The sequence below is a fragment of the Rhodococcus coprophilus NBRC 100603 genome, assembly GCF_001895045.1.
GTDB classification, from domain to species: domain Bacteria; phylum Actinomycetota; class Actinomycetes; order Mycobacteriales; family Mycobacteriaceae; genus Rhodococcus; species Rhodococcus coprophilus.
On sequence record NZ_BDAM01000012.1, the window covers coordinates 1 to 165,010 of the forward strand.

A 165,010-nucleotide genomic window follows, 5' to 3' on the forward strand; every position below is an offset into this window, starting at 1 on the left:
AGAGTTTCTTCCCGGATCAGGGCACCCAGTACTTCGCAGCCAGGCCCTGCACGACCTCGTCGTCGTCCCCTGCCAGGTCGAGCAGTGCGAGATCGCTCTGGACATCCGTCAGCCGGGGATCGTCGCCTTCGGCATCGTCTACCGGCCGGCCACCGTCCTCCGCCCGCTGGCGCATGATCTTCTCGCGAACCCGGTCCTTCAGAGAGTCAGCCATATACCGAGCATGAGGGCGCAGGTGGTGGTTGTCGAGCGCCGCGCCGGGCGTCACCGGTCGTCGCGGTCCCGGAATACACGGATCGCCATGGGGACGACGACGACGAGGGCGCCGATGATCAGGATCAGGGAGAAGATTTCCATCAACATGACTCCATGGTCCCTGTTCGTCCCGCCCGGCGCGAGGATGGAGCGCCTCCGGAACCAGAAGAGCCCCTCACCGGGGAGGTGAGGGGCTCTTCGTGGAGCTGCCTGTCGGAATCGAACCGACGACCTTTTCATTACGAGTGAAATGCTCTACCGACTGAGCTAAGGCAGCATGCCGTTCGGCGTCCGAAGTCTAGCGGACTACCCCCACCGAGATGCAAACCGGCACCTCAGTTACCGGAATGCGGCACTCAAGCGCGCCGCCATCGCGGCCAACGCGAACTTCGGCTTGACGTTTTGCGCGAGCGCGTCGCGGCACTCGAGGATCGCTTCGATGCAGTCGAGCAGAGACTCCGGCCGGGCCCGGGACGCCAGGTCGGCAGCTCGCTCGGTCATGTCGGGGTGGTTGGGCGTCGCAGAGGAACCGAAGGCGTGGGCCAGGGCGTCGCGATACAGACCCGCGAGGTCGATGAGTGCGCGATCCATGATGTCGCGCTCGGTCCGGGTCTTGCGGGATTTCTGCGTGCGCTCGAGTTCTTTGAGAGCACCGGCCGAACCCCGGAGCGCACCTGCCGCTCCCTTTCCTGTGCCACCCGCACCGAGGGCCGTCCTGAGCTCATCGGTTTCACGCTCGTCGCGTTCGACACTGATCTCTTTGGCTTCGGCCTCGGCGCTGCGGCCGAGTTCTTCGGCTGCCGAGTACGTCGTCGCAGCCCGGAGAACGGCCCCTGCCAGATCGAGCGCCCGGTTGCGGTTCTCCCGAGCGATCGCGTCGGTAGCGAGACGCCGTGCTCTGCCCACGTGACCCGCACTCACCGAGGCGGCCCACTGCGCGGTCTTCTCGTCGATGCCGTCGCGCAACTGCAGGACCTCCGCGATCGACGCGGCACTCGGAGTAACGAGACCGACGTGCCGGCACCGGGACCGAAGAGTCACCGAAATGTCCTCGGGATCGGTCGACGGGGCGCACAACAGGAAGACGGTGCGGTGGGGCGGTTCCTCGACCACCTTCAAGAGCGCGTTGGCAGCGCCCTCCGTCAGACGGTCTGCGTCTTCGATGACCACCACCTGCCACCGGCCGGTGCTCGGACGCCGCGACGCGATCCGCACGATTTCGCGCATCTCCTTGACGCTGATGCTCAGGCCCTCGGGGATCACCCGTCGTACGTCGCCGTGTGTGCCCGCCATCGTGGTGGTGCATGCGTGGCAGCGCCCGCATCCCGGTGTCTGTTCGTCGGTGCATTGAAGTGCGGCCGCGAAGCACAGCGCCGCGATCGACCTTCCCGATCCGGGGGGCCCGGTGAACAGCCACGAATGCGTCATCGCCGAACCGGTGTCCCCGTTGCGCGCGGCCACAGCGGCGGCGACGAGATCCGTCTCGACATCGCGCTGACCGACGAGACGATCGAAGACACCGGGCATACCGACCAGCGTAACGACCGGGACCGACCTGTTCTGTCCGGCTGTCCGAAATGTTCAAGACCTGCCTGTCCGGCGCGTCCTACGGTCGGCTCATGACCATTCACTTCTCTGCCGTCGGACTTGTTGTCGAGGACTTGGGGCGCTCGTTCGAGTGTTACCGCCGACTCGGCCTCGATCTGCCCACCGAAGCGCCCGACGTGCCGCACTTCGAGGTGACGACTGCCGGCGGTGTGCGTCTCATGTGGGACACGATCGAGTCCGTCAGCTCGTTCGATCCGGATTTCACGCCTGGGCAGGGAGGTCCGAGCCTCGCCTTCGACTGTGGTTCCCCGAGCGAGGTCGACGAGACGTACGCGTCGCTCGTAGCCGTCGGATGCGCCCCGGAGATGAAGCCGTGGGACGCGGTGTGGGGACAGCGCTACGCGTGCGTGCTCGACCCGGACGGCCACAGCATCGACCTGTTCGCCGCGCTTCCCGGCTGATTACGGACCGGACGACCGGCGGACGAGGTCGCCGAGCGTCGACCCCGACAGGGCGCGAACCTCTCGCGCGAGGTGTGACTGGTCGCTGTAACCGCACTCGGCCGCGATGGTCGCAGGGTCTTCGCCCGCGCGAGCGCGTGCGATCGCTCGCTGAAACCGCAGGACTCGCGACAGCGTCTTCGGCCCGTAGCCGAACGCCTGGTGCGCGCGCCGACGGAGAGTGCGTTCACTCCATCCGATCACCGACGCGGCCTCGGGGACCGTCATGCCCGATCCGAGTGCGCCCGCGAGCCCGGACAGAGGGCTTCGACGGGCGTCGTCCAGATCGCGCCGGACAGCATCGACGAGACCGGACCCCGGATCGCCTTCGACGGCCGCAACGATGTCGCGGACCCGGCGAGGCGCCCAGATCTGGTCGAGGGAGACGCGCTGGTCACGCAGTTCGGATGCGTCGACGCGCAAGAAGACGGGTCCGAGGCCCGGTGCGAACCGAACGGCGGTCAGTTTCCGCCGCGTTGCGAGATCCGAAAACTGGGCACGCGTGTCTGGGCCGGCGACGAGGAAACCGTCTTCGTGCCAGATCAGATCCATGCACCCGTCGGGCAGAACCGTGTTACCGCCCGATCCGGAGGGAGCGCGAGTCGCCTCCCACGCGACGACCCCGGGGATCCCGGACACCCACTCGCGGTACACACCGCAAGGGTAGGTGTCCGGGCCGGATCAGTCTGCTGTCTTCTTCGCCGCGGCCTTCTTCGCCGGCGCCTTCTTCGCCGCTGCTTTCTTGGCAGCGGTCTTCTTGGCCGGTGCCTTCTTCGCCGCTGCCTTCTTGGTGGCCTTCTTCACGGGACCCCGCGCACGCCGGTCGGCGAGCAACTCGGAAGCCCGCTCGTCGGTGATCGTCGGGACCTCGTCGCCCTTGCGCAGGCTCGCGTTGGTCTCACCGTCGGTGACATACGGACCGAACCGCCCGTCCTTGATCACCATGGGCTTTTCGCTCACCGGGTCCACACCCAGCTCGCGCAGAGGCGGAGTGGCGGCCGCCTGCCGCCCCCGTCGCTTCGGCTCGGCATAGATCTTCAGCGCTTCGTCGAGCGTGACAGTGAACATCTGTTCTTCGTCGGCGAGCGAACGCGAGTCGGTGCCCTTCTTGAGGTACGGCCCGTAGCGACCGTTCTGCGCCGTGATCTCCTCACCGGACTCGGGATCGACACCCACGACGCGGGGAAGAGACAGCAACCGCAGCGCGTCCTCCAACGTCACCGTCGACAGATCCATCGTCTTGAGCAGCGACGCAGTCCGTGGCTTGGGGCCGGTTGCCTTCTTGGCCGCCTTCTTCGCGGGTGCCTTCTTCGCAGCCTTCTGGGCGACAGCCTTCTTCGTCGCGGTCTTCGTGCCACCGCCGGTGCCTTCGACCTCGTCGACGGGGATCGGCGTCACGTCGGGTTCGGGTTCCGGCTCGGCAGTCGGTTCGGGGGTCGATTCGGGCAGCAACTCGGTGACATACGGACCGAACCGGCCCTCGCGCGCGACGATCTCGTGGCCGCTCGCAGGATCGACACCGAGAACCCGACCCTCCTGAGGCGTCGAGAACAGTTTCTCCGCGTATTCGAGAGTCAGCTCGTCCGGTGGCAGGTCGTCGGGCAGGTTCGCGCGCTGGGAGATCGGGTCGCCGTCCGGGTCGTCCGGGTTGACCACCATTCGCTCGAGGTACGGGCCGAACCGTCCGACCCGCACGTGGATCTCGCGACCTTCCGCGTCGTCGAACAGACGGATCGAGTTGATCTCGCGGGCGTCGATGTCCTCGAGGTTCTCGCTGACGAGCTTCTTCAAGCCACCCTGACGTGCGACGGATTCCTCGCCGCCGTACTCCCCGCCGAAGTAGAACCGCGTCAGCCAGTCGGTCCGGTGTTCGTGGCCGGAGGCGATCTCGTCGAGGTCGTCCTCCATGCCGGCGGTGAAGTCGTAGTTCACGAGCTGGGAGAAGTGCGATTCGAGCAAGCCGATGACGGCGAACGCGACCCAGGACGGGACGAGCGCGCTACCGCGCTTGTAGACATATCCGCGATCGAGGATCGTCTTGATGATCGAGGCGTAGGTCGACGGCCGGCCGATGCCGAGTTCTTCGAGCGTCTTGATCAGGCTCGCTTCGGTGTACCGGGCCGGCGGGTTCGTGGAGTGGCCGTCGGGATCGAGCTTCGTCGCGGTGACCGCGGCACCTTCGCTGAGGTTCGGGAGGCGCGACTCGGCGTCGTCGGACTGTCCACCGGCCTCTTCGTCGACACTTTCGACGTAGGCCTTCAGGAAGCCGGCGAACGTGATCGTGCGGCCCGAGGACGAGAAGGTGCACTCCTCGCCGGTGCCGGCAGCGCCGGTGATCCGGAGGGTGAGCGTGGTTCCGCGCACGTCGGCCATCTGCGACGCGACAGTGCGCTGCCAGATCAACTCGTAGAGGCGGAACTCGTCCGCATCGAGACGCGAGTGCAGTTCGCCCGGAGTTGCGAACACGTCACCCGCCGGACGGATCGCCTCGTGCGCTTCCTGCGCGTTCTTGACCTTACGGGTGTACTGACGAGGGGTCGGATGCACGAACTCTGCGCCGTACAGCTGAGTCGCCTGGGCACGGGCCGCCGCGATCGCCGATTCGGACAGAGTCGTGGAATCCGTACGCATGTACGTGATGTAGCCGTTCTCGTACAGCCGCTGCGCGATGCGCATGGTGCGTTCCGACGAGAACCGCAGCTTGCGCCCGGCTTCCTGCTGCAGCGTCGACGTCATGAACGGCGCGTACGGCTTGCGGGTGTACGGCTTGCTCTCGGCCGAGGAAACGGTCAGCGCGGTGCCGGCCAACCCCTCCGAGAGGCGGCGCGCATGGGTCTCGTCGAGAACCACGACGCTGTCGGACTTGAGTTTGCCGTCAGCCCCGAAGTCACGTCCCGATGCGACCCGCGAGCCGTCGATTCCGACGAGGCGCGCGCCGAACGAGCGAGGGCTCGCCGCTTCGCCGCCGTCCATGGTCGCTGCGATGTCCCAGTATTCGGCCGACCGGAAGGCCATCCGTTCGCGTTCGCGCTGCACGATGATTCGAGTCGCGACGGACTGCACACGCCCGGCGGACAGCCGCGGCATGACCTTCTTCCACAGCACCGGACTCACTTCGTAGCCGTACAACCGGTCGAGGATGCGCCGGGTCTCCTGCGCGTCGACCAGATCGGTGTCCAGCTCGCGGGTGTTCTCGGCGGCCGCACGGATCGCGGATTCGGTGATCTCATGGAACACCATGCGGCGAACGGGGACCTTGGGCTTGAGCGTCTCCAGGAGGTGCCAGGCGATCGCCTCGCCCTCACGGTCGGGGTCGGTTGCGAGGTAGAGCTCGTCGGCGTCCTTGAGGAGGCTTTTCAGTTCGGAGACCTTGGACTTCTTCTCCGGGCTGACGACGTACAACGGCTCGAAGTCGTGATCGACGTTCACACCGAGACGCGCCCACGACTCACCCTTGTATTTCGCGGGGACGTCTGCGGCGCCGCGGGGCAGATCCCTGATGTGGCCGACCGACGCCTCCACGACATAGTCGCGTCCCAGGTAGGGCGCGATTTTCTTCGCCTTGGTCGGGGATTCGACGATGACCAGCCGACGCGTACCCGAGGAGCCGTCCGAATTGCTCTTGTCTGCTGCCACCGTGCCGCCTGTGCCTTCCCTCTACCGACATGTCGCGCTTCTCGAAGACATGTATACCGACCACGTCCCCCCGACGTAGCCACACACAGGGTCGCACATCCTCGGGGAACAGCTCATCGCGTGTGGTGTTCCATCGGCCCCGGATACGGCCAGACCTCCCGCGCCCGGGGGTCGTCGGGTGGCGCCCCGATGTTCTCGACAAGCCTGGTCAGGCGCCTGCGCCCGGACACCCGCAAGCCGGGCGACGGCCCTCGCGTGCCGATCAGAGTCGGTGCAATTCCTGCCCGCAGGAAAGCCTCGGCGAGAGGCGCGTGGGTGTCGGGCGTCTGCGGATCGAGGCCGAGGACGTACCGCTCGCCGTCCAGTTCCTTGCGCCCGGAGGCGAGGAACCAGGCCCGCTGCGCTCGCGAGCTGGGCACCCACTCGTAGGGCACCGTCTTCGTGATGCCGTGCATCCACTGCGAGGCCAACGGCATCGTCTCGGCGACGAACTGTGTGGACACCGTCGTACGTCCGTCGTCGGTGTCGGCGAACTCCGGATCCAGACCGGCTTCGGTCATCAGATGTGCGATGGCGTCGGCACGCCACAGGTCCTCGACCGTCACGGAGACGCGAGCCCGAAGGTCCCGGACCACGACCGTGCCGTGTGCGGCGAGCAGTCCGCTCAGGTCGGCGACCGCGGGCGGCCCGAGTTCCGCGCCGAAGAACGACAGCTGGCTCATTCACTCTCCCTCCGGTCGGTCGATACCCGGAAAATGCATCGTCCCCCATCACCGGTGGTGACGGGGGACGATTCAGGTGAGGAATCGAGCCTCACCTTGTGCTCAAAGGAGCAATCTCTCAGACGGCGCGCACGCCGGTGGCCTGCGGGCCCTTGGTGCCCTGACCGACCTCGAACTCCACGCGCTGGTTCTCCTCGAGGGTGCGGAAACCGGCACCCTGGATCTCGGAGTAGTGAACGAATACGTCGGCAGAACCGTCCTCCGGAGCGATGAAGCCGAAGCCCTTCTCCGCGTTGAACCACTTCACAGTGCCCTGTGCCATGCTTTTCCTTCTCTTTCTAACACCGGATTCGACAGACCGCCGGAAACGCGACCCGCCCGGCCCCGGTTCCGACCGCTGTACTTCCGAGTCCCCCGTTGGAAGAGCAAAGCACCGCGCTCGCAACCATCGATCCTGCGAGCGTTCACTTTCTCAAGCCTACGAACACAGAAGCTGCGACCGGGTGTCAGTCAACCATGCCCAGGGCGGTCGCAACAGTACTAATGGGCACAAACGTGCCAGAAAATTCGGACCGGCCCGACCGTCGGTACCATTACCGACCGGTAGTGGTTTCTGCCCTTCTGTTCGATCCCGCAACCCCCGGAGCGCTCCGTGCCCAGCTCACCCCCGTTCGATCCGGGTGACGGCACTGCTGCCACCTACGGACGCGAGCTTCTCGAGCGGCTTCTGGCGGGCACCCCGGCCGGGGAATCCCCGCTCACCCACGTCGCGTCGCTGCCCGCGCGGCACGCGCAGCACGTCGACTGGCCTCAGTGGGCCGCCGAACCCGTGGTCCGGGCTCTGCGCGAGCACGGCGTACCGCAACTCTGGAGCCATCAGGCCGAAGCAGCCGATCTCGCTGCGAACGGGGAGCACGTGGTCGTCGCCACCGGAACGGCATCCGGCAAGTCGGTTGCATACCAGCTTCCGGTACTCACCGCCCTCGCGACCGACCCGCAGGCCACCGCCCTGTATCTGGCACCGACCAAGGCCCTCGGTGCCGATCAGCTTCGATCGGTCACCGAACTGACCATGATGGACCCTGCACTGTCGACCGTGGCCGCGTGCGCGTACGACGGCGACACCAGCACGGAAATGCGACAGTGGGCGCGCCGGCATTCACGGTGGATCTTCACCAACCCCGACATGCTGCACATGTCGCTGCTGCCCGCCCATGCACGCTGGGCGCGGATGTTTCGGCGGCTGCGTTACGTCGTCGTCGACGAATGCCACGCATACCGGGGCGTATTCGGTTCGCACGTCGCGCTGATCCTGCGGCGGCTTCGACGGCTGGCTCGCCATTACGGCGCCGACCCAGTGTTCGTCCTGGCGTCGGCGACCACCGCGGAACCCGCCGCGGCGGCGTCCCGGCTGATCGGCGCACCCTGCCGCGCAATCACCGAGGACGGATCTCCCCACGGCCCCCGAACCGTGGCGATGTGGGAACCCCCGCTGCTCCGCGACGTCACCGGCGAACACGGGGCACCCGTGCGCCGCGCGGCCGGAACCGAGGCCGCCCGGTTGCTCGCCGACCTCGTCGTCGAGGGCGCGCGAACGTTGACGTTCGTCCGGTCGAGACACGGCGCAGAACTGACGGCCATGGGAGCGCGACGGCTGCTCGCCGGGGCAGCGCCCGACCTCGTCGACCGTGTCGCCGCGTACCGTGCCGGGTACCTCGCGGAAGATCGCCGAGACCTCGAGGCGGCGATCTCGGACGGTCGCCTACTCGGGGTCGCGAGTACCAATGCCCTCGAACTCGGAGTGGATATCGCCGGCCTGGATGCCGTCGTCGTAGCCGGGTTCCCCGGCACGGTCGCGTCGTTCTGGCAGCAGGGTGGCCGTGCGGGCCGGCGCGGACAGGGATCGCTCGTCGTGCTGGTCGCCCGGGACGATCCCCTCGACACGTATCTGGTGCACCACCCGCAGGCGTTGCTGGGCAAACCGATCGAGTCGACCGTCACCGACCCGACGAACCCGTACGTCCTGGGGCCGGAATTGCTCTGCGCCGCATCGGAAATGCCGCTGAGCGACACCGAGGTCGAGGAGTACGGAGCCTGGGACGTTCTCACCCGGCTCGCCGAGGAAGGTTCGATCCGGAGACGCCCGCACGGCTGGTTCGTCACACCCGGTACGCACCCGCATGCAGACATCGACATTCGCGGCGGAATCGGTCTTCAGGTCGCGATCGTGGAGGCGGATACCGGGCGGATGCTCGGCACCGTCGAAGGAAGCCGGGCACCCGCGACGATTCATCCTGGCGCGGTACATCTGCACCGCGGCGAATCGTTCGTCGTCGACGAACTGCACCTCGACGACGGGATCGCGCTCGTCCATGCGGAAGATCCGGAATGGTCGACCAGTGCCCGCGAAGTCACGGAGATCTGCTGCATCTCGATCGACGAACGGCGGGACCACGGCCCCGTCACGGTCGCGGCAGTGCATGTCGAGGTGACGCATCAGGTGGTTGCCTATCTGCGGCGTCTACCTTCCGGCGAGGTGCTCGATCAGATCCCGCTGGACATGCCCGAGCAGACCCTCGCCACCCGCGCTGTGATGTACGCCGTCGATCCCGGATTGCTCTCCCGGATCGGCCTCACGGCCGACCGTATCCCGGGGGCGCTGCACGCTGCCGAACATGCGGCGATCGGCCTGCTCCCCCTGGTGGCGACGTGTGATCGCGGGGACATCGGCGGGGTCTCGACGGACCTCCACCCCGACACGGGACTTCCCACCGTCTTCGTCTACGACGGCCAGCCGGGCGGTGCCGGATTCGCAGAGCGTGGCTACCACCGGATCTCACAATGGCTCGGGGCAACCCGGGACGCCGTCGCAGCCTGCGAGTGCGTCTCGGGTTGCCCCTCCTGCGTGTATTCGCCCAAGTGCGGCAACGGAAACGATCCGCTCGACAAGGCGGGCGCGGTTCTCGTCCTCAGCGCCGTGCTGGACGCGATCGGCACCGGGGACTGAGAACCGCCTACTTCATCAGGACACCGGCGCGTGCTCGGCGGCTGCCCGTTCGGCGGCCAGCAGCGCGGCGCGCTCCTCGCGTCGCTTCGCCTGCTCGGCCGGGTCCGGAACGGGGACCGCTGCCAGCAACCGCTTGGTGTACGGATCCTCCGGGGACCGCAGGATGCGATCGGTCCGATCGAACTCGACGAGCTTGCCGGCCCGCATCACGGCGATACGACGTGCAAGCACCTCCACGACGGCGAGGTCGTGGCTGATGAACAAGCACGCGAATCCGTATTCGCGCTGCAACTCCTGGAACAACTCGAGCACCTTGGCCTGCACCGAGACGTCGAGCGCCGACGTCGGTTCGTCCGCAACCAGCAACGTCGGTTCGAGAGCCAGCGCCCGGGCGATTCCCACGCGCTGACGCTGCCCGCCGGAGAGCTGATGCGGGTAACGGTTGCGCATGTCCCGCGGCAGCTGAACCTGATCGAGCAGTTCCTCGACCTTCTTGTCGCGCTGGGTGCGGTCCATTTCGGTGTGCAGCAGCATCGGCTCGCCGATGGACTGTCCGATGGGCCAGCGCGGGTTCAGCGACGAACCCGGGTCCTGGAACACGATGCCGACCTTGCGGCGGACCGGACGCAGATCGCGCGTCGACATCTTCGTGATGTCGGTGCCCGCAACGGACAGTGAGCCGGAGTGCAGCTTGAGCAATCCCACTACGGCCTTGCCGATCGTCGACTTGCCTGAACCGGATTCTCCGACGAGTCCGACGACCTCACCGGGTTCGATGTTGAGGCTGACGCCGTCGACCGCCCGGAAGCCGCTGTTGCGACGCGCCCCGGGGTACTCGATCACGCCGTCGACGATTTCGAGTGCGTACCGCACGTCCGGAGTGTCCTCGGTTCCGGCCTCGCCGACTCGCGAGCCGAGGTGAGGCACCGATGCGAGCAGTTCCCGGGTGTAGGCGTGCTCCGGCTGGTTGAAGATCTGGTCGGCCGTGCCCTGCTCGACGATGACACCGTCTCGCATGACGATCATGCGGTCGGCCATGTCCGCGACGACACCCATGTCGTGTGTGATGAGGACGATCGCCGCGTCCACCCGCTCGCGCAGATCCCGCATCAGCTGCAGAATCTCCGCCTGCACGGTGACGTCGAGCGCGGTGGTGGGCTCGTCGGCGATGAGCACCGCCGGCTCGGACGCCAATGCCTGCGCGATCATCGCCCGCTGGCGCTGACCGCCGGAAAGCTGGTGTGGGTAGTACTTGACCCGCTTCTCCGGTTCGGGCATATCCACGAGACGGAGCAGCTCGATCACGCGCTCCTTGGCCTGCGCCTTGGACATGTCCGAGTGCGAGCGAATGGCCTCGCTGATCTGCCACCCGATCGTGTAGACGGGATTCAGGGCCGTCATGGGCTCCTGGAAGATGACGGCAATGTCTTTGCCGCGCACCGAGTTCAGTTCGCGTTCCGACAGACCGACGAGTTCGCGGCCGTCGAGAGTGATGCTGCCGCGGACTCGGCTGTTGTCGGCGAGCAGACCCGGTACGGCCATGGCCGTCGTCGATTTACCCGATCCGGATTCGCCGACGATCGCCAGGATCTCGCCCCGCGCCACCTCGAACGAGACGTCACGTACGGCCGTTCTCCAGGCCTTGTCCACCTCGAAATCGATGGTCAGACCGGAGACTCCGAGGATTGCGCGGTCGGTCGTGGTCTCGTCGATCGTGTCGACACTCATTGCGTCAGCTCCGTTTCGGGTCGAGCGCATCTCGCAGCGCATCACCCATGAGAATGAAGGCCAGCACGGTCACCGACAGGAACGCGGCCGGGAACAGCACCAGGTGCGGCGACGTCGAGATGTAGTTCTGGCCCAGGTTGATCTGCAGGCCCCACGACATGGCGGGCATCTGCAGGCCGATGCCGAGGTACGACAGTGCTGATTCCGCGGCAATGAACGTACCGACGGCGATGGTGGCGTAGACCAGAACAGGGGTCAGCGCGTTCGGCAGAATGTGCCGGACCAGGATGCGGAAGGTGGAGGCTCCCAGCACCTGGGCGGCCTGAACGTACTCGCTCTCCTTGATGGCGATGACCGACGAACGCACCAGCCGCATCGCCGTCATCCAGCCGAAGGTGATCAGCGCCAGAGACACGGTCCAGATGGTCCGCTCGGACGTCACCGTCAGCAGCACCAGCGCGCCGAGCAAGAGCGGGATGCCGAAGAAGATATCGGTGAAGCGCGCCAGCACGCTGTCGAGAGCGCCACCGAAATAGCCTGCGAGCGCACCGATCAGCACACCGACGATCAGCACACCGATCACGGAGAGGAGGCCGATGCTCAGGGAGACACGGGCACCGTAGATCACGTTGGCGTAGTAGTCGCAGCCCTGCAGATCCGTTCCGAACCAGTGCTGCGCACTCGGTTGCAGGCGGCTGTCGGACAGGTCGCACGCCCGAGGATCGATACCGCGGGCGAACAGCTGCGGCACCAACGCCATCATCACCAGAAGGGCGGTGATGATGGCGCCGAACCAGAAGAACACACTGCGGCGCAACTTCTTCCACGCGTTGCCCCACAGGCTCGCCTGGCCCACCAGTTGGACGGCTTCGCCCGTCATGACATTGCCCGGCTCACCCTCCTCCACGGCATGTGTACGGGCGGCCTCGGCATTTTTGGAATCCATACCACTACTCGTATCTGATCCGGGGGTCGAGGAATGCGTACAGCACGTCCACGACGAGGTTGAAGAAGATGTAGAAGAAGACCATCAGCGTGACGATGCCGACGACCACCGCACCTTCCTGGTTCTGTACAGCGTCGAAGATTGCGCGGCCCAGTCCTGGAATGTTGAACACCGACTCGGTGATGATCGCGCCGCCCAACAGTGCGCCGATATCGGCGCCGATGAAGGTGACGACGGGAATCAAGCTGTTACGCAGCGCATGCCGGACCACGATGCGGCGATACCCGACGCCCTTGGCCCGCGCGGTGCGGATGTAGTCGGCAGCCATCGACTCGGACACGGCGGTGCGCGTCAGTCGGGCGACGTATGCCATCGACAGCGACGCGAGCACCAGGCCCGGGAGCAGGAAGCTGTACCAGCCGTTGTTGATACCGGCGATCGGGAACAGACCCAGCTTGTATCCGAAGACATACTGCGAGACGAAGCCGAGGACGAACACGGGGATCGACACCAGCAGTGTCGAGGAGACGAGCACCAGGTTGTCGAAGAAGGAGTTGCGACGCAGGGCTGCGAGCACGCCTGCCGTGATGCCGATGAGGACTTCGAACGCGACGGCCACCGCTGTCAGCTGCATGGTCACCGGCATCCGTTGCGCGATGGTGTCCAGCACCGGCCTTCCGGAGAAGTCGGAACCGAAGTCGCCCTGCAGGAGTCCGCCGACGTACTTGATGTACTGGACGAAGAACGGATCGTCGAGGTTGTACTGGGCGCGAAGTTGCGCAATGACGGCGGGGGCAAGCGGGCGATCGCCCGCGAGCGCGCGGATGGGGTCGCCCGGAAGGGCGTACACCATCGCGAAAATCAGAAAAGAGGCGCCGATCAGGACCGGGATGGTCAGCAGCAATCGGCGCGTGATGAAGCGACCCACTGGGTTCTCCTATACGGAACAGAACGTCCAACACAGTGGTGGGGTGCCTCGCTTGTGCGAAACACCCCACCACTCGTCACTCAGTTGACCGTGACGTCTTCGACCACGATGTCACCGAACGCATCGATATTCACGTTGGTCACGCGGTCGCTGTACACGGCCTGGTTGAGACCGTAGAACAGCGGCGCGGAAGGCATGTCGCGGAACAGGATGTCCTCGGCCTTCTGGTACTCCACCGTGGCAGCCTCGAGCGAGTCTGCGTTGTTACCGGCCGAGAGGGCCGCGTCGAACTCGGGGTTGCTGTAGAACGTGTTGTTCGAGCCCGCGGGCGGCAACGCACTCGTGCTGTAGATCGGCGCGAGGAAGTTGTACAGCGACGGGTAGTCCATGATCCACGCGAAGCGGAACGGGCCGGTCATGCCCTTCGCGTCCTGCAACGGCAGGTACTGCGCGAACTGCAGATCGCCGCGCAGCATGTACTCGATACCGAGGTTGGTGCGGATCTGGTTACCGACCGCGGTCATCCACGGGTCGTGCCCGGCTCCGGCGTTGAACCACAGATCGATCGGCTGGCTGCGATCGAAACCGGCCTCGTCGAGAAGCTTGTTGGCCTGCTCGACGTTCAGCTCGCACTTGGCGCCACAGGCGTCTGCGCGGTATCCCTCGACGACGGGGGATCCGAAGGACTTGGCCGGTGTACGAGTGTCGGTGAAGATGGCCTTGGTGATGGCCCCACGATCGATGGCCATGGAGAAGGCTTCACGGACGCGGGGATCCGAGAAACGCGGATCGTATGTGGGGAAGCTGAGCGAGGTGATGTCGGGGCGAGGACGCTCGACATAACGATCACCGAACTGATCGCGGGCGGTGGCGAACGCGTCCGGCGGCAGGTCCAGCATCACGTCGAGGCCGCCGGCCTGGACGTCGGTGTAGCCGGTGGCCAGTTCGGTGTAGACCTTGAACTGCACGCCGTCCGACTTAGCGGCATTCTCACCGGCGTAGTCCTCGTACTTGGTGACGGTGAAGCCCTGACCGTCGACGAAGTCCTCGTCGGCCTTGAACGGCCCGTTGCCGATCGGACGCCGGCCGAAGCCCTCGGGATCGGAGAAGAAGGCTTCGGGCAGGGGCATGAACGCCGAGTACCCGAGGGTGATCGGGTAGATCGCGAACGGCTCCTTGAGCTGGACCGAGATGGTGGTGTCGTCCACTGCCTCGAGGCCGGACATGGTGGTCGCGGCCGGCTCGCCGCCCTCGGCGGCCTGCAGGTCGTCGTAGCCGTTGACGTTCTCGAAGAAGTACGACGCGCCGTATGCGTTGGTGCTCAGCGCGGTGTAGTTCCACGCATCGACGTAGGACTTGGCGGTGACGGGGGTCCCGTCGTGGAAGGTCCAGCCCGACTTCAGCTTGATGGTCCAGTTGACCTGGTCCTCGGACTCGACCGACTCTGCGACACCGGTGTACTCGACGTCGTTGGTGTCGTCGTTGTAGTTCACCAAGGGCGTGAACAATGCCTTGAGGACCTGGTTGCCCTCGCTCTCGGTGGTGTTGCCCGGAACCAGCGGGTTCTCGGGCTGACCGATGTACAGGCTGTACGTGCCCTCACTATTACCGGCAGCGGTATCGCTGCCACAGGCCGCGAGCATGCCGACGGCTACGAAGCCCACCGACACGACCGCGATCGCGCGCTTGATCCTCAAAATCAACCCTTCCTCAGCCCCATCGAGACAGCGTCGCTGTCTACGAAGTCCGCGATGATCCACGGTGTCGGTGTGAGCCACACGATGACGTGAGGCCCGGAACGTCGGTTGACTCTAGACACATGCCTAGCGAGGGCAACGGTCTCCCCCGGCGTACGGAAAGCCTCGAGGCCCGCTGAAATGCTGCGGTAACGCACCACCGGCGTGTCTCCTCGGGAGGACGGGCAGGCCGAGACGGCGTGCGCGACAACGGCCGACGCCATCGCAGCAGTACATCGCATTTGCGCGGTTTGAAACCTCCCGATCGACGTCTGTGGCCGAACTATCGGATTAAGTGTGATGCCCATCACATGTGATGGGCATCACACTGTTCTCACTGGGCCTGTCGAAGGCTGTTTCTCACCCTCCGGACGCCGCAGCCGGACCTGCTCGTGCGACGGCTGTCGCCACTTCACCGCCGAAAAGCGACGACACCCTAGCCGTCACCTCGAACTCCGCATACCAGCCGTCGATCTCGCACCGCCGCACCTGTACGCGCATGCGCGACACGATCGGTTCGGCCACTTCGCAGGCCGCCACGACGCCTCGATCGAGAGCCGAGGCCACCGCCAGCGCCGACAGATCAGCCGCTGCCTGCGCCCGGTGACGTGCGACAACGACCGATCCGACGTGCAGCAACGTCGCGGTGATCGCGATCAGGGCAGCCATCACGGCGCAGCCGATCACGCTGGCACTCCCGCGGTCGTCGGCAGAAAAGCGTTGCGAGGTCATGGCATCCCCGCTGGTTCCCGCACCGACACCGCTTCTGCCGTCAATGTCAGCAGCGGAAGCAGCGGGCTCTCGGCCGTCACGACAGCAACGATCAGATCGCCGTCCTCCCGCAATGCAACACGCGCGTCGGGGGGTGCGACGCGGACGGCCACCTCGACCGCCCGCGCGTGGTCACCTCGCGCCGCGAGCCGCGCCGCCTCACGCGCTGCATCGTGACACCGAACCTGGTACGCGATGCTCAGCACCGCGCCGAGGCACAAGACCAGCACGGTGACGAGGCTGGCGATCGCAAGCGCTGCCTCCACGGTGACGCCCCCGGCGTCCCCCGGCGGAGGCGCCGGAACCACCTCGCGGCTGTCGCAGTTCGGGTTCCCGCGCCTCACACGGCTGTGTTGCCTCACACGGCTGTGTTGCCTCACACGGCTGTGTTGAGCGCGCGTTCGACGATGCCGGTCAACGCCGACACGATCGAGTCGCCGGTGACGACGGTGTACAGGACGGCACCGAAGGCAGCTGCCGCAATAGTGCCTATCGCGTATTCCGCGGTGGACATGCCGTCGTCCTGGACTACGAGATCCGACAACCGGCTCCGAATTCCCCGAACATCGATGGTGCGCATAGCTCCCCCTTCCTGCAGCGCGGACGATCCGCGCCGACGTTTCACAGCAGCCCTCCCCCGAGCACGTCCCGGGCCAGGCCGATCACCACCGGCACGATGCCGAGGCATACGAAGGCAGGCAGAAAGCACAACCCCAGCGGGCCGGCCACGAGTACGCCTGCCCGCTCGATGTCGGCGGCGACGCGGTCCTCCGCTTCGGCCCGGTACCGGACAGCCAGTTCTGCCACCGTGTCCGACAGCGGAGCACCCGATTTGGCGGATCGCCGGGCTGCTCGTGCGAAGTCGTCGAGCAACTCGTCGTCACCGGCGCCGTCCCACGCGTCGGCCGGGTCGGCGCCGAGGGCGAGCCTGTCGGCACCCCGGCGTAACGCCGCCGCGAACCCGGGCGGCGCCGACTCCGCCACGGCCCTGGCTGCCGTCGCGGCCGGCATACCGGCGCGGAGACACGCAGCGAACAGGTCGAATGCGGCGGGTACAGCGTTCGGGTCGGCATGTCCGGACGGAAGTGGCGAAAGAGACGCAGTTTTCGTACTTCTCAGACGCGCGTTGCCTGCCGGCACGGGAAGAACGAGCAGAGCCGCGGCGGCAAACGCCGCGGCAAGAGAGGCCGTCATGCGCTCACCCGTTCGGCGATACGGTCGGTCCACAACAGTCCCGCGCACGCCAGCACTGTGCCGCCGACCAGGAGCATTCCACCGAGACCCCCGGAGAGCAGGATCGCGACAGGCGCTGCCCCCATCAACTGGCCGAGACCGACGCCGAGCAGCGGGAGCCCTGCGAGGACGGTGGCGGTGGCACGAGCACCTGCCAGACCCGCGTCCGTGCGCGCGCGGATCCGCATCCGGGCCGAAAGATCTGTGCGAGCCGCAGCCAGAAGTTCGGCGAGAGCGAGACCGTGACGGTCCGAAACCGTCCATGCGTCTGCAAGCCGTGCAAGATTCCCGGCGAGACCGTAGCCCGTGGCCGACGACCGCAAGCCGTCCGCCGCCGAACCTCCCAGTCGCGAGCGAGCCGCCGCGACCCGGAAAACATCCGACGCGGGGCCGGTGGTCTCGCGCGCTGCGGTATCGCAGGCATCGGCCGGATGCGCGCCGACACGCAGGTCGGCGATCACCGCCTCGAGGCCGGACAACAGCATCCGCCGATGGGCGTCGAGTTGCGCGGCACGGCGTCCGCGTCGCATCCGCACCAGTGTCGTCGCGGCCACGACGGCTGCTGCCAGCGCCGGCGTGACGCCCGTGAACAGACTCAGTGCGACGCCGACCGCAGCGACGAGCACCCCCTGATGCCGAAGCGCGGCGAGCCGGTGCCGCTGCCGGGTCCGGATACGCTGCGCCGCAGATGAACCCGGAAGGGCAAGCAGCGCAGCCGCGAGGCAGAGTATCGCGGCGATCACGGGACATCCCTCCGACGGAGGGCGCGGTCGAGCGCAGCCATTCCCGCCAGCGCTCCGCCGTCGTGGGTCCACACAGGCGACACGACCACTCCGGACACGGGATCACGTTCGACGATGCCGATCTCGACGAGCCGCCTCGCGCCTCCGGGGCTGCGATGCACGTGGAGAACCACCTGGACCGCAGCCACGAGCTGGCTGTGCAGCGCCGCCCGGTCGAGGCCACCGAGCGCCGCGAGGGCTTCGAGACGGGCGGGTACCTCGTCCGGAGAATTGGCGTGCACGGTGCCGGCACCGCCGTCGTGCCCGGTGTTCAAAGCCGTCAGGAGGTCGACGACCTCCGCTCCGCGCACTTCCCCGACGACGATTCGGTCGGGTCGCATGCGCAACGCCTGCCGGACGAGGTCGCGGACGGTGACCTCCCCGACGCCTTCCACATTGGGTGCGCGTGCGACCAGCCGGACGACGTGTGGGTGTGCGGGTACGAGTTCGGCAGCATCCTCGACGCAGACGATCCGCTCCCGGGAATCCACGGCTCCGAGCAGGGCCGCGAGCAACGTCGTCTTGCCGGCGCCGGTACCTCCGACCACGAGGAACGCGAGTCGTGCGCGAATGATGCGCAGCAGCAGCCGGTAGGCGTCCTCGTGGACGGCACCCCGCTCCCGCAGCGCGTCGAGGCCCTGCGTGGCGGGTCGCAGCACGCGAAGCGAGAGACACGTCCCGCCCTGAGCGACGGGCGAGAGCACCGCGTGCAGCCGGACCCCGAATTCTCCGTGCCCGGGCAACCTGCCGTCCACCCACATCTGCGCGTCGTCGAGTCGTCGGCCGGCGAAGAGCGCGAGACGTTGTGCGAGCCGGCGCACCGCCGTTTCGTCGGGGAACGTCACTTCCGTAAGTTGCAGTCCGGACCCGCGATCCACCCACACCTTGTCGGGTGCGGTGACCAGCACATCGGTGACCTCGGGGTCGCCGAGCAGCGCTTCGAGTGGACCGGCTCCGGTGAGTTCGGTCTGGAGGTGCCGGAGTGCACCGAGCAGATCCGAGTCGCCGAGCACGCCCCCGGCTTCGGCGCGCAACGCCGCGGCGACTCGGGCGGGTGTGAGATCCCCCGGCTCGTTCGCCAGACGATCTCGGACGCGGTCGAGCAGGTCGGGGGCGAGGCCGGCCGTCACGCGATCCACCGCGGCCTCGGGCGAGCCGCACCGACGGGGGCGAGTACGTCCGTTGCGGCGCCGAGGAGCGGTGACCGCGTCCGCAGCCGCAGGCCACCACGTTCGAGCGCTTCGGCCAGCCCGGGTTCGGGCCGCATGGACGCCAGCACCGGTAGCCCCGTCACCTCCGCGACGTCCGCCGGCGTGAGTCCACCGGGGGCCGGTCCCCGGACCACGAGGCCTGCGGCAACCCCACGTTCGACGAGCCGATCGGCGATCCGCGCAGACGACAACGCCGCCCCGACCCGGGCCGGCACGACCACCACGGTGAGTTCGGCGAGCGACACCAGTGCGTCCGCCACCGGCCCGAAGGCACGCCCCACGTCGGCGATCACCGTGGTCCCGGAGCGTTGTACCGCGTCGACGACGGCCATCGCCGCGCCGGCGTCGAGTTGCGCGCGGGTTTCCCGGTCGGCGGACAGAACCCCGATGCCCTGTGTCCAGGTGGGTACCGCGTCGCGCAGGGCACGCGCCGAGATCCGCCCTCCCTCCACGGTGAGCCCGGACCACCGCACACCGGGACGTTCCTCGAGCCCGGTCAGCACGTCCAGACCGCAGCCGTAGGGATCGGCGTCGACGAGCAGCACATCTCGCCCGGCGTCCTGCCGCCCGGCCGACCACGCCAGAGCAGCAGCGAACGTCGACGCTCCCGCCCCACCGCAACCTCCGACGACAGCGAGCACGGTGCCACCGGATTCCTCGGGTTCGGCGGTCGCGCCGATGACGGCGAGCAACTCCACTTCACCGTCGGGCAATCCCAGGACGTGTTCGGCACCCACGACCGCGGCGGCCTGCCATTCCCGAAGATCGGCGGTACCGGGACAGACGAGCACGACACCGGACCGCCGCGGAAGCTCGGCCGCACACGCGAGCGCCGCGGCGTGGTCGACCACCACGACGGCGGCATCGGCCCAGGCACGCCGGGCAGGAGGCGCCGCAGCTTCGCAGAGTTCCCGGTCGGCGGCGGCGGCGACACGGCGCAGCGCGGCGATCAGGGTGGGGTCGTCGGTAAGACCGAGGACGTTCGTCATGTGCCCAGCGTGTGGGCTGCCGGGCGCTCAGCGGCAGCCGTCGGAGTGAACAGGCCGAATCTGGGGACAGTCTCGATCACTGTGGACAACTGTGGATCGGGTGGTCCGATGTGCGGTCGGTGGTCACCTGCCGTCGCCCACGAAGAGGGCCAGAAAAGGGACGACCCTCGCCAGGGGGGAGGAGGCGAGGGTCGTCTGTGTTCAGCCCCGGGGGGTCGGGCTGAACACAACCCGGACGGATCCGGGCATTCGTGATAGTACACCGAACGTGCACGCTGTCTGCAACTTGATGCACCGCGCGTGGCGAGGACAACTCGCATCTCCACTACCTGCCCACCGGCACCTATTGTGGTGCTCGTGACTGACGCGTCCGGGAACTCGAGCACCGGCCTCTCGACAGTGGATTCGCCCGGAGGCGGTCGCATCGCCGCCTTCTTCGACCTCGACAAGACCGTGATCGCGAAATCGAGCGTCCTCGCTTTCACGCGACCCTTCTTCAACGAGGGACTCCTCAGCCGCCGCGCGGTGCTCGAGAGCAGCTACGCACAACTGTTGTACGTACTGTCCGCGGCGGACCAGGACCGCATCGAGCGAATGCGCGAGCACATCGCGCACATGTGCGAGGGGTGGGACGTCGAACAGATCAAATCGATCGTCGACGAGACCCTGCAGGAAGTGGTCACTCCTCTGGTCTACGCGGAGGCCAAGGACCTGATCGCCGACCACCGGGCGCGTGGACACGACGTGATCATCGTGTCGGCCTCGGGCGAGGAGGTTGTCACCCCCATCGCGGAGGCACTCGGTGCCTCCCACAGCGTGGGCAGCCGTATGCGGATCGTCGACGGGCGGTACGCCGGCGAACTCGAGTTCTACTGTTTCGGCGAGGCCAAGGCCGTCGCGCTCCGGGAACTCTCGGATCGCTACGGGTACGACCTGGCACAGAGCTACGCGTACTCCGATTCCGCGACCGATCTGCCGATGCTCCTGGCCGTGGGCAACCCCCGGGTCGTCAATCCCGGTCGGGCGTTGCGTCGAGTCGCGACCGAAAACAATTGGCCGATACTGCGATTCAGCCTTCCGGTTCCACTGAAGAGGCGTATCCCCACCTCGTCGCGCGCTCTCTGGGCGGCGGGCTTGATCGCCGGTTCGATTGCTCTGATCCTCGGCGTGTCGAGCAGACTCGCGCGTCGCTCGCATGCCGCGCTGCGCCGCTGAAGCCCGCCCGGAGACCGCCGGCGCGCAACCGCCCGGCGAACTCGGTGCCATCCGAATACCGCACTGCAGCAACGCGATTTCGAGGACGGCTACCGAGGAGTGACGGTGGGGAAAAGTGGCGCGAATGGGTCTTGCCTCCCCCAGCGCAGGGGGGTACAAAGGAGTTACGGAACACCGGAAGGCCAAGAGCGGATCAGAAGAGAAGGTTCGGTCTCCCGCCCGGAGTTCCCAGCACGGACACCGAGTACCCACGCGGAGCCGATGCCACTATAAGGGCAGAAGCGTTGTGGGCCTGCGAGTTGCGACTCTTCGAGGGTTAGGATCCCGCACCCGTTGCGGGGCCGGCCGGAGATAATCGTTTCATCGCCGAGGCCGTTGAGACACAACCCATTTGAGCACGCATGGTAACACGGTAATTCCGTGTCAGCGGGTGGTACGCCGATTCGATATCGACGCGTCACCCGCTTTTTCTGTCGCTACCTTCTCTGCCTTTGCCGCGTTCGCACCGGACCGGTCAGCCCGCGAACGCCTCGGCGATCGAGGTGGCCTCGCGCGCACCCGCCTCGAGCGAGCCACAGCAGAAGATCACCCACCCGCCGACACCCGCCTCGGTCCCGGCGGCGAAACCCTCGATGCCGCTGCGGTACGCATCGATCCGGCGCATCCAGTGAACCTCCGGCACACCCAGGTTCCGCGTATCGAGGCCCGTGGCCACACACACCAGACGCGAGGCTGCCCGCGCGACCACACCGTCCGCGACACCGAACGGTTTCAACGCCTGCAGCTCCCCGTGCACGACCGCGGCGAGAACCGGCGCGGGCGCGTTCGAACCACCCGTCACGAGTTGCGCGAGACCATCGAGCCGCTCTCCGACCCCGCTCCCGGTACGCGGACGCCCGAGCTGGGTCGCGTCGTCCACGAGGTCGGCGGCCGCCAGCAGATGCAACCGGGCGAGCGCCTGGAGCGGCGCCCGGCGCCACGTCGACACCATGTTGCCGAGTGCATCGCCGTCGAGCGTCTGCGCGACGCGCAACGCACCGGCGAGGATCGGATCGCCCGTTTCACCCGGCGCGGGGAGCTCCATCGACCCGCCGTCGATCGCGGCCGAAGCTCTGGCCGCGCGCACCGAAGCTTCGGCAGCAGTGTTTGCCCAGCCCCGGCGGTTGGTGCGATGGCGATGAACCTCCGCGAGCGCGTCGCGCGCACGGTCGGCAGCGTCGCGCACGCCGGGAAGGTCGAGGAGGGGTGCAAGCGGGTCGGTCACAGTGTCCGACGGTACCGCCGGCACCCCCGGCGACCACCGGTGGGACGGAGACGGCCCGCACGGGCGCACCACTCGTCCGGGCCGGATACCACCCGTCGCGCGGAACCGACCGATGGGCGAATGTGGCCCGGCCGGATGTGGTCGCAACGGTGCGATGCGCGTCACAGATGATTACGCTCTCAGGAACCCCACGACCGACGACCCGAAAGGTGCCCCGCATCATGACGAGCGCAGCTCCGGACCACGAACAGCAGGCCTTCCCCCCGAACGCCGAGTTCACCGCCACCGCCCACGCCGGTCCGGAGTTGCAGGCCGCTGCCGACGCCGATCGGCTCGGCTTCTGGGCTGCCCAGGCGGAACGACTCGACTGGGCCACGCCGTGGACCGAGGTGCTGGACTGGTCGGAGGCTCCCTTCGCGAAGTGGTTCGTCGGCGGCGAGCTCAACGTCGCCTACAACTGCGTCGACCGGCATGTGCTCGCCGGCAACGGGGACCGGGTCGCCATCCACTTCGAAGGTGAACCCGGCGACACCCGGTCGCTGACCTACAACGATCTGCTCGCCGAGGTCTCCCGCGCGGCGAACACCTTCACCGAACTCGGCCTGGTCGCCGGTGACCGCGTGGCGATCTACATGCCGATGATCCCCGAGGCGATCGTCACGATGCTCGCCTGTGCCCGCCTCGGCCTGACGCACTCGGTGGTCTTCGCGGGTTTCTCCGCCACGGCGCTCCGCTCACGAATCGACGACGCCGAGGCGAAACTGCTCGTCACGGTCGACGGTCAGTGGCGGCGAGGGGCAGCGGCACCGCTGAAGGCCTCGGCCGACGAGGCGACCTCCGGTGCCGCGTCGATCGAGCACGTACTCGTCGTGCAGCGCACCGGAATCGACGTGGAGTGGACCGAGGGCCGGGATCTGTGGTGGCACGACACCGTCGAGCAGGCGTCGCCCGAGCACGAGGCGCAGCCCTTCGACGCCGAGCACCCGCTGTTCATCCTGTACACCTCGGGCACCACCGGTAAGCCGAAGGGCATCATCCATACCTCCGGTGGTTACCTCACGCAGGCGTCGTACACGCACCACAACGTGTTCGACCACAAGGCGGGCGAGGACGTGTACTGGTGCACCGCCGACATCGGCTGGGTCACCGGACACACCTACATCGTGTACGGGCCGCTGTCGAACGGCGTGACGCAGGTCGTCTACGAAGGCACTCCGAACTCCCCGACGCAGCACCGGCACTTCGAGATCATCGAGAAGTACGGCGTGAGCATCTACTACACCGCCCCGACGCTGATCCGCACGTTCATGAAGTGGGGGCGTGAGATCCCGGACGCGCACGACCTCTCGTCGATCCGCCTGCTCGGCAGCGTCGGCGAACCGATCAACCCCGAGGCGTGGCGCTGGTACCGCGATGTCATCGGCGCGGGCAAGGCACCGATCGTGGACACGTGGTGGCAGACCGAGACGGGCGCGATCATGATTTCCCCGTTGCCGGGCATCACCGCCACCAAGCCGGGTTCGGCAATGGCGCCGCTGCCCGGTATCTCGGCGAAGATCGTGGACGACGAGGCCCGCCCGCTCGGCCCCGGCGGAAACGGTTACCTGGTTCTCGACCAGCCGTGGCCGGCGATGTTGCGCGGCATCTGGGGCGATCCGCAGCGCTACCGCGAAACATACTGGTCGCGCTACGAGGACCAGGGGTGGTACTTCGCCGGCGACGGTGCGCGCTACGACGAGGACGGGGACCTGTGGGTGCTCGGCCGTGTCGACGACGTCATGAACGTCTCCGGCCACCGCATCTCGACCTCGGAAGTGGAGTCGGCGCTGGTCAGTCACCACACGGTTGCCGAGGCCGCTGTCGTCGGCGCGGCGGACGAGACCACCGGCCAGGGGATCGTCGCCTTCGTCATCCTGCGTGAGAACGTCGAGAACACCGGGGACGCGCTGATCAAGGATCTCCGCGAGCACGTGGCGGTGGAAATCTCCCCGATCGCGAAGCCGCGCCAGATCACGGTCGTACCGGAACTGCCGAAGACCCGCTCCGGAAAGATCATGCGGCGGTTGCTGCGCGATGTCGCCGAAGGGCGCGAACTCGGCGATACCTCGACCCTCGTCGATCCCGCGGTGTTCGACGCGATCCGGGGCAAGTAAGAACCCCCGGACGCTGCGGCCCCTCTTCGGATATCGGTATCCGAAGAGGGGCCGCCCTCGTCCGCGGGAGGTGCGGGTTCCCTTTCGGGATCGCGACCCGCCCGAGCGGTTGATGTGGGCAGATCCGTTCGCGTCGGCGATGCTCGGCGCAATCGGCTTCACCGTGAGCCTGCTCATCGCGGAGCTTTCGCTCTGCGGCATCGACGGCGGCGGTGCGGCCGAGATCGCCGAGGCTGCCGCCCTGGTTACATCGTTGATCGCATCGATACTCGGTTCGGCGCTACTGTTACGGCGTGGGCGAGCCCACCGCAAGCGGAACGAACCAACCAAAGGGGTCGACTAGTGAGCGTGACGAACGGGAACCGTCCCGGGGACGGTGTGCCGACGAGTATCTCGGGCATTCCGCTGACGAAGGTGGACGCTCCGACGCCGCGTGACGCCAGCGTCGGCGATCTTGTGCGTGACGTAGCCACTCAGGCGTCGACACTTTTCCGTGCCGAGGTGCAGCTCGCGAAGGCCGAGGTCACCGGTGAAGTCAAGAAGGGACTGCAGGGCAGTCTCTTCTTCATTCTGGCGCTCGCTGTCCTCACCTTCAGCTCGTTCTTCTTTTTCTTCTTCCTCGCCGAACTGCTCGACGTGTGGGTTCCGCGCTGGCTCGCCTTCCTGATCGTGTTCCTGATCATGGTGGTGGTGACCGTGATCCTCGGGTTGATCGGTTATGCGCGTGTGCGCAAGCTCCGGGCACCGAGCAAGACGATCGACTCCCTCAAGCAGACGAAGTCGATCCTGCCGACGCACCAGGACGACCCCGCCTCGGTGGGTCGCCATCACGCGGCGCGCTGACGCGCCCAGCGATATAGAGGTGTCTTCACCGGACCCGTCCACGGCCCGTTATCCCGGGCCGTGGACGCATCGCGACATTCACGCGAACGGAATCCGCTTCCATGCCGTCGAAACCGGCCCGCACGATCAGGACACGCCGCTCGTGCTGTTCGTGCACGGTTTCGCGGACCTGTGGTGGTCGTGGCGTCACCAGCTGACCGCGTTCGCGGAGGCCGGGTACCGAGCCGTCGCTGTGGACCTGCGCGGCTACGGCGATTCGGACAAACCCCCGCGGGGATACGACGGCTGGACTCTGTCGAACGACATCGCCGGACTCGTCCGCGCGCTCGGGCACAACGACGCGATCCTCGTCGGACACGCGGACGGCGGTCTCGTGTGCTGGGCGACGGCGGTTCTGCATCCTCAGCTCGTACGTGCGATTGCAGTCGTCGACTCGCCCCACCCGATCTCTCTGCGCGACGGGGCGTTGCGCGACGGCGCGCAGCGTAAAGCTCTGCTGCCGACGTTCCTCGCCTATCAGGTGCCGTGGCGTCCCGAACGCAAGCTGGTGCGCGACAACAGTCGCGAGATCGAACGGCTCGCCCGCCTCCGTTCCGGACCGGAATGGCGCGACACGCCGGAGTTCGCCGACGTCGTCGACCGTCTGCGGGCCGCGATCCGGATTCCGGGCGTCGCCCATTGCACCCTGGAATACCAGCGGTGGGCGTTCCGCAGTCAGTGGCGGCCCGACGGGCGCCGGTTCATGAAGGCCATGGACGTTCCGTTGTCGCTTCCGGTCCTCCAGGTGCACGGCGTACTGGACCCGTACGTACTGGCGTCGACGCTGCGCCGGTGCGCGCGTCATGCCCCCGGACGGCGCCTGAAGTTCATCGACGGCGCAGGCCACTACGCGCATCAGGAGAAGCCCGAAGCGGTGACGGCCGAGTTGCTCGGCTTCGTGCGGGGTGTCTGACCGGCCTCGGCTGTTCGTCTGACGCCGGCGGCCGGTCCGTCGGCGTCAGACGATGCAGGCGCCGGTTTCGACGGGCGCGAACACCGACCCGGCCATCTGGAGCTGTCGGCTGATCTCATCGGCCGTGAGCACGAATCCGGTGTCCGAATCGTCGATGGCCGCGCCGAACACCATGCCCAGGACGAGACCTTGAGCATCGACGAGCGGTCCACCCGAATTGCCCTGCCTGATCAGGCCACGAACCGTGTAGACCTCGCGTTCGACCGTTCCGCTGCGATAGATGTCGGGTCCTTGCAGATTCAGCGTTTCGCGGACCCGGGCGGCGCTTGCCGTGTAGGGCCCGCCTCCCGGATACCCGAGGACGATGGCATTCTCGCCCGACTCGGCGGGCACGGGTGCGAAGGTCAGCGGTGCGGCCGTGAGCCCCGGCACCGAGAGGATCGCGACGTCGACCGCAGGATCGAACAGCACAACCGACGCATCGAGCACGCCTTGTTCGGTGTCGACGGTCACCGCGGCGGTTCCCGCAACGACGTGCGCGTTGGTCATGACCCGTTCCGGAGCAATGACGAAGCCGGACCCTTCGAGTGCCTTCTGGCAACTCGGCGCGAGCCCGTTGATGCGCAGGACGCTCGGACGGAGGTCCGCGGCGACAGGACTGTCGAGGAGCGAGGCGTCCGGAATCGCGACTTCGGCGATCGGGGTCCTGCCGAACGGTCCGATCACTTCGGGCAGTCCCGACGTGTCGAGCAGAGCCGAGAATTCGTTGGGGATCGCGCGCATCCAGTCGGGGGCGAACTCGTCGACCGTGCCGAGGACGTGAGATCCCCGTACTGCGGCAGACACTGCGGGCTGGGTCGTGGCCGTCAGCGGAATGGCGAGCAGCCAGGCGGCCACGAGCACGGCGACCGACTGCAGACCCGCGCCGACGACGCTGTCGACGGCCCGGACGCCGGGGCTGTGGATGCTGCTGCGGGCCGCCCGGCCGAGAACCATCCCAGCCACTTCGCCGATCACGACGAGCACCACGATCAGTGCGATGCCGGCGAGTATTCGCGTGCGGCCCTCTTCGACATGGACGAGGACGTGCGGCGCGATGAGGATGCCGGCAACGGCACCGAGCAGCACACCCAAGAAGGCGAGAGCCGACGCGACCGCGCCCTGTCTCAGTCCCGACGACGCCGCGATGACGACGATCAGCACGATGATCAGGTCGAGCCAACCGGATCCGGTCACGGTTCGACCACCTCGGCCTCCATTTCGGCGAGCACGACATCGAGGTCACGAATGTCGTGGTGATCCCATTCGATTTCCCATCCGGAGACGGCGAACAGTCCTGCGAGCACTCCTGCGGTGAAGCCCCAGACAAGCATCCCCTCGACCCGGAAGGCCGGGCCACGATATCCGAGTGCGTGTCGTACCTGGAAGCGGTTGCGCGGGTCGAGCAGGTCGTGGAGCGACACGCGCACCACGCGGGTGGTCTCGGCGGGATCGACCACACCGACGGGGCTGGGCCGTTCCCAGTACGCGATCACCGGAGTCACGTCGAAGCCCGACGGCGGGATGAACAGTTCGGGGAACACCGCGAGCGGGCGCACGCCGGTGGGGTCCAGGCCGGTTTCCTCCTGGGCTTCGCGCAGGGCGGTGTGCTCCGGTCCCTCGTCGCCGGGATCGGCGGCACCGCCGGGGAACGCGACCTGTCCGCTGTGCTGACGCAGCGTCGCCGCGCGCTGGGTGAGCAACACGTCGGCGTCGGCGGGAAGCCCGCCGCGGGCGAGCGGATCCGGCGTCGCCGAACCGCCGAAGAGCACCAGGACGGACGCCTGGCGGACGGGGATGCCGGCCGGCGCACGCCGATCGAGGATCGGGTTGTCGTCGTGCGGATCCTTCGGCTCGAGGGTGGCGACCTTCCGCAGCCAGTACGGCGTCATACGGCCACCCCCAGATATTCGTCGACCACCGCGGCGACCTCGTCGGCCGAGCGGAAAGGCTGCGGAAGCACCTTGGCCACCGATCCGTCGGCGCGCAGCAGGATCGTCACGGGCAGGACCGCGGGAGCGGAGGTCGCGGCCGGGACACGTCCGGAACCGTCCTGCACTCCGGGCAGACGCACGTCGTACTCGATCAGTTTGTCGAGCGCATTCGCCTCGTTGGGGTCAGCGTGGACGGTCACCACGTTCACCGCAGACCCGGCACGCTCCGCGAACTCTTCGAGGACGGGCAGTTCCTCGGCGCACGGACCGCACCACCACGCCCACAGGTTCACCACGGCCGGCTTGCCCGCGAGAGCGGAAGCCAGGTCCACCGTGGAGCCGTCGCCCACGCACTCGAACGTCAACCCGGCGAGCGGCCCCGCCGCGGGTGTTCCGGTTGCGGCGGGACAGGAATCCAGTGCGGCGGCTTCCCGCAGTGGCGCGAGAGCCTCGGGAGTGTCCTGAGCGCGGCGGTCGACGGGTGCGGCGGAGGACGCGGGACCGGTCGCCGAAGGAGCCTGCGCCTCGTCGTTGTCGCGCGGCCAGATAGCGACGATCAGCGCGATGACCACGACCAATGCTGCCAGGCTCCACCGGCCTGCGGACGAAGGATGCACCTGGGTCACCGACCGGCGAGCTCGAGCAGATGCTCGGTCTCCGGTCCCTTCACCAGCGCAGCGGCGGTCGGCGGGTCGGTGGGTCCGATCCCGAAGGAGGGGCAGTCCTTGGCGAGTACACACACCCCGCATGCGGGTTTGCGGGCATGGCAGACACGGCGGCCGTGGAAGATCACCCGGTGCGACAGCAAGGTCCATTCCTTGCGCTCGATGAGCGCTCCCACCGCGTGCTCGATCTTGACGGGATCGGTTTCCGTGGTCCACTTCCACCGGCCGACGAGCCGCGCGAAGTGGGTATCGACGGTGATTCCGGGCACATCGAACGCGTTTCCGAGAATGACGTTCGCGGTCTTGCGGCCGATGCCGGGGAGGCTGACGAGATCTGCCATTCGCTTCGGGACCTCGCCGTCGAAACGCTCGAGGAGCGCCTGGCCCAGACCGATGAGCGCGTTCGCCTTGTTGCGGAAGAAACCGGTCGTGCGGATGAACTCTTCGAGTTCCGTGCGGTCCGCTTCGGCATACGCGCGGGCATCGGGATACCGGGCGAAGAGAGCGGGAGTGACCTGGTTGACGCGCACATCCGTGCACTGCGCCGACAAGATCGTCGCGACGGCGAGCTCGAGCGGCGTCGTGAAATCGAGTTCGCAGTAGACGTGCGGGAATGCCTCCGCGAGCCGCCGGTTCATCCGTCGCGCGCGGCGAACCAGGGCGAGCCGGGATTCGGGGCGGGGAGTGGCACCCGACACTCGACGGGGAGCCTGATCGGAGCTCTCGGACGGGGTCGCATGCACCTGGACCACTGTACGGAAACCTCTCTGCATCGATCCGACCCCGTGTCTCATCTGAGACCTAACCCGTGTTTACTTCCCCCTATGCAAGCTCTCGCTGTGGTGCTTTTCCCAGTGCTGCTGACGCTGTTCGCACTCGCCATGGAGCGTGTCGAGTCCCGCCTGAGTCGGCTCTCCGTCCGTGAGGACGAGGTCGAGGAGTTCCTCGACCAAGCCGACCACGGCGACGTCGCGACGCTCGCGCGCGAAGGTTTCCCGGGGGCGCTCGCCCGGTTCCACCGTCGTCGTCGCCGCGGATCGAGCGAGCCGGACGGCAGCACCTCCCAGCACGGCCTGGGGACGCGCCACGCGAGCTGACTCGTAAAGCCGCCGTTAGCCTGCGAGAAGGTTTTCCGCACCCGAAACACCCGATCCGTGGTGTCGATCACTCATGCCTGACCTCGGCACAGTAGAATGGGGAGTTGTACGCCTGACAGGTGACTCCGTCGGATGCCCGCGGACGTGCAGATGAAGTAGCAAGACGACGTTTTTTCATTTCCCAAAAGGAGCGCACGTGGACGAGGTCCTGGCCAGAGCAGGCATCTTCCAAGGAGTCGAGCCCTCTGCGGTTGCGGCGCTGGTCAAAGAGCTTCAGCCGGTCGATTTCCCCCGTGGCCATGTCATCTTCAACGAAGGTGAACCCGGCGACCGCCTGTACATCATCGTTTCCGGCAAGGTGAAGCTCGGTCGCCGCTCGCCGGACGGTCGCGAGAACTTGCTCACCATCATGGGCCCGTCCGACATGTTCGGCGAGCTGTCCATCTTCGACCCGGGTCCCCGTGCGTCCACCGCGACGACCGTGACCGAGGTGCGTGCCGTCAGCATGGACCGCGAGGCACTCAAGGCGTGGATCGACCAGCGCCCCGAGATCGCCGAGCAGCTGCTGCGCGTGCTCGCCCGTCGCCTGCGCCGCACCAACAACAGCCTCGCCGATCTCATCTTCACCGACGTGCCCGGTCGCGTCGCCAAGGCTCTGCTGCAGCTCGCACAGCGTTTCGGCACGCAGGAAGCGGGCGCACTGCGCGTCACGCACGACCTGACGCAGGAAGAGATCGCTCAGCTCGTCGGTGCATCGCGCGAGACCGTCAACAAGGCGCTCGCCGACTTCGCACACCGCGGCTGGCTGCGCCTCGAGGGCAAGAGCGTTTTGATCTCCGACTCGGAGCGTCTGGCGCGTCGCGCTCGCTGACACCGGCAACTTCGACGGGCGGGCCCGGGACGCGACACGCGTCCCGGGCCCGCCCGCTTTCGTTCGAGTAGCCCCTCAGGCGAAGCTCCGCAGGTACTCGAGTTGCACGTTCACCGACTTCTCCGCCGCGCCCCACAACGACCGATCCACATCCGCGTACACGTGCTCGACGACTCGTCGGGCGGTCGCGTCCTCACCGAGAGCGCGCACAGCGGCACGGACCTGTTCGAGCCGCTGCTCGCGGTGCGCGAGGTAGTCGCGCGCGATCGTCTCGAGGTCCGCCAACTCCGGTCCGTGCCCAGGCAGCACCGTGTATCCCTGCCCCAAGCCGATCAGTGTGCGCAGTGAACTCAGGTAGTCGCCCAGGTCGCCGTCGGTGTCGTCGAGAACCGTGGTGCCGCGGCCGAGAATCGTGTCGGCGGTGAGAACACTGCGGTCGTCCTCGACGACGAAGGACAGAGAATCCGCGGTGTGCCCGGGAGTCGCCAGGACACGAATGCGGAGTCCGGCGGCTTCGACGACGTCTCCGTCGGACAGTTCGCTCCCGCCGCCGTACCGGTGGTCGGGCGACGATGCGTGCACGGGGCACTGCGCGAGTTCCGCGAACCGGCCCGCGCCCTCGGTGTGGTCGAAGTGCCGGTGGCTGATGAGCGTCGCGGCGACAGGGACCTGCGCGACTCGCGCGAGATGTGCCTCGTCGAGCGGCCCCGGATCCACCACCACACATTCGTCGGCACCGGGAGCACGGAGAATCCAGGTGTTGGTGCCCTCCAAGGACATCACCGAAGGGTTCTCCGCGAGCATCACGGCAGCGTTCTCGGTGACCTGCCGCAGCCGGCCGTACGCGGGGTGGACCAGCGCCATGTTCTTGCCTCTCCTGACAGGGAAGTCGTGGTCCACACCACTGTACGAGGGCCCGCAGAAACTGTTCGGCGGCATCCGGAAACACCTCGGGGCCGCGGAACGATCTCCGTTCCACGGCCCCGCAGGTCAGATCGCCTCGGCTCAGATCACCTCGACGATCAGCTCCACCTCGACCGGAGCGCCGAGCGGCAACTCGGCGACACCGACGGCGGATCGGGCGTGCGCACCGACGGCACCGAACACCTCGCCGAGCAGTTCGGATGCGCCGTTGACGACACCCGGCTGGCCGGTGAATCCCTCGGCCGACGCCACGAATCCGACCACCTTGACGATGCTGGCGATGTTGTCCAGCCCGACGAGACCGTCGATCGCCGCGAGCGCGTTGAGGGCGGCGGTACGCGCCGCCTCCTTGGCCTCCTCGGGGGATACCGCAGCACCGACCTTGCCGGTGTGGGTCAGCGTGCCGTCGACGAGCGGAAGCTGGCCCGAGGTGTAGACGACGTCGCCGAGACGGACGGCGGGCACATACGCCGCGACCGGCTTGGCGACCGGCGGCAAGGTGATCCCGAGATCGGTGAGGCGGGAGGTCCAGTCACGCACCACGGTCAGCCCTTCGGACGCTTCAGGTAAGCCACGTGCTGTTCGCCGGTGGGCCCCTGGAGGACCGTGACGAGTTCCCAGCCGTCGGCACCCCAGGTATCGAGAATCTGCTTGGTCGCGTGTGTGAGCAGGGGCACGGTCGCGTACTCCCACGTAGTCGTTTCACTCATGTCATGACCCTATCCGCCGCCCGAACCGGCTGACGACTTATAGGCTCGTGGTCGTGGCAACACCGACATCTCATACCGGCGAATGGCCGGCCGGCGCCGCACAGGCGCGACTGCATTTCGTGTCCGGCAAGGGAGGAACCGGCAAATCGACGGTGGCCGGAGCGCTCGCGCTCGCGCTCGCCGCCGGGGGCCGCAAGGTCCTCCTGATCGAGACGGAGGGCCGGCAGGGAATCGCGCAGTTGTTCGACGTTGCGCCGTTGCCGCCGGTGGAGACGAAGATCGCCTCTGCCGAGGGCGGCGGCGTCGTCGCGGCGCTCGCCATCGATATCGAAGCTGCGTTCCTCGAGTACCTCGACATGTTCTACAACCTCGGGTTCGCGGGACGTGCCATGCGGCGGATCGGTGCCGTCGAGTTCGCCACGACCCTCGCCCCCGGTCTTCGCGATGTGATCCTCACCGGCAAGATCAAGGAAACAGTGGTGCGGACCGACGCGTCGGGGCGCCGCGTGTACGACGCGGTCGTGGTCGACGCGCCGCCCACGGGACGGATCGGGAGTTTTCTCGACGTCACCAAGGCCATGGCCGATCTCGCGAAGTCGGGCCCGATCCGGTCCCAGAGCGAGGGCGTGGTGCGGCTGCTGCATTCGGACGAGACGGTCGTGCACCTGGTGACTCTGCTCGAGGCGCTGCCCGTTCAGGAAACCGCGGATGCGGTGGAGGAACTGCAGGCGGCGGACCTGCGTCTGGGCACGGTGATCGTCAATCGCACCGCGCCCGAGCATCTTCCCGAAGATCTGGTCGATGAATTCGCCGGCGGGCGGGTACCCGGAGAGGAGATCCGCGCCGCGCTCGGCCGGATCGGGGTGAAGCTGTCCGACGAGGATTTCGCCGGCCTGCTCACCGAAGCCATCGAGCATGCCGCGACCCTGCAGGCACAGCAGGTCAGCGCCGCTCAACTCGACGACGTGAAGGTGGCACGCATGTCCTTACCCTCCATGGCCGACGGCATCGATCTCGGCGGGCTGTACGAACTCGCCCAGGCACTGACCGAGCAGGGGGTCCGATGACCGGCAAGGCCCGCGTCGCCACGCCGCTCGACGTCGGTGAGATCCTGACCGACCCGTCGGCCCGCGTGATCGTGTGTTGCGGCTCCGGAGGCGTGGGCAAGACCACCACCGCGGCCGCACTGGCGCTGCGAGCAGCCGAAAAGGGGCGCAGCGTCGTGGTCCTCACCATCGACCCGGCGCGACGGCTCGCGCAGGCCCTCGGGGTGCAGAGCCTCGACAACTCCCCGCAGAAGGTGGAGCTCCCGCCCGGATCGACGGGCGAACTGCACGCGATGATGCTCAACATGCGTCGCACCTTCGACGACATGGTTCTCGAACACTCGACGCCGGACAAGGCGCAGCAGATCCTGGACAATCCCTTCTACCAGACCGTGGCGTCGTCGTTCTCCGGGACGCAGGAATACATGGCGATGGAGAAGCTCGGGCAACTCGCGCAGAGCGACGAATGGGATCTGATCGTCGTCGACACGCCGCCGTCCCGGAACGCCCTCGATTTCCTCGACGCTCCGCAACGGCTCGGCGCGTTCCTCGACGGCCGGATGATCCGGATATTCACGGCGCCGGGACGAGGGATCGGACGTCTCGTCACCGGCGCGATGGGTATGGCCCTGAAGGCGGTGTCGACCATCGTGGGAAGCCAGATGCTGTCGGACGCGTCCGCGTTCGTCCAGTCGCTGGATTCGATGTTCGGCGGGTTCCGTGAGCGGGCCAACCGGACGTATCAGCTGCTCCAGCAGCCCGGAACCCACTTCATGGTGGTTGCGTCCCCCGAACCGGACGCACTGCGGGAGGCCTCCTACTTCGTCGAACGGCTGGGAGAAGACCGGATGCCGCTCGCGGGCCTGGTGCTCAACCGCACCCATCCGACGTTGTCGAAGATGCCGGCCGATCATGCGTTGACGGCCGCCGATACTCTCGCCGAGCGAGGCGGCGACAATGCGGAGGCCACCGAAGCCGTCCTGCGGATCCACGCGCACCGGGCCGTGACGGCGAAACGGGAGCTACGTCTGCTCCGGAGTTTCACCGCCGCGAATCCCCGCGTGCCCGTCGTGGGTGTCCCCTCGTTGCCGTTCGAGGTGTCGGACCTCGAGGCGCTGAGAGCCGTGGCCGACCAGCTCACCCGCGAGGCCTGACCACGGCGGGTGGTGCCGGCCGCGCTGTGCTCGGCGGTGTCAGACCGCGTTCTGGTGCTGCCGCTGTGCTGCGAAGAAATCGGCCCAGGATTCGACCTCGGGGTGCTGCTTGAGAAGAGCGCGGCGCTGACGCTCGGTCATGCCTCCCCAGACACCGAACTCGACCCGATTGTCGAGGGCGTCGGCGCCGCACTGAAGCATCACGGGGCAATGTCGGCAGATGACTGCGGCTTTGCGCTGGGCGGCGCCACGCACGAACAGTTCATCGGGATCGACCTCGCGGCATCGAGCCCGGGATACCCAGGCGATGCGTGCTTCTGCTTGGTCGACGTCTAACCGGGCCGTCGGGCTGGTCATGTGCATTCAGTTGCCCCTCTACTCTCCGAACTCCGCTACGCGGTGTTCGATTTGCGCAGGGGTCACGCTGGCGCGCGTCCCCTATAACGCAATCTCCCCTGTCAAGGTGTTACCTGCATCACACTGATGTCTCAATCTAGGTAACCTGGTGCCCGCGCGCAAGGCGAGGAGAACCTTTTCTGGTACGAACGTGCATAGCTGCACGTCGCGCGGCATGCCGACGCCCTCAATACGACCGCAGAGGGCGCCTGCACGTACTGTGTACTTCGTGTCGATCCGAAGTACGGTGGCGAAGCTTGTCGGTTGTACCGCCCTCGGCGGCGTTCTCGTGGCAGGGATGCTGTTCCCGGCCGCAGGCGGATTCGGGTACGTCTCGAACCGCGCCGCCGACACCGTGGACAACAGTTCCGCCGAACTCGTAGAGGGCGTCGTCCCGGCCGTGACGACCATGGTGGACAACGCGGGCAACCCGATCGCATGGCTGTACGAGCAACGCAGATTCGAAGTGCCGAGCGACCAGATCTCCAACGAGATGAAGCTCGCCATCGTCTCCATCGAGGACAAGCGATTCCCCGAACACAAGGGCGTCGACTGGCAAGGCACGATGCGGGCGTTCCTCACGAACACCACCAGCGGCCAGGTCGAGCAGGGCGCATCGACGATCGACCAGCAGTACGTGAAGAACTACATGCTGCACGTGGTGGCGAAGACCGACGCCGAACGGCGGGCCGCGATCGAAACCACGCCGGCCCGCAAGATCCGCGAGATCCGGATGGCGCTGACGCTCGACGAGAAGCTCACCAAGGACGAGATCCTCACCCGGTACCTCAACCTGGTGCCGTTCGGAAACGGGTCGTTCGGAATCCAGGACGCCGCGCAGACATACTTCGGCATCGACGCGAAGGACCTGAACATCCCGCAGTCCGCGATGCTCGCCGGCATGGTGCAGTCGAGTTCCGCGTTGAACCCGTACACGAACGAAGAGGGCGTCCTCGAGCGCCGCAACATCGTCCTCGACACCATGATCGACAACATCCCCGAGCGGGCCGCGGAGATCCGCGAGGCCAAACAGCTGCCCCTCGGTGTCCTCCCCGACCCGAACACGCTGCCCCGCGGCTGCATCGCCGCAGGTGACCGCGGGTTCTTCTGTGAATACGCACTGCAGTACCTCGAGAATGCCGGAATCTCCCGGGAGCAGATCGACAAGGGCGGGTACGTCATCCGCACCACCCTCGACCCCGAGGTCCAGTCGTCGGTGAAAGCGTCGCTCGACAAGTTCACCAGCCCGACGGTCGACGACGTCGCCTCCGTCATGAATGTGATCGAACCCGGCCAGGACGCGCACAAGGTCCTCGCGATGGGCTCGAGCCGTACCTACGGACTCAACAGCGACAACAAGGAAACCGTCCAGCCGCAGCCGTACTCGCTCACCGGTCACGGTGCCGGGTCGATTTTCAAGGTCTTCACCGTCGCCGCCGCGATGGAGCGGGGCCTCGGCACGTCCGCCGTGCTCGACGTCCCCAACCGGTACAACGCTCGCGGGCTCGGCGACGGTGGTGCACGCGGTTGCCCGCCGAACTACTACTGCGTCGAGAACGCCGCCCCCTACCCGGCAAGCCTGTCGGTGAGCGACGCGCTCGCCCAGTCGCCGAACACCGCGTTCGTGAAGCTGATCGAGGCCACCGGTGTCGAATCCGTCGTCGACATCTCCGTGCGACTGGGCCTGCGCTCGTACCTGCAGCCCCGCACGTCCGGATTCGGCGACCAGTCGATGTCGGACATGCAGAAGGATCAGCATCTCGGCTCGTACACACTCGGCCCGACCTGGGTCAATCCGCTCGAACTGTCGAACGTCGCAGCGACTCTCGCGTCGCACGGCAAGTGGTGCCCCCCGTCGCCCATCGAGGGTGTGTTCGACCGCGAGGGCAAGCCTGTTCCGATCACCCAGGAGGCCTGTGAGCAGGTCGTCGAGCCCGGTCTGGCGGATACGCTGGCCAATGCCCTGAGCAAGGACACCTCGGGCGGTGGCACCGCGGCGGGTGCCGCAGGTTCCGTCGGCTGGAACCTGCCCGTGTCGGCCAAGACCGGTACCACCGAGTCGCACATGTCGTCCGCATTCCTCGGCTTCACCAACCGGTACGCGGGCGTGGTCTACACCTACGGCGACTCCCCCACTCCCGGACAGATCTGCTCCGGTCCCGTCCGGCCCTGCTACGACGGCAACCTCTTCGGCGGCACCGAGCCGGCGCGAACCTGGTTCTCCGCGATGCTGCCGGTGGCAACACGATTCGGCTCGGTAGAACTTCCGCCGGAAGACCCGCGTTACGTACGCGGTGCCGGCAATGCCCAGGTGCCCGACGTGGCGGGGCTTCCTCGTGAGCGCGCCATGCAGCAGCTTCAGGACGCCGGATTCTCGGTGACGGAGGCGACGGTGAAAGCCGAGCAGCGCGCCGGCACCGTGGCGAGCAGTTCCCCGTCGGGTTCGGCCGTCCCGGGCAGCACGGTGACGATCTTCGTCAGTGACGGCTCGGTGCGCGCAGCGCCGTCGGCCAGTGCAACCCCTGCCCGGCCGGACGGCCGCGAGGTGCCCGACACGACGAGCCGCTCCACTCCGGCTCCGATCCCGGGCCGCGAACCGGAGCAGTCCGAGTCGTCGAACCCCGACGAGGATTCGTCGGTGACGACCACTCCGAGTCGGCCCGACAACTGACCGGTACATCTGACACAACAGGGCGCGACCTCCTCGAGGTCGCGCCCTGTTGTCGTAGCTGGGAGTCGGCGAAAGCTAGAGCCGTGAACGGACCGCCGCCGAGATCCGCTTCCCGTCCGCTTTCCCCGCGGCGATCGCCGTCGCAACCTTCATGACCTGCCCCATGTTCTTCGGGCCGGGCCGCTGACCGATCTCCTCTGCCACCCGGCCGATCGCGGTATCGACGGCATCGACGAGTTCGGCGTCGGTCAGCGGCGTCGGGAGGTACTCGTCGATGATCCGTCCCTCGGCGTGTTCCTTGGCGGCGAGTTCACCGCGGCCGTTCTCCGTGTAGACCTCGGCCGCTTCGCCGCGCTTCTTCGATTCGCGCGCCAGGACCTTGAGGATCTCGTCGTCGGAGAGTTCTCGGGCCTGCTTACCCGCCACCTCTTCGTTCTGGATTGCGGACAACATCATCCTCAGTGTTGCTGTGCGCAGTTTGTCCTTGTCCTTCATCGCCGCGGTGAGGTCTGCACGCAGCGTGGATTTGAGCGAGGGAGTGGTGTCGGTCATGGGGGAAACGCTACGCGGAGACCATGAACACCGTGCGCGGACGAGCCGCGGCGGTACGCTGAATATGTGCCTGACGTTTCTGCTCTTCGCCGCGTCGCAGTCGGTGCCGCCGGAGCTTCTGCTCTCGGCCTCGGCTACGCAACTCTGATCGAACGCAATGCCTTCACCTTGCGGGAAGTGACTGTCCCGGTGCTTGCGCCGGGGGCATCGACGCTCCGCGTTCTCCAGATCAGTGACTTTCACATGATGCCCAATCAACGGCTCAAGCAGAACTGGCTGCGCGAACTCGATTCGCTCGATCCCGATCTGGTGGTCGACACCGGCGACAACCTGTCCCACCCGCGGTCGGTACCGGCCGTGGTTCAGGCGCTCGGTGGCCTGCTCGCCCGGCCCGGCCTGTTCGTCTTCGGGAGCAACGACTACTTCGGCCCGGTTCCGAAGAACCCGTTCGCGTACTTCGACAAGGACCACGACCGCGTGTACGGCCCGCCGCTGCCCTGGGGCGATCTGCGTGCCGCTTTCACCGAACGTGGCTGGCACGACATGACCCACGTGCGTCGCGATATCGAGGTGGGCGGCGTCCGCATCGCCGTGGCCGGCGTCGACGATCCGCACCTCGAGCGCGACCGGTACGAGACGATCGCCGGTCCGGCAGATCCGACCGCCGATCTCCGTCTCGGGTTGACGCACTCCCCCGAACCGCGCGTCCTCGATCGCTTCGCTGCCGACAATTACGACCTGGTGCTCGCCGGCCACACCCACGGCGGACAACTCTGCCTTCCGTTCGTCGGCGCATTGGTCACCAACTGCGGGATCGACCGGTCGCGGGTGAAGGGCCCGTCGCGGTGGGGCTCGCACATGCAGTTGCACGTCTCCGCCGGACTCGGCACGTCGCCGTTCGTCCCCGCACGGTTCTTCTGCCGTCCCGAAGCGACGTTGCTGACGCTGGTACCGGCCCCGCGCGAGACGAATCACCGGACGCTCGATGCCGCTGCCGAAAGCGCCCGATCTCCCCGCTGACCAGCGGATTTAATCTTCGCCCGAGTCGTGATGTAAGCTAACCGAGGTTCATCACGGGGTGTGGCGCAGCTTGGTAGCGCGCTTCGTTCGGGACGAAGAGGTCGTGGGTTCGAATCCCGCCACCCCGACAGAGAGATCGATTTCGATCGATCTTGCAAGATGTGTTGGTTGAGACACAAGCAGTGAAACCCCGGTTCGCAGAAATGCGAGCCGGGGTTTCCTCGTTGAGAGGGCCAAGAAGAGGAGAAGCTCCACCACCGAATGAGGTGTGCTGGGATTCACCGCGTCGGGACTCACACTGGGTCACACCGCCGGGTCCGGTCGAAAGATGAGCAGGTTCGGTCGATCCAGTCTGTCTCACCGGTTCGATCGGCGGAGGGCCCAGATCCGCTCGAGTTCTTCGTGACGTTTCAGTCGTCCGAGTGCCAGGCGCCACCCATGCTGTGGTGGATTATGGGGTCGTACTCGCGGTGGTGGTTGTCGCTTCATTCTCGATCGCTGTTTCGACGGCGAATTCGTCGTGGCCGCCAACCCCGAGACGATCTCACTCTCGTACTGGGCGTAGGCCTACCGCCTACCGGACCGCCGGTACGTGCGCGCCTTCTCGCACACGGGGTGCTGAGGTCAGGGCAGCAGACGATCGAGGAAGTCGTTGCTGAAAACGCGATGGGGGTCGTGGCGGTCGAAGGCCGACAGCGCCGCGTCCCAGCCCTCGTCGGACGACAATCCCTCGCGGTACATCGCTGGAATGGTGCCGCCGAGGAAACCGCCGTCGCGGTACCCGCCCTCGCTGTCGAATGCCCACCCCTTCGACCACTCGGATCGGAAGGTCGCGTAGTCGCCCGAGTATCGGTCGGCCATCCACTGTTCCATTTCGCGGAAGAAGGCGGACAGTCCTGCGGTGCCCGGAATCGATACGACGTTCATCCAGATCGCGGTGTCCCAGTCCGGGCGGTCGGGACGGGGACGTACAGGTGAAAGATTGGGCGGTCCGGCCGAATCGGCGAGGACCTCGGTTTGATCGTCGATGCGGCACAGCCGGACCTCGAACGGCATATTGACCGGGTACTGCCCCAGTGACGCGTAATGGGTCATCCGCTCGTGCAGCCACGTCGTGAATTCGTGGATCACCCGGGCTATGTTCTCGCGCCGGGTCACCACCACGCCTCCGCCGGCGACGACGCGCAACGTGGTGGCCCGAAGGTAGAACATCAGGTCCTTCGACCACCCCCACAGATCGTCGGTGTCGGTTGCCGCGAGTCCTGCTGCGACCGCGCCGAACTGGGAGGCACCGAACAAGGGAGTGACGGCCTGGTTGCCGCTCGCCACCTGAGCGAGCGCGTCGGTCACCGGTTCGGGGATGGAGTCGGAGAAGACGTAGGGATAGGGCCCGAACACCTCACGCGACTCCGCCGGTTTCTCCGGACTGACCGACCAGACCTTGAGCCAGGGCGTTTCCGTGAACGGAAACCAGATCGCTTCGACGCGTCCGTGTTGCTCGACGTAACTCTCGAACGTGCGTCCCGGCGCACCCGGCGGGGCGAACAGTTCGCGCCACGGCACGTCGGTGGAACTCTGGCAGCGCACGCGGTAGTTGGCTCCGGCCTGCAACGTCACCGACGTGACGAAGGTCCGTCCGAGATGCGCGAGCAGAGGCCTGATCTCGGGTTCCGAGCGGCGGAACGAGCGCAGTTCGTAGGCATCCGCGGCGTCGTTCCACACGACGGCGGTGAGGGCGAGAACAAGGTTGGACAGCGACCCGAACGACTGCCCGGGAACGACCGTCTCGCCGGCGGCGGGGTAGGTCGAACCGTGCGCACCGATCGACAAGGCTCCGGCGATGGAGATGTCGCCGATGGCCGGGGAATTCGCCCAGCCCAGGCCCTCGTTCTGGAGTGCGCCCAGAACGGCTTCGATGCTCGCGCCGGCGTCGGCGGTGACAGTCGCCGGACTGCCGGAGGGATCGACGGAGACGGCGTTCAGCTGGGACATGGTGTCGACGAGGACGACCTTCTCGACGTTCTGCCCCGCTTCAAGGGTGAGGGGGCTCCAACTGTGCATCGAGCCGCGCGGGCGGATGCGGTAACCGTGCGCGTGGGCCCAGTTGGCAAGCCGCACGACGTCCTCTGCGTTTCGGGCGGTGGCGGTCCACACGGCGTCGAATCGGATCGTCTTCGCCCAGTTGACGAATTGCTGCTGCGCGAGGGGGATGTCGGCCGGGAATCCCGGTGGTGCCGCGATGGTCGCCGCCGGATCGCCGAGCGGTACGGCGCCGGCAACGCTCCACCCTGTTCCCATCACGAGTGCTGCCCCGGCGGCGGCACCGAGAAGACCGCGACGACTGAGGGTGGGGCCTGAGGCGCGAATGCTCACGGTGGCGAGCTCCGTTCTGTCGGGACGAGCCGGTACCAGGTCCCTAAAAATAGAACAAGTTCTCTTTTTAGGCCATAGCCCGAACCATCGACACCGACCGGCGGAACCGGCTGTGCTCGAACCGCACCGACGCGCCCGCTTCGGAGCACGCGGCGGGAGTCCCTACGTCAGGAAGGCAAGACCGGAAGCCTCCAGAGTCTCGATGATGTACTCGGGCGCGCCGTCGATCGACCAGACGCCGAACGCCACGGTCGCGACAGTGAGTGCCGGACCGAGGATCGTGACCTCGAAAGGGCCGCCCGCCCTGATCGCGACCAGCTTGGGAAGCTTGATCTCCCACCAGCGGGAACCTCGCCACGGAACGAAGGGCGCGAAGAACGGGATCCCTTCCTTCGTGATGGCGTCACCGACGCAGTGCGTCACGCATCCGAGTGCCACCGCCACACCGAGTCCCGTCGATCCGACCTCCCCCGGGAACCACCGCCACGTGAGGATCGACAACACCGCGGCGACAGCCGTGACGGCGAACCACCCGTTCTTCTTTGCCCAGCTCCCGAACAATCCGCGCAGCGCCAGGCCGAGGGTGACGAAGAGGACGGCGATGATCGCCTCGCGGTCGAAGCGCGCGACGAGCAAGGACACCCCTGTACCGAGCAGCGCGGCGAACAGAGCGGTGTGGGTCATCGTGCGGTGTCCGCCGCGGCGTTTGCGGTCCTTGCGACCCTTGGTGATCGAGTAGTAGCCCAGCGACACCTTGTCGATCCCTCGCGCCGCGACCTGACTGACCGGGCCGAACGAACGCGACACGGTCGATTGCGCGGTGTCGAGGTCGGGCAACAGTGCTGCACCGGAACAGACGGCCGCGAATGCGAAGGCTTCGGCCGTCGAGGTCGGCCCGCCCCATTCGCGGGGAAGCACATCGGCGACGATGAGGCCGACGAGCGCCCCTGACACTGCATGGGTAGGGCCCATCACCATCTCGGACAACACCTTTCGACGCACGGAAAACGAGTCCGGCCCCGGTGGACGAGCCACCGGGGCCGGACTATCAACCTAGCAATCACATCCGACCCATCCGTCACACGGATGTTCGAAAGCGCCGAAAGGAAGACGCGGAGGGCTTACGCTCCCGCGAGCACGCCCGCCTCGACCTTCTTGCCGAGTTCTGCGTCGACGTTGCGCCAGTACTCGAAGATGCGCTCGTAGAGCGCCGACGAGGTCCCGCCCAGCACGTGGCCGATGATGTTGTTCGCGAGCCTGTCGCGTGCGGCATCGTCGAGCACCTCGCGGACGAGGATGCCGGCCTGGACGAAGTCACCGTCTTCCCGATGCTCGACGTATCCGGCGCGCACTGCTTCGGTTCCGAACGTCCACAGCCCGTCGTCGCCGGCGCGCTCGGGGTCTGCGTGCGGGCCTCCGAAGCTGTTCGGCGCGTAGACCGGCGTGCTCGGGTCGTTGAACCGGTACGCCATGTTGCCGTCCTGGGAGTACGAGTCGACCGTGTTCTTGGGTGCGTTGACCGGCAATTGTGCGTGGTTGGCACCGATGCGGTAGCGATGGGCGTCGGCGTACGAGAACACGCGGCCGAGCAGCATCTTGTCGGGCGACAACCCGATGCCCGGAACGACGTTCGAGGGTGCGAATGCCGCCTGTTCGATCTCGGCAAAGAAGTTGCGCGGGTTGCGATTCAGCGTCCAGGTGCCGACCTTGACGAGCGGGTAGTCCTTCTGCGACCACACCTTCGTGACGTCGAACGGGTTGAACCGGTAGGTCTCCGCCTCGGCGACCGGCATGATCTGCACGTGCAGCGTCCAGCTGGGGAACTCGCCCCGCTCGATCGCGTCGTACAGATCGGCGCGGTGGTAGTCGGGGTCGGTTCCGGCGAGGGTGTCGGCCTCGGCCTGCGTGAGGAACTCGATGCCCTGGTCGGTCTTGAAGTGGTACTTCACCCAGAACCGCTCGCCCGCAGCGTTGATCCACTGGTACGTGTGGGAGCCGAAGCCGTCCATGTTCCGCCACGAGCGCGGGATTCCGCGGTCACCCATGAGCCAGGTCACCTGGTGTGCCGATTCCGGTCGCAGCGTCCAGAAATCCCACTGCATGGTGTGGTCGCGCAGACCGGAGCCCCGCAGCCGCTTCTGGGAGTGGATGAAGTCCGGGAACTTGATCGGATCCTTGATGAAGAAGACGGGGGTGTTGTTGCCGACGAGGTCGTAGTTGCCCTCGTCGGTGTAGAACTTGATCGCGAAGCCGCGCGGGTCCCGCCAGGTGTCGGGGCTGCCCTGCTCGCCCGCCACGGTCGAAAAACGCACCAGCGACTCGGTTCTCGCGCCCGGCTGGAAGAGGGATGCCTTGGTGTATGCGGACACGTCCTCCGTGACCACCAGTTCGCCGAATGCACCGCCGCCCTTGGCGTGCACGACACGCTCCGGCACTCGCTCGCGGTTGAAGTGCGCGAGCTTTTCGATCAGGTAGTGGTCGTGCAGGAGAATCGGGCCTTGGGTTCCCGCAGTGAGCGATTCGTCGTCGCTCGCGACGGGGATACCGACGTCGTTGGTGGTGAATCGGGTGTTCGACATTTCAGTGACCTCCGAATTCGCGTCCCCGGATTTCCGGTACGCGTGATCGACACGGCGCCCGTGAGCGAATCCGTGCGGGTGTTGGCGGTTTCTACGGATGAGTGAGAAGTGTGGGGCGGGTCAACGGCAGTTCGGGCACAGTCCCCAGAAGGTGACCTCTGCTTCGTCGACGACGAATCCGTGATCGTCGGACGGAGTCAGGCACGGCGCCGCACCGACGACACAATCGATATCGACCACGGATCCGCAGCGTCTGCAGACGAGGTGGTGATGGTTGTCCCCGATGCGCGTCTCGTACCGTGCCGCCGATCCGGCAGGCTCGATCCGCCGGAGCAGTCCAGCGCCCACGCATGCCTTGAGCACGTCGTAGACAGCCTGGGTGGAGACGGATCCGAGCGTGTCGCGCACCTGGGCAGCGATGTGGTCGGCATCCGAATGAGGATGCTCGGCAACTGTTCCCAGCACGGCAACTCGGGGAGCCGTCACCCTCAAGCCCACGGAACGTAACTGTTCCGCGGGATCGAAGTGGTGCCCGTCCATTCGTTGCATGAGGTCCAGTATGCCCCTTTTCTGGAATTAGTCAAGAAAAGGGGCATACCGGCTTACTTCGCAGGTCCTGTGCTCATCCGTCCGGAGGTGATGACGATGCCGTGGTGCGTACCCGGGCGCAGCCACCGGCTCAGCGTCGGACCCTCGGCCTCGACCCCGACGCGGGCATACCGGAACTTCCCGCGCAGCCGGGCCGTCGCACGTGAGAGCGAGCCGTCGTCGCCGGGCTGGGCGAAGGTGAGACCACCGATGATCGGCAGCTGCGGACCACGCGGGCGGGCCGACGTGGCGACCTTCCATCCCCCGCCGACGGCCGAGAAATCACCGGTGACGTCCCCGGAGAACGACGCCAGCACCTTCGGCAGCCTCCAGTGCGCGCGTCCCCCGTGTACCGAGGGTTCCGAGTCGACCGCGATGAACGGCACCGCCATGGCGGGAATCAGTCCCCGTCGCAGCACCGGGCTCGCCAGGATCTCGCGATACGGTCCCACCGGGGAGTCGAGGTAGTCGACCATCATCGCGAGCGTGATCGGAAGGGTCGGCCCGTCCGGTCCGTATTCGGCCGCGGCGGGGGTGCTGCGGTGCCACCACAGCGTTGCGCGTACCTGCGCCGGCCAGGGCGGCGGGGGCGACACCGGCCATTCGGTACGTTCGTCGGCGCTCTCAGGCACTCTCCACAGCATCGGCTGCATCCTCTCGTCGGACCGGGTGAATCGGAAGGCGGAGCGCAGCGGGAGCTTCGGCGGGAACTGCCGGCGCGACCGGCGGCACCGGCGCCACCGGTCGGTACCCAGCCCCCAGCGGCGGGCGCGAATCGGCCTCGCCCTTGTTGGGCCAGAGCGCCATCGCGCGTTCCGCCTGCGCGGTGATCGTCAGCGACGGGTTCACACCGAGGTTTGCGCTGACGGCAGAGCCGTCGACGACGTGCAGACCTTCGTGTCCGTACACGCGCAGATAGGGATCGACCACACCGCGCTCGGCGGAGTCACCGATGGCACACCCACCGAGGAAGTGCGCGGTCATCGGGATGTTGACGAGATCGACGATCGAACCGCCCGGGTCGCCACCGATCTTCTTCGCGATCCGGCGGATCGCCTCGTGCCCGACCGGGATCCACTCGGGAGGCGGGGTACCCGGTCCTTGCTTGCTGGTCAGCCCGCGACCGAACGGTGTGCGCCTGGTCCTCAACTCGAGCGAGTTGTCCTCGGTCTGCATCACCAGGGCGATCACGGTGCGCTCGGACCAGTTCCGCACGGACAGGCTCCGCAGGAACGCACCCGGGTTCCGGGCCGCGACACCGAAGAACTTCAGCAGGCGAGGAAGTCGGCCACCACCGTCGACGAGCAGCGCCTGAATCATCCCGATGAGATTGCTGCCCTTGCCGTATCGCACCGGCTCGATGTGCGTGTGGTCGTCGGGATGGAAGGACGACGTGATCGCCACGCCCCCGGTGTAGTCCACGTCACGGCTCCGGGCAGTCGCCGCGAGCACGGCTTCCGAGTTGGTGCGCACGACCGTTCCGAGCGTGTCCGACAGGTTGGGAAGATCGCCGGTCTCACGACTCGCGAGGAGCAGGCGCGCGGTGCCGTAGGTTCCGGCGGCGACGACGACGTCGTCAGCGGTGAACACGGTCCGCCGCTTACGGAAGCCGTCGGTGCTGCGGGTGTGGACCTCGTACCCGCCGCCGCTCCTGGGGACCACGCGCGTCACCGTGGTGAGCGCGTGGATCGTCGCTCCGGCCTTCTCGGCGAGGTACAGATAATTCTTGACGAGGGTGTTCTTGGCTCCCACACGGCAGCCGGTCATGCAGCTTCCGCATTCGGTGCATCCGGTCCGGTCCGGTCCGGCCCCACCGAAGTACGGGTCGGGCACGGTCTTGCCGGGCTCGTCGAAGAACACGCCCACCGGCGTCGTCACGAAGGTTTCGCCTGCGCCCATCTCCTCGGCGACCTCGCGCATCACCTTGTCCGCGGGAGAGGTCGTCGGATTCGGGCGCACGCCCAGCATCCGCGCCGCCTGGTCGTAATACGGCGACAGTTCGGCTTCCCAGTCGTCGATGTGTCCCCACTGCGCGTCCGTGAAGAACGGTGTGGGCGGTTTGTACAGCGTGTTCGCATAGTTGAGCGATCCACCACCGACACCGGCACCGGCCATCACCAGCACGTCGGGCAGCAGATGCATCCGCTGCACACCGTAGAGCCCCAGGGCGGGAGCCCACACGTACTTGCGCAGGCGCCAGCTGGTCTTCGGCAGATCGTCGTCCGAGAATCGGCGTCCAGCCTCGAGAACACCTACCTTGTAGCCTTTTTCGGTCAGCCGCAACGCTGCGACGCTGCCGCCGAAGCCCGAACCGATGACGAGGACGTCGTAGTGGGTCATGCAGAGACTCCTGCCGCGGCGGTGCGCTGCGTGTAGTTCTCGGGGTCGAATTGCTTTGTGCGAGCGCGGTACTGCCACGTAAACGTCGGCCACATCACGGAGTTGCGACCCTTCTCGTCGATGTACCAGCTGCTGCAACCGCCTGCGTTCCAGACCGTGCCCTCGAGAATCGGATCGAGCGCGTCGGTGTAACGACGCTGTGCTTCGCCGGTGACCTCGACGGCGGTGATGCCCCGGGTCCGCATGGTGCGCAGCGCGTCGACGATGTAGGCGGCCTGGGATTCGAGCATGTACACGATCGAGCTGTGACCGAGGTTGGTGTTCGGCCCGTAGATGAGGAACAGGTTGGGGAAGCCGTGCACGGAGATGCCCAGGTGGGCTGCGGGGCTTCCGTCCCACGCCTCGGCGAGGGTGCGACCGTCCGCCCCTCGGATGTGGTGTGCCACGGGAGGTTCGGTGGGGGTGAAACCGGTGCCGAAGATGATGGTGTCCACCGGGTACTCGTTGCCGTCCTTGTCCACGACGCCGTTTTCCGTCACCGCCGTCAGTCCGGACGACACGACGGTCACATCGGGCCGGGTGATGGTGGGGAACCAGTCGTTGGACAGCAGGATCCGCTTGCATGTGATGGCGAAATCGGGGGTGAGCCGCTCGCGCAGTTTCGGATCCGGCACCTGCTTGCGCAGCACCTGCCGGGCGCGGCGCTCGAACAACGGCAGGAGGTATTTGCGGGCGAACGGCTTCGTCATGCCCACCACGTAGATTTCCTTCTGCCCGTACACGGCGCCCCGCATGAGCTTCTGGACGAAGGGGAAGCGCCGGTACAGCGAACGGACCGAGCGGGCGATCGCGGGGTCGTGCTTGGGCATGACCCACGACGCAGTGCGCTGGAACAGCGTCAGATGGGCGACGCGGTCGACGATGGCGGGGACGAACTGAATGGCGGACGCCCCGGTGCCGATCACTGCGACGCGCTCACCGGAGAGTTCGTGGTCGTGGTCCCACTCTGCGGAGTGGAACGTCTTGCCCCGGAACAACTCGAGTCCGGGCACCTTCGGGTAGGTGGGCGTCGAGAGGGCACCGGTTGCGGCGATGAGCACGTCGGCGGTGAGGTCACCGCGGGAGGTCGACACCGACCAGACCGCACGGCCCTCGTCCCATTGTGCTTCGCGCAGTTCGCATCCGAACATCGTGCGCTCGGTGATGCCCTCGTCGCGTGCGACGCGGCGCAGGTAGGCGTAGATCTCTTCCTGGGTGCCGTGGGCACGCGACCAATCAGGTTCGGGTGCGAAGGAGAACGAGTACAGGGCACTCGGGACGTCGCACGCCGCACCGGGGTAATTGTTGACCCGCCAGGTACCGCCGACGTCGTCTCCGCGTTCGATGACGATCACGTCGGAGGCCGGGTCCTGGCGCAGCAGGGAAGCGGCCATTCCGATTCCGCCGAAACCGGCGCCCACGACAAGCGTGTGCACATGGTCGGGGAGCATCGCAAGACTCATTTCGACACCAAGGCCTTCCAGACCGGGAGCAAGCGCTCCCGGAACTCTCGATCGGATTCGGGGGTGCGCATCAGGGCGGATACGGCGAAACCTCGTGCCAGCTCTATGCCCAGATCGATGATGTCGGGACTCACCCGGTCGCCCATGATTTCGAGGCAACCCGTCCGCAGGGCGTCGGACACCTTGCGTTCGAGCTGGATCATCGCCGCGTGGAGCGCCGGGTCGGTTCGTGCCGCTACCCACAGTTCGAGTGCGGCGTCGAACAACGGCCCGGTGAATGCGTCGAACAGTGCCTCGAAGCCGTACTCCGGGTCGGGCTGGGACTCGAGGATCTCCATGAGCCGCTTGTCCACCAGGTGCTCGACGGCCGCGACGACCAGCGACTCCTTGGTGGGAAAGTGGTGCAACTGAGCACCGCGCGAGACGCCGGCGCGCTTCGCGATGCCCTGCGTGCTGATACCCGAGTACCCCTGCTCGACGAGCGAGTCCACCGCTGCGTCGAGAAGCTTGGCCCGGGTGGCCGCGGTGCGCTGCGCCTGCGTTCGTGTGGCGCCGGGCACAGTGTTCTGGATCACGCTACGGATGGTAACGGCAATTCAACAAACAGTCCAGACTGTTTGTAACTAATTCCTGAAGGGGGTTTCGGTCACCCTGCCGATCGATCTCCTACGAATCCGAATTCGCGGAAGTCGAAACTCATCTGCCGGAGCGTCTCATCGGCACGTGGTCGATACCCGCTTCGAGGAAGTTCGGCCCCGTACGCTCGAAACCGAATCTGCCGTACCAGTCTTCGAGATACGCCTGGGCGTGGATTTCGATCGGCTGGGGGAAATCGTCGAGCGCGGTCTCGATCAACCGGGCAGCGATCCCCCGGCCCCGGGCCCGTTTCGCGGTCGCGACCCGTCCGATGTGGACCACCGGCCCGTCGGCGAGAACGCGCAGCGTCGCCACCACGTCGCCGTCTTCCTCGGCCCAGTAGTGCATCGTGGTCGGTTCGAGATCGAGACCGTCGAGTTCGGGTTCGCAGACGATTCCCTGCTCGTACACGAACACCTCGGTACGCAACCGGACGATGCGGTAGAGCGTGGCCGGCGCGAGGCGGTCGAGAGTTGCGGAACGAATGGACGTCACCCCCGCCATCCTAGGGTGAAGGTCCGTCGGCACCTTCCACAGAAACAAACGAGTGGACCACCCCGAAGGATGATCCACTCGCTCGAGTACGGATTAGTGCAGGAGGTCAGACGAGCAACTCCGCAATCTGAATGGTGTTGAGGGCAGCACCCTTACGCAGATTGTCACCCGACACGAACAACGCGAGCCCGCGGCCCTCCGGCGCGCCCGGATCCTGGCGGATCCGCCCCACCAGGGAAACATCGTCACCCGCTGCCGCGAGCGGCGTCGGAACATCGACGAGCTTGACGCCGGGAGCGTCGGCAAGGATCTCCCGCGCGCGCTCGACCGACAGGGGTCGCTCGAACTCCGCGTTGATCGCCAGGGAATGGCCGGTCACGACCGGCACGCGCACGCACGTTCCGGACACGAGCAGATCCGGAAGGCCCAGAATCTTGCGCGACTCGTTGCGCAGCTTCTGGTCTTCATCGGTTTCACCGGAACCGTCGTCGACGAGCGAACCGGCGAGCGGCAGCACGTTGAACGCGATCGGTGCGACGTACTTGTCGGGTGCCGGGAAATCGACCGCGCTGCCGTCGTGCACCAGCTTCTCCGCGTCGTCGATGACTGCGCGGGCCTGGCCGAGCAGTTCCTCGACACCGGCGATACCGCTGCCGGAGACCGCCTGGTAGCTCGAGACGATCAGACGCTGGAGACCCGCCTCGTCGTGCAGTGCCTTGAGCACCGGCATCGCGGCCATGGTCGTGCAGTTCGGGTTCGCGATGATGCCCTTCGGCGGGTTCTTCGCCTGCTCCGGATTGACCTCGCTGACCACGAGCGGAACCTCGGGGTCCTTGCGCCATGCCGAGGAGTTGTCCACGACGGTCGCGCCTGCCGCGGCGAAGCGGGGAGCCTGCTCGCGGGACAGCGTCGCACCGGCCGAGAACAACGCGATGTCGATACCCGCGAGGTCCTCGTCGGAAGTCGCCGCGGCGTCCTCGACGACGATCTCCTCGCCGCGGAACGGGAGCTTCTTGCCGGCCGAGCGAGCCGAGGCGAAGAACCGGACCTTGTCGGCCGGGAAGTTCCGCTCCTCGAGGAGCGTGCGCATGACGATGCCGACCTGACCGGTCGCACCCACAACAGCAATGGTCTTCCCCGTCGCTGCGCTCGCCTGAGTCGTCGTCATGATTACCGTCCCGTCCCTGCGTGTACGACTGCTTCCTCGTCGCCACCGAGATCGAAGGCCGCGTGCAGAGCACGCACCGCCTCGTCGAGTTGGGTGTCGTTGACGAGGACCGAGATGCGGATCTCGGAGGTCGAGATGAGGTCGATGTTGATTCCGGCGTCGGCGAGTGCCTCGCAGAACTTGGCGGTGACGCCGGGATGGCTCCTCATGCCTGCGCCGACGAGGGAGACCTTGCCGATGTGGTCGTCGAAGAGGACCTGCGTGAAGCCGATCTCTTCCTGCCGCTTGGTGAGCAGTTCGACTGCGCGCGGAGCGTCGGAGGTGGGCAGGGTGAAGGTGATGTCGGTCTTGCCGGTCTCGACCTTCGAGATGTTCTGCAGCACCATGTCGATGTTGATGTCGGCGTCGGCGACCGCACGGAACACCTTGGCGGCATAGCCGGGGGTATCCGGCAGACCGACCACGGTGATCTTCGCTTCGCCGCGATCGTGCGCGACGCCGGTGATCAGTGCCTCTTCCACAGGGATGTCCTCCATCGATCCGGACACGATGGTGCCGGGCTTGGTGGTGTACGACGAACGAACGTGCACAGGCACGTTGTAGCGGCGGGCGTATTCGACGCACCGCAGCATCAGGACTTTGGCGCCACTCGCGGCGAGCTCGAGCATCTCCTCGAAGGACACCTTCTCGAGCCGCTGCGCGTCCTTCACGATTCGTGGGTCCGCGGTGAACACGCCGTCGACGTCGGTGTAGATCTCGCACACGTCCGCTTCCAGTGCGGCGGCGAGAGCGACGGCGGTGGTGTCGGAGCCGCCACGACCGAGGGTTGTGATGTCCTTGCTGTCCTGGCTCACGCCCTGGAATCCGGCGACCAGCACGATGCTGCCCTCGTCGAGGGCGGCGCGGACACGGCCGGGCGTGACGTCGATGATCTTCGCGTTTCCGTGGCTGCCCGTGGTGATCACGCCGGCCTGTGAGCCGGTGAAGGAACGGGCCTCGGCACCGAGGGAGTGAATGGCCATCGCGACCAAGGAGTTCGAGATTCGCTCACCCGAGGTCAGGAGCATGTCCATCTCCCGCGCCGGGGGCACCGGGCATACCTGCTGGGCGAGGTCGAGCAGTTCGTCGGTGGTGTCACCCATCGCCGACACGACGACTACGACGTCGTTGCCCGCCTTCTTGGTCTCGACGATCCTTTCAGCGACGCGCCGGATCCTCTCGGCCGTCGCGACCGAGGATCCTCCGTACTTCTGGACGACGAGTGCCACGCTGTCGAACCTCCGGGTTGGGAACAAGTCCAGTGGCCAAGCTTACCGATGGCTATATCGGGGGCGGTCGGGCCCATCGGGAAAGTGTCGTGCGCAACATCACGCTGCTCACTGCCCGCGTCACATACCCTCTCGGGCGATCGACAGCGCAACCTCGTCCAGCCGCCGCCGCAGATACCGGGCCGTTGCCTCGTTGCCCGTCGCTTCCAGTGCTGCAAGCCCGGCCTCCCATTCGTCCCGGAACCCGACGGCCACCGCACGGTTGACCGCCACGACCGGAGATCCCGACAACTCCAGCAGGCGGTCGTAAGCACCGACGATCGTGGCCCAGTCATCGCTCTCCTCTCGTCTCGGAAAGAGGCGGGAGGCCCCTTTGTAAAGACGACGAACAATCGGAGCCTTTTCGAACAATGCGGGGGCCAGCAGTGCAATGTAGCGAGGTGGCGTTACACTGCTTGGCATGCAGCGCGCGCTTCTCCTCGGCCGCCGCGGCGGGATCTGACCAGACCGGCTTCCCGTCGCGGGGTTTCTACGCGCCGGTCGATATCCTGATCTGGACCCACCGGTCCCACCTCTTTGGAGATACGTCATGTCACCCGCCGACGCTTTCACCTCCGGTTCGCGCACCATCACGCCGCCGAGCAAGCCCGCGCCCGCCGATCAGCCCGCGTGGAACACCCAGAAGAACTCGTCGATGCCCACGTACCGGTACCGGCCGTTCGCCGAGGAAGTCGAGCCGGTCTCGCTGCCCGACCGCACCTGGCCCGACAAGATCATCGACCGCGCTCCCGGCTGGTGTGCCGTGGACCTGCGTGACGGCAACCAGGCGCTCATCGATCCGATGAGCCCGGCCCGCAAGCGCCGCATGTTCGACCTGCTGGTGCGCATGGGGTACAAGGAGATCGAGGTCGGCTTCCCGTCCGCGAGCCAGACCGACTTCGACTTCGTCCGGGAAATCATCGAGGACAACGCGATTCCCGACGACGTCACGATTCAGGTGCTGACGCAGTCGCGTCCGGAACTGATCCGCCGCACGTTCGAGGCATGCGTCGGCGCACAGAACGTGATCGTGCACTTCTACAACTCGACGTCGATCCTGCAGCGCCGCGTGGTGTTCCGCGCCGACAAGGACGCCGTCAAGAAGATCGCGACCGACGCCGCCGAACTGGTGATCGAGACCGCGAAGGACTACCCCGATACCAACTGGCGGTGGGAGTACTCCCCCGAGTCCTACACCGGCACCGAACTGTCCTACGCCAAGGAAGTGTGCGACGCCGTCGTCGAAACTCTGGGAGCCACCCCCGAGCGCCCGGTGATCATCAACCTGCCGGCGACCGTCGAGATGGCCACGCCCAACGTGTACGCCGATTCGATCGAGTGGATGCACCGCAACCTGGCGAAGCGCGACTCGATCATCCTGTCGCTGCACCCCCACAACGACCGCGGGACCGGTGTCGCGGCCGCCGAGCTGGGTTTCCAGGCCGGTGCCGACCGTATCGAGGGTTGCCTGTTCGGGAACGGCGAACGCACCGGCAATGTATGCCTGGTGACCCTGGGCCTGAACATGTTCAGCCGCGGCGTCGACCCGCAGATCGACTTCTCGAACATCGACGAGATCCGCCGCACCGTCGAGTACTGCAACCAGCTGCCCGTTCCCGAGCGGCACCCCTACGGCGGCGACCTGGTCTACACGGCGTTCTCCGGTAGCCACCAGGACGCGATCAACAAGGGCATGGACGTCATGAAGGCCGACGCCGATGCGGCCGGTTCCGACGTCGACGACATCACGTGGGCCGTCCCGTACCTGCCGATCGACCCGAAGGACGTCGGCCGCAGCTACGAGGCCGTGATCCGCGTGAACTCGCAGTCCGGCAAGGGCGGCATCGCGTACATCATGAAGCACGACCACGGACTGAACCTGCCGCGTCGCCTGCAGATCGAGTTCTCCCAGTCCGTGCAGGCCGTCACCGACGGAGAGGGCGGCGAGGTCAGCCCCAAGGAGATGTGGGACATCTTCCACGAGGAGTACCTGGCTCCCGTCACCCCGCTCGAGCGGATCCGCCAGAAGGTCACCGCCGCCGAGACCGACGACGGCGAGGACACCGTCACCGCGGTTCTCAAGGTGAACGGCGTCGAGAAGGAGATCACGGGTACCGGTAACGGCCCGCTGGCCGCCTTCGTCGACGGCCTCGAGTCCCTGGGCTACCGCGTCGCCGTACGCGGATACTCCGAGCATGCGATGTCGGCGGGCGACGACGCGAACGCCGCGGCCTACGTCGAGGCGGACGTGACCCGTCCCGACGGCACCACCACGCTCGTCTGGGGTGTGGGAATCGCTTCGTCCATCACCGTTGCGTCGCTGCGCGCAGTCGTCTCGGCGGTGAACCGGGCAAGCTGATCTTTCTGCCGATTCGGCACAAGTCCCACTCTGCGCGGCGGTACTCTCGGAAAGTTCCCGGGGTACCGCCGCGCAGTTCTCGGTACGCATCCCCGGACCACTGAACTCAACCTTCGGGTAAGGGGATCGTCGTGGATTTCTGGGACATCATCTGGTTCATCGTCGTCAGTTTCGCCTTCATCGCCTACCTCATCATGCTGTGGATGATCATCAGCGATCTGTTCCGCAATCGTGAGCAGTCCGGTTGGGTGAAAGCGATCTGGATTGTCTTCCTGTTCGTTTTCCCGCTGCTCACCGGGCTGGTGTACCTGGTGATCCACGGTCGCGGGATGGCCGAGCGGTCCGCGCGAGAGGCCGCGCAGATCAAGTCCGCTCAGGACAACTACATTCGTGAGGTCGCAGGCAAATCCCCGGCCGAGCACATCGCGGATGCCAAGGCACTGCTCGACGCCGGCACCATCACCGAGGACGAGTTCCAGGTGCTCAAGTCGCAAGCCTTGAGCGGCGTGACGGAGGCCACCCGTACTTCCTGACACAGTTGGCAAGCCGCCGTCGGCGGCTCCTGTACGGCTGTGGAACACTCGCCGACGTGGGAACTAGTACTGGAATCACCGCGCGCGGCCGGCTCGCCCTACGCGCCGCCAAAGCCGCCGCCTGGGCGTCCCAGAAGGCCGGACGCGGTAAGGGCTCGATGATCGGTGGGCTCATCGCCCTGAAGATCGAGCCGACGCTGATGAAGCAGGTCGGTCACGGGCGCCGCACAGTGCTCGTCACCGGCACCAACGGCAAGTCGACGACGACGCGGATGACGGCAGCCGCTCTGGAGACGATCGACAAGACCGTCACGCAGGCGGACGGTGCGAACATGGATGCGGGCATCGTTGCCGCGCTCGCGTCCGACCTCCACGCGCCGCTCGCCGCGATCGAGGTCGACGAACTCCATACCCCGCACGTGGCCGACGCCCTGGAACCCGAAGCGATCGTGCTGCTCAATCTCAGCCGCGATCAACTCGACCGCGTCGGCGAGATCAACATGATCGAACGCAAGTTGCGGGCGGGCCTTCAGCGGCACCCCGACGCCGTGATCGTCGCGAACTGTGACGACGTGCTCGTCACGTCGGCCGCGTACGACAACCCCAATGTCGTGTGGGTCGCCGCCGGCGCGGGCTGGGCGAACGATTCGGTGAGTTGCCCGCGCACCGGGGAACCCATCGCACGCGAAGGCGTCCACTGGTACAGCACAGGATCCGATTTCGCTCGGCCGCAACCGGATTGGTGGGTCGACGACGACAACCTGTACGGCCCCGACGGCCTTGTGCTGCCGCTGAAGCTGACACTGCCCGGCAAGGCCAACCGCGGCAACGCCGCCCAGGCGGTCGCGGCCGCGGTCGCGTTGGGCGCCGACCCTGCCGAAGCGGTCGCCGCAGCGGCAGTCGTCGACGAGGTCGCGGGCCGTTACAAGACCGTCCAGGTGGGCCCGCATTCGGTGCACATGCTCCTGGCCAAGAATCCGGCGGGCTGGCAGGAAGCGCTGTCGATGATCGATCCGACCGTCGACGGGCTCGTCATCGCCGTCAACGGTCAGGTGCCCGACGGCGAAGACCTTTCCTGGCTGTGGGATGTGCGGTTCGAGCACTTCGAAGGAATTCAGGTGGTCGCGGCAGGTGAGCGCGGCACAGACCTCGCGGTGCGCCTCACCTACGCGGGCGTCGACCACACGCTCGTCCCGGACCCGCTGAAAGCGATCGCATCCTGCCCGCCCGGCCGGGTGGAGGTACTGGCCAACTACACCGCGTTCCGGGATCTCAACACCGAAATCTCCAGGAGGACGGCCAATGTCTGACTCGACCGTTCGGATCGGGCTCGTACTGCCCGACGTCATGGGCACCTACGGCGACGGTGGAAACGCTCTCGTGCTCCGCCAGCGTCTCCGGATGCGCGGCCACGACGCCGAGGTCATCGAGATCGGGTTGAGCGACCCGGTGCCCGAATCGCTCGACATCTACACTCTCGGCGGAGCAGAAGACGCGGCGCAACGTCTCGCCACGCGGCACCTCCAGCGCTACCCCGGTCTGCAGCAGGCCGCGGGGCGCGGGGCTCCCGTCCTCGCGATCTGCGCAGCCATCCAGGTTCTCGGCCACTGGTACGAAACCTCATCGGGTGAGCGTGTCGACGGCGTCGGACTCCTCGACGTGACGACCGCACCGCAAGAGACCCGTTCGATCGGGGAGATCGTCACCCAGCCTGTCGCCTACGGGCTCACACAGACCTTGACCGGTTTCGAAAATCACCGGGGTGGAACGACTCTCGGCCCGGACGCCACCGGGCTCGGCCGCGTCTCACGTGGCGTGGGCAACGGCGTCGGCGACGGACTCGAGGGCGCTGTCCAGGGTTCGGTGATCGGTACCTATCTGCACGGGCCGGTGCTGGCTCGCAATCCCGAGCTCGCCGACCGCCTTCTCGCCCGGGCACTGGGCGTGGACTCCCTCCCACCGCTGGACCTTCCGGAGGTCGAACTCCTCAGGCGAGAACGCCTGCGCGCCTGACGTTCCCGAGCACGCGTCAGCTGTTGGCTGTCGCGTGCTCGACGACGAGGCGTGCCAGCTCGTCGGGCACCTCGTCGGGGATCCAGTGGCTGACACCGGCGAGCGTTTCCGACCGGTACGGACCCGAGACGTAGTGCGGGGTGGCGTCCACCCCGGCCGGCCCGACGGCGATGTCGCGGTCGCTCCACACCATCAGGGTGGGCACGGTGACGGGGTCGAGCGTCGCCTTAGGGTCGGTCCACAGCATTGCCCGGTACCAATTCACCCCTCCCCGTACGGCCGACCGGTCGGCGAGCCGCGCGGCGTCGCGCGCCGCGGCGGCACGAGGTTGCCCCGACCCGCGGAGAACGGAGTTCGCGATCCGCTCGTTGCTCAGCAGGAACTCGGGGATCCACGGGAACTGGAACAACAGCATGTACCAGGACCTGAGCAGTTGTGTGCTGGTGACGAAGGCGCGAAGGAACGCGGCGGGGTGGGGCACAGACACCGCTGTGAGCGACTGGACCAGGTCGGGCCGGCGGGCAGCCACGGACCACGCGATGACCGAACCCCAGTCGTGGCCGACGAGGTGCACGCGAGAACCGGCGCCGACCGCCTCGATGAGGGCGACGGCGTCCTCGGTGATCTGAGGAATCCTGTAGTCGCGGCGTCGCCGTGGCCGTGCCCGGGGTGAACAGCCGCGCTGGTCCGGAGCGATCGTGCGGTATCCGGCGTCGTGAAGTATCGGCGCGACGCCCTCCCAGGAACGGGAATCCTGCGGAAAACCGTGGAGCAAGACGACGATCTCGCCGCCGATCGGCCCCTCGTCCCGGACGTCGAACGTCAGCCCGTCGCGGTCGACGGTCGTGATGCGTTCCCCCACCTGATCCCCCCTCGACGCACCGCCCCCACACAGGGGTTCGGCCCGGTGTCGCTTTCGCGCTGCCGGGCCGGATCTCTGCTTCACGAGCGCTTCTCTGTCGTCCGCGGACGTCATCGGCTCGATTCGCACCTTCTATGTTACCTACGTCACACGCGGGGATGCAAGCGCTCGGGGTGCTGCGCGAGGATCGCAGTCCCCATCCATCGACGCAGATACCGGCGCAGTTCGTCGTCGCTGCGGGGCGGGTCCCCCGGCGATACGAAGAACGACTGCATCGTCCGCAGCACGTACTCGACCAATTCACCCAGCGACTCGTCGTCGTAGCCGTAGTGCTCCCAGTCGACGTCGAACCGCCGGATCATGGTCATGCCGAAGGCACGGGCTTCGCCCGAGGCCATCACTTCCGGATGCGGGTCCGAATACGTACTCGAGAGCAGGATGCCCAGATGCGGGGTGCGGCGGACTTCCGCCAGCGTGAACACCACCCCTTCGACCATCGCCTCAGCGGGATCGCTGATGCCGGCGACCTGGTCGGCGAGCCGATCGAGAAATCCCTCGACCGACGCGATCGCGGCCGCGCGCATCAAGGCGTCGGCACTGGTGAAGTACCGGTACACCGTCTGACGGATGACTCCGAGCGACTGCGCGACGTCGGCGATGCTGATTTCCGCCCCGGACTGCGCGATCAGCTCGACCGCTGCCGCGACTATCCGCCGCGAGGCCTCCTCGTCGTCGACGGGAGGACGCCCGCCCCACCCACGTCTCCGCGCCACAATCTGCTTCCTCGGGTACCACGACCTGCAACAAGAATCCGACGGTAACACGGCGCACGTTCACCCACCGGGCCTGCCGCAGGTCACGGGGCCTTCCGCATCCGCGCCGGGATTCCTATCATACAAATGAGCGCACTGATGTATGGTCACGCCGAACCGAGGCCTCGTCACCTGGGGCCCCACCCGTCCGGTCTCCCCGACCGGCATGAGACGAGGTAGCGCCACGATGACGAACCTGCAGGTCCGGAAGATGCGCTTCGCATTCGCGGACTACGACGTGCCGTTCCTGTGGAACGAGGAGAACCCGGCCTTCTCGAGCATGGCCAACGCAGTGTCGTTCCTCGCGATCGGCTTCGAGAAGATGATCGTGAACATGGTCCAGGAGGTCGTGGACCGGATCGCCGACCCGAAGGTGGTCGAGGAAGCCAACGCCTTCATGTACCAGGAAGGCCAGCACTCCACCGCCCATCGACAGCACGTCAAGGGCCTGATCAGGAGCTACCCGGGTCTACAGGAAACGCTCGACGAGGTCGTCGCGGCGTTCGACCGCCTCACGGCGGAGAAATCTCTCGAGTACCGCCTGGCCTACACCGCGGATCTGGAAGCAACCTTCACCCCGGTGTTCAAGCTGATGCTCGACAACGACGAACATCTCTTCCGCCCCGGCGACGACCGTGTCGCGTCGCTGTTCATCTGGCACTTCGTCGAAGAGGTCGAGCACCGCAGTTCCGCGCTCATCATCTTCGACGCGGTGGTCGGCAGCGACCTCTACCGGATGCGCAGGGCCCCATCGGTTTTCAAGCACGTACTCGACGTCATCGCAATCGCCTGCGACGGCTTCAACAAGCATGTGCCGATCGAGGACCGGAAGATCGACGCCATGTCGATGTTCGCGTCGTACCGCCGGAAGCAGATCCTGCGCAAACGCCTGCCGTTCCTCGACGCCGAGGACCACGGGCCGATGCCGCGGGCCTTCGACGTTCTGCCGCTGCGTGAACAGCTGGTCGCGCTGGCCGGCGTCGTGCGCAGCCAGTTGCCCAAGCACAACCCCGATCACGAGAAGCTTCCCGCGCTCGCCGACGTGTGGTTCGAACGGTTCGACGCCGGCTACGACGTCTCGCACTGGTACACCGCCGAGACCGCATCCACGCGGGAGGCGGACTGATGTCGGATCTCTGCTCCCCCACGTTCGAGGATCTCGCGACGCGGCTGGGGTTCTCGTGCGCCGAAGCCGGTGGGCTCTTCGAGTTGCGCAGCCCCTTCGCACTCGAGAACTGGACCCTTCCCGTGCTCGAACTGACGATCGTGGTCGGAGCCGTTCTGGCACTGATCTACGCGATCGTCCGGCTCCGCCGCACAGGTGATCCCACCAACCTCGTCTTGTGGCTCGGAACGCTCGCGTTCCTCTTCATCATCGAACCGCTGCTGTACTTCCCCGACGCCTTCGGCGTCGAGGAATACGTGGACACGATGTTCGCGCACAACGTGTTCACGGTCGAATTCATGTGGGGACGCCTACCCCTGTACATCATCGCGATCTATCCGCTCATGGCGACGATCGCGTTCGAGATCGTCCGGATGCTCGGAGTGTTCCGGCAGTACGGCACCCTGATCGGAGCGGCGTGCGTCGGCTTCGTCCATCACGCCTTCTACGAGATCTTCGATCATCTCGGTCCGCAACTGCGGTGGTGGGAGTGGTCGCTCGACAATCCGGTCAACCAGCCGTTCTTCGACTCGGTGCCGCTGCCGAGCGTCGTCGTCTTCGCCGCCCTGTGGCCGATGTCGCTGGCGTTCTGCGTCCAGTTCTTCGTCGGTCGCCACGCGGATGCCGGCCGCAGGTTCGGTGGTCTCGAACTGGTCTGGCGGACCGTGGTCGTCGGACTCCTCGCCGCTTTGGGAACGGTGATCCTCCCGGCGCCCGCGACCGTCATCGGGATGGGCAGCACGACGGTCCGCGCGACCGTCTACGCCGCCGAACTCATCCTCGTCTCTGCCGTCGCGATCTACGTCCTCGCACGGCAGTGGCGACGGTTGCGCACCAGCCGGGCACCCGGATCCCCGGAGACACCCGCATACTCCAACGACTTCGTCAGGTATTTCAGCATCGCGTATCTGGCCGTGATGGCGGTGCTGTGGGCGAGTGCGCTGCCCGACTACTTCGCGGCCACCGACGGCGTGACCGGCAACGGCGATCCGGTCGGCAACCTCTGGTACACGGTGGCGTGCTTCGTGGTCGCGATACTCGTTGTGGCAGCGACCTTCACGATCCCGCGGAACTACTCGCCGAGCACCGACGACGCCCGGACGAGGACACTGTCCGGCGCATAGTTGGCCCAACCCGTACCGGGCCAGTTGAACCACCCCGACGACGCGAGCGTGCCACCGTCGGGGTGGAGCGTCGTTCCGGTGATGAAGGACGACAGGCCCGACGCGAGGAACACGACGCAGTTCGACACGTCGTGGACGTGGCCCACCCGTCCCATCGGAATGGCGATACCTGCACTGCGCGGATCGGCGAGCGCGTGCTCGCCCACGGCAAGTTGTTCGAGGTTGGGCGTCGGAACGAAGTCCGGGGCCACGTTGTTCACACGGATGCCGTCGGGCGCCACCTCGACGGCAAGAGTGCGGGCGAATTGCTCGACGGCAGCCTTCGCCGCCGAATACACGGCGAATCCGGGTGCGGCACGGTGTGCTTCGATGGTCGTGAGGTTGACGATGCTGCCCCCGCGGCCCCCGTTCTGCATGCGGGGCACGGCGAGCGAGCACGCGTGCAGCACATGCGAGAGGTTGGTGCGCAGAAGTGCGTCCCAGCCCTTGGGCTTGGTGTCGACGAACGGCGATCGGAACGTTCCCCCGACGATGTTCACCAGGATGTCGAGTCTCCCCCATCGCTCGTCGACGGCACCGAACAGAGCCTCGAGCGTCTCCGGGTCCCGGGCGTCACCGTGCCGGACGAGGGCGTCGACGCCGCTCTCGCGCAGCGACGCATCGAGTGCGTCGACTGCCTTGCGGTCGATGTCGAGGACTGCGGGTCGCACGCCGTTGGTGGCGAGGTCGCGGACGATCGCCTCGCCGAGGCCACCGGCACCTCCGGTGATCACGGCGACGGTGCCGGTGAGACCTGCGCGTTCGGCGAACCAGCCTCCGGTCGCGCTGTTCCCCTCGGCGGTGTTCTGCGTGGCGGCATTCTCCGTGGTAGTGGCGTTCTGAACGTCGGTCGAGTTATGCACGGAGGCAGTCTCTTTCACGATAGGTAGGTGGCACCGAAGGATTCGAGGAAGTCGACGGTGGCCGACAAACCCTCGATGGGGCACGACACCGTGACGAAGTCGACTCCCGCCTTCTCCAGATCGGCGAAGACTTCGCGGTGCCGGTCGGGATGTACGCCCGTGGCACCGATCTCGCCGCTGTAGGAGTAGACGACATCGATGTGGTCGGTGCGGCCCGCCGCGAGTGCGGCCTCGCGCACGTCGGCGATCTGGCCGGCAAGTTGATCGACGGGTCCGAGTTCCTGCGTCCGGGCGGTCGTACTGAGTTGGGCACCACCCGACATCGGCATCCATCCCTGTGCTCGCTGGGCGACGCGGCGGCGCGTGAGCGCGGAGTTGCCGCCGATCCAGATCGGGATCGGATTCTGGACCGGGCGTGGCCGGGCAATGATGTTGTGCGCGCTGAAGTGACGGCCTTCGTAACTGAACGGCTCGCCGCTCCAATGCAGCGGCAACACGTCGAGCGCCTCGTCGAACAACGCGTTGCGCTCGGCGAAGTCGACACCTAGAGCGTGGAATTCGCTCTTCTGGTAGCCCGTGCCGATCCCGAGCACAAAGCGTCCCCCGGAAATCTTGTCGAGCGACGCCGCGGCCTTGGCGAGCAGGAGCGGATTCCGGTACGGCGCCACCGCGAGGTAGGTGAGCAGGCGCAGCCGCTCCGTCGCACCGGCCACGTACCCGAGGGCGACGAACGGGTCGAGCGTCTGATGTCCACCGGCGGAGAGCCAGCGCGCACCGGGAGCGGGGTGCTCGCTGAACGAGAAGGCGTCGAATCCGGCGCGCTCGGCTGACACCGCGACCTCGCGGACGGGACCGGGGTCGAGCACGTCGCCGTCAGGACCGTTGATCTCGGGGTAGTAGAAGATGAACCGCATCGTCACCGTGCGCCTTTCCGGCGATCTCTCTGCCGTTGCCTGCCGAAGCCTCGAACAAGATTCTTCGCTATGAGAACTTTCCTACCATCAAAAGATAGTCATATTCCCAGGGGATGCAACGGAGCGCGGAAAGGCCCGGCTATGCGGCGTCGGCGCCGTCGAGGAGCCACCGATCGTCCACGCGCTTCAATGTGATGAGAAAGCGGGTGGCATCGGTGCGGCCATCGGGCACCACCGCATTCGTGACGTCCTGATCGAGGAAGACGAGCACTGTCGCGATCTCACCGTCGAGGCGCTCGAGTCCGGCGTGATCGGCGCGCGCGACCGACGTTCCCTGACCGTTCTCGACCAATCCGCGCAAGTCGCCCGCCACACCTTCGTATTTGGCTGCGAATTCCGCGGTGGAATTCGAGGTGACCGCGGCGAGGGAGTCGTCGAAGGTGCGGTAATCGTAAGTCCCCAGCATGACCGCATACTCGCGCCCCTTCGTCACGGCGTCGTCGCGCAACGCGGCCGTTTCCTCCGCCTGCCACCACCGGAACCCGAAGAACCCCGCGGTGGCGAGCAACAACACAATCGACAGGATCGCCACCCATCGCGTCGCGCCACCGGGCCGTCCCTGCCGGCTCGGCGACGCCGTAGTGGTGTCGCCGCCTGGGTCGCCGTCGGTCGCGGACGCGCCTTCCGAGGTTCCGGTAGCTCGTGTCATCTCAGTTGCCCAATCCTTCCAGCAGTTTCTGCCAGTAGTTCAGCGCTTCCACCCCGGTCGGAATGAGCAGCGGGTCGTCGGCGAGGTCGGGTCCGGTCACCCCACCCGGTGTGGTCTGGTTCTGCAGGCCGAGGTCGTTCGGCCTCGGCGCCACCCGGGCGCCACGTTGGGCCAGGCCGTCGCCGGGAGGGCAGTAGAGCGAGAGGTTCGGCTGCCGGGGACCGTAGTCCGGGATCGTGCGGCGGGGGGTGTCGTAGTAACAGACCGGTCCCTGCGTGGCCACCAACGAGAAGTTGCCGCGGTCGCCCACGACCACGCGGTCGAGATCCTTCATCGCGGCCGGCATCGAGACGAGGCCCGCCGCCAGCGCCGGGGTCCGGGGCGCGAGCACCTCTCCGACCGTCACCAGATTGGTGAGCAGAACTCCGAAGTTGTCCTCGGTGGCCGCGAACAGTCCCTCGGTGCGGGCCAGTGCCTCCGGTGAACGGTCGAGCAGATACACGAGCGAATCCTTGCTGCCCACCAGCTGATCGGACACATCTCGCACCTCCGCGACCGTGCCGGGGAACGATTCGGAGTTGCGGGCCAGAGCATCGACGAGATCGAGGCCCTCGTCGAGGAGCGTCGCTAGAGCAGGCGCCCGTTCCTCGACCATCCGCGACAACGTGCCGGCGTTCTCGAGCAACGCCTGCAGATCGGGTCCCGTCCCTTCCAGGGCAGTCCCCCAAGTGTCCCCGAGCGTGACGAGCGAGTCCGCATCCAGACTCTCGACGAGCGACGTCACCCGGAGCAGCATCTGATCGAGCCGGAGGCTCTGGTCCTCGACAGGAACGTCGATCTCGTCGCCGGCCTCGAGGTACGGGCCGTCGGCCGTGTCGGGTTCGATGTCGAGCGTGAGGATGCCGATCGCCGTGGCGGTGACCACCCTCGCTGTACTTCCCACCGGAATCCGGGTTCCCGGGTCGAGGGAGAGCACCGCGTCGGACCCGCGTCCGCCCGGCGCGACCTCGATGGAATCGATTTCTCCCACCGCGACTCCCCGATACGTCACGGACGTGCCGGGACCGATCCCGCGGGCGTCGGTGAGGTGTGCGTGGAGGTCAATGGCGCCGCCGAGACTTTGTGGCCCCAGCACGTACCGGACCCCGAAGATCGTCGCCAGGAGGCCGACGATCACGAACAAAGTCACCTGTACTTTCACCGGGCGGGTCACCGGACGCCACCTCGGAGCAGGTCCGGCAATCCGGATGCGATGTCGGCCTGAGGCATCGGCACCGCCGGTCCCCCGTCGAGCGGTACACCGCCGGTCACCAGCAGATCGATGGCAGCCGGGATGTCGAACGCGCCGTCGAAGATCAGGTAGTCGCCCGGCGTCGCACGGCGGAAACCGTCCATGAACTGGTTCATGTTGACGAGCGCCGCCTCCACCGTGTTGTTGAAATCCTTGATGCCGGAGGTTATGTCGGCCAGATCGTCCACCGCGCCTCCGATCGTGCCGGAATCGCGCATCACCACGTCCACCGACTCGGACACTGCGGCCGTACCGGACACGAGGGTGGTCAGGTCCTGCTGCTGCTCGGCGAGCAGCGTCACCATGCGCGAGCTGTCACCGATGCTGCGGTCGAGCAGTTCCTGTTGCTGCGCAAGCCGTCCCGACACCGACTCCACCGCGACGAGCGTGCGCTCGAAGTGGGCGCTGTTCTCGTCGGCCAACGCCGTCGTCGCCTCCAGACGCGTGAGCATGTCGCGGATCTTTTCGCCCCGGCCCCCGAAGGCGGAATTGAGCTCGGCGGTGATGGTGCGCAGTTGATCGAGTCCGCTGCCGTTGACCACCTGCCCGAGCATGGCGAAGGTGGTCTCGATGTCCGGTCCCACCTCCGTCCGCTCGATCGTGTCCCCGTCCGAAAGCACCTCCGGCGAAGCCTCCTCGGGCATGTCGATCTGCACGAACGGACTGCCCAGCGCGGACGGCAGCCGCACGGAAGCGCCCACGTTCGCCGGGAGATCCACCGACGTCGACATACTGAGATCGAGATATGCCCGCACACCGTCGGTCCGCAGGGTGTGGACACGGCCCACAACTGCCTGCCCGGCCCGGACTTCCGCTCCCGGATCGAGCCGGTCGGCGCTCTCGAACACAGCAGTGACCGTGTAGGTGTCGCCCGATCCGGTCCGGCCGAGCGGTAGTTCGTGCAGGCTCAGGCCACACCCGGTGGAGAGCACCGCGACCGACGCCAGCACCCCGACCGCGCGAGCGGCCCGCGTCATCGTGTCCCTGCCTCGTTCAGTGCCCGGTCCAGGGCTTCGGGAACGAGGTCTTCGTAGGGGTCGGACAGGTCGAACGGCACGGTGATGGGGTTGGTGAATCCCGCACCGGTACACAGGGGCAGCGGTTCCTGCGCGCAGAGTTCCTGTGCACGCGGGAACTGCCCGATCTGTGTGGAGATGTTGAGCCGGATCCTCGCCCGGCCGTCGGGGCCGATGGCGTTGTCGATGTTCTGCATCGCCAGCGGCAGGACGTCGAAGATCTCGGCGAACCCGACTTCGTGCGCGGCGAACGTCTCGGTGAGTGTTCTCGCGTTCGCCATGATCTGCTCGATGTCGCCGCCGCGGTCGGCGAGCAGAGTGTCGAGTCTGTCGAGAACGACGGTGAGCTGATCGATCGGCGTGCCGACATCGAGATTCTGACGCTGCAACTCTTCGCCCAGCTCACCCATTCCGTCGACGAGTGCGGCGAGGTCGCCTTCCCGAGAGTTGACGGCGCCGATCGCGACCGCGAGGTCGTCCACGACTCCGCCGATGTCCTCGGACTTGGCACCGACGACCGACGTCGCCTGACTCAATGCGGTGATCGCTCGGTTCATGTCGTCACCCATCCCGGCGGTCGCGTCGGCCGCGACATCGAGGGTGCGGCCGAGTTCACCGCCTTCGGGTCCTAGCGCCCCCGCGAGCATGTCGACGCTTTCCAGCAGTTCGTCCCAGTTGATCGGCGCATGGCTGCGCTCGACCGGAATGACGTCACCGTCCTGCAGTGTCGGGCCGTCCCGATACGCCGGTCCGAGTTCGATGAACCGGTCGCTGATCACCGCGGGATTCATGACGAAGGCCGATACGTCGGCGGGAAGCGTCACATCGCTCGGAACCGTCATCGTGACCTCGACGACGCGTCCCGCCGGCCGCACGTCCTCGACGGTGCCGAGAGGTAGTCCGAGCACAGCCACCTTGCTGCCGGGATAAATCCCGTTCACCGACGCGAACTGCGCGACCACGGTTCGGGTGCGGTCGGGCCCCACGACGTACCAGGCACCGGCCGCGCACAGAGCCAGGACGACCACGACCGCGATGCCGCGTATCAGCCACGTCCTTGCCGTCCCGTTCAATTGCACCCCTCCATGACTCCTATGGAGCACAACGCGTTGTCGGGCACCGGACCGGCGGGGGCGTGCACGTCGACCCAGTTACCGTTGCCGGAGGCATCGGTCGCGGCGCGCAGACCCGCCGGCAGTTTCGTGAGAATCTCGTCGATGTTCGCGGCGTTGGCGGCAAGTGTCGCGGTGACCGATTCGAGGTTCACGAGGAGAGCGTCGAGTTCACCCGAATTGTCGGCGAGGAACTCCGCGGTGGTCTCGGTGAGTTCGCGCAGATCTTCGATGAGACGGACCAGCGCCTCCTTACGCGCAGCGAGGATGCCCACGACCGCTGTCGCATTCCGGACCAGGACGGAAACGTCCTCGCTCTGTGCGGCGACCACCGAGGTCAGAGACTTCGCCGAACGGAGCAACGACGTGATGCGAGAGTCGTTGCGTATCAGCATCTGCGACGTCGCCTCGACACCCGCCAGCGCGTCGGAGATGTACTGCGAGTCGGACGGCATGGTGTCGGTCAGGGTTTGCATCATCGATTCGAGCGCTTCGATGTCGAGCCCTTCGCTGACGTTCTGGGCGTCGGTGGTCAATTCGTCGAGGCTGTAGGGCACCGCAGTGCGGGACAACGGGATCCGATCGTCGGCGAGCTCGCCCGCACCTGCCGGTGCCACCGAGAGATACCGTTTGCCGAGGATCGTCTTGAGCTTGATCTCGGCGGTGCTGCGGTCGCCCAGAGCCTGCGCCCGGTCGATACGGAAATCGACGAGGATGCGGTCGCCCGCCATCTCCATTCCCTCGACCCGACCGGCGGGGACACCGGCGACATACACCGGATCGTTTGGGGCGAGCCCTGCGGCATTCGCGAATTCTGCCGTGTAGGAGTGTGTTCTGAAGAGGTAGGTCAGTTGCGGCAATGCCAGCGCGCCGATCATCACGACGGCCACCACCGCGATACCGATCACGCCGAGCAGGATGGGGTTCGCATTCCGGTCGTGGCGCCCCGAGAAGATCGCCGCAATCACGTCGCGTGTCTCACGGGCCGCCTTCATCGGCACACCTCCGAGTAGCGGGTGCCGAGAAGATTCGTTTCGAAGTCTCCGGACAGGACGGTGAAATTGCACATGTAGAGGTTGAGCCAGCCGCCGTAGTCGCCGATCCGGTTGATGCTGTCCGCAAGTCCGGGAAGCTCAGCCATCGCCCGGTCGAAGTTCTCGGTTTGCGGGATCCACGCGTCGGTCATCACACGCAGGTCCGTCACCGCGGTATCGAGCGGTGTGACGGCGCCGGACATGAGTGCGGCAGTCGCGCGCACCGCGGAGCTTCCGCGGTCGACCAGCGCCGCGAGTCGGGTGGAATCGCCCGCGAGTGCCTGACTTACCGCCGCCATACCCGAGATCAGGGACGCCACCTCGTCGTTGCGCCGGTCCACGACGGTGACGAGTTGTTCGAGGTTGCCGATCACCTCGTTGAACACCTGCTCCTGTTCGACCACGTCCGCACTGACCGACGCGATGTGCAGAAGCAACGACTCGAGGGTTCCGCCCTGCCCCTGGAAGGCCTCCACGACCGAGACCGCGAGTGTATTGATCTGTGCGGGATCGATCGCTTCGAACAGTGGTTTGAAGCCGTTCACCAGGGCAGTGAGATCGACGGGTGGCGCGGTGCGTTCGAGGGGAATCGTCGCACCTTCCTCGAGGAACCTGCCCGTCGTGTCGGCCGGCAGGTGCAAGGCCACGTACCGGACTCCGATCATGTCTCCGTAGTTGACCTTCGCGGTCACATCCGAGGTGAGCTGCTGATCGGATTCGACGTAGAATCGAACCAGCGCGCGGGAGCTTCCGTCCTCCTGCGGCGCGAAATCGACCTCTGCCACCTTGCCCACGCGCACTCCGGCGAGGGTGACATCGCTTCCGGGAGTGAGTCCCTCGACATCGGTGAATTCGGCGGAGTACCCACGGGTGGAGCCCACTACAGGCTGGTCGAGGGTGTTACCGACGACGACTGCGGCAACGATCCCGACGATGCAGAACGCGCCCAGGCGCAGCGCCGGTCCGGTCGTGGCGCTCACGGGATGCTCACCGCCGCTCCGCGAACCAACGGTGCCAGCAACAGCGACACCGCTGCAGACGGATCGACGTCGGTGGCCGCCGCGTCGGGTGCGATGCCCGCCGCGATCTGCTCGAGATAACCCAACGGCGCACGCTCTGCCGACGCGGACCTGATCGACGACCGGTTCGCCGCCGAGGCCGGGACCGGATCACCGCAGTTCGCGCCGTCCATCCCCGGGTATCTCGGGCAGTCCTCCGCCGTATACGGCATCGGGTCGGAGAAGTCAGGAACCGCGGTGATGTCGAACCGGCCGGAAGAGAACACCCGAGCACCGGCACCACCGAAGATGGACAGGTAGCGGAGGGTCTCGTCGAGTCCGGTGGTGTTTCCCGCGAACGTGCTCACCACCGGCGCTCCGTTCCGCACCACCGCGATCATGTTGTCCGTGTTCGTGGAGAAGAATGCCGCACCCTCCTGCGCGAGGGACGCACCTCCGGACAGCAAGCGCCGGATACCGTCCTCGCGCTCGAGCACGATCTGCGACAGTTCGGAGGCGTTGGCCATGATCGTGACGACATCGTCGGTGGCCGCCGAGAGTGCTTCGTTCACGGTCGCGACCTGAGGTGCCGCGGCAATACTCGCGTCGACGAGCGGGCCGAGTTCGGTCGCGAGCGTGGACATGCGGTCGATCGTCTCCCCGAGTCCTGCGCCCCTGCCCTGCAGCGCCTGGCTCATCGCGTCGAGGGCAACCGAAAGCTGCTCCGGGCGAAGCTGTTCCATCAGTGCGGCAGTGCGGTAGTAGAGGTTGGCCAACTGCACGGACTCCGATGACGTGTCGACGCTCAGCTCGGCTCCCTCGGCGAGCCGTGGGCCCCGCTCGGGGTCCTCCGGTGGCACCAGTTCGAGGAAGACGTCGCCGAAGAGCGTGCGGGGCACGACCCGGACCCGCACCGACGCCGGGATCTCGGAGATCTGCGATTCGTCGATCTGCATGGTCAGGCGGGAACTGGTGACTCCGGCGTCGAGCCCGACGAGGCTTCCCACGTGCACACCCTGGTACTGGACACCTGCGGAACCGAAGATCAGTCCGGCTTCGGCGGGGAGGGTGGCGGTGACCCGCGGGTCGCGCGACAGCGAACCGGCACCGGACGCGACGAGCAACGCCCCGCTCGCGACGAGGATCACCGTCGAGACCAGACCGATCAGTGCGAGGACCGGCCGGCTGAGGCCGGCCATCTTGTTCGGCCGGCGCGGGGAGATCGGCGCCGGAAGGGGTCGCGGGACGAGGCGCGGGGACGTCACGAGATCCCCACTCCCGGAATGGTGGGAACGAGTCCCCACAGCGCGAAGGTGAGCACGACGTCGGTGACTCCGATGGCCAGGATGCTCGTGCGCAACGCACGTCCGGCAGCACGACCCACCCCTTCAGGTCCGCCGGAGGCATAGAAACCGTAGGCGCAGTGGACGATCGCGACGATCATCGCGAAAACGACCGCCTTGATCAGCGAGTACCACAGGTCGGACGGCGAAAGTGCGAGGTGGAAGTAGTAATCGTACGTTCCGGCGGAGTTGCCCTGGAAGTTGACGACCACCAGACGGGTGGCGACGAACGATCCGAGCAATCCCACCATGTAGATCGGGATCACGCAGACCGCTGCGGCGACCAGACGCGTGCTGGCGAGAAACGGAATCGATCTCACGGCCATCGCGTCGAGCGCATCGATCTCGTCGGAGATGCGCATGGCGCCGAGTTGCGCCGTGAACCCCGTTCCGACCTTGGCGGCGAGCGCGATGGAGGCCACGACCGGGGCCAGTTCCCGCGTGTTGGCGATCGCAGAAAGCATGCCCGACAGGGATGTCATGCCGATCAGTTCGAGTCCGCGCTGGGTTTCGACGCCCACCATCATCGCGGCCACCGCGGACATCGCGAACACGATGCCGATGGTGCCGCCGCCGGCGAGCAGCGACGCGTATCCGAAGCTGACATCGCCGATGTGGAAGAGCACGTGCCGGGAGTACCGGCGCAGTGCAGTGGGGATTCCTGCGACCGCCTTGCCGGCGAACACTACCTGCTGCCCCATCGACGCGAAGCCGTCGACCGCCGCGGCGACCGGACGATGCGCCGCCGAGCGCGCACGGGTGAACGTGGTGTACGAGATCATCAGTAGGTGCCCACCGCGGGAACGAGCACGGTGTACATCTGGGACAGAACGGTATTGACGACGAACACCATGACGAAGGCGAGCACCACACCTTCGTTGACAGCGTCGGCGACGCCACTCGGACCGCCCTTGGCATGAAGACCTTTGAAGGACGCGATCAACGCGGACGTGATGCCGAAGCACGCGGACTTGAACATGGCTGTCGCGAAGTCGGACAACCGGCCGTACTCACCGAGAGTACGGAGGAACGCTCCCCCGGACCCGTCGTTGAGATAGATCTCGTAGAGGTAGCACGCCGTGACTCCCACGAGTGTCACGAGCGAGCAGAGCATGAGGGAGACGAGCACCGACGCGAGCAGCCGGGGCACCACCAGCCGTTCGATCACGTTGAGGCCCATGACCTCCATGGCCTCGATCTCTTCCCGGATCGTGCGGGATCCGAGATCCGCGCAGATCGCAGACCCACCGACGCCGGCGAGCATGAGCGCGCAGACCAGCGCGGCCGCCTGCCCCACCACGACGAACGAGACGATCGCGCCGGAATAGGCTCCCGCGCCGAGCTGGCCGGCCAGCGACCCGACCGATACCGCGATAAGCACGCCGACCGGGAGCATCAGCAGAAGTGCCGGTCCGCTGCACACCTTTGCGATGAACAGCGACTGGGTGACGGTCTCGGACACCGAGAGACGACGGCGAATCAGGACGCGGACCGTGGCGACGAGAGTCTCGAGGGAGAAACCGACGAGTGCACCGACCTGGATCGCAAGATCGTGAGCCGGCCCCTTCGGCTTGGGCAACTCGAAAGTCATGTCCCCCCTCTCGTTCACTGGTCCACGGCCCGGTCCCGATTCTTCTCGTCCGGCCGGGGCAGTGGATCAGCCCTGAGCCACCGCGGACACCCCGCCGCGCAGTTCACCCTTGACGACCTTGCCGCTGGCGTTGCGAGGTAACGCCTCGACGATCACCACTTCCTTCGGATGCTTGTAGCGGGCGAGGTGCTCGTCGAGATAGGGCTGGAGTTCCTCGATGGTGAGATCGTCGGTGCCGGCCGCGAGCGCGACCACCGCTACCGGAACTTCGCCCCACTTGTTGTCCGGGCGGCCGATAACGGCGGCCTCGAGGATCTTCGGATGTCCGAAGAGGACGTTCTCGACCTCGGCGCAGTAGATGTTCTCGCCACCCGAAATGATCATGTCCTTCTTACGATCGACGACGTAGACGAATCCTTCGTCGTCGACGCGCACGAGGTCGCCGGAATGGAACCATCCGCCGTAGAAGGCATCCGCCGTCGAGGTGGGGTTGTTCCAGTATTCACGCATCATGGTCGGGCCGCGGTACACGATCTCACCGACCTGACCGGGCTCGACGTCGTTCATCGCGTCATCGACGACACGTGCCTGGATGGTGGGGATGACCCGGCCGACGGATCCGAGTTTGCGGATCGCGTCCTGGCCGTCGAGAACGCACGTGATCGGGGACATCTCGGTCTGGCCGAACACGGCGACGTTGAACGCATCCGGGAACGCTTCGGCCATCGCTCGCAGGATGGTGTCCGAGCTCGGCGCGGCACCCCATGAAATGTTGCGTAGCTTCAGCTTTCGCGGGTTCGCCTGCTGAGCCGCACACACCGCCTGCCACTGTACGGGGACGAGGAAGAGGCTGGTGACCTGCTCCGATTCGAGGACGTCGAGAAGCACCTCGGGATCGAACGCACCCACGGGGTGGATCACCGTCGCGGTGCCGAGCATCAGGCTCGGCGCGATCGAACCCAGTGCCGCGATGTGGAACATCGGTGAGGCGCAGAAGCCGATGCCGGATTCGTCGAACAACCGGAAGGCCCGGATGCACGTGAGCGACTGGGCTTCCATGTTCGAATGCGTGAGCACCGCACCCTTGGGCCGGCCGGTGGTGCCGGACGTGTACATGATGAGCGCAGGCGTGTCGTTGGGGATCTCCACCGGAGTGCGGGCCGCGCCCTCTTCGGACACGAGATCTGCGTAAGCCACCGAATCCCCGGACGGTTCGGCGTCGAGCGTGACGAACAGTTCGATGCCTTCGGACTGATCACGGGCAGCGGCGGCAAGCGGAACGAGAGGGCCTTCGGCGACGATTGCCTTCGCGCCGGAATCGGCGACGAGGAATGCCACCTCGGGCACGGTGAGGCGGAAGTTCACGGGAACGGCAATGGCGCCCAGCGCATTGGCGGCCAGGACCGTCTCGAGGTATTCGGGGCGGTTGAGCATCAACACGATGACCCGGTCACCGAACCCGATGCCTCGTCGCGACAGCGCATTTGCGAGCTTCTCGACACGCTCGTCCAACTGGGACCAGGTGATCGATTCGCCGAGGAACCGCAGGGCAGTGCGGTCGGGAATCATCAGGGCGTGCCGGGAAACCTGGTTGTTCCAGTTGTTGTTTCGGAAGCGCGCCGACTCGGCGACGGTCGATCGGGGGCTCGTGGATCCGGGAGTGGCTTCGGGGGGCACCATCGATGGTCCTCTCGTGACGGGGCAGGAAGGCGGACCCGGCGCAGCCGAGTCTTTCGATGTGTGAGGCACGTTACAGGCCGCAGGATCTTTAGACCAGGGCTTTGTTAACGAAGATTCTCAACCGATGAATGCGCCGCAGACGGAATATCCACACCGCTACGACGTCACGAGCGAAGCCGAAAGACCGTTGTGAACTGGAGGTTCAACAGAGATGAGCGCAGAGTGCGACAAACCGACGCCCACGACTCCCTCCCTGGAAGTGCACGAGTCGTCAGGATCCGCGTCGGCTACGCGAAGCGAGCGGGGCGCTTCTCGAGCATGGCCATCGCACCCTCGGCGAAGTCGGCGGAGGCGAGCAGTTCGACCTGACCTTCCTTCTCCCGCGCGAGCGCTTCGTCGAGCACCGGAAGGGTCGCGGCGTTGAGTGCCTGTTTCGTCAGAGCCTGAGCGCGTCGGGGACCGCGCGCCGTGTGTGCCGCCACCCCGTCGACGTGCGCCGCGAGCTGGTCGTCCGGCAGCGTACGTGCCACCAGACCGAATCGTTCGGCGTCCGCTCCTCCGATACGTTCACCGAGAAGTGCCATTTCGGCCGCGCGGGCGCGCCCGACGGCTGCCGGCACGAGCAGGCTTGCGCCACCGTCCGGCATCAGTCCGATGTTCACGAAGGAGAGCAGGAAGTATGCGCTCTCCGCGGCGTATGTGAGGTCGGCGGCGAGCGCGATCGACACGCCGACACCGGCCGCTGGGCCGTTCACCGCCGCGATGACAGGAACGGGAACCTCGGTGACGGCCCGGATCAAGCCGGCCGCAGCATCCATCACCACGGTGGGATGCTGCGGATTCGCCGCTCCGGCAGCCAGATCCGCTCCGGTACAGAACGCCTTGCCCTCACCGGTGATGACGATCGTGCGCACCCGCTCGTCGGTTCCGGCGGCCGTGACGGCCTCGCTCAGCGCATTCATCGTCGGCAGGTCGATCGCATTCAGGCGCTTGGGACGGGCGAACGTGAGGCGGAGGATTCCGTCTGCGAGTTCGGATCGGAGTCCTTCGACGGTGGTCGCGGCGGTCATGCACCGACCTCCGACCGAGCGCCCACGAGCCCTTGGAGCCTGGAGGTGATGATGTCCTCGGCCTCGCCGACCATGCGCGTGACGAGATCCGACACTGTCGGAATGTCGTCGATCAGACCCTGGCTCTGACCCGCGGTCCAGATTCCGGCGTCGAGATCTCCGTCCTCGAACACCTTCCGGCCGCGCGCGCCCGAGACGAGATGCTGGATGTCCCCGAACTCCGCTCCGCGCGACTCGATCTCCACGACTTCGCGGCTCACTTCGTTCGACGCCACGCGAGCGGTGTTGCGCAGCGTGCGGAAGATGAGCTTGGTATCGAGTTCGGTGCTCCGGACGATCTGTTCCTTGACCTCCTGAGCAACCGGCGACTCCACTGTGCACATGAAACGGGTGCCCATGTTGACTCCCTCGGCGCCGAGCGCGAGGGCGGCCACGAGGCCCCGCGCGTCGGCGATGCCACCCGAAGCGATGACCGGGATCGTGAGTTGACGCGTCGCCGCCGGGATCAGGATCAGGCCCGGTACATCGTCTTCACCTGGGTGCCCGGCGCATTCGAAGCCGTCGATGCTCACCGCATCCACGCCGATCCGTTCCGCCTTGGCGGCGTGACGGACGCTGGTGCACTTGTGGATCACCTTGATGCCCGCGTCCTTGAAGAAGGGAAGGTGATCCGCAGGGTTGAAACCGGCCGTCTCCACGATCTCGATCCCCGAGTCGACGATCGCCTGCCGGTATTCGGCGTACGGCGGTGGATCGATCGAAGGAAGAATGGTGAGATTGACACCGAACGGCTTGTCCGTCAGCTCCCGCGTCCGCTCGATCTCGCGCACGAGATCTTCCGGGGTGGGTTGCGTCAGGGCCGTGATGAACCCGAGCGCGCCGGCGTTCGCGACGGCCGCAACGAGTTCGGCGCGGCCCACCCACATCATCCCGCCTTGGACGATCGGATGTTCCACGCCGAACATTTCGGTGAATCGAGTTCTCACGGGTCCCCCTCGGATCCTGGATATGCCTGTGCGCGGCACGATTCTCTACGACAATTCGATGAAGCGCATGGAGAATTGGTGTTAACTTTGGGGTCTTACTCGGGGTTTGTCAATACGTTCTGTACTGCGCTTTTCCGTCGATGCCGACAAACCCGCGCGTTCCGTTGCCGGGGGTGTGGCTGTTACCTTTGAGGTCGACCACCATGTTCGGCCGCGGTCGTGGGCCGCGCTGTACAACCACGAGGAGGCCCGGTGCCCGAACACGCGCAGATCGAGGCACGCACGCGCGCGCAGGCGGGCACCGCTACACCTGCACCACGCCGTCGACCCAAGAACCGCAAGGCGCAGATCGCCACCGTCGCCGCCGAGGCGTTCAGCGAACGCGGCTATCACGGAGTGAGCATCGACGAGATCGCATCCGCTGTGGGCATCTCCGGTCCGGCGCTGTACCGGCACTTCCCGAACAAGTACGCGCTGTTTCGCCATGCCGTCGCCACACTCGCCGAGGCACTCGAAGGCGCGGTCGGCGAACTCGACGCCGGCGACGAGTCCGATCCCGCCGACGTACTCGACCGGCAGGTCACCGCGCTCATCCGCACCACGATCGACAATCGGCGGACCGGGGGCCTGTATCGCTGGGAGCGCCGCTACCTCACCAGCGACGACCGCGGTGAGATCCGCTCGCGAATGGTGGCGATCAACGGGCGGCTCGCCCACACGGTGTCGCGGTTGCGCCCCGATCTCACCCACACCGATTGCGTGTTGCTGAGCACCGCGATGCTCAGCGTCGTCGGCTCGATCACCACCCACCGCGCCCCGTTGTCCACCCGTCGGTTGCAGCAGTTGCTGCTCGACGCATGCCGGGCGATCGTCGCCGTCCCGCTCGCACCCGACGTCCCGGAGCCCGGCGCGGCATCCACACCCCAGGGACTCACCGTCGCGAACAAGCGCGAGGTGCTGCTCCACGAGGCGGTGCTGCTCTTCGATGCCCGCGGGTACCACGAGGTGAGTATCGAGGAGATCGGTGCGACAGCCGGCATCAACGCATCCGGCGTCTATCGGCACTTCCCGAGCAAAGCCGAACTGCTGGCGGCCGCCTTCCGCCGCGCCGCGGATCGCGTGGCGGTGGCCGTGGGCTCGGCCCTCACCGAGTCGTCGACCCCCGCCGAGGCCCTAGAGACGCTGAGCGAGTTCTACGTCCGGCTCTCGTTCGAACACAGTGCACTGATGTCGGTCTACTTCGCCGAAATAGGCAACCTACCTGCACATCATCGCAGCGACCTGCGGAACATCCAGCGTCTCAACATCGAGGACTGGGCGCGGCTCATCGGCGAACTGCGCAGCGACCTCTCCCCCGTGGAGTGCCGTTTCCTCGTGCACGCGGCCCTCAACGTCGTGCTCGACACCGGTACCGTGATGCGTTTTCGATCCACCGCGTCCAATCGGCGTCGCGTCCAGCAGTTGATGCTCGCGATACTGCTCGGCGGAGGCCGCAGCGCAGAGCCTCGCGGATGAGCCGCACTGCGACCGCAGCGGTGCTCCGGGAGTACGGTGGGCCGCTGCAACTCGAGACCGTCACGGTCCCCGACCTGCGCCCCGACGAGATTCTCGTCCGGATCCACGGTGTGGGAATCTGTCACACCGACCTGACGGCGGCCGCCGGTGGTGTCCCCGTGCCGGTGCCGGTGGTCCTCGGACACGAAGGCGCAGGGATCGTCACCGAGATCGGTTCCGCGGTCTCGCATCTCGCGGTCGGAGACGCGGTTGTGCTGGGCTTCGATTCGTGCCGGCAGTGTCGCAACTGCACGCGGGGCCGGCCTTCTTACTGCACCCGGTTCGCGCCTCTCAATTACGGTGGCACCCGGACCGACGGCACCACCGTCCTCCAGGACTCCGAAGGCGCTTGGCTGCACGGGAATTGGTTCGGACAGTCGTCGTTCTCGTCGCTGGTGGTGGCCACCGAACGCAACGCTGTGCGGCTACCGCCCGACGTATCGATCACCCTCGCCGGGCCCCTGGGATGCGGGCTCGCCACCGGAGCGGGAACCGTCCTCCGGGTTCTTCGTCCCGAATCCGATTCGTCGATCGTCGTGTTCGGCCTCGGCGCCGTCGGGATGGCCGCGATCATGGCCGCTCGCATCGCCGGATGCGCCACCGTCATCGGGATCGACCCCAACGAGCGCCGCCACGACCTCGCGCGCGAACTGGGGGCCACCGAGGTGATCTCGCCCGCCGGGTACGACGACCTCGGCCGTCATCTCCGTCGGCTCACCGGCGGCGGAGCCGACTGTGCGGTCGAATCGGTCGGGTCCGAAGCGGTTGTTCGGCAGGCATTGTCGTCGTTGGGCAGCCCCGGAGTGTGCGCGACACTGGGTTTGCGGGCGGGCCGCAATCCGATCACGGTCGACCAGACACATCTGCTCAACGGGCGCACACTGACCGGGGTGATCGAGGGCGACGTCGACCCGCATCGCTTCCTTCCCGAACTCGCGGATCTGTGGCGCGACGGTCGTTTCCCGGTCGAGAAGCTGGTACGTACTTTCGACTTCACGAAACTCGACGACGCTCTCGGTGCCGTGCGCTCGGGCGAGGTCGTCAAGGCAGTTCTGACCTTCGACAACTAAGGAGAAGACATGGACGTGGTTCGGCAAGTCGCGGACCTGCGCGCCCGCACCGAGCTGATCGATCCGCGTGAACTCGACGCGTTGTGGCCGCATCTCACACCGGCCAAGGTCGGCGATCTGGTCGGATATCGGTGGAAGGGCTTCAGTTTCGACACCGGGCATCGCACCCACGGACTCCTCGCCGCGTCGGGATGGTACGGCAAATCGTTCGTCTCCGAGAGCGAGGTGCAGCCCCTGGTTTGCCGGGGTGAAGACGGAGAGTTGTTCTCCGACAAAGCGACCGGCCGTGGAGAAGCAAGCCTGTGGGAGATCGTGTTCCGCGGCGAGGTCACTGCCACGATGGTGTACGACGGCATGCCTGTCTTCGACCACTTCAAGAAGGTCGACGACGACACGCTGATCGGGGTGATGAACGGGAAGGGCAAGCTCGTGTTCGACGGCGGCGAACACTACTGGTTCGGCCTCGAACGGGACGTGGCGCTCTGACCGCACCCCGCGACTGGAGAAACGACGTGGCCCGAACCCGGTTCGGCCACGTCGTTTGCTTCTACGTCAGATGAGGTGTCCTTGCGCGGCCATCCGGCGCCGCATGTCGTGCAGGTAGTACGTCGCCGACAACTGCCGGATCGGCCTCGGAACGCGGCGATAGACCGGCGGGAAGACCTTCCAGAAGAGGTCGAATCGCCGCTGGTCGCGCCGGGTCCACGGAAGCCCGAACTCCTCGCGCAATCGCGGCGGGAGAAGCCCGATCGTCATGAACCGCTGCAAGGGCATCACCGCACGGACAGCGAAGGGGGCGTTCCCACCGGAAAGGAGGTTGCGGGTGAAGGCCCGGATCTTGGCGTCCACTTCGACCGAGTCGACCATCTCGTCCCAGTACGCCTCGAACTCGGCTCGGGTGGTCGGCCACATGTCTTCCTTGACCTGGAGAGCTGTTCCGTAGACCGAAGATTGGCGATACAAGTGCTCGAGGTCGGGCTCGCTCAGTTCGCCGAAGACGCGGGAGTACATCTCCGCACCGTTGCGGTAGAGCGTCGCCGCAACCCAGAGTTGGAGTTCGGGGTCGAACGCGTTGTACGTCTCCGAATGCACCGGGACATGGGCTTTGTTGACCATGCGCACCATCTGCCGCTTCTCCTCGGGCGTCCCGAGGGTGACCGCGTAGACGTACGTCATCGTGGTCCGCAACCGGTCGAGCGGCCGTTCCAGCGTGGTGCTGTGGTCGGCGACCCCGTGGCCGACGCCGCGCAGAGCGAGTTGCAGGAGAACGGTGGCCCCCGCGCCGAGAAGCAGCATGGATTCACCGACGAAATCGGCGAGGTCGACGGAACCGGGCCGGACGTGACGGGGTTCTGCGGCGACGCGAGGCAAGCGCTCTTCGGTGCGGGTCACCAGAGGTCTCCTGTACGGGTCTACGGGCGCAGCGCGATCACCCGAATTGTGCACACTCGTATTCAGATAGGCAAGGGCCTGTCCTGCGAGACCGCACCTTCCGACACCACCCGCCGTCGGTGCTCGACCAATCTCGCTGCGGCATCGTCGAACTGAACCAGGGTTTGCGTGATCGCCTCGTTGTGGTCGCGAACCCGCATCGCCTCGATGAGCTTGGTGTGCGCCGCGACCGCCTTCGTGCCCCACCCGGCGTCGCGCGCATACAGGCGATACGGAATGGAACGTGCGGCGTTGTTGAGGAACCAGGCAAGCTTGGGACTGTCGGCGATACGGTTCACCTCGCGATGGAAATCGAACTCCGCGTCGGCGATGCGCTCGACATCCGGCGCGACCCCGCTGGGAAGGACGACGAGCTGACGCAACCGCTCGTTGAACTCGGCGAGCCGGACGAGATCCTCGGCAGTCACCCGGTCCACCGCGCGCAAGGCCAGTTCCACGGCGATCTGGCCCTGCAACCAGAAGATGTCGTCGATGTCGGACCGGTTCAACGGCGAGACCCGGTACCCGCGATTCGGCGCAGACTCGACCATCCCTTCACCCCGCAAGGTGAGCAGCGCTTCGCGGACAGGAGTGACACTGACTCCGAGTTCCGCCGCCGTCTCGTCGAGCCGGATGAAGTCGCCCGGCCGGAGCGCACCCGACATGATCGAGCTGCGCAGGTGGCCCGCGACCTCGTCGGACAGTTGCGGTCGTCGTCGCATCGACAACCCTGCACGGGGCAGAATCCCGCTCCGTTCGCTGGCCTTGTCGGGGCTGGGTGTAGGTGCCGACATATCGTCTCCTGGAGTAGTCCGGACAACTGCACACAGGGGTTGTCCAATCACCGCGACAGCGCCTAATGTGATGTCCACTACAGCTATCACATCAAATATATTTGATGTGGTCCACAGGAAGCAGCGACCATGACTCAGAATCTCAGCACCTCGGAGACGTCGGACGCGGCTACCGCGAAGACGGTTCCGACTCCGGAAAACTCCGACACCTTCGCCAGCCTCGACCCGCGCAACGGCGAGGTGATCGCCGAGTATCCGATCGCCGACGCTGCCGAGGTCGCCGACGCCGTCGACCGGGCACGCATCGCCGCACGCTGGTGGGAGGCACAGGGATTCCGAGGTCGCCGTGAGTGGCTGCTCGAATTCAAGAAGGCGATCGCCTCCGACGCCACGTCCCTCGCCTCCGTCGTCTCGAAGGAGACCGGCAAGCCGTACGGCGACGCATTCCTCGAAGTGATGCTCGCGGTCGAACACCTCGACTGGGCAGCGAAAAACGCGAAGAAGGTGCTCCGTCCGCGCAAGGTCCCGTCGGGTATCGCAAGCTTCAATCAGGCTGCCACGCTCGAGTACAAGCCGCTCGGTGTCGTCGGTGCCATCGGTCCGTGGAACTACCCTGTCTACACACCGATGGGCTCCATCGCCTACTCGCTGGCGGCCGGCAACGCAGTCGTCTTCAAGCCGAGCGAACTGACTCCGGGAGTCGGAAAGTGGCTCGAGGACAAGTGGAATTCGATCGCCCCCACCCAACCGGTCTTCCAGGTGATCACCGGGCTCGGTGAAACCGGTTCGGCGCTGGTCCGTTCGGGCGTCGACAAGGTCGCGTTCACCGGGTCCGGCCCCACCGCGCGCAAGGTCATGGCCGCGTGCGCCGAGACCCTGACTCCGCTCGTCGCCGAGTGCGGTGGCAAGGACGCGATGATCGTCGCGGCCGACGCCGACATCGACAAGGCAGTGGAATTCGCGGCATTCGGCGCGTTCGGCAACGCCGGACAGACCTGCGCGGGTGTCGAGCGGATCTACGTCGAAGAGCCCGTGTACCGGGAGTTCCTCGACAAGTTGACCGAGACGGTCTCGCGCGCAAAGCCCGGTGGCGACTCCGATTCGACATACGGCCCGATGACTCTGCCCCGCCAGGTGGACGTCGTGCGCGGCCACATCGAGGACGCCCTCGCGAAGGGCGGCAAAGCCGTACTCGGCGGCCTCGATTCGATCCAGGGCCTGGTCATCGAACCCGTCATCCTCACCGACGTTCCCGAAACCTCCACGGCCGTGTGCGAAGAGACCTTCGGGCCCACCGTCGTGGTCAACAAGGTCCGCGACCTCGACGAGGCCGTCGACCGCGCCAACGGCACCGAATACGGTCTCGGCGCGTCGATCTTCATCGGCAACAAGTCCAAGGGACGCGAACTCGCCGAGCGCCTGCGCAACGGCATGGTCTCGGTCAACTCCGTCCTCGGCTTCGCCGCGATCGCGTCGCTGCCGTTCGGTGGTGTCGGCGAGTCCGGCTTCGGGCGCATCCACGGTGCCGACGGCCTCCGCGAGTTCAGCCGGCCCAAGTCCGTCACGGTGGAGCGGTTCAGCTCGCCGCTCAAGTTGATGAGCCTGGAGCGGCCGGCACGTGATCTCCGGATCTCCGAACTCATGCTCAAGTACATGCACGGAAGGTGATCCGATGACGACCACACCCCCGCGCACCCGGAGCCGCAAAGCGGCCGTCACGGCGAGCCCCGAAGCACGGATCGAGAAGGCGACCGCCTTCCCGCCGCCGAATCCCGATCCTCGACCACAGCGGGGACGGATGGGCTGGGTCAAGGTCATCGAGAAGCTCGACCCGGTGACGCAGCACCAGGACATCCTCCGGATCAGCGCCGGCTACGAATTCCCCTGGGATTACCAGCGAGCCCTCGAGTTCGCACTCTTCCGTACGTACTGTGTGCCCACAGTGTCCGAACTTCTGGCCCGCACAGGTGAATTCGAGAAGCGGCCACAGAAGCGGTACGACGACACGGCGCTTCTGATGGCCGAACTCGTCGAGCACGGATACGACGCCGAACGTGGACGCGAGTCGCTGCGCAACATCAACCGCATGCACGGCAAGTACTCGATCGACAACGACGACATGCTGTACGTGCTGTCCACGTTCGTCTACGACCCACTCGACTGGATCGACAGGTACGGGTGGCGGCGGCTGCACCCGAACGAACGCCTCGCGTCGTTCCACTTCTACCGGCAAGTCGGTATCCGCATGGGTATCAAGGACATTCCGGAGACCTTCCAGGAGTACTACCGCTTCAAGGAAGAGTACGAACGCACCAAGTTCGCCTACAGCGACGACAACCATGCGATCGGCACCTACACGCTCCGGCTGTTCCAGTCGTGGTATCCGAAACCGCTTCGTGGTGGGGTCGCGAAGGTCGTCTACTCGCTGATCGACGATCGGATGGCCACGGCGTTCGGATTCCCCAAGGGTTCCCCGCGGATGCGCGCGACTGTCGAGGGCGCGCTGCGCGCACGGTCCGCCCTCGTCCGTCGGCTTCCCAAGCGGCGGACATCGCTGTCGGCAACCAACCCGTCGAACCGGACCTACCCGGGTTACCCGCTCGGCTACCGTCCGCGCGACCTCGGTGTGGAGAACTGAACAACCCTGACCTGCACGAACCCTGCTCGTACGAACCCTGTAGCGCGAACGCCCCGTCCGTCGAAGTTCACACCGTCGCCGGGCGGGGTCGTCGTGCATGTCGTGACGGCAGGGCGAACGCGGAAGCGAACACGACGACGGCACACCCCGCGCAGACCAGATAAGCGATGACGAATCCGGCGGTGCTCACGCCGCCCGCGAACGCGTGCGCTGCAAGGACCGCGGCGACGACCGCGCTGCACACCGTGCTGCCCACCGTGCGCAGCAGCACGTTGACCCCGTTCGCTGCCGCGTTCTGTTCCAACGGTACTGCTCCGAGGATCAGGACCGGCAGCGTGCAGTACACGAGCGACGTGCCGATCGCCGCGACGAAGATCGCGCCCACCACCAGCCACAGCGGCTTGTCCGGCACGGCGTGGATGCCGTAGCCGGCAAGCAGGAACAGCGCACCGACCATGATCGTCACCTTGGGACCGAACCGCTCGGTGATCCGCGACGCCACGATGGCGAAGATCATCATGGCGACGCTCGCCGCGAGCTGGCAGGCGGCGGCCTGGAGGATGGTCAGTCCGTAGCCCGCACCCTCGCCCCGAGGTGCCTGCAGCAGTTGAGTGGTGATGAGGGTGTTTCCGTAGAACGCGAATCCGACGAGAAGTGCGGACAGGTGCGGCGTGAGAACCGACCGGCGAGCGGCGACGCGAAGGTCGACGAGCGGATTGCGGTTGCGCAGTTGCTGCACGCCCCAGATCCCGAACAGGATCACTGCGGACACGGACATCGACAGCACTGCCGGACTCGTCCAGCCCCACGAGCTTCCCTGGGTGATGGGCACCAGCAGGCAGATCAGCGCCGCAGACAACCCGGCGGCCCCGACCACGTCGAAACGTCCGCCAGATCGGCTGTCGGATTCCGGGATGACGAACCACGCCGCAACGGCGACACCTGCCCCGATCGCCGCGGTCACCCAGAACAGCAGGTGCCAGTCGGCGAACTGGACTATCGCGGCGGCGAAGGGGATTCCGACCGCGGTACCGATGCCGAGAGTCGAACTGAGAATCGCGACCGAACGGTCGACGCGTTCCCGGGGCAGGACCTCGCGCAGGATGGCCATGCCGATGGGCAGTACCGCCGCCCCGGCTCCCTGGAGACCGCGCGCGAAGATGAGAAGGCCGATGTTCGAGGTCGAGGCGCAGATCAACGATCCGACCGTCATCAGCCCGAAAGCGACCAGCAACATCCGCTTCTTGCCGATCATGTCGGCGAGACGGCCGAAGATGGGAGTCATCACCGCTCCGACCAGCAACGTCGCCGTCACCAGCCACGACACTGCGGTCGGTCCGGCCCCGGTGAACCCCGGCATGCTGGGCAGCAGCGGCACCATCACGGTCTGCATGATCGCCTGAAAGACCGCTCCGACCGCGAGCACCGCGAAGACGAAGCGGCGCAGATCCGGACGGCGCGCAGCGGGAGCGTCTCGCCGGGTGCGTACCGAGGGACGGAGCCGGCGCGGAACGGACAGACGCAGAGGGACCGAAACCGTCAAGTAGCCTCCTCGGCGCGGGTAAATGGGCGTTCACCAGATTAGGTGAACACCCATTTACCTCACAACACGAGTGAGGGGAGTCACTCCCGGGTGCCGTCGAGCAGGTTCTGCACCAGCGGCGCGTAGAGAGCCACGACCTCCTCCAGCGTGCCCGTGGCGTGTTCCCGGATCATCCGCCGGCGCATGATCGCGAGGCCCATCACCGCCGACATCGCGAGTTCGGCGCGCAACCTCGCGTCGGCTCCGGAAAGCCTGGCGGCAAGGGCATCGATCATCTGCGTCGAATAGTTCTCGCGCAGCAATCGGTTGCTCTCCTCGCTCGCCCCGCTCATGAACAGGATGCTCATGGACAACGGCTTGTACGGCTCGAGCGGCCGGGCGAACATCGCCACCATCCGCTCCCCGAGCGTCTCCAAAGGACCGTCGAACAACACCTGCGCGCCGGCCTGGAAATCGACCAGCGCCTCGTACAACTGCTCCTTCGAGCCGAAGTACTTGATGATGAGCGGCGCACTGATTCCCGCATCCACCGCGATGTCCTTGAGCGTGATGTCGCGGTACGGCCTGGTCGCGAATGCCTTGCCCGCGGCATCGAGGATCAGCTTCCGCGTCTCCTCCGAACTCCGGCGGCGCCTCTCGGGCTCCTCCGGCGAGATCTCATCCGCGGCGCCGCCGGTCACATCACTCGCCGGCCCGAGAGCGCACGCCCGAGGGTGAGTTCGTCCGCGAACTCGAGGTCGCCGCCCATCGGCAGACCGGACGCAAGCCGCGTCACCGTCAGTCCGGGGAAGTCGCGCAACATCCGCACCAGATACGTCGCCGTGGCCTCCCCCTCGGTGTTCGGGTCGGTCGCGATGATCACCTCGGAGACGTCGACGCCGTCCTCCTGGTTGCCGATCCGGGTGAGCAGTTCCCGGATGTGCAACTGGTCCGGCCCGACGCCGTTGAGCGGATCGAGCGCACCGCCGAGTACGTGGTAGCGGCCACGGAACTCACGGGTGCGCTCGATCGCCTGCACGTCCTTAGGTTCCTCGACCACACAGATCTGCGTGCGGTCGCGGCGGAGGTCGGCACAGATCCTGCAGCGTTCCCGATCCGATACGGTGCCGCACACCTCACAGAACTGCACCCCGTCGCGCACCTTCTGCAGCGCCGCCTGAAGACGGTCTATCTCCGGAGGCTCCACCGACAACAGGTGGAACGCGATGCGTTGCGCGCTTTTCGGGCCGACGCCGGGAAGCTTGCCCAGCTCGTCGATGAGGTCCTGTACCGGTCCTTCGTACAACGTGAGCCTCTAGAAACCCGGGAGGCCGGGAATGCCACCGCCCAGACCACCGGCGAGCGGGCCGAGCTTCTCGGCGGCGCTTTCCTGAGCCTTCGCGGATGCGTCGGCGATCGCGCCGACCACCAGGTCCTGGAGGGTTTCGATGTCCTCGGGATCGACGACCTTCGGATCGATGTGCACGGCGACGACCTCGCCCGTGCCCTTCACCGTTGCGGTCACCAGGCCCCCACCGGCCTGACCGGTGACCTCTTCCTGGGACATTTCGCTCTGCGCGGCCATCAGCTGCTGCTGCATCTGCTGGGCCTGAGCGAGGAGTTGCTGCATGTCGGGCATTCCACCGGGTTGCACGGACACGTCCTTTCTGCACGTTTGTCTGCCAAGGGTAGTCGTCCACCGCGACGGGTGAGACGACGGCGAGCTCAGTCCAGTTCGTTCTTCAGGTTCTGCAGCACCTGCTGCTGGATCTTGCGCAGTCCGATCGGCGCGAAGACCTTCTCGAAGAATCCGCCGATGCCTCCCGCCCCGTTCCAGCCCGTGAGGACGACGACCGTCGAGCCCGTGCCGTGCGGCACCACGCTCCAAGTGGTCACGAGCGACGAGTTCGCGTCCGTTTCGGTGACGGTGCTGCCCGACACGGAAACGGTGGCCTGCACGTCGCGCTGACGCTTCTCGGTGGCCTCGAGGATCCAGTGCACCACGGTGCCGTCGCCTCGCCCGCCCGAGATGACCCGGTAGTCGCGGTAATGATCCGAGAGAATGCGCGGGCGAACCGTCTCGTAATCGGCGAGTGCCTCGAGCACCTTGTCGGGTGCCGCCTCCAGCTGTATCGAACTGCTCGCGCTGACCTGGGCCATGTCGATTCCTCCGTAATTCGTCGGGTGATGCTTCGTGGAGATGTTCCTCGTCCATCGTGCCTTCGAGTACCGGGACGAGCACGCGCCACGGGTCTATTGTGGGTGTGCCATCATGCGCCGCCGCAGGGGAGTCGATGCTCATGCCGGGATCGTCACGTGTCACGAGCCCGTACGGGCTGCCGGTTCACCGCGAAGGTGTCGACCGATTGTTGCGCTCGTATCGCAACATCCCTGCGCGGGCGCCGGTTCGGCTGGCGAAGAAGACCTCGAATCTCTTCCGCGCCCGCGCAAAAGTGGATGCGCCCGGGTTGGACGTGTCGGGCCTCGGCGGTGTCATTTCCGTCGACCCGCATTCCCGCACCGCAGACGTCGCAGGAATGTGCACCTACGAAGATCTCGTCGACGCCACACTGCCGTTCGGCCTGGCTCCCCTTGTGGTTCCGCAATTGAAGACCATCACGCTTGGTGGTGCAGTCACCGGTCTCGGAATCGAGTCGACGTCCTTCCGAAACGGTCTCCCACACGAGTCGGTGCTCGAGATGGACATCCTGACCGGCGGCGGTGAGATCGTCACGGCCCGGCCCGACGGGGAAAACTCCGATCTCTTCCGCGGATTCCCCAACTCGTACGGATCGCTCGGGTACGCGACCCGCCTGAGGATCGAACTCGAACCGGTGAAACCGTTCGTGGCGCTACGTCATCTGCGGTTCGATTCGCTGGGCGAGATGCAGGCCGCGCTCGACCGGATCACCTCCGACCGGGTCTACGCCGGTGTCGCGGTGGACTACGTCGACGGCGTCGTCTTCTCGGCCGGCGAGAGCTATCTGACGCTCGGCGCGCAGACGGACGAACCCGGCCCGGTCTCGGACTACACCGGACGCGAGATCTACTACCGGTCCATCCAGCACGCATCGGTCAACCACCCGAAGACCGACAGGCTCACCATCCGCGATTATTTGTGGCGGTGGGACACCGACTGGTTCTGGTGTTCGAGGGCGTTCGGTGCGCAGGACCCCAGAATCCGGCGGTTCTGGCCGAAACGACTGCTGCGCAGCAGTTTCTACTGGAAGCTCATCGCACTCGACCACAAGTACGCGGTCGCCGATCGCATCGAAGCCCGCAAGGGCAACCCTCCTCGTGAGCGCGTCGTTCAGGACATCGAGGTACCCGTCGAACGCACCGAGGAATTCGTCCGATGGTTCCTCGAGGAAATACCCATCGAGCCGATCTGGCTGTGCCCGTTGCGATTGCGGGATCGAGACAGCTCCGGCGGCGCGCCCTTCGACGCGCAACGTCCGTGGCCGCTGTATCCGCTCGAACCGAAACGCACGTACGTCAACGTCGGATTCTGGTCGTCCGTCGCCGCCGATCCCGACGGAATCGAAGGTGCCGCCAACCGGCTCATCGAAGACAAGGTCGCCGAACTCGACGGCCACAAATCCCTGTACTCCGACTCGTACTACAGCCGCGACGAGTTCGAGAAGTTGTATTACAGCGGTGGGGACTACACCGCTCTCAAAGAGAAGTACGATCCGCGGTCCCGTCTGCTGGACCTTTTCTCGAAGGCGGTGCAAAGAAAATGACCACGTTCAAGTCCGAACCGTCTACCGGCGTGCGCCCGGCCGATGACAAACTCCCGCTCGCGAAGATCGTCGAAACCGTCACCGGCGGTGATATGCCGGTGCGTTTCACTGCGTACGACAATTCGGCCGCGGGTCCGAAGGATTCCCCCTACGCACTGCACCTGACATCGCCGAAGGGCGCGACGTACATCGCCACCGCGCCGGGCGATCTCGGGATGGCGCGGGCATACATTTCCGGTGAGCTCGAGATCGAGGGCGCCCATCCGGGCAACCCCTATGCCGTGCTCGCCGCCCTCGGGGACCTGCATTTCGAGAGGCCGCCCGCCCGGGTTCTCGCCCAGATCGCCCGGTCGCTCGGCACCGAACTGCTCCGTCCGATCGCGCCGCCGCCGCAGGAACATCTCCCCCGCTGGCGACGGATCGCGGAAGGTTTCCGGCATTCGAAGAACCGCGACGCCGAGGTCATCCATCACCACTACGACGTCTCCAACGCGTTCTACGAGCACGTGCTCGGCCCGTCGATGACCTACACGTGCGCTCTCTTCGACTCGGAGGGCCAGAGTCTCGAAGACGCACAGGAGAACAAGTACCGTCTCATCTTCGAAAAGCTGCGCCTGCAACCCGGTGACCGTCTTCTCGACATCGGTTGCGGCTGGGGAGGAATGGTCCGGTTCGCCGCGCGACGCGGGGTCAAGGCACTCGGCGTGACCCTGTCGCGCGAGCAGGCCGAATGGGCGCAGCACGCCATCGAGAAGGAAGGGCTCGCCGATCTCGCCGAGGTGCGGCACTCCGACTATCGCGACGTCACCGAAACCGGGTTCGACGCGATCTCGTCGATCGGACTCACCGAGCACATCGGCGTCGGGAACTACCCGGCATACTTCCAGTTGCTGCACGACAAACTGCGGGTCGGGGGCCTGCTCCTCAACCACTGCATCACCCGTCCGCACAACCGTGGCCGTATGAAGGCCGGCGGATTCATCGACCGGTACGTGTTCCCCGACGGGGAACTCACCGGCTCCGGACGCATCATCACCGAAGCGCAGAACGTCGGCTTCGAAGTGGTGCACGAGGAGAACCTGCGCCAGCACTACGCGTACACCCTTGCCGGATGGTGCGAGAACCTCGAAAAGAACTGGGACGCGTGCGTCGCGGAGGTCGGCGAAGGTACCGCGCGGCTGTGGGGTCTGTACATGGCCGGCTCCCGGCTCGGATTCGAACGCAACATCGTGCAACTGCACCACGTCCTCGGCGTGAAGCTCGGTCCGGACCAGCGCCCACAGGTGCCGCTGCGTCCGTGGTGGGTCGCATGAGCGATGCCGCAGGGCAGCGACCACGCCCTGGCCGGACAGGCTGACGCTGTAGCTGGACAAACGGAAGGGCCCCGGAGCGATCCGGGGCCCTTCCTGTCTATCGGATGTGCGCGCGAACGTCAGGCGCGAAGCGACGCCGGCGGCGTGAAGCGCTCACCGTACTTGGCGGCGAGTTCCTCCGCACGCTTCACGAACCCTTCCTTGCCGCCCGGGTAGCCCGTGATGTACTGCGAGACACCACCGGTCCACGCCGGGAAGCCGATACCGAGGATCGAACCGATGTTGGCGTCGGCGGTGGTCTCGAGGACACCCTCGTCGAAGCACTTCTGGGTTTCGATCGCCTCGGCGAACAGCATCCGGTCGATCAGATCCTGGAGCGGAACGTCGAGAGTCGCGACGGTCTTGAACTGATCACGCACACCTTGCCAGATGCCGAGACGCTTGCCGTTCTCGTCGTACTCGTAGAAGCCGGCCTTCTCCAGGCGACCCGGACGACCCTGCTCGACCATCCAGTCGATGACGTCGAGCGCGGGGTGGCGGGTCGCACCCATCTTCGTGTCGCCCTGCTTGGCCGCCTCCGCGGTCTCCTTGGCGATCTTCTGCATGAGCTTCATGTTCAGCTCGTCGGTCAGCTGCAGCGGCGGAGCCGGGTAGCCCGCCTGCGAACCGGCCTGCTCGATGGTCGCCGGCTCGATGCCCTCACCGAGCATCGCGATGGCTTCGTTGACGAACGTGCCGATGACGCGCGAGGTGAAGAACCCGCGGCTGTCGTTGACGACGATCGGCGTCTTGCGAATCGCAAGCGTGTAGTCGAACACGCGGGCCAGTGCCTCGTCCGACGTCTTCTCACCCTTGATGATCTCGACGAGCGGCATCTTGTCGACGGGCGAGAAGAAGTGGATTCCGATGAAGTCCTCGGGACGCTTCACGCCGGTGGCGAGACCGGTGATCGGCAGCGTCGAGGTGTTGGAGCCGAGCAGCGCGTCGGGCTCGACGATGTCCTCGATCTCCTGGAACACCTTGTGCTTGAGGTCGGTGCTCTCGAAGACGGCCTCGATGACGAAGTCGACACCCTTGAAGTCGGCCGCATCGGCGGTCGGATGGATGCGATCGAGCAGTGCCTTCGACTTCTCCTCGGTGGTCTTGCCACGCGAGAGTGCCTTGGCCTCGATCTTCTCCGAGTAGTTCTTGCCGCGCTCGGCCGCTTCGATGCTGACGTCCTTGAGGACGACCTCGAAGCCGGCGCGCGCCGAGACGTACGCGATGCCCGCGCCCATCATGCCGGCGCCGAGCACACCGATCTTCTTGATCTCACGCTTGGCGACGTCCTTCGGCCGCGACGCGCCGGAGTTGATCGCCTGCATGTCGAAGAAGAACGCCTGGATCATGTTCTTCGCGACCTGGCCCGTCGCCAGTTCCGTGAAGTAACGCGACTCGATGGTCGACGCGTTGTCGAAGTCGACCTGCGACCCCTCGACCGCGGCGGACATGATCGCCCGCGGAGCGGGCATCGGCGCACCCTTGATCTGCTTGCGCAGGTTCGCGGGGAAGGCCGGAAGGTTCGCGGCGAACGCGGGACTGGAGGGGGTGCCGCCCGGGATCTTGTATCCCTTGACATCCCACGGCTGTACGCCGCCCTCGGGGTTGGCCTTGATCCATGCCTTGGCGGCGGGTACGAGTTCCTCGACGCTGCCCACGACGTCGTGGACGAGACCGATCTCCTTGGCCTTCACGGCGTTGTACTTGTTGCCCTGCAACAGAACCGCGAGAAGCGCGGTCTGGATGCCGAGCAGTCGCACGGTGCGGGTGATTCCGCCGCCACCGGGCAGCAGGCCGAGGCTGGCCTCGGGCAGTCCGATCTGAATGCCCTTGACGTCAGCGGCGATCCGGTGATGCGTCGCGAGAGCGATCTCGAGGCCTCCGCCGAGAGCCGCACCGTTGATGGCGGCGACCACGGGCTTGCCGAGGGTCTCGAGGCGTCGGAGGTCGGACTTGATGTCCTGTACCTCGTCGAACGCGGCCTGCGCGTCGTCCGGCCCGATAGCGATGATGTTGCGGAGGTCGCCACCGGCGAAGAACGTCTTCTTCGCGGACGTGATCACCACACCGGTGATCGAGTCCTTCTCCTCGACCAGGCGGTCGACCGTGGCCTTCATGGAGGACTTGTAGAGCGCGTTCATGGTGTTCGCGCCCTGGTTGGGGTCGTCCAGGGTGAGCACAACGATGCCGTCGGCGTCCTGATCCCAAGAAATCATGTTGTCGGTCACTGTGTTTCGAATCCTTCCGGGTATCAGACGCGCTCGATGATGGTGGCCACGCCCATACCGCCACCGATGCACAAGGTGACGAGGGCGCGCTTGGCTCCGCGGCGCTCGAGCTCGTCGATCATGGTGCCGGTGATCATGGCGCCGGTGGCGCCGAGCGGGTGACCCATCGCGATGGCGCCGCCGTTGACGTTGAGCTTCTCGTCCGGGATCTTCAGATCCTTCTGGAACTTCAGGACGACGGACGCGAACGCCTCGTTGATCTCGAAGAGGTCGATGTCGTCGACGGTCAGACCCGCAGCGGCGAGCACCTTCTGGGCGGCCGGCGTCGGGCCGGTGAGCATGATGGTGGAGTCGGCACCCGAGGTCGCCGTCGCGACCACGCGGGCACGCGGGGTGAGACCGAGATCCTGGCCGGCCTGCTCGGAGCCGACGAGCACGAGAGCCGCACCGTCGACGATGCCGGAGCTGTTGCCGCCGTGGTGAACGTGGTTGATCTTCTCCACGAAGTGGTACTTCTGCAGCGCGACGGCGTCGAAGCCGCCCATCTCGCCGACCGACGCGAACGACGGCTGGAGCTTCGCCAGACCCTCGAGGGTCGTGTCGGGACGCATGTGCTCGTCCTGATCGAGGATCGTCAGACCGTTCTGATCCTTGACGGGCACGACCGACTTGGAGAAGTAGCCACCCGACCACGCCGCCGCGGCGAGCTGCTGCGAACGCAGCGCGTAGGCGTCGACGTCTTCACGCGAGAAGCCTTCGATGGTCGCGATCAGGTCGGCGGAGATGCCCTGGGGCACCAGGTAGCTGTCGTAGTTCGTGGCGGGATCGAGCATCCACGCGCCGCCGTCGGAACCCATGGGTACGCGCGACATCGACTCGACACCACCGGCGAGAACCAGCTCGTCCCAGCCGGAACGGACCTTCTGCGCAGCCATGTTGACGGCCTCGAGGCCGGACGCGCAGAAACGGTTGATCTGGACGCCACCGGTGGTGACGGGCAGGTTGGCGACGGTGACAGCGGTACGGGCGATATCGGCACCCTGGTCGCCGACCGGGCCCACGACACCGAGGATGAGATCCGAGATGCGGTTCTCGTCGAGGTCGGGGAAACGGACACGCAGTTCGTCGATCAGGCCGGTCACCAGCGAAATCGGCTTGACGGAGTGCAGGGACCCCGTCTTCTTGCCTCGGCCGCGTGGTGTTCGGATGGCTTCATAGATGAATGCCTCGGTGGTCACAGTGCGCAGGTTCCTTCCCGTGCTTGCGGAGTAACAGCACCCACGGCCCGCCAAAGGGCCGCCGTGCCCAACTTCCCACCACCGTATGAGCTGCAGGCCACAGCGGTAAGGACCGAAGCGATCGGGGTCCGTGACCGAACCGAGCGACTTCCGTCAGAACACGAGCACCGCGAAGACGGTCGACAGCACCAGGCCGGCCATCACCGGCAGGAAGCACTTCCGTGCCAGGTCGAGTACGGGCACCCGCGCAAATCCCGCCACCGCGATGAGCGACGACCAAGCGATGATCACTCCACCGCCCGACCAGATGTTGCCCATCTGCCCAATTGCTGCCAGCGTCGCGGGATCGACGTCGACCGCGGGACCGAGCGCACCGGACAGCGCTCCGGTAAGGGGAAGACCGCTGAATCCGGATCCGTCCAATCCTGCGATGAGACCGATGAGCAATATCCCGAACGATGTGACGAACGCGTTCTGCGGTAGGTGCGCCTGTACTGCGGTGACGAGGTCGAACAGGATCGCGGGCCCCGCTGCATCGGACGAGAGGCCGAGGATCGGCGCGGCGAAGTCGGGATTCCCGATGAAGAAGAACCCGGCGATGGGTAGCACGCATCCCATGGCTTTGAAGGCGAACACGAGACCGTCGACCAGGTGGTCGGAGGTGGTTTCGAGGAAGCCACCCTTGTCGCTCGATGCTGCGGCCGCGAACAGAACGAGCGACGCGATCCCGCCGACGATCGCCGCGGCCTCGCCACCTTTCAGCGGCGGCACGACATCGGTGAATTTGCCCAGCATCAGGTAGACGATGAACGCGAGATAGGCCAGCGGGACAAGCATGGCGAATGCTTTCGCGGTACCGCGCCGTTCATTCTCCGACTGTGGGACCTCGAATGTGCTTGCGTCGTCCCGATGGGGCGCCAGCACGGCCGTCGCTGTGCCCGCGGCTACGCCGAGGGCAGGCGGTTGCCCCAACTCTTGGGGCCGAACCGGACCCGTCGAAGCGCTTCCACTCGGGCCACTCGGATCGGGCGCCGAGGTGGGCTCACCGACGCCGCTGTCAGCTTCGGCCTCCCACTCGGTCAGTAGATCGGGGGACGGCGTCCGCCACGTCCGCTTCTGCGAGAAGTAGGTGATGAGAAGCGCGGTACCTCCGACGATCAGCGACAACACGAGAGCTTTGTCGGCCACCGCATCGGGGTCCACACCGGCAGCAGACGCCGAGATGCCCGGAGCGACCTTGATGATGTAGTCGGACGACAGCGCCATGCCCTGACCGCAGATAGCGATGACCATGCCCACGGAGAGCGGCGACAGCCCAGCGCGAATGGCGACAGGAATCAGCACCGCGCCGACGAGCGGAACAGCAGGGGTCGGCCAGAAGAACAGTGAGATCACGTATGTCACGGCGGCGAGCACGAGGAAACTGCTCGTTCCTGCCCTCATGACACGACGGAACGGCGCCACCATCAGCCGGTCGGCACCGAGTTGCCGCAACGCTCCGAGCATCGCAGTGACCATCGCGATGATGAGGAAGATATTGAACAGTTCCTTCGCTGCCACCAGGCTCGCGTTGAAGATCGACGAGAGTCCGGTGACGATACTCCCCGAGAACACCAATGCGGTGAGAAATGTTGCGACGACAGCGGGAACGACGATGTTCTTCCGCAGGGCCATGGTGACCAGGATGACGAATATGCCGGCGAGATAGACCCAGTGGGCGGCCGTGAGTTGTACGTCCAATGCATGTCCTTCAGCAGGAGAGCGGAATGGAGCGGGCTTGTCTCCGTGGAACTTTCCGCGCTCCTCCAGGCACGGTCAACACGAACCCTGCACACCGGTCGGAACGCTACTTGTGCAGTGTGTTCCTTTTTTGCGATTCCGTGTCGTTCGATCGCGCGTTTGTGAAAAAGTGCTACGAACACGTGTCGGAACACGGTTTTGAATCTCTCCGCCGAACAGCTTGTGCACAGTGCCTGCGTCCCGGAACCTCCGGATGTGCTGTTTGTCCTGGCGACGCTCGTGCACGCCGTCGGGTTGTAGTGCGAGAGTGGAACGAACGGCCCGATGATGCCGTGCATTTCGATCGTTTCCAGGAGTTCGATGACCACACGTACCGAAGCAACTCCAGAGTCACCGGAGTCACCGAAGGGTGCCGACACGGGCACGCCGCTCGCACTGTCCGCACTGCTCGCGGGGACGCTCGTCGGAACTTTGAGCAATAACATCATCAATGTTCCTCTTGCACAGATTCTTTCGTATTACGACTCGTCATTGGAAGACGGTGCGTTGCTCGCTGTCGCCTTCCTGCTCACGTTCGCGGCATCGATGCCGCTCGCGGGGTATATCGGTGATCGCTTCGGTCGGCGCCGCGTGTACTGCGCAGCCCTGCTGGGTACCGCGGTTTGCGCCGCGGGAGCAGCGACAGCACCCAGCCTCGAGATTCTGATCGGGTGGCGTGCGCTCGGAGGTGTGGCAGCCGCGGCATTCGCGCCGGCAGTGATGGGGTTGCTCGCCTGGCTGTTCGGCCCACGACGTCGCGCCCGTGCAGTGGGCGCGTGGGCGACGGTCAACGGAATCGGACAGGCGATCGGCCCCTCCCTCGGAGGACTCATCGCGGGCAACTGGGGATGGCGCTGGGTCTTCGTCCCCCTGATTCCTATCGCGCTGGTCGGGCTTGCGGGAACGCTGCGCTGGATCCCTGCATTCCCAGGACGCCCGATGCGGCTCGACGTGCTGGGCGCAACCACCCTCACCATGGGCTCGGCAGGAATCATTCTGGGTCTCAGCATGTTCGGAAAGTCAGGTGTTCCCGTCGGCATGGCGTGGGCGAGCCTCGCGGTTTCGGTCTTCGTGCTCGTCTGGTTCGCGGTCCATTGCCTGCGCGTGCGCATGCCGTTCGTGGACGTACGCCTGCTCACCGAAAGCCGTTTCGCCCGAAGTTCGGTCGCCTCTTTCGCTCAGATGTTCTGTCTCGGAACAGCTCTTCTCGCCGTTCCCCTACGGCTCTCGGCCACAGGCGTATCCACAACGACGGCCGGGATGATCCTGTTCTCCCTTCCCGCAGTCATGGCCGTCCTCGCCCCGTTGATCGGCCGCATCACGGACCGGGTCGGTGCTCGGCGGGTATTGCGGTGCGGATTGACAATCCTCGCCATCACCCAGTGCGCTCTGGCGGCCGTTCTGGGCGCGAACGACCCGGATCCGTGGCTGGTCGCCGGCGTGCTCGCGGTGACCGGAGCCGGAATCGCGGCCGTGCAGACCCCCGCCGCGACGGGATCCACCCGATCCCCCGCCGGGGCACAGGGAACTGGACTCGGAGTGTTCAACCTCATCCGCTTCGGCGGTTCCGCCGTCGGTGCGGCGTGGGTGACCATCGGACTCGGGTCCTGGTCGGTCACCATCGTTTTCGTCGTCTGTGCGCTGGTCGTGGGCAGCGCGTTCGCCGCCACATTTCTCGGACGCGACCCTGAGGACGTGGAAGATGCCGCGGTGATACGTGCCGCCCTCAGAGATAGTTGATTTCGCGTTCCACTGCGGTGTGCAAGTGGTCGAGGAGTTCCAGCCGGACGGCAAGCCACGCTGTGAACTGGTTCTCGGGGGTCCGGACATCCATCGCCATTGCCCGCGAAATCCGGTCCAGCTTCGACAACATGGTGTTCCGGTGCACGTCGAGTTCACGCGCGGCAGCATTGACGTTTCCGCCCGCACCGAGATAAGCCACGAGCGTGTCGTAGAGGTCGCTGCCGGGCCGGAGCGAGCCGAGTACATCTTCGACGAAGCGCCTACTCCGCTCCGTCTCTGCGACAAGTTCGAGGACACCGTATCCGCGCAGGTCGTGATAGGAAACCGAACCCGATATCCCCATCCGTTGCCCGATCCCGAGAGCCACACGAGCCTGCCGATAGCTCTCTCGGATCTGGTCGGCGCCCGCGGCAGGGGTGCCGTGTGCGACCGGCACCGGACGACCCCGACGACGCGACAAGTCGGCCGAGACGGCATCGGCGAACTCGGCGATCTCGGCCTCCGTGTCGCGCGCATCGCGGTACCGAAGTGAGCGCACCACCACGAGTACGTCACCGATCACAGTGACGTAGGAACGGACAGAGGGGTGCGGAAGCACGCTCGCCGCGTAGCGTGCGAGCCGAAGCAACCCACCTGGTCCCTCGGCGCCCGACACTGTCGGATTCTCGTCGTAACCCGGGGCGACGAATACCGCAAAGGTCGAGGTGAGGTCGATGTCGTGATACTCGGCGCGAGCTTGCATGTCGTGCCGACTGGCGAAGCTCCCGTGTACGAGTGCCTGCACGAAGTCGCCCCGCGCACGCTCCTCTGCTTCGTCGACGCTGCGCTGGCGCAACATCTCCGAACCGATGATTGCGGTCGCCTGGTCGGTCACCACTGCGTGCCGCGCGAGGTCGTGCGGGCCGGGTGCGGAACCGCTGGCCAGAACGACCACCCATCCCTCGAAGCGTTTGCCGAGGCGGATGGCGCTCGCGGTACACGTCCAGTGCACGCCGGCCACCGTCTCCTCGACCACGCGGGTGTCGTGATGTCCCCTCCCGTCCGGTGTCGTCGACCCGGATGCGGCGCGGATGGCCTCGGAGATCTCGCCGATCGACGCCGGGTCGATGCCGTGGTGTGCCACGGCATGACCACGCGCATCCAGCGCCACCGCAGGATGCTGGGCGAGCGACGACACCTCCTTGATCAGCAGGGTGAGCCCGGCGCCGCGGTGAAGCAGTCCCGCGAGCACGGAATGCACATGAGCGGAGTAGCGCATGACATGCACTTCCTGCATCAGGCTTCGTTCTGCGAGCAGCCTGTTGAGCGCAGCGAAACCGACGGGCAAATCGAGTTCCACGACAGGCAGACCCAGCGGCAAGGACGCGATCGCGGCGGGAAGCGCACCGTCCACGACGAGGCATGCCGCGCCGCGTGCAGCGACAGCGGATACGGCCTGCAGACTGTCACCTAGCATCTCTGGGCGCACGTACACAGCAACGTTTGCCAGCTCGTCGTACCTGCCGACCACTTCGCCGAGGGGCAGCACCCAGGTCAGTGCGCGGTCGAGGGCGTCGTCTCCCTGCACGACACGAGCGTCAGCCATAAGCGGTTCATCGAGAAGTCCACGGACGGTCAAGCGGGGGCTCGGTTCCACGGCAACCTGCTTCCATCGAAGATGAGGGCGCCGGACCGATTCCGACGTCATGCACTTCTTACATGAGCTACCAGAGACACACCCACCCAGAACATGTGCAGTGTGTACACCGAACACCCTCACTTCACAGTGATATTGACTCTCCCACTGTCCGCGCTTCGCTGTTAGAAATATGCCACGCCCCGGCAGAGAGCCTCTCGACCGGACGCCCTTCCGCCCATTCGGGCATTCGTTCGCAGGGACCGTTCCGATCCCGACCCCGAAGTGGAGAAACCATGCATCGAATTCATCGAATCACTCTCGACGACGCACTGCCCCTGCTCGCCGCCGGACGCGCGAAGGCCGAAGAAATCGGCGTCAAGCAGACGTTGTGCGTATGCGACGAAAGCGCGAATGTCATCGCGCTGCACCGCCTCCCCGGAGCGCGCCTGACCGGGGTCGACATCGCAATCGCCAAAGCATTCACGGCTGCGGGACACGAACGCGCCACTCATTTGTTCAACGAACCAGGCGGTCCAGCGCTCCCGGGTAATGAAGCATTCGGTATCAGTCACATGCTGCCCGGCAAGTTCGCGATCTTCGTGGGCGGGTTTCCCCTCGTCTACGACGGTCAGATCGTCGGTGCGGTAGGGATCAGCGGCGGAAACGGCGAGCAGGACAAAGCCGTCGGAGCCGCGATGCTCGCCGAATTCGACGCATTGGTCGCCGCCGGCACGCACTGACACGTGCACATCGACCCGACGCACGCCCTCTTCCGGCCATTGTGGCCATGGCAGCGCTCCTTCTCGTGCACCTAGGCTCTCCATACCGAAACATGCTGCATCAGCGGCATTTTCGGACCCGCAACGCCGCGGGACATTCCAGGACGGTATCGACCGCACGACCACCTGTGAAAGGCACATCTCATGACCGAACTGCTCGGACGCGACGATTTCCGCGCCGCACTCGAAAATGCCATCAAAGGACGGGAAGCCAAGAACGCGTCGTTCAGCAAGGCGTGGGCGGAGGGCACGCTCGAGAAGCATCACTTCGCCCGGTGGGCAGAAAACCACTACCACTACGTGGGTCCCTTCGCCGACTACCTCGCAAACATCTACTCCAACACACCCGACCACTACACCGACGCGAAGGACTTCACCCTCCAGAACATGTACGAGGAGGAACTCGCCGACATCCGGCACACCGATCTCCTCATCAAGTTCGCAGAGGCCTGCGGCACGACGAAGGAACGGGTGGAAGACCCGAACAACATGAACGCCGTGACGCGCGGACTTCAGGCGTGGTGCTACGCGGTCTCCCAGCGTGAGCACTTCGTGGTCGCGACCGCGGCACTGGTCGTCGGGCTCGAGTCCCAGGTGCCGAGCATCTACAAGAAGCAGATCATCCCGCTCCGCGAGGTCTACGGCTTCACCGAGGACGAGATCGAGTTCTTCGATCTGCACATTACGTCCGACGTCGTCCACGGTGAGCGCGGGTACCAGATCGTCCTGGACTGCGCCGACACACCCCAGTTGCAGCAGCGTTGCCTGCAGCTTGTGCGGTGGGGTGCGGAGATGCGCTTTTCGTACACCAAGGGCCTGTACGACTCCTACGTCGCTCCGGACCTCGAACTGACATCCGTCTGACCCCACTACCGGAGGCGGCCGGTGACGCACGACCGCGAACGGGGAGCGGGAGCCTCCACCGGACTCCCGCTCTCCTCTGCACGAGCGACAGGAGAACCATGTCCACGGACGCCACGAGCACCGGCGCTGGCCCACAGACGTGGGTTGCCGTCACCACCATGAAAGAACTGTCCCGCCGCCGCAAACTGCGAGTAGAAGTGGAAGGCATCGCGATCGCGCTGTTCCACACGGAGGGCCGCGTCTACGCCTTCGCCGACCTGTGCGTGCACCAAGACCGCTCCCTCGTGAAAGGCACCCTGCTCCACGGCCGGGTGATCTGCCCCGGGCACCAATGGCGGTTCGACCTCGACACCGGATACGAGGAGGACCAGGACATCTGCCAACCGACATACCCGGTTCTCGTCGATGGGGACACCGTCCACATCGCCCCCGTGCCGCGACGCGGCGCAGGTACCGCCGAAAAGGAAGGCACCACATGACCCTTCGCACCGTGGTAACCGTCGGCGCCGGCCAGGTGGCCGCCGGCGCCGCACGCACCCTCCGTCGCCGGGGTTTCGACGGCCGCATCATCCTGCTCGGCGACGAATCTCACGCGCCATACCAGCGCCCGCCGCTGTCCAAGGAATTCCTCGCGGGTCGCGAGTCTGCCGAGTCGCTCTCGCTGTTCACGCCGCGGTGGCTGGAGGCCAACGACATCGAGATCCGGACCGGTGTCACCGTGCGCCGCATCGACACCACCACCGGATCAGTCGAATTCGACGGTGGATCCGTCGCAGCCGATGCCGTCGTTCTCGCGACCGGCGGCCGGCCCCGAACCATCGAATCGACCGGCCCCCGGCCCGATCTCGTCCACTATCTGCGCACCCTCGATGACGCCCTCGCCCTCGCCCCGCGTCTCATCCCCGGATCCCGGCTGATCGTAGTCGGCGGCGGTTTCATCGGCCTCGAGATCGCCGCGACCGCGCGGTCACTTGGGGTCGAAGTGACCGTCGTCGAGCAAAGCGCGCACCTCCTCGGCAGCGTCCTGGGCCCGCAAGTCGGCAACTACTGCGCAGATCTGCACCGCCGCAACGGAATCAACCTGCATACCGGTACCGGTGTTGTCACTGTGACCACGTCCGACCGAGGCGTGCGCATCATCACGACGACTGGTGACACGATCGAGGCCGACGCCGCAGTCGTCGGCATCGGGATCGTCCCCGATACCCAGGTCGCAGCCGCAAGTGGCCTGTCCGTCGACAACGGCATCGTGGTCGACGAACACGGCCGCACCTCGATCCCGAATATCTACGCGGCGGGCGATGTCGCAAATCGCTTCTCACCCCGAGCGGGGCGGCACATTCGCGTGGAACATTTCGACAACGCCAACCGGCAATCCACTGTGGTCGCCGACACGATCGTCGGACGGACGAAGCTCTCCGACGACCCGCACTGGTTCTGGTCCGACCAGTACGACACCAACATCCAGTTCGCCGGAACTCCATTAGGTACAACCGACTTCGTAATCCGCGGCGACATCGAGACGGGCGAGTTTTCCGTCTTCTACCTTGCCGGTGACACGCTCACCGCGGCATTTGCCATGGACCGCGGCGAAGACATCATGGCTGCCCGCGAGCTACTCGGGCGGCAGGTCGACCCCGCCCGCCTCGCGGACGAAGACACCGACCTCTGGGAGATGTACGAAGAAGTGGAGCCCGCATGACGATCGCCGGACTGAACCATATCGACGGACGCTGGGTACCGGCAGCGTCGGGCGCTGTGTTCGAGCGGCGCAACCCAGCCGATGAATCCGACCTCGTCGGAGTGTTTCCCGACTCGGATGCGGTCGACGTACGCAACGCCGTCGACGCGCTCGACAAAGCCGCGCCCGAGTGGGCTGGGACCGCCCCCGAGCGCCGCGCCGCGATACTGGAGGCCGCAGCAGACCACCTCACCGCCCAGGCAAGCTCACTCGTGGATGAACTGATCCGCGAGGAGGGCAAGACTCGGACCGAGGCCACCATGGAGGTGAGTCGCACACCGATGAATCTGCGGTTCTACGCCGGCGAGGCTACCCGCGCGACGGGTGCGACATTCCCTGCGCCGGCGCCGACAACCGTGTACACCGTGCGTGAACCGATCGGGATCGTCGGTGCCATCACGCCGTGGAACTTCCCGCTCAACATCCCGTCGCGCAAACTCGGTCCTGCACTGGCAGCGGGAAACACCGTGCTCTTCAAACCCTCCGAGATCACGCCGCTGATGGGTCAGCGTCTGGTCGAGGCATTGCTCGCCGGGGGTCTGCCTGCAGGCGCGATCGCTCTCGTCCAGGGCGGAGGGGCAGCAGGTGCCGCCGTAGTCGAAGATCAACGAGTCGCAGCAGTGACGTTCACCGGTTCCACTGCTGTCGGGCGGTCGATCCACCGTTGCGTCGGTCCGGAACGCCGGGTGCAGCTGGAGATGGGAGGCAAGAACCCGGTGGTGGTGCTCGCGGATGCCGATCTCGATGCTGCTGCGGCACTCATCGTCAAGGGTGCATTCGGATTGTCGGGTCAAGCCTGCACCGGAACCAGCCGGGTCGTCGCCGTCGACGAAATCCATGACGCGCTGCTCGGCAAGGTCGTAGCGCGCACCGAGGCGCTGACCGTCGGGATCGGTGCCGGCGCCGCTATGGGGCCGCTCGCGAGCTCGTCTCAGCTGGCCAAGTTCCTTGAATACGTGAAGATCGGCGTCGACGAGGGTGCCGACCTGATATGTGGTGGGACGCGTTGTGAGGAGGAATCGCTCCGCAACGGATTCTTCGTCCGGCCGACGGTGTTCGCGAACACCTCCCCCGGGATGCGGCTTCTGAGCGACGAGGTATTCGGTCCGGTTCTGGCGTTCCAGCGCGCCGCGTCGTTCGACGAAGCCCTCACCCTGGCAAACGACGTTGCGTTCGGGCTCAGTGCCTCGGTCGTCACGAAGAACCTCTCCGCCGCTCACCGGTTCGTTGCCGGATCCCGGACGGGGTTGGTGAAGGTGAATCAGCCCACCACCGGAATGGCGATGAATGCTCCGTTCGGCGGATACAAGCAGTCGAGCACCCAGACGTTCAAGGAGCAGGCCGGCCCGACTCTCATGCAGTTCTACCAATCCGAGAAGACCGTATATCTCTCGCCCGACGCCTGACGCAAGAACACGGCGTACACCACATGCCTGGAGGAAAGACCTTGGAGTTCAAGCGAGTGGCCCGTTCCGGGCAGGTAACCGAAGGCATCGTTCGCCGGTTCTACGCCGACGACTACGAGTTCGCCATCTCCCGGCTCGACGGCAAGGCATACGCGACGTCCAACTATTGTTCCCACCTCGACTGCCTGTTGTCGTCCGGCAAGCTGGTTCAGGACGGAATCGGATGCTCTTGCCACGGGAGCGCCTTCGATCTCGAAACCGGTGAACCCATCTGTCCGCCGGCGACCGAGCCGATCAAGACGTATCCCTGTGAAGAACGTGACGGTGAGATCTTCGTCGGTATCGATCCCACCGAGCCCCCGGAGGGTCCCCGCCGACGCCGGATGCGGTCGGCGTGACATCGCGAAGCATCCGCCCGGCGACGCTGGCGACCGGCGGCATGGTCGCCTCGAGTCATCCGCTCGCAAGCCAGGCGGGCGCACGAGTGCTCACCGACGGCGGCAACGCGGTAGATGCGGCTCTCGCGATGGCCGCAGTCACGTGGCTGACCTTGCCCGGGCAGTGCGGGATCGGTGGCGACGCATTCGCCGTGGTGCGAGAGCCCGACGGTTCCGTATGGACCGTCAACGGCAGCGGGTACGGACCCGACGGAGGTACGCCGGACTTCTACCGCGACAAAAGCCTCTCGGCGATTCCGTTGAACGGCGCCCTCGCCGTCGCCGTGCCGGGTGCACCCGCGGCCCTTGCCACGCTGCACGAGCGCGGGTCGACCATCCCGTTGGCCGACCTGTGGGAACCCGCCGCACGGATCGCCGAACGCGGACTCCCCTGTTCCGCAAAGACCCGCGCCGACGTACAGACCGCCCTGCGGGCTATTCGTTCCGACGTCGGGCTCGCGTCGGTATATACCGCGGGAGGCGACGCCCCACGCGTCGGTGATCGTCTTCCTCAACGGGACCTGGCGCGCACGATCCGCGTTCTTGCCCGGGACCCCGGATCTTTCTACAGCGGATCCCTGGCCGAACGGTGCGTCGCTGCCGTCACGGATTCCGGCGCACCGTTCACGGGTGACGAATGGCAAGCAGGTGCCGTGGTGCCCGCCGAAGCGGCATTGGTCGGGACGTATGCGGGCGCGACTGTGCACCAGACTCCGCTGCCCACACCTGGATGGATGGTGCTGCAGCAAGCGGCGCTGTGTGACGGCGAGTTGGACTCGGAGCGCTGGCTGGGCACCTCGGCGATCGACCGGATGGCACGGGCTGCGACGATCTCCTTCGAAGATCGCTTGCGCTGGTGCAGTTCCGAGAACGACGGTGCCGAGAGGGCACTGGCTCCCGCGAACATCAGTGCGGGCCGAGCACGGCTCGCAGAGCGTGAACCCGTCGGCGCATTCTCCGTGTCGGACGGCGATACGACGTCGTTCGTCGCCGTGGACGGCGAAGGACGAGCCGTGTCCTTCATCCATTCTCTCGCATTTACGTTCGGGGCGAAGCTCACCGTGCCGGGAACCGGCATCGTCCTCAACAACCGGCTCGGACGCGGTGCGTATCTGATCGACGGTCATCCGAACGAGGTGTCCCCGAGACGAAAGCCCCTGCACACGCTCAATGCATGGATCGTCACCGGCAAGGATGGACGGCTGATGCACGCCGGCAATACGCCGGGTGGCGACGGCCAGGTGCAGTGGAACATGCAGTTGCTCTCCCATTTACTCGATTACGGACTCGATCCGCAGCAGGCAGTGGAGGCACCGCGATTCACAGTGTTCCCCGGCTCCGACGCCGACACCCTCGGGAGAGCTCCGGAGTTGCGCATCGAAGCGCGCGTCCCCGACGAGGTTCGGCGGTCGCTGGAGAACTTGGGGCACCGACTGAAAGTTCTCGACGCGTACGGCGCCGAAGGCAGCGCACAGATCATCTCGTTCGACGAACGAGGAGTTCTGCACGGCGGCAGCGATCCGCGGCAGGAAGGGGTTGCTCTCGGTGTCGAATGAGGCTGAATCGGAAACGAGTTCGACTCCGGCACCGCAAGGCCGCTACGTCGCGGCGGTACTTGCCGGCGGGACCATCCGGACAGCGGGAATGACGCCGCGCCGCAATGGAACACTGACCGTCACGGGTAAGGTCGGCGCCGATCTGACAGTGGCGGAAGCACGGACTGCGGCAGCCCTGGCTGTGCGGAATGCACTTTCCGCCGTACAGTCGGTACTGCCCTCCGGCAAGAGCTTTCGTCCGGTGGAGATGGTGGTCTACGTCGCCGCGGCCGACGGGTTCACTACGCTGTCTGCCGTCGCCGACGGTGCGTCGGATGTCATCGCCGAGGAGCTCGGCCCGGAGAATCTCCCCGCACGAAGTGCCATCGGGGTGTACACCCTCCCCGGAGGCGCGCCGGTCGAAATCTCCCTCACCGCCACCGTTCGCTGACTCGCGTGCAACACGAGCGTCACATTCCGAACAAGGTGCACATCAAACCTGCTTCTTCATAGCCGATTTCGCTGTTGACGAGGGATTTGTAGGAGATCAGTATCGTGCGACACCGGGGCGACGCGTGACGAGGGGAAGGTCGCTGCACGGCCCGGCCTCCATTTCCTCACTCGCTGTGCGAGTTCGATAGAAGGAGCCGTACGTGACCGCTGCGCACCTCGTGTTTCTGCTGGGCCTCGCGTCCTTGATCGCGGCGATGGCGCTACGCAAGAACGTCATGATCCCAGCGATAGTCGCGACGTTGGCGACTGCCTTCGCTTTCAGTGGGAGCGTCCCGAACGCAATCATGTCGGTCTTCCGGGCAACCATCACAGCCGGTACTGCGCTGTTCGAAATCTTCATCGTCATCGCTGCGGTGACATCGCTTCTCGCAGCGATGCGCGCGATCGGCTCTGACGACCTGATGGTGCGTCCCGTCAGCCGTTGGATGGTGAACGGCCGCGTCGCGTACATCGTGCTGTTCGGTTTCACATATCTCCTTTCTCTGTTCTTCTGGCCGACCCCGGCGCTTGCCTTGATCGGTGCGGTTCTCCTCCCCGCAGCGCTCAAGGTCGGCCTGCCACCGCTCGGCGCGGCGGTTGCCCTGGCGATCTCCGGGCAGGGAATGTCCATCGCATCCGATTACGTGATCGGTCTGGCACCCTCGATTTCCGCAAGTGGTGCGGGCATTCCTGCCGACGCCATCGCCGACCGCGCCCTGGTGATCTCGCTTATCGTCGGAATCACCGCCGCAGTGCTCGCGTACATACTGACAGTCCGCCCGCAGATGGGAGCGCGCGCAATTTCCGACGTCGAAGCGGATAACGAAAGCGCCGACGGCACAGGCGTCTCCGGAAATGCACTCGCCGGTACACCGTCCGGCGACCGGCCGGAACTCACCGACACGCCAGGTCCGGCCGGGTCGGCCACCTCCGCAGACGTCCTCGAGGTAGAACTTCCGGGCGTGGAGGACGACGGCACAAGGCTTACCGATCGCCCGCAACTCACCCGTGCGTGGGCCATCGGCGTGCCGGCGGCGTTCGCAGCGGTCCTTGTCTACATGCTGGTCGGACGTTTCACCGATCTCGTGCCCTGGGAAGACGGCGCGGGTGCATCTCTCGTCGGAGGCGCAGCACTCGTCTTGATGGCGCTCGTGACGATCACCTCCCGCCGGTCCGAGGCTCTCGAATTCTGCGCCACCCACTTCATCGACGGCCTGTCGTACGCGTTCAAGGCCATGGGGATCATCCTCCCGATTGCGGGTTTCGTGTACATCGGTATTCCCGACTACTCGGGTGCCGTGCTCGGCCTGGGTGAAGATGTCACGCCGCCTGCGTTCCTCTTCGACACCGTTGAAATGGTGCAGCCGTACATCCCCGACAACGGTGCATTCGTGGCCTTCAGCATGCTCTTCATCGGCATGGCGATCGGACTCGATGGATCGGGATGGGCAGGCCTTCCGCTCACGGGTGGACTCGCTGCTGCGCTTGCCCCGCAATCGGGCATGGACACTGCGACTTTGGCAGCGATCGCGCAGAACGGCGCCACCTGGACCGGTGGAGGGACCTTGGTGATCTGGTCGTCGTTGGTCGTGGTCGCCGGATTCTGCCGGATACCGGTGACGGAACTGGTTCGCCACCTCGTCGTGCCCGTCATGGCCGGCCTTCTCCTCGCGACGGGCGTCGCGGTCATCATCTGGTAACCGAAAACTTCGCACTCATAGATTCTGAGACGAAAGGGCTTCTCATGGATTCCGTCCCGTTTCGCTACGATCCGGCGCGGTGCGCACTGGTCGTCATCGACATGCAGAACGACTTCTGCTCGCCCGAGGGCTCGTTGGCGCACGCGGGTTTCGACGTCACCGCTGCAGTCGCGATGACGCCGAGGCTGAACCAACTCATCGCCACGGCACGGACGGCCGGGGTACGGGTGATCTTCGTACGTACCGAACACGACGAGACAACCGACACACGTCAGTGGCTCGGACGAGTGGGCGAGGGTCCCGATGCGGTTCGCACCGGAATCACCTGCCGCACCGGGACCTCCGGAGCGGACTACTACGGCGTCTCCCCCCGCGAAGGGGACGCGGTGATCACGAAGAATCGATTCAGCGCCTTCGTGGGCACCAATCTCGACCTCACCTTACGTTCGCTCGGAATCGATTCGCTTTTATTCACGGGGGTCGCCACAGAAATCTGCGTCGAATCGAGCCTGCGTAGTGCGTTGTTCCACGAGTACTGGGTCTCCCTCGTCGAAGACTGCGCCGCGACCTACAGCCAAGCCGCACACGATGCGTCCGTCTCCGTCGTCGCACAGAATTTCGGCACGGTCGTCACGGCAGAGAAGCTGGAGTCGTTCTGGGGCACAGTGTCGCCATCGTGAGGTGACGGCGGTGGAACAACTCTCCTGCAGCGAGCCCCGGTCCGCCTACTTCTCGTCGAGCCTTTTCGCTCCCAGAACATCCTCGAGCAGCTCGATCGCGACTTCTTCGGGGTCGCGCCGATCAGAGGGATCGCCCGGAGTGGCGGCGTCGGCGAACATCTGCTCGACATCCTCGGGTGTCACCGCCGACGGGTCGGGGGGCGCGAGCGGCACGTAGCCGGGCTCGGGTCCCGGGTCGTCGGGCAGGTCGGGTGCCTCGGGTGGCGGAATGTCGTCGTCGGCACGCGGCACCGGGGGGCCCGCCGGAGTCCCCGACGGACCGGCGGCAACCGGCGGCGCGGGAGGCGGTGTCTGCTTGGCCTGGCTCGGACGGGAGAACCGTGGTTGCCCGGACTGCCTCGACGGCGCTTGCGCGGGCGCGGCTTTCACGGGAACGGCCGGAGCGGACCCGTGCAGACACGTGACTTCGAACGTCCCGCCGAACACGTCGCCGAGGGCGGCGGCGATCACGGTCGCGTTGCGGGGTTCGGCCAACCGCTTGACCAGCGGCGCGGAGTCGTGGACCAGAACGACGCGGTTGCCGTCGACTTCGCGCACGGTGGCGCCGGACAGCATGACCTCGACGGTGCGGCTGCGGTCTCGTACTTTCGCCCTGACCTCGGACCACACCGCACGAATCGCGGCGGCGTCCGGCCCCGCAGCCACGGGTGCGGGGACTTCGGCGGCCTGCGGCGCAACTTCTTGTGCGGCAACCGGCTCCGGCTCGGGGGTGCGTTGCGGCGCCGGAACGGATCCGGGGACCCGTGGGGCAGGCGGCTCTTCGTGTTCGGGCCGTTCGGCGTCAGGGTTCGGGGCGGGGGTCGCCGTGGGTGCCGGATTCCGGTCCGGTGCCGGGGGCACGGCCGGGACGGGCGCAGGCGAGGCGGTCGGGGCGGCAGGGGCCGCGGTGTCGGGTTGCGGAGCCGGCGCCGCCTGGCGCTGGGACGGCCGCTGGAACCGCGTCGCGGCGTCGTCCGGCGCACCCACGGCCTGCGGTGGCGCTCCGGCATCTTCCGGTACATCAGCGGCGATCGTGCGGGCGGGAGGTGCCGCGGGACGCGCCGCGACGATGCCCTGCTCGAGTCGTTCGAGTCGTTGCAGGACAGCCGAATCGGTATCGGAGGCCGCGGGAAGCAGCATGCGGGCGCACATCACCTCGAGCAGCAGACGAGGCGCGGTGGCACCGCGCATCTCCCCCAGCCCGGCGTGGACGATCTCGGCGTAGCGGGTGAGGGTCGCCGGGCCGATGCGCGACGCCTCGTCGCGCATCCGCTCGAGAACATCGCCGGGAACGTCGATCAGGCCGCGCTCGGGAGCGTCGGGGACGGTGCGCATGAGGATGAGATCGCGGAATCGTTCGAGAAGATCGGCCGCGAACCGTCGCGGATCGTGGCCGGCGTCCATGATTTTCTCGACGGTGCCGAACAGCGCGGCACCGTCCGCTGCGGCAAGCGCGTCGACCGCCTCGTCGATGAGGGCGACGTCGGTGACCCCGAGAAGCGCCAGGGCTCGCTCGTAGGTGACGCCCTCGGGACCGGCGCCGGCCAGCAACTGGTCCATCACCGACAGCGAGTCGCGGGGCGAGCCACCGCCGGCGCGAATCACCAGCGGATAGACCGCGTCGGCGACCGGGACGTTCTCGCGGGTGCAGATTTCTTCCAGCAGACCGCGCATGGCGGTCGGGGCGAGCAACCGGAACGGGTAGTGGTGGGTACGCGACCGGATGGTGGGCAGTACCTTCTCGGGCTCGGTGGTCGCGAACACGAAGATCAGGTGCTCGGGTGGCTCTTCGACGATCTTGAGCAGGGCGTTGAAGCCCTGCGTGGTGACCATGTGAGCCTCGTCGATGATGAAAATGCGGTACCGGGACTCGGCCGGGGCGTAGAACGCGCGGTCGCGGAGTTCGCGGGTGTCGTCCACGCCGCCGTGACTCGCGGCGTCGAGTTCGGTGACGTCGAGGTTTCCGCCGCCGCCCGGACCGAGAGCGATGCACGACGAGCACTTTCCACACGGCGTGGACGTCGGACCTTCGACGCAGTTGAGCGATCGGGCGAGGATGCGCGCGGACGACGTCTTGCCGCAACCGCGAGGACCCGAGAACAGGTAGGCGTGGTTGATGCGCCCGGTATCGAGGGCGGTGCTCAGCGGGACGGTGACGTGCTCCTGCCCCACCACCTCGGCGAAGGTCGCGGGTCGATATTTCCGGTACAGGGCCACGCGCCGAGAGTACCGGCGTGGGCCGACACTCGGGCAGGTCGGTCCGGACGAGGGTGACTTGTTTCCCAGGTCCCGGCGACGGCGGGACGCGGCAGGTGCGCGACTTCATATCGACGGCGTTGACTAACGATATATCGCGTTCTATCTTGATCGTGTCACAACAACGAAGGAGAACGCACCATGCGTATTCACGGACACCCCCGCGGCGATCGCCGCAACCCCATCGATTCCCGCGCCTTCCCTGGCGGCCCGTTCGGACCCGACGGCCCACAGCGGGGCGGGCCCCACCACTTCTCCGGAGGACCTCACGGCCGGCCCCATCGCGGCGGACACCCGCATCGCGGTGGACGACGAGGCCGCGCCCAGCGCGGCGACGTGCGCGCGGCGGTCTTGATGCTGCTCACCGACGAGCCGATGCACGGATACCAGCTGATGCAGGCGATCGCCGACCGCACCGGCGGCACGTGGCGGCCGAGCCCGGGCGCGATCTACCCGACCATCGCGCAACTGGAGGACGAAGGTCTCGTCGCGATCTACAAAGACGGTGGACGCAAGCTCGTCTCCCTGACCGACGAGGGTCGTGCCTACGTCGAGAACCCGGAGAACGCAGCGGCAGATCCGTTCGAGGGGCACACCCGCGAAACGGAGACACCAGATCTCCGGGCAGCACTCCACGCGCTGCAGGACGCCGCAAGGTCGGTCGCTACGAGCGGTACCGATGCCGACGTCACCGCAGCACACAAGGTGCTCACCGATGCGAAGAAGGCGCTGTACCGGATTCTCGCCGACGGTGATGCGAGCGCGTCACCCGAAGATGAGTGAGCAGGCCGTGGCCCGCGACTAGCTCCCCGCGAACAACCGGATGCGCTGCTCACGGCTGCGCTCGAGGTGTGCGCGCATGTGCTCGCGGGCTGCGGTCTCGTCCCGCGCCCGAAGGGCGTCGAGGATCTGCGCGTGCTCTTCGTTGAGCACGTCGGGCTCGCCGTAGTTCGACGGCGGGCCGGAATCGTAGATTCGCAACTGGGTGGTCAATCGCACCAGCAGAGAAGTGATCGTGGAGTTGTGCGCCGCCTGCCACAGAGCTTCGTGGAACCGGAAATTACCGGTCCGCACCGCAGCTTCGCCCGTCGCGCCGCAACAGGAATCGTGAAGCCGCTCCAGCCTGGCCAGATCCAGGTCGGTGTGCCGGATCGCAGCGGCTCCCGCCGCCTCCGATTCCAGCGCCACGCGCGCGGCATAGATTTCGATCACGTCCTCGGGGGTCCCCGAGCGCACGCGGAAACCGCGATTAGCGCGCTCGAGCAGCCCGTCGTGGGCGAGCCAGTTCAGCGCCTCCCGGATCGGCGTCCGGGACGCTCCGTAGGTCTCACTGAGCTGAGTCTCGTGCAGTGCCGCTCCGCGGGGGAACTTGCCGGCGAGGATGTCCGAGCGCAGACGGAGGTATTGCTTGGACGTCTGGTCGTCGCGCCCGGTCGGTGGCTCGACGAGGAGTGAGCTCCCCAGGTCTGCCGCAGTGTCCTGCTCGGTCATGTACGCCCCCGTGTCCTGATCCGGTGTGTCCGCCGATTATGCCACCGCCGACACGCGAATACTTGCGTATACGCTATCCTCGTCTCAAAAGCAGCGGAGATCGACGAGAGGATGCACGGTGCCCGACCAAGCGCCACGAGCCGAAAAGGTGCTCATCAGCGCCGAGACGCTGGCACGTGCCCCTCGCGCGTACACGATCCTCGACGCGACCGTGTCCTTCCCCAAGCCGCGTTTCGACGGGGACTACCGTCCCGAATCCGGCTACGCAGCCTGGCGTGAAACCCATCTTCCAGGTTCGCTGCACGCCGATCTGCTCGGAGAACTGAGCGCCCCCCACCCCACCCTGCACTTCTCCCGTCCGGCCGCCGACAGGCTCGCGCAGGCTCTGGCCGCCCTCGGAGTCGCTCCCGACTCGGAGATCGTCGTCTACGACGAAGGCGGGATGACCTGGGCATCGCGCCTGTGGTGGATGTTGCGCAATGTGGGGATCACGGCGCGGGTGCTCGACGGCGGTCTCGCACGCTGGACATCGCTCGGCCTGCCCGTGGACACCGGTGACGCCACCGATCGACCCACCGCGTCGCCGCGGACCGGCCTGATCGATCTCGGCCTGTGGCGGGACCGTGACGATGTTCTCGCAGTCGTGGCAGGCGAGGCCCCCGGCACCCTGGTGTGCGCACTCGACCACGAGCAGTTCACCGGCGCAGCCACCACCAGATACTCGCGCCGGGGGCACATCCCCGGGAGCCTGAACCTCCCCGCCAAGAGCCTGATCGACGGTGGCGTCGTGCGGTCGGCACCGGACGTCGCCGAACTGGCCGACGCGGCCCTCGCCGATGCCTCCCGCCCCCTGATCCTCTACTGCGGCGGCGGCGTCTCCGCATGCCTTGCCGCTCTCGCACTCGTCCGGGCGGGGCACGACCGTCTCGCGGTCTACGACGGATCGCTCGAGGAGTGGTCGGCAGATCCAGCACTACCGATGGTCAGCGAAAGGGCCGGCACCGAATCGGCCGGCACAGAAGGGGAGGGCGACGCATGATGCGATGTCCCCGGTCCTGATCCCGGCTCCGAATCCCCTCTCCGACAGGATCTTCTGTGTCTACTACGACGAACGCCCCCACCGTCGACGATCTGGCCTCCGCCCTCGAAGCGCTTCGCGCTCGGGTTCCGCTGGTCCAGTCGCTCACCAACATCGTCTCCGCGAACTTCCTCACCAACGTGCTCCTCGCCGCAGGAGCCAGTAACGCGCACATCGACAATGCGCACGAGGCAGGAGAATTCGCGCGGATCGCCGGCGGTGTCCTGATCAACCTCGGCACGCCCGACGACGGAACTGCCGTGGCATTCACCCGCGCCGCCGAAGCAGCACACGAAGCGGGAACCCCTTGGGTTCTCGACCCGGTCGGAGTCGGTGGCCTGTCCTGGCGCACCGGTCTCGCCGCCGATCTGCTGAAGTTCCGGCCCACCGCCGTCCGCGGCAACGCGTCGGAGATCATCGCGCTGGCCGGACTCGGCGGGGACACCCGCGGGGTCGACAGCGCCGACGAAGCCGCTGCCGCGGTGCCCGCGGCACTCGCGTTGCTCGAGCACGCGGACGTCGTATCGGCATCGGGCCCGGTCGACTATCTGGTCGGACGGGACCGCGACGGACACCTCACCGGACTCCGCATCGCCGGCGGCAGCGCGATGCTCCCCCGCGTCACTTCCACCGGATGCTCGCTCGGAGGGCTCGTCGCGGCATACCTCGCGGTTGCCCCGACGCCGCTGATCGGCCTCGCTGCCGCTCACGCCCACGTGGCGGTCGCGGCCGAGATCGCCGAGGAGAACTCCACCGGTCCGGGTTCGTTCGCGGTGGCCTACCTCGACGCACTGTTCACCGTCGACGCGGCGACGCTGCGCGCCCGCGCCCGCATCGACACACTCGATCTCCCGACTAAGGACGCACACTGATGGGCATCAAAACCTTCTGGTACCTCACCCAGGCGGACGGCGACTACCCCTGGACCCCCGGCGGGTTGTACCCGGTCGACGGGCAGCGACAGATCGAACTGGCCAAGACCATCGACGACGGCGGCTTCGACGGTGCGCTCGTGGCGACCTGGCCGAACGACCCGTTCATCTCGGCGACGTGGGCTGCCGCGCACACCAAGAAGATGAAGTTCCTCGTGGCGATCTACGCCAACATGACGCCTGCGCGTCTGCTCGCCGAGAAGGCACTCACGTTCGACGCGTTCAGCGGCGGCCGGTTGATGATCAATTCCGTCAACGGCCGCGAGAACATCCTCACCAAGTACGACATGAACGTCGAGCACGACCGGCGGTACGAACTCGGAGAACAGTACTGGGACGAGTTCCGCCGCATCTATGCCGAAGGCACGGAGTCGAACTTCCCCAACACCCCGCTGCGCATCGATCCGCCCGGCGGCGACCACGCGGTACCGCTGTGGGGCACTGGCGATTCCCCGGCGGGACTGCAGAACTCCGGAAAGGTTCTCGACGCGTACCTGGTCATGCTGCGCGAAAACGCTTTCGTGCAGGACAAATTCACCGCAGCACGCGAGTCCGCGGCCGCCGCGGGCCGCGAGTTCACCGACTTCGGTGGACTGTCCGGCGTGATCGTGCGCCGCGATCGCAGCGAAGCGATCGACCGGTTCCGCTCGCTGTTCGAGAAGACCGGGATCGACCGGATCCGCGAGGTTCTCGACAACGCGGTGCGCCGCCGGACCGGCGGTCAGCAGACCCTGGAAACCTTCACAGCCCGCGACGCGCAGCGGCAGGGATGGGTCGACTCCATCAACGCCGGCAAGCTGCCCGAGCCCGAGGACCTCTACCTCGGCGACGGCCTGTACGCGGGTATCACGGCGTGGTCGCCGCTGGACATCTTCGCCACCGGATCGTCGGCTGTGTACTACGTCGGGGAACCGGACGAGATCACCGGTCACGTGCGCACGCTGCGCGACACCACCGGCTTGACCACGCTCATCCTCGCCGGATGGCCGCTGATCGACGAGGCGAAGAACGTCGCGGAGTTTCTGATCCCACGGTTCCGCGAACTGTGATCCCGGCGAAGGCGGCCTAGGTTTCCTTGGCCGCCTTCGCGGCAGCCTTGGCTGCCTTCTTGAACTCGCGCACCTCGAGAAGCGTCTGCTGGTCGACGACATCCGCGATCGATCGTCGCGAGTTCTTGTCGCCGTAGGCGCCCGCGGCCTCTCGCCAGCCCTTCGGCTCCACACCGACCTGCTTGCCGAGCAGCGCAAGGAAGATGCGTGCCTTCTGATCGCCGTAACCCGGCAATGCCTTCAGTCGTTTGAGCACTTCCTTGCCGTCCGGGTCGCCGGACGTCCAGATCGCTGTGGCGTCACCGTCGTAGTGCTCCACGAGGTACGCGCACAACGAGTGGATTCGTTCACCCATCGATTTCGGAAACCGGTGCACGGCCGGCGGCTGCGCACACACCGCGACGAAATCGTCGGGGTTCATTTCGGCGATCTCGTGGACATCGAGTCGGCCGAGCCGATCCGCGATCTTCTTCGGCCCCGCGAAGGCGGTTTCCATGGGGACCTGTTGATATGTGCCCACGGACTGTGGACATATAACGATCGACCCCCGAGGTGTTAGCGCACCTGCTGGGGGTCTAGGCCACAACGGAGATCCGCCGTCATGAACCATGGAAGCAGTGTAACCACAGCTACCCGCCCTCGTCCTCGGACGTTGTCACGACACGACCGGGAGTGGATCTACGCCAATTGCTGCGCCCGTCTGGAGGCGCACGGAGTCAATCCTCGGCGGGCGAAGACGGTTACCGCCGTCTACGAGTACCTGGAACGGCTCTCTGCTGTCTTCCCTGACAACACCGACGCAGACGATCCGATGGTGAACCCTTCGGTCGAGCGGATCGCAGAAGAGACCCGGTCGAGCCTCCGAGGCGTGAAGCACGCCCTTGCTCGTCTGGGAGATCTCGGGCTCGTTCGTACCGTCCGGCGTACGGGCCGGGCGGCATGGCGTGCGCTCACCAATTCGATTGGCCGGATGCTCGCGAAGCGAGGTGCAAACAACACACGTCGCGAGGTGCAAACAAGCACCCGCGCAGGTCAGCCCCCCTATATATCTCTTTATGATCAGAAAAATGATCAGCGGGCAGGGTCGGCACCGGCGGAACGTCGCGGATGGGCGTCGTCTACGCCGACGACCCCGACGCCTCCGAGGTTCGTCCCGACGCCTGCAACCGGTTCGTCACCGGAACTCCGGGCCAAGCTGCGGACGGGCTGGCGGAACCTCGCGAAGCGAGGGGATCGGTTCTGAGAGCCACGCTGAGGGTCTTACGGGAACTCGGTGGCAGGTGGCGTCACACTGTGCTCGAGGCCATGGTCGGTGCATCCCGCCACGACACGCCGTACGGGCCCCTGAACGTGCACGTCGGCAAGGTGCGACCTGGGAATATCACACCTGTAACTCACAAGATCCTGGGTTCTGTGTATCTGTCGGACACAAGGTGTAGTGTCTAGACCGCCAGACAGGACAAGGCCCCCACCCGGGGGTTAGATCCCCGAGTCGGGTGCGCTTGAATGCATTTCTCCGATGCCTTTCGAGCGTAACTCAGGCTAGCTTGCTCCTCCATACGGGGGGTGGGTTTCACGGGATCGTTCTTGATTTCTCCGGCGGAATGGGAGGTGGGGTCATGAACCCCATCCGTTCAACTCGCGTGTCCCGCAGCACCAAGACCGTTCGTGTTCCGGTGCGGATCAAGAGTGGTAGTACCACCACGACGAAGTCTGTGCCTGTGAAGGTCAACACGGTCACCCGCACGACCACGATTCGGGGGCGGTGAAGATGAGTAAGGGCAAGGGCTCCGGGAAGGCGCGCAGTGCCATCACCGGAAAGTACGTGAGCAAGTCCTACGCGACCTCTCATCCGAAGACAACCGTCGTGGAAGGCAAGAAGAAGTAAGGGGCCGGTGCTGGGAGTTGCCTCGGTGGCTCCCAGCACCTACCTCTATCCGGAAGTCTGCTTGAGCGTCCAGGTAGCTACGGCATGGCGCGAGTAGTCGAGTAGTCGAGTAGTCGACTCTGCGATCACCTGCGGAGCATCACGTACTCGGCTCGCGCCGTACGCGGCGAGCCACTGAAGATCTGCGGGTCTCCGTCGAGCGCGTACCGCTTGCCTCTCCACTCGACCTGCGACTGAGCACCGAGCAACTCGGGGTAGCCGACCAGGCGCAACCGGTACTTGATCGAGGTCTCAAACCCGATCTTCTGTGTCTCCGGGCTGGCGCTCATCACGCCGATGTTGACCGGCTGCACAACAGCCTTGAGGACGATTCCCACCTTCGACGGCTTGGTGAACTTGTTGCCGTCTTCGTCGATGGTCAGGGTCTCGGGGTAGACCGTGACGGTCTCGTTTCCACGGTTGAGGATGCTCACGATCAGCCACCTGCCCCGAAGAACGACGACTCCCGGCGCGGTGCCACGAGGTTCGGCACCAGCGAGTGCATCTTGCTCGGTCGAACACCGAGCGTCTGCCACTCCTCGGGGAGCAGCCGTAACGTCCCGTCGGCGGTGTAGGCCTTCTGATACGAGAACCCACCGTCCGACTCGGAGACGAGCCCGTCTCCGTGCAGAACCACCCGTAAGACAGCCTCAGCCTCGATGTCGACCACGTCTGCCTGGTCGATGTCTCCGGCTGCGATCTGTGAGGCCAGATCCGGGATCCGGCGAACGATCATGCGTTCGACCTGTTCGAGTCGACGTGCGACCATCGCGGTTTCCTCGGGCGTCAGCTCGCGCCCGAGTACTGCCTGGACATCCTCAGCGGTTGCGTGAGCCATCGCGCATCTCCTTCCGGTTGGTCTTCAGAACGGAGAGGAGCTGCTTCACGTTCAGCTCCGGGTGACCACGCCGTGGTCGGCGCAGTGTGTAGTTCTTACGTGGCATCTGGGATGCCTCCTGTCAGTACTTGGTGATAGAAGTCGGCAGCCGACAAACCGGCTGCGTTCATTACGGGAGCGGCCAGCTCGTGCCCGCGACCAGGCACAGAGCCATTGAGCCAGTCGGCTACGTTGCCCCTCAGCGACTGGTAGTCACCGGGGGTACACAGACCCCCGAGTAACCGGAGATCGTTCGGGAGAAGGGCAGCCAGAGCCTCAGGGCTCGAGGCTGAAGGCTTGCGATTACGTCGCCTGGTCTGCGACATCCCAGTGCCTCGGGCCATGGCTAGTCCTCCTCGGCAGGTGCGAAGTTCAGTCGAGCGAGGAGCTGGGCGAGCAGGGCCCGCTGGACGCGGACCTCAGCGATCAGCGGATGGATCACCATTTGGCCGGCACTGCCTCGGACTGTCAGTGGCTGGCCAGCAGTCGCACGGTCCAGCTCGGCGATGGTGTCGGTTACGCAGCAGGTGTGAGCGAGGATCTCCAGCTTGGCTGGCTCGTTGTCCAGGTCGTACTCGTCCAGGACGGTCTTCCAGAGTTTCTGGCCTGCCGACCCGAAACCCTTCGGCATTCGTGGCCGCATAGGCGTTTCAACCCCTTAATGAAAAGTAGGAAATAGCCCTTGATCAGGGCATCTGGTGAAAAATCAGGTTCTGAAAACCGCACGTGATGTCTCGGGCGCATAACGTCCCGGTCAAAGAGGGGGGTGGGAGGGGATACCCCCTGGGTAGGGGTCGCACCGTGTCTGACCTGCGTAAACGTCGGATCGATCGGTGTCACGAGGCTGATCCAGCCTGCAGGCAGAGACTCGACACCAGACAACCTCAAGCAGAGGCCGGACTACCCGACCTAGAGACCTCGGCAGGACTCCCACCGAGGACCAGGCCTTACCTCCTCGGCCTCCAGCCTCAGGGCCTAGACCCCACCTGACCAGACCTCCACCCGAGCTACCTCGGCTCGGGGGCCTGGGCACCCTCCTGGGCATAGAGCCCTGGCTTGTGCAGCCTTAGCCGGTAGTGACCCGTCCTCTGCGGATGTCCTGCCACTGCTTCGGGGTCACGCCTGCCTCCATAGCCAACGTGCGGAGCTTGAACCCGAGGTCGAGATACCGGCTGCATTCGTCGCTGAGGGCGACTACCTGTGCCCACAACTCGTTGGTCAGCTCGAAGTCTCCGAGTGCCTCACAGGCCCGTTGGGCGTTCTCCAGCTCGTGCGCCACTGTGCGGCAGAGGTAACAGCAGTACTTGCGCTCCTCGAAGGCTGTACCCTGGCAGCCTTCGCGCTGACACGGAACGAACGTACGGGGGTTACTGGTGTTGGCCATGGCGGGTCTCTCCTTTGTGAGGGCGTCTGAGACGCCAGAAGGGCACCTCGTAAGGTGCCCCTCCAGCGTTGTATTCAGTTGTGCCCGAACAGGATCAGTCGTTCGGGGTATGTCAAGTTGCTATCAGGCAGCAACAGCGTGCAGGCGCACGATGCCCGACGGGTTGGCATGGCCGAACCCGATTCGAGCCACGGCGCGGACCTGAGTCGCGTCCGAGCCAAAGGCGGCATCGGTGGACATGGTCACCGCGGTGCCCTTGCGAAGGACGGTCATCACCTGCGAGGAGTCCAGGGCCCAGGCGTTGCCAGCGGTCACCGCAGGCGAGACCAGGGCGATAAGACCAGCCAGCTTGATGCCGTCGTCCACGCTCTCGATCAGGCCCTGGTTCGAGCCGGAAGCGGTCTTGGCCTTCGAGAGGGCCAGGGCCACGTCAGGGGCCAGAACGATATGGGTCAGCTCGGCACCGTTGGCCATCGCCTTCGACTTGGCATCGTGGACGTAGTCGAGCGTGGTCCAGCCTGCGGTCGTATCGACGACCTGGACACCCTGGACCGAGAGGAGACCGCTCGGGCCGTGGGTGACGGTGTCACCGAAGAACGCGGCATCGACCTTCTTGCCGATGTCACGGGCCAGTGCCTTACCGATCATCGCGGCCACCGCCGGATCGGTGTCCTCGACCGACTCGTTGGAGACCTGGGTCAGACCGGCGACCTTGGTCGGGACCACGACGACCTCGTTGGTCACCGGATCGACGAGCGTGATCGGGGTGTTCTCGGCGTACCAGCCGGTCTCGGGATCGGTGACCAGGATCGGGAAACGAACCTGATGCTTACCGGTGTTGACGACGGTTGCAGCCTGGAACGCAACCGCCTTGTCGGTGATCTCGGCATCGACGAGCTTGCCGTAGTCCTCGGGGGTGAAGGCGTTCTGCAGGGCGGTGTTGGTGGTAGCCATGAAATGTCCTCCTGGACAATAGGAAAGGCCCCTGGCTCGATTGCCAGAGGCCCATAGGGGTAGTGAATCAGGAGACGGTCACAGACCGAATCCCATTGAGGCACAGCCTCGTTTGTGTTGAGCAGCGGTCACAGACCACTACCCGAAGATCACTTGAACATCGCATCCCACGACGGGGTGGGCTGCTTCGGCTTCGAACCTCCGGTGCCCTGGGAAGGGTCGAACGCGGGTGCGTTCTTCCGGAGGCCGGGACGCTCGGTCAGGACAGCCGCTACATCGGCGGCCACCTTCTCGGGGTCGACGTTGCCGTCGTCGTCCAGGTAGTCGGTGAGGGTGTTACCCGAGAGGGTGAACAAGTCGCTCCCCATCGCCAGCTCCGCGCTGGCGATCCGCTCGACCTCGGCACGCTGCAGCCGTTCGAACCGAGCCTGCAGGGCGGTCACCGTCTCGCGGGCCTCGTTCCGCTCTACCCGGTACCGGGCTTCTTTGTTCAGCTTCTGAGAGCCGTCCTCGGCTCCAGGGGTACCCGTGGGTGCCTTATCGGTAGGCACCCCGTCAGCGTTGGACTCAGGGCCGGGAACAGGGGTCTGGATGTCTTGGTTCTGCATATCTCTCCTTGGCTATGGGTAGCGGCGCATGAACAGCGCCCGTCGTAGGTCGGTCTCGTCGATGTCGTCGTCCAGCCCGAGCCGGGCGAGGATCACGTAGCGGTTCGGGTGTCCGTGCTCGAACCACGCGAGGTCTCCGGCCTCGTGGATGGCTCGGACGTAGTTCTCAGACCGCGTCAGATGCAGCTGGAACGCTGCTTCCTGCTCGTGTGCGTTCGGCATGCTCAGTCCGTCCAATGTGTGACGGTCAGACCTTCGTACGGGTGTCCGTGGTGGGATCCGAGATGGACGGCAGCCTCAGGGCTGACTTTCCACGTACGTGCAGGTGCTCCGTGCTCAGCAGCCCGTACGGCTGCGTCGATCAGTGCGTCCATGTGATCTCTCCTTGGATATGCGAAAGACCCCGTTGTCGGCGGGGCCTCGGTTGGCGGATGTCAAGTTCTGGATCAGCTCGAACACGGATCAGGGAGCTGGGCCCCCAGCTCGGAGATGCGGGCCTCAGCAGCCCGCAGCCGGATGCGAAGGTTCTTGGCCTCGTTGTTCAACTTCCGGACCTTCTCGGACTTCGTGTCGAAGTTCTCCGCTGTATGCAGCCGCTTCCTCAGCTCGAAGCCTTCAGACCGCAGCTTGAGGATCCGGTCCTGCCAGTACGCGGGCAGCTCGTGGAGCTGGGCGTTCTCAGGGATGTTTGCCATGGGGTACCTCCTGGGGTTGTCGCGGCATCTGGCCGCGTGTTTGGTGCTGTACGACCTCCGTGGGCCGTGCAGTAGGTGAGTCAGTGTGTGTCGAACGCGCCGGAGGCGTACGCCTCGGTCAGTTGCCGAACTACCTCGGCAGGTTCGACGGGTACGCCGTCGTGTTGGAACTGGACGCCCGCGCTCTCGAAGGCGCGGACAACGGTCCAGGCGGCAGACTTACCGATCCGTTGGCGCTTCTCACGCTCGGACCTGCATCGGCGGCAGTAGCCACCGTTGTCTCGGTCGGCGGATGTTCGGATCTCGTGCCCCTGAGGGCACTGGTTGACGGGCATTAGTGCCTCTCTTTCAGCATCGTTAGTACTCATGGTTTGGGTCAAATGAAAAGGGCCAGAACGTATTCGACGTTCTGACCCGAAGATTGTGGGGTACCCCTCGGTCTGCCGTAACAGACCGAGGGCTGACTTCCCTCAAGAAACACACGGAACGGTCACCCGCCGTTCCTATCCGCTGCTGCCACAGCGGCTTGCCGAGGTCGATCACCTCGAGAAGTTCAGGCGGTCGATGGGGAGAGCCACCGACCGACCTCCGGGTGCTGGAGAACACCCGGATGCGGCGATCACCGACTGCAGGTCGGGATCAGCTCGCAAGCTTGCAAGGGGGTGTCTTTCCCCTTCGCAATATCAGTACAAAACTGGAACACAGTATTTGACCCCTAAGCGATGTAACTCATATTTGGGACGGTCCTGATCCAGGATCCATGAGGCTCGCCGGCCGAGGTGCCAGTGCCGTTACGCGACCCCTTCGGCCTACCCGGCTGAGGATTCCATCCGGGGTACCGCTCCTGCATGGCTTCCTTCCGGCGCTTGCGTAGCGCCGCCATCCTCTCCTTCGCAGCGGCATTGTGTGCCACGTGCCGCGCTTCAGAGCACTCTGTGCAGTACTTCGGCCACCGCGCGGTGTCGGTGCTTCCGTCCTTCTTGTGCGAGATCTTCCGGCGCGTGTGGACGAGTCCGCCGCAGTCAGCGCACGGGCCGTAGTAGACGCGGAATCCCCAGAACTGGACCCAGGCTCCGCCCGTCGACGTCACCTCTTGCCGGTACACGTGGTCCGGGTTCTCGCGTCGCCACTTGTCGACCTTGTTCGGCACCAGCTTCGCGGCCTGGTTGCCCAGTGGGCGGACGAACCGGATGCCGGATGCCGAGGTCTCGATCTCGCCGAGGCGTGCTGTTGCGGTGGTGTTCATGTCTCTCCTCATGATGTGGTGTGCTGGATGTCATAGCTAGATGCGGGCCCCAGACCCGCAGCTCATCGGTGGTTACCGGTCGGTAAGTTCGCGCCGTGGCTGGCATCTGCCGCACGAAGGCTCACGAGCCGTCCCGGCCCCTCCACACTTGATGGGGCCTAGGGATGGCGAGGCCGAGGAAGGCAGATGGCTGACACCAAAAGAAAGCGCACCGAAGGTGTCCGATTACGCCATTCTTTGAATGGCAGAAGAATTGTCAGAGAGCCATTCTTTGGGTCTTCCTGGAGCCATTCTTGACCCTCCAGATGCGCCATTCTTTGCGCTCCAGATGGCACCTCCAGGTGCCTCCAGATACCCCCCTGAGGGGGATATTCTTTGACCCTCAAAGAATGGTTATTGGGGCCCCTTAAAGGGGTATATTATAATAATCTCTAGATAGGGATTTCTTAAGGAAATCCCCTAGTTCGGGAACCCCCTAAAGGGGGTTCCCTCACTCTGATCCTGCAACTGGAAAAACCAGATCAAAGATTTCCTTGTTACGCGCGCCCGCGTAGGGAGGCAAAAATCCCTCCTGACCAGCGTATACGCTGAAACGGGCGTCTAGCGTCCACGCTGACGCACTGAAGGGTGCTACCCACCCACTCACCCACACATAGGTAGGTTCGGCCCTCAGCGTGGCCCCTGGGGGCCACTACGGCGGTCTTCAGATTGCAGGCATGACGACATGTCCGCCGGATCGGACGGACCGATTCCGACAGTACCCCCGTCGAGATCGGGAGGCAAGAGATTGCTATCGGTCAGAGAATATACGGGCGCGGCTAATTTGGAGTGCCGGCCCGATTCAATAAAGAAACAAGTCGACAATTCCGAATTGTCGAATCGGTACTCCGACGGAATTGGAATTGCAGGATTCCAGGTACGGTCCAATTAATCGTAGTCGCAACAATTGCAGGGGCCTGCCTCTTTTGGCCGGCCCCGGTCAGTCGACCTTTATGGTGGCCAGGTCGGGCTTCGGGAGCCCGTCGAGGTCCAGACGCTCCGGCAGCTCGGGCATGTTCTTCGGCGGCATCATCGCCATCTGCCGCAGCCCGTCGCGCATGTGCTTCGGGTACACGACGAAACGGGCACCGTGGTCGATCATCAACTGACGCTTGTCGGAGGTCTCCCAGACCTCGCGGTACGTCTGGTCTGTCTCCTCGGTGACCCAGCCGGACGGACGCGATGGCGTGGCGGCGAGCTGGTCGCGTTTGGCGACCTGAGCCTTCATCCGTTCCGCCCACTGACGTACGTCCTCGGGCGTGGTCAACAAGCCCATATCGGATTCCATCCGCAACCGGTCGAGGGTTGCTAACACCTTCTCCAGCTCGGCAGCGTGGTCCTCACCCTGGACGAACACGCGTCGGGTGACCTTGGTGTCTCCCCATTTGGCCAGGAACATCCGTTCCAGCCTGACATCGGCGTCGTCGGCCCGGACGCCCGTGCCTTTGCAGTTGAGCGGAGTACGCCCGCACCGGTAGTAGCGATGCTCCGCAGTGACCTGTCCATTGGAGTTCTTCCTGACAGACGCCTGTTGTGCCAGCGAGGCCCCACACGGGCCTTCACCGCATGCTGGGCAGCCTGGGCAGCCGCAGATTCCTACACCGAGCATCGGGTTGGTGGACGCGGTCGGCGTACGACCGTTGAGCTTGCGGAGGTGGGCAGCCTCTTGGAGCTGCTTCCAGGTGGCAGCGTCGAACGTCGGGGGTGCGAGCCGGATCGGCTCTCCCTCGGGGTCGAGCACGACGACTGCAGCCGACCCCTTGCCGGTCATCTTCAGACCCTGCGTACGCGGCGAGGTCATGGCGTCGATCACCGTGCTGGTTGTCCACGGTCGGGACTTCGGAGGGTTGCCCTTGGCCACCCGAGCCCGGTCCATATTCGTCAGGGCCGCACCATCGCGGCACTCGCAATCCAGGACGTGTGCATCGGTACATCGCGGATCGGTGTACCCAGCGTTCAGCCACGCTGCGATGCGGATATATGACCAGCCGTCGAGCAGACGGCGTGCCATCGAATGCAGCAGCCGGTAACCGATCTCGTCGGTGGCCAGGCCCTTGCCCTTACCGCTGGGATGCTCCACGACCTTGAACCCGAGCGGAGGGACACCCGATGCCCACCGATCCATCTGCCTCAGCGCCCGGTGTGAGTCCTGGGCGCGGGACTTGAACCGGTTCAGTTCGAGCTGGGCGAAGAACGAGCCGAGATAGACGAACAGCTCAGCCATCATCGCGTCGATGCCTTTGGAGACTCCGGGCCGGTAGTCGAGCGTGAGACCGTCGTCGGCGAACGCAACGACCTTGTGTCGCTCCTCAGCCCACCGGGCGAAGTCGACACAGTGCCGGGTCGACCTGAATGCGCGGTCCATCTTCGACCAGACGATCACATCCCACTTGGAGGCACCCTCGTCGGTCAGCCAGGGACCGAGGTCGGGCCGGTCCTCGGGCCGCTTCTCAGCCGACACGCCGAGATCCTCGAAAGAACCTACGATCTCGTATCCCTTGGCTTCCGCCCACTTCCGGGCGGTTTCAAGCTGCGCCAGATGCGACACTTTCTGCGGTCCCTGGACTACTGATACGCGAGCGCCAACGATTGCGCGTACTCTGTGGGGAAGTTCGGTCACGGTGCAAGGGTACCGCGACCTGCTGATCGAGCAACATCCCGATGAGCAACGCGGCCGGATTCTGCGAGAGCAGAGCGTCGGCGTCGGGATCCCCCACGAGATTCAGCGTCGATTCCATGGGTCGATCATGCACCGGTCCGCACAGTCGCCGCCACAGTCCGGCCCCGACGGCGGCGCTCGATCGGTGACGCACTTGCGCGGCACCGGTGCTGAACCAGACATTCACGACAGGCTGTGGAAAACGCGGGGTTGCGTCATCTCAGCTGATCAGACGCATGGATTCCGAGTTGTCCACGTTCGGTCCACCGGATTTCCACAGAGTTGTCCACAGCTTGGGAATAGCGCGGACCGTCGTTTCCCTTTCGGGTTACCCGGCGTACTGCCGGCCGAGCAGACTAGGGCTACGCCTCGAGGAACTTTTCCGTAGCTGCAAGCAGCACGCAGGTCGCGACGCCGTCCATCGCCTTCTCGAGCTCACCGAGCGACGGGAAGCTCGGCGCGAGCCGGATGTTCTCGTCCCGCGGATCGTTCTTGTAGGGGAAGGCCGAACCCGCGCCGGTGAGCGCGATTCCCGCGTCCTTCGCGAGCGAAATGACGCGCCGGGCGGTGCCTTCGACGACGTCGAGGCTGATGAAGTAACCACCCTTGGGATCGGTCCAGGACGCGACCTTCGAATCCCCCAGCCGATCTTCGAGAACCCGGCGGACGAGGGCGAACTTCGGAGCGAGAATCTCGCGGTGCTTGGCCATGTGGGCACGCACGCCGTCGGCGTCGCCGAAGAATCGGACGTGCCTGAGCTGATTCACCTTGTCCGGGCCGATGGTCTTGACCCCGAGGTGCTTCTGGTACCACGCCAGATTCTCGGTGGAGCTTCCGAAGAAGCTCACGCCGGAGCCCGCAAAAGTGATCTTCGATGTCGACGCCAGTGCGAAGACACGATGGGGATGGCCGGCCTGCGCGGCGAGTCCCAGGATGTCGATCGCCGGCGCAAGATCCTCGGTGAGCGGATGCACCGCGTATGCGTTGTCCCAGAAGATCCGGAAGTCGGGAGCCGCGGTCGGCATCGAGACGAGTTCGCGTGCGACATTCTCGCTGTACACGACGCCGGTCGGGTTGGAGTACGTGGGCACCGCCCACATGCCCTTGATCTGCGGATCGTTGGCAACGAGATCGGCGATCAGACGCACGTCGGGTCCGTCGTCGCGCAGCGGGACCGGAATCATCTCGATGCCGAGCGACTGCGTGATGGCGAAGTGCCGGTCGTATCCCGGTGCGGGGCACAGGAACTTGACCACGGGCTGCTGCGACCAGGGGCGGGGCGAGTCGACCGTGCCGTGCAGCAACGACCAGACGACGAGGTCGTGCATGACTTCGAGGCTCGCGTTGTTGCCCGCGAGGAGGTTCTCGGCCGGGATGTTCAGCAGTTCGGCGAAGATCGCGCGCAGTTCGGGCAGGCCGGTGAGGCCGCCGTAGTTGCGGGTGTCGGTGCCGTTCGCGTCGCGGTAGTCGTCCGCGCCGGGCAGCGACAGCAACTCCGCGGAGAGGTCGAGCTGTTCGGGCGACGGCTTGCCGCGAGTCAGGTCCAGCGTCAGCTTTTCGGTCTTCAAGCGCTCGTAGTTCGAGGACTGGCGCTCGTGCTCTGCGACGAGTTCCTCATGGCTCATCAACCCGAACTGGGTTTGCCTAGGCATGCGGAGGGACCTTTCACCGTGCACGGTGACACGGGCATCGGCGGAGATTAAGAGGACCCCGCGCACCCGGCAGAGCCCGTTGACCCTTGCTGCCTTCCGGCCCTGGGGGAGTTCACAGGATGCGCGCCGCGCGGGATCCATCGGCAAGTGTAGAGGACGTACGGCAGGGCGCGCACCACCCCCCTCCCAGGGGCTGAAATCCACGGTTCGACCTGCCCGTTTGGTAACTCTGACCGGACATTCGCTATGCTTCCCCACGGAGGATTCGCCTAGTGGCCTATGGCGCTCGCCTGGAACGCGGGTTGGGTTAACGCCCTCAGGGGTTCAAATCCCCTATCCTCCGCCACGAGACCCCCGTGGGACGCGCAAGCGGCCCGCGGGGGTTTCTGCATCCTTGCCCTCGGGAGTAGCGGCGAATCCCGGAGTCATACGGTTCGGCGGGTCCGGCGGATTCCGACGACGAGGCCCACCACGCAGGTCAGCACTGCCGCGAGGACACCGCGTGCGACAGCCGGATCGGCGACCGCACCTCCGAGCAGTGCCCGTTCGGCGTCGACGATGTAGGTCAGCGGGTTGAGCAGCGCGACCGTCCGCATCCATGCGGGTCCCGTATCGAGCGGCAACATCATTCCCGACAGGATCAGGAGCGGGAACAACAGAGTCTGCTGCACGGTCCAGAACATCCACTCGCGGTTCTGGGCGGCGAGGGCGAGCGCGCAGGACAATGCGCCCACCCCAATTCCGAACACACCGAGCAGCGCCAGTCCCGCGAGTACGTGGAACGGGTACAACTCGAAGCCGAACGGCACACAGACGAGCACGATGAGCAGGCCTTGAATCACGAGCGGCGCGAACTCTTTCAGCGCTCGTCCCACGAGCAGTGAAGACCGGCACAGTGGGGTCGCGAGGACACGTTCGTAGGAGCCCGTCATCAATTCGTACAACAGGTTCGAACCCGTCATCGAGGTGCCGAACAGCGCGATCATGACGATGACGCCGGGCACGAACCACTGCAACGTCTCGGCGGTGGACCCGACGCCGAGTGCGCCCGTGAGGAGCGGGCCGAAGAGCGCGAGGAACACGAGGGGTTGCAGCAGCGAGAAAACAAGGCTGAACGGGTCGCGGAGCAGAAGCAGGATCTCGCGGATGAACACAGCCGCGGTGTCGGCGGTGAATTTTGCGGCCCCGGCCCGTGGTGCCGGCGCGTCGGCGGGGTGGGAACGAACCGGTGAGACGTCGGTCTGCATGTTCACGACGCGATCTCCTCTCGCAGCCGTCGACCGGTCAGATTGAGAAAGACGTCGTCGAGGCTCGCCTGCGTGAGCGAAGCGGACAACACCGTCAGGTCGGCAAGGCGCAACGCCTCGAGCGCAGCGGGAAGACGCTCGGCGCCGTGAGTTGTGGCAATGACGACGGTGACTACATCGCCCGAGGCCTCGGTGTCCACGGCTCCGATGCCGGGCGGGAGAGCCCGGCGGACGAGCCCGGCCGACTCGGTGGCGTCGAGTCCGGCGGGCGAGGCGACGCGTGCGGTGATGACGTCGTCGGCGTACTCGCGTTCGAGATCGCCCGGTGACGCGTCGGCGACGATCCGGCCGTGGTCGATCACCACCACTCGTTCTGCCATCTTGTCCGCTTCGTCGAGGTAGTGCGTCGTGAGCACGATCGTCATGCCGGTGCGCCGCCGGAGTTCCTGGATGTGCTCCCACAGATTGGCTCGACTGTGCGGGTCCAATCCCGTGGTGGGCTCGTCGAGAAAGAGCAGCGGAGGCTCGTGCATGAGACCTAGGGCCACATCCAGCCGGCGCTTCTGCCCGCCGGAAAGCGACTGGATGCCTCGCTTCTCGAGCCCTCCGAGTTCGAGGGCCTCGATGAGTTCCGCGGCACGACTGCGGTATCGGCGTGCGGGCAGGCCGTAGAACCGGCCTTGGTTGTACAGCTCGTCGCGAACCTTGTAGGAGTAGCCTCCGCCGTTGCCCTGGCCGATGTAGCCGATGTGTGCGCGGACCTTGTCCGGATCGCGGACGACGTCGAACCCGGCGACCGTCGCCGTGCCCGATGTCGGCGCCAGGAGGCTGGTCAGCATGCGCATCGTGGTGGATTTCCCGGCCCCGTTGGGGCCGAGGAAGGCGACGAGTTCGCCTTCGACAACGTCGATATCGACGTTGTCCACCGCGTGAATCGCTTCCTTCTTACGATGGAATGTCTTGGTCAGACCGCGTGCTCGGATCATCCGATTCTCTATTCGTACGTTGTACTGGAATAGGCGGGACCAGATTATCATACGATGTACGTAAATGAACCCCGAGAAAGGACCGTCTTTGCCGGCCGAGCCCGAGAACGCAGAAGAAAGGGAAGCGGACCGCACCGCCGAGGTGACCCGCCGTCTCGCACTGCTGTGGGCCCCCACCGAACCGAAGACCCGGGGACGCAAAGCGAGCCTCACGCGCGCCGCCGTGGTCGAGGCCGCGATCGCTGTCGCGGACGAGGGCGGCCTGGACGCACTGTCGATGCGCCGGGTCGCCTCCGCGCTCGGGTTGGGTGCGATGTCGCTCTACACGTACGTTCCGGGCCGGACCGAACTGATCGACCTCATGATCGACGTCGCCTATTCCGAACTCGACCTGCCGGTGCCCTGCACCCCCTGGCGTCCCGCGCTCGCCAAGTACGCGCGCGAGCACTGGAACCTCTATCTCCGGCATCCCTGGATCCTGCAGACGAACATGTGGCGGGCACCGCTGGCTCCGCACGTCCTCGACGCGCAGGAAGCCGCCCTCCGCATACTCGTCGACGAGGGCCCCACCGAGCGGCAGGTGGTCGAAATCATCAGCGTGATCGACAATTTCGTGCAGGGTCTCGCACGAGGTGCTATCGCGGAGAACCGGGACAGAGAGAACACGGGCCTCGACCGCGACGCCTACTGGATGTCGATGAACAGTTTCTGGGAGGACTGGTTCGACGTCGAGCGTTACCCGACGATGACCCGGGTGTGGCAAGCCGGGGGCTTCGACGAGCCGGACGGACCTTTCGAACCGAGCTTCGAAAGGCTCCTCGACTCGGTCGAACTCACCATCGCGAAAAGCCGGGAGTCGCGCACCTCGTGACCAACCACGCGACAACCGGATTCGCAGACCTCACTCGCAGGCGACGCCGTCCAGGTCGCGGTCCATCTCGGTCCGGTAGCCCGGCTCACCGGCATAGAGCGGTGCCGCTCCTGCAGCCCGGGCAGCCGTGCAGTTCTTGTAGTACGCACTCGCCGGTGCCGGCGCGGGTGCGGGCGCGGGTGCCGGTGCCGGCGCGGGCGCGGGCGCAAGAGGCTGGGGCTGGGGCTGGGGCTGGGGAGCGACCGTCGTCGGTATCGGCGTCGCGGTACCGGTACCGCCCGCGGACGGCGCGAGATCTGCTGCCGTGCCGCCACATTCGGTGAGGATTCTTACCATCGCATCGCGCTCGGCCTGCGTCACCCACAACCCGTACTCGGCCTTGACCTGGACCTGGCGCGCGACGTACGTGCAGCGGTAGGGGCGATGCGGCGGCAACCAGGTCGCAGCGTCGCCGTCGCTCTTACGCTGGTTGGTGGGGCCGTCGACCGCCTGAAGGTTCCGTGGATCGTTCGCGAAGTTCGCGCGAGTCTCCGGATCGAGTTGCTGCGCGCCCTTCTGCCACGCATCCGACAGCGCCACAACGTGGTCGATCTGCACCGCGGTGGAGGTGTCCTGGCCGCGAACGAACGCGATGGTGGTGCCGGTGTAGGCGTCGTGCAGCGTGCCCGAGGCGACGACGCAGTCACGGGTGCCCGGCTTGTAGACGATGTCGACGAGGTCACGCCGCAGGATGTCGTTGCGGGTGTCGCAACCGTTGTGCCCGAACTCGACCGAGACGTCGTCGCTCCATGCCTGACCGAACAGGGTGCGGTCGTAACCGGTCTTCGGCGCACGGCCCTTGATCGGCACGGTGGTCAGCCGCGACAGCGCCGCCGACATCGACGAGACGTCCCCGGAAACCGGCGGGGCGTCCGCGGAGGCCGGCGGAACGTCCCCCGCCGCCACCTGTCGCGCGGACGTGGACGCGGCTGCAGCGGAAGTGGTGCTCGACGCCGCTACGGAGGTTTCGGTGGTCGCGGCGGCAGGGACGGCCGACGCGGTGTCGTCGTCCGCGGCACCGCACCCCGCCAGAACGAACGCGGCGGCCGCCGTCGCGGCGAGCACACGGACGCGGAACGTTCGGCGTAAAGCCATGGAGGGACTCCTGAGATACATGAGGCGGGTGTCGCCTGCTCATCGCCCGTCACACGGTGAGCCGTTACATCCGCGTATCCGCATCGGCTTCCGTCCCTACTATTGCCCCGTGCCCGAAAACAACAAGGAGTTGCAGGCGCTGACGGTGGCACTGTCGGCACTCGCGGGATTCGTCGACGCTCTTGGGTTCATCACCCTCGGCGGAGTGTTCGTGTCGTTCATGAGCGGCAACTCCACACGGTTCGCCGTCGAAGCAGCCGACGCCTCATGGCGCACCGCTGCTCTGATCGGGGGCATTGTTGTCCTTTTCGTGATCGGGGTGATTCTGGGTGGCGTTATCGCGGAACTCACCGACCGCGACCGCAAAACGCGGAAAACTGCGGTTCTCGTCGCCGTCGCGGTGCTGCTCGCCATCGGTTCGCTGAGCGCGATACCCGGGTGGATCCCGGTGTCCGTGACGGCGATGACGCTGGCGATGGGTGTCGAAAATTCCGTGTTCCGGCGCAAGGGCGAGGCAACCGTCGCCCTCACCTACATGACCGGTGCGCTCGTGAAGATCGGGCAAGAGGTAGCGTCCGCATTCTTCGGCGGCCCACGCTGGGGCTGGCTGCCCTACCTCGGCCGATGGGGAGGTTTGGTGGCGGGAGGATTACTCGGAGCCTTGGCACACCACCTGTTCGGCCTGCACGCCCTCTGGATCGCGACCGCGGTCGCGGCCGCGCTCGCCGTCGCGGTGCGGTTCCTTCGCTCGCCGGAAGTACAGAAGACGGCGTGACAGCGAGATTCGGATCGGTGCGGACCGTTATCCCCGTACGCTCGTACGGTGGCCCGCTCCGCTACGGTGCATCCATGCGCGCCCGCCCCTACGCCACCACCAGCCCCACCAGGCTCGCCGCGGCACTGCTCGAAGTTGCCGCCCGCAGTGGACTCGAGGCAGCAAGCGTGCGCGAAGTCGCGAACGAGGCAGGCGTATCGATCGGCGCGGTGCAGCACCACTTTCCGACGAAGGACGAGATGCTCGCCTACTCGTTCCGCGCCCTCTCCGACCGGGTACTCACCCGCCTCGCGAACGTCGATCCCGACATCGACCCGGCGCGGACACTGTTCGCCGCGCTCAGTCAATTGCTGCCGCTCGACGACCAACGCGGCAGCGAGGTTCACGTGATGGCCGCGTTCGCCGTCCGTGCAGTCACTTCCCCGTCGCTGAGCGTGATCCGCAGCTCGACGCTGTTCACCGTTCGCACCGGCATCGCAACCGTATTGATCAGACTGGGCGCCCCGGATCCGGAGACGCGCGCAACGCTGCTCCTCGCCGCGGTGCACGGACTCGCACTCGATGCCGCCTCGAGCCCGGATCTCTACCCGCGCGAATACCTGACGCACGCCTTGCACACGCAGATCCAGCTCGCCCTGCACGGCGCGGACGCACACTGAGCCCGGCTCGGAGAAGTACACCGATGCCACATTCCGGAGATCGACCGGACGCCACGACAGGCGCCGGCCGGTTCGCCCCCAGCCCGTCGGGCGACCTGCACCTCGGCAATCTGCGCACCGCCGTACTGGCGTGGTTGTTCGCGCGCTCCACGGGCCGGCGGTTCCTGTTGCGAGTCGAGGATCTCGACCGGGTGCGGCCCGGTGCCGAACAACGACAACTCGCGGATCTCGCGGCCCTCGGGCTCGACTGGGACGAGCAGGTCGTGCACCAATCGCGTCGAATCCGTCTGTACGAGAATGCAATCGACCGTCTCACCCGCGCCGGACTCACATACGAGTGTTTCTGCACCCGACGAGAGATCCAGCAGGCCACGTCCGCTCCGCATGCTCCCGCGGGAGCGTATCCCGGCACCTGCCGCGACCTCACCCCCGAGCAACGGGATGCGAAACGATCGGCGGATCGTGCCCCCGCGATCCGGTTGCGCTCGACTACGCAGTGGTTCACCGTCCACGACGTCCTGCACGGCGACTTCACCGGTGTCGTCGACGACTTCGTGCTCCGCCGCAACGACGGAACACCCGCCTACAACCTTGCTGTCGTGGTGGACGACGCGGCCCAGGGGATCGACCAGGTGGTGCGCGGCGACGATCTGCTCACCTCCGCTCCGCGGCAGGCATACCTGGCGACCGTGCTCGGACTCGAGGTTCCGCACTACGCTCACGTGCCGCTCGCACTGAACCAGGAGGGAAAACGGCTCGCCAAACGGGACGGGGCGGTGACGCTCGCCGACCAGGAGGCGCAAGGGCATTCCGCCGCCGACGTCCTGGGAACCATCGCGGTGTCGTTGCGCCTCGCCGATCCCGGTGAACCCGTGACGCTGCCGTTGCTGCTCGACCGCTGGGACCCTGCGCGAATGCCGCGCGAACCGTGGGTCTTCCATCCCGATCGGGATGCGTGAGGACGAGTGGGACGACAACCGAAGTGGTGCTTTTCGGCTGCCGGGCACGTACTCTGCGGTGGAGCAGACGTTCACCGATTCCTGCGGAGAGGGCACCGATGAGTACCGGTGGTTACGACCCGAACAAGGACCCGCAGAATCCGGGCGGCGATCCCTATCCGTCGCAGGGTGGGGACTACCCGCCTCCGGGCGGATATCCTCCGCCTCCTGCCGGCGGCAACTATCCCCCGCCGGGCAACTACCCGCCCCCACCCGGCAACTACCCACCTCCCGGTGGGAGTTACCCGCCACCGGGGGGCTATCCACCCCCGCCTGGCGGTAACTACCCACCCCCACCCGGCGGATACGGGCCCGGGGGTTCCGGTGGTGGTTTCGGACCGACGCAGTTGAGTGTCGGCGACGCGATCTCGTTCGGGTGGCGCAAGTTCAGCGCGAATCCTGGCGTCTGGATCGTGATGGTCGTCATCGCCTTCCTCATCCAGGCCCTGATCAACGGAATCTTCAACGGCTTCGACTTCACGGTTCAGGAGAACGACGGCTTCACCAGCGCGTTCTCCGCCGCCGGTCTGATCGGATCAGTGGTCAGCGCGATCGTCGGGTATCTCATCGAGGCCGCATTCGTGCGCGGAGCGCTCAGTGAGGTCGACGGCCGAAAGCCCGCGTTCGGGACATTCGTTCAGATAGCTCCCGCCGGTGCGGTCATTCTGACCGGCCTGCTCGTCGGCCTCGGCACATCGGTGGGTCTCGTGTTGTGCATCGTGCCCGGTCTGGTGTTCGCGTTCCTGGCGTGGTGGGCGATGCCCTTCGTCATCGACCGGAACCAGGATGCGATCACGGCTATCAAGTCGAGTTATCACGCGATCAGGTCGAACGCGGGCACCCTGTTCCTCCTCGCGCTCGCACTCGTCGGTCTCAACATCCTCGGCGCGCTGCTCTGCGGCCTCGGTCTGCTCGTGAGTATTCCGGTCACGATCATCGCCTCGACCTATGCCTACCGGATCACCACAGGGGGTCCGGTCGTCGCCTGAATCCCGTCTTCCAGCTGTCCGTTACACATCGCTACAAATCGCTGTCGATGCGCCGCGGTTACGTTGTACCGTGGCGCGTTGCCATGCCGATCGACAAGGAGTCAGATGACAACCGGTGGATACCCACCCCCTTCGCAGGACCCGAACAAGCCCGGCTACCAGGGCGCTCCGTCGCACGGTGATCAGCCGTACGGCGGCCAGCCCGCCGATTACACCCAGCAGGTCCCGAACCCGATGCAGTCCGGGTACAACCCCAACGACCCGTCCCAGGGCGGGCAGTACGGTGCACCTCAGAACGGAGCACCCCAGTACGGATCACCCCAGTACGGATCACTCCAGCACGGCGCGGGGGCCACTCAGTACGGAGCACCCCAGTACGGCGCACCCCCGCAGGGTGGACCCCAATTCGGTGCACCCCAGTACGGTGCTCCCCAGTACGGCGCACCCCAGAACGAGCAGTACGGCGCGACGCAGTACGGAGCCATGCCCGGATTCCCGCCCGCGCCCGGAGCCGGTTTCGGCCCCACCCAGCCGGGCGAACTGCTGCCCCGACTCGGTGCCCGCATCCTCGACGCGCTGATCGTCGGCATCCCTATGGCGATTCTCACCAGCGTGGTCGTCTTCGGTAGCGACAGCGGGTTCATGGCCTTCGTGATGTCGGTGCTCTCGGGCGTCGCGGCGTTCGCATATTGGACGCACTTCGAATCGACCAAGGGCGCGACCATCGGCAAGAAATTGCTGGGTCTGTCGGTCGTCGGACCGGACGGCGGACTCCCCACCCGCGAGCAGGCCGCCAAGCGCAACGCCTTTGTGGCGCTGCAGATCTTCAGCGGCATCCCCTTCCTCGGCTGGCTGGTCAGCCTCGCTTCCCTCGCTGCATGGATCGGCGTCGCCGTGACCATCGAGCAGGACAACGGCAAGCAGGGGTTCCACGACAAGTTCGCCGGAGGCACCCGGGTCGTCAAGTCCTGACCCCGCACTTCCGCAGCGGGCCGCGTCCTCCCGGACGGGGCCCGCTGTCGTCGCGCGACTTCGCGATCATCGTCGCGTGATGCTTGGATGGCCGGGTGACACAGCACGAAACGAACTCCCCATCTTCCACCTCGCACCACGCGGCCTTCGCCCGCGTCGGGCGCAGTTCCTACCCGGGGATCGTCGTACTGTTCACCGCGGTGCTGATGATCTCCAACATCTGTGCCACGAAGGGAATCGCCTTCTTCAGCGACACAGACGTCTCCCTCGGACCGCTGCAGATCCTCCCGATCATCACCGACGGCGGGTTCTTCCTCTTCCCGCTCGCGTACATCCTCGGGGACGTGCTCAGCGAGGTGTACGGATTCGCCGCGACCCGCCGCGCCGTCTTCTACGGATTCGGTGCGGTGGCCCTGTCGGCTCTGGCCTTCTGGGTCGCGCAGTCGTTGCCCGCCGCCGAGTTCTACCCCAACCAGGAGTCGTTCGAAGCGGTGCTCGGTGTGGTGCCGCGGATGCTCCTCGCGGGTCTGGCCGGCTATCTGGTGGGCCAGTTGCTGAACTCGTACGTCCTGGTTCGCATCAAGGAACGCACGCAGGAGAAACATCTGTGGGCGCGTCTGATCGGCTCCACCGTCGTCGGCGAGTTCGCCGACACCCTCGTCTTCTGCTCCATCGCCGCCGGCGCGATCGGTATCTCCACGTGGGACGACTTCGCGAACTTCGTGGTCGTCGGCTTCCTGTGGAAGACGCTGCTCGAGGTGGTGCTGCTCCCGGTCACGTACCGCGTGATCGCGTACGTGAAGAAGCGTGAACCGACCTACGCTCCGGTTTCGGCCGCCGCCTGACGCTTCTTGGCGTAGAAGCGGCCCAGGGTTTCGGCCTTGTGTTCGTCGAAGTAGCCGCCTTCGATGCTCAGACGAATATCGTCGACGAGGCGCACGGTGAACCGCTCGTTGTGGATCGTGCACAGCGTGGACGCGAGCATTTCCTTCGCCTTGAACAGGTGATGGATGTACGCCCGGGTGTAGTGGGTGCAGGTGTAGCAATCACAGTTCTCGTCGATGGGCGTGAAGTCGCGACGGAACCGGCTCGTGTTGATGTTGAATCGTCCGTCGGGGTGATAGATCGCCGCGTTGCGCGCCACCCGCGACGGGTTGACGCAGTCGAACGTGTCGGCTCCGTGCTCGATCGCCACGAACACGTCGTCGGGTTCGCTGATGCCGAGCATGTGCCGCGGCTTGCTGTCGGGCAGTTCCTCGCAGCACCAGCGGACGATCGTGCCGAGATTGTGCTTCTCGAGTGCGCCACCGATTCCGTACCCGTCGAACCCGCGGCCCGACTCCCCCACGATCGATTCGAGGCCCCGGCACGCCTCCCTGCGGAGATCCTCGTACTGCGCGCCCTGCACCACGCCGAAGAGTGCCTGGTAGGGGCGGTGTGCGCGCTCGGCGGTGAGTTTCTCGTGCTCGGCGATGCACCGCACCGCCCAAGCCTGCGTCCGCTCGATGGAGCGTTCCTGGTAACCCCGCGTGTTCATCAGCGTCGTCAGCTCGTCGAACGCGAACATGATGTCGGCGCCGAGCTGGTGCTGGATCTGCATCGACACCTCGGGGGTGAACCGGTGCATCGACCCGTCGAGGTGCGACTTGAACGTGACGCCGTCGTCATCGACGCGGGCGAGTCGTTCCTTCCCGTGCGCCATGACGTCGTCGTTCTGCACGCCGACCGCTTCCATCGCGATGACCTTCTTGAAGCCCACACCGAGCGACATGACCTGGAAGCCGCCGCTGTCGGTGAACGTCGGGCCGTCCCAGTTCATGAACTTCCCGAGCCCACCGGCCTCGTCGACGATGTCCGATCCGGGCTGAAGGTAGAGGTGGTAGGCGTTCGCCAGCAGCGCCTGCGCACCCAACTCCTTCATCGCCTCGGGCAGCACGGCCTTGACGGTGGCCTTGGTTCCGACGCCGATGAAGGCGGGCGTACGGATGTCACCGTGCGGCGTGTGGATGGTGCCGGTGCGGCCCAATCCGTTGTCGAGTCGGGCTCCGACCGTGAAAAACGGGTCGGGCGGAACCGGTAGCGCGGAATCGGTACTGCGAAGGACACTCACCCGACGATTGTGGCAGGTCACCGCTACCTCGCCGACGACCGCCCGGTGCTCGGCCTTCCGGACCGGTGTTCAGTCTCGGCGACGGGCACGGGCGATCGCCTTCCCGATTTCGTCCACCCACAGCACCACCGAGCCGACTGCGATTGCCAGCAGCCATTGGGTGCCGGTCAGGGAGGTGGTATCGAACAGACTCTGCAACGGGCTTGCCTGCACCACGCAGATCTGCAGCACGATCACGACACCGATCGCGATCCAGATGGTGTGGTTGGTCAGCGTCTGCAGCGAGAACACCGAACCGATATTCGAGCGCACGTTGAACAGGTTGAAGACCTGGAAGAACACGAACGTGGTGAAGGCGAGGGTGGTGGCGAACAGCGGGTCGTCGGCGCTGTCGGGGAACAGGTCCGGCCCGAAGCGCAACACCAGGAGAGTGCCGACGGCCATGACGATGCCCAGTCCGAGGATGCGCTGGATCCGCGACCGGGTGAGCAGCGCTTCCTTCACCGGCCGCGGGCGGCGCTTCATCGCGTCCGGTTCCGTCGGATCCACTCCGAGGGCGAGCGCGGGCGGACCGTCCATGATGATGTTGACCCACAGGATCTGCAGTGCCGTGAACGGAGCACCGCCCGCGAGGCCGAGAGCTCCGGCCGCCAGGAAGATCAACACGAATCCCCACGCGGTCGTCAACTGGAACTTCACGAACTTGACGATGTTGTCGTAGATGCCACGGCCCTCGGCCACGGCGGCGACGATCGTCGCGAAGTTGTCGTCGGTGAGGATCATGTTCGCGGCACCTTTGGAGACGTCGGTGCCGGTGATCCCCATCGCGACGCCGATGTCGGCCTGCTCGAGCGCGGGTGCATCGTTGACGCCGTCGCCCGTCATCGCGACGATCTGCCCGTCCGCTTGCAGGGCCTTGACGTACCGGATCTTGTGCTCGGGTGCCACGCGCGCGAGTACGCCGAATCCTTCTGCCCGGGTGCGCAGTTCGTCGTCGTCGAGGGCGTCGAGGTCCGAGCCCGACGCGGCGGTGCCTCCGATGCCCAGCTGGCCGGCGATCGCGGAGGCCGTGACGAGATGGTCGCCGGTGATCATGTGCACTGCGATGCCCGCCTCGTGCGCGACCTCGATGGCTGCCTTCGCTTCCGTTCGCGGCGGATCGACGATGCCCACCACCGCGTAGACGGTGAGATCGGAAACCAGGTCGTGCAACGCGTCCGAATCCCCGCGCGGCACCGCGTCGAGGTCGCGGCCGGCGATCATCAGCGTCCGCAGGCCGTCGGACGCGAGCCCGTTCACGGCCTCACGGATCTGCCGGCGCCCCTCGTCGTCGAGGGGAACCGGGCCGTCCGAGCTGTCCACGGTGACTGCACGTTCGAGCAGCGCACCGGGCGCACCTTTGGCGAAGCAGCGGAACCGCCCTTCCGGCAGGGCATGGAACGTCGCCATGAACTTGTAGGCGGAATCGAACGGAACCTCGGCGAGGCGGGGGTGTGCGGCGCGCGCACCGTCGACGTCTATGCCGCCCTTCTCTGCGAGCACGACCAGTGCGCCCTCGGTGGGATCGCCGACCAGCACACCGTCACGCACCGTGGCGTCGTTGCACAGCCCCATGGCAAGAAGCGCGTCGGTGAAGTCGGGGGTCGGAAGTCCGTCACCGACAAGGATCTTGCCGTCGGTTCCGTATCCGGATCCGGTGACGCGGAACGTGCGGCCCCGCACCAGCAACCGCTGCACGGTCATCTCGTTGAGGGTGAGGGTGCCGGTCTTGTCGGTGGCGATATGTGTTGTGCTGCCGAGCGTTTCCACCGCGGCGAGTTGCTTGACGATCGCGCCCCGCGCGGCGAGACGCGACGCTCCCATCGCGAGGGTGAACGCGACCACCGCAGTGAGTCCTTCGGGGATGGTCGCGACAGCGAGGGAGACCGCGGTGACGAGCAGATCCGACCACGTCTGTCCCCGGAGGAGCCCCAGGACGAACACGAGCGCGACGGTGACGATGGCGACGATGGTGAGGGTCTGCGCGAGCTGGCCGATACGCCGCTGCAGTGGAGTCTGCTCGACGCCGGCACCGCCCAGAAGGGTGGCGATCGCACCCATCTCCGTGCCCATACCGGTTGCGGTGACCACCATTTCCGCGCGGCCCCGGGTGACCTCGGTGTTCATGAACAGCATGTCCGTGCGGTCGCCGAGAGGCGCGTCGGGAGCCTCCACCGGGTCGATCGACTTGTCCACGGGGTGTGATTCGCCCGTGAGTGCCGCCTCGGCCACCTGCAATCGAACGGCCTGCACGAGCCGTCCGTCCGCGGGTACCGAGTCGCCGGATTCGAGGAGAACGATGTCGCCGGGTACGAGTTGCTCCCGGGGTAGCGATTGTTCGCGGCCGTCACGGCGCACCCGCGTGGTGGACACGGACATGTCCTTCAGCGCCTGCAGACTGTTCTCCGCGCGCCGTTCCTGCACGAAGTTCAGCACGGTGTTGAGTGCGATCACCGCGAAGATGACGACCGGGGTCTCCCACTCGCGGGACACCACGGCGCTCACGACCGCGGCGACGACCAGGACCAGCGTCATCTTGTCGGCGAGCAGGGAGAGCACCTTGCGCCACGCCGGTGTGCCGGCCACCTCGGCGATCAGGTTGGGTCCGTGCTCCGCCGACCGCTCTGCCACTTCCGCTGTGGACAGCCCGCGACGCGTATCGACACCCAGCGCCTCGGCCACCTCGGGTGCCGAGGCGGTGTGCCAGGTCTGCGCAGTTGCCACCTGCATAACGGCTCCTCGGTGTCGTAGATCGATCAGTCCTCACCGTACTGTGAGGAGACAGTCATGGGGTTCGAGTGCACCCTGGCTGTGTTCGTGGTGAGCTAGGACAAAGACGCAGCGAGTTCGAGGAGTGTCCCGTGAGCGAGATCCCGAATGCCGACGAGCCCACCACCGTGCTCAGCGACGAGCAGAGCTGGGAACTGCTCGCATCCGAGAAGGTGGGCCGTCTCGTGGTCGTGGTGAACGGCCGCCCCGAGATCTATCCGGTCAACTACGCGATTCGTGACCGGAAGGTGTACTTCCGCAGCGGGGAAGGCAGCAAACTCGCCGAACTGACCGTGTATCCGCAGGTCGCCTTCCAAGTCGACCACATCGAGGCGAACGATGCGTGGAGCGTGGTGCTGCACGGACGCGCACACATCCTTCAGCACTTCAGCGACGTGCAGGCCGTCGATGCGCTGGGCCTGACGACCTGGGTGCCGGATTCGAAGTTCAACTACGTCGAGCTGGTCACCTCGGAGATCAGCGGCCGAAGGTTCTCGCTGGTCGAGCACTGACCTCATGACCCACCCGGACGAGAACCGGCGGTTGATGCGCTTCATGCTGCTGTCGGTGGCTGCCGCACTGGCCACGATGGCCATGAAGGCGCTGGCTGCTGTGCTCACCGGCTCAGTGGGCCTGCTGTCGGACGCCCTCGAGTCGGGAGTCAATCTCGTCGCCGCGGTGGTGGGACTGATCGCGCTGCGGGTCGCTGCGAAACCCGCCGACTACAACCACCAGTTCGGGCACGGCAAGGCGGAGTACCTGTCGGCCGCCGTCGAGGGCACGATGATCTTCGTGGCGGCCACCGCGATCCTGTGGTCGTCGGTGGACCGGCTGCTGCATCCGCAGGCGGTGGAGCAGCCCGGTATCGGCCTGGCGTTGTCCACGGGCGCGTCCGTGATCAACCTCGCGGTGGGACTCGCGCTGCTGAGAGCCGGGAGGCGCCACCGCTCGATCACGCTGGTCGCCGACGGCAACCACCTGCTCACGGATGTGTGGACCTCGGTGGGAGTCCTGGCCGGCGTCGCGCTCGTGGTCCTGACCGGCTGGGATGTGCTCGATCCGATCGTGGCGATCCTGGTAGCGGTCAACATCCTGCGTATCGGCTACGAACTGGTGAAGCAGTCCGTCATGGGGATGCTCGACGTGGTGCTCCCGGACGAGGACGTCGCGGCGGTCGACGCGATTCTCGACCGGTACCGGGAGGGCAACTCCGTCGTGATTCTTCCGCCGCGCACCAGAGAGGCCGGCCGGCAGCGCTTCGTGTATCTGACCGTGCGGGTGCCCGGCGACTGGACCGTCCGGGCGGGCCACGATCTGCTGGACCGGCTCGAAGCCGACCTTCGCGGAGCACTGCCCGGAACGGCGGTCTTCACGCACCTCGAACCGACGGGCCCAACTGCCGACCTCTGACTGCCGGTCTCGGATCCCGCGGTCGAAGTGCACCGACGCGCTTCCCACCACCGGCGGTTGTTGTCGCAGACGGACCCCGCACGTCGCGAAGGGGCCTAGCGTAGGGAAATGGGCACACCGCTGATCACCATGAACAACGGAGTCACCATCCCCGCGCTGGGGTTCGGTGTCTTCCAGACCCCACCCGAACAGACACTCGCCGCGGTGACCACGGCGTTGGACACCGGCTACCGGCACATCGACACCGCAGCCGCATATCTCAACGAGCGTGAAGTAGGCCAGGCTGTCGCGCAATCGCGTGTGGAGCGGTCGGACATTTTCCTCGAGACGAAGATCTGGATCACCGATTACGGATACGACTCCACCCTGCATGCGTTCGACAAGAGCGCCACCAAACTGGGCGTCGAGCAGATCGACCTGCTCATCCTGCACCAGGCGTTGCCGGGCGAGTTCGACCTCACGATCGACGCCTACAAGGCGCTCGAGACACTGCTCGCGGACGGCAAGGTGCGTGCCATCGGAGTCAGCAACTTCATGCCGGACCATCTCGCCCGGCTGATGGATGCGACGTCGATCATCCCCGCCGTCAACCAGATCGAAGTGCATCCCTACTTTCGCCAGCCCGCCGTGCTCGAGGCCGACGCCGAAGACGGCATCGTTTCACAGGCATGGTCGCCGATCGGAGGAATCACGTTCTACCGGAACGGTTCCCACGGATCGACTCTCGACGATCCCGTGATCGGCGAGATCGGCCGGGCGCACGGCAAGACACCGGCTCAGGTGATGCTCCGATGGCACATCCAGGAGGGACGCCAGGTCATCCCGAAATCGGTGACGCCGTCGCGGATTGCCCAGAACTTCGATGTCTTCGACTTCGACCTCACCGCCGAGGAACTCGCCGCGATCGACGCCCTCGATACCGGGGTGCGGGGCGGACCCGAACCCGAAGCCGTCACACGTGAGAGCTTCGGACTCGAGATTCCCGAGCCCTGAGTCCGGACACGTGCGGGCCGGCGCCGCCCGCTACGTGCCCGATGCCACGAGGCCGGCGCCGAGGCCGAGCATGAGGACCGCGACACCGCCGTCGAGGATGCGCCACGCGTTCGGCTTCGCGAACCAACTCTGGAGATGGCGCGCGCCGTAACCGAGTGCGGCGAACCACACGGCACTCGCGGCGATCGCGCCGACTCCGAACAGCCACCGGCCCGGGTCGCCGTAGTGGTTCGCGACCGAACCGAGCATGAGGACCGTATCGAGGTAGGTGTGCGGGTTGAGCCAGGTCAGCGCGAGGCAGGTGGCGAGCGCTGCGCCGATGGTGACGGCGCCGCCCGGAGCGGCGGCAAGCGCCGACGGGTGCAGGGCACGCCGTGCAGCCATGAGGCCGTAGCCGATCAGGAATGCCGCTCCGGCCCAGCGGATCACGGTCACCGCACCGGGGGCGTGGTCCAGCAGAGTGGAGATCCCGGCGATCCCCGCGGTGATGAGAATCGCATCGGAGATCGCGCACACCGCGATGACGGGCAGCACGTGCCGGCGCGCGATGGCCATCCGCAACACGAAGGCGTTCTGCGCGCCGATCGCGACGATGAGGGACATGCCCATGCCGAATCCGGCGACGACGAGATGCATGCCGTCCAAGGTAGGAAAGGGCAGCGATGAAGAACAGTTGATTTTTCTTCATCACCATTAGAGTTGCTTGATATGGAGGCCGACTTCGCACAACTGCGCACATTCGCCGCTGTACTCGACGAAGGCACGTTCGACGGTGCCGCCGCGGTCCTGCGCATCACACCGTCCGCGGTGAGCCAGCGGATCAAAGCGCTCGAACAGCATGTGGGACAAGTATTGCTGCGTCGCACCCGCCCCGTGACGGCCACCGCAGCGGGCGAGGCGGTGATGCGACTCGCACGCCAGGTCTCGCGGCTCGAGGCTGACACCGAGGATGCACTCGGTCTGTCACCCGGTGACGGCAATCACGTCCCGATGTCGCTGGTCGTCAACGCCGACTCGATGTCGACGTGGATGCTGCGCGCACTCGCGCGCATGCCGGAGCGCCACCAGGCACTGTTCGAGTTGCACCGGGAAGACGAGTTCCACTCCACCGAGTTGCTGCGCGACGGCACCGCGATGGCCGCCGTCACCTCGGTGCCCGAACCGGTGCAGGGCTGCACCTCGGAAAAGCTCGGAGCCATGCGCTATTACGCGATGGCGAGCATCGATTTCGCCGACCACTGGTTCCCCGAGGGGATCACCGCCGCCGCCCTGCGCGCAGCGCCCATGCTCAGCTTCGACCGCAAGGACGACATGCAGGATCGCGCTCTGCGCCGGGTGACACGCGCGCGACTCGATCCGCCCCGCCACTACATCCCGGGAGCACTCGAGTTCGTCGATGCGGTGCGCCTGGGGCTCGGCTGGGGCATGTTGCCCGAACCCATGCTCACCGACACGACGGGGATGGTCCACCTCGCCCCGGGTCGCCCCTTCGACGTGCCGCTGTACTGGCAACGCTGGAAACTCGAATCGCCGGTGCTCGACTCTCTCACCGAGGTGGTCCGGCGCACCGCCCGCGAAGTGCTGCAGTGACCGGGTAGCGCCGACCTCACTCGACGAGGACCTTGAACTGGGCGTCGTACAGGCGCGCGTATGCCCCGCCCGCCTCGAGCAGACCGTGGTGGGTGCCCTGCTCGACGATATGCCCGTCCTCCATCACCACGATGCGATCGGCATCGCGGATCGTGGAGAGCCGGTGTGCGATCACGAAACTCGTGCGAGCGTCGCGTAGGCGGGCGGTGGCCTGCTGGACGAGCAGTTCGGTGCGGGTGTCGACCGAACTGGTCGCCTCGTCGAGGATGAGGATCGTCGGTTTCGCGACGAACGCACGCGCGATCGTGACGAGCTGACGTTCTCCGGCACTGAGGCTGCCGTTCTCCTCGTCCAGCACCGTGTCGTATCCGTCGGGCAGCGCGCGCACGAATCGATCGACGTAGCTCATCCGCGCAGCCGACATGATCTGGTTCTCGGTGGCGTGCGGGTTGCCGTACGCGATGTTCTCGCGAATGGTCCCGCCGAACAGCCACGTGTCCTGGAGAACGATCCCGATACGCGAACGCAGTTCCTCCCGCGACATCTGCGTGATGTCCACCCCGTCGACCAGGATGCGGCCGGAGTCGACCTCGTAGAACCGCAGAATGAGGTTGATGAGCGTCGTCTTGCCCGCTCCCGTCGGCCCCACGATCGCGACCATCTGACCGGGTTCGACCTGCAGCGACAGATCCTCGATCAAGGGGCGGTCCGGCACGTACGAGAAGGAGACGTGTTCGAACTCGACAAGACCGTGACGACTCCACGGCATGGTGGGCGCCGGAGATTCCGGTTCCTCCTCCGGCTCGTCGAGGACGGCGAACACGCGCTCGGCCGACGCCGACGCCGACTGCAGAAGATTGACCATCGCACCGATCTGGGCGAGCGGCTGGACGAGTTGCCGGGAGTACTGGATGAGGGCCTGGATCTCACCGAGAGTTGCGGTGCCCGACGCGACGCGCAGGCCACCGAGGACGGCGATCACCACATAACCCACGTTGCCGAGAAACGTCACGAGGGGCATGACGAGACCCGAGACGAACTGCGCCCGGTACGACGCCTGATACAGCGATTCGTTGGTCTCGGTGAACCGTGCCTGAACCTCGGAGGTGCGGCCGTAGGCGGTGATGAGCTCGTGGCCCGTGAACGCTTCCTCGATCTGACCGTTGAGGACGCCGGTCGCCTCCCACTGCGACGCGAAGTGCCGCCGGGAGCGTCGGGCGACCAGCACCGTCGCCAGCACCGATGCCGGAACGGTCAGGATGGCGACGATCGCGAGCATCGGCGAGATGAACAGCATCATCACGACGAGACCGAGCAGCGTCAGCACTGCGAGCACCAGTTGCGAAATGGACTCCTGCATGCCCGCCGACACATTGTCGATGTCGTTGGTGACGCGGCTGAGCATGTCGCCGCGCGAATGCGTGTCGAAGTATTTGAGGGGCAGCCTGTGGATCTTGCGTTCCACCCGCGACCGCATGTCGCGCACGACGCGCTGCACGATCTCGTTGAGGCCGTAGGCCGCCATCCAGATCAGGCCCGACGACAGTAGATACAGCGCGAGGACGATGACGAGGATCCGGCCGAGGTTCCCGAAGTCGATGCCGACACCGGGAATCACATCCATGCCCGACACCATGTCGGCGAACTGGTCCCGCCCCTCGGCCCGCAGGCCCTCGACCGCCTCGTCCTTCGACAGACCGGCCGGCAACTGCATGCCGATGACGCCGTTGAAGATCACGTCGGTGCCGCGCCCGAGTACGAACGGAGCGACGGACACACTCACGACACCGAGGAATGCGGCGAGGAGCACCGAATAGACGGCATACCGGTGCGGGTGCAGCATCCCCAGGACGCGGGCGACGGTGCGGAAGCGCGACGGCGCACTCTCCTCCGGGGTGGTCATACCGACGCCATCCTCTGGGACTCGACGATCTCGAAGTAGGTGTCACAACGTCCCAGCAGGCCGAGGTGCGTACCCACGTCGACGATGGTGCCGTTGTCGAGCACGACGATGCGGTCGGCGTCCTGCACCGTCGAGACGCGCTGCGCGACGATCAGGACGCACGCATTGCGGGTTTCGGGTTCGAGCGCCGCGCGCAGCCGGCCGTCGGTCGCGGGGTCGAGCGCCGAGAACGCGTCGTCGAACAGGTAGATGGACGGGCGGCGGACCAGCGCGCGAGCGATGGCGAGGCGTTGTCGTTGTCCGCCGGACACGGTCGTGCCACCCTGTGAGATCTCGGTGTTCAGGCCGTCGGGGGTGGCGTGCACGAATTCCGCCGCTTGCGCGACCTCGAGTGCGTGCCACAACTCCGCGTCGGTGGCGTCGGGCCGTCCGTACCGCAGGTTGTCCGCGATCGAACCCGAGAACAGGTACGCCTTCTGCGGCACCACCGCGATCCGGGAGCGCAGCACCTCCGTGTCGAGCGCGCGGATGTCGGTGCCGCCGACGAGCACCTGCCCCTCGGTCGCGTCGATCAGGCGGGGCAGCAACCGCATCAGAGTGCTCTTGCCCGACCCGGTGCCCCCGATGATGGCTGTCGTCGTGCCGGGGTCGGCGCGGAACGAGATGCCGCGGAGGACCGGCGCGTCGGCACCGGGATAGGAGAAGCCCGCACCCCGGAACTCCACCGAGACCCGCGCGGGAAGCTGCCGGACCGGGTCGGGTGGGGACGCGACGGTCGGTTCTGTGTCGAGCACCTCGAGCAGTCGCTCGGCACACACGGTTGCCCGCGGCGTCATGATGGCGATGAACGACGCCATGAGCACCGCCATGAGGATCTGTGCGACGTACGTGATCATCGCTGTGATGGAACCGACCTGCATTTCGCCGGCGTCGACGCGATGGCCACCCACCCACAGCACGGCGACGGTGCTCGCGTTCGCGATCAGCAGGACCGCCGGGTACAGCAGGGAGTTGACCCGTCCGACCCGCAGTGCGGTCGCGGTGAGGTCGTCGTTGGCACGTTCGAAGCGCGCGCGTTCGGTCTCGTCGCGGACGAATGCCCGTACCACCCGGATGCCGGTGATCTGCTCGCGGAGGACTCGGTTGACCCCATCGATGCGTTTCTGCATGACCCGGAATCCGGGCAGCATGAGGAGGATCAGCGACACCATCGTGAAGACGAGGACCGGTACCGCGACCACGAGGACCAGCGATGTCCCGGGGTCTTCGCGCAGCGCCATGAAGATGCCGCCGATCGCCATGATCGGGGAGGTCACCACAATCGTGCAGGTCATGAGGACGAGCATCTGGACCTGCTGCACGTCGTTGGTGTTACGGGTGATGAGCGATGCCGCGCCGAAGGTGCCGAACTCGCGTGCCGAGAACTCCCCGACGCGCTGCACGACAGCCAAGCGGACGTCCCGGCCGAACGACATGGCGGCACGGGCGGCGAAGTACACGGCGCCGACCGACGCACCGATCTCGACCGCGCTGATCGCCAGCATCAGGAGCCCGGTGCGCAGAATGAAATCGACGTCTCCGGCCGCCACACCCTCGTCGATGATGTCGGCGTTGAGACTCGGCAGGAGCAGCATCCCGCCCGTCGCGACGAGCTGGAGCAACACCACCGCGGCAAGCGCGCCCTTGTAGGGCGCGAGAAACCGCCGCAACAGCCGTATCAGCATGCGCAACACGCTACCTGCGTGGCCGTCCGCCCCCAGCCTGTGGCGTCCGGTGCGCGGCCGGCCCCCGAACGACCGGCCGGGCGGTCACCGGGCACCGCACCGATGACCGCCGACCGGATCGTCACACCCGGACCGTTTCTGCTTCCGTCTTCGCCTCCCCGTCGGCGAGTCGACGAGTGAGCTTCTCGCCTTCCACGTCGACGTTCGGGAGGATCTTGTCGAGCCACTTCGGCAGCCACCACGCCTTGTCGCCGAGCAGCGCCATCACCGCCGGGATGATGACCATCCGCACGATGAAGGCGTCGAAGAACACGGCGACAGCGAGCGCGAAGCCCATCGACTTGATCAGCGAGTTCGGTTCGGCGATGAACGCCGCGAACACGGAGATCATGATGACCGCGGCCGCGCTGACCACGCGGGCCCCGTGACCGAACCCGGCCACCACCGCTTCCTTGGCGGACGCACCGTGCACGAACTCCTCGCGCATGCGGGTCACCAGGAACACCTGGTAGTCCATCGCCAGGCCGAACACGACGCCGATCAGGAAGATCGGCATGAAGCTCACGATGGGCTGCGGGTTGGCGATCAGCCCACCCCAGCCGTCCTGGAACACCGCCACGGTGGCACCGAACGTCGCGAGCACACTCAGCAGGAAGCCGAGCGTTGCGGTGAGCGGCACGAGGATCGAGCGGAACACCAGCATGAGCAGGATGAACGCGAGTCCGACCACAACGGCGAGGTACGGAACCAGTGCGTTCTGGAGGCTCTCGGAAACGTCGCCTTCCAGCGCCGTCTGCCCGGTGATCCCGTACGAGACCCCGAACTCGTCCTGCAACCGGGACTCGTCGTCGCGGATGGACGAGACGAGATCCATGGTCGCTTCGTCGCTCGGACCGCTGCGCGGCGTGACGAGGATCTGCGCGGTGTCACCGGCTTCGTTGACCGTCACGATCTGCGCGTTGACGACCTCGTCGTGCTCGGAGAGCGACGCGACGACCGCACCGAACGCCGCGGGGGCGTCCACGTCGGCCTCACGGGCATCCGCGACGACGACGAGCGGGCCGTTGCGCCCCGGGCCGAAGCCCTCGTCGATCAGGTCGTAGGCCTGCCGTGAGCTGGTTGCGGGGTCCCCGGTCGCTTCGCTCGGCAATGCGAGTCGCAGGCCGGTCGCGGGAAGGGCGAGCACACCGAGCAGCACCACACCAGCGACCAAGGGGATGAGCGGGCGACGCACGAGAGCGCCGACGAACTTCAGAGCGGTCCCGGGCTCGTCGTCCTTACCCGCGCCGGCCTTCAGGCCGGGGATGCGTCCTGCGAAGGCCTTCTCACCGAAGAGCGAGAGGACGGCGGGGAGCAGGGTGATGGCGATGAGCACGGCCATGAAGACGGTGAAGGCCGCCGCGTATCCCATGGCCGAGAGGAACGGGATACCCACGACCTGCAGGGCTGCGAGCGCGATGATGACCGTCAGACCTGCGAACACGACCGCCGAGCCTGCGGTGCCCACGGCACGGCCTGCCGCCTCGGCGCGATCGGAGGTGGCGATGAGTTCGTGCCGGAATCGCGAAACGATGAACAACGAGTAGTCGATCGCCACCGCGAGACCGATCATGATCGCGAGAGTGGGTGTCATCGAGCTGAGATCGGTGAAGCCGGTCGCGATGGTGATGCCCAGGCTGCCGATACCGATGCCGACCAGGGCAGTGATCAGGGGCAGACCCGCGGCGACGAGTGAGCCGAAGGTCAGGGCGAGCACGATCGCCGCGATGCCGATGCCTACGAGTTCCGCGGTACCACCGGGAAGTTCGACCGCGCTGGCAGCGGTTCCGCTGACCTCCACGGTCAGGCCGGCGTCACGGCCGATATCCGCCGCAGCCGCGATCTGATCACGCATGGTGTCGTCGACGTCGCTCATCTCGCCCGTGAACGGCACGGTGACGAAGCCGACCGTGCGGTCGGAACTCAACGGTGACAGTGCAGCGGCGTTCGCAAGAGCGGCGTCCTCGGGCAGTCCCTGTTCCGTACCGGCCGCCTTCATCTGTTCGACGAGGCCCGCGTCGGCGAGCACCGGGTTGGCCAGCACACCGGCCTGCTCCTCGGGCGTCGCCGTCGCCGGATCCACCTTGGCAGGCGGCGCCACGCGGTCGATGTCGCGCACCGCGGCGAGCACGTCGTCGATTGCCTGCATGTTGGCGGGCTCGTCGAGGGTTTGGCCGTCGGGGGCGGCGAACACATACCGGGCGCTGAGCTGATTCATCGGATCTTCGGCCGACGGGAAGCGCTCGGCCATCAGGTCCTGTGTCTTCTGAGCGGGGGTACCCGGCAGAGAGAAGGAATCGGTGGTCGGGCCGGACAGCGTTGCGGCACCGACACCGAACAGGACGAGGATCGCCAGCCAGAAGGAGAGAACCGTGCCTTTTCGCCGGTAGGCGAACTTGCCGATCCGATATAGGTAGGTCGCCACGAGGCACCCTTTCGTTCGGACATTTCTTGCAGAGGGGAGGGGTCGAGTCGACCGTCGGAACGCCTACTTGCGCTACGGGAAACCGAGACGCAACCGGCCGAAGGCGTCGCGGATGAGATCTTCGGGTGACGGGTCGGCTCCCGCGAGATGCATCTCGATCGCTGCCTTGATCGCGCCGAGAGCCAGGTGGTGAATCAGGTTTGGATACAGTTCCGCACCCGGATCGGTGCCCGTGCGTTCGGCGATGACATCGACGAGCATCCGCGTCGACCGTCGCTCGACCTCGATACCCCGGGCGAGCAGTGCCGAGGATTCCTCCACGACCGAAAGACACGCACCGATCTCGTCGAACGACCACTTCGGGTCGGTGACGAGTCCGACGGCGCATTCCCGGAGGGAATCGAGGATGTGTTCGTCGGCCGGGCGCTGCCGCAGCATCTCGATCCAGTCCTCGATCACACGCTCGAGATGGACGAAGACCGCTTCTTCCTTGCTGGCGAAGTAGTTGTGGAACGTGCGTGTCGAAACGCCTGCGCGCGCGGCGATCGCATCGGCGGTCACCGCGTGCACACCGTGCTCGCGGGCAAGTTCGGCGGCCGCTTCGGCAAGCGCCGCCCGCGTCGCCGCTTTCTTACGGTCGCGCAGACCGGAGGGAAGACTCACTCCATCGACCGTACAGAAATTGCAGAGCTCGGTAACTTTGCAGAAGAGTGCAAGATTATGCGATTACCCACACCGGGACTCCCGCAGTAGCGCAGGTCACACCCGGCGGCGCTCCCAGGCGTCCTGATCGCGGGTGAGTTCCTCGATGAACGCGGGCAGGTCGTCGGCGACGACGTCCTCGAGCGAGACCTCTTCCAGAACCGCGCGCAGATTCACGCGCACCGCGATCCAGACGTCGCGCAACTTCTCGGCCGCACCGGTGTAGACCACGTCCTCGGGCCGCTCGCCACGCACCGACGCGAGGGGTCCCTCGACGGTCCGGATGACGTCGGCTATCGAGATCGCCCCCGGAGGACGCGCGAGCCAATAACCCCCTTCGGGGCCACGCCGGCTACACACGAGACCACCCCTCCGCAGATCGGCGAGCACCGCCTCGAGGAACTTGTGCGGTATCGACTGCGCGGTCGCGAGTGTTTCGGCCTTCGCCGGGCGGCCGTCACCCTTGGCGGCGAGTTCGAGAAGGGTGCGTACGGCATAGTCGACCCTCGCGGTGATGTGCATTCCACGCCTCTCACTACGCTGCCGACGGAACCCTCAATTCCTACCAGCAAGTTGCGGAATCGGTCCTCAGCGATTCCCAGGCTACTGGTGACACACACCACATCACGAGTAGATTGGACCGTTGTCCACACCTACCGAAAGTGGTGCCATGCGGGAGACCCTCTTCGACTCCTGGGGGTCGTTGCTCGAGCCCCTGCACGATCCGGTCGCGCTCGCGATCCCGGCTTTCGTGGTGTTCCTGGTCCTGGAATGGGTCGCGGCTCGCACGCTCGAACACGTCGAACCCGGGCCCGACGGTCGAACACACCCACCGAAAGGCGGCTACGAGGCGCGCGACGCACGCGCAAGCCTCTCGATGGGACTGGTATCGATCGCCACCAGCGCCCTCTGGAAGGTGCTCGCGCTGGTCGGCTACTCCGCCATCTGGGTCTACATCGCGCCGTGGCATCTGCCCGCCGACGCCTGGTACACCTGGGTGATCCTGCTGGTCGGCGTCGACCTGCTGTTCTACTGGTACCACCGCACCGCGCACCGGGTTCGCCTCGTGTGGGCCACCCATCAAGCCCATCACTCGAGCGAGTACTTCAACTTCGCGACGGCTCTGCGCCAGAAGTGGAACAACAGCGGCGAAATCATCATGTGGCTGCCGCTACCGCTGCTGGGAATCCCGCCGTGGATGGTGTTCGTCGGATTTTCGGTGAACCTGGTCTACCAGTTCTTCGTGCACACCGAGCGAGTCGGCACACTGCCCCGGCCGGTCGAGTTCGTCTTCAACACCCCCTCGCATCACCGGGTCCATCACGGCTGCGACCCCGAGTACCTCGACCGCAACTACGCCGGCATGTTCATCATCTGGGACCGGATGTTCGGCACGTTCCGGCCGGAGACACACCGGCCGACGTACGGCCTGACCAAACCCGTGGGCACCTACAACATCTGGGAGTTGCAGACCCACGAGTACAAGGCGATTGCCCGCGACTGGCGTTCGGCAACGACCCTGCGGGACAAACTGGGTTACGCGTTCGGACCGCCCGGGTGGGCTCCCGCACACGATCGGCAGGGTACTGAAACCATCAGTTCCGCTCGAGCGTGATCAGAAAGTCGATGCTTCCGGCGCCGTCGACGGTCACGAACCCGAGGCTCGGCGGTTCCACCCCGTAGTCCGACCAGACCGTCGGGATGCTTCCGGACGCCACGATGACGTCACCGGTGCGAAGCACCTCCACGTCCACCGTGGCCGGACGTTCCTGGCCCCGCAACGTCAGCGTGCCCGACGCGGGCACGGTCGTCGCCGTTCCGTCCGTGGGCAACGAAGCGAGATCCACCGGTTCGGTGAGGACGAACGTTGCGGTCGGATACGTCGCGGTGTTCATCACCCGATCGCGGAACTGCCCGTCGCGCTGCGAGATGTCGGTGGTGATCGAGCCGACCTGGACGGTCACCTCCGCCGCGGTGAGGGTGTCGTTCTCGATCGTCGCACTGCCGGTCACCTGGTCGGTACTGCCGACCACCGTGACGTCGGCTCCGCGCAGGATCTCCTCGACCGTGTATCCCGCAGCAGTGCGATTCGGCTCGGTCCCCGCCGTCACCGTCCAGGAACCGTTGAGATCACCGGAGGCGGCTTCGGCACCGGACACCGACACCGACGCGGCCGGCGCGTCGTCCTTGGCGATGAAGTTGCCGTAGACCCACGGCGCCACGAAGAACCCGAGGATCGCGATCACGACAATGGCGGCGAGGGACCATCCGAGCTTGCGCATGCCCACGACAATAATTGACGCTTCAACCCTGTGGGTGGTCGAACGCGCAGACGACCTACGGCGAACCGTCGTCGGCGTGTTTCGCGAGTACCGAGTGATTCCGGCTGTACACGAAGTAGATGACCACGCCGATGGCCATCCACACGACGAACCGCAGCCAGGTCTCCACAGACAGGTTCACCATGAGCCACACACAGGCGATCACCGCGAGGATCGGCACGAAAGGCACCAGCGGCACCTTGAATCCACGCTCGAGATCCGCACGGGTTCGGCGCAGCACGAGCACGCCGATCGACACCAGCACGAAGGCGAAGAGTGTGCCGATGTTGACCATCTCTTCGAGAGTGCCCAGCGGAACCAGCCCCGCCAGCACCGCCACCACCACCGTCACGACGACCGTCGTCCGCACCGGTGTTCCCCGTTTGCCCGTGTGGGCGAGCCGGCGAGGCATGAGGCCGTCGCGGGCCATCGCGAACAGCACACGCGTCTGGCCGAGCATCAGCACCATCACGACCGTCGTGAGACCGGCGAGAGCACCGATGGAAATCAGATTCTTCGCCCAGTCCATGCCGTTGATCGCGAACGCGGTGGCGAGCGTCGATTCGTCGCCCGCGAGTTCCGCGTAGTTCACCATTCCCGTCAGGACGAGACTGACCGCGACATAGAGGACTGTGACGATCGCGAGAGAACCGAGGATCCCGATCGGCACGGCTTTCTGCGGGTTCCGCGTCTCCTCGGCAGTCGTCGCGACGACATCGAAGCCGATAAACGCGAAGAAGACGAGACTGGCCGCGGCGAGCAGGCCGTACCAGCCGAACGTGCTGCCGCCCGCTCCCGTGACGAAAGAGAACAGCGACTGGTGCAGTCCATTGGTGGTCTCCGCGGCCTCGGCCGGCGGGATGTAGGGCGAGTAGTTCTCCACCTTGATGAAGAACGCACCGAGTGCGACGACGAAGATGACCACCCCGACCTTGATCGAGGTGATCACCAGCGACACCCGGGAGGACAACTTGGTCCCGGACGCGATGACGACGCCGATGACCACGACGATCAGGACCGCTCCCCAATCCACCTTCACCGGTCCGACCATGACGCTCGAGGACAGCCCGCCCATCACCTCACCGAGATACAGTGACCAGCCCTTACCGACCACGGCCGCCGCGAGCGCGAACTCCAGGATGAGATCCCAGCCGATGATCCAGGCGATGAACTCACCGAAAGTCGCGAACGAATACGTGTACGCACTACCGGCGACGGGCACGGTGGAGGCGAACTCCGCGTAACACAGCGCGGCGAGCGCGCAGGCGATGGCGGCGAGGACGAACGCCAGCGAAACGGAGGGTCCCGCGACGTTGCCGGCCGTGCGAGCGGTGAGCGTGAAGATGCCGGCGCCGACGACGACCGCGACACCGAACACGACCAGGTCCCACGCGGTGAGGTCCTTGCGCAGCTTCGAATCCGGGTCGTCGGTGTCGCGGATGGACTGCTCCACCGACTTGACCCGGAACAGACCACGGTCGCGCTTGCTGCCGGCTCGAGTCATCGGCGTTCCTTTCGGTACCGAGCAGGAACCTACTCGGTGTGAGCGGCCGCCATGGAGGATTCGGAACGATGACGCGTTTCGGCCCAGACATCGGTCCGGTGACCTACCTGCCACCCCCTCCGGTCGGCGGGTACAACCTGGTTGCACTGGGCGCGCTGATCGATCCGCATCCCGCCCGTTCCCGCCGCGCGCGCCGGTGAGGTCGTCACCGGTGAGAACTACACGCTCTTCTGGTCACTGTCGTTCGCTGGTACCGGGGGCGTCGGCCTTACCCGCACCCGGAAGTAATTGAATTCACCAAGAATTGCATCAATAATTCGACGCTTCCCCCAAGAGACGGCAAAAACAACAAGTCACAAATCCGCCACAACGGTCATACCTACCGAATACCGCTCACAACAGTGCATTTCTCACAACAGTGAATTTCAAGTCGGACGAATCAAGCGCAGCGGCCGCGGTCGATCGACCAGACCCGCGATCGCCACACCGGTCTTTTGGTAGTCGCGGACAGCACGTTCGGGGGCGTACCGCCGGATTGCCCGCAACGAGGTGGCGTCCCGAGTCGGGTTCCGGATCAGCTCGGCCACCTCCTGCATGCGACCACGCTGCGAGTGTGGCGTGGCTTGACGGGACCGATGACCTGATTATCAGTGAATACACTTCCGCACCATGTAACTGGGACGGCATCCCCGGGAGCCTTCACGACCGGAGAGCCGACGGTGAACGTCGGGCCCGCTTCTTCCATGGCGGTCGGATTCGACGCAGAGAGGCGGAAATAATTGAACTTCACACCAAGTGCAGCCCTCCAACGCGACGGCGAAGTCAATAGTCGCAAAAACGCCACAACGGTCATACAGACCGAATACTCTCTCGCCAGAGAATTTCACGTCGGACAAATAGAGAAGACTGTTCCTCCGGCTCGACGCGCATGTACCGTTGAATGGTCGCACCCGCTCCACCCCGCGCTTTAGTTCGATAGTTCGCACCGTTCCACCACACCGAACAGGCCGACGGGGCTCAACATTCAGGGGTAAACCATGACATTCACCGCAGTGCCCGAACAGACAACGGAAGCCGTCAACGCAGCTCTCATCGCGGTGGGCGTCGTCCTGCTCGCATTCCTCACGCTCTATTTGGTCGGTTTCGACAACGGTGTGCTCTCGCGCAGTGGAATGTACCTGCACGAACTGATGCACGACGGCCGCCACCTCCTCGGGCTGCCATGTCACTGACCGGAACGTACACTCGGTTACTGGTCCGTGGGCTCCTGGCGGGACTTCTCGCCGGGCTGTTGGCCGGCGGCGTGGCCTTCGTTGTCGGAGAGCCTCAGGTAGAGGCTGCCGTAGCACTGGAAAACTCTGTTTCAGAACCGCATTCGCATGGCGAATCGGACTCCGGCGGAGTCGCTACTGCAGAACACCACGACGACGAGCCCCTCGTCTCTCGGACTGGTCAGCGCGCAGGATTGTTCCTCGCGACTACGTTGGCAGGCGTCGCACTGGGCGCGATCTTCGCATCGGTGGCGTACGCGATTCGGCGGACCGTCCCGGTCTCCGCCGTAACGCTGAGTCTCGGCCTCGCCGGAGCCGCATGGCTCGCCGTCGTGATAGTGCCGTACGTGAAATATCCGCCGAATCCTCCGGCCGTAGGCAACCCCGAGACCTTCGGCCAACGTACCTGGCTCTGGCTCGCCGCCGTGGCCATAGGACTACTGGCAGTGGTAGTCGCCGCGTACGTGGCTACTGCATCGGCGAAACGACTCGCACCTGTCGCCCGCATCGCGGCTACGGCTCTCGCTTTCCTCGTCGTCGCGGTCGTCGGTTGCGTTCTGCTGCCGTCCGTCAACGAAGTGGCCGACGGGTTCCCCGCCACGTTGCTGTGGGAATTCCGGCTGTCCACACTAGCTACCCAGACGACCCTCTGGGCGAGCCTGGGTCTCGTATTTGCATACCTATCCGACCGGTCGGCCCGCCCGCCGGTCCGTGAGGCGGCGCCTATGTCGGCCATGTGATTCCCATTCCCTGTCCGCCCCGCGAAGGACTCCTCGAGGGGAACCACCGACCGATCGGATCGGAAACACAATGAGTTCACCGGCTAAGCAATCGGGCGCGTCGCAGAGCACACCCAGCCCCAGCGCGTCATTCAACACCCTGACGAGTCTGCTCGCCGACATCGCCCCAGCCATCCACGAGGTACAGGACTCCCCGTACACGTTGCCCAACGCCCGATATGCCGCACTGCGGCACGTGATCCACGACGTTGGTGGCCAGCCCGACCTGCCCGTCGAATACAAGGAAAAGGTCGAAGAGGCGTGGGAGATGAACACGTACGTCACCTGTGAATGCCTGGGCTGGCGAGGCGCGTGGAATTCCGAGATGCGGCGCCGTGCCGAAAATGATCTGGGCGCGACGCTTTACTTCGGCCTTCCGTACTACGCGCGCTGGATCACCGTCGCCACCAAGACTCTTATCGACAAAGGCCTCATCACGCCAGATGAATTGTCAGCCAAGATCGATGCTGTCCGCACGCGTTTGAGCGAGGAGCGATCATGACGAAATACCAGATCGGTGACCGCGTTACGGTAAAGGACGCGACGTCCCTTTTCCACACTCGCACACAGGCGTTCGTGCGCGGCCACACAGGCGTCGTCGTCGAATACCGTCCCGAATGGGTTATCCCGGAGGACGAGGCATGGGACCGCCTCGAGAACGGGCGCACCGAACCGTTCTACGTCGTGCGGTTCCTCCAGACCGACTTGTGGGACCCCTACACCGGATTCGATGTCGATACCCTCGAAACAGAGTGCTCCGAGCGCTGGCTTGCACCCGCAAAGGACGAAGCATAATGAGCGAAAATCACAGCCACGAAGGCCACGATCCGATCCAGGAAGGCCCCGAGGTAGGCGAATTCGAAGTACTCGAGGCCGCCATCCGGGAACTGTCGATCGAAAAAGGCCTGTTCTCATCCGAAGACCACCGCCGATTCTCGGAGTGGGCGCAGTCGATCGGTCCTTCCAAGGGTTCCCGCCTCGTCGCCAAGGCATGGCTCGACCCCGACTTCAAGCGTCAACTGCTCGAGGATGCGACAGAAGCCTCCAAAGCGGTGGGAGTCGACTGGCTGGACCCGACCGGGACAGGCACCCCCAGCGACTACACGTTCTTCTACGTCCTGGAGAACACACCCCAGGTGCACAACATGATCGTATGCACCCTGTGTTCGTGTTACCCGAGGCCCGTCCTCGGCATGTCGCCCGACTGGTACCGGACTCCCAACTATCGCCGCCGGCTCGTGCGCCGTCCCCGCGAGGTGCTCGCCGAGTTCGGTCTCCATTTCCCCTCGGATGTCGAAGTGCGCGTCCACGACTCCAACCAGAAGTCACGGTTCATGGTGATGCCGATGCGTCCGGAAGGCACGGAGGGTTGGACCGAGGACCAGCTCGCCGCGATCGTCACCCGCGACACCATGATCGGTGTCGCTCTGCCACAGGCAGATTGGACCGCAGAAAAGGCACCCTCGCAGGTCGGAGGTTGACAGTGACAGTTGACAAGCAAAGGTTCGACCGACGCGATTCGGTCGAGGCCCACGAGATCATTCTGGGGTTGCTCGGGGATGATGCGGTCCGGGAGACGTCGCTGCCGGAACTGGACCGTACGCCCGCGCCCTGGGAGTCGAGCATGCAGGCGACCGTCGAGTGTCTCTCCTGGCGCAACGTATGGGACAACCTCGAGCGTCGCCAGACGGAGGACGCTCTCGGCGAAGATATCTACCGCGAGTTCCCGGTCCATACCAGGTCCGCGATCGCCACCGCACATACACTGCTCGACCGCGGGGTGATCGATCCCGACGAACTCCAGGCAAAGATGCGGGAGGTTCGGGCCCGGTTCGAAGGCGACTGAACCAACTCCGGATCCACCAGACAAAAAAGTCCCTCACCTGTGTGAACAGGTGAGGGACTTTATGGCGGTGGCGGAGGGATTTGAACCCTCGGACGGGGGTTACCCGTCACACGCTTTCGAGGCGTGCTCCTTAGGCCGCTCGGACACGCCACCGCTAAAAGACTCTACCGGATCGGGCGCGTGCATTGAAATCGGCTGGTCAAAGGCCTGGATGGGGGTCGCGTTGCGCTCTGAAGAACTCCTCGAGAACCCCCGCGCACTCGGCTGCGAGCACACCGCCGCGCACCTGTGGGCGATGGGTGAGCCGCCGGTCCCGCACGACGTCCCACAACGATCCCACGGCCCCTGTCTTGGGCTCCCAGGCACCGAAGACGATCCGTTCGACGCGTGCGAGGACCGCCGCCCCTGCGCACATGGTGCAGGGCTCGAGGGTGACCGCGAGCGTTGCGCCCTCCAGACGCCAGCCGTCTCCGTACACGCGCGCGGCCGCCCGCAGCGCCAGCACCTCGGCGTGTGCGGTGGGGTCTCCGGTGGCTTCACGCGAGTTCGCGGCGCGGGCCAGCTCCGTGCCGTCGGCCGCAAACACCGCGGCGCCCACCGGAACGTCCCCGACGGGCGCAGCGGCCGCAGCCTCCAGCGCGACCCGAATCAGTTTTTCGTCGTCGCGCAGGCCCATCTAACGCAGTTTGTCCAGAGCGGCGGCCCATACGTCGTCGAATCCGAGACGTTGAGCGATCTCCTCGAGCTGCTCGTCGGGGTAGAGGTCCGTCTCGGACAGGATCACCGCCAGCACCGGTTCGGGCAGACCCATGTCTTTGAGGATTGCGAGGTCGCCTTCCTCCCACGGTTCCACGTCGTCCAGTTCGTCCGGGTCGATGTCGGGAATGTCGACGTTCAAAGCGTCGAGAACGTCGGCCGCCAGGTCGTAGTCGATCGCCATCGTCGCGTCGGACACAAGCAACCGGGTGCCCGAGGGCGCAGGACGGATGATGACGAAGAACTCGTCGTCGACATTCAGCAAACCGAACACGGCGCCGGAGCTGCGTAGTTCCCGCAGCTCGGTCACGGCCGTGTCCAGGCTCGTCAGTGCCGAATCTGTGAGGGCCCGGCACTTCCAGAGCCCGTCTTCACGCGTCACGGCGACGGCAAAACCGTCGAGGTCCTCGATCGAACTCACCGAAGGGCTCTTGTTCCCTACGCGTTGTGCAGCCATGCGCGCAACGGTAGTCTGCCTCGTCCCGCGAATGAAGCCCACGCCCGAATATGCCAACCTGGAGCGGTGCTTACCGCAACGTTCGCCCCGCCCGTATGTGTCCTCGGCCTCGGCCTGATCGGTGGATCGCTTCTCCGCGCAGCAGCCGCGACCGGCCGCCACGCGTGGGGATACAACCGCTCGCCGGAAGTCGTGCACGCGGCCCGCGATCTGGGTTTCGACGCAAGCACGGACTTGACCGCGACGCTCGAACGAGCTGCCGATGCGAACGCGATCGTGGTGATCGCGGTTCCGATGCCGGCGGTCGGGAGCATCCTCGAGGCGATCGCCGAACACGCACCGGATGTCGCGCTCACCGATGTCGTCAGCGTCAAGTCGGAGATGGCGGCCGCCGTCGCCGCACACGGCTTGTCCAGGCGTTTCGTCGGCGGTCACCCGATGGCCGGCACCGCCGAGTCGGGTTGGGCGGCGAGCACCGTCGATCTGTTCCGTGACGCCGTGTGGGTCGTGACGGTCGACGACGGCACCGACCCCGAGGTGTGGCAGGCCGTCGCGGACCTCGCGATCGACTGTGGCTCTGTCGTCGTCCCGGCCGAGTCCGCCGAACACGATGCGGCGGTCGCCCGGATCTCGCACCTGCCTCACGTGCTGGCCGAAGCCCTCGCGCTGGCGGGGGCCGCCGGTGGCGATCTGGCACTCGGATTGGCTGCGGGCTCGTTCCGCGACGGAACCCGCGTGGCAGCGACCGCTCCGGCACTCGTCGACGCAATGTGCGAGGCCAACGCCTCAGCGTTGCTCGTGGCGCTCGACGAGACCCTGGCGGTGCTGTCGGCCGCGCGGGAACAGCTTGCCGACGGCAGCACCGCCGACCTCACCCGCGCCGGGTTCGACGCCCGCGCCCGGTACGACCAGCAGGCCCGCGTCCCCATCACCGGCGTCGTACCCGGGGAGGGTGACTGGCTCACCGCACTTCGCGAGGCCGGACGCCGCGGAGAGGTATGGGCCCGATGACCCTGCGCGACATCGCCTCGGCTATCACGACCGGCAAGCTCACGCCGACGGAACACATCCGCCAGGTACTGGCCGATCTCGACGCACTCGACGGCACACCCTGGCAGAACATCGTTGCGGCCCGGGACGACGCGGCCGCCCTCGAATCCGCAGCACGCGCCGACGCGGAGATCGCCGCCGGCAACTGGATCGGACCGCTGCACGGCGTCGCCGTCGCGGTCAAAGACAACATCGATGTCGCCGGCCTGCCGACTCGCTGCGGCAGCGCCGTCCTCGACGACGCCCCGCCTGCTACCTCCGATGCCCGCATCGTCCGGAAACTGCGCGAGGCGGGTGCGATCGTCGTCGCGAAGACCCACCTCCACGAATTCGCTTACGGTCCGACCGGCCTCGTCAACGCATCCGGCCCAGCTGCGCATCCCCACAACCCAGGTCTCATCAGTGGTGGCTCGTCGTCGGGGTCGGCGGTTCTCGTCGCCCGTGGAATCGTCCCTGTCGCGCTCGGCACCGACACCGGTTGCAGCGTCCGTACTCCGGCCGCGTTGTGCGGGATCGTCGGTTTCAAGCCCGGCCACGGCGCCCTTCCGATCGAAGGCGTATTTCCGCTGTCCACGACCTTCGACCATGTGGGTCTGCTGGCCACGGACACCCTGGACGTCGCGCTCGCGTGGGGCGCGATTCCCGGGATCGCGCATCTGCGCACCCCGGTATCGGGCCTCCGCATCGGCAGGCTCCGCGGTGGTATCTGGGACTTCGCGGATCCCCAGTTCGAGGCAGCCGTCGACACGGCATGTCGCACTCTGGTGGATCTCGGCGCGGAGGTAGTCGAGGTGACGCTGCCGGAAACCGGCGAACTGCTCGACGTGTATCCCGTCGTCACCGGTTCGGAGGCCTACGACACCCATCGCGAGTGGTTCGAGTCGACCCCTGAGCGCTATCAGCCCGCCACAGCCGCACTACTGGCCGCGCAGCGGGACCGACCCGCCTACGAGTACGTGCGCGCCGTGCGGACCGCTTCACGCCTGCGGCACGAGGTTGTGGAGCGTCTGCGGAAGTCGGAAGGTCTCGATGCGTTGATCACGGCGACGGCCGGGATCCGATCGGCACCGCAGGACAGTGACCCGGCGGCGCTGCGAGGACCGCTGCTGCAGCACTGCATCCCGTTCAGCGTCCTCGGTGTGCCTGCGCTGTCTGTGCCGGCACCGGGCGGTGGCACGCTGCCGATCGGGCTGCAGGTCGTCGGTCTCACCGGAGGAACCGGCGGGCACGGGAGCCACCCTGCCGAATCGACAGCGCTCGCCGTCGCGCTCGCGGTCGAAACCGCCGACGACTAGCTGCTCGCGAACTGCGGTGTGGCGACCTCGCCGGCTGCTAGATCCGTTCGGCCAGCCCGCGGTACTCCATGACGAACCCGTCGGCGTCGACCGTGACGGACGACGTCGACACGGGCGACAGCACGTGGATGCCGTCGGACGCGCTGCTGTACATCACAGCCGCTTCCTGGACACCGAGGTCGACGAGGTTCACGTAGACCACCGGCACCTCGAGATCGGCCGAGCCCGACTGGAGCCCGTGGCGCCGGATCGGCAGCGCGTTGAAGAACGGGCTGAGGATGACGTCGACGTCCAGCGCCCCACCGAACGTGGAACGTTGATGCTGGGTGCCGTTGTCCACCATCCAGATGCCCTCTTCAGACCTGCTGATCGACATATGACGCTCACCGGCTGCAACGGTGGTCCGTACAGACAAACGGCGTGTGACGCCGTTTTCGTCGGTCACCAAGTCGTAGGAGGCGCTGAATGCGGGATGGTCGGCGCACGCGCCACCCACGATGCGGCCGGACGCTTTGATCCGACGGCCGTTGAGCTGCACACGCACCGATTCCATTCGGGGCGCGTCCAGCGCTCGCCAGGTGAGAAGCGTCGGCCATGCCGACGCCGGACTCGCCGCAGAACCCGCGGCATCAGAGGCAGGGTTGCTCACGAGCTATACGTTAAGCGACGTTGGTCGGCGGGGAGGCAGCGGTGCCGTTATTGAGGCGGGTACCACCTTCGCGGTGGGCGAGTCGTCGCGCCGCAGGAGGGGCAATCGGTGCATTCGAGACCGGCGACCCGCGTTCCCTCCGACAGCTTGTGGGACCTGCCTGAGGCCAGCTCGGTGACAACGTGACGTGGTCCGAAGACGCGACGAGAACCGAAGCAGACTGTGCGCGGAGAGGCACTCGAGCACCGGTATTGGCCTAGAGTCGCAACATGCGTACCGTGTGGACAGTTCCTCTGAACATTGCCCAAACCTTGCTGGAATCTCCCGAGATCCAGATGTTCCTGACCAGCAATGAGCTGCCCGACACCGCAGACGATCCGCGACAGAGGCTCGAGGAGTTCACTCTGGCTCTGGGCGCGCTCAGCAAGCACGCCGGACGCACCTTCGGCACCGTCGATGCCGCCAACCGGGAACTGTTCGGTGGCTCTGCCGGCAAGGTGCCGGTCTCGCTCCGACTGACTGTGCTGCGCGCGATCGTCACCCAGGTCGACGACCGCACCCCCACCCCGCAGCCGATGCCGCAACCCGTCGTCGACCAACTCGGCGCGTACGTCTACGCGTTGGTCGATCCCCGCGATCGCAGCATCGTCTATGTGGGCACCGGGCGCGGAAACCGGATCTACACGTTGGTGTGGTCGGCACTCGGAGAAACCCACAAACTCACCGAAGCGGGAGAAAAGGCATTGCCCGCGACGCCCGAGACCGAGGCTGCGCTCCGCCGCATCAAGGCCATTTACGACTCGGGGTATTCCGTCGAGCATTTCGTCGTGGCCGACCGGCTCGATCCGAAATCGGATGCCGATCACACAGCGGACGTGACGGCGCAGGCCGTGATCGCTGCGCTCGGCTTGATCGAGCCGCATCGCGGGGAGTGCATTCTCACCAATCTGGCAGGGACGACCGACGTTTCCGAAGCCGACCGCACAGCCATTCCGATTGCCGAACTCGTACGCCAGTATTCGGCGACACCGGCTCCCGAACTGCCGACGCCGTGTGTGGTTCTCCGCATCAACGAAGCGAAGAACGCCGATCCCGCACAAGTCCGTGCGCTGGCAGCCCGGCCGTGGCCCGCCGGCACAGCGGCCCGTGGGATCGACGGCCTGCCGATAATCGTGGTGGCGGACAACATCGTTCGCGCCGTCTATCGCGCGACGCGCTGGGAAGCGGCTGCACGCAGCGAAGAGAGCGGCGGGACGATTCTCTACCGTTTCCTCGGTGATGCCGATCCGGAACTCGAGCCCAAGTTCGTCGACACGCGACTCAGCCCGGACCGCCTGGGACTCAAGCGTTGGCCGTCGCACGGCTGGGCACCCCGCCTGACGCAGGCCCTGCCCCGCCCGGTCGCGCGGCCCAAGCCCAAGGCACCCCGTCCGTAGAACGGTCGGAACGCAGTCGAGGGGGCCACATCCGTGGCCCCCTCGCTCGTGCCGGCACCCCATCCGGCTACACAAATACCG

159 protein-coding genes, 4 tRNA genes, 1 other RNA gene and 3 pseudogenes are annotated in these 165,010 nt (G+C 66.0%); 66 read left to right on the plus strand and 101 right to left on the minus strand.

The window, feature by feature from the left end; all coding sequences use genetic code 11:
- Positions 1-16 precede the first annotated feature (16 nt).
- The 3 genes from RDCOP1_RS20000 to RDCOP1_RS20010 all read right to left on the minus strand — a co-directional run bounded on the left by RDCOP1_RS20000 (position 17) and on the right by RDCOP1_RS20010 (position 1,782).
- The gene (locus RDCOP1_RS20000; protein WP_072704761.1) at positions 17-214 is read right to left on the minus strand and encodes a hypothetical protein; all 198 of its coding nucleotides are present in this window, start codon (positions 212-214) and stop codon (positions 17-19) included.
- 242 nt (positions 215-456) lie between these two features.
- Positions 457-532 (minus strand) — tRNA-Thr (locus RDCOP1_RS20005).
- A 62-nt stretch (positions 533-594) separates the two neighbouring features.
- The gene (locus tag RDCOP1_RS20010) at positions 595-1,782 is read right to left on the minus strand and encodes a DNA polymerase III subunit delta' (protein WP_072704764.1); all 1,188 of its coding nucleotides are present in this window, start codon (positions 1,780-1,782) and stop codon (positions 595-597) included.
- A gap of 92 nt (positions 1,783-1,874) precedes the next feature.
- Between RDCOP1_RS20010 and RDCOP1_RS20015 the strand changes: the two genes are divergently transcribed.
- Complete coding sequence (locus tag RDCOP1_RS20015; protein WP_072705139.1) at positions 1,875-2,264, plus strand: VOC family protein; 390 nt, start codon at positions 1,875-1,877, stop codon at positions 2,262-2,264.
- Here the strand turns inward: RDCOP1_RS20015 and RDCOP1_RS20020 are convergent, their stop codons facing one another.
- The 4 genes from RDCOP1_RS20020 to RDCOP1_RS20035 form a co-directional block, all read right to left on the minus strand.
- Positions 2,265-2,957 (minus strand): helix-turn-helix domain-containing protein, encoded by a 693-nt coding sequence (locus tag RDCOP1_RS20020; protein ID WP_072704767.1) that lies wholly within the window; start codon positions 2,955-2,957, stop codon positions 2,265-2,267.
- A gap of 27 nt (positions 2,958-2,984) precedes the next feature.
- A complete protein-coding gene (gene topA / locus RDCOP1_RS20025) occupies positions 2,985-5,939 on the minus strand; it encodes a type I DNA topoisomerase (RefSeq protein WP_072704770.1) in 2,955 nt (984 codons plus the stop codon).
- 113 nt (positions 5,940-6,052) lie between these two features.
- The gene (locus RDCOP1_RS20030) at positions 6,053-6,661 is read right to left on the minus strand and encodes a hypothetical protein (RefSeq protein WP_072704773.1); all 609 of its coding nucleotides are present in this window, start codon (positions 6,659-6,661) and stop codon (positions 6,053-6,055) included.
- A gap of 118 nt (positions 6,662-6,779) precedes the next feature.
- A complete protein-coding gene (locus RDCOP1_RS20035; protein ID WP_054720028.1) occupies positions 6,780-6,983 on the minus strand; it encodes a cold-shock protein in 204 nt (67 codons plus the stop codon).
- Between the two features lie 330 nt (positions 6,984-7,313).
- Between RDCOP1_RS20035 and RDCOP1_RS20040 the strand changes: the two genes are divergently transcribed.
- Positions 7,314-9,668 (plus strand): DEAD/DEAH box helicase, encoded by a 2,355-nt coding sequence (locus RDCOP1_RS20040; protein WP_072704777.1) that lies wholly within the window; start codon positions 7,314-7,316, stop codon positions 9,666-9,668.
- Positions 9,669-9,683: 15 nt separating this feature from the next.
- On the opposite strand, the gene RDCOP1_RS20045 is transcribed toward RDCOP1_RS20040, so the two are convergent.
- The 11 genes from RDCOP1_RS20045 to ssd all read right to left on the minus strand — a co-directional run bounded on the left by RDCOP1_RS20045 (position 9,684) and on the right by ssd (position 19,992).
- The gene (locus RDCOP1_RS20045) at positions 9,684-11,396 is read right to left on the minus strand and encodes an ABC transporter ATP-binding protein (RefSeq protein ID WP_111731603.1); all 1,713 of its coding nucleotides are present in this window, start codon (positions 11,394-11,396) and stop codon (positions 9,684-9,686) included.
- Positions 11,397-11,400: 4 nt separating this feature from the next.
- Positions 11,401-12,342, minus strand: a complete 942-nt coding sequence (locus RDCOP1_RS20050; RefSeq protein WP_111731604.1) for an ABC transporter permease — start codon at positions 12,340-12,342, stop codon at positions 11,401-11,403.
- A gap of 4 nt (positions 12,343-12,346) precedes the next feature.
- Positions 12,347-13,270, minus strand: a complete 924-nt coding sequence (locus RDCOP1_RS20055; protein WP_072704780.1) for an ABC transporter permease — start codon at positions 13,268-13,270, stop codon at positions 12,347-12,349.
- A gap of 80 nt (positions 13,271-13,350) precedes the next feature.
- A complete protein-coding gene (locus RDCOP1_RS20060; protein ID WP_174555841.1) occupies positions 13,351-14,967 on the minus strand; it encodes a peptide ABC transporter substrate-binding protein in 1,617 nt (538 codons plus the stop codon).
- Positions 14,968-15,366: 399 nt separating this feature from the next.
- Positions 15,367-15,738 carry an Rv3654c family TadE-like protein gene (locus tag RDCOP1_RS20065; RefSeq protein ID WP_072704783.1) on the minus strand — a complete coding sequence of 124 codons (372 nt, stop codon included), beginning with the start codon at positions 15,736-15,738 and terminating at the stop codon, positions 15,367-15,369.
- Positions 15,735-16,085: a TadE family type IV pilus minor pilin gene (locus RDCOP1_RS20070; protein WP_072704786.1), complete on the minus strand. Its 351-nt coding sequence runs from the start codon at positions 16,083-16,085 to the stop codon at positions 15,735-15,737. The genes RDCOP1_RS20065 and RDCOP1_RS20070 overlap by 4 nt, the downstream gene beginning before the upstream one ends.
- 68 nt (positions 16,086-16,153) lie before the next feature.
- The gene (locus RDCOP1_RS20075) at positions 16,154-16,357 is read right to left on the minus strand and encodes a DUF4244 domain-containing protein (protein ID WP_072704789.1); all 204 of its coding nucleotides are present in this window, start codon (positions 16,355-16,357) and stop codon (positions 16,154-16,156) included.
- Positions 16,358-16,398: 41 nt separating this feature from the next.
- Complete coding sequence (locus tag RDCOP1_RS20080; RefSeq protein WP_072704792.1) at positions 16,399-16,971, minus strand: type II secretion system F family protein; 573 nt, start codon at positions 16,969-16,971, stop codon at positions 16,399-16,401.
- Positions 16,968-17,753 (minus strand): type II secretion system F family protein, encoded by a 786-nt coding sequence (locus tag RDCOP1_RS20085; RefSeq protein ID WP_072704795.1) that lies wholly within the window; start codon positions 17,751-17,753, stop codon positions 16,968-16,970. Before RDCOP1_RS20085 ends, RDCOP1_RS20080 begins: the two co-directional genes overlap by 4 nt.
- Positions 17,750-18,922, minus strand: a complete 1,173-nt coding sequence (locus RDCOP1_RS20090) for a TadA family conjugal transfer-associated ATPase (RefSeq protein ID WP_072705151.1) — start codon at positions 18,920-18,922, stop codon at positions 17,750-17,752. Before RDCOP1_RS20090 ends, RDCOP1_RS20085 begins: the two co-directional genes overlap by 4 nt.
- Positions 18,919-19,992, minus strand: a complete 1,074-nt coding sequence (gene ssd / locus RDCOP1_RS20095; RefSeq protein WP_072704798.1) for a septum site-determining protein Ssd — start codon at positions 19,990-19,992, stop codon at positions 18,919-18,921. The genes RDCOP1_RS20090 and ssd overlap by 4 nt, the downstream gene beginning before the upstream one ends.
- Positions 19,993-20,349: 357 nt before the next feature.
- Here ssd and RDCOP1_RS20100 point away from each other — a divergent pair, with 357 nt between their 5' ends.
- Entirely contained in the window at positions 20,350-21,207 is an 858-nt protein-coding gene (locus tag RDCOP1_RS20100) for an HAD family hydrolase (protein WP_072705154.1), read from the plus strand.
- 514 nt (positions 21,208-21,721) lie between these two features.
- Here RDCOP1_RS20100 and RDCOP1_RS20105 read toward each other — a convergent pair.
- Entirely contained in the window at positions 21,722-22,471 is a 750-nt protein-coding gene (locus RDCOP1_RS20105) for a Fic family protein (RefSeq protein ID WP_072705156.1), read from the minus strand.
- A gap of 221 nt (positions 22,472-22,692) precedes the next feature.
- Here RDCOP1_RS20105 and acs point away from each other — a divergent pair, with 221 nt between their 5' ends.
- The 4 genes and pseudogenes from acs to RDCOP1_RS20125 all read left to right on the plus strand — a co-directional run bounded on the left by acs (position 22,693) and on the right by RDCOP1_RS20125 (position 26,419).
- Positions 22,693-24,624 carry an acetate--CoA ligase gene (gene acs / locus RDCOP1_RS20110; protein WP_072704802.1) on the plus strand — a complete coding sequence of 644 codons (1,932 nt, stop codon included), beginning with the start codon at positions 22,693-22,695 and terminating at the stop codon, positions 24,622-24,624.
- A gap of 118 nt (positions 24,625-24,742) precedes the next feature.
- A pseudogene (locus RDCOP1_RS21885) lies at positions 24,743-24,967 on the plus strand (Na+/H+ antiporter NhaA); the annotation flags it as partial.
- Positions 24,967-25,467: a phage holin family protein gene (locus tag RDCOP1_RS20120; RefSeq protein WP_072704805.1), complete on the plus strand. Its 501-nt coding sequence runs from the start codon at positions 24,967-24,969 to the stop codon at positions 25,465-25,467. The pseudogene RDCOP1_RS21885 and the gene RDCOP1_RS20120, both read left to right, overlap by 1 nt.
- Before the next feature lie 19 nt (positions 25,468-25,486).
- On the plus strand, positions 25,487-26,419 hold the full coding sequence (locus tag RDCOP1_RS20125; RefSeq protein ID WP_072704808.1) for an alpha/beta fold hydrolase: 933 nt from the start codon (positions 25,487-25,489) through the stop codon (positions 26,417-26,419).
- A 45-nt stretch (positions 26,420-26,464) separates the two neighbouring features.
- Here the strand turns inward: RDCOP1_RS20125 and marP are convergent, their stop codons facing one another.
- The 4 genes from marP to nth are packed head-to-tail and all read right to left on the minus strand — an operon-like array spanning position 26,465 to position 29,830.
- Complete coding sequence (gene marP, locus RDCOP1_RS20130) at positions 26,465-27,655, minus strand: acid resistance serine protease MarP (protein ID WP_072704810.1); 1,191 nt, start codon at positions 27,653-27,655, stop codon at positions 26,465-26,467.
- On the minus strand, positions 27,652-28,350 hold the full coding sequence (locus RDCOP1_RS20135) for an NUDIX hydrolase (RefSeq protein WP_072704813.1): 699 nt from the start codon (positions 28,348-28,350) through the stop codon (positions 27,652-27,654). Before RDCOP1_RS20135 ends, marP begins: the two co-directional genes overlap by 4 nt.
- A complete protein-coding gene (locus RDCOP1_RS20140) occupies positions 28,347-29,009 on the minus strand; it encodes a TlpA family protein disulfide reductase (RefSeq protein WP_072705159.1) in 663 nt (220 codons plus the stop codon). The genes RDCOP1_RS20135 and RDCOP1_RS20140 overlap by 4 nt, the downstream gene beginning before the upstream one ends.
- A gap of 5 nt (positions 29,010-29,014) precedes the next feature.
- The gene (nth, locus tag RDCOP1_RS20145; RefSeq protein WP_174555843.1) at positions 29,015-29,830 is read right to left on the minus strand and encodes an endonuclease III; all 816 of its coding nucleotides are present in this window, start codon (positions 29,828-29,830) and stop codon (positions 29,015-29,017) included.
- Between the two features lie 51 nt (positions 29,831-29,881).
- On the opposite strand from nth, the gene RDCOP1_RS20150 reads away from it, so the two are divergent.
- Both RDCOP1_RS20150 and RDCOP1_RS20155 read left to right on the plus strand, forming a co-directional pair.
- Entirely contained in the window at positions 29,882-30,154 is a 273-nt protein-coding gene (locus RDCOP1_RS20150; protein WP_072704819.1) for a hypothetical protein, read from the plus strand.
- Positions 30,155-30,350: 196 nt separating this feature from the next.
- Positions 30,351-31,025 (plus strand): Crp/Fnr family transcriptional regulator, encoded by a 675-nt coding sequence (locus tag RDCOP1_RS20155; RefSeq protein WP_072704822.1) that lies wholly within the window; start codon positions 30,351-30,353, stop codon positions 31,023-31,025.
- Between the two features lie 75 nt (positions 31,026-31,100).
- Here RDCOP1_RS20155 and RDCOP1_RS20160 read toward each other — a convergent pair whose 3' ends face one another.
- The 3 genes from RDCOP1_RS20160 to sp36 form a co-directional block, all read right to left on the minus strand.
- Positions 31,101-31,889 carry an MBL fold metallo-hydrolase gene (locus tag RDCOP1_RS20160; protein WP_072704825.1) on the minus strand — a complete coding sequence of 263 codons (789 nt, stop codon included), beginning with the start codon at positions 31,887-31,889 and terminating at the stop codon, positions 31,101-31,103.
- A 141-nt stretch (positions 31,890-32,030) separates the two neighbouring features.
- On the minus strand, positions 32,031-32,489 hold the full coding sequence (locus tag RDCOP1_RS20165; protein WP_371836836.1) for a RidA family protein: 459 nt from the start codon (positions 32,487-32,489) through the stop codon (positions 32,031-32,033).
- A gap of 5 nt (positions 32,490-32,494) precedes the next feature.
- Positions 32,495-32,659, minus strand: coding sequence for a Sp36 family protein (sp36, locus tag RDCOP1_RS21395; protein ID WP_072704831.1), 165 nt, complete (start codon positions 32,657-32,659; stop codon positions 32,495-32,497).
- Between the two features lie 47 nt (positions 32,660-32,706).
- Here sp36 and bagA point away from each other — a divergent pair, with 47 nt between their 5' ends.
- Both bagA and bagB read left to right on the plus strand, forming a co-directional pair.
- Positions 32,707-33,726 (plus strand): ATPase BagA, encoded by a 1,020-nt coding sequence (bagA, locus tag RDCOP1_RS20175; RefSeq protein ID WP_072704834.1) that lies wholly within the window; start codon positions 32,707-32,709, stop codon positions 33,724-33,726.
- Entirely contained in the window at positions 33,723-34,859 is a 1,137-nt protein-coding gene (gene bagB, locus RDCOP1_RS20180) for an ATPase BagB (protein WP_072704837.1), read from the plus strand. Before bagA ends, bagB begins: the two co-directional genes overlap by 4 nt.
- Positions 34,860-34,898: 39 nt before the next feature.
- Here the strand turns inward: bagB and RDCOP1_RS20185 are convergent, their stop codons facing one another.
- Positions 34,899-35,222 carry a WhiB family transcriptional regulator gene (locus tag RDCOP1_RS20185; protein WP_072704840.1) on the minus strand — a complete coding sequence of 108 codons (324 nt, stop codon included), beginning with the start codon at positions 35,220-35,222 and terminating at the stop codon, positions 34,899-34,901.
- Between the two features lie 280 nt (positions 35,223-35,502).
- On the opposite strand from RDCOP1_RS20185, the gene RDCOP1_RS20190 reads away from it, so the two are divergent.
- Positions 35,503-37,926, plus strand: coding sequence for a penicillin-binding protein (locus RDCOP1_RS20190; RefSeq protein WP_072705162.1), 2,424 nt, complete (start codon positions 35,503-35,505; stop codon positions 37,924-37,926).
- Between the two features lie 75 nt (positions 37,927-38,001).
- Here the strand turns inward: RDCOP1_RS20190 and RDCOP1_RS20195 are convergent, their stop codons facing one another.
- A complete protein-coding gene (locus RDCOP1_RS20195) occupies positions 38,002-38,478 on the minus strand; it encodes a GatB/YqeY domain-containing protein (RefSeq protein WP_072704843.1) in 477 nt (158 codons plus the stop codon).
- A 66-nt stretch (positions 38,479-38,544) separates the two neighbouring features.
- On the opposite strand from RDCOP1_RS20195, the gene RDCOP1_RS20200 reads away from it, so the two are divergent.
- A complete protein-coding gene (locus RDCOP1_RS20200) occupies positions 38,545-39,498 on the plus strand; it encodes a metallophosphoesterase (RefSeq protein WP_072704846.1) in 954 nt (317 codons plus the stop codon).
- Between the two features lie 54 nt (positions 39,499-39,552).
- Positions 39,553-39,626: transfer RNA gene (locus RDCOP1_RS20205), tRNA-Pro, on the plus strand.
- Positions 39,627-40,122: 496 nt separating this feature from the next.
- Here RDCOP1_RS20205 and RDCOP1_RS20210 read toward each other — a convergent pair.
- The 12 genes from RDCOP1_RS20210 to RDCOP1_RS21890 all read right to left on the minus strand — a co-directional run bounded on the left by RDCOP1_RS20210 (position 40,123) and on the right by RDCOP1_RS21890 (position 52,720).
- On the minus strand, positions 40,123-41,796 hold the full coding sequence (locus tag RDCOP1_RS20210) for a cholesterol oxidase substrate-binding domain-containing protein (protein ID WP_111731681.1): 1,674 nt from the start codon (positions 41,794-41,796) through the stop codon (positions 40,123-40,125).
- A 237-nt stretch (positions 41,797-42,033) separates the two neighbouring features.
- Positions 42,034-42,849: a metal-dependent hydrolase gene (locus tag RDCOP1_RS20215; RefSeq protein ID WP_072705165.1), complete on the minus strand. Its 816-nt coding sequence runs from the start codon at positions 42,847-42,849 to the stop codon at positions 42,034-42,036.
- A gap of 143 nt (positions 42,850-42,992) precedes the next feature.
- Entirely contained in the window at positions 42,993-44,450 is a 1,458-nt protein-coding gene (locus tag RDCOP1_RS20220; RefSeq protein ID WP_072704850.1) for a catalase, read from the minus strand.
- A 120-nt stretch (positions 44,451-44,570) separates the two neighbouring features.
- Positions 44,571-44,990, minus strand: coding sequence for a Fur family transcriptional regulator (locus RDCOP1_RS20225; protein ID WP_174555845.1), 420 nt, complete (start codon positions 44,988-44,990; stop codon positions 44,571-44,573).
- Positions 44,991-45,052: 62 nt separating this feature from the next.
- A complete protein-coding gene (locus RDCOP1_RS20230) occupies positions 45,053-45,670 on the minus strand; it encodes an acetoacetate decarboxylase family protein (RefSeq protein ID WP_072704855.1) in 618 nt (205 codons plus the stop codon).
- Positions 45,663-47,378: a GMC family oxidoreductase N-terminal domain-containing protein gene (locus tag RDCOP1_RS20235; protein WP_072704858.1), complete on the minus strand. Its 1,716-nt coding sequence runs from the start codon at positions 47,376-47,378 to the stop codon at positions 45,663-45,665. Before RDCOP1_RS20235 ends, RDCOP1_RS20230 begins: the two co-directional genes overlap by 8 nt.
- On the minus strand, positions 47,375-48,880 hold the full coding sequence (locus tag RDCOP1_RS20240) for a flavin-containing monooxygenase (protein ID WP_072704861.1): 1,506 nt from the start codon (positions 48,878-48,880) through the stop codon (positions 47,375-47,377). Before RDCOP1_RS20240 ends, RDCOP1_RS20235 begins: the two co-directional genes overlap by 4 nt.
- On the minus strand, positions 48,877-49,455 hold the full coding sequence (locus tag RDCOP1_RS20245; protein ID WP_072704864.1) for a TetR/AcrR family transcriptional regulator: 579 nt from the start codon (positions 49,453-49,455) through the stop codon (positions 48,877-48,879). The genes RDCOP1_RS20240 and RDCOP1_RS20245 overlap by 4 nt, the downstream gene beginning before the upstream one ends.
- Positions 49,456-49,576: 121 nt before the next feature.
- Positions 49,577-50,011: a GNAT family N-acetyltransferase gene (locus tag RDCOP1_RS20250; RefSeq protein WP_072705168.1), complete on the minus strand. Its 435-nt coding sequence runs from the start codon at positions 50,009-50,011 to the stop codon at positions 49,577-49,579.
- A 106-nt stretch (positions 50,012-50,117) separates the two neighbouring features.
- Entirely contained in the window at positions 50,118-51,179 is a 1,062-nt protein-coding gene (locus RDCOP1_RS20255) for an aspartate-semialdehyde dehydrogenase (RefSeq protein WP_072704867.1), read from the minus strand.
- Positions 51,180-51,181: 2 nt separating this feature from the next.
- A complete protein-coding gene (locus RDCOP1_RS20260; RefSeq protein WP_072704870.1) occupies positions 51,182-52,447 on the minus strand; it encodes an aspartate kinase in 1,266 nt (421 codons plus the stop codon).
- Positions 52,448-52,567: 120 nt separating this feature from the next.
- Positions 52,568-52,720: a hypothetical protein gene (locus RDCOP1_RS21890; RefSeq protein WP_371836837.1), complete on the minus strand. Its 153-nt coding sequence runs from the start codon at positions 52,718-52,720 to the stop codon at positions 52,568-52,570.
- 316 nt (positions 52,721-53,036) lie between these two features.
- Between RDCOP1_RS21890 and leuA the strand changes: the two genes are divergently transcribed.
- From leuA to RDCOP1_RS20280, 4 genes are all read left to right on the plus strand, one after another.
- Positions 53,037-54,845 (plus strand): 2-isopropylmalate synthase, encoded by a 1,809-nt coding sequence (gene leuA / locus RDCOP1_RS20265; RefSeq protein ID WP_072704873.1) that lies wholly within the window; start codon positions 53,037-53,039, stop codon positions 54,843-54,845.
- A gap of 131 nt (positions 54,846-54,976) precedes the next feature.
- A complete protein-coding gene (locus RDCOP1_RS20270) occupies positions 54,977-55,378 on the plus strand; it encodes an SHOCT domain-containing protein (protein WP_072704876.1) in 402 nt (133 codons plus the stop codon).
- Positions 55,379-55,434: 56 nt separating this feature from the next.
- On the plus strand, positions 55,435-56,688 hold the full coding sequence (locus tag RDCOP1_RS20275; RefSeq protein WP_072704879.1) for a Mur ligase family protein: 1,254 nt from the start codon (positions 55,435-55,437) through the stop codon (positions 56,686-56,688).
- Positions 56,681-57,391, plus strand: coding sequence for a type 1 glutamine amidotransferase (locus RDCOP1_RS20280; RefSeq protein ID WP_072704882.1), 711 nt, complete (start codon positions 56,681-56,683; stop codon positions 57,389-57,391). The genes RDCOP1_RS20275 and RDCOP1_RS20280 overlap by 8 nt, the downstream gene beginning before the upstream one ends.
- 16 nt (positions 57,392-57,407) lie before the next feature.
- Here the strand turns inward: RDCOP1_RS20280 and RDCOP1_RS20285 are convergent, their stop codons facing one another.
- Both RDCOP1_RS20285 and RDCOP1_RS20290 read right to left on the minus strand, forming a co-directional pair.
- Positions 57,408-58,253: an alpha/beta fold hydrolase gene (locus tag RDCOP1_RS20285; RefSeq protein WP_072704885.1), complete on the minus strand. Its 846-nt coding sequence runs from the start codon at positions 58,251-58,253 to the stop codon at positions 57,408-57,410.
- 146 nt (positions 58,254-58,399) lie between these two features.
- Positions 58,400-59,026 (minus strand): TetR/AcrR family transcriptional regulator, encoded by a 627-nt coding sequence (locus tag RDCOP1_RS20290; RefSeq protein ID WP_072704888.1) that lies wholly within the window; start codon positions 59,024-59,026, stop codon positions 58,400-58,402.
- A 226-nt stretch (positions 59,027-59,252) separates the two neighbouring features.
- Between RDCOP1_RS20290 and RDCOP1_RS20295 the strand changes: the two genes are divergently transcribed.
- Entirely contained in the window at positions 59,253-60,191 is a 939-nt protein-coding gene (locus RDCOP1_RS20295) for a metal-dependent hydrolase (RefSeq protein WP_072704891.1), read from the plus strand.
- Complete coding sequence (locus RDCOP1_RS20300; protein WP_072704894.1) at positions 60,191-61,354, plus strand: DUF7802 domain-containing protein; 1,164 nt, start codon at positions 60,191-60,193, stop codon at positions 61,352-61,354. Before RDCOP1_RS20295 ends, RDCOP1_RS20300 begins: the two co-directional genes overlap by 1 nt.
- Here RDCOP1_RS20300 and RDCOP1_RS20305 read toward each other — a convergent pair.
- The 14 genes from RDCOP1_RS20305 to RDCOP1_RS20370 all read right to left on the minus strand — a co-directional run bounded on the left by RDCOP1_RS20305 (position 61,303) and on the right by RDCOP1_RS20370 (position 76,000).
- Entirely contained in the window at positions 61,303-62,256 is a 954-nt protein-coding gene (locus RDCOP1_RS20305) for an SDR family NAD(P)-dependent oxidoreductase (protein WP_084722745.1), read from the minus strand. The genes RDCOP1_RS20300 and RDCOP1_RS20305 overlap by 52 nt on opposite strands.
- Before the next feature lie 14 nt (positions 62,257-62,270).
- Positions 62,271-63,170: an LLM class F420-dependent oxidoreductase gene (locus RDCOP1_RS20310; protein ID WP_072704897.1), complete on the minus strand. Its 900-nt coding sequence runs from the start codon at positions 63,168-63,170 to the stop codon at positions 62,271-62,273.
- Positions 63,171-63,309: 139 nt separating this feature from the next.
- Positions 63,310-63,879: an Rv1363c family protein gene (locus tag RDCOP1_RS20315; RefSeq protein WP_072704901.1), complete on the minus strand. Its 570-nt coding sequence runs from the start codon at positions 63,877-63,879 to the stop codon at positions 63,310-63,312.
- Between the two features lies 1 nt (position 63,880).
- Positions 63,881-65,092, minus strand: a complete 1,212-nt coding sequence (locus RDCOP1_RS20320; RefSeq protein ID WP_072704904.1) for an MlaD family protein — start codon at positions 65,090-65,092, stop codon at positions 63,881-63,883.
- Positions 65,089-66,147 (minus strand): MCE family protein, encoded by a 1,059-nt coding sequence (locus tag RDCOP1_RS20325; RefSeq protein WP_084722734.1) that lies wholly within the window; start codon positions 66,145-66,147, stop codon positions 65,089-65,091. Before RDCOP1_RS20325 ends, RDCOP1_RS20320 begins: the two co-directional genes overlap by 4 nt.
- The gene (locus RDCOP1_RS20330; RefSeq protein ID WP_231922847.1) at positions 66,144-67,265 is read right to left on the minus strand and encodes an MCE family protein; all 1,122 of its coding nucleotides are present in this window, start codon (positions 67,263-67,265) and stop codon (positions 66,144-66,146) included. Before RDCOP1_RS20330 ends, RDCOP1_RS20325 begins: the two co-directional genes overlap by 4 nt.
- A complete protein-coding gene (locus RDCOP1_RS20335; protein WP_072705179.1) occupies positions 67,256-68,293 on the minus strand; it encodes an MCE family protein in 1,038 nt (345 codons plus the stop codon). Before RDCOP1_RS20335 ends, RDCOP1_RS20330 begins: the two co-directional genes overlap by 10 nt.
- Entirely contained in the window at positions 68,290-69,312 is a 1,023-nt protein-coding gene (locus tag RDCOP1_RS20340; protein WP_072704907.1) for an MCE family protein, read from the minus strand. The genes RDCOP1_RS20335 and RDCOP1_RS20340 overlap by 4 nt, the downstream gene beginning before the upstream one ends.
- Positions 69,309-70,595 (minus strand): MCE family protein, encoded by a 1,287-nt coding sequence (locus RDCOP1_RS20345; protein WP_231922848.1) that lies wholly within the window; start codon positions 70,593-70,595, stop codon positions 69,309-69,311. Before RDCOP1_RS20345 ends, RDCOP1_RS20340 begins: the two co-directional genes overlap by 4 nt.
- Positions 70,592-71,455 (minus strand): MlaE family ABC transporter permease, encoded by an 864-nt coding sequence (locus RDCOP1_RS20350; RefSeq protein ID WP_072704910.1) that lies wholly within the window; start codon positions 71,453-71,455, stop codon positions 70,592-70,594. The genes RDCOP1_RS20345 and RDCOP1_RS20350 overlap by 4 nt, the downstream gene beginning before the upstream one ends.
- The gene (locus RDCOP1_RS20355) at positions 71,455-72,264 is read right to left on the minus strand and encodes an MlaE family ABC transporter permease (protein ID WP_072704913.1); all 810 of its coding nucleotides are present in this window, start codon (positions 72,262-72,264) and stop codon (positions 71,455-71,457) included. Before RDCOP1_RS20355 ends, RDCOP1_RS20350 begins: the two co-directional genes overlap by 1 nt.
- A 66-nt stretch (positions 72,265-72,330) precedes the next feature.
- Entirely contained in the window at positions 72,331-73,944 is a 1,614-nt protein-coding gene (gene fadD5, locus RDCOP1_RS20360) for a fatty-acid--CoA ligase FadD5 (protein ID WP_072704915.1), read from the minus strand.
- 287 nt (positions 73,945-74,231) lie between these two features.
- A complete protein-coding gene (locus tag RDCOP1_RS20365) occupies positions 74,232-75,014 on the minus strand; it encodes an enoyl-CoA hydratase (RefSeq protein ID WP_072704918.1) in 783 nt (260 codons plus the stop codon).
- Positions 75,011-76,000: an NAD(P)H-dependent flavin oxidoreductase gene (locus RDCOP1_RS20370; protein ID WP_084722735.1), complete on the minus strand. Its 990-nt coding sequence runs from the start codon at positions 75,998-76,000 to the stop codon at positions 75,011-75,013. The genes RDCOP1_RS20365 and RDCOP1_RS20370 overlap by 4 nt, the downstream gene beginning before the upstream one ends.
- 252 nt (positions 76,001-76,252) lie before the next feature.
- Between RDCOP1_RS20370 and RDCOP1_RS20375 the strand changes: the two genes are divergently transcribed.
- From RDCOP1_RS20375 to RDCOP1_RS20385, 3 genes are read left to right on the plus strand one after another with little or no spacing between them, the layout of a single operon-like run.
- The gene (locus RDCOP1_RS20375; protein ID WP_072704923.1) at positions 76,253-77,515 is read left to right on the plus strand and encodes a TetR/AcrR family transcriptional regulator; all 1,263 of its coding nucleotides are present in this window, start codon (positions 76,253-76,255) and stop codon (positions 77,513-77,515) included.
- Complete coding sequence (locus RDCOP1_RS20380; RefSeq protein ID WP_072704926.1) at positions 77,512-78,624, plus strand: NAD(P)-dependent alcohol dehydrogenase; 1,113 nt, start codon at positions 77,512-77,514, stop codon at positions 78,622-78,624. The genes RDCOP1_RS20375 and RDCOP1_RS20380 overlap by 4 nt, the downstream gene beginning before the upstream one ends.
- Positions 78,625-78,633: 9 nt before the next feature.
- Positions 78,634-79,110 carry a DUF4334 domain-containing protein gene (locus RDCOP1_RS20385; RefSeq protein WP_072704929.1) on the plus strand — a complete coding sequence of 159 codons (477 nt, stop codon included), beginning with the start codon at positions 78,634-78,636 and terminating at the stop codon, positions 79,108-79,110.
- A gap of 66 nt (positions 79,111-79,176) precedes the next feature.
- Here the strand turns inward: RDCOP1_RS20385 and RDCOP1_RS20390 are convergent, their stop codons facing one another.
- Positions 79,177-80,016 (minus strand): oxygenase MpaB family protein, encoded by an 840-nt coding sequence (locus RDCOP1_RS20390; protein WP_231922849.1) that lies wholly within the window; start codon positions 80,014-80,016, stop codon positions 79,177-79,179.
- Between the two features lie 62 nt (positions 80,017-80,078).
- Entirely contained in the window at positions 80,079-80,777 is a 699-nt protein-coding gene (locus RDCOP1_RS20395) for a GntR family transcriptional regulator (RefSeq protein WP_072704932.1), read from the minus strand.
- A gap of 201 nt (positions 80,778-80,978) precedes the next feature.
- On the opposite strand from RDCOP1_RS20395, the gene RDCOP1_RS20400 reads away from it, so the two are divergent.
- Positions 80,979-82,517: an aldehyde dehydrogenase family protein gene (locus tag RDCOP1_RS20400; protein ID WP_072704935.1), complete on the plus strand. Its 1,539-nt coding sequence runs from the start codon at positions 80,979-80,981 to the stop codon at positions 82,515-82,517.
- 4 nt (positions 82,518-82,521) lie between these two features.
- A complete protein-coding gene (locus RDCOP1_RS20405; RefSeq protein WP_072704938.1) occupies positions 82,522-83,487 on the plus strand; it encodes an oxygenase MpaB family protein in 966 nt (321 codons plus the stop codon).
- 67 nt (positions 83,488-83,554) lie between these two features.
- Here the strand turns inward: RDCOP1_RS20405 and RDCOP1_RS20410 are convergent, their stop codons facing one another.
- From RDCOP1_RS20410 to RDCOP1_RS20430, 5 genes are all read right to left on the minus strand, one after another.
- A complete protein-coding gene (locus RDCOP1_RS20410) occupies positions 83,555-85,012 on the minus strand; it encodes an MFS transporter (protein WP_072705190.1) in 1,458 nt (485 codons plus the stop codon).
- A gap of 98 nt (positions 85,013-85,110) precedes the next feature.
- Positions 85,111-85,686: a TetR/AcrR family transcriptional regulator gene (locus tag RDCOP1_RS20415; protein ID WP_072705193.1), complete on the minus strand. Its 576-nt coding sequence runs from the start codon at positions 85,684-85,686 to the stop codon at positions 85,111-85,113.
- A 20-nt stretch (positions 85,687-85,706) separates the two neighbouring features.
- Positions 85,707-86,315, minus strand: a complete 609-nt coding sequence (recR, locus tag RDCOP1_RS20420; RefSeq protein WP_072704941.1) for a recombination mediator RecR — start codon at positions 86,313-86,315, stop codon at positions 85,707-85,709.
- 9 nt (positions 86,316-86,324) lie between these two features.
- On the minus strand, positions 86,325-86,648 hold the full coding sequence (locus RDCOP1_RS20425) for a YbaB/EbfC family nucleoid-associated protein (RefSeq protein ID WP_072705196.1): 324 nt from the start codon (positions 86,646-86,648) through the stop codon (positions 86,325-86,327).
- A gap of 86 nt (positions 86,649-86,734) precedes the next feature.
- On the minus strand, positions 86,735-87,169 hold the full coding sequence (locus RDCOP1_RS20430) for an SRPBCC family protein (RefSeq protein WP_072704944.1): 435 nt from the start codon (positions 87,167-87,169) through the stop codon (positions 86,735-86,737).
- Positions 87,170-87,303: 134 nt separating this feature from the next.
- Here RDCOP1_RS20430 and RDCOP1_RS20435 point away from each other — a divergent pair, with 134 nt between their 5' ends.
- Both RDCOP1_RS20435 and RDCOP1_RS20440 read left to right on the plus strand, forming a co-directional pair.
- On the plus strand, positions 87,304-88,752 hold the full coding sequence (locus tag RDCOP1_RS20435) for an FAD-binding oxidoreductase (protein WP_174555846.1): 1,449 nt from the start codon (positions 87,304-87,306) through the stop codon (positions 88,750-88,752).
- Positions 88,749-90,065 (plus strand): class I SAM-dependent methyltransferase, encoded by a 1,317-nt coding sequence (locus RDCOP1_RS20440; RefSeq protein ID WP_072704950.1) that lies wholly within the window; start codon positions 88,749-88,751, stop codon positions 90,063-90,065. The genes RDCOP1_RS20435 and RDCOP1_RS20440 overlap by 4 nt, the downstream gene beginning before the upstream one ends.
- Before the next feature lie 119 nt (positions 90,066-90,184).
- Here the strand turns inward: RDCOP1_RS20440 and RDCOP1_RS20445 are convergent, their stop codons facing one another.
- The 3 genes from RDCOP1_RS20445 to RDCOP1_RS20455 form a co-directional block, all read right to left on the minus strand.
- Positions 90,185-92,320: a 3-hydroxyacyl-CoA dehydrogenase NAD-binding domain-containing protein gene (locus tag RDCOP1_RS20445; protein ID WP_072705199.1), complete on the minus strand. Its 2,136-nt coding sequence runs from the start codon at positions 92,318-92,320 to the stop codon at positions 90,185-90,187.
- 35 nt (positions 92,321-92,355) lie between these two features.
- Positions 92,356-93,570 (minus strand): acetyl-CoA C-acetyltransferase, encoded by a 1,215-nt coding sequence (locus RDCOP1_RS20450; RefSeq protein ID WP_072704953.1) that lies wholly within the window; start codon positions 93,568-93,570, stop codon positions 92,356-92,358.
- A gap of 153 nt (positions 93,571-93,723) precedes the next feature.
- A complete protein-coding gene (locus RDCOP1_RS20455; protein WP_072704956.1) occupies positions 93,724-95,310 on the minus strand; it encodes a TRAP transporter large permease in 1,587 nt (528 codons plus the stop codon).
- A gap of 360 nt (positions 95,311-95,670) precedes the next feature.
- Between RDCOP1_RS20455 and RDCOP1_RS20460 the strand changes: the two genes are divergently transcribed.
- Positions 95,671-97,089, plus strand: coding sequence for an MFS transporter (locus RDCOP1_RS20460; RefSeq protein WP_072704959.1), 1,419 nt, complete (start codon positions 95,671-95,673; stop codon positions 97,087-97,089).
- Here the strand turns inward: RDCOP1_RS20460 and RDCOP1_RS20465 are convergent.
- A complete protein-coding gene (locus RDCOP1_RS20465; RefSeq protein ID WP_231922851.1) occupies positions 97,076-98,677 on the minus strand; it encodes a helix-turn-helix domain-containing protein in 1,602 nt (533 codons plus the stop codon). The genes RDCOP1_RS20460 and RDCOP1_RS20465 overlap by 14 nt on opposite strands.
- Positions 98,678-99,003: 326 nt before the next feature.
- Here RDCOP1_RS20465 and RDCOP1_RS20470 point away from each other — a divergent pair, with 326 nt between their 5' ends.
- The 10 genes from RDCOP1_RS20470 to RDCOP1_RS20515 all read left to right on the plus strand — a co-directional run bounded on the left by RDCOP1_RS20470 (position 99,004) and on the right by RDCOP1_RS20515 (position 108,344).
- The gene (locus RDCOP1_RS20470) at positions 99,004-99,450 is read left to right on the plus strand and encodes a GlcG/HbpS family heme-binding protein (RefSeq protein WP_072704965.1); all 447 of its coding nucleotides are present in this window, start codon (positions 99,004-99,006) and stop codon (positions 99,448-99,450) included.
- Between the two features lie 183 nt (positions 99,451-99,633).
- On the plus strand, positions 99,634-100,353 hold the full coding sequence (locus RDCOP1_RS20475; RefSeq protein WP_072704968.1) for an iron-containing redox enzyme family protein: 720 nt from the start codon (positions 99,634-99,636) through the stop codon (positions 100,351-100,353).
- Positions 100,354-100,451: 98 nt separating this feature from the next.
- On the plus strand, positions 100,452-100,832 hold the full coding sequence (locus RDCOP1_RS20480) for a Rieske (2Fe-2S) protein (protein WP_072704971.1): 381 nt from the start codon (positions 100,452-100,454) through the stop codon (positions 100,830-100,832).
- Entirely contained in the window at positions 100,829-102,055 is a 1,227-nt protein-coding gene (locus RDCOP1_RS20485; protein WP_072704974.1) for an NAD(P)/FAD-dependent oxidoreductase, read from the plus strand. The genes RDCOP1_RS20480 and RDCOP1_RS20485 overlap by 4 nt, the downstream gene beginning before the upstream one ends.
- On the plus strand, positions 102,052-103,500 hold the full coding sequence (locus RDCOP1_RS20490; RefSeq protein WP_072704976.1) for an aldehyde dehydrogenase family protein: 1,449 nt from the start codon (positions 102,052-102,054) through the stop codon (positions 103,498-103,500). Before RDCOP1_RS20485 ends, RDCOP1_RS20490 begins: the two co-directional genes overlap by 4 nt.
- 41 nt (positions 103,501-103,541) lie before the next feature.
- Positions 103,542-103,898 carry a Rieske (2Fe-2S) protein gene (locus RDCOP1_RS20495; protein ID WP_072705202.1) on the plus strand — a complete coding sequence of 119 codons (357 nt, stop codon included), beginning with the start codon at positions 103,542-103,544 and terminating at the stop codon, positions 103,896-103,898.
- 41 nt (positions 103,899-103,939) lie between these two features.
- Positions 103,940-105,493: a gamma-glutamyltransferase family protein gene (locus RDCOP1_RS20500; RefSeq protein WP_072705205.1), complete on the plus strand. Its 1,554-nt coding sequence runs from the start codon at positions 103,940-103,942 to the stop codon at positions 105,491-105,493.
- Positions 105,483-105,923 (plus strand): RidA family protein, encoded by a 441-nt coding sequence (locus RDCOP1_RS20505; protein ID WP_231922852.1) that lies wholly within the window; start codon positions 105,483-105,485, stop codon positions 105,921-105,923. The genes RDCOP1_RS20500 and RDCOP1_RS20505 overlap by 11 nt, the downstream gene beginning before the upstream one ends.
- Before the next feature lie 202 nt (positions 105,924-106,125).
- Positions 106,126-107,664, plus strand: coding sequence for a permease (locus RDCOP1_RS20510; protein WP_072704982.1), 1,539 nt, complete (start codon positions 106,126-106,128; stop codon positions 107,662-107,664).
- 44 nt (positions 107,665-107,708) lie between these two features.
- The gene (locus RDCOP1_RS20515) at positions 107,709-108,344 is read left to right on the plus strand and encodes a cysteine hydrolase family protein (RefSeq protein ID WP_072704984.1); all 636 of its coding nucleotides are present in this window, start codon (positions 107,709-107,711) and stop codon (positions 108,342-108,344) included.
- Between the two features lie 45 nt (positions 108,345-108,389).
- Here RDCOP1_RS20515 and RDCOP1_RS20520 read toward each other — a convergent pair whose 3' ends face one another.
- The gene (locus RDCOP1_RS20520; RefSeq protein ID WP_072704987.1) at positions 108,390-110,600 is read right to left on the minus strand and encodes a DNA polymerase III subunit gamma and tau; all 2,211 of its coding nucleotides are present in this window, start codon (positions 110,598-110,600) and stop codon (positions 108,390-108,392) included.
- Positions 110,601-110,780: 180 nt separating this feature from the next.
- Here RDCOP1_RS20520 and RDCOP1_RS20525 point away from each other — a divergent pair, with 180 nt between their 5' ends.
- Positions 110,781-111,422 (plus strand): PadR family transcriptional regulator, encoded by a 642-nt coding sequence (locus RDCOP1_RS20525; protein ID WP_072704990.1) that lies wholly within the window; start codon positions 110,781-110,783, stop codon positions 111,420-111,422.
- 18 nt (positions 111,423-111,440) lie between these two features.
- Here the strand turns inward: RDCOP1_RS20525 and RDCOP1_RS20530 are convergent, their stop codons facing one another.
- Positions 111,441-112,130, minus strand: a complete 690-nt coding sequence (locus RDCOP1_RS20530) for a GntR family transcriptional regulator (protein ID WP_072704993.1) — start codon at positions 112,128-112,130, stop codon at positions 111,441-111,443.
- Positions 112,131-112,248: 118 nt separating this feature from the next.
- Between RDCOP1_RS20530 and RDCOP1_RS20535 the strand changes: the two genes are divergently transcribed.
- From RDCOP1_RS20535 to RDCOP1_RS20545, 3 genes are read left to right on the plus strand one after another with little or no spacing between them, the layout of a single operon-like run.
- Complete coding sequence (locus RDCOP1_RS20535) at positions 112,249-113,169, plus strand: sulfurtransferase (protein WP_072704996.1); 921 nt, start codon at positions 112,249-112,251, stop codon at positions 113,167-113,169.
- A 56-nt stretch (positions 113,170-113,225) separates the two neighbouring features.
- Positions 113,226-114,080, plus strand: a complete 855-nt coding sequence (thiM, locus tag RDCOP1_RS20540; protein WP_072705005.1) for a hydroxyethylthiazole kinase — start codon at positions 113,226-113,228, stop codon at positions 114,078-114,080.
- A complete protein-coding gene (locus RDCOP1_RS20545) occupies positions 114,080-115,189 on the plus strand; it encodes an LLM class flavin-dependent oxidoreductase (protein WP_072705008.1) in 1,110 nt (369 codons plus the stop codon). Before thiM ends, RDCOP1_RS20545 begins: the two co-directional genes overlap by 1 nt.
- Before the next feature lie 16 nt (positions 115,190-115,205).
- On the opposite strand, the pseudogene RDCOP1_RS20550 reads toward RDCOP1_RS20545, so the two are convergent.
- The 10 genes and pseudogenes from RDCOP1_RS20550 to RDCOP1_RS20595 all read right to left on the minus strand — a co-directional run.
- Positions 115,206-115,697, minus strand: a pseudogene (locus RDCOP1_RS20550) (HhH-GPD-type base excision DNA repair protein); the annotation flags it as partial.
- Positions 115,698-117,202: 1,505 nt separating this feature from the next.
- Positions 117,203-117,550 (minus strand): hypothetical protein, encoded by a 348-nt coding sequence (locus tag RDCOP1_RS20560; RefSeq protein ID WP_072705015.1) that lies wholly within the window; start codon positions 117,548-117,550, stop codon positions 117,203-117,205.
- A gap of 2 nt (positions 117,551-117,552) precedes the next feature.
- The gene (locus tag RDCOP1_RS20565) at positions 117,553-117,954 is read right to left on the minus strand and encodes a Gp19/Gp15/Gp42 family protein (protein WP_072705018.1); all 402 of its coding nucleotides are present in this window, start codon (positions 117,952-117,954) and stop codon (positions 117,553-117,555) included.
- 385 nt (positions 117,955-118,339) lie between these two features.
- On the minus strand, positions 118,340-118,624 hold the full coding sequence (locus RDCOP1_RS20570; protein WP_072705021.1) for a hypothetical protein: 285 nt from the start codon (positions 118,622-118,624) through the stop codon (positions 118,340-118,342).
- Positions 118,625-119,059: 435 nt separating this feature from the next.
- A complete protein-coding gene (locus RDCOP1_RS20575; RefSeq protein ID WP_231922853.1) occupies positions 119,060-119,377 on the minus strand; it encodes a hypothetical protein in 318 nt (105 codons plus the stop codon).
- 123 nt (positions 119,378-119,500) lie between these two features.
- A complete protein-coding gene (locus tag RDCOP1_RS20580) occupies positions 119,501-120,331 on the minus strand; it encodes a phage major capsid protein (protein WP_072705028.1) in 831 nt (276 codons plus the stop codon).
- Between the two features lie 149 nt (positions 120,332-120,480).
- On the minus strand, positions 120,481-120,882 hold the full coding sequence (locus RDCOP1_RS20585) for a hypothetical protein (protein WP_231922854.1): 402 nt from the start codon (positions 120,880-120,882) through the stop codon (positions 120,481-120,483).
- Positions 120,883-120,951: 69 nt separating this feature from the next.
- Complete coding sequence (locus tag RDCOP1_RS20590) at positions 120,952-121,161, minus strand: hypothetical protein (protein WP_072705034.1); 210 nt, start codon at positions 121,159-121,161, stop codon at positions 120,952-120,954.
- A 2-nt stretch (positions 121,162-121,163) separates the two neighbouring features.
- Positions 121,164-121,313, minus strand: coding sequence for a hypothetical protein (locus RDCOP1_RS21575; RefSeq protein ID WP_169848943.1), 150 nt, complete (start codon positions 121,311-121,313; stop codon positions 121,164-121,166).
- A gap of 72 nt (positions 121,314-121,385) precedes the next feature.
- Entirely contained in the window at positions 121,386-121,634 is a 249-nt protein-coding gene (locus tag RDCOP1_RS20595; protein ID WP_072705037.1) for a hypothetical protein, read from the minus strand.
- Positions 121,635-121,717: 83 nt separating this feature from the next.
- Between RDCOP1_RS20595 and RDCOP1_RS21580 the strand changes: the two genes are divergently transcribed.
- Positions 121,718-121,972 (plus strand): hypothetical protein, encoded by a 255-nt coding sequence (locus RDCOP1_RS21580; protein ID WP_169848945.1) that lies wholly within the window; start codon positions 121,718-121,720, stop codon positions 121,970-121,972.
- Positions 121,973-122,349: 377 nt separating this feature from the next.
- Here RDCOP1_RS21580 and RDCOP1_RS20605 read toward each other — a convergent pair whose 3' ends face one another.
- The 5 genes and pseudogenes from RDCOP1_RS20605 to ffs all read right to left on the minus strand — a co-directional run bounded on the left by RDCOP1_RS20605 (position 122,350) and on the right by ffs (position 127,372).
- Positions 122,350-122,880: a hypothetical protein gene (locus RDCOP1_RS20605; RefSeq protein ID WP_072705043.1), complete on the minus strand. Its 531-nt coding sequence runs from the start codon at positions 122,878-122,880 to the stop codon at positions 122,350-122,352.
- Positions 122,881-123,859: 979 nt separating this feature from the next.
- Complete coding sequence (locus RDCOP1_RS20610; RefSeq protein ID WP_084722741.1) at positions 123,860-125,539, minus strand: recombinase family protein; 1,680 nt, start codon at positions 125,537-125,539, stop codon at positions 123,860-123,862.
- A pseudogene (locus tag RDCOP1_RS21895) lies at positions 125,505-125,657 on the minus strand (HhH-GPD-type base excision DNA repair protein); the annotation flags it as partial. The gene RDCOP1_RS20610 and the pseudogene RDCOP1_RS21895, both read right to left, overlap by 35 nt.
- A 283-nt stretch (positions 125,658-125,940) precedes the next feature.
- A complete protein-coding gene (locus RDCOP1_RS20620; protein WP_072705212.1) occupies positions 125,941-127,230 on the minus strand; it encodes an aspartate aminotransferase type Ic in 1,290 nt (429 codons plus the stop codon).
- Positions 127,231-127,277: 47 nt separating this feature from the next.
- An RNA gene (ffs, locus tag RDCOP1_RS20625) (signal recognition particle sRNA small type) lies at positions 127,278-127,372 on the minus strand.
- A gap of 116 nt (positions 127,373-127,488) precedes the next feature.
- Here ffs and RDCOP1_RS20630 point away from each other — a divergent pair.
- Positions 127,489-127,576 (plus strand) — tRNA-Ser (locus RDCOP1_RS20630).
- 79 nt (positions 127,577-127,655) lie between these two features.
- Here RDCOP1_RS20630 and RDCOP1_RS20635 read toward each other — a convergent pair.
- Positions 127,656-128,477 carry an ABC transporter permease gene (locus tag RDCOP1_RS20635; protein ID WP_072705215.1) on the minus strand — a complete coding sequence of 274 codons (822 nt, stop codon included), beginning with the start codon at positions 128,475-128,477 and terminating at the stop codon, positions 127,656-127,658.
- 2 nt (positions 128,478-128,479) lie between these two features.
- A complete protein-coding gene (locus tag RDCOP1_RS20640) occupies positions 128,480-129,463 on the minus strand; it encodes an ABC transporter ATP-binding protein (protein WP_072705046.1) in 984 nt (327 codons plus the stop codon).
- 64 nt (positions 129,464-129,527) lie between these two features.
- On the opposite strand from RDCOP1_RS20640, the gene RDCOP1_RS20645 reads away from it, so the two are divergent.
- Positions 129,528-130,334 (plus strand): TetR/AcrR family transcriptional regulator C-terminal domain-containing protein, encoded by an 807-nt coding sequence (locus RDCOP1_RS20645; protein ID WP_084722742.1) that lies wholly within the window; start codon positions 129,528-129,530, stop codon positions 130,332-130,334.
- A 30-nt stretch (positions 130,335-130,364) separates the two neighbouring features.
- On the opposite strand, the gene RDCOP1_RS20650 is transcribed toward RDCOP1_RS20645, so the two are convergent.
- Positions 130,365-131,468: a GmrSD restriction endonuclease domain-containing protein gene (locus RDCOP1_RS20650; RefSeq protein WP_072705049.1), complete on the minus strand. Its 1,104-nt coding sequence runs from the start codon at positions 131,466-131,468 to the stop codon at positions 130,365-130,367.
- Positions 131,469-131,577: 109 nt separating this feature from the next.
- Between RDCOP1_RS20650 and RDCOP1_RS20655 the strand changes: the two genes are divergently transcribed.
- The 6 genes from RDCOP1_RS20655 (at position 131,578) to RDCOP1_RS20680 (ending at position 136,706) form a co-directional block, all read left to right on the plus strand.
- Positions 131,578-132,243: a YoaK family protein gene (locus tag RDCOP1_RS20655; RefSeq protein WP_072705052.1), complete on the plus strand. Its 666-nt coding sequence runs from the start codon at positions 131,578-131,580 to the stop codon at positions 132,241-132,243.
- Positions 132,244-132,317: 74 nt separating this feature from the next.
- A complete protein-coding gene (locus RDCOP1_RS20660) occupies positions 132,318-132,902 on the plus strand; it encodes a TetR/AcrR family transcriptional regulator (RefSeq protein WP_072705220.1) in 585 nt (194 codons plus the stop codon).
- A gap of 23 nt (positions 132,903-132,925) precedes the next feature.
- Entirely contained in the window at positions 132,926-133,861 is a 936-nt protein-coding gene (gene gluQRS / locus RDCOP1_RS20665) for a tRNA glutamyl-Q(34) synthetase GluQRS (protein WP_072705055.1), read from the plus strand.
- 98 nt (positions 133,862-133,959) lie between these two features.
- Positions 133,960-134,889: a DUF2189 domain-containing protein gene (locus RDCOP1_RS20670; protein WP_072705058.1), complete on the plus strand. Its 930-nt coding sequence runs from the start codon at positions 133,960-133,962 to the stop codon at positions 134,887-134,889.
- A 105-nt stretch (positions 134,890-134,994) separates the two neighbouring features.
- Positions 134,995-135,861, plus strand: a complete 867-nt coding sequence (locus tag RDCOP1_RS20675) for an RDD family protein (RefSeq protein ID WP_072705060.1) — start codon at positions 134,995-134,997, stop codon at positions 135,859-135,861.
- A 95-nt stretch (positions 135,862-135,956) separates the two neighbouring features.
- Entirely contained in the window at positions 135,957-136,706 is a 750-nt protein-coding gene (locus RDCOP1_RS20680; RefSeq protein WP_072705064.1) for a queuosine precursor transporter, read from the plus strand.
- On the opposite strand, the gene tgt is transcribed toward RDCOP1_RS20680, so the two are convergent.
- The gene (tgt, locus tag RDCOP1_RS20685; RefSeq protein WP_072705067.1) at positions 136,679-137,971 is read right to left on the minus strand and encodes a tRNA guanosine(34) transglycosylase Tgt; all 1,293 of its coding nucleotides are present in this window, start codon (positions 137,969-137,971) and stop codon (positions 136,679-136,681) included. The two genes, RDCOP1_RS20680 and tgt, sit on opposite strands and share 28 nt — an antisense overlap.
- A 69-nt stretch (positions 137,972-138,040) precedes the next feature.
- On the minus strand, positions 138,041-140,740 hold the full coding sequence (locus RDCOP1_RS20690) for a calcium-translocating P-type ATPase, PMCA-type (RefSeq protein WP_072705070.1): 2,700 nt from the start codon (positions 140,738-140,740) through the stop codon (positions 138,041-138,043).
- A gap of 131 nt (positions 140,741-140,871) precedes the next feature.
- Here RDCOP1_RS20690 and RDCOP1_RS20695 point away from each other — a divergent pair, with 131 nt between their 5' ends.
- The 3 genes from RDCOP1_RS20695 to RDCOP1_RS20705 all read left to right on the plus strand — a co-directional run bounded on the left by RDCOP1_RS20695 (position 140,872) and on the right by RDCOP1_RS20705 (position 143,182).
- Positions 140,872-141,291, plus strand: a complete 420-nt coding sequence (locus RDCOP1_RS20695; protein WP_072705073.1) for a pyridoxamine 5'-phosphate oxidase family protein — start codon at positions 140,872-140,874, stop codon at positions 141,289-141,291.
- Between the two features lie 4 nt (positions 141,292-141,295).
- Positions 141,296-142,189, plus strand: a complete 894-nt coding sequence (locus tag RDCOP1_RS20700) for a cation diffusion facilitator family transporter (protein WP_072705076.1) — start codon at positions 141,296-141,298, stop codon at positions 142,187-142,189.
- A gap of 108 nt (positions 142,190-142,297) precedes the next feature.
- Positions 142,298-143,182 (plus strand): aldo/keto reductase, encoded by an 885-nt coding sequence (locus RDCOP1_RS20705; protein ID WP_072705079.1) that lies wholly within the window; start codon positions 142,298-142,300, stop codon positions 143,180-143,182.
- A 30-nt stretch (positions 143,183-143,212) separates the two neighbouring features.
- Here the strand turns inward: RDCOP1_RS20705 and RDCOP1_RS20710 are convergent, their stop codons facing one another.
- Positions 143,213-143,818: a LysE/ArgO family amino acid transporter gene (locus RDCOP1_RS20710; RefSeq protein WP_072705082.1), complete on the minus strand. Its 606-nt coding sequence runs from the start codon at positions 143,816-143,818 to the stop codon at positions 143,213-143,215.
- Between the two features lie 72 nt (positions 143,819-143,890).
- Here RDCOP1_RS20710 and RDCOP1_RS20715 point away from each other — a divergent pair, with 72 nt between their 5' ends.
- The gene (locus RDCOP1_RS20715; RefSeq protein ID WP_072705085.1) at positions 143,891-144,772 is read left to right on the plus strand and encodes a LysR family transcriptional regulator ArgP; all 882 of its coding nucleotides are present in this window, start codon (positions 143,891-143,893) and stop codon (positions 144,770-144,772) included.
- Between the two features lie 16 nt (positions 144,773-144,788).
- On the opposite strand, the gene RDCOP1_RS20720 is transcribed toward RDCOP1_RS20715, so the two are convergent.
- The 5 genes from RDCOP1_RS20720 to RDCOP1_RS20740 all read right to left on the minus strand — a co-directional run bounded on the left by RDCOP1_RS20720 (position 144,789) and on the right by RDCOP1_RS20740 (position 152,087).
- Positions 144,789-146,675: an ABC transporter ATP-binding protein gene (locus tag RDCOP1_RS20720; RefSeq protein ID WP_072705088.1), complete on the minus strand. Its 1,887-nt coding sequence runs from the start codon at positions 146,673-146,675 to the stop codon at positions 144,789-144,791.
- On the minus strand, positions 146,672-148,399 hold the full coding sequence (locus tag RDCOP1_RS20725; protein WP_072705222.1) for an ABC transporter ATP-binding protein: 1,728 nt from the start codon (positions 148,397-148,399) through the stop codon (positions 146,672-146,674). Before RDCOP1_RS20725 ends, RDCOP1_RS20720 begins: the two co-directional genes overlap by 4 nt.
- Positions 148,400-148,520: 121 nt before the next feature.
- A complete protein-coding gene (locus RDCOP1_RS20730) occupies positions 148,521-150,863 on the minus strand; it encodes an MMPL family transporter (protein ID WP_072705092.1) in 2,343 nt (780 codons plus the stop codon).
- A 72-nt stretch (positions 150,864-150,935) separates the two neighbouring features.
- Positions 150,936-151,526 (minus strand): TetR/AcrR family transcriptional regulator, encoded by a 591-nt coding sequence (locus RDCOP1_RS20735; RefSeq protein WP_072705095.1) that lies wholly within the window; start codon positions 151,524-151,526, stop codon positions 150,936-150,938.
- 96 nt (positions 151,527-151,622) lie between these two features.
- A complete protein-coding gene (locus tag RDCOP1_RS20740) occupies positions 151,623-152,087 on the minus strand; it encodes an RrF2 family transcriptional regulator (RefSeq protein ID WP_072705098.1) in 465 nt (154 codons plus the stop codon).
- Positions 152,088-152,235: 148 nt separating this feature from the next.
- Between RDCOP1_RS20740 and RDCOP1_RS20745 the strand changes: the two genes are divergently transcribed.
- Positions 152,236-153,180 carry a sterol desaturase family protein gene (locus RDCOP1_RS20745; RefSeq protein WP_072705102.1) on the plus strand — a complete coding sequence of 315 codons (945 nt, stop codon included), beginning with the start codon at positions 152,236-152,238 and terminating at the stop codon, positions 153,178-153,180.
- On the opposite strand, the gene RDCOP1_RS20750 is transcribed toward RDCOP1_RS20745, so the two are convergent.
- Together RDCOP1_RS20750 and RDCOP1_RS20755 are read right to left on the minus strand one after the other, a co-directional pair.
- Positions 153,161-153,847 carry a YceI family protein gene (locus RDCOP1_RS20750; RefSeq protein ID WP_072705224.1) on the minus strand — a complete coding sequence of 229 codons (687 nt, stop codon included), beginning with the start codon at positions 153,845-153,847 and terminating at the stop codon, positions 153,161-153,163. The genes RDCOP1_RS20745 and RDCOP1_RS20750 overlap by 20 nt on opposite strands.
- 55 nt (positions 153,848-153,902) lie before the next feature.
- Positions 153,903-155,390, minus strand: coding sequence for an amino acid permease (locus tag RDCOP1_RS20755; RefSeq protein WP_111731609.1), 1,488 nt, complete (start codon positions 155,388-155,390; stop codon positions 153,903-153,905).
- 68 nt (positions 155,391-155,458) lie between these two features.
- Between RDCOP1_RS20755 and RDCOP1_RS21900 the strand changes: the two genes are divergently transcribed.
- The 7 genes from RDCOP1_RS21900 to RDCOP1_RS20785 all read left to right on the plus strand — a co-directional run bounded on the left by RDCOP1_RS21900 (position 155,459) and on the right by RDCOP1_RS20785 (position 159,286).
- On the plus strand, positions 155,459-155,590 hold the full coding sequence (locus RDCOP1_RS21900; RefSeq protein ID WP_255311426.1) for a hypothetical protein: 132 nt from the start codon (positions 155,459-155,461) through the stop codon (positions 155,588-155,590).
- A gap of 837 nt (positions 155,591-156,427) precedes the next feature.
- On the plus strand, positions 156,428-156,622 hold the full coding sequence (locus RDCOP1_RS20760) for a CbtB domain-containing protein (RefSeq protein WP_072705105.1): 195 nt from the start codon (positions 156,428-156,430) through the stop codon (positions 156,620-156,622).
- Positions 156,613-157,401: a CbtA family protein gene (locus tag RDCOP1_RS20765; RefSeq protein WP_072705109.1), complete on the plus strand. Its 789-nt coding sequence runs from the start codon at positions 156,613-156,615 to the stop codon at positions 157,399-157,401. The genes RDCOP1_RS20760 and RDCOP1_RS20765 overlap by 10 nt, the downstream gene beginning before the upstream one ends.
- A 70-nt stretch (positions 157,402-157,471) precedes the next feature.
- A complete protein-coding gene (locus RDCOP1_RS20770; protein ID WP_072705112.1) occupies positions 157,472-157,942 on the plus strand; it encodes an SH3-like domain-containing protein in 471 nt (156 codons plus the stop codon).
- Positions 157,939-158,235, plus strand: coding sequence for an SH3-like domain-containing protein (locus RDCOP1_RS20775; RefSeq protein WP_072705115.1), 297 nt, complete (start codon positions 157,939-157,941; stop codon positions 158,233-158,235). The genes RDCOP1_RS20770 and RDCOP1_RS20775 overlap by 4 nt, the downstream gene beginning before the upstream one ends.
- Positions 158,235-158,921: a thiocyanate hydrolase subunit gamma gene (gene scnC, locus RDCOP1_RS20780; RefSeq protein ID WP_072705118.1), complete on the plus strand. Its 687-nt coding sequence runs from the start codon at positions 158,235-158,237 to the stop codon at positions 158,919-158,921. The genes RDCOP1_RS20775 and scnC overlap by 1 nt, the downstream gene beginning before the upstream one ends.
- A 56-nt stretch (positions 158,922-158,977) precedes the next feature.
- Complete coding sequence (locus RDCOP1_RS20785; RefSeq protein WP_111731684.1) at positions 158,978-159,286, plus strand: SH3-like domain-containing protein; 309 nt, start codon at positions 158,978-158,980, stop codon at positions 159,284-159,286.
- A gap of 62 nt (positions 159,287-159,348) precedes the next feature.
- Here the strand turns inward: RDCOP1_RS20785 and RDCOP1_RS20790 are convergent.
- The 3 genes from RDCOP1_RS20790 to RDCOP1_RS20800 all read right to left on the minus strand — a co-directional run bounded on the left by RDCOP1_RS20790 (position 159,349) and on the right by RDCOP1_RS20800 (position 160,499).
- Positions 159,349-159,439, minus strand: a tRNA-Ser gene (locus RDCOP1_RS20790).
- A 46-nt stretch (positions 159,440-159,485) separates the two neighbouring features.
- Positions 159,486-159,962: a nucleoside deaminase gene (locus RDCOP1_RS20795; RefSeq protein WP_072705124.1), complete on the minus strand. Its 477-nt coding sequence runs from the start codon at positions 159,960-159,962 to the stop codon at positions 159,486-159,488.
- Complete coding sequence (locus tag RDCOP1_RS20800) at positions 159,963-160,499, minus strand: tRNA adenosine deaminase-associated protein (protein WP_072705127.1); 537 nt, start codon at positions 160,497-160,499, stop codon at positions 159,963-159,965.
- A gap of 48 nt (positions 160,500-160,547) precedes the next feature.
- Here RDCOP1_RS20800 and RDCOP1_RS20805 point away from each other — a divergent pair, with 48 nt between their 5' ends.
- Positions 160,548-161,510, plus strand: a complete 963-nt coding sequence (locus tag RDCOP1_RS20805) for a prephenate dehydrogenase (protein WP_072705226.1) — start codon at positions 160,548-160,550, stop codon at positions 161,508-161,510.
- On the plus strand, positions 161,498-162,844 hold the full coding sequence (locus RDCOP1_RS20810; RefSeq protein WP_072705130.1) for an amidase: 1,347 nt from the start codon (positions 161,498-161,500) through the stop codon (positions 162,842-162,844). The genes RDCOP1_RS20805 and RDCOP1_RS20810 overlap by 13 nt, the downstream gene beginning before the upstream one ends.
- A gap of 37 nt (positions 162,845-162,881) precedes the next feature.
- Here RDCOP1_RS20810 and RDCOP1_RS20815 read toward each other — a convergent pair whose 3' ends face one another.
- Positions 162,882-163,493 carry a putative glycolipid-binding domain-containing protein gene (locus RDCOP1_RS20815; RefSeq protein ID WP_072705133.1) on the minus strand — a complete coding sequence of 204 codons (612 nt, stop codon included), beginning with the start codon at positions 163,491-163,493 and terminating at the stop codon, positions 162,882-162,884.
- Between the two features lie 269 nt (positions 163,494-163,762).
- Between RDCOP1_RS20815 and RDCOP1_RS20820 the strand changes: the two genes are divergently transcribed.
- A complete protein-coding gene (locus tag RDCOP1_RS20820) occupies positions 163,763-164,929 on the plus strand; it encodes a GIY-YIG nuclease family protein (protein WP_072705136.1) in 1,167 nt (388 codons plus the stop codon).
- Positions 164,930-165,010: the final 81 nt, after the last annotated feature.

What these genes read in the sequence shown, in the direction of transcription:
- RDCOP1_RS20225 (WP_174555845.1), bottom strand. Translation starts at nt 44,990, where the DNA reads ATGGACGGGCACCACTTCGATCCCGCGGAACAGTTACGTTCCGTGGGC.
- RDCOP1_RS20405 (WP_072704938.1), top strand. Translation starts at nt 82,522, where the DNA reads ATGACGACCACACCCCCGCGCACCCGGAGCCGCAAAGCGGCCGTCACG.
- RDCOP1_RS20435 (WP_174555846.1), top strand. Translation starts at nt 87,304, where the DNA reads ATGCTCATGCCGGGATCGTCACGTGTCACGAGCCCGTACGGGCTGCCG.
- RDCOP1_RS20750 (WP_072705224.1), bottom strand. Translation starts at nt 153,847, where the DNA reads ATGCGCAAGCTCGGATGGTCCCTCGCCGCCATTGTCGTGATCGCGATC.
- RDCOP1_RS20355 (WP_072704913.1), bottom strand. Translation starts at nt 72,264, where the DNA reads ATGACTTTCGAGTTGCCCAAGCCGAAGGGGCCGGCTCACGATCTTGCG.
- fadD5 (WP_072704915.1), bottom strand. Translation starts at nt 73,944, where the DNA reads ATGGTGCCCCCCGAAGCCACTCCCGGATCCACGAGCCCCCGATCGACC.
- RDCOP1_RS20235 (WP_072704858.1), bottom strand. Translation starts at nt 47,378, where the DNA reads ATGACCCACTACGACGTCCTCGTCATCGGTTCGGGCTTCGGCGGCAGC.
- RDCOP1_RS20050 (WP_111731604.1), bottom strand. Translation starts at nt 12,342, where the DNA reads ATGGATTCCAAAAATGCCGAGGCCGCCCGTACACATGCCGTGGAGGAG.
- RDCOP1_RS20160 (WP_072704825.1), bottom strand. Translation starts at nt 31,889, where the DNA reads ATGGCGCTGGTCCACCCCGCGTACGGCCGGCTGCGGCAGGTCACCGAG.
- RDCOP1_RS20515 (WP_072704984.1), top strand. Translation starts at nt 107,709, where the DNA reads ATGGATTCCGTCCCGTTTCGCTACGATCCGGCGCGGTGCGCACTGGTC.
- RDCOP1_RS20215 (WP_072705165.1), bottom strand. Translation starts at nt 42,849, where the DNA reads ATGGTGATGGGCCCTACCCATGCAGTGTCAGGGGCGCTCGTCGGCCTC.
- RDCOP1_RS20705 (WP_072705079.1), top strand. Translation starts at nt 142,298, where the DNA reads ATGGGCACACCGCTGATCACCATGAACAACGGAGTCACCATCCCCGCG.
- RDCOP1_RS20765 (WP_072705109.1), top strand. Translation starts at nt 156,613, where the DNA reads ATGTCACTGACCGGAACGTACACTCGGTTACTGGTCCGTGGGCTCCTG.
- RDCOP1_RS20580 (WP_072705028.1), bottom strand. Translation starts at nt 120,331, where the DNA reads ATGGCTACCACCAACACCGCCCTGCAGAACGCCTTCACCCCCGAGGAC.
- RDCOP1_RS20525 (WP_072704990.1), top strand. Translation starts at nt 110,781, where the DNA reads ATGCGTATTCACGGACACCCCCGCGGCGATCGCCGCAACCCCATCGAT.
- RDCOP1_RS20035 (WP_054720028.1), bottom strand. Translation starts at nt 6,983, where the DNA reads ATGGCACAGGGCACTGTGAAGTGGTTCAACGCGGAGAAGGGCTTCGGC.
- RDCOP1_RS20400 (WP_072704935.1), top strand. Translation starts at nt 80,979, where the DNA reads ATGACTCAGAATCTCAGCACCTCGGAGACGTCGGACGCGGCTACCGCG.
- RDCOP1_RS20820 (WP_072705136.1), top strand. Translation starts at nt 163,763, where the DNA reads ATGCGTACCGTGTGGACAGTTCCTCTGAACATTGCCCAAACCTTGCTG.
- RDCOP1_RS20745 (WP_072705102.1), top strand. Translation starts at nt 152,236, where the DNA reads ATGCGGGAGACCCTCTTCGACTCCTGGGGGTCGTTGCTCGAGCCCCTG.
- RDCOP1_RS20570 (WP_072705021.1), bottom strand. Translation starts at nt 118,624, where the DNA reads ATGCCGAAGGGTTTCGGGTCGGCAGGCCAGAAACTCTGGAAGACCGTC.
- RDCOP1_RS20545 (WP_072705008.1), top strand. Translation starts at nt 114,080, where the DNA reads ATGGGCATCAAAACCTTCTGGTACCTCACCCAGGCGGACGGCGACTAC.
- RDCOP1_RS20775 (WP_072705115.1), top strand. Translation starts at nt 157,939, where the DNA reads ATGACGAAATACCAGATCGGTGACCGCGTTACGGTAAAGGACGCGACG.
- RDCOP1_RS21900 (WP_255311426.1), top strand. Translation starts at nt 155,459, where the DNA reads ATGACGCGTTTCGGCCCAGACATCGGTCCGGTGACCTACCTGCCACCC.
- RDCOP1_RS20590 (WP_072705034.1), bottom strand. Translation starts at nt 121,161, where the DNA reads ATGCCGAACGCACACGAGCAGGAAGCAGCGTTCCAGCTGCATCTGACG.
- RDCOP1_RS20635 (WP_072705215.1), bottom strand. Translation starts at nt 128,477, where the DNA reads ATGCAGACCGACGTCTCACCGGTTCGTTCCCACCCCGCCGACGCGCCG.
- RDCOP1_RS20720 (WP_072705088.1), bottom strand. Translation starts at nt 146,675, where the DNA reads ATGACCACCCCGGAGGAGAGTGCGCCGTCGCGCTTCCGCACCGTCGCC.
- RDCOP1_RS20700 (WP_072705076.1), top strand. Translation starts at nt 141,296, where the DNA reads ATGACCCACCCGGACGAGAACCGGCGGTTGATGCGCTTCATGCTGCTG.
- RDCOP1_RS20195 (WP_072704843.1), bottom strand. Translation starts at nt 38,478, where the DNA reads ATGACCGACACCACTCCCTCGCTCAAATCCACGCTGCGTGCAGACCTC.
- RDCOP1_RS20065 (WP_072704783.1), bottom strand. Translation starts at nt 15,738, where the DNA reads ATGACCTCGCAACGCTTTTCTGCCGACGACCGCGGGAGTGCCAGCGTG.
- RDCOP1_RS20150 (WP_072704819.1), top strand. Translation starts at nt 29,882, where the DNA reads ATGCAAGCTCTCGCTGTGGTGCTTTTCCCAGTGCTGCTGACGCTGTTC.
- RDCOP1_RS20430 (WP_072704944.1), bottom strand. Translation starts at nt 87,169, where the DNA reads ATGGCCCAGGTCAGCGCGAGCAGTTCGATACAGCTGGAGGCGGCACCC.
- RDCOP1_RS20445 (WP_072705199.1), bottom strand. Translation starts at nt 92,320, where the DNA reads ATGATTTCTTGGGATCAGGACGCCGACGGCATCGTTGTGCTCACCCTG.
- RDCOP1_RS20640 (WP_072705046.1), bottom strand. Translation starts at nt 129,463, where the DNA reads ATGATCCGAGCACGCGGTCTGACCAAGACATTCCATCGTAAGAAGGAA.
- gluQRS (WP_072705055.1), top strand. Translation starts at nt 132,926, where the DNA reads ATGCCACATTCCGGAGATCGACCGGACGCCACGACAGGCGCCGGCCGG.
- RDCOP1_RS20490 (WP_072704976.1), top strand. Translation starts at nt 102,052, where the DNA reads ATGACGATCGCCGGACTGAACCATATCGACGGACGCTGGGTACCGGCA.
- RDCOP1_RS20460 (WP_072704959.1), top strand. Translation starts at nt 95,671, where the DNA reads ATGACCACACGTACCGAAGCAACTCCAGAGTCACCGGAGTCACCGAAG.
- RDCOP1_RS21575 (WP_169848943.1), bottom strand. Translation starts at nt 121,313, where the DNA reads ATGGACGCACTGATCGACGCAGCCGTACGGGCTGCTGAGCACGGAGCA.
- RDCOP1_RS20690 (WP_072705070.1), bottom strand. Translation starts at nt 140,740, where the DNA reads ATGCAGGTGGCAACTGCGCAGACCTGGCACACCGCCTCGGCACCCGAG.
- RDCOP1_RS20030 (WP_072704773.1), bottom strand. Translation starts at nt 6,661, where the DNA reads ATGAGCCAGCTGTCGTTCTTCGGCGCGGAACTCGGGCCGCCCGCGGTC.
- ssd (WP_072704798.1), bottom strand. Translation starts at nt 19,992, where the DNA reads ATGACGAACGTCCTCGGTCTTACCGACGACCCCACCCTGATCGCCGCG.
- RDCOP1_RS20350 (WP_072704910.1), bottom strand. Translation starts at nt 71,455, where the DNA reads ATGATCTCGTACACCACGTTCACCCGTGCGCGCTCGGCGGCGCATCGT.
- RDCOP1_RS20080 (WP_072704792.1), bottom strand. Translation starts at nt 16,971, where the DNA reads ATGACGGCCTCTCTTGCCGCGGCGTTTGCCGCCGCGGCTCTGCTCGTT.
- RDCOP1_RS20485 (WP_072704974.1), top strand. Translation starts at nt 100,829, where the DNA reads ATGACCCTTCGCACCGTGGTAACCGTCGGCGCCGGCCAGGTGGCCGCC.
- RDCOP1_RS20135 (WP_072704813.1), bottom strand. Translation starts at nt 28,350, where the DNA reads ATGACGCCGTACTGGCTGCGGAAGGTCGCCACCCTCGAGCCGAAGGAT.
- RDCOP1_RS20385 (WP_072704929.1), top strand. Translation starts at nt 78,634, where the DNA reads ATGGACGTGGTTCGGCAAGTCGCGGACCTGCGCGCCCGCACCGAGCTG.
- RDCOP1_RS20470 (WP_072704965.1), top strand. Translation starts at nt 99,004, where the DNA reads ATGCATCGAATTCATCGAATCACTCTCGACGACGCACTGCCCCTGCTC.
- acs (WP_072704802.1), top strand. Translation starts at nt 22,693, where the DNA reads ATGACGAGCGCAGCTCCGGACCACGAACAGCAGGCCTTCCCCCCGAAC.
- RDCOP1_RS20740 (WP_072705098.1), bottom strand. Translation starts at nt 152,087, where the DNA reads ATGCACATCACCGCGAGGGTCGACTATGCCGTACGCACCCTTCTCGAA.
- RDCOP1_RS20300 (WP_072704894.1), top strand. Translation starts at nt 60,191, where the DNA reads ATGTCGGATCTCTGCTCCCCCACGTTCGAGGATCTCGCGACGCGGCTG.
- RDCOP1_RS20075 (WP_072704789.1), bottom strand. Translation starts at nt 16,357, where the DNA reads ATGCGCACCATCGATGTTCGGGGAATTCGGAGCCGGTTGTCGGATCTC.
- RDCOP1_RS20715 (WP_072705085.1), top strand. Translation starts at nt 143,891, where the DNA reads ATGGAGGCCGACTTCGCACAACTGCGCACATTCGCCGCTGTACTCGAC.
- RDCOP1_RS20295 (WP_072704891.1), top strand. Translation starts at nt 59,253, where the DNA reads ATGACGAACCTGCAGGTCCGGAAGATGCGCTTCGCATTCGCGGACTAC.
- RDCOP1_RS20335 (WP_072705179.1), bottom strand. Translation starts at nt 68,293, where the DNA reads ATGAAGGCGGCCCGTGAGACACGCGACGTGATTGCGGCGATCTTCTCG.
- RDCOP1_RS20015 (WP_072705139.1), top strand. Translation starts at nt 1,875, where the DNA reads ATGACCATTCACTTCTCTGCCGTCGGACTTGTTGTCGAGGACTTGGGG.
- nth (WP_174555843.1), bottom strand. Translation starts at nt 29,830, where the DNA reads ATGCAGAGAGGTTTCCGTACAGTGGTCCAGGTGCATGCGACCCCGTCC.
- RDCOP1_RS20315 (WP_072704901.1), bottom strand. Translation starts at nt 63,879, where the DNA reads ATGACACGAGCTACCGGAACCTCGGAAGGCGCGTCCGCGACCGACGGC.
- RDCOP1_RS20760 (WP_072705105.1), top strand. Translation starts at nt 156,428, where the DNA reads ATGACATTCACCGCAGTGCCCGAACAGACAACGGAAGCCGTCAACGCA.
- RDCOP1_RS20660 (WP_072705220.1), top strand. Translation starts at nt 132,318, where the DNA reads ATGCGCGCCCGCCCCTACGCCACCACCAGCCCCACCAGGCTCGCCGCG.
- RDCOP1_RS20010 (WP_072704764.1), bottom strand. Translation starts at nt 1,782, where the DNA reads ATGCCCGGTGTCTTCGATCGTCTCGTCGGTCAGCGCGATGTCGAGACG.
- RDCOP1_RS20795 (WP_072705124.1), bottom strand. Translation starts at nt 159,962, where the DNA reads ATGGGCCTGCGCGACGACGAAAAACTGATTCGGGTCGCGCTGGAGGCT.
- RDCOP1_RS20605 (WP_072705043.1), bottom strand. Translation starts at nt 122,880, where the DNA reads ATGAACACCACCGCAACAGCACGCCTCGGCGAGATCGAGACCTCGGCA.
- leuA (WP_072704873.1), top strand. Translation starts at nt 53,037, where the DNA reads ATGTCACCCGCCGACGCTTTCACCTCCGGTTCGCGCACCATCACGCCG.
- RDCOP1_RS20675 (WP_072705060.1), top strand. Translation starts at nt 134,995, where the DNA reads ATGACAACCGGTGGATACCCACCCCCTTCGCAGGACCCGAACAAGCCC.
- RDCOP1_RS20800 (WP_072705127.1), bottom strand. Translation starts at nt 160,499, where the DNA reads ATGGCTGCACAACGCGTAGGGAACAAGAGCCCTTCGGTGAGTTCGATC.
- RDCOP1_RS20185 (WP_072704840.1), bottom strand. Translation starts at nt 35,222, where the DNA reads ATGCACATGACCAGCCCGACGGCCCGGTTAGACGTCGACCAAGCAGAA.
- RDCOP1_RS20710 (WP_072705082.1), bottom strand. Translation starts at nt 143,818, where the DNA reads ATGCATCTCGTCGTCGCCGGATTCGGCATGGGCATGTCCCTCATCGTC.
- RDCOP1_RS20255 (WP_072704867.1), bottom strand. Translation starts at nt 51,179, where the DNA reads ATGACGACGACTCAGGCGAGCGCAGCGACGGGGAAGACCATTGCTGTT.
- RDCOP1_RS20395 (WP_072704932.1), bottom strand. Translation starts at nt 80,777, where the DNA reads ATGCGACGACGACCGCAACTGTCCGACGAGGTCGCGGGCCACCTGCGC.
- RDCOP1_RS20770 (WP_072705112.1), top strand. Translation starts at nt 157,472, where the DNA reads ATGAGTTCACCGGCTAAGCAATCGGGCGCGTCGCAGAGCACACCCAGC.
- RDCOP1_RS20440 (WP_072704950.1), top strand. Translation starts at nt 88,749, where the DNA reads ATGACCACGTTCAAGTCCGAACCGTCTACCGGCGTGCGCCCGGCCGAT.
- RDCOP1_RS20755 (WP_111731609.1), bottom strand. Translation starts at nt 155,390, where the DNA reads ATGACTCGAGCCGGCAGCAAGCGCGACCGTGGTCTGTTCCGGGTCAAG.
- RDCOP1_RS20595 (WP_072705037.1), bottom strand. Translation starts at nt 121,634, where the DNA reads ATGGCAAACATCCCTGAGAACGCCCAGCTCCACGAGCTGCCCGCGTAC.
- RDCOP1_RS20220 (WP_072704850.1), bottom strand. Translation starts at nt 44,450, where the DNA reads ATGTCGAACACCCGATTCACCACCAACGACGTCGGTATCCCCGTCGCG.
- sp36 (WP_072704831.1), bottom strand. Translation starts at nt 32,659, where the DNA reads ATGAGTGAAACGACTACGTGGGAGTACGCGACCGTGCCCCTGCTCACA.
- RDCOP1_RS20465 (WP_231922851.1), bottom strand. Translation starts at nt 98,677, where the DNA reads ATGGCTGACGCTCGTGTCGTGCAGGGAGACGACGCCCTCGACCGCGCA.
- RDCOP1_RS20210 (WP_111731681.1), bottom strand. Translation starts at nt 41,796, where the DNA reads ATGGGAACAGGGTGGAGCGTTGCCGGCGCCGTACCGCTCGGCGATCCG.
- RDCOP1_RS20565 (WP_072705018.1), bottom strand. Translation starts at nt 117,954, where the DNA reads ATGGCTCACGCAACCGCTGAGGATGTCCAGGCAGTACTCGGGCGCGAG.
- RDCOP1_RS20045 (WP_111731603.1), bottom strand. Translation starts at nt 11,396, where the DNA reads ATGAGTGTCGACACGATCGACGAGACCACGACCGACCGCGCAATCCTC.
- RDCOP1_RS20480 (WP_072704971.1), top strand. Translation starts at nt 100,452, where the DNA reads ATGTCCACGGACGCCACGAGCACCGGCGCTGGCCCACAGACGTGGGTT.
- RDCOP1_RS20280 (WP_072704882.1), top strand. Translation starts at nt 56,681, where the DNA reads ATGTCTGACTCGACCGTTCGGATCGGGCTCGTACTGCCCGACGTCATG.
- RDCOP1_RS20365 (WP_072704918.1), bottom strand. Translation starts at nt 75,014, where the DNA reads ATGACCGCCGCGACCACCGTCGAAGGACTCCGATCCGAACTCGCAGAC.
- RDCOP1_RS20725 (WP_072705222.1), bottom strand. Translation starts at nt 148,399, where the DNA reads ATGCTGATACGGCTGTTGCGGCGGTTTCTCGCGCCCTACAAGGGCGCG.
- RDCOP1_RS20620 (WP_072705212.1), bottom strand. Translation starts at nt 127,230, where the DNA reads ATGCCTAGGCAAACCCAGTTCGGGTTGATGAGCCATGAGGAACTCGTC.
- RDCOP1_RS20575 (WP_231922853.1), bottom strand. Translation starts at nt 119,377, where the DNA reads ATGGCCAACACCAGTAACCCCCGTACGTTCGTTCCGTGTCAGCGCGAA.
- bagB (WP_072704837.1), top strand. Translation starts at nt 33,723, where the DNA reads ATGACCGGCAAGGCCCGCGTCGCCACGCCGCTCGACGTCGGTGAGATC.
- RDCOP1_RS20425 (WP_072705196.1), bottom strand. Translation starts at nt 86,648, where the DNA reads ATGCCCGACATGCAGCAACTCCTCGCTCAGGCCCAGCAGATGCAGCAG.
- RDCOP1_RS20500 (WP_072705205.1), top strand. Translation starts at nt 103,940, where the DNA reads ATGGTCGCCTCGAGTCATCCGCTCGCAAGCCAGGCGGGCGCACGAGTG.
- RDCOP1_RS20380 (WP_072704926.1), top strand. Translation starts at nt 77,512, where the DNA reads ATGAGCCGCACTGCGACCGCAGCGGTGCTCCGGGAGTACGGTGGGCCG.
- RDCOP1_RS20475 (WP_072704968.1), top strand. Translation starts at nt 99,634, where the DNA reads ATGACCGAACTGCTCGGACGCGACGATTTCCGCGCCGCACTCGAAAAT.
- scnC (WP_072705118.1), top strand. Translation starts at nt 158,235, where the DNA reads ATGAGCGAAAATCACAGCCACGAAGGCCACGATCCGATCCAGGAAGGC.
- RDCOP1_RS20530 (WP_072704993.1), bottom strand. Translation starts at nt 112,130, where the DNA reads ATGACCGAGCAGGACACTGCGGCAGACCTGGGGAGCTCACTCCTCGTC.
- RDCOP1_RS20645 (WP_084722742.1), top strand. Translation starts at nt 129,528, where the DNA reads ATGAACCCCGAGAAAGGACCGTCTTTGCCGGCCGAGCCCGAGAACGCA.
- RDCOP1_RS20310 (WP_072704897.1), bottom strand. Translation starts at nt 63,170, where the DNA reads ATGCGGTTCATCTTCTACTACCCCGAGATCAACGGTCCTGACGGCGAC.
- RDCOP1_RS20650 (WP_072705049.1), bottom strand. Translation starts at nt 131,468, where the DNA reads ATGGCTTTACGCCGAACGTTCCGCGTCCGTGTGCTCGCCGCGACGGCG.
- RDCOP1_RS20810 (WP_072705130.1), top strand. Translation starts at nt 161,498, where the DNA reads ATGGGCCCGATGACCCTGCGCGACATCGCCTCGGCTATCACGACCGGC.
- RDCOP1_RS20000 (WP_072704761.1), bottom strand. Translation starts at nt 214, where the DNA reads ATGGCTGACTCTCTGAAGGACCGGGTTCGCGAGAAGATCATGCGCCAG.
- RDCOP1_RS20670 (WP_072705058.1), top strand. Translation starts at nt 133,960, where the DNA reads ATGAGTACCGGTGGTTACGACCCGAACAAGGACCCGCAGAATCCGGGC.
- RDCOP1_RS20325 (WP_084722734.1), bottom strand. Translation starts at nt 66,147, where the DNA reads ATGACGCGGGCCGCTCGCGCGGTCGGGGTGCTGGCGTCGGTCGCGGTG.
- RDCOP1_RS20240 (WP_072704861.1), bottom strand. Translation starts at nt 48,880, where the DNA reads ATGAGTCTTGCGATGCTCCCCGACCATGTGCACACGCTTGTCGTGGGC.